The 230,686-nt window shown below is 72.3% G+C and carries 155 protein-coding genes and 2 pseudogenes (1 of these 157 cut by a window edge); 94 read left to right on the top strand and 63 right to left on the bottom strand.

Annotation, left to right across the window (positions count from 1 at the left end):
• The first annotated feature begins 231 nt into the window (after window positions 1-231).
• Entirely contained in the window at window positions 232-1,815 is a 1,584-nt protein-coding gene (locus WMF31_RS15880) for an aldehyde dehydrogenase family protein (RefSeq protein WP_436602752.1), read from the top strand.
• A 92-nt stretch (window positions 1,816-1,907) separates the two neighbouring features.
• On the opposite strand, the gene WMF31_RS15875 is transcribed toward WMF31_RS15880, so the two are convergent.
• The 7 genes from WMF31_RS15875 to WMF31_RS15845 all read right to left on the bottom strand — a co-directional run bounded on the left by WMF31_RS15875 (window position 1,908) and on the right by WMF31_RS15845 (window position 9,572).
• The gene (locus WMF31_RS15875; protein ID WP_436602751.1) at window positions 1,908-2,549 is read right to left on the bottom strand and encodes a PIG-L deacetylase family protein; all 642 of its coding nucleotides are present in this window, start codon (window positions 2,547-2,549) and stop codon (window positions 1,908-1,910) included.
• Window positions 2,546-3,202 carry a class I SAM-dependent methyltransferase gene (locus WMF31_RS15870; RefSeq protein ID WP_436602750.1) on the bottom strand — a complete coding sequence of 219 codons (657 nt, stop codon included), beginning with the start codon at window positions 3,200-3,202 and terminating at the stop codon, window positions 2,546-2,548. Before WMF31_RS15870 ends, WMF31_RS15875 begins: the two co-directional genes overlap by 4 nt.
• 4 nt (window positions 3,203-3,206) lie before the next feature.
• Window positions 3,207-3,995, bottom strand: coding sequence for a WbqC family protein (locus tag WMF31_RS15865; protein ID WP_129349071.1), 789 nt, complete (start codon window positions 3,993-3,995; stop codon window positions 3,207-3,209).
• Window positions 3,996-4,240: 245 nt separating this feature from the next.
• Window positions 4,241-5,365, bottom strand: a complete 1,125-nt coding sequence (locus WMF31_RS15860) for a hypothetical protein (protein ID WP_436602749.1) — start codon at window positions 5,363-5,365, stop codon at window positions 4,241-4,243.
• 742 nt (window positions 5,366-6,107) lie between these two features.
• Entirely contained in the window at window positions 6,108-6,884 is a 777-nt protein-coding gene (locus tag WMF31_RS15855; RefSeq protein WP_436602748.1) for a hypothetical protein, read from the bottom strand.
• A 92-nt stretch (window positions 6,885-6,976) separates the two neighbouring features.
• Window positions 6,977-8,131 carry a hypothetical protein gene (locus WMF31_RS15850; RefSeq protein ID WP_436602747.1) on the bottom strand — a complete coding sequence of 385 codons (1,155 nt, stop codon included), beginning with the start codon at window positions 8,129-8,131 and terminating at the stop codon, window positions 6,977-6,979.
• A 178-nt stretch (window positions 8,132-8,309) separates the two neighbouring features.
• Window positions 8,310-9,572: a glycosyltransferase family 2 protein gene (locus WMF31_RS15845; RefSeq protein WP_436602746.1), complete on the bottom strand. Its 1,263-nt coding sequence runs from the start codon at window positions 9,570-9,572 to the stop codon at window positions 8,310-8,312.
• A gap of 888 nt (window positions 9,573-10,460) precedes the next feature.
• On the opposite strand from WMF31_RS15845, the gene WMF31_RS15840 reads away from it, so the two are divergent.
• Complete coding sequence (locus tag WMF31_RS15840; protein ID WP_436602745.1) at window positions 10,461-11,846, top strand: polysaccharide deacetylase family protein; 1,386 nt, start codon at window positions 10,461-10,463, stop codon at window positions 11,844-11,846.
• Window positions 11,847-11,921: 75 nt separating this feature from the next.
• Here the strand turns inward: WMF31_RS15840 and lon are convergent, their stop codons facing one another.
• The 4 genes from lon to WMF31_RS15820 all read right to left on the bottom strand — a co-directional run bounded on the left by lon (window position 11,922) and on the right by WMF31_RS15820 (window position 17,924).
• The gene (gene lon / locus WMF31_RS15835) at window positions 11,922-14,321 is read right to left on the bottom strand and encodes an endopeptidase La (RefSeq protein ID WP_436602744.1); all 2,400 of its coding nucleotides are present in this window, start codon (window positions 14,319-14,321) and stop codon (window positions 11,922-11,924) included.
• Window positions 14,322-14,583: 262 nt separating this feature from the next.
• On the bottom strand, window positions 14,584-16,416 hold the full coding sequence (locus WMF31_RS15830) for an LA_2272 family surface repeat-containing protein (protein WP_436602743.1): 1,833 nt from the start codon (window positions 16,414-16,416) through the stop codon (window positions 14,584-14,586).
• 48 nt (window positions 16,417-16,464) lie between these two features.
• Window positions 16,465-17,325 (bottom strand): hypothetical protein, encoded by an 861-nt coding sequence (locus tag WMF31_RS15825; RefSeq protein ID WP_436602742.1) that lies wholly within the window; start codon window positions 17,323-17,325, stop codon window positions 16,465-16,467.
• Window positions 17,322-17,924, bottom strand: coding sequence for an RNA polymerase sigma factor (locus tag WMF31_RS15820; RefSeq protein ID WP_436602741.1), 603 nt, complete (start codon window positions 17,922-17,924; stop codon window positions 17,322-17,324). Before WMF31_RS15820 ends, WMF31_RS15825 begins: the two co-directional genes overlap by 4 nt.
• A gap of 487 nt (window positions 17,925-18,411) precedes the next feature.
• Between WMF31_RS15820 and WMF31_RS15815 the strand changes: the two genes are divergently transcribed.
• Window positions 18,412-18,903: an EB domain-containing protein gene (locus tag WMF31_RS15815; protein ID WP_436602740.1), complete on the top strand. Its 492-nt coding sequence runs from the start codon at window positions 18,412-18,414 to the stop codon at window positions 18,901-18,903.
• Window positions 18,904-18,936: 33 nt separating this feature from the next.
• On the opposite strand, the gene WMF31_RS15810 is transcribed toward WMF31_RS15815, so the two are convergent.
• The 3 genes from WMF31_RS15810 to WMF31_RS15800 all read right to left on the bottom strand — a co-directional run bounded on the left by WMF31_RS15810 (window position 18,937) and on the right by WMF31_RS15800 (window position 26,680).
• Window positions 18,937-20,238 (bottom strand): STAS domain-containing protein, encoded by a 1,302-nt coding sequence (locus WMF31_RS15810; RefSeq protein WP_436602739.1) that lies wholly within the window; start codon window positions 20,236-20,238, stop codon window positions 18,937-18,939.
• Window positions 20,239-20,355: 117 nt separating this feature from the next.
• Complete coding sequence (locus WMF31_RS15805) at window positions 20,356-25,695, bottom strand: AAA family ATPase (protein WP_436602738.1); 5,340 nt, start codon at window positions 25,693-25,695, stop codon at window positions 20,356-20,358.
• A gap of 379 nt (window positions 25,696-26,074) precedes the next feature.
• Window positions 26,075-26,680 (bottom strand): TetR/AcrR family transcriptional regulator, encoded by a 606-nt coding sequence (locus WMF31_RS15800; RefSeq protein WP_436602737.1) that lies wholly within the window; start codon window positions 26,678-26,680, stop codon window positions 26,075-26,077.
• 370 nt (window positions 26,681-27,050) lie between these two features.
• Between WMF31_RS15800 and WMF31_RS15795 the strand changes: the two genes are divergently transcribed.
• Together WMF31_RS15795 and WMF31_RS15790 are read left to right on the top strand one after the other, a co-directional pair.
• Window positions 27,051-28,622, top strand: a complete 1,572-nt coding sequence (locus WMF31_RS15795) for a serine/threonine-protein kinase (RefSeq protein WP_436602736.1) — start codon at window positions 27,051-27,053, stop codon at window positions 28,620-28,622.
• 8 nt (window positions 28,623-28,630) lie between these two features.
• Complete coding sequence (locus tag WMF31_RS15790; protein WP_436602735.1) at window positions 28,631-29,728, top strand: hypothetical protein; 1,098 nt, start codon at window positions 28,631-28,633, stop codon at window positions 29,726-29,728.
• A 68-nt stretch (window positions 29,729-29,796) separates the two neighbouring features.
• Here WMF31_RS15790 and WMF31_RS15785 read toward each other — a convergent pair whose 3' ends face one another.
• Window positions 29,797-31,260: a PQQ-dependent sugar dehydrogenase gene (locus WMF31_RS15785; RefSeq protein ID WP_436602734.1), complete on the bottom strand. Its 1,464-nt coding sequence runs from the start codon at window positions 31,258-31,260 to the stop codon at window positions 29,797-29,799.
• A 248-nt stretch (window positions 31,261-31,508) separates the two neighbouring features.
• Here WMF31_RS15785 and WMF31_RS15780 point away from each other — a divergent pair, with 248 nt between their 5' ends.
• The 12 genes from WMF31_RS15780 to WMF31_RS15725 all read left to right on the top strand — a co-directional run bounded on the left by WMF31_RS15780 (window position 31,509) and on the right by WMF31_RS15725 (window position 43,976).
• Entirely contained in the window at window positions 31,509-32,159 is a 651-nt protein-coding gene (locus WMF31_RS15780; RefSeq protein ID WP_436602733.1) for a cytochrome c3 family protein, read from the top strand.
• An 89-nt stretch (window positions 32,160-32,248) separates the two neighbouring features.
• Window positions 32,249-35,284, top strand: coding sequence for a TAT-variant-translocated molybdopterin oxidoreductase (locus WMF31_RS15775; RefSeq protein ID WP_436602732.1), 3,036 nt, complete (start codon window positions 32,249-32,251; stop codon window positions 35,282-35,284).
• Window positions 35,281-36,627, top strand: a complete 1,347-nt coding sequence (nrfD, locus tag WMF31_RS15770; protein ID WP_436602731.1) for an NrfD/PsrC family molybdoenzyme membrane anchor subunit — start codon at window positions 35,281-35,283, stop codon at window positions 36,625-36,627. Before WMF31_RS15775 ends, nrfD begins: the two co-directional genes overlap by 4 nt.
• A 1-nt stretch (window position 36,628) precedes the next feature.
• Window positions 36,629-37,162, top strand: coding sequence for a DUF3341 domain-containing protein (locus tag WMF31_RS15765; protein WP_436602730.1), 534 nt, complete (start codon window positions 36,629-36,631; stop codon window positions 37,160-37,162).
• The gene (locus tag WMF31_RS15760; protein ID WP_436602729.1) at window positions 37,159-37,821 is read left to right on the top strand and encodes a c-type cytochrome; all 663 of its coding nucleotides are present in this window, start codon (window positions 37,159-37,161) and stop codon (window positions 37,819-37,821) included. Before WMF31_RS15765 ends, WMF31_RS15760 begins: the two co-directional genes overlap by 4 nt.
• On the top strand, window positions 37,818-39,005 hold the full coding sequence (locus WMF31_RS15755) for a hypothetical protein (RefSeq protein WP_436602728.1): 1,188 nt from the start codon (window positions 37,818-37,820) through the stop codon (window positions 39,003-39,005). Before WMF31_RS15760 ends, WMF31_RS15755 begins: the two co-directional genes overlap by 4 nt.
• On the top strand, window positions 39,002-39,397 hold the full coding sequence (locus WMF31_RS15750; RefSeq protein ID WP_129349109.1) for a hypothetical protein: 396 nt from the start codon (window positions 39,002-39,004) through the stop codon (window positions 39,395-39,397). Before WMF31_RS15755 ends, WMF31_RS15750 begins: the two co-directional genes overlap by 4 nt.
• Complete coding sequence (locus WMF31_RS15745) at window positions 39,394-40,245, top strand: SCO family protein (protein ID WP_436602727.1); 852 nt, start codon at window positions 39,394-39,396, stop codon at window positions 40,243-40,245. The genes WMF31_RS15750 and WMF31_RS15745 overlap by 4 nt, the downstream gene beginning before the upstream one ends.
• On the top strand, window positions 40,242-41,330 hold the full coding sequence (coxB, locus tag WMF31_RS15740; protein WP_129349113.1) for a cytochrome c oxidase subunit II: 1,089 nt from the start codon (window positions 40,242-40,244) through the stop codon (window positions 41,328-41,330). The genes WMF31_RS15745 and coxB overlap by 4 nt, the downstream gene beginning before the upstream one ends.
• A complete protein-coding gene (locus WMF31_RS15735) occupies window positions 41,327-42,985 on the top strand; it encodes a cytochrome c oxidase subunit I (RefSeq protein WP_129349115.1) in 1,659 nt (552 codons plus the stop codon). The genes coxB and WMF31_RS15735 overlap by 4 nt, the downstream gene beginning before the upstream one ends.
• Window positions 42,960-43,625: a cytochrome c oxidase subunit 3 family protein gene (locus tag WMF31_RS15730; protein ID WP_129349117.1), complete on the top strand. Its 666-nt coding sequence runs from the start codon at window positions 42,960-42,962 to the stop codon at window positions 43,623-43,625. The genes WMF31_RS15735 and WMF31_RS15730 overlap by 26 nt, the downstream gene beginning before the upstream one ends.
• A gap of 15 nt (window positions 43,626-43,640) precedes the next feature.
• A complete protein-coding gene (locus tag WMF31_RS15725) occupies window positions 43,641-43,976 on the top strand; it encodes a cytochrome C oxidase subunit IV family protein (protein ID WP_436602726.1) in 336 nt (111 codons plus the stop codon).
• A 52-nt stretch (window positions 43,977-44,028) separates the two neighbouring features.
• On the opposite strand, the gene WMF31_RS15720 is transcribed toward WMF31_RS15725, so the two are convergent.
• Both WMF31_RS15720 and WMF31_RS15715 read right to left on the bottom strand, forming a co-directional pair.
• A complete protein-coding gene (locus WMF31_RS15720; RefSeq protein ID WP_436602725.1) occupies window positions 44,029-45,036 on the bottom strand; it encodes a Rieske 2Fe-2S domain-containing protein in 1,008 nt (335 codons plus the stop codon).
• 83 nt (window positions 45,037-45,119) lie between these two features.
• Window positions 45,120-45,728, bottom strand: coding sequence for a TetR family transcriptional regulator (locus WMF31_RS15715; RefSeq protein ID WP_436602724.1), 609 nt, complete (start codon window positions 45,726-45,728; stop codon window positions 45,120-45,122).
• 514 nt (window positions 45,729-46,242) lie between these two features.
• Between WMF31_RS15715 and WMF31_RS15710 the strand changes: the two genes are divergently transcribed.
• The gene (locus WMF31_RS15710; RefSeq protein ID WP_436602723.1) at window positions 46,243-46,836 is read left to right on the top strand and encodes a hypothetical protein; all 594 of its coding nucleotides are present in this window, start codon (window positions 46,243-46,245) and stop codon (window positions 46,834-46,836) included.
• A gap of 409 nt (window positions 46,837-47,245) precedes the next feature.
• Entirely contained in the window at window positions 47,246-48,406 is a 1,161-nt protein-coding gene (locus WMF31_RS15705; protein ID WP_436602722.1) for a hypothetical protein, read from the top strand.
• A gap of 54 nt (window positions 48,407-48,460) precedes the next feature.
• Here the strand turns inward: WMF31_RS15705 and WMF31_RS15700 are convergent, their stop codons facing one another.
• Complete coding sequence (locus WMF31_RS15700; RefSeq protein WP_436602721.1) at window positions 48,461-49,966, bottom strand: FAD-dependent oxidoreductase; 1,506 nt, start codon at window positions 49,964-49,966, stop codon at window positions 48,461-48,463.
• Window positions 49,967-50,172: 206 nt separating this feature from the next.
• Here WMF31_RS15700 and WMF31_RS15695 point away from each other — a divergent pair, with 206 nt between their 5' ends.
• Entirely contained in the window at window positions 50,173-51,879 is a 1,707-nt protein-coding gene (locus WMF31_RS15695) for a protein kinase domain-containing protein (RefSeq protein ID WP_436602720.1), read from the top strand.
• A gap of 109 nt (window positions 51,880-51,988) precedes the next feature.
• Window positions 51,989-57,007 (top strand): translocation/assembly module TamB domain-containing protein, encoded by a 5,019-nt coding sequence (locus WMF31_RS15690; RefSeq protein ID WP_436606564.1) that lies wholly within the window; start codon window positions 51,989-51,991, stop codon window positions 57,005-57,007.
• Window positions 57,008-57,019: 12 nt separating this feature from the next.
• Here the strand turns inward: WMF31_RS15690 and WMF31_RS15685 are convergent, their stop codons facing one another.
• Window positions 57,020-57,517 carry a hypothetical protein gene (locus tag WMF31_RS15685; protein ID WP_436602719.1) on the bottom strand — a complete coding sequence of 166 codons (498 nt, stop codon included), beginning with the start codon at window positions 57,515-57,517 and terminating at the stop codon, window positions 57,020-57,022.
• 77 nt (window positions 57,518-57,594) lie between these two features.
• On the opposite strand from WMF31_RS15685, the gene WMF31_RS15680 reads away from it, so the two are divergent.
• Window positions 57,595-58,353 carry a class I SAM-dependent methyltransferase gene (locus WMF31_RS15680; RefSeq protein WP_129349137.1) on the top strand — a complete coding sequence of 253 codons (759 nt, stop codon included), beginning with the start codon at window positions 57,595-57,597 and terminating at the stop codon, window positions 58,351-58,353.
• A gap of 11 nt (window positions 58,354-58,364) precedes the next feature.
• Here WMF31_RS15680 and WMF31_RS15675 read toward each other — a convergent pair whose 3' ends face one another.
• The 5 genes from WMF31_RS15675 to rpsO form a co-directional block, all read right to left on the bottom strand.
• On the bottom strand, window positions 58,365-59,429 hold the full coding sequence (locus tag WMF31_RS15675; protein ID WP_436602718.1) for a hypothetical protein: 1,065 nt from the start codon (window positions 59,427-59,429) through the stop codon (window positions 58,365-58,367).
• A gap of 85 nt (window positions 59,430-59,514) precedes the next feature.
• Window positions 59,515-61,476, bottom strand: a complete 1,962-nt coding sequence (locus WMF31_RS15670; RefSeq protein WP_436602717.1) for a protein kinase domain-containing protein — start codon at window positions 61,474-61,476, stop codon at window positions 59,515-59,517.
• The gene (gene pyk / locus WMF31_RS15665; RefSeq protein ID WP_436602716.1) at window positions 61,473-62,900 is read right to left on the bottom strand and encodes a pyruvate kinase; all 1,428 of its coding nucleotides are present in this window, start codon (window positions 62,898-62,900) and stop codon (window positions 61,473-61,475) included. Before pyk ends, WMF31_RS15670 begins: the two co-directional genes overlap by 4 nt.
• 222 nt (window positions 62,901-63,122) lie before the next feature.
• Window positions 63,123-65,384 (bottom strand): polyribonucleotide nucleotidyltransferase, encoded by a 2,262-nt coding sequence (pnp, locus tag WMF31_RS15660; RefSeq protein WP_436602715.1) that lies wholly within the window; start codon window positions 65,382-65,384, stop codon window positions 63,123-63,125.
• Between the two features lie 522 nt (window positions 65,385-65,906).
• Window positions 65,907-66,173: a 30S ribosomal protein S15 gene (rpsO, locus tag WMF31_RS15655; RefSeq protein ID WP_129349147.1), complete on the bottom strand. Its 267-nt coding sequence runs from the start codon at window positions 66,171-66,173 to the stop codon at window positions 65,907-65,909.
• 336 nt (window positions 66,174-66,509) lie between these two features.
• Between rpsO and WMF31_RS15650 the strand changes: the two genes are divergently transcribed.
• Window positions 66,510-68,075: a serine/threonine-protein kinase gene (locus tag WMF31_RS15650; protein ID WP_436602714.1), complete on the top strand. Its 1,566-nt coding sequence runs from the start codon at window positions 66,510-66,512 to the stop codon at window positions 68,073-68,075.
• A gap of 148 nt (window positions 68,076-68,223) precedes the next feature.
• Here WMF31_RS15650 and ruvX read toward each other — a convergent pair whose 3' ends face one another.
• Window positions 68,224-68,643: a Holliday junction resolvase RuvX gene (gene ruvX / locus WMF31_RS15645; RefSeq protein WP_436602713.1), complete on the bottom strand. Its 420-nt coding sequence runs from the start codon at window positions 68,641-68,643 to the stop codon at window positions 68,224-68,226.
• Window positions 68,644-68,756: 113 nt separating this feature from the next.
• On the opposite strand from ruvX, the gene hisS reads away from it, so the two are divergent.
• The 3 genes from hisS to WMF31_RS15630 all read left to right on the top strand — a co-directional run bounded on the left by hisS (window position 68,757) and on the right by WMF31_RS15630 (window position 72,595).
• A complete protein-coding gene (gene hisS, locus WMF31_RS15640; protein WP_436602712.1) occupies window positions 68,757-70,046 on the top strand; it encodes a histidine--tRNA ligase in 1,290 nt (429 codons plus the stop codon).
• Window positions 70,043-71,869: a hypothetical protein gene (locus WMF31_RS15635; RefSeq protein ID WP_436602711.1), complete on the top strand. Its 1,827-nt coding sequence runs from the start codon at window positions 70,043-70,045 to the stop codon at window positions 71,867-71,869. The genes hisS and WMF31_RS15635 overlap by 4 nt, the downstream gene beginning before the upstream one ends.
• Window positions 71,870-71,965: 96 nt before the next feature.
• Complete coding sequence (locus WMF31_RS15630; RefSeq protein ID WP_436602710.1) at window positions 71,966-72,595, top strand: COMM domain-containing protein; 630 nt, start codon at window positions 71,966-71,968, stop codon at window positions 72,593-72,595.
• A 25-nt stretch (window positions 72,596-72,620) separates the two neighbouring features.
• On the opposite strand, the gene WMF31_RS15625 is transcribed toward WMF31_RS15630, so the two are convergent.
• Both WMF31_RS15625 and WMF31_RS15620 read right to left on the bottom strand, forming a co-directional pair.
• Window positions 72,621-74,822 carry a hybrid sensor histidine kinase/response regulator gene (locus WMF31_RS15625; protein WP_436602709.1) on the bottom strand — a complete coding sequence of 734 codons (2,202 nt, stop codon included), beginning with the start codon at window positions 74,820-74,822 and terminating at the stop codon, window positions 72,621-72,623.
• A gap of 46 nt (window positions 74,823-74,868) precedes the next feature.
• On the bottom strand, window positions 74,869-77,271 hold the full coding sequence (locus tag WMF31_RS15620) for a hypothetical protein (RefSeq protein WP_436602708.1): 2,403 nt from the start codon (window positions 77,269-77,271) through the stop codon (window positions 74,869-74,871).
• Window positions 77,272-77,491: 220 nt separating this feature from the next.
• Between WMF31_RS15620 and WMF31_RS15615 the strand changes: the two genes are divergently transcribed.
• Both WMF31_RS15615 and WMF31_RS15610 read left to right on the top strand, forming a co-directional pair.
• Window positions 77,492-77,968, top strand: a complete 477-nt coding sequence (locus tag WMF31_RS15615; RefSeq protein WP_436602707.1) for a PaaI family thioesterase — start codon at window positions 77,492-77,494, stop codon at window positions 77,966-77,968.
• 236 nt (window positions 77,969-78,204) lie between these two features.
• Complete coding sequence (locus WMF31_RS15610) at window positions 78,205-79,749, top strand: serine/threonine-protein kinase (RefSeq protein ID WP_436602706.1); 1,545 nt, start codon at window positions 78,205-78,207, stop codon at window positions 79,747-79,749.
• Window positions 79,750-79,890: 141 nt separating this feature from the next.
• On the opposite strand, the gene WMF31_RS15605 is transcribed toward WMF31_RS15610, so the two are convergent.
• Complete coding sequence (locus WMF31_RS15605) at window positions 79,891-81,726, bottom strand: hypothetical protein (protein WP_436602705.1); 1,836 nt, start codon at window positions 81,724-81,726, stop codon at window positions 79,891-79,893.
• Window positions 81,727-81,992: 266 nt separating this feature from the next.
• Window positions 81,993-83,636 carry a sigma 54-interacting transcriptional regulator gene (locus tag WMF31_RS15600; protein ID WP_436602704.1) on the bottom strand — a complete coding sequence of 548 codons (1,644 nt, stop codon included), beginning with the start codon at window positions 83,634-83,636 and terminating at the stop codon, window positions 81,993-81,995.
• A gap of 290 nt (window positions 83,637-83,926) precedes the next feature.
• Here WMF31_RS15600 and WMF31_RS15595 point away from each other — a divergent pair, with 290 nt between their 5' ends.
• The 6 genes from WMF31_RS15595 (at window position 83,927) to WMF31_RS15570 (ending at window position 96,711) form a co-directional block, all read left to right on the top strand.
• Window positions 83,927-85,861, top strand: a complete 1,935-nt coding sequence (locus WMF31_RS15595) for a protein kinase domain-containing protein (RefSeq protein WP_436602703.1) — start codon at window positions 83,927-83,929, stop codon at window positions 85,859-85,861.
• A 251-nt stretch (window positions 85,862-86,112) separates the two neighbouring features.
• Window positions 86,113-87,000: an SAM-dependent methyltransferase gene (locus WMF31_RS15590; RefSeq protein WP_436602702.1), complete on the top strand. Its 888-nt coding sequence runs from the start codon at window positions 86,113-86,115 to the stop codon at window positions 86,998-87,000.
• Window positions 86,997-88,304 carry a hypothetical protein gene (locus WMF31_RS15585; protein WP_436602701.1) on the top strand — a complete coding sequence of 436 codons (1,308 nt, stop codon included), beginning with the start codon at window positions 86,997-86,999 and terminating at the stop codon, window positions 88,302-88,304. Before WMF31_RS15590 ends, WMF31_RS15585 begins: the two co-directional genes overlap by 4 nt.
• Window positions 88,305-88,390: 86 nt before the next feature.
• Entirely contained in the window at window positions 88,391-88,639 is a 249-nt protein-coding gene (locus WMF31_RS15580; RefSeq protein ID WP_436602700.1) for a hypothetical protein, read from the top strand.
• A gap of 86 nt (window positions 88,640-88,725) precedes the next feature.
• Window positions 88,726-94,059: an AAA family ATPase gene (locus WMF31_RS15575; RefSeq protein WP_436602699.1), complete on the top strand. Its 5,334-nt coding sequence runs from the start codon at window positions 88,726-88,728 to the stop codon at window positions 94,057-94,059.
• A 72-nt stretch (window positions 94,060-94,131) separates the two neighbouring features.
• The gene (locus WMF31_RS15570; RefSeq protein WP_436602698.1) at window positions 94,132-96,711 is read left to right on the top strand and encodes a B12-binding domain-containing radical SAM protein; all 2,580 of its coding nucleotides are present in this window, start codon (window positions 94,132-94,134) and stop codon (window positions 96,709-96,711) included.
• Between the two features lie 351 nt (window positions 96,712-97,062).
• On the opposite strand, the gene WMF31_RS15565 is transcribed toward WMF31_RS15570, so the two are convergent.
• The 3 genes from WMF31_RS15565 to WMF31_RS15555 all read right to left on the bottom strand — a co-directional run bounded on the left by WMF31_RS15565 (window position 97,063) and on the right by WMF31_RS15555 (window position 102,263).
• Window positions 97,063-98,181 (bottom strand): hypothetical protein, encoded by a 1,119-nt coding sequence (locus WMF31_RS15565; RefSeq protein ID WP_436602697.1) that lies wholly within the window; start codon window positions 98,179-98,181, stop codon window positions 97,063-97,065.
• 139 nt (window positions 98,182-98,320) lie between these two features.
• Window positions 98,321-99,400 carry a serine/threonine-protein kinase gene (locus WMF31_RS15560; RefSeq protein WP_436602696.1) on the bottom strand — a complete coding sequence of 360 codons (1,080 nt, stop codon included), beginning with the start codon at window positions 99,398-99,400 and terminating at the stop codon, window positions 98,321-98,323.
• A gap of 67 nt (window positions 99,401-99,467) precedes the next feature.
• On the bottom strand, window positions 99,468-102,263 hold the full coding sequence (locus tag WMF31_RS15555; protein WP_436602695.1) for a protein kinase domain-containing protein: 2,796 nt from the start codon (window positions 102,261-102,263) through the stop codon (window positions 99,468-99,470).
• A gap of 171 nt (window positions 102,264-102,434) precedes the next feature.
• Here WMF31_RS15555 and WMF31_RS15550 point away from each other — a divergent pair, with 171 nt between their 5' ends.
• The 9 genes from WMF31_RS15550 to WMF31_RS15510 all read left to right on the top strand — a co-directional run bounded on the left by WMF31_RS15550 (window position 102,435) and on the right by WMF31_RS15510 (window position 121,865).
• Window positions 102,435-104,201 carry a serine/threonine-protein kinase gene (locus WMF31_RS15550; protein ID WP_436602694.1) on the top strand — a complete coding sequence of 589 codons (1,767 nt, stop codon included), beginning with the start codon at window positions 102,435-102,437 and terminating at the stop codon, window positions 104,199-104,201.
• 444 nt (window positions 104,202-104,645) lie between these two features.
• Window positions 104,646-105,392 carry an alpha/beta fold hydrolase gene (locus WMF31_RS15545; protein ID WP_436602693.1) on the top strand — a complete coding sequence of 249 codons (747 nt, stop codon included), beginning with the start codon at window positions 104,646-104,648 and terminating at the stop codon, window positions 105,390-105,392.
• A gap of 447 nt (window positions 105,393-105,839) precedes the next feature.
• Window positions 105,840-106,244 (top strand): DUF6968 family protein, encoded by a 405-nt coding sequence (locus tag WMF31_RS15540; RefSeq protein ID WP_129349179.1) that lies wholly within the window; start codon window positions 105,840-105,842, stop codon window positions 106,242-106,244.
• Window positions 106,245-106,601: 357 nt separating this feature from the next.
• Window positions 106,602-106,745, top strand: coding sequence for a hypothetical protein (locus WMF31_RS15535; RefSeq protein ID WP_165373301.1), 144 nt, complete (start codon window positions 106,602-106,604; stop codon window positions 106,743-106,745).
• Between the two features lie 184 nt (window positions 106,746-106,929).
• Window positions 106,930-109,008: a restriction endonuclease subunit M gene (locus tag WMF31_RS15530; protein WP_436602692.1), complete on the top strand. Its 2,079-nt coding sequence runs from the start codon at window positions 106,930-106,932 to the stop codon at window positions 109,006-109,008.
• Window positions 109,005-110,393, top strand: coding sequence for a hypothetical protein (locus WMF31_RS15525; RefSeq protein WP_436602691.1), 1,389 nt, complete (start codon window positions 109,005-109,007; stop codon window positions 110,391-110,393). Before WMF31_RS15530 ends, WMF31_RS15525 begins: the two co-directional genes overlap by 4 nt.
• Window positions 110,381-114,691 carry a methylation-associated defense system protein kinase MAD6 gene (mads6, locus tag WMF31_RS15520; protein ID WP_436602690.1) on the top strand — a complete coding sequence of 1,437 codons (4,311 nt, stop codon included), beginning with the start codon at window positions 110,381-110,383 and terminating at the stop codon, window positions 114,689-114,691. Before WMF31_RS15525 ends, mads6 begins: the two co-directional genes overlap by 13 nt.
• The gene (gene mads7 / locus WMF31_RS15515) at window positions 114,688-116,313 is read left to right on the top strand and encodes a methylation-associated defense system protein MAD7 (protein ID WP_129349187.1); all 1,626 of its coding nucleotides are present in this window, start codon (window positions 114,688-114,690) and stop codon (window positions 116,311-116,313) included. Before mads6 ends, mads7 begins: the two co-directional genes overlap by 4 nt.
• Window positions 116,313-121,865, top strand: a complete 5,553-nt coding sequence (locus WMF31_RS15510) for a hypothetical protein (RefSeq protein ID WP_436602689.1) — start codon at window positions 116,313-116,315, stop codon at window positions 121,863-121,865. Before mads7 ends, WMF31_RS15510 begins: the two co-directional genes overlap by 1 nt.
• A 139-nt stretch (window positions 121,866-122,004) precedes the next feature.
• On the opposite strand, the gene WMF31_RS15505 is transcribed toward WMF31_RS15510, so the two are convergent.
• Window positions 122,005-122,511 carry an RCC1 domain-containing protein gene (locus WMF31_RS15505; RefSeq protein WP_436602688.1) on the bottom strand — a complete coding sequence of 169 codons (507 nt, stop codon included), beginning with the start codon at window positions 122,509-122,511 and terminating at the stop codon, window positions 122,005-122,007.
• 1,123 nt (window positions 122,512-123,634) lie between these two features.
• On the opposite strand from WMF31_RS15505, the gene WMF31_RS15500 reads away from it, so the two are divergent.
• Both WMF31_RS15500 and WMF31_RS15495 read left to right on the top strand, forming a co-directional pair.
• A complete protein-coding gene (locus WMF31_RS15500) occupies window positions 123,635-124,246 on the top strand; it encodes a TetR/AcrR family transcriptional regulator (protein WP_436602687.1) in 612 nt (203 codons plus the stop codon).
• The gene (locus tag WMF31_RS15495) at window positions 124,243-125,526 is read left to right on the top strand and encodes a cytochrome P450 family protein (protein ID WP_436602686.1); all 1,284 of its coding nucleotides are present in this window, start codon (window positions 124,243-124,245) and stop codon (window positions 125,524-125,526) included. The genes WMF31_RS15500 and WMF31_RS15495 overlap by 4 nt, the downstream gene beginning before the upstream one ends.
• Window positions 125,527-125,656: 130 nt before the next feature.
• Here WMF31_RS15495 and WMF31_RS15490 read toward each other — a convergent pair whose 3' ends face one another.
• Entirely contained in the window at window positions 125,657-126,337 is a 681-nt protein-coding gene (locus tag WMF31_RS15490; protein WP_436602685.1) for an NrsF family protein, read from the bottom strand.
• Window positions 126,327-127,097, bottom strand: coding sequence for an RNA polymerase sigma factor (locus tag WMF31_RS15485; protein WP_436602684.1), 771 nt, complete (start codon window positions 127,095-127,097; stop codon window positions 126,327-126,329). Before WMF31_RS15485 ends, WMF31_RS15490 begins: the two co-directional genes overlap by 11 nt.
• A gap of 309 nt (window positions 127,098-127,406) precedes the next feature.
• On the opposite strand from WMF31_RS15485, the gene WMF31_RS15480 reads away from it, so the two are divergent.
• A complete protein-coding gene (locus WMF31_RS15480) occupies window positions 127,407-128,819 on the top strand; it encodes a spondin domain-containing protein (protein ID WP_436602683.1) in 1,413 nt (470 codons plus the stop codon).
• A gap of 284 nt (window positions 128,820-129,103) precedes the next feature.
• On the top strand, window positions 129,104-129,604 hold the full coding sequence (locus WMF31_RS15475; protein ID WP_436602682.1) for a hypothetical protein: 501 nt from the start codon (window positions 129,104-129,106) through the stop codon (window positions 129,602-129,604).
• Window positions 129,605-129,632: 28 nt separating this feature from the next.
• Here the strand turns inward: WMF31_RS15475 and WMF31_RS15470 are convergent, their stop codons facing one another.
• On the bottom strand, window positions 129,633-130,790 hold the full coding sequence (locus WMF31_RS15470; protein ID WP_436602681.1) for a hypothetical protein: 1,158 nt from the start codon (window positions 130,788-130,790) through the stop codon (window positions 129,633-129,635).
• Between the two features lie 147 nt (window positions 130,791-130,937).
• Here WMF31_RS15470 and WMF31_RS15465 point away from each other — a divergent pair, with 147 nt between their 5' ends.
• Both WMF31_RS15465 and WMF31_RS15460 read left to right on the top strand, forming a co-directional pair.
• Window positions 130,938-131,420: a peroxiredoxin gene (locus WMF31_RS15465; RefSeq protein WP_436602680.1), complete on the top strand. Its 483-nt coding sequence runs from the start codon at window positions 130,938-130,940 to the stop codon at window positions 131,418-131,420.
• 115 nt (window positions 131,421-131,535) lie between these two features.
• Window positions 131,536-133,566, top strand: a complete 2,031-nt coding sequence (locus WMF31_RS15460; protein WP_436602679.1) for a DUF4139 domain-containing protein — start codon at window positions 131,536-131,538, stop codon at window positions 133,564-133,566.
• A gap of 21 nt (window positions 133,567-133,587) precedes the next feature.
• On the opposite strand, the gene WMF31_RS15455 is transcribed toward WMF31_RS15460, so the two are convergent.
• On the bottom strand, window positions 133,588-134,430 hold the full coding sequence (locus WMF31_RS15455) for an MXAN_6577-like cysteine-rich protein (RefSeq protein WP_436602678.1): 843 nt from the start codon (window positions 134,428-134,430) through the stop codon (window positions 133,588-133,590).
• A 517-nt stretch (window positions 134,431-134,947) separates the two neighbouring features.
• On the opposite strand from WMF31_RS15455, the gene WMF31_RS15450 reads away from it, so the two are divergent.
• Window positions 134,948-135,589: an HD domain-containing protein gene (locus WMF31_RS15450; RefSeq protein WP_436602677.1), complete on the top strand. Its 642-nt coding sequence runs from the start codon at window positions 134,948-134,950 to the stop codon at window positions 135,587-135,589.
• Between the two features lie 10 nt (window positions 135,590-135,599).
• Here the strand turns inward: WMF31_RS15450 and WMF31_RS15445 are convergent, their stop codons facing one another.
• Window positions 135,600-136,559: a diacylglycerol/polyprenol kinase family protein gene (locus tag WMF31_RS15445; RefSeq protein ID WP_436602676.1), complete on the bottom strand. Its 960-nt coding sequence runs from the start codon at window positions 136,557-136,559 to the stop codon at window positions 135,600-135,602.
• Between the two features lie 733 nt (window positions 136,560-137,292).
• Between WMF31_RS15445 and WMF31_RS15440 the strand changes: the two genes are divergently transcribed.
• The 3 genes from WMF31_RS15440 (at window position 137,293) to WMF31_RS15430 (ending at window position 142,891) form a co-directional block, all read left to right on the top strand.
• Window positions 137,293-141,237: a M36 family metallopeptidase gene (locus tag WMF31_RS15440; protein ID WP_436602675.1), complete on the top strand. Its 3,945-nt coding sequence runs from the start codon at window positions 137,293-137,295 to the stop codon at window positions 141,235-141,237.
• Window positions 141,238-141,322: 85 nt separating this feature from the next.
• A complete protein-coding gene (locus WMF31_RS15435) occupies window positions 141,323-142,084 on the top strand; it encodes a hypothetical protein (protein WP_129349235.1) in 762 nt (253 codons plus the stop codon).
• 381 nt (window positions 142,085-142,465) lie between these two features.
• Window positions 142,466-142,891 (top strand): DUF6184 family natural product biosynthesis lipoprotein, encoded by a 426-nt coding sequence (locus WMF31_RS15430; RefSeq protein ID WP_129349237.1) that lies wholly within the window; start codon window positions 142,466-142,468, stop codon window positions 142,889-142,891.
• Here WMF31_RS15430 and WMF31_RS15425 read toward each other — a convergent pair.
• The 3 genes from WMF31_RS15425 to WMF31_RS15415 are packed head-to-tail and all read right to left on the bottom strand — an operon-like array spanning window position 142,888 to window position 148,884.
• Window positions 142,888-144,000, bottom strand: coding sequence for an enolase C-terminal domain-like protein (locus WMF31_RS15425; protein ID WP_129349239.1), 1,113 nt, complete (start codon window positions 143,998-144,000; stop codon window positions 142,888-142,890). The genes WMF31_RS15430 and WMF31_RS15425 overlap by 4 nt on opposite strands.
• 18 nt (window positions 144,001-144,018) lie before the next feature.
• Entirely contained in the window at window positions 144,019-147,090 is a 3,072-nt protein-coding gene (locus WMF31_RS15420) for an FAD-binding and (Fe-S)-binding domain-containing protein (protein ID WP_436602674.1), read from the bottom strand.
• A 39-nt stretch (window positions 147,091-147,129) separates the two neighbouring features.
• Window positions 147,130-148,884, bottom strand: coding sequence for a thiamine pyrophosphate-dependent enzyme (locus WMF31_RS15415; protein WP_436602673.1), 1,755 nt, complete (start codon window positions 148,882-148,884; stop codon window positions 147,130-147,132).
• A gap of 187 nt (window positions 148,885-149,071) precedes the next feature.
• Here WMF31_RS15415 and WMF31_RS15410 point away from each other — a divergent pair, with 187 nt between their 5' ends.
• The 10 genes and pseudogenes from WMF31_RS15410 to WMF31_RS15365 all read left to right on the top strand — a co-directional run bounded on the left by WMF31_RS15410 (window position 149,072) and on the right by WMF31_RS15365 (window position 156,327).
• Window positions 149,072-149,605, top strand: coding sequence for a hypothetical protein (locus tag WMF31_RS15410; protein WP_129349245.1), 534 nt, complete (start codon window positions 149,072-149,074; stop codon window positions 149,603-149,605).
• The gene (locus WMF31_RS15405; protein WP_207213619.1) at window positions 149,569-150,219 is read left to right on the top strand and encodes a vitamin K epoxide reductase family protein; all 651 of its coding nucleotides are present in this window, start codon (window positions 149,569-149,571) and stop codon (window positions 150,217-150,219) included. The genes WMF31_RS15410 and WMF31_RS15405 overlap by 37 nt, the downstream gene beginning before the upstream one ends.
• Before the next feature lie 3 nt (window positions 150,220-150,222).
• Window positions 150,223-150,486: pseudogene (locus WMF31_RS15400) on the top strand (SPW repeat domain-containing protein); the annotation flags it as partial.
• Window positions 150,487-150,564: 78 nt separating this feature from the next.
• Window positions 150,565-151,587: an SDR family oxidoreductase gene (locus WMF31_RS15395; protein WP_436606563.1), complete on the top strand. Its 1,023-nt coding sequence runs from the start codon at window positions 150,565-150,567 to the stop codon at window positions 151,585-151,587.
• Window positions 151,588-151,899: 312 nt separating this feature from the next.
• Window positions 151,900-152,421, top strand: a complete 522-nt coding sequence (locus WMF31_RS15390) for a DUF1993 domain-containing protein (protein WP_436602672.1) — start codon at window positions 151,900-151,902, stop codon at window positions 152,419-152,421.
• Between the two features lie 96 nt (window positions 152,422-152,517).
• Entirely contained in the window at window positions 152,518-153,072 is a 555-nt protein-coding gene (locus WMF31_RS15385) for a GNAT family N-acetyltransferase (RefSeq protein WP_436602671.1), read from the top strand.
• 202 nt (window positions 153,073-153,274) lie between these two features.
• A complete protein-coding gene (locus WMF31_RS15380; RefSeq protein ID WP_436602670.1) occupies window positions 153,275-154,264 on the top strand; it encodes a hypothetical protein in 990 nt (329 codons plus the stop codon).
• A gap of 179 nt (window positions 154,265-154,443) precedes the next feature.
• Window positions 154,444-155,355, top strand: a pseudogene (locus WMF31_RS15375) (DUF885 domain-containing protein); the annotation flags it as partial.
• Between the two features lie 69 nt (window positions 155,356-155,424).
• Window positions 155,425-155,661 carry a hypothetical protein gene (locus WMF31_RS15370; protein ID WP_436602669.1) on the top strand — a complete coding sequence of 79 codons (237 nt, stop codon included), beginning with the start codon at window positions 155,425-155,427 and terminating at the stop codon, window positions 155,659-155,661.
• A 201-nt stretch (window positions 155,662-155,862) separates the two neighbouring features.
• Window positions 155,863-156,327, top strand: a complete 465-nt coding sequence (locus tag WMF31_RS15365) for a DUF3565 domain-containing protein (protein WP_436602668.1) — start codon at window positions 155,863-155,865, stop codon at window positions 156,325-156,327.
• A gap of 626 nt (window positions 156,328-156,953) precedes the next feature.
• Here WMF31_RS15365 and sppA read toward each other — a convergent pair.
• Window positions 156,954-158,768, bottom strand: a complete 1,815-nt coding sequence (gene sppA / locus WMF31_RS15360; RefSeq protein ID WP_436602667.1) for a signal peptide peptidase SppA — start codon at window positions 158,766-158,768, stop codon at window positions 156,954-156,956.
• A 579-nt stretch (window positions 158,769-159,347) separates the two neighbouring features.
• Between sppA and WMF31_RS15355 the strand changes: the two genes are divergently transcribed.
• The 7 genes from WMF31_RS15355 (at window position 159,348) to WMF31_RS15325 (ending at window position 168,943) form a co-directional block, all read left to right on the top strand.
• Window positions 159,348-160,973: a serine/threonine protein kinase gene (locus WMF31_RS15355; protein ID WP_436602666.1), complete on the top strand. Its 1,626-nt coding sequence runs from the start codon at window positions 159,348-159,350 to the stop codon at window positions 160,971-160,973.
• A 1,063-nt stretch (window positions 160,974-162,036) separates the two neighbouring features.
• Window positions 162,037-162,831, top strand: coding sequence for a LamG domain-containing protein (locus tag WMF31_RS15350; RefSeq protein WP_436602665.1), 795 nt, complete (start codon window positions 162,037-162,039; stop codon window positions 162,829-162,831).
• 119 nt (window positions 162,832-162,950) lie between these two features.
• Window positions 162,951-163,898, top strand: a complete 948-nt coding sequence (locus WMF31_RS15345; RefSeq protein ID WP_436602664.1) for a PEGA domain-containing protein — start codon at window positions 162,951-162,953, stop codon at window positions 163,896-163,898.
• A gap of 185 nt (window positions 163,899-164,083) precedes the next feature.
• Window positions 164,084-165,325 (top strand): LamG domain-containing protein, encoded by a 1,242-nt coding sequence (locus WMF31_RS15340; RefSeq protein WP_436602663.1) that lies wholly within the window; start codon window positions 164,084-164,086, stop codon window positions 165,323-165,325.
• 330 nt (window positions 165,326-165,655) lie between these two features.
• Window positions 165,656-166,432, top strand: a complete 777-nt coding sequence (locus tag WMF31_RS15335; protein WP_436602662.1) for a hypothetical protein — start codon at window positions 165,656-165,658, stop codon at window positions 166,430-166,432.
• A gap of 463 nt (window positions 166,433-166,895) precedes the next feature.
• Window positions 166,896-167,966 carry a hypothetical protein gene (locus WMF31_RS15330; protein WP_436602661.1) on the top strand — a complete coding sequence of 357 codons (1,071 nt, stop codon included), beginning with the start codon at window positions 166,896-166,898 and terminating at the stop codon, window positions 167,964-167,966.
• A 242-nt stretch (window positions 167,967-168,208) separates the two neighbouring features.
• Window positions 168,209-168,943, top strand: coding sequence for a class I SAM-dependent methyltransferase (locus tag WMF31_RS15325; protein WP_436602660.1), 735 nt, complete (start codon window positions 168,209-168,211; stop codon window positions 168,941-168,943).
• Between the two features lie 201 nt (window positions 168,944-169,144).
• On the opposite strand, the gene WMF31_RS15320 is transcribed toward WMF31_RS15325, so the two are convergent.
• The 4 genes from WMF31_RS15320 to WMF31_RS15305 all read right to left on the bottom strand — a co-directional run bounded on the left by WMF31_RS15320 (window position 169,145) and on the right by WMF31_RS15305 (window position 173,234).
• A complete protein-coding gene (locus tag WMF31_RS15320) occupies window positions 169,145-169,546 on the bottom strand; it encodes a PIN domain-containing protein (RefSeq protein ID WP_436602659.1) in 402 nt (133 codons plus the stop codon).
• Window positions 169,533-169,790 carry a hypothetical protein gene (locus WMF31_RS15315; RefSeq protein ID WP_129349279.1) on the bottom strand — a complete coding sequence of 86 codons (258 nt, stop codon included), beginning with the start codon at window positions 169,788-169,790 and terminating at the stop codon, window positions 169,533-169,535. The genes WMF31_RS15320 and WMF31_RS15315 overlap by 14 nt, the downstream gene beginning before the upstream one ends.
• A gap of 439 nt (window positions 169,791-170,229) precedes the next feature.
• The gene (lanKC, locus tag WMF31_RS15310) at window positions 170,230-172,857 is read right to left on the bottom strand and encodes a class III lanthionine synthetase LanKC (RefSeq protein ID WP_436602658.1); all 2,628 of its coding nucleotides are present in this window, start codon (window positions 172,855-172,857) and stop codon (window positions 170,230-170,232) included.
• Window positions 172,858-173,102: 245 nt separating this feature from the next.
• Entirely contained in the window at window positions 173,103-173,234 is a 132-nt protein-coding gene (locus WMF31_RS15305) for a SapB/AmfS family lanthipeptide (RefSeq protein WP_129349283.1), read from the bottom strand.
• A gap of 418 nt (window positions 173,235-173,652) precedes the next feature.
• Here WMF31_RS15305 and WMF31_RS15300 point away from each other — a divergent pair, with 418 nt between their 5' ends.
• Window positions 173,653-175,416: an ABC transporter ATP-binding protein gene (locus WMF31_RS15300; protein ID WP_436602657.1), complete on the top strand. Its 1,764-nt coding sequence runs from the start codon at window positions 173,653-173,655 to the stop codon at window positions 175,414-175,416.
• A gap of 52 nt (window positions 175,417-175,468) precedes the next feature.
• Here the strand turns inward: WMF31_RS15300 and WMF31_RS15295 are convergent, their stop codons facing one another.
• Window positions 175,469-176,806: a vWA domain-containing protein gene (locus WMF31_RS15295; protein WP_436602656.1), complete on the bottom strand. Its 1,338-nt coding sequence runs from the start codon at window positions 176,804-176,806 to the stop codon at window positions 175,469-175,471.
• A 235-nt stretch (window positions 176,807-177,041) separates the two neighbouring features.
• Here WMF31_RS15295 and WMF31_RS15290 point away from each other — a divergent pair, with 235 nt between their 5' ends.
• The 3 genes from WMF31_RS15290 to WMF31_RS15280 all read left to right on the top strand — a co-directional run bounded on the left by WMF31_RS15290 (window position 177,042) and on the right by WMF31_RS15280 (window position 179,726).
• Window positions 177,042-178,316 (top strand): hypothetical protein, encoded by a 1,275-nt coding sequence (locus tag WMF31_RS15290; protein WP_436602655.1) that lies wholly within the window; start codon window positions 177,042-177,044, stop codon window positions 178,314-178,316.
• A 13-nt stretch (window positions 178,317-178,329) separates the two neighbouring features.
• Window positions 178,330-178,812, top strand: a complete 483-nt coding sequence (gene ybaK, locus WMF31_RS15285) for a Cys-tRNA(Pro) deacylase (protein ID WP_129349291.1) — start codon at window positions 178,330-178,332, stop codon at window positions 178,810-178,812.
• 71 nt (window positions 178,813-178,883) lie between these two features.
• The gene (locus tag WMF31_RS15280; protein ID WP_436602654.1) at window positions 178,884-179,726 is read left to right on the top strand and encodes a hypothetical protein; all 843 of its coding nucleotides are present in this window, start codon (window positions 178,884-178,886) and stop codon (window positions 179,724-179,726) included.
• Window positions 179,727-179,777: 51 nt separating this feature from the next.
• Here the strand turns inward: WMF31_RS15280 and WMF31_RS15275 are convergent, their stop codons facing one another.
• The 4 genes from WMF31_RS15275 to WMF31_RS15260 form a co-directional block, all read right to left on the bottom strand.
• On the bottom strand, window positions 179,778-181,475 hold the full coding sequence (locus WMF31_RS15275; protein ID WP_436602653.1) for an amidohydrolase: 1,698 nt from the start codon (window positions 181,473-181,475) through the stop codon (window positions 179,778-179,780).
• A gap of 121 nt (window positions 181,476-181,596) precedes the next feature.
• Entirely contained in the window at window positions 181,597-182,592 is a 996-nt protein-coding gene (locus tag WMF31_RS15270) for a hypothetical protein (protein WP_436602652.1), read from the bottom strand.
• Window positions 182,593-182,830: 238 nt separating this feature from the next.
• Entirely contained in the window at window positions 182,831-184,474 is a 1,644-nt protein-coding gene (locus tag WMF31_RS15265) for a cell wall anchor protein (protein ID WP_436602651.1), read from the bottom strand.
• Between the two features lie 343 nt (window positions 184,475-184,817).
• A complete protein-coding gene (locus WMF31_RS15260) occupies window positions 184,818-185,405 on the bottom strand; it encodes a DUF2243 domain-containing protein (protein WP_436602650.1) in 588 nt (195 codons plus the stop codon).
• 114 nt (window positions 185,406-185,519) lie between these two features.
• On the opposite strand from WMF31_RS15260, the gene WMF31_RS15255 reads away from it, so the two are divergent.
• Complete coding sequence (locus WMF31_RS15255; RefSeq protein ID WP_436602649.1) at window positions 185,520-186,437, top strand: hypothetical protein; 918 nt, start codon at window positions 185,520-185,522, stop codon at window positions 186,435-186,437.
• Window positions 186,438-186,497: 60 nt separating this feature from the next.
• Here the strand turns inward: WMF31_RS15255 and WMF31_RS15250 are convergent, their stop codons facing one another.
• Complete coding sequence (locus WMF31_RS15250) at window positions 186,498-186,860, bottom strand: hypothetical protein (protein ID WP_436602648.1); 363 nt, start codon at window positions 186,858-186,860, stop codon at window positions 186,498-186,500.
• 177 nt (window positions 186,861-187,037) lie between these two features.
• On the opposite strand from WMF31_RS15250, the gene WMF31_RS15245 reads away from it, so the two are divergent.
• On the top strand, window positions 187,038-188,414 hold the full coding sequence (locus tag WMF31_RS15245; protein WP_436602647.1) for a sigma 54-interacting transcriptional regulator: 1,377 nt from the start codon (window positions 187,038-187,040) through the stop codon (window positions 188,412-188,414).
• Between the two features lie 20 nt (window positions 188,415-188,434).
• On the opposite strand, the gene WMF31_RS15240 is transcribed toward WMF31_RS15245, so the two are convergent.
• The 5 genes from WMF31_RS15240 to WMF31_RS15220 form a co-directional block, all read right to left on the bottom strand.
• Window positions 188,435-189,313: a sugar-binding protein gene (locus WMF31_RS15240; RefSeq protein ID WP_436602646.1), complete on the bottom strand. Its 879-nt coding sequence runs from the start codon at window positions 189,311-189,313 to the stop codon at window positions 188,435-188,437.
• Window position 189,314: 1 nt separating this feature from the next.
• Window positions 189,315-190,208: a hypothetical protein gene (locus WMF31_RS15235; RefSeq protein WP_436602645.1), complete on the bottom strand. Its 894-nt coding sequence runs from the start codon at window positions 190,206-190,208 to the stop codon at window positions 189,315-189,317.
• A 29-nt stretch (window positions 190,209-190,237) separates the two neighbouring features.
• Window positions 190,238-191,809, bottom strand: coding sequence for a serine/threonine-protein kinase (locus WMF31_RS15230; protein ID WP_436602644.1), 1,572 nt, complete (start codon window positions 191,807-191,809; stop codon window positions 190,238-190,240).
• A gap of 99 nt (window positions 191,810-191,908) precedes the next feature.
• Window positions 191,909-193,255: an MFS transporter gene (locus tag WMF31_RS15225; RefSeq protein ID WP_436602643.1), complete on the bottom strand. Its 1,347-nt coding sequence runs from the start codon at window positions 193,253-193,255 to the stop codon at window positions 191,909-191,911.
• Between the two features lie 277 nt (window positions 193,256-193,532).
• Complete coding sequence (locus WMF31_RS15220; RefSeq protein WP_436602642.1) at window positions 193,533-195,266, bottom strand: DUF6178 family protein; 1,734 nt, start codon at window positions 195,264-195,266, stop codon at window positions 193,533-193,535.
• Between the two features lie 367 nt (window positions 195,267-195,633).
• Between WMF31_RS15220 and WMF31_RS15215 the strand changes: the two genes are divergently transcribed.
• Window positions 195,634-196,575 carry a hypothetical protein gene (locus WMF31_RS15215; RefSeq protein ID WP_436602641.1) on the top strand — a complete coding sequence of 314 codons (942 nt, stop codon included), beginning with the start codon at window positions 195,634-195,636 and terminating at the stop codon, window positions 196,573-196,575.
• 159 nt (window positions 196,576-196,734) lie between these two features.
• Here the strand turns inward: WMF31_RS15215 and WMF31_RS15210 are convergent, their stop codons facing one another.
• Window positions 196,735-200,610 (bottom strand): serine/threonine-protein kinase, encoded by a 3,876-nt coding sequence (locus tag WMF31_RS15210; RefSeq protein ID WP_436602640.1) that lies wholly within the window; start codon window positions 200,608-200,610, stop codon window positions 196,735-196,737.
• Window positions 200,611-201,426: 816 nt separating this feature from the next.
• Here WMF31_RS15210 and WMF31_RS15205 point away from each other — a divergent pair.
• The 8 genes from WMF31_RS15205 to WMF31_RS15170 all read left to right on the top strand — a co-directional run bounded on the left by WMF31_RS15205 (window position 201,427) and on the right by WMF31_RS15170 (window position 212,174).
• On the top strand, window positions 201,427-202,209 hold the full coding sequence (locus WMF31_RS15205; protein WP_436602639.1) for a hypothetical protein: 783 nt from the start codon (window positions 201,427-201,429) through the stop codon (window positions 202,207-202,209).
• A 173-nt stretch (window positions 202,210-202,382) separates the two neighbouring features.
• Entirely contained in the window at window positions 202,383-203,207 is an 825-nt protein-coding gene (locus WMF31_RS15200; RefSeq protein WP_436602638.1) for an SDR family oxidoreductase, read from the top strand.
• A 222-nt stretch (window positions 203,208-203,429) separates the two neighbouring features.
• Window positions 203,430-204,428: a hypothetical protein gene (locus tag WMF31_RS15195; protein ID WP_436602637.1), complete on the top strand. Its 999-nt coding sequence runs from the start codon at window positions 203,430-203,432 to the stop codon at window positions 204,426-204,428.
• Window positions 204,429-204,622: 194 nt separating this feature from the next.
• On the top strand, window positions 204,623-205,693 hold the full coding sequence (locus WMF31_RS15190) for a hypothetical protein (RefSeq protein WP_436602636.1): 1,071 nt from the start codon (window positions 204,623-204,625) through the stop codon (window positions 205,691-205,693).
• A gap of 678 nt (window positions 205,694-206,371) precedes the next feature.
• On the top strand, window positions 206,372-206,629 hold the full coding sequence (locus WMF31_RS15185) for a hypothetical protein (protein WP_436602635.1): 258 nt from the start codon (window positions 206,372-206,374) through the stop codon (window positions 206,627-206,629).
• Between the two features lie 52 nt (window positions 206,630-206,681).
• On the top strand, window positions 206,682-208,466 hold the full coding sequence (locus WMF31_RS15180; RefSeq protein ID WP_436602634.1) for an RHS repeat-associated core domain-containing protein: 1,785 nt from the start codon (window positions 206,682-206,684) through the stop codon (window positions 208,464-208,466).
• Window positions 208,463-210,136 (top strand): hypothetical protein, encoded by a 1,674-nt coding sequence (locus WMF31_RS15175; protein WP_436602633.1) that lies wholly within the window; start codon window positions 208,463-208,465, stop codon window positions 210,134-210,136. Before WMF31_RS15180 ends, WMF31_RS15175 begins: the two co-directional genes overlap by 4 nt.
• Before the next feature lie 1,558 nt (window positions 210,137-211,694).
• Window positions 211,695-212,174, top strand: a complete 480-nt coding sequence (locus WMF31_RS15170) for a DUF6968 family protein (protein ID WP_436602632.1) — start codon at window positions 211,695-211,697, stop codon at window positions 212,172-212,174.
• 260 nt (window positions 212,175-212,434) lie between these two features.
• Here the strand turns inward: WMF31_RS15170 and WMF31_RS15165 are convergent, their stop codons facing one another.
• The 3 genes from WMF31_RS15165 to WMF31_RS15155 all read right to left on the bottom strand — a co-directional run bounded on the left by WMF31_RS15165 (window position 212,435) and on the right by WMF31_RS15155 (window position 213,440).
• Window positions 212,435-212,647, bottom strand: coding sequence for a hypothetical protein (locus tag WMF31_RS15165; RefSeq protein WP_129349325.1), 213 nt, complete (start codon window positions 212,645-212,647; stop codon window positions 212,435-212,437).
• Between the two features lie 3 nt (window positions 212,648-212,650).
• Window positions 212,651-213,187, bottom strand: a complete 537-nt coding sequence (locus WMF31_RS15160; protein ID WP_436602631.1) for a hypothetical protein — start codon at window positions 213,185-213,187, stop codon at window positions 212,651-212,653.
• An 88-nt stretch (window positions 213,188-213,275) separates the two neighbouring features.
• Window positions 213,276-213,440 carry a hypothetical protein gene (locus WMF31_RS15155; RefSeq protein WP_436602630.1) on the bottom strand — a complete coding sequence of 55 codons (165 nt, stop codon included), beginning with the start codon at window positions 213,438-213,440 and terminating at the stop codon, window positions 213,276-213,278.
• A 701-nt stretch (window positions 213,441-214,141) separates the two neighbouring features.
• On the opposite strand from WMF31_RS15155, the gene WMF31_RS15150 reads away from it, so the two are divergent.
• Together WMF31_RS15150 and WMF31_RS15145 are read left to right on the top strand one after the other, a co-directional pair.
• A complete protein-coding gene (locus WMF31_RS15150; protein ID WP_436602629.1) occupies window positions 214,142-216,922 on the top strand; it encodes a CehA/McbA family metallohydrolase in 2,781 nt (926 codons plus the stop codon).
• 70 nt (window positions 216,923-216,992) lie between these two features.
• Window positions 216,993-217,319 (top strand): hypothetical protein, encoded by a 327-nt coding sequence (locus WMF31_RS15145; protein WP_436602628.1) that lies wholly within the window; start codon window positions 216,993-216,995, stop codon window positions 217,317-217,319.
• A 142-nt stretch (window positions 217,320-217,461) separates the two neighbouring features.
• Here the strand turns inward: WMF31_RS15145 and WMF31_RS15140 are convergent, their stop codons facing one another.
• A complete protein-coding gene (locus WMF31_RS15140) occupies window positions 217,462-218,688 on the bottom strand; it encodes an alpha/beta hydrolase family esterase (protein WP_436602627.1) in 1,227 nt (408 codons plus the stop codon).
• An 873-nt stretch (window positions 218,689-219,561) separates the two neighbouring features.
• Between WMF31_RS15140 and WMF31_RS15135 the strand changes: the two genes are divergently transcribed.
• The 4 genes from WMF31_RS15135 to WMF31_RS15120 all read left to right on the top strand — a co-directional run bounded on the left by WMF31_RS15135 (window position 219,562) and on the right by WMF31_RS15120 (window position 226,485).
• Window positions 219,562-221,316, top strand: coding sequence for a glycoside hydrolase family 43 protein (locus WMF31_RS15135; protein WP_436602626.1), 1,755 nt, complete (start codon window positions 219,562-219,564; stop codon window positions 221,314-221,316).
• A gap of 81 nt (window positions 221,317-221,397) precedes the next feature.
• Window positions 221,398-222,645: a family 16 glycosylhydrolase gene (locus WMF31_RS15130; RefSeq protein WP_436602625.1), complete on the top strand. Its 1,248-nt coding sequence runs from the start codon at window positions 221,398-221,400 to the stop codon at window positions 222,643-222,645.
• Window positions 222,646-223,383: 738 nt separating this feature from the next.
• Window positions 223,384-225,093 carry a DUF1592 domain-containing protein gene (locus tag WMF31_RS15125; RefSeq protein ID WP_436602624.1) on the top strand — a complete coding sequence of 570 codons (1,710 nt, stop codon included), beginning with the start codon at window positions 223,384-223,386 and terminating at the stop codon, window positions 225,091-225,093.
• Window positions 225,094-225,108: 15 nt separating this feature from the next.
• Window positions 225,109-226,485, top strand: coding sequence for a DUF1552 domain-containing protein (locus WMF31_RS15120; RefSeq protein WP_436602623.1), 1,377 nt, complete (start codon window positions 225,109-225,111; stop codon window positions 226,483-226,485).
• Window positions 226,486-226,548: 63 nt separating this feature from the next.
• Here the strand turns inward: WMF31_RS15120 and WMF31_RS15115 are convergent, their stop codons facing one another.
• Complete coding sequence (locus WMF31_RS15115; RefSeq protein ID WP_436602622.1) at window positions 226,549-227,373, bottom strand: endo-1,4-beta-xylanase; 825 nt, start codon at window positions 227,371-227,373, stop codon at window positions 226,549-226,551.
• Here WMF31_RS15115 and WMF31_RS15110 point away from each other — a divergent pair.
• The 3 genes from WMF31_RS15110 to WMF31_RS15100 all read left to right on the top strand — a co-directional run.
• Window positions 227,318-227,818, top strand: coding sequence for a hypothetical protein (locus tag WMF31_RS15110; protein WP_436602621.1), 501 nt, complete (start codon window positions 227,318-227,320; stop codon window positions 227,816-227,818). The two genes, WMF31_RS15115 and WMF31_RS15110, sit on opposite strands and share 56 nt — an antisense overlap.
• Window positions 227,819-228,646: 828 nt before the next feature.
• Window positions 228,647-230,302 (top strand): DUF1592 domain-containing protein, encoded by a 1,656-nt coding sequence (locus WMF31_RS15105; protein ID WP_436602620.1) that lies wholly within the window; start codon window positions 228,647-228,649, stop codon window positions 230,300-230,302.
• A gap of 5 nt (window positions 230,303-230,307) precedes the next feature.
• Window positions 230,308-230,686 carry the 5' end (the start) of a DUF1552 domain-containing protein gene (locus WMF31_RS15100; protein ID WP_436602619.1) on the top strand. Its footprint extends 998 nt past the window's final position, so 379 of the gene's 1,377 nt are visible here — the first part of the coding sequence; its start codon is at window positions 230,308-230,310; its stop codon lies beyond the right edge, outside the window.

The following is a 230,686-nucleotide window of genomic DNA, read 5'->3' as shown; positions in this document are numbered from 1 at the left end:
GGTTGCGCCCGCGCCCGCGCCCCGACCCCTGGCGCTGCCGCGGTGTGCTCACCATTTGTCCGCAACGCAACAGCGGGCCCCCGGGGCCGGTTCCCGCGCGCATTCGCCGGGAAACGCGGCAAATGCTCATTTGCTGTAGCTTCGCCGGAGGGCTACGGTCCCCCGTGTCGAGCGGCGGACCGCGGAGGCCATCCGGCCCGACGGCGGGCTCGGCAAGCGGAGGGATCGAACATGGGTCAGGTGGTGAGCGAGCGCTCGGTGGGGAGCAACGGCGGCAGCGGTCCTGGCATGAACGGGCACGGGGACGCGACGATCCGCAGCTACGCGCCGGCGACCGGGGAGCTCCTCGGGGAGGTCCCGAACACGAGCGCCGACGAGGTGCGGGCGGCGGTCGCCCGGGCGCGGCGCGCGCAGGAGGCGTGGGGCGCGCTGCCCGTCGAGGAGCGCTGCCAGCGCGTGCTCCGCTTCCGCGACGCCATCGTCGACCGGTCGGACGAAATCGTCGACCTGCTGTCCCGCGAGTGCGGCAAGCCGCGCCACGAGGCGCTGCTGCACGAGGTCCTGGTCGCGGCGGACATGGCGACCTACTTCGCGAGCACCGCCCCGAGGGCGCTCGAGCCGCGCGAGATCAAGCTCCACCTCTTCAAGCACCGGCGCAGCTTCGTCCACTACGTCCCGCGCGGCGTGGTCGGCGTGATCTCGCCGTGGAACTTCCCGTTCCAGCTCGCGCTGCGCGACGTGCTCGCGGCGGTGGTCGCCGGCAACGCCGCCGTGCTCAAGCCGAGCGAGGTGACGCCGCTCATCGCCCTGAAGCAGAAGGAGATCTGGGACGGCGCGGGCATGCCGGAGGACCTGTTCCAGGTCGTGACCGGCCTGGGGCCGACGGGCGCGGCGCTCATCGACAGCGGCATCCAGCTGCTCGTGTTCACGGGCAGCGTCAGCACGGGCAGGCGGGTCGCCGCGGCGTGCGGCGAGCGGCTCATCCCGTGCGTGATGGAGCTCGGCGGCAAGGCCCCGCTCATCGCGTGCGCCGACGCGGACGTCGAGCGCACGGCGCAGGCGATCGTGTTCGGCGGCTTCGCGAACGCGGGGCAGGTCTGCCTCTCGGTGGAGCGGGTCTACGCGCATCGCGAGATCCACGACCGTCTGCTCGAGCGCACGGTCGAGATCACGAAGGGACTGCACGTCGGCGATCCGAGCAGGGCGTTCGTCGACGTGGGGGCGGTCGTGTTCCCGCCGCAGATCGACGTGGCCGAGCGGCACATCAAGGACGCGGTCGAGAAGGGGGCGAGCGTGAAGACCGGCGGCAAGCGCGCGCCGGGGCCGGGCCAGTTCTTCGAGCCGACGATCCTGGCCGGCTGCGATCACGGGATGACCGTGATGACGGAGGAGATCTTCGGGCCGATCGTGCCGTTCATGCAGGTCGCGACCGAGGAGGAGGCGATCCGCCTGGCGAACGAGTCGCACCTCGGGCTGAACGCCTACGTGTTCTCGGAGGACACCGACCACGCGCGCCGGATCGCCGAGCGCCTGCAGGCCGGCGGCGTGCTGGTGAACGACGTGCTCATGAACGGCGCCTGCCCCGACGCGCCGTTCGGCGGCGTCAAGCAGAGCGGGTTCGGCCGGGTGATGGGCGAGGACGGGCTGCGGCAGATGTGCGACGTCAAGCACATCAACGCGGACCGCGTGAACCTGGGGGCGAGGGATCCGCTGTGGTTCCCGTACACCGAGGCGTCGTACGGCTGGTTCAAGCGGGGGCTGCGCGCGCTCTACTCGAGCGGCGGCCTGCTGCGGCGCATCGGCGAGCTGTTCTAGCGCGCCGAGCGGGCTGGGGCTCGACGAGCGCACGGGCCGGCCGGACGATCCCGCGGGCCCCGAGGGATCGTCGCCGGCCCGCGGGCGCCCGCTCAGGCGTCGCGCGCGCAGTGCACGTCGAACCCTTCGGCGTAGGCCATCCCGACCGGGAGCCCCCGCAGCCGCATGTCCTCGCAGAAGTGGTCGATACAGATACCTCGCCGGCCAAACTGGCTGTGATGCGCCGCGATCGCCGACATCTTGCGATCGACCGTGGAGGAGACGTCGATCCACACCCGAGGTTGCCAGCTACGGATCGCCGGCCGGCACGCGCTCGGCGCGTAGAAATAGAGGTCGGACCGCAGGAGCCGCATCGCGCTGAGCACGCCCCGGTGCACGAGGACGTGGTCATAGTGGGTCTCGTCGCTCGAGTGGGTGAAGAGCGCCGCCGGAGCGTGCGCGCGCATCACGGCGTCGAGGCGCCTGACGAGCTCGTGCATCCGCAGATCCTCGACGCGGATGCACCGCTCCGGCTCGAGCGCGACGAGCTTCGCGCCGAGCAACGACGCGGCGGCGGCGCTCTCCGAGAGCCGCTCGTCGAGCCTGTCCGGCACGGCGACGATCACCATGATCACGTTGGCGCCGACCTCCGAGAGCCGAGCGACCGTCCCGCCCATCCCGATCTCCACGTCGTCGGGGTGCGCGCCGACCGCGACGACCGTCTTGCCTGCGTAGCTGGAAATGAAGCTGCTCATTGCCCCCCCTGATGCTCGCTGTCGAGGTCCGTCCACCGCGGCTCGCGGTACAGAAAAAGCGTGAAGTCGTTCGGAAGATAGTCGTGGCGAAGCGTGACCGTCGGCGTCAACGTCAGCGCGCGCGCGAGCGCCTCGAGCGGCTCGACGTACAGGCGCTGCGGCGCCTTGCGCGGGGCGCGCGCGCTCAGGAAATTCACCGCCACGGCTCGCCGGCAGAGCTCGTACAAGCGCGTCAGGGTGGGAACGATCCGCCCTGCCGCGCTGGGCGTCTCCAGCCCGAAGATGCCGCTCGCGATCACGTAGTCGTAAGGCCCCGAGAGATCGACCGTCAGGATGTCGCCCGCCAGAAACCGCGCGGGCCCCGGCCCCTGGTGCCGCCGGCGAGCCTCGGCCACGAGGTGCTCGCACAGCTCGAGGCCCGTGTAGTCGGGCACGACGCCCCGCGCCCAGAGATAGCGGACGAAGTCACCGAGCCCCGCACCGGCGTCGAGCACGCGGGCCCGGTGGAGATCGCCCACGCTCCTCAGCACGTCAAAGCGGTGGAGCTGCGACTCACGGTTGTTGAAGCCGAGCCCCCGGTGCGTGTAGCCGTGCTTCGCGACCTCCGCGTGGTAAAAGGCCCGAACGCCGTCGGCGTCGGCGGTGAGCTCCACCGCCTCACTCCGCTGCGCGCACATCGGCCCTCGGCTCCTCTCTGGCATGGACGGCGCGCGTCGCCTGCGGCCGGCTCGGCGAGGGCGCGCGCTCTCCCCGCAGCACCGACGCGCTCGCGCTCCCGCAGTTGAAGAGGAGATCGACCACCGCGAGCTGAGGCAAAAACGCCTCGGGGGGCCGGAGCTGGGGATAGACGGGGTGCTCGAACGTCTGCCATGCGACCCGCAGGCCCGCCGCCTCGAACATCTCCGCGTCGATGTAGCTGCGCGATCCGCCCCCGCCGGCGAGGTACGTGTCCGCGCCGAGGATCTGGCACAGGTTCACCATCATGTCGGCGCGCGCCCCCTGGAGCCCGCAGAGCGACGTGCTGTACACGATCGGCGTGCTGATCTCGAGCTGGTCGAGGAAGTAGCGGAGGAGGACATCGTTCAGCTCGACGAGCCGATGCCAGGGGCGCGTCAGCACGTCGGCCAAGAACGGCCGATACTGCCCGTAGTACGGCGCCCTGGAGTAGGCGTGATCGAGGGTCCGCACCATCCGCTCGCCCCAGGTGATGCTCCCGTCGGGCGCGTTCTCGATCTCCTTGTCGCAGATGAGCTCCGCGCGCGAGCGCTGGCGCACGGGGACGCTCAGCCAGGCGGCGCCGGCGCGGGTCTTGATCCTGTTGCGGTTCTGATAATTCTGCCGCTCGAACTGCACGTGATCGAGCACCACGAACACGTCCGAACGACGGATCTTGTCCAGATACCCCAACCAGGGCAGAAAATGCGATTGGTGTGCACTGATGATCATGTTCCCCCCCTCGGCCAAAGAGCGCGCACGGCAGGCGCCGCTCGGCGCCCTCGAGAGCGCGATCGCGACGACCGCTCCAAACAAGGTATCTTCAAGCCCAGCTACCGATCACCGCCGACCCGCGAGAAGCCGCGACCGCGCGGGCAGGCAGAAGACAAGAGCGCCGCGACCGCGCTCGCGCCCCGCCTCCCTGTGTCGCCGCTGAGCGTCGCGACGCCTCGATCTCGACGCCCCGCTACGACCTATCAGCCTTCGCCCAGCAGGCGCGCGAGCTCCTCCACGTGGACGCGGAGGTACTCGATCTCGGCCTTGACGTGGACGAGCTCGAACCAGGTGTTCTGCGCATAGATCTTCGCCCTCCGGTCGGTCAAAGGCTCCACGGAGCGCAGCCTCGCCTCGAGCTCCGCGAGCAGCGCGCGCGTCCGCTCCAGCCGGCGCTGCTCGGCCCGGTGGGCGGCGGTGAGCTCCAGGATGACCTGCTCGACGCGGTCCCTCGTGCCCCCCACCTCGGAGGCCGTGAGGCGCCTCCGCCCCGCCGCCGCGCGCTCGTCGTGGCCGCGCTGGAACATCATGCCGAGGTTCACCGACGCGCGCAGCGCGCCGAAGACCGGGATATCCTGCCGCGCGCCGAAGACGTGCAGGTATCCCCCCTGCACGCTGACATCCCAGGCGTAGGAGCGCCGGAGCGCGGCGTTGTACCGCTCCACCAGCGCGTCCGCCGCGTCGTGCTCGCGCTTGAGCTCCGCCACCGTCGCGGTCGGCGGCGCGCCGCGGCCGCGCGCCATCTGCAGATCCCGCGCTGTCTGGTCCACCTCGGCCAGCAGGTCGTGCACCCGGAGGGTCAAGCCGTCGAGCTCGTCGACGGTGGCCAGGGACTGCTCGAGCGCCGCCTTCGTAGAGCTCAGGATCTCCTGCGCGCGCGGCGTCGCGGCCGTGAGGACGGCGAGCTTCGCCGAGAGCGCGCCGCTCGTGAGCACGTCCTGGAAGGCCGCGATGTAGGCGTTCAGCTGGCTCAGGGCGCGGTGGCGCACGCACTCGGCCCTCGCGCGGTCCCGGAGCAGCCCCGCGCGGTAGAGCCCCGCCGCGCTGTAGCTCGCGCCGACGGAGAGCCGGGGCTGCGCGTGCAGGCTGCCGGCGTCGCCCGGGGCGTCGAGGCCGCTCGACACGTCGAGCTGGCCGAACAGGGTGGGTGACATGAGCAGCGCGCTCTCGGACCCGGCTGTCCCGGTCACGAGCTGACAGTACGCCTCGGCGTCCTCTTGCCAAGCCGTCCTGTCGCGCGCGGCGCCCGCTCGATCGGCGCTCGGCTCCGCGGCCGCGGTGGATGAAAGGACGAGCCCCGCAAAGACCAGAGTCGCTCGCGACAACATGTCACCTCCCTACGAACAGCCCGTCGACCCCCGACGCGATCGCTGACCGCAGCGCCCCTCAGCACCTCTCGGACCAACGCGCAGAGCCAAGTCATCGAGACGATAAGACCTCTTCACGAATCCGACCGAGAGGGGCTCCTTCTCTTTCGCCGCTACCCGTTCATCCATTCTTTCCGACCAGTTGTAACGGCATGACTTTCTGAAACGCTCCCCACCTCTGTGTAAATGGTCGTCATTAAACGACCTGAGCAGCGATGTCCCGGGCGACACGACGCCACCGCGGGTGCCAGCCGACATCCAACAGCGCAGATCTGCCGTGCAGCATTTGCACGCGCGACGAGAAATTACGACACACAGGGGAATGCTTGTTGGCGCTGAACACACCGCGGCCCGTTCGCGGACCTCTGCCGCGCGGGGCGAGCGCGCCCTGAGGCGCGCGCCTCGCTCGGAGATGGGGCCGTGCGCGCCAGCCGGAGCTCGGATGTGAGGTGATTGAATCGGATCCCGTGGGCGACGCCCGGCGCCCGGATCGCTGGTTCGCGGGTCGGAGGCCCGTCAGAGATCGCTGACGCGCGGCGCTGGTGCCGCGTCGCCCGAGCTCGTCCCTGGTTCGTCGCGGGAGGGCCGGGGCGCAGGCGGGTCACGTCAGGGGCCCGCCGGAGCGCAGGCCCCGTGAGCGACGAGCCAGAGACGAGCTCGGGGCACGACGTACCAGGCGCTCAGGGCACGACGTACCAGTCGCTCAGTCCCCCTCTGCGCTCGCGCACCTCGCGGGGAGCGACCCCGGGCTCGGCGGCGGCGCCGCGCCCGGCGTGGCGCTGGCGTAGAACTCGACCGTGAAGCGGCCGTTGTCCGTGCGCAGCCCTACCGGGCCGTCGAACGAGAGGACGCTCTGATCCAGGGAGCCTTCCCAGGCGAGGATCCCATCCGCGACGACCTCGAGCGCGGTCCCGCGCAGATCGGCGCGCAGGACGTGCCAGCCGCCGTCGGTGAGCGCCGGCACCGGCGCCGATCGGTGCGGCTTGATGTTCCTGTAGCCGTTCGCGCCGCACTCCGCGTAGGCCTGTTTTCCCGGGTTCTGCTTCACCGTCACCCAGAGGCGCGGCGACGGCTCGATCGTCCACATGACGTAAACGACGTTGCAGCCGTCCTGAGAGCGCAGCTTCAAGCCGATCTGCCGCCGCAGCTCTCCCGAGTCGAGCGGCGCCGAGTCCGCGGTCGGCCCATCGTAGCGGAAGCGCAGGGCCGCGGCGGGGGGCGTCATCGCCGTGAGCACGGCGCGCGTCATGGGGTGATCCACCGCGAACCCCCACCAATCGACCGGCCTGATGGCGCCGCTCGTGACGCAGAGCTCCGCCGGGCGCGCGGCGCGGAGCGCTGGCCAGCCGGTCCGGGCGACGGACGCCTGCCGATCCGCGGCGTCCGGGTCATGGCGGGCCGTCGTGTCGCTGGACCGAGCGCGGTGACGCCCCCCGTCACAGTCCAAGAGCGCCCCGCCCGCGACAACCGCAAAGACCACAACGGCTCGGCACCACATGGGGACTGACTCCTTGGTACAGCGGCGCGCCCCGTCGCACGGGGGACGGGGGCACCGCGCATCATGACCCGGAATCATAGCAAGAGCGGCACGGAGCCGACCAGGAGGACCTTCGCCTGCGCTGCCTGTTCGTCGTCGATCTGCAGCTGCACCATCTGCCCGCGGCTGACCCAGTTCCCCTTCATCGGATGGCTTGCGTGGACCTCTCCCTCGATCAGCTCGACCACCTTCCCCGCCCGCCTGCACCAGACGAAGAGCAGCTCGCAGTGGTAGACCGGGCTATCGTTCGAGATGTTCTCGATGTTCTCGTACGGCACGAAGGCGACCGTCAGGTCCCTGTCCACGGCCTTCAAGTACGGCGACCCCTGCATCGCTCGAATGGTCCGCTCGTGGCTCGCGATCATCCCGTCTATCACGGCGAGGTTCGCCTCGATGGCCTTCTGGCTCTCTTGCGCCCTCGCGACCTCGACGACCGAGTGCTCCAGCTCGCGCGTGAGCGAGAGGACATCGTAGGTGAGCGGGCGCGCGGGGGCCGCGCCGATCCCGGGCGCGCTCACCGCCACGTCGAGCGCGCCGACGCGGCGCGAGAGCGCCTCGATCTGGCTGTTCAGCGCCACCGCCTTCTCGTCGAGCGATAGCGTCGAGTGCGCGATCTGGGCGAGCTGGTAGCTGCCGCTCACGAGATCGTCCTGGTTGATGAGGTGGGCGTCGTAGAGGCCCTCCATGCGCTCCCGGGAGAGGCCGGCGTACGCCTCGCTCGATCGCTGGATCTCCGCCCTCGCGGACGCGTGCGCCGCGACGAGGCGCGAGAGCCGCTGGAGCTCGGCCTTCCGGTCGCCGAGCTCCTGCCGCATGGCCGCGGCGAAGCTCTCTTGAAACGCGCTCTCCATCGCGACGATCCGCTTCTCGTGGTCCAAGCGGCCCTGCGCGTCGCGCCGCTCGGCGATGAGCTTCTCCTTGAACGCCGTCTCCTGCGCGACGCGCGACTGGAGCGAGATGACCTTCTCGTCCGCCGGGGACAGGATGGTCGGCATCACCCACCTGCCGTTCACGGTGAAGAAGACATACGAGGCGATATAAGACACGATCCCGAGCAGGATCGCCGTCAAGATCGCGAAACCACACAGCTTGTATGCGGACACGATGAGCTGGTTGAGCCAGGCAACGCTCATCCGGCGCTTCACGGCGGCCGTGAGCTTGTCCGCGGCCCGCACGATCATCACGTTCATAACTACCCCCCCGGGATCTCAGGCCTCGCCGCGCCGCGCCATCCCCTCCGGCGGCGCGAAAGGCCTTTTGTTTGACGTTATCGAGCGACCCAGGCGCTAAGGAGGCCGCAGGGTCGAAGAGCCTCGCTCTCCGGGCCCGGCGTCCTCGGCGTCTCGACCGCGCACGAGCGCGTGCCGCTCAGGCGGCCGTCTTCTCGACGAGCGCCGGCTTCGGCGGCTCCGCTCCCTTCGCCGGCTCCGCCTCTTCAAGGGGCACGTCGGGCGCAGGCGCGTGCCCGCGCGTCTCCCAGCTGCTGGAGTCCAGCGTGAACAGGGCGAGCGGCGTGAAGAGCAGGTAGGTCACCGGCATGACGAAGGACATCGACAGGAACCAGCCCGGGTGCACCCGCATCGACTCAGGCAGCTCCCTCGTCCCCTGCCAGTAGATGGCCCCGAACACGGCGAGGACCGCGACGTGGAAGGCGGCGAGCTCCCAGAAACGCCACGCCGTGACCATCTCGACGATCGCCACCGGATACAGCACGAGCATCGCGAACTGCGACAGGTAGTGCAGCCCGATCACGGGGTGCAGCCTCCACGCGTGGCTCAGCCCGCAGCAGAAGTCGATGAGGTTCGAGCGCCGCCACCTCAGCTGCTGCGAGAAGTACTTGGTCAGGGTCGTCGGGACGACCGTCCAGCACACGGCGTCCAGCGTCAGCACCGTCTGGTACCCCGCCTTGACGATCTGACGCGTGAGGAAGCGATCCTCGCCGTATTTGATCGCTATGCCGAGGACGTTCCGCCGCTCGAGGATGGGCTCCAGCTCGAGGAGGACATGGCGGCGATACGCCGTCAGGCAGCCGGAGAGGCACATGACCGACGCGAACGCGCGCTCGAGGTTCTTCAGGTACTCGTACCCGAAGAAATACTTGATTGCCTGCATCCGGGTCAGCCAGTTGTCGTTCGCGTTCGACGCGATGACGCGGCCGCCGACGGCGGCGATCTCGTCCCTGACGAACCGGGCGACCAGCCTCCGCACCGCCTGGCTGTCCACGATGACATCCGAGTCGACCGAGACGATGATCTCCGAGCTCGCCTTCCGAACCGCGCGATTGATCCCCTTCCGTTTCCCCATGTTATGAGGGTTCCTGATCACGGCCACCCTGCTCGGACAGGTCGCCGCCGCCTTGCAGGCCCACTCGTAGCTCCCATCCTTCGAGCAGTCGTCGACGACCGTGACGTTCAGCTTCTCCGGAGGGTAGTCCTGCGCGAGCACGCTCAAGACCGTGTGGTAGACGCCCTCCCCCTCGTTGAACAGCGGGATCACGACCGTGACGGTCGGCTCGTAATCAGACCTCGTCGCGTCGAACTCGCTCCCCCTGATCCGCTTCCAGAACACGCCGCCGACGTACCGGTTCATGAACACTATTAATAATATCACGGCAAATGGGAAGAGAGTCATAACAGCCCACCCCAGTGGATTAGTTGGAATATCAATGCCACCGCATCGACGAAAAATCAATTCTGTCGATTGAAATATCCCCCGTCTGATTGAGCGCGCGTTGTTGACGGAACCAGCGAGGTCGAGAGCGAGGGCGAGTGTCTCAGGCGGCCGTCCGCGCGCCGTGGCGCCGCGCCGGCCGCCTCAGCCGAGCGTCGGTGAGGGGCGCGCACCGGCTCGCGCTGCTCCACCGGGGGCAGGTGCGCTTCCAGGGTGATGCGGGCGCCGGGCGGCGGATCGCTCGAGACGCCGGAGGACGCGCCCATCGCGCTCCCCGAGGGCGTCGCTCGGCTCGTCGTGCAGGCCCGCGCGCTGCGCGCCACGGCGGTCACGCCGACGAGGTCACCGTCGACCTCTGCGCGCCGGCGAGAACGCCCGCGCACGTCGCGGCGTGGATGGCCCACGAGCGCCATCACCCCCTCGGCCGGCGCCCGAGCCGCCATGGGCTCCAGCGGCTCGCGGAGCTCGCCGATGAGATAGAGCGGATCTGGAGCCGAGCCGGGACGCCGGAGGTGGCGACCGATCCCATGAGGCCCGAGCGCGCGGGCGCCTTCATCACGCGGACGCCCCGCGAGCGCAACCGTCGAATCCTGGTTGCCCTCATGGGAGACGCATGGCCGCCGCGCGCCGAGGCTGACTGGAATAGAACTGCCGCAGAAGCCGCAACGGACATGATGCCGCGTCATCCATGGAAGCCGCGTTGTTCGAGGGAGGCCTGGAAAGAGCATACGGGAGGCCTTCCGGGGCAGACGGCGATGGATCTGTCGAGGTCGACGGCACCTGCGCGCCGCGGAGGCGGGGGCGTGTCGAGCGTCGAGGGGCTCTGCGGACGGGAGCGGAGGAGGGCATATGGAGTGGAGCGTTCATGGATGGGTACGGTACGGGTGCGCGCTCGTGGGGCTCGCGGCCGTTCCCGGGTGCGCGGACGCGGAGGCGCCGGGCATACAGGAGACGCGCGGCGAGCTGACGGAGGCGCCGCTCACCGTCAGCCTCACGTTCGATGACACGCTCGCGAACCAGTTTCCGGCCGCGGCGATGCTCGAGGCGCACGAGATGCGCGGCACCTTCTTCGTCAACTCGCCGCGGCTCGGCGGGGCGGGATCGATGTCGCTGGCGCAGGTCAAGGAGATGCAGGACGGCGGCGCGACGTTGAACGGAGGACATGAGATCGGCGGCCACTCGCTTGGACATCAGCATCTCCCCGAGTTGAGCTACGACGGCAAGCGGATGGAGGTGTGCAACGATCGGGCGGACCTGCTGGCGAACGGCTTCGCCGCCCAGACCTTCGGCTATCCGTTCGGCGACGACGGCGGGACCGGCTCGGATGCCCGGACGGCGATCGACGACTGCAACTACAACCTGGCGCGGGACATCGGCGGGTTGAACAACGCCGCCGGGTACTGCGGGAGACCACCGAGCAACACGAGCGGCAGCCACGCCGAGTCCATCCCACCCCGGGACAGGCACGTCGTCCGCACCCCTGCCTCGATCGGCCCCGGGTGCGCGCTCGACGATCTCATGGCCTACGTCGACAACGCGCGGCTCAACACGAGCGGCCCCGGCTGGATCGTCTTCCCGTTCCACAACGTCTGCGACGGCTGCAGCAGCAACGCGATATCGCCCGCGCTGCTCGCGCAGTTCCTCGGCTGGCTGCGGGGTGAGGTCGAGTCGGGTCGGGTCGTGGTCAAGCCGATGCGCGACGTGATCCCCGGGCTCGTCGAGCCCGCCGTGATCTGGAACGGCGAGGGCGGGTTGCTCAAGAACGCGGCGCTCGAGCGCTCCGGGAGCGTCGATCCGAGCCTGGCCCACTGCTGGCAGCGGACAGGCGACGGCCTGAACAGGTATCGATGGGAGCGCATCACGGGTCGCCGGGGTTTCGGGCTGCGGCTGACGATCAGCGCCTATGAGACCGGCGGCCGCCACCTCACCTCGACGCAGGACAGCGGCGCGTGCGCCCCGGTGAACGCCGTCGAGGGCCAGCGGTTCACCGCGTCGGCGTACTACCGGTCGAACGCCTCACCGGTGCTCGCGGTCCACTACAAAGACGCGTCTGGCTGGCATGTCCTGGAGGAGTCCGCAGCAGGCCGGCTGCCGCCCTCGCCGGAGTCGTGGGCGAGCGCGAGGCTCACCACGAGCGCGCCTGTCCCCGAGGGGGCAACGCACGTCTCGGTCTCGCTCGGTCTCCGCGCGGCCGGCTGGGTCGAGATGGACGACTTCCGCTTGACGCCCCGCTGAGCACCGCATGTCCCGCCGGCGCGGCGCCCCCTCCCCTCCACGCGCCTGCCACCGGCTCGCCTGCCGCCGGCTCGGCTACGCGGCAGCCGCCGGCTCTCCCGCCGTCGCGTTCGCCGCCGCGCCGCCGCCTACGGCCTCGATCGGGGCCTCCTCCAGCGCCGCCGCGAGGACCTGGCTCATGTCGTCCACGAAGATGAGCTCGAGCGCCGCCCGGATCTCCGCCGGGATCTCCTCGGCGTCGCGCGCGTTCTTCTGCGGCAGGATGACCCGCGTGATCCCGGCCCGGTGCGCCGCGAGCACCTTGGACTTGATCCCGCCGACCGGCAGCACCCGGCCGCGCAGCGTGCACTCGCCCGTCATCGCCGTGTCCGAGCGCACCCGCCGCCCCGAGAGCAGCGACGTCAGCGCCGTGAACATCGTCACGCCCGCGGACGGGCCGTCCTTGGGCACGCCGCCCGCCGGGACGTGGATGTGCAGGTCCTCCGCCTCCAGCCTCGCCGCGTCCACGCCGAGCTCGCCGGCGTGGCTGCGCACGTAGGTCAGCGCCGCCTTCGCCGACTCCTTCATCACGTCGCCGAGCTGGCCGGTGATCTCGACCCTCCCCTTCCCCGGCATCCGCGAGGTCTCGATGAACAGGATGTCCCCGCCCACCGGCGTCCACGCGAGCCCGGTCGCGACCCCGGGCACGCTCGTGCGCTCCGCTACGTCGCTGAAGAAGCGGACCTTGCCGAGGTAGTTGTCCAGGTGGCGCGGCTCGATGACCACGCGCGGGATCTTGCCGTCGGCCGCGCGCGCGATCTCCAGCGCGATCGCCCGGCAGAGCTTCTTGAGCTCGCGGCCGAGCTGCCGCACGCCGGCCTCGCGCGTGTAGTCGCGCACGATCGCCGCGAGCGCCTCGTCGGTCACCGACAGCGCCTCTGCCTCGATCGCGTGCTCCTCGAGCTGCTTCGGGAGCAGGTGCGAGCGCGCGATCGCCACCTTCTCGTCCGGCGTGTAGCCGGACAGCTCGATGACCTCCAGCCGGTCCCGGAGCGGCGCGGAGAGCGCGCCGAGATCGTTCGCCGTGCAGAGGAACAGCACCTCCGACAGATCGAACGGGAGCTCCAGGTAGTGGTCGACGAACGTCCGGTTCTGCTCGGGGTCGAGCACCTCCAGGAGCGCGGCCTCGGGCGAGCCGCGCCACCCGGCGCCGAGCTTGTCGACCTCGTCGAGGAGCACGACCGGGTTCTTCACCCCGGCCTTCTTCAGCGCGTGCACGACGCGGCCGGGCAGCGCGCCGACGTACGTCCGCCGGTGGCCGCGCAGCTCCGCCTCGTCGTGCACCCCGCCGAGCGAGATGCGCACGAACGGGCGGCCGGTCGCGTCCGCGATCGACTGGCCGAGCGAGGTCTTGCCCACGCCGGGCGGGCCCGCGAAGCAGAGGAGGGTCGCGCGCGGCTCGCCGGTCAGCTTGAGCACCGCCATGTGCTCCAGGATGCGGCGCTTCACGTCGTCGAGGCCGCGGTGGTCCTCGTCGAGCTTGGCCTTCACCGCGTCGAGGTCGTCCTTCACGGCCGCCCGCGCGCTCCACGGCAGGTCGGCGATCCACTCGAGGTAGGTGCGGATCACGTTGTGCTCCGCGCCCTGCTGGCCGACGGACTCGAGGCGCCGGAGCTCACGATCGGCGACCGCGCGCGCCTCGTCGGGGAGCCCGGCCTCGTCGAGGCGCCGCCGGAGGAGCGACAGCTCGTCCTCGCCCTCGGCGCCGCCCGCGAGCTCCTTCTGGATGGCCCGGAGCTGCTCGCGGAGGATCACCTCGCGCTGCCCCTTGCCGAGCTCGCGCCGCACGTCGGCGTCGATCTTCTTCTTCATGTCCGCGAGCGCGGCCGCCTCGTTGAGCAGCTCGGCGACCCGCTGGAGCCGCGGCGCCACGCGCAGCTCGGCGAGCACCTCCATCTCCTTGTCGGTCGGGAGGCCGAGCGCGCCCGCGATCTGGTCGGCGAAGAGGCCCGGCTCGGCCCGGCTCGCGGAGGCGATCTCGGCGAGGTTCGAGCCGATCCTGGGGCCGAGCTCGCGGGCGCGCCCGCGCAGCGACGAGGCGAGCAGGCGCGCCTCCTCGGCGTCGCCGGGGAACTCGGGCGTGACCGCGCCCTCGGCGCGGAGGTACGGCGCGGCCTCCACCAGCGCCGTCAGCGCGAAGCGATCGAGCCCCTCGATCACCAGCCGGAAGCCGCTGGAGACGCGCGTGATGTCGACGACGCGCGCGAACGTGCCGAGGTCGTGGAGGTCCTCGCGCCGGGGGTCCTCGACCTTCGGATCGCGCTGCGCGATCACGCCGATCACGTCGCCCGCGTGAACCGCGTTGAGCAGCGCCACCGAGCGGGCGCGGCCCACCGGCAGCGTGAGCACGGTGCCCGGGAAGAGCACGCCCGTGCGGAGCGGGAGCAGGGGAAATGGAGACGGAGGCGCGACGGCGCCGCTGCGAAGCTGGCTCATGCAAACTCCTCGGGCAGCGGTCGGCTCGCGCCATCCCTGCCGGATTCGGTGGACGGGGGTTGATGGGGAGCGGCCCGCGAACGCGCCGCCGAGGGCGCGCGGCGCAGGGCCGGACGCTCACGTGGACCGCCGAACGCGACCGTTCGAGCGAGCTCCGTGAATCGATGAACGAAAAGTAAATTCGTTCATGCTCCCGTCAACCCGCTCCCATGAGCGGGGGGTGGACGGCTCGGGTCGCCCGCGCGTCGAGCGCGGCGCTCGCTCAGAGCACCTGGACGCCGAGCACGACACCGGGCCAGGCGCGCGTGGCCACCGTGTCGTCGAGCTGGAGGTCCAGGCTGCCGTAGGGGCTCAGCCGGGCGTCCTCGACGGTCTCCGCGTACGCGACGTTGTAGCTCGGCCCCCCGAAGAGCGCGAGGTCCGGGGAGAGGCGGAAGCCGAGGAGAGCGCGCGCCTGAGACATCATGGACGAAGGGTTGAGCCTCGAGATCTCGTGGAGCGAGTACCAGAGCACGTCCACGTCGGCATAGACGCGCTCGGCGATGGAGATGCGGCCGCCCAGGCCGAGCGTGAACGCCGTGAGGGGCCGGTCGCCCGCGAGGCGCATGCCGACCCCGTAGATGTTGTGGAAATGGTCGCTGCCGTGCTTGAGCCCGGCCATCACGATCCCGGACTCGAGCCCCCAGACATCGAGGTGGAGCCGGCCGTCGCGGATGAAGTTGAGCAGACCGAGCGAGAAAGGTGAGTCGTCGGCGTAATTGACGAGCCCGATCTGCGCGCTCTTCACCTTCCCCCGGGCCACGTTCACGAGACCGGCCTGCATGCCGGTCGACTCCCCCGTGGCGACGTTGGCCAGGCTGATCTGCGCGCCCGCCGACCTCCCCGCGGCGACGTTGGCCAGGCCGATCTGCGCTCCCGAGAGCTCGCCCGTGGCGACGTTGACCAGGCCGATCTGCGCGCCGTCGACCGGGCCCACGGCGAGGTTCGCGAGGCCGGTCTGCGCGCCCGCGACGGGGCCGGTGGCGACGTTCGCGAGGCCGGTCTGCGCGCCCGCGACGGGGCCCGCGGCGAGGTTCGCGAGGCCGGTCTGCGCGCCGTCGACCGGGCCCACGGCGAGGTTCACGAGGCCGGTCTGCGCGCCGTGGAGCGACGTGGAGAGGTTGACCCCGCCCGTCACCTGCGCGCCGCGCACCGGGCCGGCCACGAGGTTGCCGACCGAGGAGATCTGCGCGCCGCACAGGAACGAGGACTCGATGTTGACGCCGGCGCCGAGCTCGACGCCATCGACGCCCGCCGTGTACCCGCCGAGGAGGTTCAGCGAGTAGCGGCGGACGACGTCCGTGCCGACGACGCCCGAGGTGCCGACGAGCGGGACGATGTCGCCGCCCACGACGACCGAGCTGGCGCCGGCGAGCGCGCAGGCGGGCGCGGGCCGCGCGCGCGGGGGGCGCGGCGCCGGCGGCCTCCCGGGGCGGGGCGGCGCCGGGCGGCCCGCGGCCGGCGGCGCGGGAGGCGCGGCGGCGGGCGCGGCGGGCGCGCGCTTGCTCAGGGCCGCGGTGAGCTCCGCCGCCTCGTCCCGGACGAGGTTGCCCGCGAGCAGGGCGATCGCCTCCGCGGCGCGGCCTGGGTCCTGCGGGAGATCGATGGTGCGCCCGATGTGGCGGCCATCCTGGGCGTGGAACGTCAGCGTGACCTGCCCATCGGGCTCGCCGCGCAGGACGAGCGTGGGCCGCCCGGCGCTCGCGGCGGAGACCGCCGTCACGGGGCCGGCGAGCTCGCGCTCGACGGCCGCGCGCACGGCGTCCGCGTCGAGCGTCCACGGGGCGTCCTCGACGAGGAGATCGAGGCCTGCGGCGCTCGGCTCCGCGGCGAGCGCGCCCGCGGGGGCGGCGGCGGCCGCGGCGAGCGCGAACGTGGCCGCGAGCACGCGGATCGCCGCGGCGCCCGCGCGGAGGCCGCGGAGGCCCGCGCCGCGGAGAGCCTGGCCGTGGAGGCCCGGGCCGCGGAGGCCCGCGCCGCGACCGACCCGCCCGCGCGCGGAGCGCGACGATCCCCGCGGAGGAGCGCAGGGAGGAGCTGCGTTGCGTGTGTTCATCAACCGTGCTGTGCCCGCTCGCCGCGCGATCGTTCACGCGCCGCCGTGTCACCGGCCATCGCTGCTCAGCGCCTCGAGCAGCGAGCGCGACTCGGTCTGCCGGTAGCCGCCGAAGGCGCCGCGCGCGAACGGCTCGAGCGCCCTCCGCGCCTCGGCCGCGCGGCCCAGGCGAACCAGGCAGAGCGCGCGGTTGTACTGCGCCTCGACCGCGAAGCGGCCGCGCGGGGCGGCGGCGAGGTACGTGTCCCACGCGGCGAGCGCGGCGGCCGGGTCGCGGTCGACGAAGTGCGCGCGATGCGCCGCCTGATAGAGGGCGTGCGCGTCGGGCCCGACGGGCGCCGCCGGGGCGGCCTGGGGGTCGTCGGCCGGCGACGGGGCCGACGAGAGCTCCGCGTCATCCGGCGCCGCGCGGGCGGTGGGCGAAGGGGGCGGGACCGCCGCGCGCCTCGGCGCCCGCGCGCTCACGGGGGGCGCGCTGGGCGCGGGCGCCTCGCTCTGGGGCGGGGCCTCGGGTAGGGCGGGCGCCTCGCTCTGGGGCGGGGCCTCGGGTAGGGCGGGCGCCTCGCTCTGGGGCGGGGCTTCGGGTGGCGCGGGCGCCTCGCTCCGCGGCCCGCGCCGCGCGGAAGGCGGCGCGGGCGGGATGTCGGGCGGGTCTGCCGCGCTCAGGCCGAGCTGGGACGCGAGATCGTGCCAGGCGCCCGGGAACCAGCGCGCCGCCGACGCCCACGCCACGGAGCCGACGAGCACGGCGGCGAGCGGGACCACCACGCGGACGGTCGTGAGGCGGCGAGCGCGCTGCGCCCTCAGGCTCCGCATCACGCGGGCGCGCGTCTCACCAGGACGGGCCCGCGATGCGTCTGCCTCCTCGCGCAGGGCGCGCGTGGCCTCGCGGAGCACGTCGTCGTTCATGGCGTCCTCTCTTCCAGCAGCGTACGGAGCTTCTGCTTCGCATGGAACAGGCGGGTCCGCACCGTCGCCTCGGGCACGCCCAGGATCTCGGACACCTCGCGCGCGCTCCGCTCCTCGACCTCGCAGAGCACGAAGGTCGCGCGCTGCGGGGTCGGCAGCGCGTCGAGGGCGCGGTTCAAGGCCTGGGCGAGGGCGGCGCGGCCGACCTCCCGCTCGGGGCTCGGCGCCCTCGCCTCCTCCGGCTCCAGGGCGAGGCGCTCCATGGCCGCGCGGCGGCGCGCGGCCGCGCGGAGGTGGTGGCGGGCGTGGTTGACCGCGATCGCGATGAGAAACGTCTTCAGCGACGAGCCGCCCCGAAACCGCTGGATGGCCTGCGGCAGGCTGACGAAGACGTCGTGCGTGAGGTCCTCGGCGGACGCGTCGTCGCCGGTGAGGCGGCGGGCGAACCCGCGCACCGCCTCGTAGTGCTGGTCGTACACCTCGCCGATCGCCGCGGCGTCCCCTCGCCGCAGCCGCTCGACGAGGGTGTCCTCCGCGGACGGCGCGTCGTCGGCGCCGCGGGAGAACAGGAACGGCACGAGGAGGGCCATGGCCCTCATCGGGCTCCACCTCTCCGGCGCGTGCCGGGGCTCCGCGGCCCCCTCCGGCCGTCCCGGTGCCAAGCCCGTTGTCCGCTGCGTCCCGTCGCGATCCATCCGGTCGTCGTCATCGTTACATCCGAACGCGCCCCGCGGCGCCGCTCTTTTTCCACCAGCGAGCGTCGGGAGGTCGGGGGCGGCAGGAGGCACAGGGCTTCGTGCCCGGGAGGGAGGAGATCGTTCATGGCTGCGCGCCCGATTCGTGCCCGGAGGGGCCGGGATCGTTCAACCGCGGCGACAGAAAGTCGGAGGGGAGGTCCTCCGGGCGGGTTTGCGGACGTCCTGCGGGCGGGCGAGGGAGCGCGCGCGTCGTAAACGTGCGGAGACGAGCGCGCCGTTGAACGGAGCGCGCGGGGCCGGGCACCCAGGGTCGAGTGGGCAGCGGGCGCCGCGGCGACGGCCGGCGCCGCTGCCGTGGATCCTTCTCGCCCGTCAGGAGTGACGACCTATGAGCATGCGCAAGGCCTTCGAGTGGGGACTCGGTCTCTCGATGTCTTTCTTCGCCACGACGATGATCGGTTGCTACATCGAGGCCGACGAGATCTGCGACTGGGACGAGGACTGCCACTGGGATGAAGGGCCGGATGTCCCGCGCCCGGATCGCGACCACGATATCGAGATCCCGGGCGGCGACGACGATGACGACGAGGTCCCGGACGGCGACGACGTGATCGTGGTCGGCGGCGCTTCGGGCAGCGGGGGAGCCGGAGGGAGCTCGCCCGAGGATCCGGGCGCCTGCGAGGCGGACTGCGACTGCCCGAGCGGAGAGGAGTGCGTCGCCGGGGCGTGCAGGACGCCGTGCGCGGCCTCGTGCGACTGCGCCGAGGGGGAGTCGTGCGTGGACGGGTACTGCGAGGCCCCGCCCGAGCCGGCCATCTCCTGCGAGGCGGATTGCGACTGCCCCGGCGGCGCGGCGTGCGTGGAGGGGGTCTGCGCCTGACCTACGCCGCGCTCCGCCGCGGCGCGCGCCGCATCAGGTGGCCTCCCTGCCCCGCCGGAGCGCGAACGCCACGCCCTCCTGCAACGTGAGGAACGTCCGGAGGCGAGCCATCGAGATGCCGAGCTCGACGAGCTGCCGCGCCGCGTCCGGGCTCAGGCCGGTCAGCACCGGCTCGGCGCCGAGCAGCCGGACCGCGCCCGCCGTCCGCTCGAGCTCGACGGCCATCTGCGCATCCATCCTGGGCACGCCCGTGACGTCGATGATCGCGGTCCGGGTGCCCCGCGCGACGATGCCCCGGAGCAGCGCCTCCCGCATGCTCTCCCCGCGGCGCGCGTCGAACTCTCCGACGAGCGGGATCACGACCACGCGATGGGAGATCGGCACGATCGGCGTCGACAGCGCGCTGAGCGCCTCGACCTGCGCCTTGAGCGAGATCTCCCGCTCTCGCAGCAGGCGCTCTTCCTCCTGGCGCTGCCTGAGCTCGGTGATGTCGGTCAGGGAGATGATCGCCTCGGAGCGCCCGCCGCCCAGGGCCGTGACGCGCATGTCGAGGTGCCGGCGCGTCCCCGCGCCCTCCGCGGTGAACTCCATCCGCTGGATCGTGGCCTGATCGATCGCGCGCTGGACCAGCGCGACCGCGCGCGCCGCGTCGCCCTCGGGCACGAGATCCTCCAGGGATGACGGGGCGGCGCCGCCGCCGAAGGCGGCGCCCCCCGGCTGCGGCCGGACCTCGAGGCACCGCCCCTGCCGGTCGACCCGCAAGATCCCCTGCGGCAACGCGTCGAGGAGCGCCCGGAGGTGCGCCTCGCGCTCGATCAGCGCGGCGTGGGCCCTCGCGCGCTCCCGCTCGTGCCTCCACTTTGCGCCGAGCGCCGCCGCCATCTGCCGGACCTCCATCGGCTCGAACGGCTTCTTCAGGATCAGGTAGCGGTCCACCTGCGAGAGCCGGTTCGCGATCTCCTTCCAGGACAGGTCGGTGTACGCGGTGCAGAACACGGCCTGGATGTCCGGGTCCTCCTCGAAGATCCGGTGGAGCGTCTCGACCCCGTCGATCCCGGGAGGCATCCGGAAGTCGACGAACGCGACCGCGTAGGGCTCCCCGCGAGCGCGCGCCGCTCGCACGAGCTCGATCCCCTCCTCGCCCTGGTGCGCGAGCGTGAGCTCGAAATCGAGCTCGACCACCGGGAGGGATCGCGGCGCCTCGATGTCGCCGAAGAGCTCGGCCTCGTGCTCCTCGAGCGAGGCCCTGGAGGGGTTCGGCCTCAGGATCCTTAGGAAATCATTGTGGATTGACGCGTTGTCGTCGATGATCAGGATCCGTGTTCTCTTAAGCAAGCTCGCCTTGTTCATCTCCACCTCGGCCCGCGTCGACGCTTCGAGCTCGGGATGCCGGGCATGGCACGTCCAACGAAATGCACAGGAGATCGCGGCAGCGCCCCGGCCGCGCGGTCCTCAGTCGACGGCCTCGGCATGGATGCTCCCGCTCCGGGGCGCCATGGCCGGGAGCTCGAGCGTGAACCTGGCGCCCTGGCCAGGCCCCTCGCTCTCCGCGCGGAGCGTCGCGCCGAGCAGCCGCGCCTCCAGCACGCTCGCGTGCAGGCCGAGCCCCGTGCCCTCGGGCCACGTGGTGAACCCCTGCTGGAAGAGCCGCCCAAGGTGCTCCGGCGCGATGCCGACGCCGGTGTCCTCGACCTCCACCGAGCAGCCGCCCCCCTCGAGCGGCGCGCACCGGATGAGCACCCGGCGGGTCGAGCTCGCCGAATAGCACACCGCGCGCCGCGCGTTGGTGACGAGGTTGGTCACGATCTGCAGCAGCCGGTGGCGATCCGTCTCGATCCGGATCTCCTCCGCGAGCTCGCAGACGACCTCGATGCCGTGGTGCGCGCGCTCGGCGCGGTTCAACCCGACGCGCAGGGCGTCCTCGATGACGGAGGCGACCATGACCGACTCGACGATGATCTTCATCCCGGCGTTCCGGAGCTGATCGGACACGATGTCGCGGATGCGGCTCACGCACTCGCCGAGCTCCGCGAGCTCGGAGCACGCGGCCTCGTGCTCGGCCGCGAGGTGGCACGAGAGCTCCTCGACGTACTCGATGAGCCGCTGGCCGCGCGGATCGCTCGCGAGGAACCCGCCGAGATCGTGCCTGTTGGCCCGGAGGAGCTGCGCCACCTGGGCGAGCCGCGGGACGCGCGACTCCGCGAGCCGCTCCGAGAGCTGCATCCGCAGCACCATGACGCTGTTCAGCGCGTTGCCCACGTTGTGCATGGCGCTGCCCGCGATCTCGGCCATCCCCGCGCGGCGCGCGGCGTCGACGAGCTTCTGCTGCGTGCTGCGCAGCTCGCGCGTGCGCTCCTCCACCCTCCGCTCGAGGCCCTCGTAGACGAGCGCGTTGTTGAACGAGACGGCCGCCTGCGCGGCGAGCAGGTGGAGGATCTCGAGCCGCTCGGGCCCGAAGAGCCCCTCGAACAGGTTGTTCTCGAGGTAGATGGCGCCCAGCACCTGCCCCTTGAGCAAGAGCGGCGCGCAGAGCATCGAGCGGACCTTGTGCGCGCTCACGTACGGGTCGTCCCGCAAGGCCGGATCCCGGGACGCGTCGGCGGAGATCACGCTCGTCCGCGTGCGCACCGCGAGCCGCACCGCGGAGGCGCACACGTCCTGGCGCTCGTCCGCGAGCGGGATCGAGGGCAGCGCCTTCCACGCGGGCGGGTGCGCCACGCCCTGCGCGACGAGCACGAGGTGGTCGCCGCGGACGAGGAGCAACGTCCCGCGCTCGGCGCCGGCGTTCTCGACGAGCACCTGCACCATGCTGCCCAGCAGCCGCTCGACCACGAGCTCCTGGGAGAGCACGCGCGCCGCCTTGAGCAGCGTCTCCACGTCGAAGACGTCGGCCCGCGCGGCGCCGGAGGCGGCCCCGTGGCGCCCCGGCCGGATGAGCGGGAACTCCTCGGTGAGGAGCGCGATCTTGCGGTCCGCGCGGAAGCGGCCGTAGGCCGAGAGCGCGTCCGTGAGGAAATCGAGCGCGACGCGCGTCCTGCCGCGCGACATCCAGAAGCGGCCGGCGAGCTCGCAGGCGATGGCCTCGATGTTGACGAAGCCGTGCTCGCGGGCGAGCGCGATGGCCTGCTCGTAGCGCCCGGCCGCCTCGTCGGACCGCCCGTCGACGCGCGCCGCCTCCGCCTCGACGAGCAGGTGCTTGTGCGAGAAGTTCGCCGGGCAGCTCTCGGCCCAGCCGCGCAGCCGCTCGCGGCAAGCGTCGAGGTCGGCGCGCAGCCGCACCGCCTCCGCCTCGCCTGGCGGCGCCCCCGCCCTCGCCGCCGGGAGGAGCGCCGCGATCGCGAGCGCGCGGTAGAAGCGGAGCGCCGCGGTCTGGAACTTCCCGGCGAGGGAGCCGAGGTTCTCCTCCGCCTCGTCGGCGACCCGCAGCGCGTCCGCGGGCCGGCCGTGCAGGTACAGGCACATCGTCTTGAGGATCTGGTAGTGGCAGAGCGCGTAACGGGTCTGGTGCGCCTCGCAGTCCGCGAGGTACTGCGCCTCCGTCAGCGCCTCCTCGGGCACCGCCGCGTCGTCGCCGGTGAGGTCTCGGAGCGCGAGCAAGAGGCCGAGGAGGCTGTGGGTGGCCACCGTGTGCTTGGTCTGCTTCGCGAAGCGGAGGGAGCCAGGCAGCTCCTCGAGCAGCCCGCGCGCGTTCTCGCCGCGGAAGAGCGGGTTGAGGAGCAGGTAGATGAGGAAGTAGCCGGCGAACTGCAGGTCGCCCGCGTCGAGGCCCGCGCGGTAGCCCTCGCGGAACAGCTGGTCCGTCTCCGCGAGCGGCCGCACCCACGTCTGGATGTTGTTGCCGAGGATGTAGCAGGCCCGGCAGAAATCGCCCTGCATGCGGAACCTGAGCCCGATCTCGGCCGCCAGCCGGCCGAACTCGTAGCCCTTCCGGTAGTCGCCGTGGAAATGGCCGATCAGGCCGCCGTACATCGCGAAGCCGTAGGACGCCTCGGGCGCGAGGCCGTGCTCGAGCGAGATCCGCACGATGCTGCAGCACGCGAAGAAGTTCAGCCTCTCGCGCTTGAGCATGTAGAGCGGCGCCATGAGCTCGTTGAGCACGCTGACGGCCAGCCGCTGGCTCTCGTCGGTGATCGGCGGCGCCTCGATCAGCGAGGCGGGCGCCCGCCCGGCGAGCAGCTCCTCCACGCGCGCGGCCTCGGCCTCGACCAGCGCCTCGAGCTCCGCCTCGCCGGCGCGCGAGGGGAGCGCGACGCCGACCAGGGCGAGCGCCTCGCGCCCGGCCTCCACCGTGTCGATGAAGCGGCCGCGCATCGTGTACTGCACCATCCGGAGCTTCAGCAGATCGGCCTTCTCGACCGACGTCCTCGCGTGGCGGAGCGCCTCGGAGGCGAGCTCCTCGGCGACGTCCATGGCGCCGAGCAGGTACTCCACCTCGGCGAGGTGCCGGAGCAGGGTGAAGGCGAGCGCGTAGTGCGACGCGAACGCGCCGGCCGGGAGCAGGCTGCGGCCCGCCTCGAGGTAGCGCCGGGCCGCGGCGTACGCGGTCGCCTGCTTCGCCCGGATGGCCGCGTCCAGGTTGATCTGCGCGATCGCGAGGCGCTCCTCGGCGTCCTCCACGAGCGCGAGCCCCTGGTCGAGCTGCTCGACGATCGCGAAGACGCGCTCGGCGCGCTCCTCCGGCGGCGTCCCGGCGAGGAGCCGGCGGCCGATCCGGAGGTGAACGGCCTCGCGCTGCGGCCGATCGAGGAGCTCATAGACCGCTTGCTGCACGCGGTCGTGGAGGAACCGGAAGCGGGTCGAGGAGGCCGCCTCGCCGGACGCGCCCGGGGGCGCGCCCGTGATGCCGACGACGTACTCGCTCCGGATCGCGGGCGCGAGGCGGAGCGAGATCTCGGCCCGGTCGAGCCCGGCGATGACCGCGAGGGTCTCCAGATCGAAGGTGCTCCCGATGCACGCGGCCAGCGTGAGGATCTCGACCGTCGCGGGGTCGAGGCTGCGCACCCGCCGGCTCATCAGCTCGACGACGTTCTCGGTGAACCCTCGCCCCTCGATCTTCTCGAGATCCCAGCGGAAGCGGCGCTCCTCCGGGGAGAAGACCACGAGCCCGTCGGCGTCGAGGGCCTGCAGGAACTGCCTTGCGAAGAACGGATTCCCCTCCGTCTTGTGCATGATGAGCCGCGCGAGCGGCTCCACCGAGGGCGGCTCCTGCCTCAGGGTGTCGGCCACGAGCCGGGTCAGCGACGCGAACGACAGCGGGAAGAGCTCGATCGTGTTCACCGTCACGGCGCTCGCCTGCACCGACCGGAGCGTCATGAGCAGCGGATGGCTCTCGCTCACCTCGTTGTCCCGATAGGCGCCCACGAGGAGGAAGGGCCCGAGCGCCTCGCCGTCGAGGAGCCCCTCGATCAGCCAGAGCGAGCCGGCGTCGGCCCACTGCAGGTCGTCGAGGAAGAGGACGAGCGGCTGCCCGGCGCCGCAGAACGCCTTGATGACCCCCCGGAAGGCGAGCAGGAGGCGGTGCTTGGTCTCCGCCGGGCCGAGCTCGATCGGGGCGGGCGGGGCGCTCTCCGCGCCGAGGATGATGCCGATCTCGGGCAGCACGTCGACGAGCAGCGACGCGTTCCTCCCGAGGCACCGCTCGAGCGAACGTCGCGCCTCTTCCACGCGCTCCGCGCTCTCCGCGAGCACCTGCTGGAGCAGGCTCCGGAGCGCCTGGATCACGGCGGAGTACGGGATCCCTCGATGGAGCGTGTCGAACTTGCCCGAGATGAAATAGCCTTGCTCCCGCGTGAGCGGCTTGTAGATCTCGTGGACCAGCGACGTCTTGCCGATCCCGGAGTAGCCGGTGATCACGATGACCTCGCGGCTGCCGCGGAGCACGCGCTCGAAGACCGACACGTAGCGCTGCGCCTCCCCCTCGCGCCCGTACAGGAGCTCGGGGATGCGGAACTGGCCGGAGACGTCGTGCTGACCGGGAGGGAACGGCTCGATTCGCCCCGCCTCGCGTAGCGAACGCTGGCAAGAGAGGAGGTCTCGCGAGAGGCCCTCTGCGCTCTGATAACGCTCCTCGGCGTCCTTCGCGAGGAGCTTCATGACGATGGCCGACACCGCCTCTGGCACCGAGCCCTCCGGCAACGGCGCCGGCGGGCGGGCGAGGTGGGCGTGCATCCACTCGAGCGGCCCCACGGCGTCGAAGGGCAAGCGCCCCGCGAGCATCACGTAGAGCACGACCCCGAGCGAGTAGAGGTCCGTGCGCGCGTCGAGGGCCCGGTTCATGCGGCCCGTCTGCTCCGGGGACATGTAAGGCAGCCTCCTCTCCTCGACCGTGCTGTGCACGTGGGGGTGCTCCTTCCGGAGCCGCGTCGCGAACATGAAATGGGTCAGCCGGACCGCGCCGCTCGACGGGGCGACGAAGAAGCTCTGCGGCTGGATCTGCTTGTGGATCACGCCGCCGCGGTGCACCTCGGCGAGCGCGTCGGCCATGCTCGCGGCGTCGGCGAGGAACCGCTCGATCCCGAACGGCGAGCGCGCAAGGAGCCCGTCGAGGGGAACGAGATCCTCGTCCTCGAAGACGAGGAGCGGCGCCTCGCCGCAACGCTCCATGAGCATGGGGCGCAGCACCCGCGCCGGGTCGAGAGATCGGGTGATCTCGAGCTCATTGAGGAGCGCGCCCGCGGCCTGCGCAGTCGCATGACGAGGTGAGTCGATGTGAGCCTTGAGGAGCACCCGCCGCCCGTCGCTCTCGCGCACAGCCCGCACGAGGCGCCAGCGGTCGTTGGTTGTCTGCAACACCACTTCGTCTCGGTAGCCCACAGTTCCTTTCAAGGCTCCACTCCGTTTTGTCGACGCGCCGATGGACCACCGGCGAGATCAGCGGCTCGACATGGTGACACAAATAGCGGAGACTCCTGAAAAAAATCAGCACCCATGATCCTGTTCGCCATAGCACGACGGCGCGCCCGGACTGGGCCTTGTGATGACGATGTCAGGAATCCTCGAGTCCCGTCGGCATGAGCGCGATTGAGTCGCGTGATCGCTCAACGCGGCTCGGCAGGCGCCGCGCAGCAGGCCGCCCCTGCACGGCGCAAAGCGATTTCCGGCGCGGGAGCGCGCCGCCCGCTCCCTGGCGAGCGGGCTTCACAGGCCACGATGCGCTGGCCGCGGGCCAGCGCTACGGCTCACGGCGCACGAGGCCGTACAGCACGATCCGGTGCACCGCGGCGAGCGCGGACTCGACCTCCTCGCGGGGGCCCTCGAACAGCCACGGAGGGGCGAAGCTCGCGTAGGCCCGGAGGAGCGCGCGCGCGGCGACCTCGGGCTCCTCGACGTGGAGCTCGCCCGCGCGCGCGCCGCGGACGAGCAGGTCGCGGAGCAGCGCGCGCTCCTCGTCGCAGAAGCGGGCATGGGCCGCCTTCACCGCGCGGCTCTGGCAGTGCACGAGATCGCACGCGTGCGCGCCGCCGTCGGCGAGCGACAGGAACGAGCGCGCGCGCGCGTCGAACACGGCGCGCAGCCGGTCGCAGAACGGCCGATCGCCCTCGGCCGCGGCCCCGCGCATGGCCGCCATGACCGCGCGGTGCTGCTCCTGGGACAGCTCCTCGACGATGGCGTCCTTCGAGGCGAACTCCAGGTACACGGCGCCGACCGCGATCTCGGCCTCGCGCGCGATGTCGGCGACCGTGGTCTTGGCCGGCCCGTACCGGCGCAGGAGCCGCTCCGTCGCCGCGAGGATCCGCGCTCGCCGCTCGCTCGCGCCGCCGGGGTGACCGTGCTCCATGGCGTGAGCGATGTTCTCGCGAATTCACGCCCGGGGGAAGCGCCCCCGTCGCGCGCGGGTCAAGGAGCGCCAGACAGGCAGCCAGACAACATGAAGCGAGGCGGGCAGCCAGGCAGCAGGCAGCAGGCAGCCAGGCAGCACGGGCCGGGCAGCAGGCAGCCAGGCAGGCGAGCCGCCAGGCAAGGCAGGCAGGGAGAAGCGGGCGGCGGCAGGCGGGTGAGGCGGGGCGCCGCGCGCCGCGACGGAGCACAGCCCCGCGATTGATCGCCGTGGCTCAGGCGGGTATCGTGGCGTGGGTTTGTGCCGGATTCTCCGTGAAACTCGCGCGGATCGCGCGATCCGCGCTCCGGCCCGCCGGAGGAACTGATCCATGACGAGCACCTCGCCGACGCACGACGAAGCCCGTGGGCTGGTTCGAGAGGGGCAGGTGCTCGCGGGCAAATACCGCGTCGAGCGCGTGATCGGCGCCGGCGGCATGGGCGTCGTCCTCGCCGCGACCCACCTCCAGCTCGAGGAGCGGATCGCGATCAAGCTGCTCCTGCCGGAGGCGGCGAGGGCGAGCACGCTCGCCGAGCGCTTCATGCGCGAGGCGCGCGCCGCGGTGAAGATCAAGAGCGAGCACGTGGCGCGCGTGACCGACGTCGGGACGCTCGAGTCGGGCACGCCGTACATGGTGATGGAGTACCTCTCGGGCAGCGACCTCTCGGAGGTCGTCCGCGCGGGGGGGCCGGTGCCCCCGGAGACCGCGGTGGAGTACGTGCTCCAGGCGTGCGAGGCGATCGCCGAGGCGCACGCCGCGGGCATCGTCCACCGCGATCTCAAGCCGGCGAACCTGTTCCTCACGCGGCGCGCCGACGGCTCGCCGTGCGTGAAGGTGCTCGACTTCGGGATCTCGAAGGTCGCGACCGGCGGCGCGGATCCGCGGATCACCGACACGACGGCGGTGATGGGCTCGCCGCTCTACATGTCGCCGGAGCAGCTCCGGTCGGCCCGCGACGTCGACGCGCGCACCGACATCTGGTCGCTCGGCGTCATCCTGTTCGAGCTGCTCACTGGCGCGCCGCCGTTCGACGGCGCGACCATGCCGCAGCTCTGCGTGGCGATCATGCAGGGCGCGCCGCGCCCGCTCGCCGCGTTCCGGGCCGACGTGCCCCAGGCCCTCGAGGCGGTGATCCTGAGGTGCCTGGAGAAGGCGCCGGACCGGCGGTTCCGCAGCATCGCCGAGCTGGCCGAGGCGCTCGCCCCCTTCGCCACCGCGCGGGCGCGGATCTCCGTCGAGCGGATCGGCGGCATCTCGCGGGCCTCGGCGCCCCCGCAGCAGACGGTCGTGGCCGAGAACGCGGTGACGTCCCCGACCGTGATGAACACCGTGCCGTCGTGGAGCGGGACGCTCGCGCCGCGCAGGCGGCCGGGGCGGCGCGCCCTCGTGCTGGCCGGCGCCGGACTGTCGGTGCTCGCGCTCGGCGCGCTCGGCTTGCTCGCCGCCCGCCCGAGCGGCGGCGCCGGGGAGACCGCGGCGTCCGCCGCCGCCCCGGCCGAGGTCGCGTCGCCGACCGCCACGGCGGTGACGCCGCCGGCCGCCTCCGCGGCGCCCTCGCCGGCGATCACGCCAGGCGTCGCGGCGGATCTCGCCCCGGCGACCAGCTTCGCGGCGGCCCCGGCCGGGGTCGAGGCCGCGCCGACGGCGCAAGCCAGCGGCACGGCCCCCGCGCCGCGCCCCGCGGCCCCCGCGCCGCGCCCCGCGGCCCCCGCGCCGCGCCCCGCTACCCCCGCGCCGCGCCCCGCTGCCCCTGCGCCACGCCCCGCAATCCCCGCGCCGCGCCCTGCTACCCCCGCGCCGCGCCCCGCAACCCCGACGCCGCGCCCCGCGACGACGCCGGCACCCCGGCCGCCCGCCGCGCCGATGCCGTCCCCTGGCAACCTGTTCGACGATCGCAAGTGAGGATCCCCATGAAGAGCTTGCCCACGCAGCACCTCGGGCGCCTGCTGGCGCTCGCGATGTTCCTCGCCGCCCTCGTGGGCGGCGCCGGCGACGCCAGGGCCGATACGGCGGCGGCGCAGGCCCTGTTCGACGCGGCCAGGCAGCTCATGGCGCAGGGCAGGCACGCCGAGGCGTGCCCCAAGCTCGAGGAGAGCCAGCGGCTCGACCCGGGGATCGGCACGCAGTTCAACCTCGCGGCCTGCTACGAGCACGTCGGCCGGACCGCGAGCGCCTGGTCGATGTTCCTCGAGGTGGCCGGCGCGGCCAAGGCCGCCGGCCAGCCGGAGCGCGAGAAGGTCGCGCGCCAGCGCGCCGCGGCGCTGGAGGCGAAGCTCATCCGGCTGACGATCACCGCGCCGCCCGACGCCCCCGAGGACCTCCAGGTGAAGCGCGACGGCGCGCCCGTCGGGCGCGCGCAGTGGGGCATCCCGGTGCCGGTCGATCCCGGCAGGCACACCGTCGAGGCGGTCGCCCCGGGCCGGCGGCCGTTCGCCAGGACCGTCGCGCTCACCACCCCGGGCGCGTCCGAGACCGTGGCCATCCCGCCGCTGCCCGCGGGCAGGGTGGCGACGCCCGCCGCCCCGCCCCCGCCCCCGCCGGCGACAGGCCCCGGCCTGCCCCCGGTCGCGCCGCGCGCGCCCGCGGCCGCCGCGGCGCCGACGCCGGCGGCCCCGCCGCAGATGCGGCGCCGCAGCAAGGGGATGATGGTGACCGGCATCGTGCTGATCAGCGTCGGCGCCGTCGCCGTCGTCGGCGGGGGCCTGGCGATCGCCGCCGCGTGCCCGGGCGACACGTGCGACGACACCGAGGACACCTTCCTCGGCTACGACGAGTACGGCGAGCCAATTTACATGGGCGGCTTCGACAGCGGCGAGGACGACTCGGCCGCGGCCGCCGGGGTCGCGCTCGTGCTCGGCGGGATCGTCAGCGCCGGCGTCGGCATCCCGCTCGCCATCATCGGCGGCCGCAAGGTGCCTGTTCAGCCGGAGAAGAAGGCCGCCGCGGCCGCCGCCGCGCCCGAGCTCGTGCTCGGCCCGCGGTACGCGGGGCTCCGCTGGTCGATGTGATCGCCGGCGCGGCGCCCGCCGCGCGATCGCGCCGGCGCGGCGCCCGCCGCGCGATCGTGAGAGCGCGCTCACTCCGGATCGATGCGGTACACCGTGCCGTTGAACTCGGCGACATAGAGCTCGCCAGCGCCGTCCTGCCCGAAGCCGGCGATGTTGAAGCCGAACGACTCGAGATCTCCCGTGCGGTCGACGGGCGCCGACGCCACCCCGCCCTCGTACGTCAGCGTCCAGATCCTGCCGCTGCAGAAGTCGCCATAGAAATAAGACCCCCGGAGCCACGGGATCTTGCTGCCGCGGTAGACGTGGCCGCCGGTGACCGAGCAATCCTCGATCTCGCGCCCGGCGTGGGCGTACTCGGCGGCGGGCAGCGTGATGAGCCCCTCGGGATCGCAGTCCTCCGCCGGGACGAAGCAGTGCGCGCCCTCCATGCGGCGCCAGCCGTAGTTCCTCCCGCCCTGCCCCGCCGGCTCGATGTCGATCTCCTCCCACAGCATCTGCCCGACGTCGCCGATGTAGAGATCGCCCGTGCACGCGTCGAAGCTGAAGCGGTACGGGTTTCGCAATCCGTAGCTCCAGATCTCGGGCCGGACGCCCTCGCCGGTCATGTTCCCCGGCGGGATGCGGTACGGGTGCGTCGCGACGTCGAGGCGGAGCATCTTGCCGAGCAGCGTCGAGAGATCCTGGCCATTGCCGGTGGCCGAGTGGCCTTCCCCGTAATCGTTGCGGTTCCCGCCGTCGCCGAGCCCGACATAGAGAAAGCCGTCGCGCGGGCTGAACTCGATGGATCCGCCGTTGTGGTTCCGCTGCGGTTGCGCCTGCTCGAGGTACGTGGCCACCGGGGTCGGATCGGCCTCGTCCGGGCTCGCGCCCCGCCTGAACTCGACGATCCGCGTGTCGCCGCCCGTGGCCCTGTCCGAGTAGTGCACGAAGAAGCGGCCGTTCTGCGCGTAGTCCGGGTGGAAGGCGAGGCCGAGGAGCCCGCGCTCGTCACCGCTGCCCACGAACATGACGAGCTCCTGGATGTCGAGGAACGACGAGAGCTCGGTCGCGCCGTCCTGGAGGACGAAGATCTCACCGGCCTGCGACACGATGAAGAGGCGCGTCGGATCGCCCGGCGCCGATTTCACGAGCAGCGGGTACACGATGCCCGAGACGAGCGGGGTGAGCTTCAGCGCTCCCTCGTCCCCGCGCGGTGGTGAGCAGTCCACGCCCGCCGCGGGCTCTCCGCCGCCCCCGCCCGCACCGCCGCTCGCGCTCGCACCGCCGCTCGCGCTCGCACCGCCGCCCCCGCCCGCACCACCGCTCGCGCTCGCACCGCCGCCCCCGCCCGCACCACCGCTCGCGCTCGCACCGCCGCCCCCGCTGCCCGGGCTCGCACCGCCGCCGCCCGCCGCCGGGGCGCCGCCCGCCGCGCTGACCGAGAGCGGCGAGAGCGACTCCTCGCTCGAGCAGCCGACCAGGGCGAGCCCGGCCGCCGCGGGGACCGCGATGGAGAGGAGGGGAACCAGAAGCGTCGAGCCCGCTGGCCTCATGAGGTGAGGATATCGCAACGCCCCACGCCGAAGGTGAAGATCGGCTATCTCGCCCCCCCGCGCCGCGCCGTACGCGCTCGCGCGCGCGAGCGCGGCGTGCACGCCGGACGGCGCCGCTCCGGAGGCGCCGCAGCGAGGCGGGCGCGTCGCCCGAGACGCGGCGAGATCGCGAAACGAGCCCTCCCATCACCGCATCGATGGAGATGGCCGCACTGCCGCACCCTGAGCTGAGCCGGCCCCACGAGAGCATGGCATCCGTTTTTCCGCGCTGGAGCAACACCGCATTCCGGGTAGCGCTCGCGATCATCGTCCTCGGCGTGGTGACGGCCATCGCCGCGCCGATGATCTACGTGCGCACCGAGTGGAACACACGACAGAACCTGCCCATCGAGCAACCGGTGCAGTTCGATCACAGGCATCATGTGCAGGACGACGCCATCGCGTGCCGGTTCTGCCATTACACGGTCGAGCGGGCGGGCCCGGCGGGGATGCCGGACACGGAGCTGTGCATGGGGTGCCACAGCCAGATATGGAATCAGAGCCCCAAGCTGCAGCTCGTCCGGGCCAGCTATTTCTCGGACACGCCGATCGTCTGGAACCGCGTCTACAACGTGCCGGACTTCGTCTATTTCAGCCACGCGGCCCACGTGAACAAGGGCGTCGGCTGCGTGACGTGCCATGGGCGCGTGGACCGGATGCCCGATGTCCACCAGGTGACCCCGCTGACCATGGGCTGGTGCATCGATTGCCACAGGGCGCCGGAGCGGCACCTCCGCCCGCTCTCCGCGATCACGGACATGGAGTGGGACGCCGGGCCCGACGCGGAGCGGATCGGCCGGCAGGTCGCGGAGGAGCTCGGCGTGCGGCGCCTCCTCCACTGCTCGACCTGCCACAGGTGAGCGCGCGCGGGGGTCGAGGAGGGGCAGCGACGAGCGCGGAGCGCGACGGGGGCGACGGCGCCGATCCACCGATGACCTGAAGAGGGATGATGGCTGATCGAAGACAGACGACGTGGAGCGCCGCGCTCCAGGGCAAGACGGGCAAGGCGTACTGGCGCAGCCTCGCGGAGCTCCTCGACGAGCCGGAGCTCCGCGAGGCCGCCGCGCGGGAGCTCGCAGGGCGCGAGGCGCCCCCCGACGCGGTGAGCCGGCGGAGCTGGCTCAAGCTCCTCGGCGCGAGCATGGCGCTCGCCGGCGTCTCCGGCTGCAGCGCGAGGCCCGCGGACAAGATCGTCCCTTACGTTAGGACGCCGCCGGAGGTGACCCCCGGGATCCTCCGGTATTACGCGACCAGCCTGGAGCTCGACGGGTTCGCCACAGGCGTGCTCGTCGAGAACCACGAGGGGCGGCCGACGAAGATCGAGGGCAACCCGGAGCACCCGGCGAGCCTCGGATCGACCGGCGTCCACGAGCAGGCCGCGGTGCTCGGCCTCTATGACCAGCACCGGGCGCGCGCGGCGCGGCGCGGCGTCACGCCCGCCGCGTGGCAGGCGTTCGTCGCGCAGTTCGGGGCGGCGCGCGAGGACCGCGGCGCCGGGCTCCGCTTCGTCCTCCGGCCCACCGGCTCGCCGCTCATCGCGGACCTCATCGGCCGTATCCTGGCGCGCTATCCGCTGGCCCGGTTCACGTTCCACGCGCCCGCCCGGTCACCGCACCCGGCGCGCGGGGCCGAGCTCGCCTTCGGCGCGCCGCTCCAGGCCCAGCACGATTTCCGGGCCGCGGACGTCATCCTGTCGCTCGACGCGGACTTCCTCGCGTCGATGCCGTTCAGCGTCGCGTACGCGCGCCAGTTCTCGGAGCGCCGGCGCGTCGGCTCGCCGACGGGCGCCATGAACCGGCTCTACGTCGTCGAGCCGGCGCTCAGCCCGACCGGGACCATGGCCGATCACCGCCTGCGCGCGCGGCCGAGCGACGTGCCGGTCCTCGCCGCGGCGATCGCGGCGGAGCTCGTGCTCGCGCGGGGCGCGCGCCCCGGCGCCGTGCCGACCGAGGCGCTCGGCGCGCTCGAGCCGCTCCGGGCGCGGGTGCGCGCGGAGGACCGGCGCTTCGTCGAGGCGGTCGCGCGCGATCTCGCGCGGGGCGCCGCGGCCAGCGTCGTGGTCGTGGGCGAGCGGCAGCCCGCGCCCGTCCACGCGCTCGCGCACCTCATGAACGCCGCGCTCGGCAACGAGCGCGCGGCGTGGACCACCGCGAGGACGCTCATCACGGCGGGCGACGCGGAGCAGGACCTCCCCGCGCTCTGCGACGAGATCCGGCGCGGCGGCGTCGACACCGTCGTGCTCCTCGAGAACAACGTGGTCTACACGGCGCCCGCGGATCTCGAGCTCTCCACGCTGCTCCGCTCCGTGCCGAACCGCGCGTACCTCGGGCTCTACGAGGACGAGACGGCCGCGAGCTGCGACTGGTTCATCCCCGCCGCGCACGAGCTGGAGGCCTGGGGCGACGCGCGCGCCTACGACGGCACGATCTCGATGGTCCAGCCGCTCATCGAGCCGCTCTTCCAGGGCAGGACCGTCGCCGAGGTGCTCGCGGTGCTCGCGGGCGAGAGGACCCCGCGGGCGCGCGACCTGCTCCGCGAGGCGTGGCGGGCGCGCCGGGGCGGCGCCGATTTCGACGCGTTCTGGGAAGACGCGCTGAGGCGCGGGCTCGTGCAGGGCAGCGCGGCCCCGCCCGAGCGCCCGCCGCTCCGGGCCGACGGGGTCGCCACGGCGCTCGGGCTGCTCGCGGCCCTGGTCCCGGCGAGCGCGGAGGTCCTGGAGGTCGCCTTCACGGTCGACGCCAGCGTGTATGACGGCCGCTTCGCCAACAACCCGTGGCTGCTCGAGCTGCCCGATCCCGTCACCAAGCTCACCTGGGACAACGCGGCGCTGCTCAGCCCGTCGACGGCGAAGGCGCTCGGCGTCGAGAGCGAGGACGTGGTCGATCTCGAGCTCGAGGGGCGGACGCTCGCGATACCGGTCCTCGTCGCGCCGGGGCACGCCGACGGCGCCGTGTCGCTCGCGCTCGGCTACGGGCGGAGCGGGGCCGAGGCGGTCGCCGCCGGCGTGGGGGCGAACGCGTACCGGCTCCGCACCACGAAGGCGCCGTTCTTCGCGTCGGGCCTGTCGGTGCGCAAGCGGCCCGGCGCGAAGCACCCGCTCGCGCTGACGCAGGCGCACTTTGGCCTGCGCGGGCGCCCCGTCGCGCTGTCGGTGCCGCTCGCCGTCTACCGCGAGCACCCCGATTTCACCGAGGCGTTCAAGGGGCCCGTGCCGTCGCTCCTGCCCGCGAGCATCCCCCCGCCCGGCGACCCGGGGCCGCACGAGCAATGGGCCATGACGATCGATCTCTCGATCTGCACCGGCTGCAGCGCGTGCGTGGTCGCGTGCCAGGCCGAGAACAACGTCCTCGTGGTGGGGAAAGACGAGGTCCTGAACAGCCGCGAGATGCACTGGCTCAGGATCGACACCTATTACGCCGGCGACCCGCGCGAGCCGGAGGTCGTCCATCAACCCATGCTGTGCCAGCACTGCGAGAAGGCGCCGTGCGAGTACGTGTGTCCCGTGAACGCGACGACGCACAGCCCCGACGGGATCAACGAGATGACCTACAACCGCTGCGTGGGGACGCGGTTCTGCTCGAACAACTGCCCCTACAAGGTCCGCCGGTTCAACTGGTTCGATTATACCGAGCACCGCGCCTACAACGGCGGGCTCGCGAGGCTCCAGCGCAACCCCGACGTGACCGTGCGGGAGCGGGGCGTCATGGAGAAGTGCACGTACTGCATCCAGCGCATCCGCCGCGCGGAGATCGCGGCGACCATCGAGCGGCGCCCGATCCGCCCGGGGGAGGTCGTCACCGCGTGCCAGCAGGCGTGTCCGACGCGAGCCATCCAGTTCGGCGCGCTCGCGCACGAGGGGACGGAGATGGTCGCGTGGCGGGGTGAGCCGCGGAGCTACGTCGTCCTGCACGACCAGGGCACCCGGCCGAGGAACGTCTACCTCGCGCGCGTGGACAACGAGAACCCGGAGCTCGACGAGCCGTGACGCATCCGCTCATCCTGGGGAGGCCCACGGACGAGGCGCTCTCCGAGCAGCTCCTGTCCGTCGTGTGGAAGCCGCGCTCCCGGATGTGGTGGGCGGCGTTCGCGCTCGCGGGCGCCGGGACGGCGCTGCTCGTCTTCACCATCGCCTACACGGTCGTCTCGGGGATCGGGGTCTGGGGCAACAACATCCCCGTGGGCTGGGCGTTCGGGATCATCAACTTCGTGTTCTGGGTCGGCATCGGGCACGCGGGGACGTTCATCTCCGCGATCCTGCTCTTGCTCGAGCAGCGCTGGCGCACGAGCATCAACCGGTTCGCCGAGGCGATGACGCTCTTCGCGGTCATCCAGGCGGGCCTCTATCCTCTCCTGCACCTCGGGCGGCCGTGGTTCGCGTACTGGCTCATCCCGTATCCCTCGACGCTCCAGATGTGGCCTCAGTTCAAGAGCGCGCTCCCGTGGGACGCGGCGGCCATCTTCACGTACTTCACGGTCTCTCTCGTGTTCTGGTACGTCGGGCTGCTCCCCGACTTCGCGTCCCTCCGCGACCGGGCGCCCGGCCGCGCCCGCAAGGTCATCTACGGGATCCTGTCGCTCGGCTGGCGCGGCTCCGCGCACGCCTACCGCCATTACCGGATCCTGTACGGGCTCCTCGCCGGGCTCGCGACGCCGCTCGTCCTCTCCGTGCACTCGATCGTGAGCAGCGATTTCGCGATGGCGCTCGTCCCGGGCTGGCACGCGACCATCTTCCCGCCGTTCTTCGTCGCCGGGGCCATCTTCTCCGGCTTCGCGATGGTGCTGACGCTGCTCATCCCGGCGCGCCGGATCTTCCACCTGGAGAACGTCGTCACCCAGCGGCACATCGACAACCTGAGCAAGATGACGCTCGTCACGGCCTGGATCGTCATCTACGCCTACATCATCGAGTTCTTCGCCGCCTGGTACAGCGGCTCCGACTACGAGATCTATCAGTTCTTCGTCGCCCGCCCCTTCGGGCCGAACAACGGCGTCTTCTGGGCGCAGATGATCTGCAACGTCCTCGTCCCGCAGCTCCTCTGGTCCTCGAGGGTCCGGCAGAACGGCGTCCTGCTCTGGATCATCTCGATCCTCGTGAACGTCGGGATGTGGAGCGAGCGATTCGTGATCATCGTCATGTCGCTGCAGCGCGAGTTCCTCCCGTCGGGGTGGCACGCGTTCCGGCCGACGTGGGTCGATATCTCGATGTTCGCCGGGACGTTCTGCTTCTTCCTGCTCCTCTTCCTGATCTTCCTGCGCCTCTTCCCGTTCATCCCGGTCGCCGAGGTCAAGGAGCTGAACCACGAGCTCGGCAAGAAGGAGGAGCACTGACATGCAGAGGGGCCTGCTCGCGGAGTTCGAGACGCCCGAGGCGATGCTCCGCGCCATCAAGGAGCTCAGGAGCCGCGGCTACAGGAGGCTCGACGCGTTCACGCCGTACCCGGTGCACGGCCTCGACGAGGCGCTCGGCCTCCGCCGCTCGCCGCTCAACTGGATCCTCCTGCCCTTCGCGCTCGCGGGCGCGGCGGGCGGCTACCTCGTCCAGTGGTACACCAACGCGGTCGACTATCCGGTCATCGTCGGCGGCCGGCCCGCGCACGCGGCCCCGGCCTTCGTGCCGATCACCTTCGAGATGATGGTGCTCACGACCGCCCTCGTCGGGCTCGTCGCGATGGTCCTCCTCTCGAAGCTGCCAGAGCTCTGGAGTCCGGTGTTCGAGGTCCCGGGGTTCGAGCGCGCCACCCTCGATCGGTTCTGGATCGGCATCGACGCCCGCGACCCGACGCTCATCCGGCCCATCGCCGAGCGCGATCTCACGGCGCTCGGCGCGCGCACGGTGGCCTGGGCCGGAAAGGAGCGGCCGTGAGGCGCGGCGGGCTCCTCTCCCCCGGCCGGCTCGTCGCGCTCGGCGCGCTCGGCGCGGCGCTCGGCGTCGCGGGGTGCGAGCCGGCCGCCCCGGCGGGCCCTGCCACCGACGCGCCCGGCGAGGCCGACTCGCTGGATCTCGAGCGCATGCTCCGCCAGCACCGCTATGTCCCCTACCAGCCGTCGGAGCTCTTCCTCGACGGCGCGGTGATGCGCCGCCCGCCGGAGGGCACGGTGCCGCACGATGAGGTGACCGGCGATCCCGCGCTCACCCGCGGGGTAGTGGGCGGCGCGTACGCGACGCGCTTCCCGGTCCCGGTCACGATCGAGCTCGTCCGGTACGGGAAGGAACGATACGACATCTTCTGCTCCGCCTGCCACGGCGTCGCCGGAGATGGCGAGTCGGAGGTCGCGCGGAACATGACGCAGAGGCGCCCGCCGTCGCTCGTCGACGCGCGCGTGCAGGCGTTCCCGCCCGGCCGCATCTACCAGGCCATCGTCGAGGGATACGGCCTCATGCGCTCCTACGCGCCGCAGATCCCGCTCAGGGGGCGCTGGGCGATCGTCGCCTACGTGAAGGCGCTCGGCAGGAGCCGCGCCGCCGCTCTCGACGCGCTGCCGCCGCCGCTCCGCGAGCGCGCCCGGAAGGAGCTCCCATGAACCGACGTATCCCCACCTTCCACGGCGGACGCGCGATCCTCACGCGGTCGCTCGCCCTCGCGCTCCTCGGCGCGATCCTGCTCGTCGTCGGCGTGTTCGTCGACCCGACGCGGTTCTTCTACGCCTACCTCGCGGCGCACGCGTTCGGGGTGAGCACGGCCGTGGGCGCGCTCATCTTCCTCATGATCTGCCACGCGATGGGCGCGACCTGGCCCGTGGCCGTCCGCCGCCTGCTGGAGGGGATCATCGGGACGCTGCCGGTCCTGGCGCTCCTGTTCATCCCGCTCGTGTTCGGGCTGGATCGGCTCTACGGCGAGTGGCTCCACCCCGAGTCGATCGAGAGCGAGCACGTCCGGGAGCTCGTGCTCCACAAGACGCCGTACCTGAACCGCCCCTTCTTCCTGGTCAGGACGGCGCTCTACTTCGTCATCTGGATCGCCTTCGCCGCGCTGCTCCGCGGCGGGTCGATCCGGGGCGACGCGCGCCCGGAGCTCGCGGGCGGCGGGCGGCTCCGCGTGATCAGCATCGCGGGCCTGCCGCCCGTCGGGCTGACCCTCTCGTTCGCCGCCTTCGACTGGCTCATGTCCCTCCAGCCGACGTGGGTCTCGACGATGTTCCCCGTGTACGTCTTCGCCGGCGGCTTCGTCGCGGCGATAGCGGTCCTCACGGTGCTCGCGTTCGCCACGGAGCGCGCCGGGCTCCTGCCCGTGCTGAGCTCGTCGCATTACTACGCGCTCGGACGGCTCCTGCTCGCGTTCACGATCTTCTGGGCCTACGCCGCGTACTTCCAGTTCATGCTGATATGGCTCGCGGACAGGCCCGAGGAGGCGGAGTTCTACCTGCACCGCGCACACGGCCCGTGGGGCGTCGTGAGCGTCGTCATGGTGATCGCGCGCTTCGTGCTCCCCTTCTTCGTGCTGCTCAATTACCGGATCAAGCGCAGGCCGGCCTGGCTGTCGGCGGTGGCGGCCTGGATCCTCGTCGCGCATTACATCGATGTCCACTGGCTGGTCGTGCCCGACGCGCCGGGCGAGCGCGCGCCGTACCACTGGCTCGACATCGCGGCGCTGCTCGCCGTGGTCGGCCCGTGCGTCGCGTTCGCCGCGCTGAGGCTGCGCGGCAAGCCGCTCGTCCCCGTCAACGACCCGGCGCTGCCGGCCGCCCTCCGCTACGAGAGCGTATGACGACCAAGTACCGACGTCCCGACGTAACCCAGGAAGAGGATCGCGTCCCGTGGCGAGGATTCCTGGCGATCACCTTCGCCGTCGTCGTCATCTTCGTCATCCTGGCCGGCTGGTCGTGGATGATCCTGCGCGGGCGCGAGGCGGCGCTGCGCCCGGCGGGCAGGGCCCCGGAGTACGCCAGGGAGGGCTTCCAGCCGCGCGGCGTGGTGGCCGGGGTGGATCAGCGGATCTTCGCGTCCCAGGAGGGCCCCGGCGAGGGCGGTATCGGCCTGATGCTGAACCGCAGGAAGCGCGAGGAGCTCGGCCGCTTCGGCTGGGTCGATCGGGAGCGCGGCCTCGTGCAGATCCCGATCGAGGACGCGATGCACCTCGTCGTGGAGGAGCACCGATGAGGGCGTGGCACCTCCCGGCCGCGGCCGCGCTGGCCCTCGTGTTCCCGTGCGCGCCCCGCGAGGCCGCCGCGGACGGGCCCCCCGGGGTCGAGCCGCCCGCGCTCCCGCCCGCCGCGCGCGAGGTGGACATCGAGGAGCGCCCCGGGCGCGCCATCGACACGGCGCTCGTCTTCGAGGACATGACGGGGCGGCGCGCGCCGCTCGCCGAGCACTTCGACGGACAGCGCCCGGTCCTCGTCACGCTGGCCTACTACCGCTGCCCGATGCTCTGCGACCTCGTGCTGCGCGGCCTGGTCTCCGGCCTCAAGAGGCTCGACTACCACCTCGGCGAGCAGTACCGCGCGCTCACGGTGAGCTTCGATCCCCGGGACACGCCGGAGGCCGCGGCGCGGAAGCGCACAGCCACGCTGGCGGCGCTGGGCGCGGGGGGCGCGGCGGACGCGGGGGCCTGGCCGTTCCTCACGGGCGAGCAGCCCGAGATCCGCGCGCTCACGGACGATCTCGGCTTCCGCTACGCGTACGAGGCGGACACGGACCAGTACGCGCACCCGGCGGGCGTCTTCGTGCTCACGCCGGAGGGGCGCATCTCCCGGGTCCTCTACGGCGCCGAGTTCTCCGCCCGGGACCTCCGGCTCGCGCTCCTCGAGGCCAGCCGCGGGCAGGTCGGCACCGCCTTCGATCGCGTCATCATGACCTGTTATCGGTACGACCCCGCGAGCCGCCGCTACGGCCCGTACGTGATGGGCCTCTTGCGGCTCGGGGGCGCCGCGATCCTCTGCGGCGTCGTCACGGCGCTCGCCCTCTTCCGGTGGTCGGGGCGGAGAAGGAGACAGGAGGGCGCGCGATGAACGAGCTCTTGCGACAGCTGCTCTTCTTGCCGGAGCAGCGCTCCTCGCTGGCGCGCGAGATCGACGAGCTGCACTACATCGTCATCGGGATCACGATGGGCGGGGCCTTCCTGATCACGATCATCGGAGGCTATTTCCTCATCCGCTACCGCCGGCGGGGCGCCGACACCTCGCAGCCCCACCCCGGGACCCTCGTGCGACCGGCGATCTTCCTGGAGGTGGCGGCGCTGATCGCGCTCGGCTTCATCTTCCTCGGGTTCTGGAACATCGGGACGCGCCAGTTCGTCGACCTGCGCACGCCGCCCGCGGACACGCTCGACGTCTACATCACGGCCAAGCAGTGGATGTGGAAGTTCGCCTATCCGGAGGGGGAGAGCATGATCAACACGCTCTACGTCCCCGCGCGCAGGCCCGTCAAGCTCATCATGACGTCGCGCGACGTCATTCACAGCTTCTATGTCCCGGAGTTCCGCATCAAGCAGGACGTCCTGCCGGGGCGCTACACGACCGCGTGGTTCGAGGCGACCGAGCCCGGCGCGTACCCGATCCTGTGCACGGAGTACTGCGGCACGAGCCACTCGATGATGCGCGGGCAGGTGATCGTGCTCGACCCGGCCGACTACGAGCGCTGGCTCGTGGGCGGCGCGGCGGGCGCCCCGGCCTTCGCGCAGGAGTCCGCGGCCCGCTCGGAGGACGAGCGGACCCGGGCCGAGCCGACCCTCCCGAGCCGCGGTGAGCGCGCCGCCGCCCGGCACGGCTGCCTCCGCTGCCACACCCTCGACGGCACGCCGCACATCGGCCCGACGTGGGCCGGGCTCTACCGCTCCGTCGTCCCCCTGGAGGAGGGCGGCGAGCGGCTCGCCGACGAGGCCTACATCACCGAGTCGATCATGGATCCGCTCGCCGCTTTGCACCGCGGGTTCCCGGCGAACATGCCGTCTTACCTCGGGCTCATCACGCCGCCGGACATCTCCGCCATGATCGAGCTCATGAAATCGCTCCGCGACGTGCCGCGCGGGCCCGTCGTCCACACGATCCCCAGCGAGGACGCCGGCGGCCTCGCGCCGGAAGGGACAGCTCCATGAACGGAAATGCGCACGAGGAATCCGCGCCCCCGCACGGGGCGCACGAGCCCGACTACCTCCGCGCGGACGCCGGGGTGCGCTCGTGGCTGCTCACGATCGATCACAAGCGCATCGGCCTCATGTTCTACGTGCTCGTCGTGGTGTTCCTGCTGCTCGGCGGCGTCTTCGCGCTCGTCCTCCGGACAGAGCTCCTGACGCCCGGCCCCACCGTGATCGACGCATCGACCTACAACCGCATGTTCACGCTCCACGGCGTGGTCATGGTGTGGCTCTTCCTGATCCCGTCGATCCCGAACGTGTTCGGGAACTTCGTCCTCCCCCTCATGCTCGGGGCGAAGGACCTCGCGTTCCCGCGCCTCAACCTGGCGAGCCTCTACGTCTTCGCGATCGGCGCCGTGATCCTGCTGGTCACCTCCATCGCCGGGGGCCTCGACACCGGGTGGACGTTCTATCCCCCCTACAGCACGCGCACGCCGACGGCGGTCCTGCCGGCCGTGCTCGGCGTCTTCATCCTCGGGGTCTCGTCGATCATGACGGCGGTGAACTTCATCGCGTCGACGCACACGACGCGCGCCCGAGGGATCACATGGAGCCGCCTGCCGCTCTTCGTCTGGGCCCTCTACGGCACGAGCATCATCATCCTGTTCGCGACCCCGGTGCTCGGGCTCACGATCCTGCTCGTCGGGCTCGACCACGTCTACCATTTCGGCATCTTCGACCCGGTGCTCGGCGGCGATCTGCTGCTGTTCCAGCACCTGTTCTGGTTCTATTCCCACCCTGCGGTCTACATCATGGTGCTCCCGCCGCTCGGGACGATCACCGAGGTGGTCTGCACCTTCTCTCAGAGGCAGCCGGCGTCCTACTGGGCGATCGCCATTTCGTCGCTCGGCATCGCGCTCATCGGGTTCACGGTGTGGGGGCACCACATGTTCGTGGCCGGGATGAGCGAGTTCGACGCCGGGGTCTTCGGCGTGTTCTCGATGTTCGTGGCCATCTTCTCTGCCATCAAGGTCTTCACCTGGGTGGCGACGCTGCAGCGGGGGTCCATCCGCTTCAACACCCCGATGCTCTACTTCTTCTGGTTCCTGTTCCTCTTCGTCTTCGGGGGGATGACGGGCGTCGCCGTCGCGACGCAGTCGCTCGACGTCCACTGGCACGACACCTACTTCATCGTCGCCCATTTCCACTTCATCATGGTCGGCGGCTCGCTCACCGCGTTCCTCGCGGCGGCGCACTACTGGTTCCCGAAGATGTTCGGCCGCATGTACTCCGAGCGGATGGGGCTGCTCACGTCGTTCGGCGTGTTCTGCGGGTTCGTCCTGACGTTCTTGCCGCAGTTCCTGCTCGGCAACGCCGGGATGCCGCGCCGCTACTACAGCTACCCCGAGCAGTACCAGTGGCTGAACGTCCTCTCGACCGGCGGCGCCTTCCTGCTCGCGGGCGCGCTCGTGCTCGCGTTGCTCAACCTGCTCGTGGCCCTGCGCTGGGGGAGGCCGGCCCTCGGCAACCCGTGGCGGTCGCGGAGCTACGAGTGGACGACGCCGCCCATCCCCCCCAAGCACAACTTCCCGGCGACGCCGATCATCGAGCGCGGCCCGTACGATTACCACCTGACCGAGGAGGAGGCGAATGCCCGAGTCACACCCGCCCGCTGAGCCGCTCGCCCCGGCGCGGCTCGCGATGCAGTTCGAGGACCTCGACAAGCAGGCCCACGCCGCGCGCTTCGGCATGTGGGTCTTCCTCGCCAGCGAGCTCTTCCTGTTCGCCGGTCTCTTCGGGATCTATGCCGGCTACCGCGCGCTGTACGGCGCCGAGTTCACCGCCGCCATCGCCCACAACAGCGCGCCGATCGGCACGGCCAACACCGCGATCCTGCTGACGAGCAGCCTGCTCGTCGCGCTGAGCGTCCACGCCGTGCGCATCGACGAGCCGCGGAGGGCCGGTCGCCTCCTGCTCGGGGCCGCCGCGCTCGGCGTCGCCTTCCTCGTGCTGAAGGGCGTCGAGTATGCGGACCACTTCCACGAGGGGATCTTCCCCGGCGCCGCCTACCGGTTCGCGGAGCTCCCGACGGGCGGCGCCAAGATGTTCTTCACGACCTACTATCTGACGACCGGGCTCCACGCCATCCACGTCACGGCGGGGCTCGTGATCCTGCTCTGGCTCGCGTTCAGGTGTCTCCGGCGCCGTTATGGCGCGGGCAACGAGACCCACGTCGAGATCGGGGGGCTGTACTGGCACCTCGTCGACATCATCTGGATATTCCTCTGGCCGATGCTGTACCTGATGCACCGCTGAGGTCGCCCGACGCCCATGATCATCAAGCACCTCTCCACGCGGACCTACGTGATCGTCTGGCTCGTCCTCATGGCGCTCACGCTCGCCTCGTACCTCATCTCTCTGGCCCACCTCGGCGCGTTCGACACCGTCGCGGCGCTCCTCATCGCCACGGTGAAGACGGTGCTCGTGCTGCTCTTCTTCATGCACCTCATCGAGCAGCGGTTCGCGAACGCCCTCCCCATCGTCGTGTCGGTGCCGCTCCTCGTCCTGCTCCTCGTGCTGATCGTGACCGACGTGACGGCGCGCGCGACGCACTCGCGCGGGAACGTCCCGACGGCGCAGCCGCCCGAGGTGACGACAGGCCCCTGACGCGCCGCGCCCGCCGCGGCCTCCGCCGGGCGGGCCGCCGCGCGGGCCGCGGTCAGGCCCGGACCCGGATGAGCCGCCGCTCCGGCAGGCTCGCGCGCCTCGCCTCCCACTCGCCGCGCGCCGCCCAGCCGAGGATGCGGCGCAGGAGCAGCATGGGCGCGTCCGCCTCGACGTGCTGCTCGCGAAAGGCGCCCTCCCCCGCGTAGGCCGGCTCGGCGCTCTCCAGGAGGATCCGGTCCTGCCGGAGGATCGTCGGCTCCCTGGCGCGGAAGCGCACGCGCGGCCCGAACGGCAGCGCCCTCGAGACGAGCCACTCCATGCGGCACCGATCGGGCGCCGTCGGCACGAAGTGCAGGACGATCCGGCGCGGCATCCCTCCGAGCGACCGGACCTCGACGCGATCGGGGAGCGTGAACGAGAGCAGGACCTGGGACGATCGCGGCGCGGGCGCGCCCCCGGCGGCGCTGATCGGCCCGACCACGGTCATCCCGTCCGGCGTCGGCCGCACCTCGAGGAGCTGCTCGCGCAGGCCGCGGAGCAGCGCGAGGTAGAACTGCCCGTGCGTCCACGGGTGCGCGAACGCGGGATGGCACCAGTCGAGGTTGTTCTCCAGGCCCCGCGTGGACGCGCACTCGAGATCCACCGAGCCCTGGTCCCACCGGCGCGCCGAGAAGCCGTCGATCCCGGGCGGGGGCGGCGCCGCGGCGTCGCCCTCACCGCCGATCCACACCCAGACATACCCGTCCCGCTCCACGCAGGGGAACGCGGGGACAGCGCACCTCGCCGGGATGCGCCTGCCCTCGGCGAGCGACGGGATATGGACGCACGCGCCGCCGCCCCCGAATCGCCAGCCGTGATATCCGCACGCGAGCGCCCCGCCCGTCACGCGTCCGAGAGACAGCTTGACGCCCCGGTGGCAGCAGCGATCGAGCAGCGCGGCGGGGCGCCGGCCGTCGCCGCGAAACACGACGATGTCCTGATCGAGGACCCGGGCCGCGCGGGGCGCCGCCCCGAGCTGCGATGACGCGCAGGCGATATACCAGTACTTCCTGAGGAACATGATCACTCCCCTCCCCCCCAACAGACCTCCACGAACCAAACATTCGTGTATGTATGTAAACTGACAAAAAAAACTTCGCGGCCTCAGCGCCGCAGTCCACGGATGAAGGTCGCGACCATCCGCCGGACAGCGGCCCTGGGCTCCAGCAGCTTCGGGTCCATGAGGAACAGCGCGGTCGCGCCGTTCATGAGGCTGACGGCGGCGAGCGCCGCGGCCCTCGGGTCGACGCCCCGCTCGATCTCGCCGGCCGCGATCCCCTTGCGGACGAGGTCCGACACCACGGCCACGAGGCGGCGCACGCTCGACACCTTCTGCTCGAACCCCGCGGCGAGCTCGGGCGAGAGCTCGGTCTTGAACAGGCTGAGCGACAGGACGGCGCGGTACTCGGGGTCCTCTTCGAGGTACTCGAGCGACCGCGTGAGGAGCCGCTCGAGCGCCTCGAGCGGCGAGGGCGTGGAGGACAGCGCCTCGGAGAAGACCGCGTTCGCCCTGGCGAGGCGCTCGCCCAGGAGGGCCGTGTAGAGCTCGGCCTTGCCCTTGAAGTGCCAGTACACCGCCCCCCGCGTCAGCCCGGCCTCGGCGGCGACGTCCTGGAGCGTCGCGGCCGCGTACCCCTTGCGGCTGAACACGAGCAGCGCCGCGTCCAGGATCTGCTCGCGGGTCGCCGCCGCCTCCTCCTTCGTCCGTCGCACGCCCGGAAGATACATTCACGAACGTATGTTTGCAAGTCCGGGGCTCGGTGCCGGCGCGAGGGGGCGGCGCCGGACGCCAGCCCCTCGCGCCCACGGTGTCAAGCGCCGCGGAGCGCCGGGCTGTGACAGACCATGTCCTGCCGTATCGAACCATCGAGTTCGCCCTGCTCACGGCGATTCTCCACAGGAACTCCCCCGGGACAACAGTCGGTATCTGTCGATCCCCTCCGCGGCGCGCGCCGCCTCTCGTCACGGGCTCGCGGCGCTGGCCGATCCCGGCGCGCGCGGCGTCGCCCGCCACACTGTAAACCATCGAAATTATTCGATTTTTCAGCACCATCCCCGGCCATCTCCGCCGCGCCCGGGTTGGGACAATGTCCGTCCGATCGATCCCTTTCCGGACGGGTCGAAGGTGGCTATCCATGGTAGACACCAAGCACGCGGCGCGACGGCGTGTCCCTCGCACGACGCGCGCGGGACCCGCGCCGAACTGCTTCGTTCTGGAGGAGACTTCATGGAAAAGATCTCGCTCACGTACTTTGTCGACTTCGTGCTCAAGGCCGGGACGCCCAAGCTGACCGGCGTCCGGGAGTTCAAGGAGCGAAAGGACGAGCTCCTCACGGACTTTTACAGGCAGGTGCGAGAGGCGATCGTCGACATGCACAGGAGCGGAAAGCCCACGAGCGTGCTCGACGCGTTCCTCGCGGCCCAGCACGACGAGCGACGCCGTCGCATCTACCCGTCGGTCGTGAACGGATACCGCAAGTTCCTCGCCTCCGGGAAGATGACGTGGTTCGAGCCGCCCGTGGCGACGTACCGCCTCGGCGACCTCGAGATCAACGTCAATCCGGAGCTCGGCCTCGTCATCGACGGGACTCCCCACGTCATCAAGATGTATTTCCGCGGGGAGCCCCTGTCGTCCAAGCGCGTCTCGGTCGTGCTGAACCTCCTGATGAACGGCCTCGCCGAGAGCACGCCGGGCGGCGCCTTCGCGGTGCTCGACGTGCGCAACGCGAAGATCCACTCCTTCAAGGTCCCGAACCCGCGGCTCAACCTGCTGCTCCGCGGCGAGGCGGCCTCCTTCGCCACCATCTACACCGGGCTGTAAACTTCCCGTCACCGGGCGAGGCGGCCGCGCGCAGGGCGCATCGCACCACATGTCCCCACCCGGCATCCACCCAGCCCGTGGCGCCCACCGCGGCGCCGGTGACGCCGCGCCGCGTCCCCCCGCCGGCCGGCGGGGGGCGCGGCGCGGTCGCGCCGGTATCGCAACGCTGGAATCCGCGCGCCGCGCTGCCGCGTGGGCCCTCGGGCGGAGGCGGGCGAGCGGCGCACAAGCCATCGATCTGTAGGAGATCTGCGCCTCTGGCCTCATCGCAGGACGCATAACCGGACCGAAAATGACCCATTCAGAGAAAGAGAAGTACGATCTACCCGTCAGTTTCAGTTATCCTCGATCTGCCATGGATCGCCGCGCGCAGATCACTGCAACCCCGCTTCACGTACCGAGCATTCTTGTGGTCCTCGATCCCGCGTGGCCGGAGCTCTTCAGCCTGTGCCTCGCCGTGGCGCCGGGCTGCGGGGTGCTCCTGCACCGCTGCGACGCGTCCACCGCCGCGACGATCGCGGCCGAGCGGCGGCCGCTCGCGATCATCATGTCGAACGGCGTCCACGCGAAGGATCCGACCGAGTTCGACGCGCTCGCGCGCGACGTCCGCGCGAAGTTGCTTCGGCTCGACGAGGAGGTCAGCGAGCGAGAGCTGGAGGCCATGCTGAGCGGCGCGCTGCGCGACACGCGCGACGCGCGCGATCCGGGGCGGCGCGACGAGGGCAGCGGGCGCTACACGGTGATCGGCGCGCAGCGCAGCGAGGCCATCGGCGGAAGGGGGGCCACGGGCGCGGAGCCCCGGTCCGCGCAGAGGCCGGCGACCTCGAGCGCGGACCCCCGGCTCGCGCAGCAGCGCAGCGAGACGCTCCGGAGCACGCTGCCGCCGCCCTCGTCGCGCGCCGGATCCCCGGCCTCGCTCCGCACGCCCCCGACCCAGGGCGCGGCCACGGCGGCGCCTCCGCCCGGGGCGCCGTCCTCGTTCCGATCGCCGCCGTCGATGCGCGCCGTGCTGCCGTCGGCGCACGCGCAGGCGGCGCCCCACGCCGCGCCGGGCGGGCCCCGCTCGGTGCCGCCGCCCCCGTCGGTACGCGCGGCGTCGCTCCCGACGAGCGCCGGCGCGCTCTCGGGCCCGCCCCCCTCGACGCGCTCCCCTGCAGCGAGCGCGCCGCCGCCGTCGTCGCGCTCGCTGCAGGGCGCCCCGCCGTCATCGCGCCGGCTGACGCCGCCGCCGTCGTCGCGCTCGCTGCAGGGGGGCGCGCCGCTGCGCAAGGCGAGCATCCCGCCGCCGAGCGCGCGGAGCCTGCCGAGCCCGCCGTCCGTCCGCGCGCTCTCGAGCCCGCCCCCCTCGGTGCGCTCGGTGCCTCCGGGGCCGCTCTCGGGCGAGCCGCCGTCGATCCGGACGATGGCGCCGCTCTCGGCGCGCATGGCGCCGCCGTCGTCGGTGCGCCCCGAGCTGTCGCCGCGCTCGGGCGTGCGGGAGCGCGGCAGCGAGGAGCTCGACGCGGTGTTCGAGGACCAGAAGCTGCCGCTCGACGCGCTCGCGCGCGGCAACAGCACCACCTCGCGCTGATCCGGGCGAGCTCGACCGGCGGCCCGACCCGCGCAGCAGTCCGCCGGAGAGCGCCTAGCCGCGCGGGCGCGTGGCCCAGGACACCGTGGAGGACGCGACGCGCCCCAGCAGGGCGCCGGCGATGGTGACCAGCGCCGGGGGCGCCGGCGCGCCGAGGTCGCGGCCGAGATCGACGAGGATGCGGTCGACGCACTCCATCGCGCTCGCGGCGGCGAGCTCCATCCCGACGCCGCGGCCTCCGGCCGCGCGCCCGGCGAGGTAGAGCCCGCGCACGGGGGTGTGCACCGCCGGCCGCGCGCGGCCGACCTGGCCGGGCACCTGCGCCGTCCCCGCCGCGTCCTCGCCGCCCGGCCCGCCGCCGTCCCCGGTCGAGCTGTCGATGAAGACCGCCTCGGAGAGCAGGCCGGGGACCGCGCGGTCGAGCGACCGCAAGAGCTCGTCGGTCGAGGCGGAGGGCGCGCCGCGCGCGGAGGCCACCGCGCGCGCGCACAGGATCTCGTGCCCGGGCGGCGCGAGCGACGGATCGAAGCTCGTCGGCACGAGGCCGTAGAACGAGAGCGGCGGCGCGCGCTCGCTGCCGTCGAGGCCGGCGAGCGCGCTCGCCGCGACGAGCCGCCGGCGCAGCCCGATCCTCACCTGGACCGCCCGCGGCTGGGGCGCGAGCGCCCGGGCGCGCGCCACGTACGCCTCGGGGAAATGCCGCTCGCCGACGAGGCCCGAGACGGTGCGCTGGAGGCCGGCCGTGCTCACCACGAGGCGCGCCGGCACCGCGGTCCCGTCCTCGAGCTCCACGCCGCACACGCGCGCGTCGCGCACGAGCACGCGCCGCACGGCCGCGCCCCTCCACACGGCGGCCCCGCGCTCGCGGGCCAGGCGGGAGAGGACGTCGGGCACCCGGGCCGCGCCGCCCTCGGGGTAGCTCGGCCGGCCGCCGCGGGCGAGCCGGCGCAAGGCGAGGAGCGCCTCGCCCGCCGAGGCCTCGGCCCCGGGGAGCGAGAGCGGCAGGCCGAGCAGCCCGCCGAGCGCGGCGACGGCCGCGGGGCGCTGGAGGAAGCGGGCGACGTACTGCTCGACGGTGACGTCGTCGCAGGCGGCCAGGTCGACGTCGCGCATCGACATCGCGTGCGCGACGAGGCGCGCGGCGCGCACGGCCTCCAGCGCCGTGAGATCGAGGCCGCGCGCGGCGCCGCGCGCGAGCCCGGCCAGCCCGAGGCGCTCCGGCCGGAGGACGACGCGGCCCGCGCGACGCGCGGCGGCGCCGCGGGCGACGCCCGCGAAGCAGAGCGCGGCGGGCTCGTCGCTCTCCAGGAACGTGATCGCGTCGCGCTCGCCGACGCGACCGAGCACGTCGCCGATCGGGCCCGCCTCGCCGCGGCAGGGTATGTGCGCGACGGCGTCGACGCGGAAGCCGTCTCTCTCGTGGGCCGCGGAGGAGCCGCCCAGGCGTCGCTCCTTCTCCACGAGGATCGTCGCGATTCCGGCGTGCGCGAGGAGCAGCGCCGCGGCGGCGCCGCCGACGCCCGAGCCGATCACCACGGCGCGCAAGGGGACCTCATCCATGACGTCGCGAGAACATAACGCGACGAGCGCCGGACGAGGGCGCCGCGTGCGCATCCGGTGGCGCACCTCGCCGCCCGCGCCTCGACCGGCCGCTCGAGGCGCCGGGGGCGCAATCGGCGTCGCGCGCCGCGGCTCGGCGCGCGCGGCGAGCGTTGACCCTCCGAAGCGGCCCCCCGTAGAGTACCCTGGCAGTCGACGTGCCCTTTATGAAGACCTGCCCGCAGTGCCACCAACGCTACCCGGCCGAGAGCACCTTCTGCTTCATCGACGGCGCGTCGCTCGTCGCCGAGAAGGACCCGCGCATCGGGGCGTCGATCGCCGGCCGCTACGTCATCGAGCAGGCGCTCGGGATCGGCGGGATGGCCACCGTCTACAGGGCGTACAACCGGCTCATCGGCACCCCCTGCGCCATCAAGATCCTGAACCGCGATCTCGCGCAGGACACGACGACGCGGGAGCGCTTCCGGCGCGAGGCGCGGCACGCGCAGCGGCTCGCGCACCCGAACATCATCGAGATCTTCGATCACGGCGACACCGACGACGGGCTGCCCTTCCTCGTGATGGAGCTGCTCCAGGGGACGAGCCTCGCCGACGTGGTGGAGCGCAGCCGCGTGCCGCTCGCGCGGGCGCTGCCCATCTGGGTGCAGATGGCGCGCGCCCTCGGCCGGGCGCACGACTTCGACGTCGTCCACCGCGATCTCAAGCCCGAGAACGTGTTCCTGCTGAAGGGCGACTGGGTGAAGCTCCTCGACTTCGGCATCGCCCGGTGCACGCAGGACGCGCGGCTCACGCACCTCGGCGAGATCTTCGGAACGCCGGAGTACATGGCGCCCGAGCGCAGCACGACGATCGACGCGGGCCCCCCGGCCGACCTCTACTCGCTCGGGGTGATCATGTTCGAGATGATCACGCAGCGGCTGCCGTTCGACGCGCCCGATCCGGCGAGCTGGATCCTGAAGCACCTGAACGAGCAGCCGCCGCGCCTCCGGGAGCTCGCGCCCGAGATGCCCGAGGCGCTCGACCGGCTGGTGAACGCCCTGCTGGCGAAGGCGCCCGCGGACCGCCCCGTCGACGCGTACCGCGTGCTGGCGGAGCTCGAGGAGATCGCCGCCGCGAGCGGGATCGCGCTGCCCCCGCCGCCGGAGGCGATGCCGCGCGACTCCGCCGTGCGATCGAGGGGCGCGGGGCGCGATCCGTGGGTCAGCCGGCTCGAGCTGTTCGAGAAGATGACGGCCCGCGCGTTCGGCGGCGCCGCGCCGACGGATCTCCAGCGGCAGCTCGACGGGCTGCGCGGCCTCGTGCGGGAGCACGCCGAGCTCCGGTCGAGGGCGCTCGACGAGCAGCGGCGCCTCGAGGGGGTCGCCGAGGAGTGGCGCGACGGCCGGCAGCAGATCGGCCGGGCGATGGACGCGCTCACGGTCGACGCCTCGCTCACGCGCGAGGAGGCCCGCGCGTACCGCGCCAGGGTGGCGCCGCTCAGCGCGGCGACGCAGGCGTTCATCCCGGCGGTGCTGAGCGCCCACCGGGAGGCCGTGCGCTGGGAGGGCCGGAGCGGGTTCGCCGAGCCCTACCTCGAGCTCGCCGCGAGCTACCGGAGGCTGGCCGACCTCGTCGACGCCTGGTACGCGGCGCGGAGGGCGGACTACGAGGCCGCGAGCGAGGCGATCGCCCGCGAGCAGGAGGTCGCCGAGGTGGACGCGCAGATCAAGAAGCTGCGCGAGCGGCTCGAGGAGCTCGACAGGCAGCTCGAGGCGCGGCGCCGGGAGTCGCAGGAGCGCATCGCCGAGATCGGGCGCAGGGCCGATCAGATCGAGTCGGAGCTGCTCCACCTGGCCAGCCGCTTCTGCGCGCCGCTCCGGGCGAAGCCGGAGCTCGGCGCGCTGTTCGTGGAGCTCGAGCGGCTCGCCGGCTGAGCGCTCCGCCCGGCGCGGGCCCCCGCCCACCAGAGTCCGTCGTCGCCCGGTTTGCGCGGTGAGCGAGCGCGGTCGCCGCGGCCCCGCGCGTACTAAGCTAGCTCCCGTGATGTCCGACCCCGCAGGAGCGCCGCGGCGCGCCCCGTCGCCGCGCGCGCCGGGACGCGCGCGCCGCGCCGCGTCCGCCGCGGCGAGGACGCTCGGGCTCGCCCTGGTGTTCGCCGGCGCCACGGTCGCCGGCGTCGCGCTCCACCTCGACACCGCCGCCGCGCGCCGGGTCGCCCGCGACGCCACGAACCGGCTCCTCGGCTCCCTCTTTCACGGGAAGATCGTCGCCGACGAGATCGAGGCGCTCGGCCTGGACGGCGTGCGGATCCGGGCCGCGGTCGCGGTCGATCCGTGGGGCGGCCAGGTGATCCGCGCGAGCGGCATCGAGGCGCGCGCCGACGTGCTCCCGATGCTCGCCGGCGCGCTCTTCGGGGCGGGCGCGCTGCGCGTCGAGATCCCGTACATCCGGGTCGAGCAGGCCGAGGTGCTGGTCCAGAGCAACGGCGCCGGCGGGGTCACGCTCGGCGACACGTTCACCCCGCGCTCGCCGAGCCGCCCGCCGGAGGCCTCGCCGGGGGCGTCGTCGCGCGAGGTCGTCGTCGCCCTCCCGCGCATCGAGATCGGGCGCGGCTGGGTCCACGGGCAGCTCGCGCCGCCGCGCGCGCTGGACGCCGACGTCAGCCGGCTCGTCGGCGCGGTGCACGTCGGCCCGGAGGGCGTCGCCGTCGACGTCGAGCAGACCGGCCTCGTGGATCGCGCCTTCCTGCCCGCCACGACCGCGGGCACCGCGAACTACCACCTCCGCGCCGGCGAGACGGTGCGGATGTGGAGCAGCTTCGCCGGTCAGGTCGCCCGGGTCGGGATCACCGCGCGGGCCGTGCTCGACGAGGGGCACCTCGAAGCGCACGCGAGCATTCCGCGCGCCACGCCGGCGGAGCTCCGGAGCCTGGTCCCGGATCACCCGGTCACCGAGCCGCTCGCCGCGCACGTGACCGTCAAGGGTCCCCTCCCCCACCTCGACGTGGTGGCCGCGGCCACGGCCGCCCCGCTGGGTCCGGCAGGGGGCGAGGTCGCGCTCGCAGGGCGGCTCGACGTGACGGGCCCCGTCCGGCTCGACGCCGAGGTGCGGGCGCGCGACGTCGATCTGCGGCTCTTCGGCGTGGACCTCGCATCCGCCGCACAGGGCGATAGCGCCGCCGCGCCTGGCGCATCCCGCGCCGTCGCGCCTGGCGCACCCCGCGCCGCCGCGCGCCGCGCCCTCCACCTCGCCGTGCCCGGCCTCCCACGCGCCGTCGCGGTGAAGGCCGCGCCGGCGGGCAGCCGCGAGCCCGAGGCGGCGGCGGCCGCGATCACGGCGGACGGGCGGGTGCGGGCCGAGCTCGGCGACGCGCTCCGGCTCACGGTCGAGGCGCGGACCGAGCCCACGGCGCTGCTCGAGGAGCGGGTGCCGGCCGCGGACGTCCACCTCGTGCTCGATCGCGGCGAGCTCCACGCGCGCGCGCACCTCCACGAGCCCGGCGCGCCGATCGACGCCGCGATCTCGCTGCTGCCGCGCGGCCAGGGGATCCGCTTCGCGGCGACCGCCGACATCCCGGCGATCGCCGCGGCGCCGCGCCTCGCCGGCGCCATCGACGGCGCCGGCCGCGTGCGCGTCAAGGGCAGCCTGCGCGAGGGGGCGCTCGATGCGCGGATCGAGGGCGCGTTCGCCAGGCTGACGGCGGGCGCCGAGGTCGGGCTCACCCGCGCGCGCGTCGAAGGGCGGCTCACCGGGCCGCTCGACGCGCTGACGATCCACGCCTCGCTGTCCGGTGAGGAGGCGCTCGCCGGCGGCCACACGTTCGACGCGATCGAGGCGCAGGTGTCCGGCGCGCTCACCTCGCCGAAGCTCCGCGCCACGCTCACCGACGGCGACGACTCCCTGACCGCCTCGGCCAGGCTGAGCACCGCCGCGGGCGCCCTCCGCGACATCGAGCTCCGGCTGAAGCGCGAGGGCGCCGAGGTCGCCGGGAAGATCGCGGCGATCGAGCCCTCGGGCGGCGGGCTCGCGGTCGAGGGGCTCGAGCTCGCGTCCGCGGAGCTCGGCTCGCTGAGGGGAGAGCTCGCGGTGCGGGGCGGCGACGTGACCGGGCAGCTCCGGGGCGAGGCCATCGATCTCGGCCGCGTCGCCCGGATGCTCGGCGTCCCGCTCCGCGTGCAGGGGCTCGCGAACCTCGACGTCGCGCTCGAGCGGGATCCCGAGGCCGGGCGCTCGGGCCACGTGCGGCTCGAGCTCGCCGGCGGCGAGGTCGCGTTCCTGTCCGGCGTGTCGGCGCACCTCGCGGCCACCCTCGATCGCGACCGGATCACGGCCGACGCGCTCGTGCGCCTCGACGCGGAGCCGCCGCGGCCGCCGGGCGCGCCGGCGGGCGCCGCGTGGTGCGCCGGCCCCCTCGCGAGCGTGCGCGTGTCCGGCGCCGAGGGCACGCTGAGCGGCCCCCTGCTCCGGCCGGAGACGTGGGCCGCCCTGGTCGGCACGGCCGAGGTCGCCGCGGACGGCTGGGACCTCGGGTGCCTCTCGCGGCTCGCGCCGATCGCGCACCTCGTGAGCGAGGTGCGCGGCAAGCTCACGACCCGCTTCCGGGTGTCGCGCGCGCCCGGCGATCCGTTCCCGTCGCTGCACGACGTGCTCGTGCGGACGCAGGGCCTCGCGCTCGCCGGGCCGCACCCGCTGGGCGAAGAGCGCCCCGCGTGGGAGTCGCGCTCCATCGACGCGCAGCTCAGGGGCTCGCTCGACGGGACGACCGGCCGGGCCAGCGCCGCGCTGACCCTGTACGACGGCGGGCTGCTCGGCGACGTCTCGGGCTCGATCGATCTCGATCTCGACGCGCTCACCGGGCCGCCCGCGGGCCGGTGGGCGTCGCTCCTGCGCTCGCCCATCGCGGCGACGGCGTCGATCCCCCGGCGCCCGATGGGCTCGCTCACCACCCTGCCCTCGTTCGTGCGCGACCGCCTGCCGCCGCTCGGCGGCGAGCTGCGGATCGACGCCTACGCGAGCGGCACCCTCGCGCGCCCTTCCCTGACGGCGCGCGCCCTCTTCTGGGGCCTCGTGTACGCCCCGGAGGACGCCCCGGGCGCCGCGGATCTCGCGTTCCCCGCCGATCTCGACGCGTGGCTCACGTACGACGGCGAGAGGGCCACGCTGGACGCGCACGTCACGCGCGGGCGGGACGAGATCGCGACCGTGAACGCCGAGGCGCTCGCCCCGATCGACGGCCTGCGCGCGCCGGCGCCGGCGCGCGCGCCGGAGGGGACGCCCCCGCGCCCGGCGTGGACCGGCGGGCTCCGCGCGACGCTGCGGCGGGTGCCGCTCGGCGACGTCCCGCTGCTCGGCGACAGCGGCGTCAGCGGGCACGTGAGCGGCGAGATCGAGGTGCGCGACCTCAACGTGGCGCCCAGGCTCACCGCGCGCCTCACGCTGCCGGATCTCGCGCTCGGCAACGAGCTCGCCTTCGATCGCGGCGCGCTCGCGCTGCGGATCGATCCGTCCAGCGAGCCCGGCCGCGGGCACCTCCGCGTCTCCGAGCTCGCGCTCGGGGGCCACAAGGGCGGCGAGCTCCGCGCGAACGCGTACGCGAGCGTGCGCTACCTCGGCGGGCTCGTCCCGGTGCCCGACGGCGAGCGCGCGGCGCTGGCCCTCACCGCGGAGCGCTTCCGCCTCGCGGCGCTGCACCCGCTGGTCGGGCGGACGCTCAGCAGGCTCGACGGCTACCTGGACGGCGAGCTGCATGTCCAGCTCGACGGCGCGCCGGGAGCCGACGGCGGCCGCGTGCGCGCCCGGCTCGATGTCCGCGAGGGGACCGCGCACATCCCCGAGCTCGGGCAGGAGCTGCGCGACGTGGCCGCGCGCATCACGGCCGACGACGGCGTGGTCCGGATCGAGGGCCTCCGCGCCGCGGGCATGACCGGACAGGCGCAGGGCTGGGCGCTGCTGCGGCTCGACGGGCTCGCGCTGCGCGACGGGGCCGGGGCGCTGACCATCGCCGAGGACCAGGCGCTGCCGCTCACGTTCGAGGGGGTGCCGCTCGGGACCGCGTCGGGGGCGCTCTCGTTCGTCGTGGAGAAGAGGCCGGACGAGCTCGCGCTGCACGCGACCGTGCCGACGCTCCGCGTGAGCTTGCCGGCGACGAGCAGCCGCGACGTGCAGCCGCTCGACGACAACCCCGACATCCAGGTCTCCCACCCGCTCGGGCCGGAGAAGGAGGAGCGCGCGCCGGACGCGCTCCGCTACACGATGACGTTCGACGTGGGCGACGCGATGATCACCGGCGCCGGGCTCAGGCTGCACCTGACGAGCGACGACGGCGCGCTGCCGAAGGTGGTGCTCGGCGCCGACGCGCGGGTCTCCGGCGGCATCGTGATCACGCACGGCGAGCTCGAGATCTTCGGCAAGGCGTTCGAGATCGAGCGCGGGCGCGTGCGGCTGCGCGAGGAGGAGACGTCGAACCCGCACCTGAACGTCACCGCGCACTGGGACGCGCCGGACGGCACGCGCATCTACGCCGACTACATCGGCAACCTCCGGCCCATCACGGACAAGAAGCTGCGGCTCCGGTCGAGCCCGCCGAGCTCGCAGCAGGACATCCTCGCGCGGCTCCTGTTCGGCGCCGACTTCTCCGAGGGGGCGCAGGCGGCGGGCGCCGAGACGCCCGCGCGGCAGGCCGCGGGCGGCGTCGCCGCGTCGGTCGGCAGCGAGCTCGCGGCGTCGCAGCTCAACGCGCTGCTGAGCGGCATCGCGCCGCTCCAGGGGCTGTCGACGCGGTTCGGGACGACCTCGGAGGGCGCGCTGCGGACGAGCTTCGTCTACCGGCTGAACGACGAGCTGACGGCGCTGGCCACCTTCCAGGAAAGCGCGCTGGACAGCGCCGCGACGGACGCGGGCGGGCCGACCCCCGGGGGGACCGCGAACGAGCGCGGCACGCGGACCGAGGTCACCATCGACTGGCGGTTCGCCCGACACTGGACGCTCCGCGGCACGGTGGGCGTCGACGAGCGCGACGCGACCTCGGGGGCGATCGATCTGCTCTGGCAGTACCGGTACTGAGCGGCCGTGCGCCTAGCGCGCGCCCCGCGCCGGCAGCCGGATCTCTCGGCCGCCGACGCGGAGGACGGGCGGCTCCGCCTCGACGAGCAACGGGGCGAGCTGCGCCTGCGCGTGGCGCGAGAAGCGCGCCTCCAGCGCCCCGCCGCGGGCGCGCGCGTACACGACGCCGTCGTCGCCGAGGGAGAGCGTCGCCGGATCGAGCGGCTCCTCGGCGCCGTCGAACAGGAGCAGCGTGACCGCGCCGTCGTCGCCGATCCGGAGCCCGTCGACGCGGAGCGGGGCGTCGTCCACCTGGAAGTAGCACCAGTCGTAGCCGTTCGTGAGGATCGGGCGGCCGTCGTCCGGGTGCCGCGCGATCCACGATCGCAGCCCGCGCTCCAGCGCCGGGTGGTCGACGCGGGCGCCGTCGTGCCAGAAGCGGCCGTCGCGATCGAGCCGGATCGAGCTCTCGCGGGAGGTGCCGGGGGGCGGCGCGAATCGGAAGAAATCGGGGTGGTCGCCGGGCTTCATGGGTCTCCTCCCAGGAGGTGTGGTCCGGCCGCCGCGCGGCGCAAGCCGCGCGCGCCGGGCCGTACTATAGCGGGCCCATGGGAGCCCAGACGGCACAGGCCAGCGGCGACGATCACCTGCGCGCCACGCGCGCGTACTACGACGAGTTCTCCGCCCGCTACGAGGCGCGGCGCGGGGGGCGTGATCGGGGGGGGTATCACGACCTCGTCGACGCGCTCGAGGTCGACTTCGTGCGGCGCTTCGGCGAGGGCCGCGACGTGCTGGAGGTGGGGTGCGGGACAGGGCTCCTGCTCGCGCGGATCGGCGCGTTCGCGCGCTCGGCGCGCGGGGTCGATCTCTCGCCCGGGATGCTCGAGCGCGCCCGCGAGCGCGGCCTCGACGTCGTCGAGGGGAGCGCGACCGCGCTGCCGTTCGCCGACGAGAGCTTCGACGTCGCGTGCTCGTTCAAGGTGCTCGCGCACGTGCGGGACGTCCGCGCCGCCCTCGCGGAGATGGCGCGCGTGGTGCGGCCCGGCGGGCACGTGATCGCCGAGTTCTACAACCCCTACAGCCTGCGCGGGCTCGTGAAGAAGCTCGGCCCGGCGGGCGCCATCAGCGAGCGGACCCGGGAGAGCGCCGTCTTCACGCGCTTCGACGCGCCGCGCGCCGCCGCGGCCCTCCTGCCGGCGGGCGTGCGCGTCGTCGCCTCGCGCGGCGTGCGCATCGTGACGCCGTTCGCGGCCGCGATGCGCGTGCCTGGGCTCGGGCGGCTGCTCCACAGGGCGGAGTGGGCGCTGTGCGACTCGCCGCTCGCGCGGCTCGGCGGCTTCTGGATCGCCGCCGCGCGCAAGGCGTGAGCCGCGCGCGGTCAGAACCGGCCCAGGACCCCCGCGTAGAGGCCGCCGGGCAGCAGGGAGATCGCCGGCGCGGCCTTGAAGCTCGGCGGGGGCGGCGGCACGGGGCGCTTGCGGACGGAGACCCGCTCCGGGACGAACGTGATCTGCGCGTGCGCGATCCCGGCGGCGACGAGCGTCGCGAACGCGCCGAACGAGACGTGGTTGACCGCGGCCGCGGTGTCGATCCGGCTGTTCAGCCGCTCGACGTCGACGCGCTGCGCGGCCGGCATGCCGGCCTGCGACGGGGGGGCGGGCGTGACGTCGACGTTCTGGTAGCTGGCGAGCGCCAGCGCCGAGACGATCGACGTCCCGCCGGCGACGGCCTGGCTGACCAGGAAGAACCAGCCGAGCCCGTCGTCGCCGTTCTGGAACTGCCCCACGCCGAACGGCAGCATCGCGATCCAGCGGGAGCGCTGCACCACGACGCGCTCGGTCCCGGCGAGGCGCGCGAGCTCGGCGATCCAGCGGCGCTCGTCGTCGCGGCTCCGCTCGGCGCGCAGGCGCTCCGCGCGCTGCGCCTCGGCCCGCTGCCGCGTGACCTCCTCGATGCGCGCCCGGATGCGCGCGCGCACCGCGGTGAACCTGTCGATCACCTCCGGCTGGAACAGCGCCGGGTTCGGCGAGTACGCCGGGTTGTCGAGGAGGATCTGCTCGATGTACGCGTCGGCCTCGTCCCCGCGCCGCAGCGCCACGAGCGCCGCGGCGGCGAGGCCGCGCGCCCGCTCGACGATGTGGGGATCGGTGATCCTGCACGGCTTGCCCTCCGCGTCGGTCGCGCCGCGCTCGCAGGGCGGGTTCGCGGGGTCGAGCATCGCCGCGAAGCGGCGCACGGCCTCCTCGTAGCGCCCGGTGTCGAAGCGCGTCTTGGCGAGCTCGAGCTGCTGCAGGTCGTCGGCGCGCGCGACGCCGGCCAGGCTCAGCACGACGGCGCTCGCCGCCGCCGCCACGAGGCGCCGCGGTGCGCGCAGGGCGCGGCCGCCATCGACCGACGGGGAGCGAGCGCCGGGAGATTTCCCGCCTGGTGTTCGCGCGGCCATGCGGAGGGGGTGCGCCGTGATGTAGCGGAGTTTGGACGGCGCTGCTGAGATTTCGGGCGCCGACGCCGGAATGACGGGGTCGCCGTCAGCCGGACGGCCAGAAAACGGTGTTCGGCTCGCCGGCCACGAGCGTCACGTTCCCGACGCGCTGGGCGGCGCCCGGCGTCGGCGACGTGAAGAGGCAGCGCCCGCTCCAGGACACGTCGTTCAAGGTCACGGTTTGCGGGCTGCCCGCGTAGCCGATCAGGCCGATCTGCGGGCACGCGTACTGCGCGTCCTGCGGCGCGCCGCTCAGGACGACCGTGCTGGGGAGGATCTCCAGCTTGTGGACGATCCGCTGCGGCGCGGTGACGCCCGGCGCCGGCGCGACGACCGAGATGACGCCCGAGTACGGCTTGCAGCACCGGGAGCCCGGCACGCTGATGTGCACGGCGTGGGTGCCGATCGTGAGCGGCGTGATCTTGTTCGCGCCGAACCAGGCGGTCTCCACGCCGTCGAGCACCAGCCTGGCCCCGCTCGGGACGATGTGGAAGACGACCTCGCGGACCCTCGGGCCCTCCGCCCGCGCCACGGGCACGGCCCGCGGCCCGGCCGCGGGCCGCATCCCGGCCGCGGCCGGCCGCGCGGCCGCGACCGCGGCCGATGGCGGCGGGGGACGGACGCTGGGGCGGCGCGCGCTCGCGACGACGGGGGCGCTGGGCGCGACCGCGGGCAGGTTCGGCGACGGCATCAGGGGGTCGATGCGCACCGGCGACGCCGGCCCGGGCGCCACGGGCACGTCCTCGCCCAGCGCCGCCTGCGGCTCGCGAAACGCGCGGGTGATCCCGAACGCGGCGACGCCGAGCGCCGCCGAGCCGAGCCCCACGGCGAGCGCGCGCCGCGCGAGCTTCCGCCGGCTGCGGCTCGCGTTGAGCTTCGCGATCCGCTTGAGGATGGTGAGGTCGTCCGGCGCGAGGGCGAGCGCCCGGTTGTAGTCGGCGGCGGCGCCCGGCACGTCGCCGCGCTTGCGGCCGTCCTCCGCGCGCGCCACGAGGCGCGGGACGAGCCGCGCGACGTGGCGCGCGGTGTAGCCCGCCGGATCGGCGAAGTACGCGGCGAGCTCGACGCGCGGCTCAGCGAGGCCGAGCGCGGCGAGCTCGGCCCGGATCTGCTCGGCGAGCGCCCGGGGGCTCGGCGTGCGGGCCGCGACGTCGTGCGCGAGGGCGCCCGCAAGGATCCGGCTCCAGCGCGCGCCGACCGCGGGCCGCTCGCGCTCGGCCTCGGGGTACACCCCCTCGAGCACCTTGCGGAGCACCTGCGCCGGGTTCTTCCCCTCGAACGGCAGGTGCCCGACGGCGCACTCATAGAAGAGCACCCCGAGCGCGAAGACGTCGGTGCGCGCGTCGACCTCGCCCCCCTCGATCTGCTCCGGCGCCATGTGCGCCGGCGAGCCCAGCACCTGCCCTGTCGACGTGACGCCCTGGGCGTCGAGGATCTTGGCGATGCCGAAGTCCGTGAGCTTGATCACGACCCCCGCGCCGTCCCAGCTCGCGGGGGCGCGGTCGGACGGCAGCTCGACCAGCACGTTCTCCGGCTTCACATCGCGGTGGATGATGCCCGACGCGTGCGCGTGCTCGAGCGCGTCGCAGAGCTCGAGCACCACGGAGGCGCCGATCTCGGCCGGCATGTCGCGGTGGCTGCTCAGGATCTTGCGCAGCGTGGCGCCGCGGAGCAGCTCGACGACGAGGTAGCGCTCGCCGTCCTGCTCGCTGGACACGTCGTACACCTCGACGATGCCGGGGTGGCGCAGCTTCGCCGCGGCGCGCGCCTCGGCGACGAAGCGCGCGCCGACCTCGGCGTTCTCTCGGAGGTGCTTGTGGATGATCTTGACCGCGACCTCGCGGCGGAGCCGCGGGTCGCGGGCGCGGTAGACGGTGGCCATGCCGCCGTGCCCGAGCTCTTCAAGCAGCTCGTACTTGTCGAGCTTCGGGAGGGCGTCTGCGCCCCGGTATCTGGAGAGAGGGTCCTGCTCGCCCGTCGAGCCCCTATCGCGGGCGGGCAGGCTCATTCCACGACCTTCACCCGAATCGTGTTGGTCGACCCCGAGACGCCGACGGGGGCGCCGAAGATGGTGACGAGCTTGTCGCCCGGCGAGACGAGGCCGTTCGCGAGCAGGTAGCCGGTGGCGCGGTCGATCATCTCGTCCGAGTTCCGGAGCGCGTCGATGGGGAGCGGAATCACGCCCCAGAGCAGCGCGAGCCGCCGGCGCGTCACCTCGTTCGGCGAGAAGGCGACGATCGGCACGACCGGGCGCGCCTTCGACGCGTACCGCGCGGTGAGGCCGCTCTCGGTGAACGCGAGGATCAGCTTCGCGCCGATGTCCCGCGCGATGTCGCAGGCGTTGCGCGCGGTCGCCTCGGCGACGTTGGCGCGCTGGCCGGGCTGCTCGCTCGAGAGATAGCGGTAGAACGCGCTCTGCTCGGCCTCCGTGACGATGCGGGCCATCATCCGCACGACGAGCGGCGGGTGCGCGCCGGTCGCGGTCTCCTGCGAGAGCATGACCGCGTCGGTGCCGTCGAAGACCGCCGTCGCCACGTCGCTCGCCTCGGCGCGCGTCGGGCGCGTCGCGGTCACCATCGACTGGAGCATCTCGGTCGCGACGATGACCGGCTTCTGGTGCACGCGGGCGAGGCCGAGGATCTCGCGCTGGATGATCGGCACCCGCTCCGGGTTGAACTCCACGCCGAGATCGCCGCGCGCCACCATGACCCCGTCCGAGGCGAGGATGATCGCCTCGAGGTTGTCGATGGCGCCTGGCGTCTCGATCTTGGAGACGATCGGCGTCGGGCGCCCCCAGGCCTCGCAGATGTCGCGGACGTGCCGGACCTCGTCCGCGGTGCGCACGAACGAGAGCGCGACGTAGTCGACCCCCTGCGCCAGGCCGAAGCTCAGATCGGCCTTGTCCTTCTCGGTGAGCGCGGAGATGCGCACGCGGCGCGCGGGCAGGTGGACGCCGACGCGATCGCGCAGGCGACCGCCCTGCGTGACGCCGGCCTGGACGCGATCCCCTTCGACCTTGGTGACGGTGACGACGACCCGCCCGTCATCGAGCAGGACGACGTCGCCCGGCTGCAGATCGGAGGCGAGCCCCTCGTAGAGGATCGGGATCTCACCCGGCGAGGCGACGGGGCTGTCCCTGTTCGCCTCGATCAGCCAAACGGAAGCCCCATCCGCCACCTCGAAGGTGTTGTTGGGGAAGCGACCGGCTCGGATCTTCGGACCGCAGAGGTCCTGCAGGATCGCCACCGGCTTTCCGCAGGCCTCCGCAGCCGCGCGGACCGTGGCGATGTTCCTGCCATGATCCTCGTGCGAGCCGTGAGAGAAGTTGAGTCGAGCGACATCCATACCGGCGCGGATCAGCTGCTCCAGCGTCGTTTGAGAGTCACACGATGGGCCTATGGTACAGACGATTTTCGCTCTGCGTACGAGCACGGGCGGAGCATGCCACGAGCAGGGGCCGAGACACTACCCTGATTGTGAACAGGCCACGCTGGCTTCACCGGATTCCAGCAAAGCCGCCGGGGGGACAGGGGCGCGGGCAGGCGATCGCTGGGACAGGGATCACAAAACGGCGACGAGGGGAGCCCGACGCTGCGGCGCGTCGCTCGCTCCCCTCGCCCACGCTCTACCTCGCCCTCACCTCACGAGGAGCGACTAGGAGCGGCGCTCGCGGCGCTCCCGCGGCGGCGGCCCGCTGCGGTCGCGCTCCAGGCCGGGCCGCGAGCCGCGGTCGCGCCCTCCGGGCGGCCCGTCGCGCCGCGGCGGCGGGCCGGCGTCGCGGGCCTGCGCCATGCGCTCCCGCGCCCTCTCGCCCTCGGCGCCCTCGGGGAGCGGGAGCAGCTCGCGCCGGCTCAGCCGGATCTTCCCGTCGCGGTCGACGCTGAGCACCTTGACCTCGAGGGAGTCGCCCTCCTTGAGGACGTCCTCGACGCGCTCGACGCGCGTGTGGGCCATCTCCGAGATGTGCAGCAGGCCGTCGGTGTTCGGCAGGATCTCGATGAACGCGCCGAAGTCCGTGATGCGCTTGACCGTGCCCTTGTAGGTCGCCCCGACCTCGGGCTCGGCCGTCAGGCCCTTGATGATCTCCAGCGCCCGCTTCACCGCGTCCGAGTCCGAGGACGCGACGTTCACCGTGCCGTCGTCCTCGACGTCGATCGCGACGCCCGTCTGGTCGACGATGCCCTTGATGGTCTTGCCGCCGGGGCCGATGATGAGCCGGATCTGGTCGGGCTTGACGCGGACCGTGGTGATCCGCGGCGCGTACTGGCTGAGCTCGGGCCGCGTGGTCGGCAGCGTCTCCAGCATCTTGCCGAGGATGTGGAGCCGCCCCTCGCGCGCCTGATCCAGCGCCTGCATCAGGATCTGCCGGCTCAGGCCCGCGATCTTGATGTCCATCTGGATCGCGGTCACGCCGCGCGCCGTGCCGCAGACCTTGAAGTCCATGTCGCCGAGGTGATCCTCGTCGCCGAGGATGTCCGAGAGCACGGCGTAGCGCTGGCCCTCCATGATGAGCCCCATCGCGATGCCGGCGACGGGCGCCTTGATCGGCACGCCCGCGTCCATGAGCGAGAGGCAGCCGCCGCAGACCGCCGCCATCGACGACGAGCCGTTCGACTCCAGCGTCTCCGACACGATGCGGATCGTGTAGGGGAACTGGTCCGGCGGCGGGATCATCCGGGAGAGCGCGCGCTCGGCGAGCGCGCCGTGGCCGATCTCGCGGCGGCCGGGGCCGCGCAGCGGCTTCGTCTCGCCGGTCGAGAAGGGCGGGAAGTTGTAGTGGAGGTAGAAGCGCTTCCACGTCTCCCCCATCAGCCCGTCGATCTTCTGCTCGTCGGTCGACGTGCCGAGCGTCGTCGTGACGATCGCCTGCGTCTCCCCGCGCTGGAAGAGCGCGCTGCCGTGGACGCGCGGGAGCAGGCCCGCCTCGCACACGATCGGGCGGATGCTCCTGCCGTCGCGGCCGTCGATGCGCCGGCCCTCCTCGAGCACGTAGCTCCGGACGACGTGCGCCTTGCGCTCCTCGAACTCGGCCTTCACGAGCCGCTCGATCGGCAGGAGCTTCTCGGCGCCGAGCTCGCCGAGCAGCGTCTCGGTGAGCTTCTTCTTGAGCGCGCTGTACCCGTCGTACCGCGCCTTCTTGTCGGTCACCCGCGTCGCGGCCTTGAGATCCTCGTCGACGAGCGCGGCGACGCGCGCCTTGATCTCGGCCGGCAGCTCGGGCGCGACGAACTCGCGCTTCGGCTTGCCGACGGCGGCGCGCATCCGCTCGATGAGGTCGAGCACCGGCTGCGCCGTCTCGTGCGCGAACATCAGCGCGTCGATGATCTCCGCCTCGGTCGCCTCCGCGGCGCCGCCCTCGACCATCACGATCGCGTCGCGCGAGCAGGCGACCACGAGGTCGATGTCGCAGCGCTCGATGTCGGCGACCGTCGGGTACGCGACGAACTCGCCGTCGAGCCGGCCCACGCGCACGCCCACGACCGGCCCGCCCCACGGGATGTCCGAGATGTGCAGCGCGGCGCTCGCGCCCGTCAGGGCGAGGACGTCGGCCTTGTTCTGCTTGTCGCTGGAGAGGACGGTCGCGATGATCTGCGTGTCCCGCTTGAAGCCGTCCGGGAAGAGCGGGCGGAGCGGGCGGTCCATGAGGCGGCTCGACAGGATCTCCTCGTCGCGCTGGCGCGCCTCGCGCTTGAAGAAGCCGCCGGGGATCTTGCCGGCGGCGTAGGTCTTCTCGACGAACTCGCAGGTCAGGGGGAAGAAGTCGAGGCCGGGCCGCTCTTCCTGCGACACGGCGGTGACGAGCACCATGGTCTCGCCGTAGGTGACGAGCACGGCCCCGTGGGCCTGCTTGGCGAGGCGGCCGGTCTCGAGGGTCAGGGCACGGCCGCCCACCATGACGGATTCACGAACGAACATTGGGAATTTCAGCTCTCTCTCGCGCGATCGCGAGGGCCGCTGCGTGCGGCGCTACGCCGAGCGCGAGGGGCAGCTCTTCTTCCTCGGTTCCTGCGCAGGAGTGTCGACCTGCTGCGCACGAAGCGAAGACGAAGACGCGCGGGGCCCGCGCCCGGGGAAGACTGGGCAGGTCGCCCCGTCGTTCCATGGTCACTGGATGACCTCCTTAGAGCGTCCGCTCCGCTCTCGCCAGCGCAAAACGCCGACGTTCAGGGGTCCGCACCGCAATCCCCCCGAACGGAACGGAACGAGGCGACGGATCTCGGCGGGAACGTTGCGAGGACAGCGCGAGGACAGCGCGAGGACAGCGCGAGAATGGTGTGGGAACGGTGCGAGAACCGCGCAGGAACGGCGCGGCAAGGGGAACGGAAGGGCGGGCGCGGCGGCCGGCCGCAGCAGGGTCCGATGCCGGCCACCCTGCCCCTTCGGGCTCGGTGCGCCCGCGCCGACGCTGCGTCGCGGGCACAACCGGCCGGAGGAGCGCTACTTGCGGAGGTTGAGGCGCCCGATGAGGGTGCGGTATCGCTCGATGTCGATCCGCTTCAGGTAGTCGAGCTGCCGGCGGCGCTGGCTCACCAGCTTCAGCAGGCCGCGGCGGGAGTGGTGGTCCTTCTGGTGCGTGCGGAAATGCTCCTGCAGCTGGTTGATCCGCTCGCTGAGGAGCGCGATCTGGACCTCGGGCGACCCGGTGTCCCCCTCGTGGGTCGCGAATTTCTGAATGATATCCGACTTCTGGACAGAATGCAGCATGGCTGGCTCTCCATGGCCCCTCCGGTGCGCTGCCGAGCGCCCGGGCCGGCGCGGCGTTCGCGCGCGGCGACTGGCCAAGCGACGCCTGAATGCGCGCCCGCGCCCGGAGCGGCGGGAGCCCGCGATGTTCAGGCCAGTGAGCAGGAGCGCGCGAGTATACGCAGGCGCCCCGGTCCGTCAACGCGGTCGGCGCGGCGTCGCGATTTGTCACCCCCTGAACGGCCGATTGGCTACGCTCGGTCGGCGATGCCCGGCACCCTCCGGCCCCCCGAAGACGCTTCCCGACCCCAGTCGGACGCACGCGGATCGCAGTCGGACCAGCATATCGCGACCGCGATGACGAGCCTCTCCACCTCGGCGACCGCGCTCCCGAGCCCGGGCAGCGACCCGTCGATGCCCAAGGTGTGCCCCACCTGCGGCGTGCGGTACCCGGCCGAGTTCAGGGTCTGCCCGCGCGACGCCGCGACGCTCGACGAGTCCGAGGACGACGCGCTCCGCGACGATCTCGTCGGCAAGACGCTCAACGAGACGTACACGGTCGTGCGCGTCGTCGGCGAGGGCGGCATGGGGCGCGTCTACGAGGCGCGCCACACCCGCATCTCGAGCAAGCGGTTCGCGATCAAGATGCTGCACCCCGAGTTCGCGCGGCAGCCGCAGGTGATCTCGCGGTTCCAGCGCGAGGCGGAGGCGGCCGCCGCGGTGCAGAGCCCGTACGTCGTCACCGTCTTCGACGTCCACCGCACCGCGGAGGGGCGGCCGTTCCTCGTCAACGAGTTCCTCGAAGGCAAGGAGCTCGCCGACTACCTCGCCGAGGTCGGCAAGATGAAGATCGGGCCGGCGGTGCGCATCGTCCGGCAGATCTGCAAGGCGCTCGCGGCGGCGCACGCGAAGGGCGTGGTGCACCGCGACATGAAGCCGGAGAACGTCTTCCTCACCGGCGACCTCGCGCTGCCCACGGCCAAGGTGATCGACTTCGGCATCTCCAAGGTCGACGACGCGCCGGGCGCCGCGCTCACGCAGACCGGCATGATCATGGGCACGCCGTCGTACATGGCGCCGGAGCAGGCCCGCGGCGAGCGCGTCGATCACCGCGCGGACATCTACGCCGTCGGCGCGATCCTCTACTGCGCGCTCACCGGCAGCCGCCCGTTCGATCGCAACGACCCGACCGCGACCTTGACCGCGGTGCTCACCGAGGATCCGCCGCGCCCGCGCTCGCTCGAGCCGAGCATCCCCGAGCCGCTGGAGATGATCATCCAGCGGGCCATGGCGAAGGAGCCGCACCACCGCTACCAGACGATGGAGGAGCTCGACGCCGAGCTCGCGCCCTACGACATGAGCGAGCCCGAGCCGAGGGAGCCGAGCTCCCCCGTCGGCGTGCCCGGCCCGCGCAACACGATGCCGTCGGCGCCGCGCGCCGCGATGACGATGCAGCTCCGCCAGGCCCAGCAGGTGACCATGGCGAGGCCGCTCATCCTGCTGCTCTCGGGGCTCGGGCTGTTCTGGGTCGCCGGGAGCCTGCTCACGCTGGTCACCGCCATCATCCGGCTCTCGCGCGGCGGCTCGGTGGACGACAACCTGACGGGCCTGGAGGCGGTCCTCCTCGCGTCCGGGATCGGCTTCGCGCTGATCACCCCCGCGCTCATCGGCGCGCGCCACGTGCGCCGGCACGTGTGGAACAACAGCATGAGGGCGGTCGATCTGGCCGACAACCTGCGCCGGCCGATCGTGGTCGGGCTGTGCGCGTACGGCTTCGCGTCGCTGCTCGTGCGGGTCGTCGAGGCCGTGGCGCTCCGGCGCGCGGCCGGCGTCGCGTGGCCGGCGTGGGACGTCGTTCTCTTCGCGATCGGCGCCGTCGGCGCCGCCGGCGCCTACCTCCTGCTCCGCAGCGAGCAGCGCTAGCCCGGTCCCCCCCGCCCCGGGTACGAGCGGCGGTCTCCCGCACAGGAGACGGGCCCAGATCGGCGTTTTCGGCGCGGAAGCGCACTCCAGTGCGCTGAGCACCGAAAACGCCGAGATGGGTCCGTATCCGAAGCGGGTGACCGCCGCTCTAGCGGCGGGCGTCGAGCCACGACTGGAGCAGGACGGCGGCCGCGGCCCCGTCGATGCGCTCCTTGCCCTTGCGCGCGGAGACGCCCCCGTCGCGGAGCCGCCGCGCCGCCTCGACCGTGGTCAGCCGCTCGTCCAGGAGCTCCACCTCCACGCCGGTCGCGTCGGCCAGCGCCTGGGCGAAGGCCATCGCCCGCCGCGCGGCGGGCCCCTCGTCCCCGTTCATCTCGAGCGGCAGCCCTACCAAAAACCGCGTGATGCCTTCGTCCCGGGCAAGCTCGGCGAGCGCGGACAGGAGCGCCCTCCTGTTTCGCCCGTCGAGCAGCGGCCGCGGGTGCGCGTAGAGCCCGAGCTCGTCGGTCACCGCCACGCCGACGCGGGCCTTCCCAAGATCGATCGCCGCAGCGCGCGTCTTCTCCATGCCTCTTGGAGACAGCACATACCCCTCGGACGGTGAGCCGGCGAGACCCAACGTACCGGGAAGCATCCGACCGGCTTGACCCGCTCGCCAGCACCGACCATAAGCGCCGCGCGATGGAACTGCGCGCGGTCAGGGGGATGAACGACATCCTCCCCGAAGAGGTGGAGCGCTGGCACAAGCTCGAGGCGGCCTTCCGCCTCCACGCGGAGCTCCACGGCTACGCCGAGGTGCGCACGCCGCTGCTCGAGCCGACGGAGCTCTTCCGCCACCAGATGGGGGAGACGACGGACGTCGTCGAGAAGGAGATGTACTCCTTCGAGCGCCACGGCGATCACCTCACCGTCCGCCCCGAGGGCACCGCGGGCGCCGCGCGCGCGTACGTGGAGCACGCGGTGCACGCCAGGGAGCCCGTCACCCGCTGGTACTACCTCGGGGCGATGTTCCGCGGCGAGCGGCCGGCGAAGGGGCGCTACCGCCAGTTCTACCAGGCCGGCTGCGAGCTCTTCGGCGACCCGGGGCCGCTCTGCGACGCCGAGACGATCGATCTCGTCGCGGGCTTCTTGCAGCGGATCGGCATCGACGACTTCGTGGTCCACGTGAACTCGCTCGGCGGCGGGGGCACGCGCGAGCGCTACCGCGCGGCGCTGCTCGATCACTTCACGCCGCGCCGGGACCGGCTCAGCGAGGACTCGCAGCGCCGCCTCGAGCGCAACCCGCTGCGCATCCTCGACTCGAAGGACCCGCGCGACCAGGAGGCGGCGCGCGAGGCGCCGTCGATCCTCGACCTGCTCGACGACGCGGACCGGGCCCACTGGCAGGGCGTGCTCCGCTGCCTCGACGTGCTCGGCGTGAACTACGTCGTCGATCCGTCGCTCGTGCGCGGGCTCGACTACTACACGCGCACGCTCTTCGAGGTGAAGGCGACCTCGGGCGACCTCGGCGCCCAGAGCACGCTCGCGGGCGGCGGCCGCTACGACAACATGGTCGCGGGCCTCGGCGGCCCGAGCGTGCCGGCGATCGGCTTCGCGATGGGGATGGAGCGGCTGCTCACGATGGTGCCGGGCGACTCCTCGCGCCGGAGGCCCGGCTGCTTCCTCGCCCCGCTCGGCCAGGTGGCCGCGGAGCGGGCGCTCGTGCTCGCGAAGCAGCTGCGCGCGCTCGGCGTCGCCGTCGAGCTGGACGGGCGCGGCGGGCGCCTCAAGTCGATGCTCCGGCGCGCGGACTCCCTCGGCGCGCGGCTCTGCGTCATCCTGGGCGACGCGGAGATCGAGCGCGGCGTCCTCCAGATCAAGGACCTCGTGGCGCACGTGCAGGAGGAGATCCCGCTGGAGGGGGCGGCGCGCGTGCTCGCGGATCGGGCCCTCGAGTTTTCACCCGGCGGCGGCCAGCGGGGATCGCGTTGACCTACGAGAGGATGGGAGAGGCGGGCGCCGCGCCCGAGGCGCGGGGCGCGCCGGCGCACGGGGCGGGCGCGACGAGCGCGCACGAGGCCAGCGCGACGCCCGCGACGAGCGCGCGGAGGGGCCGCGCACCTCGCGCGGGCCGCGCGCTCTCGCTCGCCGCCGCGCTGGCCGCCCTGGCCGCGCCGTCCGTCGCGGCCGCGCAGGTCAGCTTCGGCCAGCCGGGCGCCGGGCCGCCGCCGGGCGCGTCGTCGCCGCCGCCCGGCACGCCGGAGACGCACGCGGCGCCGACCTCCGAGGAGAGCCCGATCCAGACCCAGGAGCCGACCCTGCCCGAGGACCCGCTCGAGGTGCCGCCGGCGGTCGAGAAGCAGATCGGGACCAACGACGTCGGCGAGTGGGAGCGAGGGCGCGCCGAGGAGATCCAGCGCGACTGGTACGGGCTCTACTACGGCGAGAAGAGCGGCAAGTACCAGTTCCGGACGCTGTTCCCCCTGTGGGCCGAGCGCAAGATGCCCGGCGACCGGGCCACGATGGTGACGCCGCTCTACTACAACCGGCGGAGCAAGGACGTCGACGCCGACGTGCTCTTCCCGTTCTTCTGGAAGCTCCGGAGCGAGAACACCCACACGACGATCGTCGGTCCGTTCATGCACCGCGAGTCCGAGGGGCGCCCCGCGAGCCCCGGCCGGAAGGCGGAGCCGGGGCGACACGACAACTGGCTCGCCCCGCTCTTCTTCGAGGGCAAGAGCGACGACGGGAGCGGCTACTTCCACATCCCTCCCCTCCTCACGTTCACGCACCACACCGCGCGGAGCGGCTTCAACATGGTCGGCCCCCTCTTCTGCAAGTGGAAGGGCGGCCCGGCGTGCGACGCGCGCACCGCGGACGAGATCGATCTCGGCCTGGCGCCGCTCTATTTCTACGGGCGCGACGAGAGCAGCGAGTACGAGGTCATCCCGCCGCTCCTGCACTACTACCACTACAGCGACGTCGGTGACCGCTCGACGAACCTGTGGGGCCCGCTGCTCTGGCAGCGCTCGCGCGAAGGCAACGTGTTCAACGTCATGCCGTTCTACTGGCACAGCTGGGGCAAGAACTACGACCGCACCACGCTGTTCCCGTTCTTTCATTACGGCTACGAGGGCAACTCGAACCTCCTCGTCACGCCGCTGTTCGTGAAGGCGCGCGGCGAGGAGGGGGAGAGCACGTTCGCGACCTGGGGCTACGCTCGCTACCGAGGGCGGACGGAGCTCGACATGATCACGCCGCTCTTCTGGCAGTACCGCGATCCGGACATCGGCCTCGAGCGGACGTTCCTGCTCCCGTTCTATTATCGGAACACGTCGCCGCGCAGCGATGATCTCGCCGTGTTCCCGTTCTACGGCCACTTCAAGCGGCACGGGCTGAGCGATACCAAGTGGATCACGCCGTTCTTCCGGCACACGCAGGACCTCACCGGCTGGCAGACGGACCTCTATCCGTTCTTCTATTCGGGGCGGGATCGGAGCTCCACGCACCTCGTCGTGGCGCCGTTCGTCTGGGACTTCGCATCACCGACGTCGCGCTCCACCGTGATCCTGCCGTTCTACTACCGGTTCGCGGACGAACGGTCGGTGTCGCAGCTCGCGCTCAACACCTTTTACCGGGAGCAGCGGGTCCGGAACGGCAAGGAGTGGGAGTTCCATTTCTTCCCCCTGTTCTCGTACGGCGAGACGCCGAACGGGCACTGGTGGAACCTCCTCTACGGGCTCGCCGGGTACACGCGCGAGGGCACGATGTCGAAGATGCGGGCCCTCTACGTCCCGATCCAGCTGAGCGAGTGAGCGCGCGCCGTGCGACGCGGTCGAGCCGATGGAGACCAGGCGCGCGCATGACGGGGGACGTGTCCGGGGGGCGCGGCGCGCCGTGACGAGGGAGCGATGAGCGCCCCCGCAGGCGACGCGCCCGCCGCCCCCGGGCTCCGCTGCCTCGGCGGCGGGCCCCCGCCTCCGGAGCTCGCCGCGGATCTGCGCCGGCTCCTGGAGCTCTCGCCGGGCGCGCGGCAGCGGCTGTGGGAGGCGCTCGGGCCCAGCCTGGGCGAGCCGGTGCCCGCCGCCGTGGAGCGGCTCCTCGACGCGTTCTGCCGGCGGCACGACGTAGGATCCGAGGCGCTCGCGCGGGTGCTCAAGGCGTGCCGCTTCCTGGTCCGCGAGGCGAGCAAGCGCGACCTCGACCGCGCGGCGCTCGCGGCCGACCTCGCGGCGCTCGCGCCGGGAGAGGGCGGCGACGTGATCCAGGCGATCCTGCTCGCCGGCTACGACCAGGCCAGGGCGCTCGTGCGGCGCGAGCTCGTGCGCTCCGCGCTGCTCGATCACGGCAGGCTGCTCACCGGCGTCGACTGGCGCGTCGACACGATCGCGGCCTCGAGCCGCGGGGCGAGCATCCAGGCGCCGGTCGTGCTGCTCACGCTGACGTACCAGGAAGGCGGGCAGAGCACCCGCCTCACGCTCCAGGCCACCCCCGACCTGCTGCGGGAGCTACAGCGGCTCTGCGCAGAGGTCCTCGGCTGAGCGAGCCAGCCCGCCACACGCGCGCCTAGCCGCCCTCCCGCGCCCCGGTCCGGTTCGCCGACACGACCTCGGCGATGGCGGAGAGCGCGTCCTCGGCGGGGAACGGCTTCTCGAGCAGCGGGCGGCCGGACGACGCGAGGAACCGCTCGATGTCCGCGCCGAAGCCCACGCCCGTCATGAAGATGAACCCCTGCGCGAGCGCCGGATCGCTCTCCCGCACCCGCGTGTAGAAGACGTCGCCCGACATGCCGGGCATCCGCAGATCGCAGAGGACCACGTCGAAGCGCTGGCCGCCCGCGAGCATCCCCATCGCGGCGTCCGCGGTCGGCGCCACCGTCACCTGGTGCACGCGGCCGATCTGCTCGGAGAGCGCGCGGGCGAGCGACGCCTCGTCCTCCACGATCAGCACCCGCGCCCGCTTCGAGACCAGCCGCGGCAGCGGCGAGGCGATCGGCGTCTCCTCCTCCGCGCGCCCCGCCGCCGGGAGCGAGATGACGAAGCGCGCGCCGCACGGCGGGTCGCTCCCGGGGACCGGGCTCTCGGCCGTGATCCGGCCGCCCGCGCGCTCGATGATCTCGCGGCTGATCGACAGGCCGAGCCCGGTGCCGAACTCCGGGCCCTTCGTCGTGAAGAACGGCGCCCAGATCCGCGCGAGGTTCTCCTCGGCGATGCCCGCGCCGGTGTCGGTCACCACGATCTCGACCGTGCGCCCGTCGCTCCGCGTCTCGACCGTCACGGTCTGCTCGCGGGCCTCGAGCTTCGAGCTCGGCTTCGGGATCGCCTGGGCCGCGTTGACGAGGAGGTTCACGATGACCTGACCGAGCCGGCCGTCCTCCATGAAGATCGGCGGCACCTCGGTCAGGTTCTTCACGATCTGCGCCCGCTCGATGATCTGCCCGCGCGTGAGGCTGAGCGCCGACTCGACCGTGCGGTTCGCGTCGGTCAGCGTCCGCCGCGAGCCCTCGGGCTGAGGCGGGCTCGCGAACAGCTTGAGGTCGCGCACGATGTCGACGATGCGCTTGATGGAGTCGCGCAGCTCCTTGAGCAGCTCCGACGAGCTCGTGGCGGCAGCGCCCTCCATGCGGACGTTCGGGCCGCGCAGGAGGCGGTCGAGCATGTCGAGGCCGAGCAGGATGAACGCGGCGGGGTTGTTGATCTCGTGGGCGACGCCGGCGGCCAGGGTGCCGAGCGTCGAGAGGCGATCGATCTGCACGAGCCGCGTGCGGGCCGCGTGCTCGGTGCTCACGTCGGCGAGGACGCCCTCGATCGCCACCACGCGTCCGCGCTCCGAGACGAGCGGGTACACCGTGCCGCGCGCCGTGATCGCCTCGCCCTCCCGCCGCCGCAGGCGCGCCTCGTACGGGGCCGAGGGCGCGCCGAGCCTGGCCTGCGCGACCGCGTCCTCGAAGCACATGACGCCCTCCGGATCGGCGTGCACCTCCCCGAGGAACCCCGGCGTCCGCAGCGCCTCGGCCACCGGCACGCCGAGGAGCCGCTCGGCGTGCCGGTTCAGGAACGAGAGATCGCCGGTCTCGGGATCGAGGCGGAAGATGATGAGCGGCGCGTTGTCGAGCAGGTTCCTGTGCAGCTCCTCGAGCTCACGGATGCGCAGGAGGCGCTCGGCGGCCTCGCGCTCGCCGGCCATCACGCGCAGCGAGCGATCGAGGCCGGCGCCGAGCGCCCCGGCGAGCTCCTCGAGCAGCGCGACCGGCGCCGCGGCCGCGGCGGAGGCCTCGCCGTAGCCGACGACGAGCGCCGCGATGACGGGGCTGCTCGCGCCGCCGCCGTCGGCCGGCCCGGTGCGCGCGGCGGGCTGGCCGGGCTCCGCGGGGGGCGGCGCGCTGCGCACCGGGAGGGCGAGGTACGAGAGGCACCCCGCCGCGGCGCCCATCCCGTCCAGCGCGTCGCCCGCGCGGGTGTCGTCGCAGGAGAACGCCTGGCCCTCGCCGAACACGCGCCGGACGAGCGGCGCGGGCGCGGGGAGCCGCGCGCCGAACGGCGCGGCCGAGAGCGTGTCGCTGCGGCAGACCGCGTAGGCGCGGAGCTCGCCCTCGGCCTCCGGGATCAGCACCGAGAAGAGCTGGAACGGGGCGAACCGGCCGACCGTGGCGGCGAGCTCCTCGAACGGCCTCGGCAGGAGGAGGTTCGAGTGGCGGGCGATGACCGTGAGTACAGCGTTCAGCGCGACGAGGCGACCGTACCTCTCGCTCGCGGGCGCAGCGTGCATCGCTCGACATCTCACCACGGCGGCGCGCGGGGACGAGGGGCATTCTTCATTTTTGTCCGGCCGGCGGGTCGGGGGCGGCCGCCGGGGACGTCGCGCCGGGCCCCGTCCCTGCGCAGCGCTCGAGCAGGCGCAGGGCCGCGTCCCGGCGCTCCTCGCTCACGGCGGGCCCGGCGCCGGCCGACCCGTCGTGGGCGGCGTACTCGGCGAACATGCGGCGGGCGGTCGCCGCGTCGCCGACGCCGCACGCGACCACGAGCCGCAGCCGCTTGGCCTCGATCCAGATCCGCTGGATGGGCAGGTGGGCCGCGAGCGCCCGCTCCAGGCGATCGGCCGCCTCGTCGAAGCGGCCGTCGTTCAGGTAGTGGCGGCCGAGGAGGTAGCTCGGCAACCCGTCGCCGGGCGCCTGCGCGGCCCAGGCGCCGAGCAGCTCGGCCGCCCGCACCCGGTCCGGCGCGCCATCCCGGGTCCCGATGAGCAGCTCGACGATCGCCGCGCGGGCGCGCTCGTCGTTCGCGGCGGCGGTCTTGACCTCCAGCGTCCGGAGCCGGTCCTCGTCGACGAGCCGCTCGGCCACCCCGCGGTACCAGCCGACCGCGCGCTCCCGGTCGCCCGCCGCGAGCGCGACGTCGCCGAGCCGCTCCGCCGCGCGGTCGCGGAGGTGGCGCGGGACGGACGCGTCGGCGGCGAGGGCCTCGAGCTCGCGCACGCCCTCGCGCCGCATTTCGGGCGCGTCGCTGGCGAGGCGCGTCTCCGCGATCGCCACCCGGGCGGCGGGGCCCTCGTCGAGCTCGAGGATGCGCCGGTACGCGGCGATGGCGCCCTCGTGGTCGCCGCGCGCGCGCAGGCGCTCGGCCTCCTGGGCGCACGCGTCGACGACGTGCGGGCAGCGCCGCGCGAACACGGCCGGCCGGTCGAAGCGGGCCTTGGCCTGCGCCCGGGCGGCGTCGGGGAGCGAGAGCGCGTCCAGCTCGGCGTGCCACGCGCGCTCCATCGCCTCCCACGACGCGCCGGTGATCTCCGGCAGCGCCTGCCCTCCGTACCAGGCGCGCACCGCGCCGGCGCCGTACGTCGCGCGCACGTGGCCCACGAACGCGCCGCTCACGGTGTAGGCGGTCGACGAGTTCTCGGCCAGGAAGCCGAGCGCGAACAGGCGCGAGAGCGGCGGCAGGATCCCGAGGTCCTTCATCGCCTTGGCCCAGGCGCGCGGGCTCAGGTCCTCGCCCTCCCGCGGCGAGCCGGCGACGGCGATGCCCTCGATCAGGCCCGGATCGGGGAGCCACCCGCCGAGCCGCCCCGCGACCTTGAACGGGCCGCGGGCGAAGGCGCCGGCGAGCACGTGCATCACCTCGTGCCCGAGCGTCGGGTGGGGGTAGCCGGCCGCCTGCACGTACACCTCGCGGCGCCACGGCTTCGCGACGTACGTGCGCGACGCCCCCATGAGCGCGCCCTTCTGCGCCGCGCTCTCGAACAGGTAGGCGCGGATCCGGAGCGGCGCGCCGTCGATCTCGGCCGGCGCGCCGAGCCAGCGCTCGCCGGCCTCGACGTGCGCGTCGCACTCGCGCACGAAGCGCCGGACGTCGCCGTCGCGCATGCCGCGCGGGTGGACCACCTCGCAGCGCCTGCCCCTCGCGAGCGCGCCGAGCTCGGCGGCGATGGTCTCGGCGGTCTGGAAGTGGCCGAGGCGCGGCCCCTCGGCGAGCGTCCCGAGGCTGATCGCGGCGCTCGCGGCGCCGAGCAGGAGCAGGCCGGGGCGGCCCGCCGGCTGGAACGAGAGCCGGCCGGCGCCGTCGTGCACGAGGTGCTGCGCGAGCACGGCCGCGGCGGAGAGCGTGGCCACGGTCCCGGCGCGGTAGGTGAGCAGCCCGGAGGCGTCGACGACGGTGTCGTAGAGGGTGCCGCTGAAGAAGCCGGCGAAGGGGTCGTAAGCGAAGACGATCGGGCTCGTGTAGAAGCGGACGACGCTCACGCCGATCGAGCCGAGCGGGGCGGCGAGCGCGGCGAGGACGGCGACGAGCCGGCGCTGCCAGGCCGGTCGCGCGGGCGCGCCGTCGTCGCGCCGCAGGCCGGCGGCGATCTCGCCCGCGACGGCGCCCCAGGCGCCGCCGAGCGCGGCGCCGAGCCCGGGGCCGAGGGCGAAGTGCGCCGAGCCGCCGAGCACGTCGCAGAAGCCGGCGCGGAGGCCGTGCGCGAGCGTGGTGGCGTACGCGACGAGCGCGAGCAGCGCGCCGCTCGCGAGGCCCCGCCGGAGCGCCTCGATCGGCGCGGGCCGGTGGGCCGCGACGTCGAGCGCGGTCGCGAGCGCGGCGGCGCTCGGGACGAGGAGGCCGGCGGCGAGCGCGCTCTCGTAGCCGGGGCCGTCGAAGAGGGGCAAGAAGCCGACGAGCGCCATCGCGATCGCGACGAGCGCCGCGCCGATCCTGGTGGCCTGGGAGTGCAGCAGCGTGGGCATGGGGGCGCTTGCTCCGAGGGCTGGCTTAGTCGCGCGGGCGCGCCGGCGCGAGCGTCGCGCGCTCCTCGTGGGCCGGCCGCGGCCCCGCGCCGCCGGGTGAGAGCGCGCCGCGCGCGCGTGAACGACAGCGCGGACGGCCCTCGACGACGATCGCCTTGCCTTCCTCGCGGGCCCCGCGCAGAAGACGCCGACCGGCGCCCCGTCCGGCCGGTCCGCACCCATGCCCGACCTCGATCCCGATCTTTTTGGCCCCGATCAGCCGTGCTTCGGCTGCAGCCCCCATCACCCCATCGGCTTTCATCTCCGCTTCGCCCGCGAGGGCGACGAGGTGGTGACGCGCTTCGTCCCCGGCGAGCAATACCAGGGCCCGCCGGGCATCATGCACGGCGGCCTCGTCGCCACGCTCGCGGACGAGATCGCCGCCTGGGCGGTCATCGGCCTGCTCGATCGGTTCGGCTTCACCGCCTCGATGCAGCTCAAGCTGCGCCGTCCGGTGCGCGTGGGCGTCGAGGTCGAGGGCCGCGGGCGCATCGTGCACGACACCCCGCGCACCGCGCAGGTGGGCGTGCGGCTCCTGCAGGGCGGCGCCGAGACGCTCACCGGCGAGCTGACCTTCGCCATCCTGAACCGCGCGGGCGCCGAGCGCCTGCTCGGCGGCCCCTTGCCCGAGGCGTGGCGCCGCTTCGCCCGCGCGTAGGGCGGGCGCCGAGGTGCGTGCCGCGAGGGATCTCCGGCGGTTCGCGATTGGAAGCTACCCGCGTTCGGAGTACGCTGCGGACATGCCCCGGCCCTCGCTCCCAGCGCGTTGCTCGACACGCACGTCAACGCGACGGGAACACAGGAGTGACACCGAGGAGTCCGTTCGCGTCGCAGCTGTCCGCGCTCGATCGATCGCCGGGATCCCGGGTACAGTCCAGCGCGCACGCAGCCGCCATGTTTGCTGAGCGGCCGGCGGGCTCCGGTCCTGCAGCGCCGCGCGGCGCCGCGGAGGACGCGACCCGGGCGGCGCCGCTGCAGGGGCGGGTCATCGCCGGGCGTTACCGGCTCGTGCGCCCGCTCGGGCAGGGCGCCATGGGCCAGGTGTGGTGCGCGCACGACCGCGTGAAGCGCCTCGAGGTCGCGGTCAAGTTCCTCGTGGCCCCGCGCATGGGCCCCGACATCGACGTGCTCGGGCGCTTCCGCTTCGAGGCCCAGGTCGCGGCGCAGCTCGGGCAGAAGACCGACCACATCGTCGCCGTGCACGACGCTGGCGAGGATCCCGAGGCAGGCCCGTACCTCGTCATGGAGTACGTGCGCGGCCGCTCCCTCCGGCAGCAGATCCAGGAGCGCGGCCCGGTGCCCGCGCAGGAGCTCGCGTCGCTGCTCTGCCAGGTCGCCGAGGCGCTGTCGGTCGCGCACGGCCTCGGGATCGTGCACCGCGACATCAAGCCGTCGAACATCCTGCTCGTCGAGGGGCGCCACGGCCGCCTGCGCGCCAAGGTCGCCGACTTCGGGATCGCCAAGTGGATCCGCAAGGAGCTGCCCGCCGACTTCCCTCGCCAGACCGCGGACGGCCTGGTGCTCGGCACGCCGGCTTACCTGAGCCCGGAGCACACGTGCGAGGGGCACGCGGATCCGCAGCTCGACATGTGGTCGCTCGCGGTCGTCGCGCACGAGGCGCTCACCGGGCGGCAGCCGTTCCCCGGCCGCAACCTGGCCGACGTGCTCGGCGGCATCCTCGCCGGCGACAGGCCCCCGCTCGCCACGCTGTGCCCGGAGGCGCCGGAGGCGCTGGAGCCCTGGTTCGCGCGCGCCTTCGCCCTGGATCCGGCGGAGCGATTCCCCTCCATCCCGCAGATGATCGCCGGCTTCCTGGACGCGGTCGGCGAGGCGGCGCCGCAGTCGGCGGGGCCGCAGTCGGCGGGGCCGCGGTCGGCGGGGCCGCAGTCGGCGGGGCCGCGGTCGACGGGGCCGAGATCGACCGGGACGCCGGCGCAGGCGGCCGCGACGCCGGCGCCGCGGCGCCGGCTGCGCCTCGCGGTCGCCGGCCTCGTCGCGGCGCTCGGGCTCTCGCTCCCGGCCGGCCTGCTCTGGACGCGGTCGAACGCCACCGCCGCGCAGACGGCGGAGAGCGGCGCGGCGCGTGCCGCGGCCCGCCTCGTCCAGGCGGCGCTGGCGCGCGCGACGTCCCGGGCGAGCGCGCGCGCGGCGCTGGCGCCGGCCGCGGAGCCGGCCGCGGCGGACGCGGCGTCGCAGCCGGGGGCGGAGCCCCCTCCCCCGCCCGCGCCGATCGTGGAGCCATCCCGGGCGGCGGAGCCCTCGCCCACGTCGACCTCGGTCGTCGCGGCGCCCCCGGCGACGGCGCCCTCTCCTGCGCCCACGTCGGCCCCGGCGGCGGCGCCTCCGGCCCGCGCGCCCAGGGCACCGCAGGGCGCGACCCGAGCGCCCACCCCGAAGCGCGCGCACGACGCGGGCTCGTGGAAGAGCACGATCTTCTGAGCAGCACGCTCTCTGCGTGATTGTGCTGGCGAGGCTCGGGCCGGGAACGGTGATGTACACCCGAGCAGAGCGCCGCGGCGAACGCTCCCCGGAGGCGCGGGGCTCGCGGTCTACCGCCGGAGGCAAACCATCGAGCTCCGGCTACGCTGCAGGGCTTGCGGGTGCCCGGTTCGAGTGCCCCGCCGGCCCTTCGCGTCGACGAAGCGAATCGAGCTCTCGAAGGGTAGCGACGGCGGTGAGCAGCGAGAAGACGTCCATCACCAGGTGGGTTGGGTTGGTCATGGCGGTGGCAAGCACCCTCGGCGCGCGGGCGAGCTTCAGCGCATCGCGTGTCGAGGCGCTGCCAGCGACCTGAGCAGCCACGGCGGCCAGCTCGTCGATCCGGCCGGGCTCGACCACCTCGGCCAGCGCGTGGCGCGCGACGTCGAGCTGCTCGCGTACCCAGGGGAGCGAATGCCTGAGCGCCGCCTTGCGCCACAGAAAATGCTCCTGACGGCTGATCGAGCGAACGGGCGCGGTCGCGACCGTCACGTCTCTGTGACCGCTGCGCTGGACCATCGCCGGAGCGTAGCGAGCGTTCGCGAACGGTTGCGCGGCCAGCCTGGGCGACAGGCGCGCCGTGAGCTCGAAGTGCACCCGCTCCTCCAGGCGGTCCGCGAGCGGGAGTGCGTAGTAGTCCTGCAGCAGGGGCAGCGCGAACACCGGGTTCACGTGCGCGCCCCACAGGCCGTCGTGGAGCTTGGCCTGCCCGACCCAGCGCGTGACCCGCTGCTGCAAGTAAAACAGGTCCTGCACGTGCTCGAGCGGAGCGCCTTGCAGCTCGAGCTCGGCGATCCAGCTGCGCACCGAGCGCACGTGGCTCCGGCGAAGGTCCTGGCGCACGACGCGGCTCGCGGACCGCCGCGCCAGCAAGCTCTCGGCGAGCTCGTCCGCGGACAGCGACGGGTCGCTCTGCTTGCGCCGGTACACCTCGCCGAGCAGCCCGTGCACGCCGATTTCTCCGCCCGGGAAGACGGCGTCCTTCATGTCCCACGCCGAGAGCATGCCCTCGGTGAACTTCACGTGGCTCTGCACGCTGCTTCGCAGATCGCTGCGCTCGTCAGGATCGAGTCGCTCGTACCGCAGGCCCAGCATCCTGGCGATCGACCTGCCGACCACGAAATCCGAGTGGTCCTCGGGCGCTCGGAGGTAGCCCGTGACACGCCCGGGAACCCCGAGCGCGTCCAGCATCGACATCACCAGCCGGCTGTCCTTGCCGCCGGTCACGGCCGCGCGGATCGGCGCGGGCGAGGTGCACACGTCGGCCATGCGCTGCCTGGCTGCCAGCGCGTGGGCCTGCCAATCCACCGCGCCGTGCGCGCGCCTCCGCTCCAGCGGCCTTCGCGTGGTGCGCTCCACGCGTCCGTCGCGGCTCAGCCGGATGGATTCGCACGGAGCGAGCAACTCGATGCCTCGGACGGCCGTGCCTCCGGTGCAGAACGGGTAGCCTAGATGAAGGAGCCGGGCAATCGAGCCCAGGTCCGCCTGCAGCTCGAGCCCCTGCATCGCCCGCAGCCGCCAGAGCGGCCGGCAACGGTTGGAGACCGCCGTGTACGCCGAGTTGCAGTCGACATACACGTGCTCTGTCCCCGCTGCCGAGCTGACCGCCAGCAGCGCGGTCTCGTCGCCCGCGATGGCCGACCACTCGCCGTCCACGGTCACGCACGCCTCCAGCAGGTCGCGCGAGGAGGGCGGCGCCGTCAGCGAGCCCGTTCGCGCCAGCATGTACCCGGAGACTGCGGAGATGGCTTGAGGGCTGCTCGTGACCGTCTCGTGCCAGGCCACCCGGTCGTACTCGTAGACGCGCGCAGCCAGGTTGCCCACCGACCAGGAGAACGCGCGCTGCGGCGCGCGCGGGAGGGCGTCGGCGGCGTCGGCCAGGAGGGCGTCCGGCGATAAGGCGCTGTGGGACGCGACGGCAATGTACGTCAAGCTCATGTCCGGGGACTCTAGTGCGGTCCGCCAAGCGGGTCCCACAAATTGCGCGTTGCAGGACGAGCGCGGGCGATATCGCACTGGCGATAAGGCCCGTCTCCCCCGGATCGACTCAGGGGGAGCCGAGGATCTCGACGTCCGTCATGCAGAGGCCGAACGACCTGGCCGCCCCCGGGCGGACGCTCAAGACCGTCCTTGGGATACCGGTCACGTTGTTGGGATGGATCCACGGAATATCACGCTCCCACCACACGAGACGGCAGTGGAGCCTATGCGAGACGCAGCTCGCGGATTCTCCGCAGCAGCGCGCGCTTCGACACCTCGAGGCGATCGGCCATCGCGTCGATGTGTCCCTCGCACTCCCTGTAGCAGCGGGCGATCTCGTCGAGCGGGAGATGGCTGGCCCGGCGGACGCGAGGGCAGCTCTCCACGAGCGCGTAGAGCGATGTCCGCGAGACGCCGAGCAGCTCAGCGGCCGCCTTGAGATCCCACCGGGCGCGGCGGAGCGCGTCGAGCAGCTCCTCTTCGCGCACGTCGGAGGGCTTGCGCCACCCCGCGCCCTTTCCCCTGCCGTGGCCCGGGGGCGCCGCGCCCTGGGTGGCCGATTCCGCCGCCGCCCGCGCCGAGGGCGACGGCACGGCCGGCGCCTCGCTGCTTCTGTCGGCGCGCGTCCGCGGCGCGGGGGTCGGCCGCTCGAGCAGGCGCTCGAGGACCGGCAGCTCCTCGAGGCTCACCGCCCCCCGGCTCCGCATGACCATCTGCCGGACCACGTTCCGGAGCTGGCGGACGTTCCCGGGCCAGTCGTGGCGCGCGAGCCGCGCCACGAGGGGCGCGGGCAGCCACGGCGGCTCGCCCGGCGCCGGGGAGCCGAGCCGGTGCAGCTCGCCCGAGGCCTCGAGCTCCTCGCGCAGGAAGTGGGCGACCAGCCGGCCGATGTCGTCCCGGCGACGGCGGAGCGGAGGGAGCGCGATCTCGTAGCCGGCCAGGCGGTGAAGCAGCGGGGCACGGAAGGTCCCATCGGCGACCCGGGCTTCGAGATCCGCGTCGGTGGCCGCGATGAGACGCGCGCGCGCCTTCCTCGGCTGATGGGCGCCCACCGCCTGGATCTCGCCCGTCTCGAGCGCGCGCAGGAGCATCGCCTGCGCGTCGGGCGGCGCCTCGCCGATCTCGTCGAGGAAGAGCGTCCCGTCCTGGGCCAGGCTGAAATACCCGGGTCGGCTCTGCACGGCGCCGGTGTACGCCCCCCGCTCGGCGCCAAACAGCTCTGCGGCCGCGAGCGCGAGGGGGATCGCCGCCATGTTGACCGCGACGAAGGGCCGACCGCGACGCTCGCCCGCCTCGTGGATGGCCCTCGCGACGAGCTCCTTCCCCGTGCCCGTCTCCCCGCGCAGGAGGACGGTCACATCGAGGTCGGCGACGCGGCGGATATCCCGGCGGACGCGCTCCACGGCGTCGTTGTCGCCGACGAGACCGAGGCGGTCCCCCGGCTTGGGCGGGCTCGGATCCGCCAGGTGGAGCAGCAGGACGACCCGCTCCGCGAGCTCGATGACGACGCCCTGCTCCACCTCGTCTTCCGACAGCTCGCAGGGCGGCTGGAGCGGAGCGCCCTGCACCGCGATGCGCATGCGGCTCCCAGCCGCCTCCAGCCGGATCCGCCGGCCGGGTAGCGCGAGCAGGCGCAGGGGCTTGCGGCTGAGGTGGATGTCCTCGAGCGGCGCGCCGCGGGCAGTCCCCGGCGGAACGAAGCACGGCGCCATCCGCGACAGCTCCACCGCATCCCGAACGGCGATGTCCCGCAGGACGGCACGCTCGCCGATGCGCTCCAGGCGAGGGTGGTAGAGGATGGTGAGGGCGGGTACGAGCCGCGCGCCGGTCCCCGGCGAGGCCACTGCGCTGGGATGCTGCGTCGTCATTGCCCCGAGCGTCGTCGCCCCTGGCCGCTCCACCACCATCGTGCGTGGAGGATACGCGGCCCTCGAAAATCGTGGCAAGACGGGTGGGCGCCTGTCAGCGCGTGACGCCATCACGCCCACCGCCCCCACGCAGCACACATCAGACCACCTCGGGTCGCTCCTCGGATCGCGGTGCGGCACCGGGGGCTCCCGTGCCTACGCGGGCGACTCCGTGGCCGCGCAAGCGCGGCCCTGCCGGCCCGGTGCCCGTTGACCGGCGGTTCCTGAGCGCGTAGGTGTTCCGGCTTATCATGCAGGCCCACATCATCGGAGGCAGGTACGCGCTTCGGCGCGAGATCGGCCACGGCGGCATGGGGGTCGTGTGGGAAGCCTTCGATCAGATGCTCCGCCGGACGGTGGCGATCAAGCGGATGGCTCCCCAGAACGTCGCCTCCGCCGAAGCGCGGCGCCGTTTCGCGCAGGAGGCGACGACGATCGCCCGGGTCCGGCACGAGCACATCGTCCAGGTGCATGACTACGGCATCGATCAGGGGTCGCCCTTCATCGTCATGGAGCTGCTCGAGGGCGAGGACCTCGAGTCGCGGCTCCGGCGGGTGCACCAGCTCCCGGCGGCGGCCGTGCTGTCCTTGCTCCGGCAGATCGGCGCGGGGCTCGACGCCGCAAGCGCGGCGGGCATCGTCCATCGCGATCTCAAGCCCGCCAACATCTTCCTTGCCCGGAACGCCTGCGGCGAGTCCGTGAAGATCCTCGATTTCGGGATCGGGTGGACGCGCCACGAGGGGAGCGACGATCCGTCGAGCGAGCCGTCCAGCGCCCAGTTCGGGACCCCGGCGTACATGAGCCCTGAGCAGGTCCGCGGCGCCATCCCCCACCCCCTGACCGATCTCTGGTCGCTCGGCGTCATCGCCTACCGAGCGCTCACTGGCCATCTCCCGTTTTCGCTGAGCGACGTCCGGGCGCTCATCGTCAGCATCTGCACCGATCCGTTCCCGATGCCGTCGTCCTTCGCCCTCGACCTCCCCCCGGGGCTTGATCGCTTCTTCGAGCGTGCCCTGGCGAAGGACCGTTCTCGCAGGTTCCAGTCGGCCCGCGAGCTCGTCTCGGCCTTCGCCGCGCTCTGCGATGCCGCGACCAGGCGCGCCAAGATCCTCTTCGTCGACGACGAGCCGGACATCCAGCTCCTGCTCGATCTGCATTTCCTCAAGAAGACCGACCGCGCCGCCTATGAGCTCGTCTTCGCCGCCAACGGCCAGCACGCCCTCGACGAGCTCCGGCGGCATCCGGATATCGATGTCGTCGTCACCGATCTCAACATGCCGGTGATGGGCGGGCTCGCCCTCCTCGAGCGCGTCCCGGAGGTGAACCCGCTGGCGAGGACGGTGATCGTGTCCGCGTACGGTGACATGACCAACATCCGCCTCGCCATGAACCGGGGCGCCTTCGATTTCCTGATCAAGCCGATCGATTTCCAGGATCTCGAGGCGACGCTCGTGAAGACCCTCCGCCATGTCGAGGAGCACCGGCGCAAGGCCCGCTCGAACGAGGAGAACGAGATGCTGCGGAGGTTCACGAGCGCGGCCGTGATCGAGCGGCTCCGGTCGCACGGGCCCGCGGGCGTCGCGGCGAGCGAGGCGCTCGAGGCGACGGTGGTGTTCGTCGACGTCCACCGGTTCACCCGCGTCGCGAGGGAGCGGCCGCCCGCCGAGGCCACGCGGGTGCTCAACGCCAACTTCGAGGTGATCGTCCCGGAGCTCCTGGCGCAGGGCGGGATCGTCGACAAGTTCGTTGGCGACGCCGTGATGGCCGTGTTCCATGGGCCGGATCACCTGGATCGAGCGCTCCAGGCGTGCCTCTCCGTGCGCGCGCAGATCGAGACGATCGCGCAGCGCGCAGGCGACGACTCGCCGTACGCGCACGGGGTGTGCGTGGGCCTCTCCACCGGCGACGTCCTCGCGGCGGGCGTCGGCTCGCACGCGTGCGGCCAGCTCGGCTACACGGTGCTGGGCGAGGCGGTGAACGCCGCGGCCCACCTCGCGCGGGCGGCGCTCCCCGGGGAGATCCTCGTCGAGGAGGCGGTCTGCGCGCGGGCCCGGCGCGAGGTGAAGTTCGAGGCCGGCGGCGTGCGGAGCGTCTGGCCGAGGTCGGAGCCGACGCCGGTCTACCGGGTCGTGCGGAGCGAGCCTTCGCCGCCCCCGCTCGCCGAGCAGCCGACCGTCGCGACGTAGCGCCGGCGCGCGGCGGCCTGGATCGTTCGCCGCCGACACGCCACCGACATGTCGGCCGACACGCCGCCGATGCGGCGCCGACATGTCGGCCGACACGGCGCCGACATGCCGGCCGACGCGGCGCCGCCATGCCGGCCGACGCGGCGCCGCCATGCCGGCCGACGCGGCGTCGAGCCCGCCGGTGGAACGTCCCGTGCAAACCATGTCGGCGACCGGACTCGCTCGGTCCACAACGCCGCGAGGTAACTCCCTTGGGACAGCTCGGTGACATCAAGCCCCCTATCGCCGACCGCCGCAGCAAAGGCTCGCTCGTCGTCGTCGGCACCGGCATCCAGTGGGCGGGGCAAACCACGCTCGCCGCCCGCCGCGCCATCGAGGCCGCGGATCGTGTGCTCTTCGCGGTGGCCGACGCGGGCACCGCGGGCTGGCTGCGCTCGCTGCGCCCGGACGCAGTGTCCCTGCGCTACGGATCGAGCGATGGCCCCCCGCGCCGCGAGATCTACCGCCGGATGGTCGACGACATCCTCGCGGAGGTGCGCCGAGACCTGCGCGTGTGCGCGGTCTTCTATGGCCACCCGGGCGTGTTCTCCACGCCGGCGCACGAGGTCATCCGGCTGGCGCGAGGCGAGGGGCACAGCGCGCGGATGCTGCCCGGCGTGTCGTTCCTCGACTGCCTCTTCGCCGATCTGGGCATCGATCCCGGCCACGAGGGCTGCGTGACGTACGAGGCGACCGACTTCTTGCTCCGGCGGCGCCCCTTCGACATCCACACGCCGCTCGTGCTGTCGCAGGTAGCGATGATCGGCAACCCGCACGTCTTCGATCCGGATGCGACCGACCGGATCCGGCAGGGGCTGAGCGTGCTCGCCGAGGTGCTGTGCGCCAGGTTCCCGGGCTCGCACGAGGCGATCCTCTACGACGCGTCGACGCACCCGATCGAGCCGCCGACCATCGTGAAGAAGCCGCTCGGCGCGCTCGCGAGCGCGCCGGTGACGGACGTATCGACGCTGTACGTGCCCCCCGTTGGGCCGGCGCCGGTCGATCGCGCGATGCGAGGGCGGATCGTGGCGGGCGGCACCGGCACCGCGGCGGCCTCGCGGCAGGTGATGTTCCAGCAACCGACAGGAGGCGAGAGATGAGCGGAAATGCAGCGGAACTGGCGACGCTCGCGGAGACCATGCGCCAGGAGGGCAACTACTCGGGAGCGATCGCGCACTTCGACGCGGCCACCACGAAGAACCCCGAATACTGGTGGGCGTACGCGCACCGGGGCGCAGCTCGCGCGGCGCTCGGCGATTTCGACGGAGCGCACGACGATCTCTTCAACAAAGACGTGATCGCGTTCTATCGGGAGCGCAACTGGCGGTGGCTCTGCGCGCAGCAGGGCGAGCTGTACCGCCTCTGGGCGATGGCGTCCACCTCGACGCTCGAGGAGAGCAACGCAAGGAGCTCCCACAACCTGCTGCGCTCCGGGCTCGCTGTAGCGCCGTGGCATCAGCTGACCAGCAAAGCAATCGCGCTGTTCACGAAGGCCCTCGAATGCACCAGCCCTGATTGCCCCGAGCCCAGGTGCTCCGCGTGTGAGTCGCACAAAACCAAGCGCATCAAGAACAACAACCCCTGGATGCTTGCACACCGCGGCGCCACCTATGCAATGCGCTGCTGGATCATGAACGATCTTCTTTCGACACTGGAAATACATGACACACATACCACGAAGACGTTCAAGAGCGACCACAGAAATGCCATCGATGACCTCTCAGCGGCGGCCCAATGCAACCCGACCTATGGTTGGGCGTACCTGTTCCTCGCCGTCATTCACTCCATCCCAGACGAGCTACCCGACCGCAGCAACAACACATTGAATCAGCACCATAACAGCATGCCACTCAGCCACGACAAATCCCTGCAATACATCGGGAAGGCGCAGCTGAGCGGGCTCAACCGGGACCTGACGATGGTTCGCCTCATGATGGAGCTCTCCATCTACACTGGTGGCCAGTCAGCTCGATTGTTACGCCAACGCACCGCTCACGCCGACCATGTGGCGAAGCACGAGGCCGTACAGACGCTTCGTGAGGGTGTGAGGTACGCGTGGCAGGCGCTGCAGATGGAAAACGACGACACGCTTGCGCGCTATTTCGTCGCGAACGGCCTGCATGAGCTAGCAGAGCTCGACAACATCAACCTCGAGATCTCCGAGAACCCCACGCTGAAGGCCGCGCTCAAGCGCGCACGCGTGGCGGTCGAAGGGATGAAGGCTCGTTGCCAAGCCATGAGCGGCGGCCTCGATTGCATGGAGAAGAACTGGGAGTCCGCGCGGAGAACTCTCAACGAAATTCGAGAGAGCAAGGACCTCCAAGCGATCACGATCGTGCGCCGTGACCCGGCCTGGGCGAGGCTGCCGCCCGAGGACAAGGAAAGGATCAAAGGCGAGACATGAACCGGTAGGCCTACCAGGACAGGCTCAGGCCCAGGTCCGGGTTGGCGAAGCCCATCGACGCTGAACATAACACACAGGAGGACGCCGTGAATTCCGTATTCCAATTGCTGACCGACCTCAGCATCGACCCGTTCCGCCTCGACGAGTTCCTGAGCGATCCCGCTCCGATGTTCGCATCGCGGGGGATTCGCCCGGAGGACATCTCATCGATCATGCGCCCCGCCGGGATCGCGCCCGGCGGAACCTGGCACCGCGGCGCCGCATTCGCCGATCCCGGCTATGACCCGCTGCCCGATCCGGATGTCCCCGATTCGCCCGAGCAGGAGATGGTGTAGGTCCACGGCAGGCCTGCCCAGGTCCTGGGAGCGCTCGCCAGAGATAGCGCGTGACCTCTCCACCCGCGCCGGCACCCGGAGCTTTCATGTTGACCAGTCTCTTTGGCTGCGACGTCCGCGAAATTCTTCATATGGGCAAACACACCGCCGTCTACCGCGCGCGTCGGCGCGCCGACGGGGCGCCGGTGGTCATGAAATTGCTCGAGGCCCCCCACCCGCCGCCGCGGCGGCTCGCGGCGCTTCGTCACGAGCACGCGCTGCTTTGCAGGTGCGGCGGCGAGAACGTGGTGCACGCCTACGGGCTGGAAGAGGAGCAGGGCCGCTTCGGGATCGTCATGGAGGATTTCGGCGGCGTCGCCCTCAAGGCCGCGATGCTGGCCGGGAGGCTGACGCTCGAGGAGTTCCTCGAGATCGCGATCGTGCTCGCGAGGACGATCGACCACATTCATCGACGCCGCGTGGTGCACAAGGACATCAATCCATCCAACCTCCTCATCCATCCCGAGACACGACAGATCAAGCTGATCGATTTCGGCATCGCGACCGTCCTGACGACCGAGCACCAGAACTTCGGCAGCCTGAGCGCGCTCGAGGGGACGCTCGCGTACATCTCGCCGGAGCAGACGGGGCGAATGAACCGCCCGATCGACGAGCGGACCGACCTCTACTCGCTCGGCGTGACGCTCTTCGAGCTGCTGACCGGCCGACGCCCCTTCGTGGCGGAGGATCCGCTGGAGCTCGTGCACTGCCATATTGCCCGGCGGCCCCCCTCGCCTGCGGAGCTCAACCCCGCGGTGCCCGAAGCGATCGCTACGGTGCTCTTGAAGCTCATGGCCAAGGACGCCGACGAGCGTTACCGCTCCGCGGCCGGCCTGGGGGCGGACCTGGCGCGCTGCCTCGATGGGATCAGGCGCGCTGGCGCCATCGAGCCGTTCCTTCTCGGCGCCGATGACCGTCCGGATCGGATCCACTTTCCCCAGCGACTTTATGGTCGCGACGTCGAGACGAGGCAGCTCCTCGGCGCGTTCGAGCGGGCCACGCGCGGCGCCGTGCTGATGCTCGTATCGGGCTACACCGGCATCGGCAAGACAGCGTTGATCCAGGAGGTGCATCGCCCGCTCACGGCCCGCCGCGGGTACTTCGCTGCCGGCAAGTACGACCCGATCCGGAGCGCGCCGTACAGCGCGTTCCTGCTTGGGTTCCAGGCGCTCGTCCAACAGATCCTGACCGAGAGCGAGGCGCAGCTCGACGCCTGGCGCGACCGGATTCTCGGCGCGCTGGGGTCCAACGCGGCGGTGCTCGCGGCGGGGTGCCCGTCCCTCTGCGCCGTCATCGGCGCGCAGCCGCCTCCGGCCCCGCTTCCGCCCGACGAGGCGCGCAACCGCTTCCACGAGGCGGTGCACCAGTTTCTCTCGCTGTTCGCACGGCCCGAGCATCCGCTCTGCTTCCTCATCGATGATCTCCAGTGGGCGGACGCCGACTCATTGAAGCTCCTTCACGAGCTGCTCCACATGGCCCGCGATCAGTCGCTTTTCCTGCTCGGCGCCTACCGTGACAGCGAGGTCGGAGAGTCTCACCCCCTCCGCGCCACCGTGGCGCAGATCGAGGCCCAGGGATCTCACGTCGAGCGGCTGGCGCTCTCGCCGCTCACCCGGGAGGACATCGGGCGCTTCCTGGGTGACGCGCTGTGCATGCCCCCCGGGGAGATCGCGGAGCTCGCCGATCTGGTCGTCGCGCGCACCGGCGGCAACCCGTTCTTCCTGCGCGCCTTCGTGATGTCGCTCCACGCCGACGGGCTGCTCCAGCCATCCCCCGCGGGGTGGCGCTTCGACACGAACGCCATCAGCCGGCGCGGCGTCACGGACAACGTGGTTCACCTCCTCGCATCGCGCCTCGAGCGGCTCCCTGCCCAGACCGGGGAGCTGCTCCGCATCGCCGCGTGCATCGGCAACCGCTTCGACCTCGGCACGCTGGCGAAGGTGGCGGTACGGCCGGTAGACGAGATCGGCCGCGCGCTCTGGGACGCTGTCGCAGAAGGACTCGCGATCCCGCTCGACCACGTGCATTCCTCGGTGGAAGCGGCGGCAGGGCCCGAGCTTCAGTTCCGCTTCGCGCACGACCGCGTCCAGGAGGCCGCGCTCGCCGCGCTCGACGAAGGCAGCCGCGGGCGGCTGCACCGCTACGTCGGGCGGAAGCTGCTCGAGCTGCTCGATGCGGGCGAGGAGATGCTCTTCGACGTTGTCGATCAGCTCAACCGAGGCGTCGGGGCGATCTCCGACCCTGTCGAGACAAACGAGCTGGCGCGCCTCAACCTGCGCGCCGCGCGGAAGGCGCTCGACGCGGCGGCGGCCGAACCTGCCTTGCGGTACGCGAGGGCAGGGATAGCGCTCCTGTCGGAGCAGGACTGGGAGCGAGACGACGTGGCGCGCGACCTGCACGACCGCGGCGTCGAGGCGGCGTTCTGCTGCGCCGACTTCGAGACGTCGCAGTCCCTTTCGGCCGCGCTCCTCCGCCACGCCCGCACGCCTGTCGAGGAGGCACGCGTACGCCGCATCGAGGCGCAGGTGCTGGTGGCCCAGGGCCGGATGGCCGAGGCGCTCGAGATACTCGCGGATCTGCTCGCACGCCTCAGCTTTCCGCTGCCGTCGCCGGCGACGCCCGAGACGGTGGCCGAGGAGATGCGACGCACGGAGGATGCGCTCGCCGGCCGCGCCATCGAGGAGCTCGCGCACCTCCCGCGCTGCACCGACGAGGCGGCGCGGACCGCCCTTGAGCTGCTGAATCGAATGATCCTTCCGGCCGTCATGACGTCGTATTCTCTGGTCGCGCCGATCGTATGCAAGGCGATTCAGATCTCGATGACGCACGGGAACACCGTCGACTCGGCCTTTGCATACACGTTCTACGGTGTGCTGCTCGCCAAGAACGAGGACATCGATCGGGCCACTCGCTTCGGCCGCGCGGCGGTCGTCCTCTCCGACGCGTTCGGCGACAACGGCATGCGTTCGTTCGTCTACATCTACGCCCATTGCCAGCTCATCCACTGGACCCTGCCGCTCCACGAGCTCGTGCAACATTTCCTCGACGCATACCGGTATGGAATGGAGGCTGGCAGCCCGTACAACGCGTCCTGCGCTGCCTCGAGCTGGTGCTTGATGCGGCTCCTCGCCGGCGATCCGCTCGGCGAGGTCGTGCCCGACCTCGAGCGCTACGCCGAGGTCGCGGTCCGCTTACGTCAGAACGTCGTCAAGAACTGGCATGACGTCATCCATCAGTTCGCGCGCAACCTGGTCGAGGAGACGGCGGATCCGACCCACCTTGTCGGGCGGGCCTACGACGAGGAGGCCCGGCTGTCGGAGATCACCGATGACGGCGGGATGGGAAACTACCACCTGTTCAAGGTGATGCTCTGCTACGTGTTCGGCGATTTCGAGCGCGCCGCCGCGCATGCCCGGGCGCGCGAGCCGTATGCCGCGACGACGATGAACTCCTTGTATGAGCCGATCCTGGCGCTCTGGGACTCGCTCGCGCGGCTCGCGGTCTTCCAGCGCTCCGACGAGGCCGAGAGGGCGCAAATCCTGGCGCGGGTCGCGGAGCACGAGCGAAAGCTCGAGATCGCCCTCCCGCACTGCCCGAAGACGATCGCGCACAAGGCCGCCCTCGTCCAGGCGGAGCGCGCGCGCGCCGAGGGGCGCGACAACGACGCGCGCACGCTCTTCGAGCGCGCCGTCACGCTGGCGCGCGCGAGCGGCTACGTCCATGAAGAGGCGCTCGCCTGCGAGCGCGCGGCGCGGTTCCTCCTGGAGAGGCGCGAGGTGCGCGCCGCGCGCAGCCGCTTCCGCGAGGCGCACGAGGCCTACCTCCGCTGGGGCGCGGTGACCAAGGCCAAGGCGCTCGAGCGCGAGCTGCCGCACCTGGTGCCGCGCGTGGCCAGCGTCACGTTCAGCCCCGTCACCCTGACCGGCACGCGAGGCGGCGAGTGGGACCTGAACGTGCTCGATCTGGTCAGCGTCATCAACGCGTCCCAGGCGCTCTCGAGGGAGGTCGACCGGGACCGGCTGCTGACGCGCCTCATGGCCCTCCTCATCGAGACCGGCGGAGCGGAGTCGGGCGCGCTCCTCCGCGAGCGCGATGGGCAGTGGATCGTCGAGGCAGAGAGGCGCGTCGACGACGAGCTGCCGGGCGGGGCGCCGCCGCCGGGGGGCGACGGCGCCAAGATCCCAGGGCGCCGCGGCGTGCCCGAGTCCGTGGTCAATTACGTGGCGCGGACGGGCGAGCCGCTGGTCATCGACGACGCCATGTCGAGCCCGCAGTTCCGGCGCGACCCGTACATCGCGAGGCACGAGGTCGTGTCCATCCTGTGCTTCCCGCTCCCGCGCCAGTCGGAGCGGAAGGGCATGGTGTACCTCGAGAACAACCTCATGAAGGGGGCGTTCACGCCCGGCCGCATCAAGATCCTGCTGCTCCTGTCGACGCAGGCGGTGATCTCGCTCGACAATGCGGTGCTGTACCGGACGCTCGAGCAGCGGGTCGAGGAGCGCACGCGCGAGCTCTCGGCGAAGAACGATGAGCTCGTGGCGGCGATGGCCCGGCTGCGCGAGGCGCAGGATCGCCTCATCGTGCAGGAGCGCCTGGCGTCGCTCGGCACGCTCACCGCCGGCGTCGCGCACGAGCTGCGCAACCCGCTCAACTTCGTGAACAATTTCGCGCAGCTGGCGGAGGGAATGCTCCAGGACGCGAAGGTCGCGCTCGGCGAGGTCGAGGGCGAGCTCGCGGCGGCCGGCGCGGGCGCGGCCTCGAGCGGCCGCCTGCGCGCGACGCTGGACGATGTCGCGCGCAGCATGTCCAGCATCCAGCGCAACGGCCGCCGGATGGACGGCATCATCAGCTCGATGCTGGAGCACTCCCGCGGCGGCCAGGGCGAGCGCCGGGAGACGGATCTGAACGCGCTGGTCGAGAAGTTCGCGTCGCTCGCCGCGCAGGGGCTGCGCTCCCGGACACCGCCCCTCGAGGTCTCGCTGGAGCTCGCGCTCGATCCATCGGTCGGCCAGCTTCAGCTCGTGCCCCAGGAGATCAGCCGCGTGCTGCTGAACCTGATCGATAACGCTGGATACGCGGTGAACGCGAAGAAGGCGACCGGCGACCCGCTGTACCAGCCGCACATCCGGGTCGCCACCCGCGGCGACGGCGATCTCGTCGAGATCCGCGTCTACGACAACGGCGTGGGCGTCCCGGCAGACATCCGCGACCGCCTGTATAACCCGTTCTTCACGACGAAACGACCGGGCGAGGGGACCGGGCTCGGGCTGTCGATCTGTTACGACATCGTCGTCAAGAGCAACCGCGGCAGCATCCGGTTCGACTCGATCGAGGGCGAGTTCACCGAGTTCATCATCCGCCTGCCGCGACAGCCCACGTGATCGCGCTCCGCGCGCGGGGCACGCCCGCGCGCGCCCCCGGAGAGGCAACCACTCTGATCATCGAGGGATCTCATGGAGCACCATCGGATCGCCGCGTCGTCCAACCTGATCATCGCGCTCCACCCGCCGCCCCACCCGCGGGAGCCGAGGAAGCTCGTGGGGTGGGTGCCGGGGGCGCGGAACCGCGTCCTCTTGACCCGCTCGAACGCGCTGGTGCTCGCCGAGCTCTCGTCGGGGCGAACGCGCTGGGATCCCGCGTGCACGGCGGCGCCCGACGCGGCCGCGTGGGACGCGGCCGTGAAGAGCCTCTTGCGGTCGGGGTTATGCGTCGAGGGCGCGGAGGAGCGCGCATGGCCGCCGCCGCCAGATCGGGAGATCGAGCGCCGCGACGCCGACGTCGGACCGATCTCCCGGCCCGTGCCGAGCCGCCTCCAGCTCCCGTGGAACTTCGCGATGCGACCGGGGCCGTGCGGCCTCCTCGCCTTCAGCGCGGCGAGCCGGCGATACCTGCTCTTGCCGCCCGAGGCCGTGGCCGTGCTCGTGTCGTTCGTGAACGCGGCCGACCCGGGCGAGGTGTTCGCAGGCGATGCGCCCGGCGCCCGGACCTGGCTGGAGCTGCTCGTGGCGCGCGGCCTCCTCGTCGCCGCGCAGGCCGACCACGGTGCGCGCGTGGTCCAGAGCCGGCTCGCCGACGTGAGGGCCGCCTGCGCCGAGCAGCAGGGCCGCTTCGCGCAGGAGCTCGAGCAGCTCTCGGCGACGGCCGTGACGGCCCCGTCGCGGCGCGCCCCCGAGCGCACGCCGGTCTACCTCGTCTCCGCCGCGGAGAGCCACGAGCCCCGGTCGTACCTCCCGCTCGCGCTCGGGATGATCCTGGCCCACCTCCGGAATTACGAGGGCGGCGCCCTGTCGCGCTCGTACGACATCATCCCCGAGCTGCTGCTCACCCCGGCGGCCGTGCGCGACGCCATCCTCCGGCGCGGGCCGGGCGTCGTCCTGTTCTCCGATTACGCGTGGACGATCGACGTCCACCTCCGCATCTCGAAGGCGCTCAAGGCGGCGAGCCGCGAGTTCGTCACGGTGCACGGCGGCCCGTCGGTGCCCGCCTACGAGGCGGAGGCGACCCGGTTCTTCGCCCAGCACGACCACGTCGACGTGGCGGTGCGCGGAGAGGGCGAGTCGAGCGCGGCGGAGATCCTGAAGGCGCTCGCGCGCTCTCCGGGCCGTCCCGCGGCCGGGCTGCACCACCTGCGTGAGGTCCCAGGCCTCACGATCCGCGATCCGGCGTCGGGGGCCGCGCTGCGGACCGCCGACCGCCAGCGCACGGCGGACGTGAACGTCTTCCCCTCGGCGTACCTCACGGGCTCCTTCGATGGCTGCCGCATGGACGAGTTCGTCGCCGCGTGCCTCGAGACCAACCGCGGCTGCCCTTACGGCTGCACCTTCTGCGACTGGGGCCAGGCGACCCTGCAGAAGATCAGGACGTTCGATCTGGACCGCATCCGGGGAGAGATCGAGTGGATCGCGACCCATCGAATCCCGATCCTCATGTGCGCCGACGCGAACTTCGGCGTCCTCGAGCGCGACGTCGAGATCGCCCGCATGGTGGCGGACGCGCGGCGGCGACACGGCTTTCCTCGCCAGCTCGCCGTCAATTATGCCAAGAACGCGACGGACAGGATCGCCGAGATCATCCGCATCCTCCGCGACGCCGACATCGCCGCCGAGGGCATCCTCGCCATGCAGACGACCGACCCGACGACGCTCGGCATCGTCCGGCGCTCGAATATCAAGACGCGACGGTTCGAGGAGCTGACCGACGTGTTCCGCGGGCTGAAGCTGCCGATCTCGACGGACCTCCTGATCGGCCTGCCGGGCTCCACGGTCGACTCGTTCGCGCGCGACCTCCAGTACTGCATCGATCGCGGCGTGCCGGCGCGGGCCTACGCGACACGTGTGCTCGTGAACAGCCCGATGGCCGACCCCGCGTACCGGGAGAAGTACCGCATCGAGACGGACGAAAAGGACGAGATCGTCGCGACCTTCAGCTTCACGCGAGAGGATCTTCGGACGATGAAGAGGCTGTACGATGCTTACCGCCTCTACGAGGGGTCCGGCGTGCTGTTTTACGTGCTCCGGTACCTCCAGTGGGATCACGGGATCCAGGCGACCGATTTCCTGCGTCGTCTCCTCGAAGCCCTGGCCGCGTCGCCGGGCGCATACCCCGCGCTGGCCTGGGTGGATCGCTACTCGCCCTGGAATCTCAACGTCGGCGGGTGGCGCCCCTTCTACGATGATGTTGCGCGCTACATCGAGGAACAGTACGGGATCGGCCGGTCGTCCGCGCTCGCGACCGCGCTCCGGGTGCAGGAGGCCGTCCTCCGGGAGCCGGGACGGGTGTTCCCGGAGACCGTCCAGCTCGCCCACGACTTCGTGGCCTGGTGGCGGGATCACGGCGCGGGGACCTCGCGGCCCGCGGCGGCCACGACGCTCGACGGCTATCCGCCCGCGGCGCTGGTCGTGGATGATCCGGACGGGCTCTGTCGCCTGGATTTGAGCCGGCAGCGTCAATACGATCACCACTTCGTCCGCTGGGAGCTGCGATCGCCCCTGCGCACCGCGGACGCGGTCGCCCTGTTCCTCGATACGGCCTGATTCGCCTGGCCGGACGGTCCCCGCTCCAGGAAGGGCGTCCGCCTGGTGTCCGGACCGGACGACACGATCGCCGCTCTCGTGGTGCGTCACCGAAGCGCGTCCCGGGGTCGTCGCGGAAGGGCCGGCGCAGGCGGGCCACAAAAGGGGCCCGCCGGAGCGCAGGCCCCGTGAGCGGCGACCCCGGGACGCGCTTCGGTGACAACCTTCCAGGGCGACCAACGGGTTGAAACCGCCTGAAAAGTGCAGAAATTCGAACCGCCGAGCCGCCAAGGACGCCAAGGAGAGAATCCATTCTTGGCGTCCTTGGCGGCTTGGCGGTTGAGCTCTCGCTTGTTCAACGTGATCGGTGCTCTAGCGATATGGCCCCTGGGAGCCGGGCGCCGCGAGCGCCGAGACGATCGCGATCGCGCGCTCGATCGGCTCTCGCCCCGTCTCGAGCTCGCTGAAGACCAGCGTGACCGCGGCCTCGTTGCCGATGATGGCCGACGGGCGGAGCGCGAGGATCTCCCGCGCGAGCTCGTCGGTGAAGCGCGGTGCCACCTTCTCCGGCGCGCTCGCCTGCACCTCGTAGGCCCGGAGCAAGGCGTCGCCGCCGGGCGGCTCGGACCTCCCCCGCGTCGATCCGCGCCGGGCCCGGCGCTTCAGCGCGAACCGCTCCGAGGGGGACGCGACGCGGGCCGCGCTCACCCGCGTGCCGAGCCGACCGTTCCTGGCGCTCCGGCCGAGCTCCACGCAGACCAGCCTGCCGCGGTGCTCGAGCTCGATCGTCACCTCCCCTCCGGACTCGGTGCTGGGCCCGGGCGACAGGCTCCCGCCGAGCTCCTGCGCCAGCGCCCGCCACGCCTTCGCGAGCTCCCGGCCGCGGCCGGCGACGAGGGCGGCGGCGTGGAGGGCGCGCACGAGCCGCTCGGCGTCGTCCTCCAGCCCGGCGCGGATCGAGGTCAGCCGGTGCGCCTCGAGCGTGAGCTGGTACTCGGACGCCGCGCGGAGCGCCGCGCGCAGCCGCGGCGTGAGCCACCAGCGCGCGAGCGTCGGGCTGCTCGCCCTCACGACGAAGGCGCCGTCCGCCTTCAGGTTGCCGACGTCCACCAGCCTCCCCCGGAACCCGCCGTCGCCCGTCCCGCGCAGCCGCTGCTCGTGCACCCGGAGCCGGAGGCCCGACGGGTTCCTCGCGGTGCTGGTGATGCGGGTCATGTACCGCACGCCCGACACCCCGCGGTGGTCGACGTCATGGTCGACGAGCAGCGCCACGCTCTCGAGTACCACGGTGATCTGCATCCGGGGCTCTCCCAGACGGCCCGGCCCCGAGCGGAACTGCCCGCCGACGAGGCTCGCCGCGCGCTGCCAGACGGGCCGGACGAGCCGCCAGCGGGCCTCGGCGGTCCGCCGGGCCGCGTCGCTCGCCTGCGCGAAGCACCTCGCGAGCCCTGCGATTCCCGTGAGGATCATCAGGAAGAAGAGGGGCTCCATCCTCCGCCATCGTAGCCCTCCCGCCGAGGGCGCGCCCCTGCCCCGGCAGCCCCGCGCCGAGCAGGGCCCAGTCTCGCGTCGCCCAGGCTCGTCCTGGTTCCGCGCCGATCGGGGTGACCGGGGCCCCGCCCGCGCGCCTTCACCCCCGCCGGCTCGCCGGCGCCACCATCCCGCTCGAGTCCCCCTCGCCCACCACCCCCGCCGCGTGTATCGCCCTCAGCTCGTCGAGGATCTCCGGCGTCGCGAGCGGCCCGCCCGGCCTGGAGATCGACGAGATCGACGCGAGCGGGCGCAGCGGCTCCGGCAGGCGCCCCTCCGCCCGCGCGCGCACCCGCTCGCGCGACCCCGCGTGCCCCTCGCGCCCGGCCGCGTCCCGCAGCGCCGCCGCGAAATCGGCGGCCGTCGGCCAGCGCGCGTCGCGATCGCGCTCGAGCGCCCGCGCCACGACGCCCGCGACGGCCGGCCCCACGCCCTCGCGCTCGCGCGACAGGGGCGGCACCTCCCGCTCCAGCACGGCGTGCAGGATCGAGAGCATGCTGCTGCCCGCGAACAGCCGCCGGCCCGCCACGACCTCCCACGCCACCGCCCCGAGAGAGAACACGTCCGAGCGCCGATCCAGCGGCCTCGCGTGCGCCTGCTCCGGGGAGAAGTAGCTCAGCTTCCCCTTCACCGTCCCGGTCTTCGTCCGCGTCGCGCGGCGCAGCGCCCACGCGAGCCCGAGATCGCAGAGCCGCGCCCGCCCGTCGACCCCGACCAGGATGTTGGAGGGCGAGATGTCCCGGTGAATCACCTGGAGCGGCTCCCCCGCGCCGTCCCGCGCCTCGTGCGCCGCGTGCAGCCCGTCGGCCGCCTGCGCCACGAGATCGATCGCGTCGCCGATCTCGAGCGGATCCGGCGGCCTCGCGAGGCGCTTGAGCGTCACCCCCACGATGAGCGGCATCACGAGGTACGGCGCGCCGCGCTCGTCCAGCCCGCGATCGAGCACCGGGACCACGTGCGGGCTCGCGATGCGCGACGCGAGGCCCGCCTCGTCGAAGAGCATCTCCGCATACATCGGGTCGTGCCGCAGGTCGGCGCGGATCCGCTTCACCGCCACGAGCGGCGCGCGCTCCCCCGCCTCCCCCGCGCGCCGGGCGATGAAGACCTCGGCCATGCCGCCCGTCGCGAGCTGCACCAGGAGCTCGTACGGGCCCGCCGCGCCCAAATCAGCCGACTCCATGCTCGATACTCCGGGCCGGCGGTTATCACGTCAATGGAAAATCATCAATCTCACACCAATTTACACCTCATCGCACGCTGTCGCCCCCGGGCTCCTCCGGGCCTCCGAGATCCGCGGGCTGCCCTGGAGCGGCCTGCGCCTGTCCCGGGTGCGCGCGGGCCAGGGCGGCGGCCTCCTGCTCCGCGTGCTCGGCCAGGATCCGCGCGTCGGTCTCGCCCACGGAGCGCAGCCACCGCGCCGCCGCCCGGTGCCCGGCGGCGCGATCGCCGTCGGTGAGCATGCCGTAGGCGGCGTCGCGCACCAGGGCGTGGCGGAACGTGAGCTCGTCGTGCCCCGGATAGCGCGATGGGGCGCGCCGGGCGACGAGCTCCTCGTCGAGCAGGCTCCGCAGCCAGCGATCGAGCGACTCGGCCGTGGCGCCCGCGCCGAGGAGATGCCGCACCCCCGCGGGCCAGAAGCTGGCGCCGAACAGGCTCGCCGCCCGCAGCGTGCGCCGCGCCTCGGCCGGGAGCGCCTCGATGCGCGCGTGCACCAGGGCCACCAGCGTGGGCGGCAGGTCGCTGCGGCCCTCGGCGCGCGCGCGCACGAGCTCCTCCAGGAAGAACGGGTGACCGTCGGCGTGCGCGACGAGCCGCGCCACCTCGGCCGGGTCGAGCTCGTCCCCGAGCGCGCTGCGGACGAGGCGCTCGGCCGCCCGCGCGCCGAGCGGCCCGAGCTTGATGTGCTGCACCCCGCGCTGCATCCACAGCCCGGGGAAGGCGTCCACCACGCCGTGGCGCGCGAAGCCGACCACGAGGAGCGGGCGATCCGCGAGCGCCTGGAGCGCCTCGTCCAGGACCGCGACCGAGCCGGGGTCGGCCCAGTGCATGTCCTCGAGCACCAGCACGACCGGCCCCTCGGCGCACCGGCCGGCGAGCCACTCGAGCGCGGCGCGGCGGACCTGCTCGCCCAGGAGGCCGGCGTCCCCGCGGGCGGCGCGGAGCTCCGGATCCGGGTCGTCGAGCGGCGCGCCCGCGATCTCGCCGAGGAAGCGGGCGACGCGCCACGCGTCCGCCGCGGGCACGACGCGCGCCACGTGCCCCCGGATCTTGCCGCGCCGCGCCTCGACCGCCTCGCCGGGCGCGCAGCCGGCCGCGGCGAGGGCGAGCTCGCCGACCAGGCCGAACGGGGCCGCCGCGCGGCGCGGCTCGCCGCGCGCCACGTCGACCGACGCGCGCGCGTCGAGGGCGCGCACCGCGCGGACGAGCTCGCGGCGCAGGCGGGACTTGCCGATGCCCGCCTCGCCGAGCACCAGGGCGGCGCGCGCGACGGGCTCCTCGGCGCACTGCTCGAACAGCCCGCGCAGGGCGCCGAGCTCGCGATCGCGCCCGACGAACGCGGGGATCCGCCCGAGGAGCGCGCGCTCCGGCGCCGAGGCGCCGCGCTCACCCGTGAGCGAGAACGAGGGCGCGCCGCCCTTCACCTCGAAGCGCGGGGCCGCGAGCCCCGCCGTGATCTCGTCGAGGCGCACGTCGTCGCGCGCCTCGCGCAGCCGGGCGACGGCGCGGTCGATCACGTCGCCCGCCGGGAGGCGCCCGCGCACCTGCGCCCGGCCCGTGGCGAGCGCGACGCGGCGCGCGGGCAGGCGCGCCTTCAGGGCGAGCGCGCACTGCGCGGCGCGCGCGGCGAGGTCGAAGGCCACCGTCGCGCCGGACCCGCCGCGCCCCGAGAGCGCCTCTTCGCCCTGCGAGGACAGGAGCACCATGCGCGCGCCGCCCGGGAGCCGCACGAGCGCGCCGCCGAACGCGCCCGCGATCTCGGCGACGACCTGCTCGGCCGCCTCGCCCGCGCCCTGCTCGGCCGCCACGCCCGCGCCCTGCTCGGCCGCCACGCCCGCGCCCTGCTCGGCCGCCTCGCCCGCGCCCTGCTCGGCCGCCTCGCCCGCGCCCTGCTCGGCCGCCGGCGCGTCCCCCCGTTCGCCGACGTCGGTGAGGACGACGCTGATCAGCCGCCGCTCGTCGCCGGTCACCGGGCCCGGCCCGCCGTCGGGGCCGCCGGGCGAGCGCGCGAGCAGGGCGCGCGCCCCGGCGAGCGCGGCCGCCGCCGCGCGGCCGTCGGCGGGCCGCGCGGCCGGGTCCTTCGCGAGCAGGCGCGCGGCGAGCGCGTCGAGGGCAGGCGGCACGTCCGGCCGCCGGTCGGCGAGGCGCGGCGCCTCCTCCAGGAGGATGCGGCACATCTCCGCGAGCGGGTCGTCGGCCGCGAACGGGCGCTGGCCCGCGACGCACTCGAAGAGCAGCACCCCCAGCGAGAAGACGTCGGCGCGCGCGTCGACCTCGCCGTCGCCGCGCGCCTGCTCGGGGGCGATGTAGCCCATCGACCCGACGAGCGCCGTCGCCTCCGTGACGAGCGTGGTCGACGCGACCGCCCGCGCGACGCCGAAGTCGAGCAGCGTCACGCCGTCGATCCGGCCGTCGCGGAGGAGCACGTTGCTCGGCTTGAGGTCGCGGTGCGCGATCCCGAGCGCGTGCACCGCGGCGAGCGCCTCCGCGACCTGGTGGGCGACGAGCAGCGCGTCCGCCACGGGGAGCGCCCCGCCCCGGAGGCGCGCGTCGAGCGTCACCCCCTCCAGCCACTCCATCGCGAGCCACAGGGCGCCGTCGTCGGCCGTGCCGTGCGCGATGTGCTGGACGATGAGCGGGTGCTGCACGGCCTCGAGCAGGCGCGCCTCGCGCCGGAAGCGGACGGCGAGCTCCGCGGGGGCGACCTTGAGCGCCACGGGGCGACCGGTGTGCCGGTCCGTCGCCCGGTAGACCGCGCCCATCCCACCGGCCCCGGCCAGGCGCTGCACCTCGAACCGGCCTGCGACCAGCGTGCCCTCGCGCATGGCGCGATCCTATCCGAGAGCACCTGGTACGTCCGCGCGCGGCGCGCCCGGAGAGGTGACGTACCGGGGGGTTTGTTGTACGCTGCGCGACCGGGACACGCCCGACGGATCGCGTTCGCCCGCAGAATACGCCCTTTCGGGTCAGCGGCTCGGCTGAGGAGACGGACCTCGATGATCGCCGGACAGCAGATGACGAGCACGCTCAGGCTCGCGCGCGAGCTCGGGAAGGGGGCGATGGGGAGCGTGTGGGTGGCGGATCACCTCGCGCTCGGCACGCAGGTGGCGGTGAAGTTCATGTCGCCGACGTACGCGGACCAGGGCGGGTTCGTGGAGCGCTTCCGGCGGGAGGCGATGGCGGCCGCGCAGATCAAGAGCCCGCACGTCGCGCAGGTGTTCGACCACGGCGTCACGGCGGAGGGCATGCCGTACATCGTGATGGAGCTGCTCGAGGGGGAGGACCTGAAGCGCCGGTTGCAGCGGCTGGGCGCGCTGCCGCCGGCGGAGGTCGCGCTGATCGTGTCGCAGACGGCCAAGGCGCTCGGGCGGGCGCACCAGCTCGGCATCGTCCACCGCGACATCAAGCCGGACAACATCTTCCTGGTGGACGTCGAGGGCGAGCCGTTCGTGAAGGTGCTCGACTTCGGGGTGGCGAAGCGGGTGCAGGGGGCGCCGACGGGCGATCTCGGGATGACGTCGACCGGGAGCATGCTGGGGACGCCGCTGTACATGAGCCCGGAGCAGCTGCTCAGCGCGAAGCACGTCGATTTCCGCGCGGATCTCTGGGGGCTCGCGGTCGTGGCCTACCACGCGCTCACGGGGCAGGTGCCGTTCTGGGGCGAGACGCTGGGCGCGCTGTCGGTGGCGCTGCACACCGGGGTGTTCGCGCTGCCGAGCACGGTGAGGCCGGGGCTCTCGCCCGCGATCGACGCCTGGATGAAGCGGGCGCTGGAGCTCGATCCCGCGGCGCGCTTCGGGTCGGCGCGGGAGATGGCGGAGGCGCTGGATCGCGCGGTGCTCGGGGGCTCGCGCCTGGGGTTCACGAGCGTGCTTCCGGCGGGGGACCGGGGCAGCCACCCGGCCCTGGCCGGCGTCACGCCGTATCCGGTGGGGTACGGGGCGGCGCCGGCGGCATACGGGGCGGCGGCGGCGACGCACGGCGCGGTGCCGCCGTCGACGCCCGGCGGGGCGCGGCCGTCGGCGCCGGGGGTGGCGCCGACGGGGTTCGGGGGCTCGCAGTCGGCGCCCGGGGTGGCGCCGACGGGGTTCGGGGCCTCGCAGTCGGCGCCCGGGGCTCCGGCCTCGGGGCCGGGAGCGCGGCTCTCGACGACCGGCGCGCCGGGGCGGACGCTCGCCGGCATGGCGACCTCGGGGCACGACGCGTCCCGGCGATGGGCGCCGGCGCTCATCGCGGCGACGCTCGCGCTGGGGGCGCTCCTGACCGGGGGGCTGCTGTTCCTGGCGTCGAAGCAGACGCCGGACATCGCCGCCACGGAGGACGCGCAGGCCGCCGGGCAGGCCAGCCCGGGCGCCGAGGAGCCGTCGCCGCCCGCCGTGGCGCCCTCCCAGGCCGCGGCGCCGGCCAGCGCCGCGGCGTCGGCCAGCGCCGCGGCATCGGCCAGCGCCGCGGCGCCGGAGCCGGTACACAGCGCGCCAGCGGCCGAGGGGAGCGCCGCGGCGGCCCAGGCGGGCAGCGCGGCGGCGAAGGCGGGCACCGCGGCGGCCCAGGCGGGCACCGCGGCGGCCCAGGCGGGCACCACGGCGGCTCAGGCGGGCTCCGCGGCGGCTCAGACGAGCGCTCGGGGGAGCAAGCCCAGCGCGGCCGCTCCGCCGCAAGGCGCCACGGGCAGCCGCGGCGGGGCCGCGCCGAAGGGCGCTGCGACGAGCCGCGCTACGGCGCCGAAGCCGCGCGCGCCGGTGGTCGATACGATCGGCTTCTGAGGCGGGCATTCGGCCGTCGTGGCGGCATCGGGGACCGCGTCGCTCAGGTTCGTCCCTGGTCGCGCGGGAAACCTTGCCGCTCGCCCGGCCAGCCGCCGGTCGGATGCCGATTCTCGTGAAAAAAATTCTCCGGAGAGGCTCCCGACAGCCTCCGGTTGAATTTCGATTCTCCCGGGAGGCTCCCGACAGCCTCCGGTTGAATTTCAATTCTCCCGGGAGGCTCTCGACAGCCTCCGGGTTGATTTTCAGCTCTCCCGGGAGGCTCTCGACAGCCTCCGGGTTGATTTTCAGCTCTCCCGGGAGGCTCTCGACAGCCTCCGGCCGGGCGTCGGAGCGTAATCGAGCCGCATCCCGGCAAGCCCCGAGGACGCTTGCCGGATGCGTGAGGCGCGCCAGATGCGTTGGATGGGTGGTGGCGCCAGGGGCGCATCGACAGGACCGGGCGTGGCGGCACCGGGGGCGCTCCGGCACCACGACGTCGAGGTCGAGGGTGCACGCGCGCACATGCTCGAGGCGGGCGCGGGCGCGCCGATCGTGCTCCTGGCGAGCCCTCTGGTCTGTACACGCACGTACCTCCCGCTCGTCCACCTGCTCGCGCGGCAGGCGCGCGTGATCGCCGTCGATCTCCCCGGCGCCGGCCGCTCGTCGCGCCTCGCCGCGCCGTGGACCTTCGAGCGGTACGGTCGCTGGACCCGGCGGTTCCTCGACCGGCTCACGCTCGATAGCATCACCCTCGTCGGGCACTCGAACAGCGGCGCGATCGCGCTGCTCGCCGCCGCGGGAGCGCCGGGGCCGATCGCGCGGCTCGTGCTCGCCGACACCGTGGGCGCGCGGCGCGCGCGCTCGGTGCCGCGCGTGCTCCTGGCGCGCGGTCTCGACGCGCTCCTCGAGCCGCTCCTGAGCCTGCGCGCCGCGCCGCACTTCCTCGGCAACCTGCTCCGCCACCCCGCGGCGATGCTCGCGCACATCCGCGCCGGCTCGCTCACCCAGGTGCTCGATCGCGCGCCCGAGGTGGAGGTGCCGACGCTGCTCGCGTGGGGGCGGCACGATCGGACGATGCCGCTCGACGGCGCCGAGCGCCTCCGCCGGGCGCTGCCGTCCGCCGCCGTGGTCGTCGGGCCCGGGCGGCACGACTGGATGCTCACGCATCGGGCGGCGTTCGCGCGCGCGCTGCTGGAGTTCATCGCCTAGCACTAGACCGGGCTGGCCCGCCCTGCCCGGAAGGGCGGGAGCTGGCCAGGCAGGCTCGTCCTTGACGGGGACAGGGTTCGAACTCGATATGCTCCTCAGGGGGAGCACATGAGGCGGCTACGGTGCGTGCTGGGTCTGCTGGGAATTGCGGGGATGGCGGCGACGATGGGATGTGGATCATCGCCGGAGGCGGACGAGCTCGGAGAGCCGGTCGAGGAAGCTGAGATGGCCGCATCCTACAGCGCGTGCGTTGCTGCCTGCAGGAACGGCCAGCTCGCGATGGAGCAGTTTTGCCGGGGGCTACCTGATCCACGCATGAGGGCGACATGCTGGGTAGCTGCAAAAGCGGGTGTGATCGCCTGCATTAACTGGTGCAATTGGCACTTCGGAGATTAGCGGAGGGCTGCCGCTTGACCACCCCCACGAGCCAGAGGCAAGCTGAGTCCCATGGTCCCCGTAGACAACCCCATCGCGGAACGTCGCCTCACCGTCGTTGACGACCCCGGCCGCTCGGTGGTGATAGCGATCGGTCAGCCTCTTGAGGTTCAGCCGGGAGAATGGGCCTGCCCGTTCACCATCCGCGGCATCCCCGAGCCTCGGTCGGATCGAGGTCTCGGGATTGATGGCGTCTCGGCGCTGCTCAACGCCCTCCATGCCATCCGGTTCGCCCTCGAAGCTTCGGGGGTTCGTGTCTCTTGGGAGGGCGGTGAGCCGGGGGATACAGGGTTCCCGAGGCTGATGCACTACGCCTTCGGGTTCGCGTTCTCCCAGAGGATGGAGCAGCTCATCGACGAGGAGATCCAGAAGCTCGTGGACAAGAAGACGCGCGCGGGGCAGGAAGCTCCCGGCTAAGGTCGTTCGTCCTTTGCCAGTGGATGTATGCGACCCATACGGATACGATGTTGGTGTCGCACGACGACCTGATCCAGCTCGCCGGCGCGGCGGATCCGCTGCCCGCGAGCGAGCTGCCACCGCTCGATCAAATCGTCAGGCACGCGGGCGATGCAGAGGACATCGCGCTCTATGCCCGCATCGCGGGTCCGTTGGCCGAGGAGCGGTTGCGGGCGTGGCTCCGCTCGCCGCTGGACGGCTCCGGAGAGGATCTCGAACGCGCTCTCCCGGAGTGGCAACCGTTCGACGAAGTCCTCGCGCGCGCACGCGCGCTGCCCGATCTCGTGGAGCTCGACGTGCGACGGTGGCAAGCCAGGCGTGACCGAGCCGATCGCGGTGAACGAGGAGCTGCTCCGCCGGGACACGACGCACGAGGCGCGCGAGCGCGACCTCGGAACGGCGCTGTCGCTCGTGCTGGAGAAGCGTACGTCGGCCGTCGCTGCGACGGTCGCCAGCGCTTGAGCACACACACCTGACGACCTGCCTGCCCCGATCCCCGGGACGCGACGCGGCGCGCCGCGCGCCCGCGGTCCTCCTGCCCGCGCGATGCGCGCCGGGCTCCCGGTTCTTGAACCCCTGCTCCCGGGTCCGGTACAACCCGAAGCCAACGCGTGCAGCGCAACGGCGGCACGCCGGAAGGCGACGGATGGCACGAGGCAAGAAGCGAAGCGAGCAGGAAGTCCAGCAACAAGAGCTCTTCAACGGCGGCGCCGAGCCGGCGGAGGGCGGCGGCGACGACGAGGAGGTGGTCCTCGAAGGCACGCTCGTCTGCGCGCTGACCGGGGAGCACCGGCTCTCGACGCCGCAGGAAGAGGTGCTCCAGTCGTTCATCGAGCAGCTCCACCGCGAGTACGGCATCGCGCTGGAGGACATGGAGCGCGACGTACGGATCGCGTGCGAGTCGTCGGAGGATGGGAAGGTCCGGACACGGAACCGCACGGTATCGCTGGTCGTCTTCGAGCCGCGCGCGCGGCACCGCGATGCCGAGGACGCCATCGATGTCAAGAACGTCACGCGGGTGGTGATCGTGGCCAAGCCCGGGACGAAGCCGGACGACAAGGCCATCGGCCTGCTGGAGGAGGTGCTCGGCAGCCTGAGCGAGGACCGGCCGGAGGTCTACGGCGTCTGGACCAACGGCGCCGACCTCGCGTTCCGGATGCGCACGTTCCACAAGCGCAGCGGGCAACCCGAGTACACCGAGCTGACCGACATCCCGGCGCCGGACGAGACGCTCGCCGACCTGGAGAGCGCCGAGCGCCGGCCGCTCCGCATCGCGGCCGGCGACTCGCTGCTGCGCACCTTCAAGCGCTGCCACGACTACCTGTACGGCAACCAGAACATGCGCGGCGACCGCGCGTTCTGGCAGCTGCTTTACCTGATCTTCGCCAAGATCCTCGACGAGCGCTCCACCTCGCGCGAGTTCTTCGTCGGCGCCACCGAGCGCAACGCCGAGGCGGGGCAGAAGAGGATCAGCCAGCGCATCAAGAAGCTCTTCGACCGGGTGAAGGACGAGTACGGCGACGTCTTCGAGGGCAACGAGAAGATCGAGCTGAACGACCGCGCCCTGGCCTTCATCGCCGGCGAGCTGTCGCGGTACAGCTTGCTCAGCACCGACACCGACGCCAAGGGCATGGCCTACGAGGCGATCACCTCGACGACCCTCAAGCGCGAGCGCGGGCAGTTCTTCACCCCGCGGAACGTGATCCGGATGATGGTCGACATGGTCGATCCGCAGCCGGGCAAGAGGGTGCTCGATCCGGCCTGCGGGAGCGGCGGGTTCCTCGTCGTGGCCCTTGCCCACGCGCGGCGCGCGTTCCTGGCGCAGAGCGGCTGTCCGTACCCTGATCAGCCGGTGCCCAAGGAGCTGAAGCGGGTGGATCCCAAGCTCCGCGACTATGCGAAGAAATGCCTCTACGGGATCGACGTCGACCCCGAGCTCCGCAAGGCCGCGCGCATGAACATGGTCATGAACAACGACGGCCACGGGAACATCTTCAGCTTCAACAGCCTGGAGTTCGGCATCCCGAAACTCATGAGCGAGGAGATGGAGAAGTTCGCCAAGGCCACGGGAGGGCACGGCGGCTTCGACTACGTGTTCACGAACCCGCCCTTCGGCGCCAAGATCCCGGTCGAGGACAGGGACATCTTGAGCGCCTTCGAGCTCGGGCACGTGTGGAGGCGCTCGGAGGGCAAGTGGATCAAGGGGGAGGTCCAGAAGAAGGTGTCGCCCGAGATCTTGTTCATCGAGTGCTGCTACAACTTCCTCAAGCAGGGCACCGGCGTGATGGCGATCGTGCTGCCCAACGGGATTCTTGGCAACCCGGGCGAGCAGATGGAGTTCGTGCGCTGGTGGATGCTCCAGCGGATGGAGCTGCTGGCGAGCGTGGACCTGCCCGCGGAGGCGTTCCTGCCGCAGGTGTCGGTCCAGGCGAGCTGCGTGCTGCTGAGGCGGCGGTACGCGAGCGAGCACCAGCAGGTGGGCAAGGAGGGGCTGAAGCAACGGCCGGTGTTCATGGCCATCGCGGAGAAGTGCGGGCATGGGCGGCGGGGGGAGACGACGTACGTCCGGAAGCCGGATGGGACCGAGCTCATCGAGGTTGAAGAGGTGCTCGAACGCTCGGAGCGAGAGGAGAGGAAGCGCCGGAAGCAGGTCAAGCGGCTTGCGGACGACCTGCCATGGATCGCGATGGAATATCGACGGCTCTCCGCGGGAGAAGCCACATGATCCGAAGCTCCTTCATGGTGCCGAGCGTTCGCTCGGCCGCGCTGCGGGCGCTCAACTATAGTCCACGGACCGAGCTCATCCGTGCCGCTGCAAAGAGACGCTCTGTGCGGCTCAGCTCGCTCGTCGAGGAGTTGGGACCCGCTTACGGCACGGTCTTCACACGCGTCGATTGCACCTCGGAGCACGGCATCGAGCTTCTCTCGCAGAGCGATATGTTCGCTGCGGAGCCGCAAGGACGCATCATTCGCCGAGATTCCATGGCGAAGCCCGAACGGCACGAGATCAAGCGCCTTCAGGTACTGATCGCGGGCGCTGGCACACTTGGCGAAAACGAGCTGTACGGTCGTGCGATCATCGCAGACGGACGTCTGGTCGGGAAATACGTGGGGCCCGATGCGATGACTCTTACATTCAAAGAGCCTGAGGCGCCGCTCAGTCTCTTTGCTTATGCATTCCTTGCTAGCCCTACAGGCGTCGCAGCGATCCGATCAACGAGCTACGGAACCAAAATTCTTCGATTTCGCGACGATCTATTCGGTTCGCTTCCGATCCCACTAGCAGATGAGGAAACAATCGAGCGCGTGGCCGTTCTCGCACGTCGCTGCGTCGAGCAGCGGGAGACCTACGCCCGCGAGCTCCAGGCGGCGCGGCGCGTACTGGAAGACCTTCCGGAGATGCGCGAGGCGCACGCGATGTGCGCGGAACGAAAGGCCAACGTCGCACACTGGGATGGCCCGCTCCCAACCTTGCGCGCCTGGACATATGCGTCCTCAGGCGGAGCCCTAGGACTATTGAAACGTCGATGGGCAACACAAGTCGCAGACATATTGAAACCCAACGGCCTTTTTCACGGCCTGCTGCGCCAACGCGTAGCCTGCGAATCGCCACACGGAATTTCGTTGCTTTCGCAGCGAGATATATTTCTGCTCAGGCGTGTGCCGAGACGTATCGTCCACCCAGGATGCGACGAGCGCGCACTATTTGTACCACGGAACGGCATTCTCGTTGGGAGCCGCGGCCAGCTGTCTGAAGGATCGCTATTTGGACGAGCCGAGCTTGGAAGCTGCTTCCATTCGCAGACTGCAATCACCCAAGATATTTTGAGAGTTCTTCCAATCGAAGAGCACCTGGAGACGGCATACGCCTTCATGTCGAGCCTGGTTGGCCTTCGACTTCTTCAATCAACCGCGGTAGGGACTAGCATACCGATAATGCGCTTGGACCTTGTGAGGGACCTGCCGTTTCCAGAGCTTACAAAGAAGGATCATGCCAGTGTGAGAGAGAGCGTGAAGCGTGCCCTCGGCGCTCGTCTTGAGGCCGATGCCACCGAATCCGAAGCCATCCGCATCATCGAAGAGGAGGTGCTCCCCGCATGGCTCGCCTGATCCCCACCCCCACGAGCGGCGGCCTCGTCGGCCCCTTCGAGCGCCTCGTCCTCGAGACCCTGCTCGCCCAGCTCCCCGACAGCTACGGCGTCGCCCCGAACTTCCAGCTCAAGCCCCGCAACCACGACGCGCTGGAGTTCGACTTCCTCGTCCTCGCGCCCCACGCGCTCTACGTCCTCGAAGCCAAGGAGTGGTACGGGCGCCTCACGGGCGACGACACCGAGTGGCTGCTCAACCAGAAGCCCAGGAAGCCCGCCATCTGGCTCACGAACACCAAGTGCAAGGTCCTCAAGACCGAGCTCGGCGCCCTCGGCAGCGAGGTGCGCATCCCGCCCCTCCTCGTCATTCCCGATGGCACGCAGAACCACCTCGGTGGCAACTGGGGCAGCTCCGTCCGCTCGCTCACCGGCACCATCGCCTACCTCCAGGACCCGAGCAAGGTTCCCAACGCCAAGGACATCCGCAAGTACCACGCCGCCATCGAGCAGCTCCTCCAGGGCAAATGGGGCGCCCGCCAGCGCCAGAAGCGCCGCCGGCTCGGCAGCTACGAGATCACCGAGACCCTCTTCGCCGACGAGCGCGCCGGCGAGTACCTCGCGCGCCACGCCCTGCTCGCCGACGACCCGACCACGTACCGCATCCGCACCTTCCGCCTCGACCAGAACCTTCCGAACGACGCCCTGGAGAAACAGCGCGCCGTCATCCTTCGGCCCACGGAGGCGGTCGCGAAGATCGGCCCCCATCCGAACCTCCTCCGCGTCCTCCAGTTCGAGTTCCTCGAGGAGGACAGCGAGTTCTTCGAGGTCACCGAGTGGAGCGACTTCGGCACGCTCCACGGCTACCTCAGGAACCAGGAGCGCGACCGGCTGACCCTGCGCGAGCGCCTCGGCATCGCGCAGGGCGTCGCCGCCGCCCTCGAGACGGTCCACGCCCACGGCATCGTCCATCGCAACGTCTGCCCGGAGACCATCCTCGTCGGATTCGACCGCCGCCCCCGGCTCACCGACTTCGATCGCGCCTACGTCGAGAGCAAGCACACGGTGCTCGCCCAGACCGAGGGACGCGCCCGCAACCCGGCCTACGTCCCGCCAGAGCTCGCCGACATCACCGATTACGACTTCGACCACACGTCGGACATGTACTCGTTCGGCGTGCTGCTCTACGAGCTGCTCCTCGACGAGGTCCCCTTCCCCGACGCCAAGGCGGCGAAGGCCGCGCGCGGCGTGCCGCCGGTCCTCCCGAGCGCGCGACGCCCGGAGCTCCAGCCCAGGCTCGACGCGCTCCTGACCAGCCTGCTCCGCGTCGACGACTTCCACGCCCGCCCCTCGGCCGCCGAGGCGCTCGCCGCGCTGCGGGAGACCCTCGGCACGACCACCGGCGCCCCCGCCAAGGACCCCGCCCCCGCGACCCCACCGCGCGCCTCGTTCGAGGTGGAGAGCCTGCTCGACGGGGTCTGGCGCATCGACGACGTGCTCGGCGTCGGCGGGTTCTCGAAGGTCTTCAAGGTCTACAACCTCGACCATCAGAAGACCTACGCGATGAAGATCCTCCTCAAGGCCGAGGACATCGATCTCCTCCGGAACGAGTTCAACCGCATCGCGCGTCTCCTGCCCACGCACCCCAACATCGCCAAGACCGAGTGGCTCGGGCGCCTCTCGGACAACACACCTTTCTTGATCAGCGAGCTCGTGGACGGCGAGACGCTCGCCGCCTACTGCGACGGTCGCAAGCGCCTGCCGTGGACCGATATCCAGGCCATCGGGCTAGAGCTCCTCGACGCCCTCGCGGCCATGCACCCCGATCCGGAGGAGCTCGAGCGCATCCGCGCCGTGATGCGCGAGCGCAGCCTGACCGAGGACGAGGTGGACACCTTCTATGCCGCGCAGGAGCGGGCCGAGACAGGCATCTTCCACCGCGACATCAAGCCGGCGAACATCATGCTGGAGATGCCGTCCCACCGCCCCAAGCTCATCGACTTCAACATCGCGGCGCAGGCGTCCGAGGCCACCGGGCAGGCCGGCACGCCGCGTTACTGGGCGCCGGATCGCGGGATCCCGAAGTGGAAGCCGGACGCCGACCTCTTCTCGCTCGGCGTGGTGCTCTACGAGCTCGTCACGCACCGCCACCCCTACGCGAAGGATCAGCCGGGCCACGGCGACCCTTACGATCCGCGCGACATAGCCACCGAAATCCGCCTCTCCGACGAGCTCGCGGCGTTCTTGCTCAAGGCCGTCCAGCCCTCCGGCGGCGACCGCTTCCAGACCGCGCGGGAGATGAAGGCGGCGCTCCAGGCCATCACCTCCCACGTTGCGCCCGCGCCGCCCGCCTCGGTGCCGTCGGGGCAGTTTCCGGGCCTGAGCGACGTGACGCCCGAGGAGGCCCAGCGGCCGAACTACAACCCGTACGTCGCGCGCCTGCTCACGCTCTACAGCCAGGCGCGGCGCAGCAACGCGGGGACCCGCGGGCTCGACGACATCGCGCGCTTCACCTACGTGAACACGCGCCTCGACGACAAGCTCGCGCCGGCCATCGTCGCCGGGCGGTTCCGGCTCCTGCTCGTGACCGGCAACGCGGGCGACGGCAAGACGGCGTTCCTCCAGCAGGTGGAGGCGCTCTTCGAGCGGAACGGCGCGAACATCGAGCGGCTCTCCACGCGGAACGGCAGCCGGTGGACGTACGAAGGGGTGGAGTACGAGACGAACTACGACGGCTCGCAGGACGAGGGGCATCACGACAACGACGCCGTCCTGGTGCGGTTCTTCGAGCCGTTCGCCGGCCACGCCATGGCGGGCCTCGACGGCGCGAAGGCGCGGCTCATCGCCATCAACGAGGGGCGCCTGCTCGACTTCCTGACGAATCGCGCCCACGAGGCCCGTTTCGGCGGCCTGCGCCGCTTCGTCATGCGGGCCCTGCACGGAGAGCTGGCCGAGGACCGCGCGCTCCTCGTGAACCTCAACCTGCGCGCCGTGACCGCCGGCGGCACGAGCTCGCTCGTCGAGCGGCAGCTCCTCGCGATGCTGCGGCCCGAGATCTGGGCCCCGTGCGACGGGTGCGCGCACCGCGATCGCTGCCCCATCCGGCACAACGCCGACACGCTGCGCGACGACGCCTCCGGCGCCGCGACGCGCGAGCGCGTGCGGCGGCTGTTCGAGGTCGTCCACCTGCGCCGCCAGGCCCACGTCACCATGCGCGATCTGCGCTCGGCCCTGTCCTACCTGCTGCTGCGCGATCAGAGCTGCGACGACATCGATCGCTTGTTGAAGCGGACGGACACGAGCACGCTCGACGACCTCACCCGCTTGTACTACCCGGACGCCTTCGCGGACCGCGACGCGGAGACAGGCCGCGGCGTCGTGGGCGCGGCCGGCCTCGCACCGCAGGCGGGCGCCGGTCACGCGCGCGGCGCCTCCGGGGAAGAGCGCGCGGTGGATCGCCTCGTGCGGCGGCTGCGAGAGGCCGACATCGGCCTGCCGAACATGCCGGCGCTGGACCGCCGCCTGGCCCACGACCCCAGGGCGGCCGTGCCGTGGATGACCTTCGAGCGGAGATCTGCCGAGGCCTGGAACGCCCTGATGACGCTCACGAGGAGCACGCCCGGCCCGGCCGACGACATCGCGCTCGGCGATCTGCTCGTCGCGCGGCGGCGGCTCATCGCGCGGTGGCGCCGCTGGGCGTACTTCGAGCGCCGCGACGACGGCTGGCGCGCGATGGTGCCGTATCGCGCCACCGGCCTCCTGGAGCGCATCACCGCGCCGGCGAGCGACGACGACTTCCAGGCGGCGTGCGGCGAGCTGCGCGACAAGGTGGTCCACGCCATCTCGCGCGCGGAAGGCGTCCAGAGCGAGGCGCTTTGCCAGCGGTACCTCGCGCTCAAGATCACCCACGTCAAGGACGCCCCGGTGCGCAGCTACCGGCTGTTCCCCAAGGAGTCGTTCCGGGTCGAGGTGACCCGCGCCCCGACGCTCGCCGAGTACCTCGAGTACGCGCCCGACGCGATCGAGCTCGTCTCGGAGGGCGGCAAAGGCGCGGCGCGGCTGCGCATCTCGCTCGACCTGCTCGAGATGCTGGAGCTCATCGGGAGCGGCTACCGGCCGACCGCGAACGATCTCGCCGGGCTCTTCGTGAACCTGCTCATCTTCCGCAACGAGCTGCTCACCACCACCTTCGATCGCGTGCTCGTCACGGCCGACGATCGCGACTTCTATGAAATCAGCGCCGAGGGCCGGAGCGACGGGATCCGCCTCCGCCTCGCGCGCCACGCGCGCCCGGACGAGGCGCAGGAAGGGAGGACCCCGTGAAGTTGCGAAAGGTCGATCAAGAGTTCCGCAACCCCAAGGTCTTCTACCCGGACCCGAAGAACGTCGATCTCGACCGCGTCCTCATCAACCTCTTTCTGCTGCTCAAGTGCGACGGCACGCGCCCCGTGACCCGGGGTCGGCCCAAGGCCGAGTTCGAGAGGGTCGAGACCCACCGCAAGATCCTCGCCGAGCTGCGGGGCGTGGAGGGGTTCGACGGGGAGGCGGCCTGGGTCGCGGACCAGTGGCTCAAGTCGGACATCTTCGATCTCGTCAACCGAGGGCGTCCGACCGAAGCCATCGCGTCCCTCCGGCCGCTCCACCTCGAAGCCGCCAAGATCCGCGTCGCCAAGCACTGCCGTGATTACAACCACGCCGACGCGCTCTATGCGATGCTCGAGCACGACGAATCGCAGGCGCTCGCCGATCTGAAGCACTACCTCGGCCGGGGACACAATGCCGCCGCCGGCTACGATGGAGTCACACCGCTCGATCTCGAGACGCTGGCGGTGCTGAAGCTGGTCGAGGACATCCCGCAGCTGCACCCCTCCCAGCAGGACAAGGTGGCGCCTCACCGGCCGACGTGCCGCGGTCAGGGTCGCGTGCTGTGCAACGACGTGCAGCGCCTCCTCGCGTACCAGGACGTCGTGCCGAGGCCGGTGATGATCGATTACCTGAAGACCCTCCTCGGCCTGCATCTCGGGCTCTACACCCTGCGCGTCGGCCGGCAGCTCTCGGGCTGGATCAACCAGCGCGAAGCCCACCCGGCGTGCCGCGCGTGTCCCGTTTGGGGCACCTCCGACGCGCCGTTCGCCGAGTGCCCCTACGGGATGAGCTTCACCGTCGACATGGGGAGCGATTTCCGCTCTCGCATGGCCCAGATCGCACAGAAGGACGCCGCCGCGGAGTATGGTCGCCTGATCGACCTCGTGAAGGCCATCTTCGCGATGAACCAGCTCTTGCATTACGCGAAGGACGAGAAGCTCCCGGACGACCCGTTCGAGGTGCCGTCGTTGCTCAAGGACCCGCCGAGAGGGTTCGAGTCGGACTTCAAGTCGACGCTCAAGGAGCTCTTGCGAAGCCAGCCTGACGACGAGGAGATTACGCCGGAGGTCAAGGACATCCTCGACGCGGGCATGCCCGCTTTCGACACGTTGGTAGAGCTGATCTCCCACGTCCGGCAAAAGCACCACCTGAGTTACCTCGTACAGATGATCGACAAGCTCTTCCAGAAAAACGGCCCCTTCGGGGCGATCGTTCAGGGGCGGTCGCGCAACAATCCGCGGCGCTGGCACCTCGGCGGGCGGCTGCTCGAGGTGTTCGTGCAGCTCGCCGTGCTGCGCCAGGACCAGGCCGGGGGCGAGAAGCGGTTCTACACGGAGCCCATGCTGGTCGAAGACTTCCTCCGCTGGGTGGAGCATCGCTACGGCTTCGTGATCGCCCCCGCGACGACCCCCGCGGGGCGACGGCCGGTGACGCTGGACGAGCACCGCGCCTTCCGGGACAACGTGCGTGCGCTCAAGGACAGGCTGCGGGAGATCGGGTTCTACGACGACCTCAGCGACGCCTACAACGCGCAGACCGTACGGCCGAGGTACACGCTCTCACGGCAGGGGGTGGCGTGATGAGCTCGCTCTCGACCCTCCAGCCGCTCGGGCAGGACGACCTGTACGCGTTCCTCGCGGAGCGCGTGCGCCCACGGCTCCTCGACGCGCTGGAAGCGGCAGGCCCAGGCCAGCGCCTGCGCGTCACCACGCTGCCCGAGCCGGTGATGGAGTCGGTCTGCGTGTCGCTGCAAGGAGATCCGCGCTGGGAGGCGCGCGTCCTGTGCGCGGGCGACGTGGACGCGGAGTGGAAGGCCTCGGCGACGAAGCTGATCGAGCTCCGCAACGTGCTCGATCGACCGCTCTTGGTCTTCCTGCCGCCGAGCAGGCGCACGGCGGCCGAGGACTCGCTCGACATCGCCACGTTCACTGAGCTCTCGCTCGCGACGATCGCGGAAGACCTCCTCGTGGCGCTCTTCGACGAGCTCCCGGAGCCGCTGCGCAAGGCCGTGCGCGACGAGCTCTTGTACTTGCGCGCCGAGCGGCTCATCGCCAATGCCGACGAAGAGGTCGAATACCTGCTCACCGTGCGCAAGAACGGCTGCACGCCGGCGGCGGCGGGCGGCGCGCTGCATATCTTCGGGCTGCTCCCGGACTTCCAGCTCTTCGAGCGGGGCAACCCCCGCTACTGGCTCACCCGCAACGTGAACGTTTGCGCGCGCCTCGGAGACGTCACCCAGCCGCTCCAGACCCGCCTCCGTCGGCTCCCCGTGAAGCCGAACACCGTTCAAAACCCCTTGTTCGCCTTCCTCCGGGCTCGCCACTCCGACGATATCCGGGCCTGGGCGCGGGAGATCGCCTGCGATCCCGCGCATCGGAGGCTCGCGCTCGACCAGTGGGAGTTCACGGACGACGGCGAGGCGGAGGATCTGCGCATCCTGCTGGACCCGCTGGGTCTACCCCGACAGACGGAGGACAACGTCCTCGGCGCGGCCCAAATGCCGGTGCTGAACGTCGGGGACAAGAGCAAGGATGTCCTGAAGGTCGCATTCCGGTCGATCCCGAGCCCGAGCCAGGTCCCTGCCTGGAAGACCTGGCGCGTGCAGATCCTCTCGGTCGCCGAGGGCCAGGTCTCCGTGGCCTGGGAGAGCAACAGCTACCCCAAGCCCGCGCAGGGGCGGCTCGCGACGATCCGCCGCAGCATCAAGGCCAAGGATCTCCAGGGGCTCGAGGAAGGCACGTATTACCTCAAGGTCGACGCGTACGACGCGGAGGGCGCGCAGCTCACCCGGCCACGGCGCGTCGACGAGAGTGACCCGAACAGCAGGGCAGAGAACGAGTCGGAGCAGTTCCTCGTGGTCCGCGACACGGTGGACATCGAGGAGCCGGACGTGCGCGCCGTCTTCGTGACCTCGCTGCTGGAGGCGTGGACCCTCGTGGCGGCGAAATCCCTTGGCGCCAAGCAGCGCGAGGCGGTGCCGGAGCGCGCGGCCATTCGCGGCGCGTGGGACGTCGCGGTCGGCGCGCCGCCGAGGGGGGATGTCCGGTTCCAGCTGAGCGGCAACGCGTTCACCGGCTATACGATCGTGGTCCCGGCCGTGCTACGCCGGCTCGAGCTCGCGCTGCTCGAACATCCGGACCACCTCGGCCGGCACGAGATCTCGTTCGTCGATCTCCGCAAGCTCGAAGACGTTGAAATCAAACGTCACGAGGTCGGCGGCCTGGGGACGAGCCCTGAGGTGATCGCCTTCCTCGAGGCGCGGCGTCAGGTGTTTCGGGCGATCCGTGAGCACCACTTCGACGCGACGGCGAAGCTCGAAGACAACCGCTCCGAGCGGAGCGGGCTGGTCGAGACGGTGGATCTCGCGCCGCACGGCGAGCTCATCGAGCGGTATGCCGAGCGTTACATCGCGCTGGTCGAGGCGGCCGCGCGGCCCGACCTCGATCCAGCGATCGCGGCGGCGATGCGCGCCGCCCTCGCCCTGCTCGACGTGGTCGACCTGCGCTGGCGTTCCAGCCCAGGTGACGCCGGGAGGGCGCAGGTCGTGGCGCCGGTCCACCCGCTGCGGCTGCTTTGGCACCTCGGCCACACGCGGATGTGCCACGAGGCGGTGGGCGCCTGGGAGGACGGCTCGCGGCATGCGCCTGCGTGGAGGGCGTTCCTCGATCAGCTCCGCCGCGATCTGTACCCGATGAACCTCCCGATGGTCCTCTTCAACAAGCGCGGTCGCGCGTTCGTCGAGCACGCGCCGCTCACTCCGTTCTGGCCGCTCTACCTGCCGGACCGCGTTGAGGAAGGCGTGCCCATCGACGCCATGGCGGCGCGCGATCGCGTGCTGCGCGCGATGGGGATCCGCGATCGTACCATCACCGTCACCACGGTCGACCCCTCCGAGATCGCAGGCCGTCTCTTCGACTACATCGAGCAGCATCCGTACGTCGAGCAACTCTGCCTCAACGTCTTCAACCCGGGCGACGGTCGGCTCATCGCCGACGTGCTGCGCGCCGTGGAGTCGATGCGCGTCAAGTCGCTGGGATCGGACGCGCCTTCGCTGCGGTACGCGATCCATCTCTTCGGGAGCTCCGCGCACGCCGACTCGGCGGCAGACGGCCTGGAGAGCCTGCTGGATCCAGAGCGCCAGGTGGGCGAGGACGACGAGTTCACGCTCGCCTCGAGCAATCACCTGCTGCCGAAGCTGGTGTTCGCCAGAAACTCCGTCGCCGAGTTCCTGAGCCGGTCCGAGCGGTACACGGCGCACGTTTCGCTGCTGCTCGAGCAGTTCGCGGTGCTCGGGCGCGTGGGTCGGATCGAGACGCTGCGCCGCGGCTCCTTCGTCGCGGGTCTCGTGCAGGAGCCGGAGACCCAGGCGGAGCCCATCGGTCCCCACTTCGGCTGGGTCAAGGGGCTCAGGCCGCTCACGCGCCGAGAGCCGACACGGGACGAGGAGCGGATGCGCGCGGCGGTCGGCGCGGCGCAGCGCGTGCAGGCGTCCTTCGCGTTGGGCAAGGCGGCGACCGAGGACGAGGCGCCGGTCGTGGCTCTCCAGCTCACCCCGATGGATCAGGCGCTCCTGAAGCAGGTGCACGAGATCAGCGACTGGGTGCTCACCGTCGATCGCAGCCTCGGGCTCGATTACTTCGACAGTCCGTCATCGGCGCGCGAGGCGGGATATCTGCTCGACTTCACCCCTGAGTACCTGCAGGAGGACCGACAGCGTCTCCTGCTCACGACGCGGAGCACGCTGGAGCTGGAGAGCCTGATTCAACCCGCCCTCGCGCAGTACGGCCTCGAGCTTTGCGAGGACGATGTCGTGGTCGTGCTGGAGGCGCTGCGGTCGCTCTCCGGGCATCTCGCGCTTCGGTTGGAAACCGGGCATGCCCACGCCGCGGAGGTCGTCGGGCTGCTCCTGGCCCGGTGGCTTCTCGAACGCACGAAGCTGCTCGAGGAGCGTCTCGTGGTGCCCCTCGACGCCCATCGCGGATGGTTCGCGGACGACGCCCGGAGCGACGACGGGAGCACATCGCGGCAGCGAGCCGATCTCCTGCTCGTCGGCTTCACGGAGCCGCGGACCATTCGGCTCGACGTCGTCGAGGTCAAGCTGCGTGAGGAGCTGTCCGGCTCGGCACGGAGCCAGCTCTATGCAGAGATGCGGCGGCAAACCCAGAACACCGCGGAGCGGCTCCGGGACAGGTTCGCACTCGACCTCTATCCGGAGCCGCGGGCCGACGCGCTCCTCCGGGCCAAGGAGCTATCCGGCGCGCTCTCCTTCTATGCTCGTCGCGCGCAGCGGTATGCATTGCTCTCCGAGAAGCAGGCGAATGCCGCGCTCGCGTTCCTCGAGCATCTGGACGACGGCTATGAGCTCGACTTGCGGACGATGGGCGTGATCTTCGAGCATCGTGGCCAGGGTGTGCACGATGATGAGGATGAACCGGGTTTCCGGGTGGCTCGGCTCGGCGGCGACAAGGCGAAGCAGCTCCTCGAGCACGCCGTGGAGCAGTTCGCGCGGAGATCGCAGCGGAGCAGCGAGCGACGCGGGCGCGCGCGGGCTAGCCAGCCGCCGCCGCCCGCCTCACCCGCGGAGTCGGAGCCGCCGATGGATGCAGAGCTCGAATCGTTCCGATCCGCGCTCAGCACGCGCCCCCTGCGCGCAGCCAGCGCGCCTCCCATCCCGTACGCCGGACGCGCCGCGGGCGACGGGCGGCCGGTTCACGCACGAGAGAACGTCGACCCCAACCTCGACAGGGCAGACCGTCCGCCGCAGCCCCACACCGCATCCCCCGCGGAGCACGCGCCAGGGCCGACGACGGCGACCTCAACGCCCGCGGCGCCGGAGGCCGCCGGAGCGACGGCCATCACGGCGATCTCGCCGGCGGATGCGGCGGCCGCGCGATCCGCGGCCCAGGAGGCTGAGCGTCTCCCTGGCGCCGACGTGCTCCTCGGCGCGACGGCGATGACGGCACAGTATGGAATCCTTGGCAAGTCCGGCTCGCAGCGAGTCGGGCTCGATCTGATGGGCTGCAATACCATCAGTCTCTTTGGGGTTCAGGGGTTCGGCAAGTCATACACGCTCGGCGCGATCGCCGAGATGGCATCTGCGAAGCTGCCGGGGATAAACAGCCTGCCGTCGCCGCTCGCGACGGTCATATTTCACTACCACAAGAGCGACGCGTACGAACCCGAGTTCACGACCGCCATATCTCCCAACCAGAAGCAGAGCGAAGTGGATCGCCTGTTGCGCGACTACGGCGCACGGCCGACCGGCCTCGACGATGTGCTCCTGCTCGCGCCGGAGGCGAAGGTCGAGCAGCGGCGGAAGGAGTACCCTGGGATCACCGTCGAGCCGATCAAGTTCAGCTCGTCGGAGCTGAAGAACGACGGCTGGAAGTTCCTCCTCGGCGCCTACGGCAACGACGCGTTGTACCTGCGGCAGCTCAACGCCATCCTGCGGCGCCATCGTGAGGTCCTGACCCTGGAGAAGCTGCGGGAGGAGCTGCGGGACGCCGATCTGTCGAAGGCAGCGCTGCGGCTGGCGGAAGACCGTCTCAAGCTCGCTGAGCCCTACATCGATGACGCGCGCTCGCTCGGCGACCTGCTTCGCCCGGGCCGAACGGTGATCGTCGATCTGCGCGATGAATGGATCGAGAAAGACGAGGCTCTGGAGCTCTTCGTGGTGATGATGCGCATCTTCGCCGCGCAGAAGCTCGACGGAAGAGACTTCAACAAGCTGCTCGTCTTCGATGAGGCCCATAAGTACATCAGCGAATCCGAGCTCGTCGCGCAGGTCGTCGAGACCATCCGTGAGATGCGTCATCATGCCACGAGCATCGTCATCGCAAGCCAGGATCCGCTGAGCGTGCCCCGTGTCGTCGTCGAGCTGTCGACGGTCCTGGTGCTGCATCGCATGACATCGCCGCAATGGCTGAAGCACCTCAAGACGGCGATCACTTCCCTTGAAGGGGTCAGCGAGAGCCACCTCTCCGCACTCGCCCCCGGAGAGGCGCTCGTTTGGGCGCAGCGGAGCACGGACAAGCGATTCTCGCAGCGGCCTCAGAAGATCACCATACGTCCGAGGGTCACTCAACACGGCGGCGGCACCAAGACGGCGGTAGCGGGGGCAACGGTACGGTAAGCAGGATCAATCTACTATCGCCTGTTGTCGAGCACGCTCTTTGATGGGCGTGCTCGGCAACTGCCGCCCTGACGGCGCGCTCGAGCGCGCCGCCCCCCTGCGGTCGGGTCGCTTCGACGCGTCGGCTGTGGCGCCGAGATTACAGCCCCAACCTGAGGACACCGATGTCGTCGGGCTCGGGCCCGGTCCAGCAGGCGATCTCGCCGCTCGCGAGGGCGGCGCAGGCGTCCTCGTGGCCGACAGAGACGTGAACGGCCTCCGGGATAGCGATCTCCCGCGGGGTTCGCTCTAGACCGCGCCCCCAGCAGGTGACCCTGCCGCCCTGCCGGAGCACGCAGGTCCGACCGAACCCGGCGCTCACCTGGGTCGCATCGTCGATCCCGGGCACCTCGACCGGCGCGCCGCGCGCCTCGAGGGCGCCGTCGCCCAGCTCGACATTGTTGCCGGAGCCCCAGCAGAGGACCTTGCCCGATGCGAGGCGGGCGCAGTCGTGCCTGGCGCCGGCGGCGATCTCGACGGCGCCCTCGACGCCCTCGACGCGCACGGGCGTCGCCGCCACCCCGCCGGTGGTGAGCGATCCCCAGCACACCACCTCTCCGGTGGCCCGCAGCGCGCAGGTGTGATCGAAGCTCGCCGCGACCTGCACCGCGTCGTCGAGGCCGGTGACCGTGACCGGGACGTCCCTCGGCCCGGCGCCCTCGACGCCGAGCCACCGCGAGAAGGGATCGCCCCAGCAGATGACGTTGCCCGAGCCGAGGACGCCGCAGGCGTGCTCGTAAGCCGAGGAGAGCTGACGACCCCCTCGATATCCGGAAGCACGACGGGCACCTCGCCGCGCTCCCCGCGGGGAATGGCCCCATCGAGCAGCCCTTTGATGTTCAAGCCCTGGCAGGAGACGCGCCCGTCCGCGTGGAGGAAGCACATGTGCATGACCAGGCCCGACGCAGCGACGACATCGCCGAGCTCCGGCCGCTCGACCGGGGCGGCCAGGCGCTCCTGCAGGGTGGCTCCGCCCCACCAGCAGAAGACCTTTCCGGAGTCGGTGACGGCGCAATTCGGCGAGCCCTCCGCGATGCGCACGGCGCACGCCGCGGCAGAGCAGGAGGAAGCCGGCTCGAGGCCGGTCGATGTGCTGGTCGAGCCGGTCGAGGCAGCCTCCTCGCCGCCGGCGCCGGAGCCGCCGCTCCCGGGGACGGCAGGACCGCCGCCGCTCCCGGGGACGGCAGGACCGCCGCCGCTCCCGGGGACGGCAGGACCGCCGCCGCTCCCGGGGACGGCAGGACCGCCGCCGCTCCCGGGGACGGCAGGACCGCCGCCGCTCCCGGGGACGGCAGGACCGCCGCCGCTCCCGGGGACGGCAGGACCGCCGCCGCTCCCGGGGACGGCAGGGCCGCCGCCGCTCCCGGGGACGGCAGGGCCGCCGCCGGTCCCGCCCGAGGTGTCGTACGGGGCGATCTCGACGGAGCCGCAGGCGGCGAGGGCGGCGGGGAGAGCAACGACAGGGAGCCAAGGAGCGACAATGGAGCGGGGCATGGAATCCTCCGTCCGGCGGGCATCTTCGCCGAACGGAGGAACTATGGGCATGGGCGGTGGGGGAGCTCCTTAAGCAGGCCTTCATCCGATTCCCGTCTGCCAGGAAAGCCGCCGGCTCCCCGCCCCGCGATGGTCCACACAGGATCGCTCGGCGCGCCCAGCATACCAGCAGCGCCAAGCGTCGCCGCCGGTCGGGATCGCCTTGCATACCGACCGACCGGTCGGTATGTTTGGGCATGGCACCTCGGGTCTACGCGAGCGCGCGGGATCGCATCCTCGACGCCGCGGAGCGGCTCCTGGTCTCGGAGGGGCTCGCCGGACTCAGCGTCGAGTCGGTGGCGGCCGCCGCGGGCGTCAGCAAGGGCGGCTTCTTTCACCACTTCAAGACCAAGGACGCGATGCTGCTGGCGATGCTCGACCGGCTGATCGAGAAGGTCGAGGGCCAGATCACGGCGCGCGCTGCCGACGATCCGGAGCCGCGCGGCGCTCGCCTGCGCGCGCACATCGCGCTGTCGATCGACGGCTCGCCGGAGCCGGTCGTCCCTCGCGGCCTGATGACGGCGCTGCTCCAGGCGGTGGCGTCGCAGCCCGCCATGCGCCGGCGGGCCCACGAGCTCAACGTCGCTGCCGTGGCCCGCGACGTCGGCGAGGACATCCCCGAGGGCCGGGCGATGGTCGTCCAGCTCGCGCTCGACGGCCTCGGCGTCGCGCAGGACATGGGCGTGAAGCTCACCGCCCGGCAGCGGCGCGCGCTGCGAGACACCTTGATGGCGCTCGCCCGGCCAGAGGCGAGCTCCAGGCGGCGCCGGCAGGCGGCGCCGGCTCCACCGAAAGGCAGGCGGACATGATCTCGACTCCCGATCTCGCGAGCCCTCGATTCAAGGCCAACCCGTTCCCGTTCTACGCGGGGCTGCGGGCCCTCTCGCCCGTCGCTCACGTCACCTATTGCGACGGCAAGCCGGCCTGGCTGCTCTCGCGCCACGCCGACGTCGCCGCCGCGCTCAAGGATCCGCGGCTCGGCAAGGACCCGTACCGCGTCCTGTCCCGTGAAGAGCGCGCGGCGCAGGTCCCCTGGATGCCATGGTTCCTGCGGCCGCTCACCCAGAACATGCTCGACCAGGATCCGCCGAGCCACACGCGGCTGCGCGGCCTGGTGCAACAGGCGTTCACGCCGCAGCGGATCGAGGACCTGCGGCCCCGCGTCGAGGCGCGCTGCGCCGAGCTGCTCGCCGCCGCCCGCCGGCGCGGCGCGATGGACGTGGTCGAGGATTTCGCGCTCCCGGTGCCGCTGTGGGTGATCTGCGAGCTGCTCGGCGTCCCGGAGGCCGACCGGCGCCGGTTCCGCGCCTGGACGAGCCGGCTCACGGCGATCGTCGGGACCCGTGACATGGTGCTGGCGCTCCCCCAGCTATGGGCCTTCATGCGTTATGTCCGCTCCCTGGCGAAGCAGCGCCGGGGCGCTCGCGGGGACGACCTCATCACGGCGCTGCTCGGCGCCGAGGAGGCCGGGGCCCGGCTGAGCGAGGACGAGCTCCTCGCCATGATCTTCCTCCTGCTCGTCGCCGGGCACGAGACGACGGTCAACCTGATCGCCAACGGCACGCTCGCGCTGCTCGACCACCCCGAGGCGCTCGAGCGGCTGCGCGCCGAGCCGGCGCTGATCAAGCCCGCTGTCGAGGAGCTGCTCCGCTTCACGAGCCCCGTCGACACCGCCACGGAGCGGTACACGACCGAGGAGTACGCGGTCTCCGGCCACGTCATCCCGCGCGGCCAGCGCGTGCTGGCGCTGCTCGCCTCCGCGAACCACGACGAGCGGGTGTTCGCCGAGCCGGAGCGGCTCAAGCTCGATCGCGAGCCGAACCGTCACCTCGCGCTGGGCGTCGGGATCCACTACTGCCTGGGCGCGCCGCTCGCGAGGCTCGAGGCGCAGGCCGCCTTCAGCGCGCTCGTGCGCGAGCTGCCGGATCTGCGGCTGTCGGTCCCGCGCGAGGCGCTGCGGTGGAAGCGGAGCACGATCCTGCGCAGCCTGGAGGCGCTGCCGGTGGAGATCCCGCGCGCCTCGTCCGGCGCATCGCGCGCCGCGCGCGGCGCCGGCTCCGCCGCGCAGCCCGCTCCCCCGGCGCTCTAGCGCGCTCGACGCAGCGACGACGATCCGGAGGCTGGTCGCTGGTTCCGCGCGGCTCCGATCGGATCCGTCGGCCTCGATGGCGCCGCCTGCGCGGTCAGGCCCGCCTGCGCGGTCAGGTCCGCCTGCGCGGTCAGGCCCGCCCGCGCAACGCCCCGGCGGCCGCGCCGAGGAGCGCGCCGGCCGCGATCGGCAGGCCGTGCGCGAAGGTGATGTGGAGGAGGTCGTCGTACGGGCAATGCGCCTGGACGCCGATCACCGCCCCGAGCCCGCACAGGGCGCCGATCGCGGCGCCGCGCCACGCCGGAGCCGAGAGGAACGAGCGGCGCAGGACGAGCGCCGCCAGCGCGAGCGGCAGCGCCGCCATGCCGAGGGCGATCGCGCTGCACTTGAGGTGCGACCTCGGGGACAGCGGTCCGTCCGCGAGGCCCGACATCGCGACGGCCGCGGCCAGAAACCCGACCGGCGCCGCGGCGACGAGCGCCTGGAGCGCCCTCACGCCGGCCGGCAGGCCCCGGGCGCGCGGCGTCAGCGCGAGCAGCAGGCCGAGGCCGGAGAGCAACGCCCAGAGGGCGAGCGGGATCGCGACCCGGGGCGCGCCGATGTCGGCGCGGAAGCCCGCGATCCAGGTCAGGAGCAGGACCCAGGTGAGCCCGGCCAGGGTCGCGCTCGCGACGCGGCGCGCGCGCGCGGGCCGCGTGAGCGACGGCTCGGCCGGCGCCGCCGTCGGGCGCGGCGGCGGGCGACCGGCCAGGTGGGCCGCGGGATCGGGGATGTCCTCGAGCCCTTCCAGCAAATCGCGCTCATCCGCCATCGGCACCTCCTCGGACGTCTCCCGCAGCCCTGCCGCGACGGCCGCTCCGCTCCGGCTCCGCGACGGCAGGCTCCTCCGCGCTCCTGCCGGCGCGCTCCTCTGCGCCCGCTCCCGTGCGCCTCCTCGCGCGCTGTTCCGCGCCGGTCCCCGCGCCCTTCCCGGCCCCGGGCCGCCGCCGGAGCTCTCCGAGCTCGGCCCGCAGCGCCTCGTAGGCGCGGAACGCGCGGAGCTTCACCGCGCTCGGGGTCGCTCCCAGGATGGCCGCGGCGTCCTGAACGCTCAGCCCCTCGTAGCGGAGCAGGATGAACGCCTCGCGCTGCGCCGCCGGGAGGCTCGAGAGCACCCGCTCGACCGCCCGCGCGGTCTGCGAGGCCATCGCGACGGCCTCGGCGTCGGCGCCGCGCGTGTCCGGCGGCTCGGCGCCCGGATCGCTCGGGAGGCGCTCGGCGCTGCGGTGCCGCTGGGCGCGCGCGTGATCGAGGTAGACGTTGCGCGCGATGGCGTAGGCCCACGGGAGGACGGCGCCGCCCGAGGCGAACGTCGAGCGGGCGCGGTGCATCCGCAGGAAGGTCTCCTGCGTCAGGTCGCCCGCGAGCGTCGCCGAGCTGCACATGCGGACGAGGTACGCGAGCAGGCGCGCGTGGAGGGCGCGGTGCAGCTCCGGGAAGGCGCCGGCGTCGCCGCACGCGTACCGATCCATCGCGGCGTTCAGGGCGAGCTCATCCATCCTGCACCAGCGGCACCCAATCAGACCCGCCATGGCGCCGCAACGGCTCATCGCGCCGCGCGGCGCGCCCCCGCTCGAGGCGACCGCCGCCCGCGCTGAAATTCCTCCCGAGCGCGATCGTGCAGGCGCGTGCGAGGGTCGCGAAACCGACGAGCATCCGCCGCGTAGCACCATCGAACGACGCGCCACGGGCCATCGCAGGCCCGAGGCGGGCGCCCTGCTGGCGCCCGTGGCCGCTCCGGTCCCCGGGGCGCGTCGGAGGAACGATCGCTGCCACGCGGCTCGCCGCGGCGGGGGCGATCCAGGTCGCGTCATCTCATTCATTGCTCCTGGAGGATCGTCATGAAGATTCGGAGTCGCGCGCTGTCTGCTTTGCCGCTCGTCCTCACCCTCGCCGCTGCCTGCAGCGATGGCGGCGGCGGCGGTACCACCGGCGCCGATGGCATGGGCGGGGCGGGCGCCGGCGGGGCCGCTGGCGGGGACGCGGCCACGCGCTTCGAGGTGACCCTCGAGAACGTGACGCCCGCGCGGGATTACCGGGTGGCCGGCGTGTTCGACACGCCCGTGGGCGAGCGCATGCCCGGACCGCTCTTCCCCGAGGAGAGCTTCGAATTCCGCGTCGGCGCCCTGCCGGGCGACAGGCTGTCGTTCACGACGATGTTCGGGCAATCGAATGATCTGTTCTATGCGCCCGACGGCGCCGGGATCCCGCTCTACGACGAGGCGGGCAACCCGGTGAGCGGGGACGTGACCGAGCAGGTCCTGCTGTGGGACGCGGGCAGCGAGGCCAACGAGGAGCCGGGCGCGGGGCCGAGCCAGGCGCCCCGACAGACCGGCCCGAACACCGGCGCTCCGGACCCGGACAACACGGTGCGGCCGGTCGAGGATGGCTATACCTACCCGGCGGTCGAGGAGGTCATCCAGGTGACGGTGACGCCGGAGCCGGGCAATGAGTTCACGATCCGGATCACCAACATGTCGGAGGTGGGGACGCTGATGCCCGAGGGCGGGGAGCCGGCCGCCGTGCCGCTGTCGCCGGGGCTCTTCGTGGTGCACACGATGGACAACCCGCTGTTCACGGTCGGGCAGCCGTACCCCGACAACGGCCTGGAGGCGCAGGCCGAGGACGGCAACCCGAGGACGCTGCACGAGGGGGCCATGGCCCGCGCGGGGCTGACCTCGCCGGCGGCGCCGGGCGTCGCGGTGGTGCACGGGGCCGCGGCGCCGCTGTTCCGGTCGGGCGAGGCGGACCGGGGCAAGGGCCTCGAGATGCTGGCCGAGGACGGGAGCCCGGCCACGCTCGCGGGGTCGCTGGAGGCCGAGGTCGGGGGCGAGGGCGGGATCTCGTCGGTGCTGGTCTACGACACGCCCGTGGGCGCCTCGATGCCGGGGCCGCTGCTGCCCGGCGCGACGTTCCGCTTCACGGTGACCGCGCGGCCCGGCGAGCGGCTGAGCTTCGCGTCGATGCTGGGGCAATCGAACGATCTGTTCTTCGCGCCGAGCGAGGAGGGGATCGCGCTGTTCGACGCGAGCGGCGAGCCGGTGAGCGGCGATGTCTCCGACCAGGTCTCGCTCTGGGACGCGGGCACCGAGGCCAACCAGTGGCCCGGCGTGGGCCCCGACCAGGCGCCGCGCCAGGCCGGGCCGCAGAGGGGCGCCGACGATCCCACGGACCAGGTGCGCTCCGTCGATGACGGTTACCTGTATCCTGCGTCCAGCCAGATGCTGAAGGTGACCATCACCCCGGCGCGGTAGCGCGAGCACGAGCGCCAGCGCTGGCCCCCCCTCGGGAGACTCCCTGCACCTCCGTACACCAGAAGCGGAATCCTGGCCGGATGCGCCTCGGTCGGCCTGCCGTGGCCGAGGCGCGCGGCGTGCCAGCGCAGTGCGACATCCCGCCTCGCCTCCCCCGCGGGAAGGCGCCATAAGATCGGCTCCTTCACGCCGGAATGTGGACATGGCGAGCTGGCACGGGTCGTGCGGCGGCGATCGCGGAGCCTGGAGCGACGACGCGCTCAGCGCGCAAGGAGGTCTTCTTCATGGAGAAGCTCGTGATTGGCCTGGTGCAGACCCGCGACGAGGCCGAGGCCGCCGCGGGGCGCATCATCGACTGCGGCTACACGCGGCAGGACATCAGCCTGCTGATGACCGACGCGACGCGGTGCAGGTGCTTCACGATCCCGGACGGGACCACGCCGGCGCACGCGTTCGGCGCCGCGATCGCGATGAGCGCCGTGCTCCCCGGCCTCGGGCTCGTGGTGGCCGGCCCGCTCTCGGCCGCGGTCGCCGACACGATCGCGGGCGGCGGGACCGGCGGCCTGCGCGAGATGCTCCTCGGCGCCGGCGTCCCGAAGCGCTGGGCGGAACGCTACGAGGCAGGCGTCCGGCAGGGCGGCATCCTCGTGAGCGTGCTCGCCCGCACCGACCGCGACGCCGAGCTGCTCAACCTGCTGCTCGACGATCTCCGCAGGAACCCCGAGAACCCCGCGCCGGACGGACGTCACGCCAACGATACGTACGTCCACTCGAAGAGCGCGTAGCGAAGCGCCCCGCAGGCCGGGCGGCGGCTCAGCCGGCGAGCGACCGGAGCCGCGCGCGCAGCATCAGCGCCCCGATGAGATCCTCCTCGGCGTCGGTCCGGCGGGACCAGCCGAGCGACAGGTAGCGCAGGAGCTCGCCGAAGGTCGGCCCCGCGGGCGCGGCGCTCGCGCCGTCGCGCACGATCCAGAGCCGCTCCCCGTCCGGTCCGAGCGCGATCGTGGCCCGCTGCGCCGCGCCGCCGCCGAGCGACGAGCCCAGGAGCCGGGCGATCGGGTAGAGCGCGCGGCCCGCCGCCGCCTCCCAGGCGGGATCGCGCTCGTGGCCGCGGCGCTCGCCCTCGCGGAGGAACCGCAGCGTGCCCTCGATCGCGCCGATCGCGAGCTCCCGGTAGAGGTCCTCCGGATCCGCCGGATCCGCCCAGTCGTACGCGCGCACGAACGCCTCGTACGTGGCGGGCGGGGCGACGCCGCGGACGGGCGCCGGCGGCGCGGGCGCGCCGCGGCCGTCCTCGCGCCGGAGCACCCGGTTGAGCCGCGCCACCTCCGCGGCGATCGACGCCGGCCCCGGCTCGACCAGGCGCACCTCGACGCGGCGCTCCGGCGCGAACAGCCCGGCCACGAGCGCGCCCAGCACCGGCGCGCCCAGCTCGTCCGCGAGGAACGTCGAGCCCCGGTGCGGCCGGATCGCCCGGTCGATCGCCTCCCGCTCCTCCTGCTCGGCCGCGGACTCCGGGAGATCCACCGCGATCTCGACGAGGTCGCTGCGGTCGGGCGTCTCCACGCCGGCCTCCAGGCCCTCCTCGCCCTCCCGCACGAAGTACCGGAGGAACCCGCTCGCCTCGAGGCGCCAGCCGTCGTCGTGGAGGATCTCCTCCGAGTACACGAGCGCGAAGACCGTCGCGCCCGGGCGGCCGAGCTCCGCGGCCGCGTCGAGCACGGCCACGGGCGGAGAGAGCTCGTCCTCGAAGAGCTCGATGAGGTGGTCGAGCTCCTCGCCCGCGCCGGCGCTGGGCTCGCCGCTCGAGTAGTACGCGGCCGAGTAGCCGGGGACGCCCGGCAGCGCCGCGACGAGCAGGCGCGGCGAGGCGACGTCCCAGCCGCCGAGCGCCACGGCGAAGCCCTGCGACAGGGCGCGATCCGGGATCTCGGCGGGTCGGAAGATCAACGCTGCGAACGAGGTGGCCATGGGGCGCCCAGGGTAGCCCATCGCCGGCCCCTGGCCTGGCCCTCGTGACGCTCCACGCGCCTCGCGCCCGCTCCTCCGGGCGCGAGGCGGCCGGGCAGGCCGGCCGCGGGCCTTGGACGCCGCGCGGCGCGTCGGGTAGAGAGCTCCATGTTCGGAAGATCCACGCTGTCCGTCGGCGAGGCCGCGCCCGACTTCAACCTGCTGTCGCAGCGGGGCGAGGTCGTTCGGCTCTCGGATTTTCGCGGCAAGAAGACCGTCGTCCTCTTTTTCTATCCGAAGGACGACACCCCGGGATGCACCGCCGAGTCGTGCTCGTTCCGCGACCGTCACGACGCGTTCGTGGAGGCCGGCGCCGAGGTCCTCGGCGTGAGCGCCGATCCGGCCGAGTCCCACCAGCGATTCGCCGAAAAGCACCGTCTGCCCATGACGCTGCTCAGCGACCCCGGCGGAGAGACCGCCGCGCGCTACGGCGTCAAGCCGCTCCTCGGCCTGCTCCCGGGCCGCGTGACGTTCGTCATCGATCGTGACGGGATCGTTCGACATGCCTTCTCTTCCCAGCTCCGCGCGACCCGGCATGTCGACGAGGCGCTCTCGGTCGTGAGGCAGCTCGAGGCGTCGCAGCGCGGCTGACGCGGGCGGCGGGGCGCGCGCGCCGCCTCGCCCGCCACCGTCGTTGACGCCCCCCGGAGCGGCATTATGAACCCCGGAGGCGAGGCCACCGCACGCCTCCGCCGGGGGGGCGACGATGAAACATGGACTGTGGACGACCGCCACACTGGCAGCCGCGCTGGGGCTGTCCCGGTCAGAGCCCGAGACGGACGCCGCGGCGGACGCGGTGGAGACGGACGCGCTGTCGCTCCGCCGGGTCGTGCTCTCCACGGGCGGCGTCGGATACTTCGAGTACGAGGCGCGCGTGCGCGGCGACGCCGAGCTCCCGCTCGTGGTGCGGCTCGATCAGGTCGACGACGTGCTGAAGAGCATCGTGGCCCATGACGATCGCGGCACGGTCGGGAGCATCACGCTGCCCGGGAGAGAGCCGCTGCGCGATCTGTTCCGCGAGCTCCCGTTCGACGAGGGCGCGCTCGAGTCCGAGGCCGCCCTGCTGAACGCCCTGCGCGGCGCCGAGGTCCGCGCCTCGGGGCCGCGAGGGGCCGTGGTCGGGCGGATCGTCGCGGTCACCCCGGTGCAGGCCGCGCTGCCGGGCGGAGGCTCGGAGAACCGGCACCGGCTCGCGCTGATGTCGGACGGGGCGCTGAAGCAGGTGGTGCTGGAGGAGCTCGCGGGCGTCGAGCTCGTCGAGGAGCGGCTGCGGCAGCAGGTCGGCGCGGCGCTCGTGGGGCTCGCGCGGCAGCGCGAGCGGGGCCGGCGCGAGCTCGTGGTGCACGCGCGCGGCGAGGGCGAGCGCGTCGTCCGGGTGGCCTACGTCGCCGAGGCGCCGCTCTGGAAGACGTCGTACCGGCTCACGATCGCGGCGGACCCGGGCGCGAGGACCGGCGCGCTCTCGGGGTGGGCCGTCGTCGAGAACCAGAGCGGCGCCGACTGGAAGGACGTGGACTTCACCCTGGTGTCGGGCGACCCGGTGACGTTCCGCCAGGCGCTCTACGAGCTCTATTATGTGGACCGGCCGGAGGTGCCCGTCGACCTGGCCGCGCGGGTGCTGCCGCGGCTCGACGAGGGCGCCGCGGCGATCACGGCGCGGGCCGCGCGGCTCGCGCGCTACCGCGCCGGCGCGCCGCGCGGCGAGGGCGGGACGGCGGGGCCGCCCGCGCCGGCGGGCCCGGCCGGCGCGCCGGAGCGCGAGGAGGCGGCCACGCAGGTGACGTTCCATTTCCCCGCGCCCGTGACGATCCCGAGCGGGCAAACCGCGCTCCTGCCGATCGTCGAGCGCGAGATCCCGGTCGAGCGGATCTGGCTCTACCAGCGGGAGGCGAGCGCGCGCAGCCCGCTCGCCTCGGCGCGGCTGCGGAACGACGGCGACACGAGCCTGCCCCCCGGGGCGGTGACGATCTACGAGCGCTCGGGCCGGGGGGCCGTCACCCACGTCGGCGACGCCCTGCTCGCGGCGCTCCCGCCGGGGGAGTCGCGGATCGTGAGCTTCGCCGTGGACCGGAAGGTGCGCATCGACCGGGAGGAGAAGAAAGAAGAGGCGCTCGCGCGCGCCAGGATCCAGGACGGCGTGCTGGAGCTCGTCCGGACCGCGCGGCGGGTGACGGTCTACACGATCGTGGGCGCCGCGCGCGAGCCGCGCGTCGTGGTCATCGAGCACCCGCGCGTCGCCGGCTGGGAGCTCGCCGAGCCGCGGGAGGGCGTCGAGGCGACCGGCGACCGCTACCGGATCCGCCGCGCGGTCGCGGCGGGCGAGACGGCGCGCCTCACGGTCGCGCTGGAGCAGCCGATCTCCACGACGATCGCGTTGACGGGCCTGACCAGCGAGCAGATCGAGGTCTACATGACCTCGCGCGAGCTCCCCGAGGCGCTGCGCGCGGTGTTCGCGCGGATCGCGGAGCTCCGGGCCGCCATCGCCGACCGGCAGCGCGCGCTCTCGGCGCTGGAGTCCGAGCTCGCCGCGCTGCGCGCGGAGCAGGAGCGCGTGCGCGAGAACCTGAAGGTCGTCCCCGCGGGGAGCTCGCTCCAGGCGCGCTACCTGAAGGTGCTGAGCGAGCAGGAGGACCGGATCGCGGCGGTCACGGGGAAGCTCCGGGGCGCGCGGGAGGCGGTGGCGAGCGCGGAGCGGGCGCTCGCCGAGTACGTGCGGGGGCTGTCGCTCTCGCCCTGACCCCGGCGCGCGCCGCGATCCCTACTGGCAAATTCCTCGGATGCACATCTGGCCGTCCGAGCAACCAGCGCCGCACGCCCCGCAGTGGTCCTCATCGCTGGTGAGGTTCACGCACTGGCCGTCGCAGTAGGCCAGACCGGCGTTGCAGGTGCACTCTCCGGCAGTGCAGAAGGCTCCTCCCGAGCAGGTATTGCCGCACTCCCCACAGTTGAACTGATCGAGGTTCGTGTTGACGCACGCCGGGTCGCAATAGGTTTGCCCCGCCAGCGGGCACGTGCATACGCCGGCCTGGCAGGTCGAGAGCCCCTCGCACGTGGTGCCACAGGCGCCACAGTTCGCGCTGTCCGTCTGGGTGTCCACGCACTCGGAATCGCAAACGGTCTCGGACGGGGCGCACGAGATCCCCCCGTCGCCGCCTGCGCCGCCCGCGCCGCCCGCGCCGCCAGCGCCGCCAGCGCCGCCGACGCCGCCCTCGCCGCCGACGCCGCCCTCGCCGCCGACGCCACCCTCGCCGCCGACGCCACCCTCGCCGCCGACGCCACCCTCGCCGCCGACGCCACCCTCGCCGCCCTCGCCGCCCTCGCCGCCCTCGCCGCCTGCGCCGCCCTCGCCGCCTGCGCCGCCCTCGCCGCCGACGCCCCCCTGACCCCCAGCGCCGCCGCCCTCACCCGCGCCGCCGGCCCCGCCCTGACCCGTGCCGCTACCTCCGCCGCTGCCGCCCGTGCCCGTGGTGGTGGACGCTGACGCGGTGCTCGTGTCCGCCGTCCCGCTATCGCTGCCACCGCACCCGATCACTCCTCCCGAACAGACGCCCACACCAGCCATCCACCCCAGGAACACCATCCAACCGTGTGTACGATGCATCTCGTCCTCCAGACGTGACCAGAGAAGGCCTCACAACATGTCCTGTTATAGGCAGCCTCGACGACTGCCAAGGATCACTGTCGCGGCACGCTCCGCGCGCGGCTCAGCTTTCTTTTGCGCCAGCTCGGAGCAAGGTGACATTCGTCTGGAGGACCACTCCATCGGTCGCGGCGAGGCTGCCAGAGCGCGTCTACAGCGATGAGGCCAGCATGGCAGACAGGCGAGCTCCTCGGCGGCCGCCGGCCCTCCAGGGCGCGACGCCGCGTGGCGACGATGTCTGTCGCGCCCTCTCCTCCTCGCTCACGCACACCCACACGACGAGAGCGCGCGGGGACCTGCCCGAACCGGGCCGGCTCATCCATGAGCTCGACCGAGGAGGCCGATCCTCGGCCGGATGGGGCCGTACCAGCGGGTCGCCAACGTCCAGGGGTCCCACGGTGATCCGCGTGTGCCTGCGCGAGACGCTGGAGTCCTCGCTCGCCGTCGTCCCCCGGGCGTGATGTATAAGGGGCGGAGGATGAGAGACTGGGAAGCGCTCTTCGTGAAGAAGCTCGAGGGGACCGATCTCGGCCCGGATCCGGCCCACGATCTGGCCCATTTCACGAGGGTGGTCGCCACGGCCAAGGCGCTCGCCGCGGACGAGGGGGCCAGGATGGAGGTCGTCGTGCCCGCGGCCTGGTTGCACGATCTCGTGAACGTCCCCAAGAACGATCCGAGGCGCGCGCAGGCGTCGCGGCTCTCCGCGGAGGAGGCGCTGCGCTTCCTCCGGAGCGTCGATTACCCCGAGGCCTCCCTCCCGGACATCGCCCACGCCATCGAGGCCCACAGCTACAGCGCCGGAGTCGAGCCCAGGACGCTCGAGGCCAGCGTCGTGCAGGACGCCGACCGCCTCGACGGCCTGGGCGCCATCGGGATCGCCCGCTGCTTCGCCGTGAGCGGGATGCTCGGCACGCGCTTCTACGACCCCCAGGATCCCTTCGCCGCCCGGAGGCCGTGGAACGATCGCGAGAACGGCATCGATCACTTCTACGTGAAGCTGTTCAAGACCGCCGACAGCCTGAGGACCGCGGCCGGCCGCCGCGAGGGCGCGCGGCGTGCCGAGTTCATGAGACAGTACCTCACCCGCCTCGCCCTCGAGATCGGCGACAGCGCACCGTGAAGCGCCGAGGTCAGCCGGCGCCCGCGAGCGTTACTGCAGTAGCGACGGCGACCGGGATGGTGAAGTTGTCGTCCAGCCGCGACGAGAACAGCTCCGTGGCGGCGCCGGCCAGGCCGGCGACCGCGGCCAGGAACAGCCGGGAGGAGAGCGACGCGGGGCCGAGCGCGCCGAGCACCGCGAAGGCGCTGAGCCCGCCCACCACGAAGAACGCGAGCGTCCCCTCCAGCGACCGGTTCTCGAGCAGCCGCGTGCGGCCGAACCGGCGACCGATGTAGGCCGCCGCCGGGTCGGCCACCGCGAGCACCACGATCGCGAGCGACTGGCTCAGCCGCGTCCCGAACAGCGCCAGCAGAAAGAGCGCCGTCATGTACCAGGTCGACGAGTTCACCCGGTAGCGCTCGTGCGGGTGCGCCACGAGCCGGAACAGCCGCATCAGCCGCTCGTTCACCCGCTCGCTCACCCGGCGCGCGATCTCCAGCGACCACGCCGCCGCCGCGAACGCCCCGCTCAGGGCCGCGAGCCAGCCGCGCTCCGGCAGGAGCTGGACCAGCCCGAGCACCGCGAGCCCGGAGCCCACGTGCCACAGGCTGCGCGCATGGTTGGTCGGCCGGACGCTCGGCGGCGCGGCGACGACGCCCCGCAGCGTCAGCGCCAGCGACTCGTACGCGGGCTGCACCTCCCGCTGGAACGCGATCCACGCCGCCTTGGGCGAGGGCGTCCGGGTCGGGGTCGCCCGCTCGACCGCGGCGAGCAGCGCGCCGAGCCGCTCGCGGAGCCGGTCGAGCCGGCCGCCCGCGTCCTCGCGCTCGGCGGCCACGACGAGCTCGCGGAGCCGCGACGCCACCCGGTCGACCCGGGCCCGGACCTCGGGCTCGTCCTGGAAAACGAAGACGGAGGGATCGACCTGTCGAAGAAGAGCGCAGAGCTCTTCGGAGATGAGCTTGGTCTCGACGTGCAGGGCGTGGGTCACGGTTCGCCTTGGGGAAGCTAATGCGCGGGAGGGGAGGTTCGTGTCAGCGGTTCGTCATACCCGCGGGTGAGCCAGGTCGCGAAAGCGGGGCCCGGGTCGTAGCGGAGATCGGGGAGAAGGGGAAGACGCCGGGCGGGAGCGAGCGGGCCGCACAGCGCAGGCGGCGGCCGGGCGCGACCCTGGGGGCGGGTCCCGAGGGCGCCCCGTTGCGCCGGGGACGCCGAACGGGTCGACGCTCGTCCAGCTTCGACCGCCGTGCCCCCCGGAGCCGTCGCGGCGCGGGCCGAGAGCGTGGGTTGCCCCCCACGCCGTTCCGTCTCGCCTGCTCCGCCCGATTCGCATGCTCGAAGCGCCAGGATGAGCGCATGTTGAAAGCAGCCTCACGCGCTCCGCCCGACTCCCATGCTCGAAGCGCCAGGATGAGCACATGTTGAAAGCAGCCTCACGCGCTCCGTCCGACTCCCATGCTCGAAGCGCCAGGATGAGCGCATGTTGAAAGCAACCTCACGCGCCTCGCCCGACTCCCATGCTCATCGTGACAGGGTGAGCGCGCGCTGAAAGGAGCCTCACGACCGTGTGCAAGAGCTGCGTCATCGAGCTTTCCTTGCACGCGCGCTGCGGCTAGGGTGCGCCCCAGTCGCGGACTCGACGGTGGGCGCGGGGGCGCCCGGGACGCGGCGCGGGACTCGCGTGCTCGTGTCCGCTCAGGTGTCGTTCCTTCGGAGGTCGATGCATGAAGGTTTCGGTTCGGTCTACCGCGCTCTTGTTCGTGCTGCTCGCCGGCCCCGCCGCCCACGCGCGGGAGCGACCGAACTACGATGCCTACCTCAAGGCGCCGCCGGCCTTGCCGCCCAGCGTGGCGCGCGTCACGCCGCAGGACGACGCGGGCGCCGTCGTCGCGTCGACCGATCCGCAGCGCGGGGTGCCGACGTTCGTGTGGGCCACCGCGCCGGAGCGCCGCCCGCCCGCCGCGACCCACGGCACGCCGGAGGCCGCCGCCCGCTGGCACCTCGAGCGCCACGCGCACCTCTATCGCCTGCCGAAGGCCGCCCTCGACACGGCCGTCGTGCGGCACATCCACGACATCGGCCGCGGCGGCATCCTCGTGACGCTGGGCCAGGAGGTCGACGGCGTCCCGGTCTTCCGCAGCGAGGTCAAGGTGCTGATGAAGCGCGATCTCGCGCTCGTCGCCCTCGGCGGCAACCTGCACGCGTCCGCCGTCCCCCTGCCGCCCGGCGCCGGCTCGCTCAGGCCCGGCTCGAAGCGCAGCCGCGCGTTCACCGGCTCGCCGGGCCAGGCGGTCGCCCGCGCCGTGCGCGACGCCCACCGCGTCGACATCAAGCCCTCCGACCTGCGCGAGCAGGCCGCGCCGAAGGACGGCTATCGCCTGTTCGATCTCGGAGACACCGCCCGCACGCGCGCCGTCGACCTGCGCTTCACCCGGCCGGCGCGCGTCAAGAAGGTGCTCTTTCCCCTGCCCGACCGGCTCGTGCCAGGCTACTTCGTCGAGCTCGTCTCGGGCCTCGCCCACAGCACGAGCTCCGAGGCGTACGCGTGGGTGTTCGCGGCCGGCGACGGGCGGCACCTCTACCGGGAGAACCTCTCCCACGCCGCCTCGTTCGATTACCGCGTCTGGGCCGAGGGCCACGGCAAGCACACGCCGCTCGACGGGCCGATCGAGGACCTCTCCCCCCACCCGACCGGGCAGCCGGACGGCGTGACGCCGCGGTTCATCGCGCCGAACCTCCTCTCCATCCACGGCCTCAACACGAACCCGGAGGGCGACGCCGATCCGTGGCTGCCGGCCGACGCGACCGAGACCCGCGGCAACAACGTCGACGCCTACGCCGACCACCACGCGCCGGACGGGTTCTCGAGCGGCGATACGCGCGCGACCCTCACGGGGCCGCGGGCCTTCGATCACGTCTACGACCCGGCCGCCGCGCCGCTCGACGGGCCCGAGCAGGTGATGGCGGCCGTCACCCAGATCTTCTACGTCACGAACTGGCTCCACGACTGGTACTACGACTCCGGCTTCAACGAGGCCGCCGGCAACGCCCAGCTCGACAACCTCGGCCGGGGCGGGCTCGACGGCGATCCGCTCCTCGCGGAGGCGCAGGACGACGCGCCGGGCGAGAGCCGCGACAACGCGAACATGGACGCGATGTACGACGGCGCGTCGCCCCGGATGCAGATGTACCTCTGGTCCGGGCCGGAGCAGAGGTCGCTGAGCGTCACGCCGCTCAACGCGAGCTACGCGTCGAACACCGCCTCGTTCGGGCCCGACCGCTACGAGGTCACCGGCGAGCTCGCGCTCGCCGAGGACGACGCCGAGCCGCGGGGCGACGCGTGCGGGCCGATCACGAGCGACGTGGTCGGCAAGATCGCCCTGGTCGACCGGGGCGGGTGCCCCTTCTCCGAGAAGGTGCAGAACGCGGAGGCCGCGGGCGCGATCGGCGTGATCATCGCCAACGACGAGGCGCGCGACGGCGCGCCGCGGCTCCACGGCGACGCGCCCGAGGTGCAGGCGCCGGCCCAGAGCGTCTCGCGAGAGGACGGCGACGCGCTCAAGGCGGCGCTCGCCCGCGCGAGCGCGCCGCTCACCGCCACCATGACCCGCGAGCTCGGCGTGGAGCGCGACGGGACCATCGACAACACGATCGTGGCGCACGAGTGGGGGCACTACATCCACCTGCGCCTCGTCGCGTGCGGCACGCAGATGTGCGGCGCGGAGAGCGAGGGGTGGGGGGACTTCATCGCGCTCCACATGGCGCTGCGCGACGGCGACGACCTGGACGGCGCGTACCCGCTCTCGGGCTACGGGAGCGCGGCGCGCGGCGACAGCTACTTCGGCATCCGCCGCGCGCCCTACTCCATCGACTTCACGCGCAACGGGCTGACGTTCAAGCACATCTCCGACGACGCGCGCCTCCCCGACCACCCGCGGAGCCCCACGGTCCCGGAGAACTCCGAGGTGCACAACGCCGGCGAGGTCTGGGCGAGCATGCTGTTCGAGGCCTATGTCGGGCTGATCCGGCACGGCAGGAGCCTCACCCCGCCGCGCGCGTTCGAGGAGAGCCGGCGGCGGATGTCCGATTACATCGTGGCCGGCATGAAGCTCGCGCCGGCCAACCCGACGTTCACCGAGCAGCGCGACGCCATCCTGGCGGCGGCGATCGCCAGCGACCGGGACGACTTCCTCGCGCTCGCGGAGGCGTTCGCCCGGCGGGGCGCCGGCACGTGCGCCGTGTCGCCGCCCACCGACTCGATCGATCTCGCCGGCGTGGTCGAGGGCTTCAAGGTGCAGCCCGACGTCGTGCTGGTCCGCGCGGAGCTCGACGACAGCGCGCGCTCCTGCGACCGCGACGGGCAGCTCGACGCGGAGGAGTCCGGCACGATGACGATCGAGGTCGCGAACCGCGGCGGCGCGCCGCTGACCGACGCGGTGGCCTCGCTCGAGGCGCCGGGCGGCGCGGTGACGTTCCCGGAGGGCGGGCGGGTGTCGTTCGGCGACATCGCGCCGTTCGCGACGGGCGCCGCGACCGTGGCGGTGAAGCTCGATCGCTCGGTCGAGGCGTCCGAGGATCTCGCGCTCCGCCTCACGCTGAAGAGCGCGGAGGCGTGCACGCCCGCGCGGGTGGAGGCCCTCTCGCGGCGCGTGAACTTCGACGAGATCCCGCGGTCGTCGGCCGTCGACAGCGTGGAGACCCCGAGCACGACCTGGACCGTGGAGGGGCAGTCGGCCGAGCTGGTCTGGTCGCGCGCCCAGGGGGAGGCGCCGAACCGGGTGTGGCGCGGCGTCGCCCTGGCGAGCGTCGCCGACGCGGCGCTGGTCTCGCCGCCGCTGGAGGTGAGCGCGGCCGGGCGCCTCGCGCTGTCGTTCACGCACCGGCACCAGTTCGAGGCGAGCGACGGCGTCCACTGGGACGGCGCGGTGATCGAGATCAGCGCCGACGGCGGGGAGACCTGGGAGGACATCGCGCGCCACGCGGACCCGGGCTACGGCGGGAGGATCGGCGACGAGTCGGGCAATCCGCTGGGCCGGCGGCGGGCCTTCGTCGGCCAGAACCCCTCGTGGCCCGGGGCGGACCGGGTGTCGGTCGACCTGGGGACCGCGTTCGCCGGCAAGACGGTGCGGGTGCGGTTCCGCGTGGGCACGGACGAGGCCGCGGGCGACATCGGCTGGGAGCTCGACGACATCGGGTTCGAGGGGCTCAAGAACAAGCCGTTCGCGGCGATGGCCGAGGACGCCGCGTCCTGCCAGGGCGGGCCGGTGGCCGACGCGGGGGCGGACCAGACCGTCGCGATCGGGGACGTGGTGGAGCTCGACGCGTCGGGGAGCTCGGATCCCGAGGAGGATCCGCTGACGTACTCCTGGAGGCAGACGGCGGGGCCGGACGTCGAGCTGGTCGGCGAGGGCGCGCACGTGACGTTCGTGGCGCCCGACGTGGCGGAGGAGACGGCCCTCGCGTTCGAGGTGACGGTCAGCGACGGGAGCCTGGAGGCGACCGATCAGGTGAGCGTCGTGGTGGATCCGGCGATGCGGGAGGCGTCGTCGGAGGGGTGCAGGTGCACGTTCCCGGGAGACGCGCGGTCGCGCGCGCCGCTCGGGGGGCTCGGGGCGGTCGCGGGGCTCGGGGCGGCGGCGGCGCTCGCGCTGCGGCGGAGGCGCGGGTAGGAGCGTCCGTTGACGGGGCCGAGCGCGCAAACCCATGTTCACCTCGCGGCGCCACGCTCGCCGGCGAAGGGGGGGACAGGACACCATGGCAGCGAGGACATCCATGACCGTCCGCGTGCAATCCGTGGACGGGAAATACCTCGGCGACGACATCGGCGGAGCGCTCGTGTCGATCCGGAATGCGCGGACTGGCAGGGTGCTCGCGGAGGGCGTGACACGCGGCGACAACGGGGAGCTGATCACGCGCTACAGAGAAGGGGCGTCGCTCGCGACCATCGTGGCGGACGGCCAGGAGCCGACCCTCCTCTGGCTGGCCCCTGGGCCGAAGACGGCGTCGTTCCACGCGAGCCTGGCGCTCGACGAGCCGACGGTGCTCGAGGTCTCGGCCCATGGGCCGCTCGGCGGGCTGCAATCGGCCGTCCGGGTCTCGACCGAGGTGGCCGTCGTGCCGGGGCAGGAGATTGACGGGCTCGTCCTGCTCGTGCCAGGGCTGCTCGTGCAGGTGATGAGCCCGGCCACGCACGCGGCGGTCTCCAGGCCATCCGCCACGATCACGCTCTCGGCGAACGTCACCCTGATGTGCGGTTGCCCGATCACCACGAGGCCGATCGCCCCCGCCGAGGTGCCGCTCTGGCCCCCCTCCGACTTCGAGGTCCATGCCTTGATTTGCAGGGTGGGCGACGCCTCTCCGGTCACGGTGCCGCTCTTGTACGTGGAAGGGAGCACGAGCCTGTTCCAGGCGGAGTATACGGTCGACGCGCCCGGCGACTACGCGGCCACCATCGTCGCTTACCAGCCGCGGACCAGGAACGCGGGAATGGGGAAGGTGACCTGGTTCATGCGCTGAGCAGGAGCGCTCACCCCACGGACGTTGCCGTTCGCGCGCGCGGTCCAGGAGGCAGTGGTGCGTCGACCGCGATGTCGGCCACGCCCCGCTGCCCCGTGGTCAGCGCGGCCGGCTCGGCGCCGCATGGGCTCGAGCGCCCATGGCCGCGTCCGGCGGCCGGCAACCGTGGACTCCACGCGCGAGCGGGCTCCCCCCGCGGCCGTGCACGCCTTGCCTGGCCGAGCCCCGCCTACCCGCCCGGTCAGGCGACCGGTGCGCATGACGGAGACAGCGCGCGGCCGCCCGATCCGGGACACGCGGCGATCCGCGAGGCCCCGCGGGCGGAGGCACGGGGATCGCAAGGAGGCGCGGTGCGCACGAGGAGTGGCGAGAGGGGGAATCATGCGAACGATCGTCGGAAGACCGGTGGTGGGCCCGATCCTGATGGCCGGAGTCAGCCTGCTCTCCGCGGCGTGCGGGGGCGGCGAGGGCGCGGGCGCGCGGGCGCCGGACAGCATCGAGGGCGAGGCGCCGGTGCCGGTCGGCAGCGCGGTGGACAGCATCGTGGCGGCGCGGTGCGACCGCGAGGCGCGGTGCAACAACATCGGCGCCGACCGGGAGTATGCGAACCGTGACGCCTGCGACTCCAGCGTTCGCTCCGAGTGGCGCGACGAGCTGACCTTCGGCGAGTGCCCGGGCGGCATCGACGCCAAGGAGCTGAACGAGTGCCTGGAGGCGATCCGCGACGAGGAGTGCGGCAGCCCGCTCGACACCCTCGGGCGGCTCGCCGCGTGCCGCGCCAGCGATCTCTGCCGCGAGGGGCGCTAGACCCCGGCCACCGCGAAGCGCGCGGCGTCCGCGCGCTTCAGCTCGAGCCCCAGCCCCGGACGGGACAGGTCGGGCGCGAGCGCCCCCGCGCGCGGGCGCGGCGCCCCGTCGAAGAGCAGGGCCTCGACCCTCACGTGATCGTGAAAGTACTCGAGGTGGCGCGCCGGCGTGAGCGCGCAGCACGCGTGGACGTGGATCGACGGCGCGGTGTGCGACGAGAGCGGGATCGCCCGCGCCCCGCAGAGCGCCGCGGCCCGGACGAACCCGGTGATCCCCCGGCAGCGGGTGGCGTCGGCCTGGAGCACGTCGACGGCGGAGGCGTCCAGCATCCGGCGGAAGTAGACGAGATCGTACCCGTACTCCCCCGCCGCGATATCCATCCCCGCCGGGCCGCGATCGCGGAGCAGCCGCAACCCCTCGAGATCGTCCGAGCTCACCGGCTCCTCGAACCAGCGCACGTCGAGCCGGGCGAACGCCTCGGCGAGCGCGAGCGCCTGCTTTCGCGCGTACGCCCCGTTGGCGTCGACGAACAGGCCCACCCCGGGCCCCACCGCCTCCCGCGCGGCCTCCACGCGGCGCGCGTCCTCGGCCGGCTCCCGGCCGACCTTCATCTTCACCATGCCGATGCCGTCGTCGCGCCACCCGGCGAGCTGCTCCTTCAGCTCCGCGATCGCGTACGAGGTGAACCCGCCGCTGCCGTAGACCGGGATCGCGTCCCGGACCGGACCGAGGAGGCGGACGAGCGGGAGATCGAGCAGGCGCGCCTTGAGATCCCAGAGCGCCGTGTCCACGGCCGCGATCGCGCAGGACGCGATGCCCGGCGCGCCGGCGTTGCGGACCGCGCGGACCATCCGGTCGTGCGCCGCGCTCACCGCGAAGGCGTCCACGCCCTCCACCGCGGGCGCGAGCGTGTCCCGGATGAGCCGGCCGACCGCCGCGGGCGCGTAGGTGTAACCGAGGCCCCGGCGCCCTCCCCCGGTCACCTCGGCCACGACGCAGATCGTGTGATCCCAGGTGAACGTCCCGTCCGACTCGGGCCGATCCGTGGGGATCCGGTACGCCGAGACGTCGACCCGCTCGACCGGCCCGCCTCCGCGGAGATCGTTCATCGCCTCGAGCCCTCCGCGTCAGCGCCGCAGCCACCCCCGCCGCCACGAGATCCCCAGGGCGAGCGCGGCCGAGAGCAGGACGGCGGCCGCCGGCAGGGCGCGGGGCCGCGGCGCCCTGGCCGGCGCCATTGCGCCATGGCCCGCGCGCCGGGACCGCCGGAGCGCGAGGTGCAGCACCTCCGCCACGTGGAGCGGCCGCCGCCCCGTGCCCTCCTCGATCTGACCGCGGCAGCTGAACCCGCTGGTGACGACGAGCGTGCCCGCGCCCGCGCGCCGCACCGCCGGCAGCAGCACGCGCTCGCCCACCGCCTGCGAGATCTCGTAATGCCGCGCCTCGTACCCGAACGACCCGGCCATCCCGCAGCAGCCCGCGTCGAGCACCTCGCACTCCACCCCTGCCCTCCGGAGCAGCTTCGCGTCCGCGTCGGACCGGAGGACCGCCTTCTGATGGCAGTGGCCGTGCAGGACCGCCCTCTCCCCGTCGAGCCGCGGCGGCGCATACCCGATCTCGTCGAGGAGCTCGCTCAGCAGGTATGTCTGCTCGCGCAGGCGGCGGGCGGTCTCGTCGTGCGGGAAGAGCTCCCCGAGCTCGTCCCGGAAGACCGCGACGCAGCTCGGCTCCAGGCCCACGACCGGGATCCCCGCGCGGGCCACGGGGCGCAGGGCGTCGAGGATCTCACGGAGGGCCGACTTGGCCCGATCGAGCATCCCGTGATCGTAGAGCGGCCGGCCGCAGCAGAGGGAGCGCCGCGGCACGATCACCCGGTAGCCCGCGTCCTCCAGGACCTCGACCGCCGCGACGGCCACCTCCGGATGAAAGTGGTCGTTGAACGTGTCCGGCCACAGGATCACCGGCGGCCGCTCCCGCGCGCCCGCGGGCGCCGGCCGCGCGAAGAACCACCGCTTGAAGGTCCGCCGCGCGAAGGTCGGCATGGAGCGCTGGGGCGCGATCCCGCCGAGGCGCTTCAGCGCCGCGCCGAGCCAGGGGACCCGGAAGACCGCGTTGACGAGCCCCGGGGCGAGCGAGGCGAGCCGCGCCCAGGTCCGGATGAGCCCCATCGAGTACGCCGCCATCGGCCGCCGGTGATGCTCGTAGTAATGCGCGAGGAACTCCGCCTTGTACGTCGCCATGTCGACGTGCACCGGGCACTCGCCCTTGCAGCCCTTGCACGCGAGGCAGAGATCGAGCGCGTCCCTGACGTCCGGGTTGTCCCAGCCGAGCGGCGTCTCCTCGCCCTGGAGCATCTCGAAGAGCAACCTCGCCCGGCCGCGCGTCGTGTGGATCTCCTCCCGGGTCACCATGTAGCTCGGGCACATGGTCCCGCCGTCGAGCTTCCGGCACTTGCCCACGCCGACGCAGCGGAGCGTGGCCTCGGCGAAGCTGCCGTGGTCGTTGGGATACCGGAAATGGGTCTCGAGCGAGGGCGGATCGTACCCGGTGCCGAGGCGGAGGTTCTCGTCGATGCCGTACGGGTCGACGACCTTCCCCGGGTTCATCTTCCAGCGCGGATCCCAGATGGCCTTGAACTCCCGGAACGCCGCGACCAGCTCCTCGCCGTACATCTTCGTGAGGAGCGCCGCGCGCGCCTGGCCGTCGCCGTGCTCGCCGGACAGCGAGCCGCCCAGCGAGAGCACGAGATCGGCCGCGTGGTTCACGAACTCCAGGTACCTGTCGATCCCCGGGCGCGTCTTCAGGTCGAAATCGATCCGGGTGTGAACGCACCCCTGGCCGAAGTGGCCGTAGAGGGAGCCCTTGTAGCCGAAGCGATCGAGCAGCCCGCGGAGCCTGGGCAGGTACTCGGCGAGCCGCTCCGGCGGGACCGCGGAGTCCTCCCAGCCCGGCCACGCCTCCCTCATCCCGGGGACGTGGGCCGTGGCCGCGAGGCCGGACTCGCGGACCGTCCAGAGCTGCTCCTGCTCGCCCTCCTCCTCGCAGAGCCGCATCGCCGGCGGGCGCCGGGCCCGCTCGAGCCGGCTCATCAGCGCGCGCGCCCTGTCCCGCGCCTCCGCCCTCGTCTCGCCGCGGAACTCGGCCATGAGCCAGCCCCGGCCCTCGGGCAGGAGCCCCGTGGCCTCGCGCTGCAGGCCCTTTCGCCCCAGGAAATCGACGAGCTGCTCGTCGATCCCCTCCAGCCCGGAAGGGCCGGCGCCCCGGACCTCGACGAGGTGCTCGCCCGCGCTGTAGACGTCCGGATACCCCAGCACCAGGAGGACGCGCTCGCGGGGGCTCGGGATGAGGCGCAGCAGCGCCTCGAGGACCACGACGCACGTCCCCTCGCTGCCCGCGAGCGCGCGGCCGACGTGAAACCCCTTCTCCGGCAGCAGGTCGTCGAGGTTGTACCCCGAGACCCGCCGCGGGAGGTCGGGGAACCGCGCGCGGATCAGCCGGGCGTACCGGTCCCGGAGCGCGCGGAGATCCGCGTAGAGCCGCCCCCGCGGCCCGCCCTCGCCGAGGATCCGGTCGAGCTCGTGATCCGGAGTCGGCCCGACCCGGAGCACGTGGCCCTCGTACGTGAGCACGGTCAGCTCCTCGACGTAATCCGCGGTCCGGCCCCCGCTGGATCCATTCATGATCGAGTGGACTCCGCAGGAGTTGTTGCCGATCATGCCGCCCAGCGTGCACCACCTGTGCGTCGAGGGGTCGGGGGCGAAGGTCAGCCCGTGCCGCTGGGCCTGGCCCCGGAGGTCGTCGAGGAGCGCCCCGGGCTGCACGCGGCAGAGCCGCCGCGCGGGATCGATGTCGAGGACGCGGCCCATGTACTTGGAGAAGTCGAGGACGACGGCCACATTGCAGGTCTGACCGGCCAGGCTGGTGCCCGCGCCGCGGGGGAGGACGGGCGCCCCGTGGCGCCGGCAGGCGGCGACGGCGGCGACCACGTCGCCCGCGCTCCTCGGGAGGACGACGCCGAGGGGGACCTGGCGGTAATTCGAGCCGTCGGTCGAGTAGACCGCGCGAGACTCGCTGTCGAAGCGGACCTCGCCAGAGATCGCCGCCCGGAGCTCGGCCTCCAGATCCGCGATATCGTGCGCTGCGACGGGGGCCTGCCGGCGGTCGTCGCGACCGCGGCGGAGCGGGACCAGCATCACCATGGAGCACCTCGCGATGAAACAGCGCCCGGAGAACGGCGCTCAGAAGAGATCACGGACCTTGCTGCGGAACAGGGTGAGGGCGATCCTCCCCCGGTTCGGCTGGCCGCGCGCCAGCGACTCGGCCATGTGCAAGGCCTGCTTTGGCTTGACCATGGAGGGCATCGGCGCCTCGAACGGGTCGACGACCGCCTCGACCAGCGCCGGGCCGTCCGCCTGGAAGGCCGCGCCGAGCGCCTTCTGGACCTCCTCGGGCCGCTCGCAGCGGAACCCCGAGGCCCCGCACGCCTCGGCGACCCTGACGAAATCGATGGGGTGGAGCTCGCAGCCGTACTCGGGGTTGCCGAGAAAGACCATCTGCTCCCACTTGATCTGGCCGAGCGTGTTGTTCTTGATCACGATGATGCGAATGGGGAGCCTGTACTTGGCCGCCGTGGCGAGCTCGCCCATCAGCATGGTGAGCCCCCCGTCGCCGATGAAGGCGACGACCTGGCGCCCCGGGTACGCCGCCTGCGCCGCGATCGCGTAGGGCAGGCCCGGCGCCATGGTGGCGAGGTTGCCGGAGCACGAGAACTGCTGGCCGCGGCGGAGCCGGATGCTCCGCGCCGCCCACGTGGTGATCGTCCCGCTGTCGGTCGTGATGATCGCGTCGTCGGTGAGGAACGAGTTCAGGGCGCCGGCCACGACCTGGGGCTTGAGCGGGGCGTCCGGCCGCGACTCGCGATCGCGCATCAGCTCCCACCACTCGCGCATCCGGAACTGGGCGAACTCGAGGAACGAGCGGTCCTCTCGCCGCCGGAGCAGCGGGAGCAGCGCCCGGAGCGTCTCCTTGGCGTCGCCCGCGAGGCCCACGTCGATGTCGTAGCGCAGCCCGATCCGCGCCGGGTCGCGGTCGATCTGCACCGCCCTGGCCTGGCCCGCCTGGGGGTAATACTCGAGGTACGGGAAGCTGGTGCCGACCATCAGGAGGGTGTCGCACTCCTCCATCGCCATCTCGGACGGGCGCGTCCCGAGCAGCCCGAGCCCTCCCGTGGTGTACGGCGACTCGTCGCTCACCACCGCCTTGCCGAGCAGCGCCTTGATGATGGGCGCCGCGAGCCGCTCGGCGAGCTCCTCGAGCAGATCGCCGGCGCCGAGCGCCCCCCGCCCGGCCAGGATCACCGTCCTCTTGCCGCGGTTGAGCAGCTCCGCCGCCTCGCCGAGCCGCTCCGCCGTGGGGACGCGGACGGGGCGTGTCCAGACCGAGGACGTGTGCCCCGGGACCTTCTTGTCCGAGGGCTCGTCCGCGGAGATCTTCTGGTCCTGGAGATCGACGGGCACCGTGATGTGCGCGACCCCCTCCCGGGCGAGCGCGGCCCGGCACGCGGCGTCCACCAGCATGCGCGCCTGCGCGGCGCCGACGAGCATCTGGTTGTAGACGGCGACGTCCTTGAAGAGCGCGAGGAGGTCGACCTCCTGCTGGTACTGGCTGCCCAGGAGATCGTGGTAGGTCTGGCCGGTGATGGCGAGCACGGGCGCGCCATCCATCTTCGCGTCGTAGAGCCCGTTGAGCAGGTGAATCGCGCCCGGCCCGGACGTCGCGAGGCAGACCCCGAGCCGCCCGGTGAACTTCGCGTAGCCGCACGCCATGAAGGCGGCCGCCTCCTCGTGCCGCACCTGGATGAACCGGATCTTCTCCTGCCGTGTCCGGAGCGCCTCCATGAGGCCGTTGATGCCGTCGCCCGGCAGGCCGAACACGGTGTCCACGCCCCACGCGATCAGCCGGTCGATCAGCACGTCCGCCGTGGTCTCCGCCATGAGATGACTCCCCTCGTCCGCTCGACACCCAAGGTCCGCGCCGGCCCGCCGCGCACGCCAGCCCGCGCGCGAGCGTCACCGGAGCGCTCGCATCACGCTCGCAGCAACGGATGTGCCCCGAGGTGGTGGGCGAGGGGCATGACCTCTGCACGGCTCGCGGCGCGGGGATCCCCTGCCGGGAGGCGAGATGAAACATGACGCGATCGTTCACGCCGCGGGAGGCGTGCTGGGCGGCACCGTGGGCACGGCGCTGATGCTGAAGGGCATGAAGGCGAGCCAGAAGCTGCCCGAGCGGCTGAAGCCTCCCCCGGTGCGCAGGGATCCGGGCGAGTTCATGGTGTCGCGCGTGGAGCAGCTCCGGGGCGCGCCGCTGCGGCGCGGGCTGCACGACGCGCTCGCGCGGGGGATGCACTGGGGTTACGGGGCGACGAGCGGCGCGCTCTTCGGCCTGGCGACGAGCCGGCTCCGCCTGCGGACCCTCCCCGCCGCCCTGCTCGCCGGCTCCGTGATGGGGACCGCGGTGTGGGCCGTCGGCTACATCGGCTGGCTCCCCGCCGCGAAGCTGACACCGCCGGTGTGGCGGCAAGGCGCGCGGCGCGTCGCGGTGTCGGTCCTCGGCCACATGGCGTTCGGGATCGTCAGCGCGATCCCCGTGCTGCTCCTGGATCGGAGGAGAGCGGAGCCGTGGTGGAGACGCGCCCTGAAGCGGATCGCCCGCTGACCGGCGGATCCGGCGAGCAGCTCCCCCGCGCCGGCGGAGGCAGGTCGGGGCGCGCCGCGGGGACGGGCGAGCTCCCGCCTGGATGGGACACGAACCCCTCGGCGTGGAGGGAGCGACTGCCCATCATCGGGCTCGCCCTGGCCGGCCTGGCGATCGCGGCGTACCTGGGTCTTTACCAGATCCGCGTCCTCGACGACGTGTGGGAGCCGTTCTTCGGGGACGGGAGCCGGGCGGTGCTCGACTCGAAGCTCTCGCGGGTCGTCCCGATCCCGGACGCGTGGCTGGGCGCCTTCGGCTACCTGCTCGACGCGGTGACAGGCCTCGTCGGGGGGCGGGCGCGCTACCGGACCATGCCCTGGATCGTGACGCTGTTCGGGATCGCGGTGGGGCCGCTCGGCCTCGTCAGCGTCGCGCTGGTGATGGCCCAGCCGCTCGTCGTGGGCCGCTGGTGCACGCTGTGCCTCGTGACGGCCGTGATCTCGGTCCTGATGATGGGGCCGGCGCTCGACGAGGTCCTGGCGAGCCTGCAACACCTGCGTCGGGTCCGCGAAGGCCGCCGCGCCTCGCTGTGGAGCGCCTTCTGGGGTCGCCGGGAGGCGCTGGGAGGAGCCTGAGTCATGTGGGGATCGATCCTCAGCGCCGCCGTCGGGATCTGGCTCATGATCGCGCCGGCGGCCCTCGATTACGGGGCGCCGGCGTCGACCAGCGATCGCATCGTCGGCCCGCTGCTCGCGACGGTGGGCCTAGTCGCCCTGTTCGAGGTCGCGCGCCCGCTGCTCTGGGTGAACCTCGCCCTCGGCCTGTGGCTGGTCGCCGCGCCGTGGGCGCTCGGGTTTCCGGCGGACGCGCGCTGGAACAGCCTGGCCTGCGGCGCGGCGGTCGCCCTGCTCTCGCAGGCGCGCGGTCGGTCTACGCGGCGGTACGGGGGCGGCTGGACGGCGCTCTTCCGGCCGGAGCGGATGGCCCGCGCGGCCGAGGACGCGGGCCATGGCGATCGCCGGCGGGTCGTGGTGATCACGGGCGCGTCGGCCGGGGTGGGCCGCGCCGCCGCGCGGGCGTTCGCCGCGCGGGGGGCGCGCGTCGGGCTGCTCGCCCGCGGGGTCGACGGCCTCGAGGGCGCGCGGCGCGAGGTCGAGGCGGCCGGGGGCGAGGCGCTGGTCCTGCCCGTCGACGTGGCCGACGCCGCAGCGGTCGAGCGCGCGGCCGCGGAGGTGGAGCGGGTGCTCGGCCCCATCGACGTGTGGGTCAACAACGCGATGGCCTCGGTGTTCTCGCCCGTGAGCGAGATGCGGCCCGAGGAGTACCGGCGGGTCACGGAGGTGACCTACCTCGGGTACGTCCACGGCACGCTCTCCGCGCTCCGGCGGATGCGGCCGCGCGACCGCGGCGTGATCGTCCAGGTGGGCTCGGCGCTCGCGCACCGCGCGATCCCGCTCCAGTCGGCCTACTGCGCCGCGAAGCACGCGATCAAGGGGTTCACCGAGTCGCTGCGCTGCGAGCTCTTCCACGACCGCAGCCACGTCCGGGTCACCCTGGTGGACATGCCGGCGCTCAACACGCCGCAGTTCGAGTGGGTGAAGACCCGGCTCCCTGGGCGGCCCCAGCCGGTGCCGCCGATCTTCCAGCCCGAGGTCGCGGCGGACGCGATCGTCTTCGCGGCCGATCACGGGGAGCGAAAGATGATGTGGGTCGGCCTCCCCACGGCCAAGGCGGTCCTCGGCAACCGGATCATCCCGGCGCTGCTCGATCGGTATCTGTCCAGGAAGGGATACGACAGCCAGCAGACCGACGAGCCGGTGCCCGAGGGCCGGAGGGACAACCTCTGGGCGCCGGTGCCCGGCGATCACGGGGCGCACGGCCGCTTCGACGCGCGGGCGCGGGCGCGGTGCGCGGGGCTCTGGGTCGCCAAGCACCGGGGCGCCGCGGCCGTGGCCGCGGCGGTGGTGGCCACGGCGCTCGTGGGCGCGCTGGCCGCGTCGTGAGGGCGTCCTCCGCGGCCGGGAGATGCGAGAGCATGGATGGGTGGGGCCATCCATCCTGCACGGAGGCTCCGAGAGATACTCCCATGTCGAGCGACAGGAACTCTACCTGACGCTCCACACCATCCCGATCCCTCGCCTTGCGGGCTCGCGGCTGGAGTACCCGCTCGTGACGGGAACGAAGCCGGAGGAGATTTTACCGGAGGCTTGACACATCGGGCTGGCCGTCGGCTACGCTACCGTCTCCGGGATGCTCAGGAGGGGCACGCGTCAGGTTATACCCGTCACCCCTCAGGCACCTTGACTGGAGGCTTCATGTCCGTCTCCTCGATCGCTTCGGCCGTGGAAATATTCGCAACGCGTCTGAGCACGCTAGAGCACCTCCTGAAGACCGGGGCTACCCACTTCCCCAATGATGGAGACGCCTACCTGACCAGGCGCCTGGCCGTCGACATGCACCCTCTAGGGACCCAGGTCGCGTTCACCTGCAATCAACCGCGCAACTTCTCGCTGTGGCTCAATGGCGCACCCACAATCGACCTGGATCCCCATGTCGAATCGCTGGCCACGGCCCTCCGATACATCGAAGAAACAAAGGACTTGCTCAGGGCAGTCACCGCGGACGACGCAGCGCTCTCGACCCAGAAGCGCCTTGAATTAGGCGCCGGGCTCTACGCGGATCTCACAGGGCATCAGTACCTGCACGACTTCCTCATGCCCAACTTCTACTTTCACCTGGTCACCGCCTACTCAATACTACGGATGTCGGGCGTCCAAATCGGAAAGCGTGACTACATGGTCCACCTGATCCCGCATGTGACACGGAGTGCGACCTGACCAGCCGAGGAGCGGACGCCTCCGCGCTGCGCGCTCCGGCGACGCTCATCGGCGCGCTGGGCAGGCCCGGCGTCGTCGCGGCATGTCGAGAGACAGATGAACATATCCATCATTGACGCATGGCGCACGCGGGAGGCGCGTGAGTTCTTCCGGAACGTTTGGCCAATGTATGTCCACGAGATCTCCCGCTTCGACACGAGCTTCTACGCGCTGGACGAGACCGGTCGATGGCAACCGGACATCGTCGACGATTGGGTCTCAAGCGTGACGCCGCCCGGCAACCTGCGAGCTCCGCAGTCGGACCAGGACCCAATGCAGCCGTTCCAGCGAACGCACGTCATCACGAGCGACACCCGACCGGTCGGGTTCGTGTGTATTGGGCTACGACCGTTCAGACACATGCCGGACGACGTCGATTTCACCATCGCGGAGCTCTTCTTGATCCACGCGAGCCGTGGGACCGGCGCGGGCCGCCATGCGCTCCAGTTACTGCTCCATCGGTATCCAGGGCGGTGGCACCTCCGTGCCATACATGACAACGCTCGGGCGATCCGATTCTGGACCAAGACGCTTCCGCTCCTCGGAGTGCGAGACCTTGGAACACGGCACGAGGGCGGCGACGTGACCTGGCGGTTCGTGGCAGAGAGTTGAAGTGCGCCAGGCTGGCGAACGCTCCAATGAACCCGACGGCGCTTCGCGTCGCGGGTGATTCGGTCGTCGGGCCGACGTACCGTGGCGTGGAACGCTGTGGCCACTCCCCTCCGCCATGGCGCCGCCGCCCCCTGGGCTGGAGCTCTCCTCGCGCTCTCCCGTCATTTCGCGTCGGCATGGGGCGTGCCCAACACCGGGCATCATGCCGACACTCGAGCATAACGCCCTCGTCGAGATGTTCCGTGGGCGCCCGGAGCTCGCGCCCCACGTGCTCGCGACGCTCTTCCACGTCGAGGTGCCGCCGCACGCCTCGGTCGCGGTGGTCGAGTCGTCGCTCGACCAGCTCATCCCGGCGGAGTTCCGCGCGGACCTGGTGCTCGAGCTGCGCGACGCGAACGGCGCGCTCGTGCTGGCGATCGTCCTCGAGGTCCAGCGCGACGTGGATCCGGACAAGAAGTTCTCGTGGCCGACGTACGTCACGGGCGTGCGCGCCAGGAGGCGCTGCGCCACGGTCGTCCTCGTGGTCGCGCCGGACGCCGGCGTGGCCGCCTGGGCGGCGGAGAGCATCGACGTCGGCCTGGGCCTCGGCACCGTCACGCCGCTGGTGCTGGGTCCGGCCGTCGTCCCCGAGATCACCAATCCGGCCGTTGCGGAGAAGGAGACGGAGCTCGCCGTGCTCTCGGCGGTGGCGCACGGCAACGGGCCGAACGGGCTCACCGTGGTCCAGGCGGCGCTCGCGGCCCTGGGCCGGCTCGACCAGGAACACGCGATGGTCTATTTTCAGCTCATCTGGGACGGGTTGCGCAAACCCATGCAGCAGGCTCTGGAGGCGTTGGTCATGGAGCGGCAGATCGAAGGCGAGGCGAAGCTTCCCCCGTTCGTGCAGAGGCTCATCGATCGCGGCAAGCTCGAGGGCATGCGTGAGGGAGAGCTCAAGGGCATGCGTGAGGGCAAGCGCGAAGGCATGCGTGAGGGAGAGCTCAAGGGCATGCGTGAGGGCAAGCGCGAAGGCATGCGTGAGGGAGAGCTCAAGGGCAAGAGGGAGACCCTGCTGCGGCTGCTTGCGCGCGCGGGGATCGTCCTCGCCGAGAACGAGAGCGCGCGCATCCAGACATGCTCGGACATCGCGACCCTCGACCGCTGGCTCGAGAACGTCCTCGGGGCGAAGACTGCCTCCGACGTGCTCGCCTGACGGGTGGCGGATGCGGCCCGACGAGCCGCCTCGGAGAGCTCCACGGCCAGCGCCGCCCGGATCGGGTGAGCCCATCCGCGGGGGCGGCTCCGGCAACGCTGGCGCTCGCCGGCGCCCGTGCAAGAGCACCGCCATGCCCCTGCGAGCGCTCCGCCTCCTCGCCCTCGTTCCCCTGGTCGCAGGAGCTCGCGGCCGCGGTCGCCCGGGCGCGGGGTCTTTCGAGCTCGGATTACCGCGACGTGATCCGCGCGCTCAAGGAGGAGCAGCTCGTGGGCGAGGCGATCTTGCCGCATTACAAGGAGCGGCTCGCCCAGATCGAGGCCATCCTCAGGAGAGAGCGCCTCGTGACGTTGCCGGAGCGGCCGGCGCGCATCCGGCTGGGCACGGCCGCGGAGAGCGCGGAGACGCCGGCGCCGCACATGCGGCCGCCGCGCCTGCTCGACAACCGGGGAGAAGAGGGGGAGTTCGTGCTGCCGCTGAGCCTGCCCGCGCCGCCGGGCGCCGCGCCGGACGCGCAGCAGAAGACGGACGACTTCACCCACGCCGCGGCGTCGTGGACGCTCACGGCGCACGAGGCGCGCCCGGGGCACGAGCTCCAGTTCGCGTCGCTGGTCGAGCGCGGCGTCTCGGTCGCCCGGGCGGTCTTCGCGATGAACAGCGCCAACGTGGAGGGCTGGGGGCTTTACGCCGAGGCGATCCTGCTGCCGTTCATGCCGCCCGAGGGCCAGCTCGTCTCCCTGCAATTCCGCCTGCTGCGGGCCGCCCGCGCCTTCCTCGACCCCGAGCTCCAGGCGGGCAAGATCACGCCCGCGGCCGCGCGCGCGCTCCTCACGCAGGACGTGGCCCTCTCGGCGCCCTTCGCGCAATCCGAGGTGGAGCGATACACGTTCCGCGCGCCGGGACAGGCGACGTCCTATTTTTACGGCTTCACCCGGCTGATGGAGCTGCGGAGAGAGGTCGAGTCGACGATGGGCGCTCGCTTCGACGCGCAGCGATTCCACGATTTCGTGCTCGCCCAGGGGATCTTGCCCCCGAAGCTGCTGCGCAAGGCGGTGCTCGAGCGGTTCGTGCGAGCGCAACCAGCGCCCTGAGGGCCCCTTGCGGCACGCCGGACCGGCTCCAGCTGTCTCCGGGGGGCACGGGGAGGCGGAGGGTTGCGCATGGGAGCGGCAGAGAAATGGGTGGCGAAGCAGTGGCGGCCAGGGCCGGAGCGCCCGGCGGTCGGGCCCAAGGAGCAAGGGAGACAGGCGTACGAGAAGGGCAACCCGGAGACGCCGGTCGATCGCGGCGGCGCGCCCTCGTACGGCGAGCCGACGGAGGAGGCGATGGACGTGGCGAGCGCCGAGTCGTTCCCCGCGAGCGACCCGCCGTTCTGGACCCCGAGCTGCGTCTGCTGACCGGCGGCGGGTGATACCGGCGGACCGGCGAGGGAGGCCGCGCGCGGGCACGCGCGGCGGGGCGCGCGGGGTCGCGCCCTATCCGGTATCAGGGCGGAAGCCGGCGTGACCGGGCGCCGGACAGGGGCGCCCGGCGCGGCGCCGCGGCGTGGGACGACGCCGTGGCGTGACGCGGAGCCCCGGGCGGAGTAAGCCGGCACGGTGCTGCGACCGATCACGGGCTACCATCAGGACGAGGCGAACGACTGGGTGGCGGAGCTCCGCTGCGGCCACGGCCAGCACGTCCGGCACAAACCGCCTCTGGTCACGCGCCCCTGGGTGCTCACGCCCGAGGGGCGCGCGTCGATGCTCGGAACCGAGCTCGACTGCGTGCGCTGCGATCGGCTCGAGGTGCCCGACGGGCTGGTCGCGTACAAGCGAACGCCGGAGTTCGACGAGGGCACGATCCCGGACGGCCTGCGCAAGAACCATGCGACCAGGGCCGGCGTGTGGGGGGTGATCCACGTCCTCTCCGGGCGGCTCCGCTACCGCATCGATGGGCTCGACGGCCGCGAGCTCCTGCTGGATCCGGAGACCCGCGGGATCGTGCTGCCCGAGGTGCTGCATCACGTCGATCCCGAGGGGCCTGTGCGGTTCTTCGTGGAGTTTCACCGCAAGGGGGGGTGATCCGCCGTTCAGCCTCGCTCACCCCGCGAGATGTCCGTCGGAGCTTCCGTGCACGCTCGATCATGACGTGGCGCGGAGCGAACGCCTGGTAATTCTCCTGCTTCGGAAACGCCCCGTTCTCCTGCGGCATCAAGAGTACGTACCCATCCGAGCCGTCCTCGATTCATCAGGCGCGCAGGGGGACGTCCAGCAACGCTGCGCCGTGGAGCGTCTGGCCGCACGGGTACCGAGGAGGGGCAGATGCTCACCGGCGTCCTATCGAGAAGGTCTACGCTCTGGGCGATGGCCGCATCGCTGACCGCAACCCCGGCATGTTCCACCAGGACGCGTCCATTCGACGCTGACGCCGGGAGCGCCCCTGGATCGACGGACGCCCCGACCGACACCTGCGTGCCCGGAACGCAAGAGCTCTGCTATGTCCGTACCTCCATCGATTCGGCAGCAAGGGACCTCGGCGCTGACGCCGACAGCCCGCTGGACGACGGCGGCTGGGGGCCGCATCTCCACTCGGCGACCGCGCAGGGGCTGGGGCTCGAAACCGACGGGAGCGCGTACACGCGCGTGAAGAGGATATCCCGGTGGGTCCGGTGGTAAGGCGAACGAGAGCCGCGGGCGCCGGGCTCGGCTCACGGTCCCACCCTCAGCGGGGGCATCGACAGCGCGCCGGAGGGGACCGGCAGGCCGGCTGCTTCCAGCACCTCCCCGAGCCGCAGGAGGAGCTCCTCCTCGAGGGTGGCCCGCGAGGGGTCGATCGCGGCGACCGGCGGGCTCTCGCTGCTCTCCGGTGGCTCGGCCAGGAGGCGCTCCAGCCAGTCGCGCCTCGGCGGATACTCCACGACCTCGACGGCCGCGCCCGGGGCGAGGCCAGCCGCCTCCCGGGCGAGCTCCAGCGCCCGCGCGTAGCCTCCGAGCTCGTCGACGAGGCCGAGCTCCCTGGCCCGGGCGCCGGACCAGATCCGGCCCTTGGCCGCGCGCTCGACCTCCTCGGCGGAGAGCGCGCGGCCTCGGGCCGCCTTGGCCGTGAAATCGGCGTAGGCGCGGTCGAGCCAGGCCTGTACGTGCTGCCACTCGTCCTCCTCGTAGTCGTGCAGGGGCGACCAGATGCCTGCGTTGTCGCTCGTCGCCACGCCGTCCCAGGTGACCCCCACCTTCCTCCAGAGATCGCGGAGCAGCAGCTTGATCCTCACCACCCCGATCGAGCCGGTGATGGTCCCGGGCTGGGCCACGATCTTCGTCGCGCTCATGGCGACGAAGTAACCGCCCGAGGCCGCCACGTTCCCCATGGTGACGATGACCGGCTTGCCCGCGTCGCGGGCCGCCGTCACCGCGCGCCAGATGGTGTCCGAGGCGACGTACGACCCGCCGGGGCTGTCGACACGGAAGAGGATCGCCTTGATATCGGGGTCGGCGGCGGCGGCGCGGAGCGCGGCGCGGACCTCCCGCGCGCTGATGCGGTCCTCCTGGCCGAGCAGGTCGAGGGGCGCCGGTGGGTCGCGGTGGACAGGCCCGATGCCGTGGATCAGCGCGAACCGGGCGCCGCGCTCGCGCGCCGGGGTGGCCCGGGGACCGGCCCGGGAGAGGTAGGCATCGACGAAGAGCAGGTCGGCGTCCTCGCCGGCGCGCGACCGGAGATAGGCAATCGCCTCGTCGCGGTACCCCAGCCGATCCACCAGCCCCTCGTCCAGGGCGGCCTGCGCCAGGAAGGGGCCCCGGTCGACGAGCTGGCGCACGTCGTCGGGGGCGATCTGCCGTCGCGCCGCGATGGCGTCGACCATCTGCTGGAACAGATCGCCGAGGAGCGCGGTCGTGGCTTCCCGGTGGGCCTCCGTGAGCTCCACCTCCGTGAAGGTGTCGTAGGCGGTCTTGTATTCCTCGCGGCGATCGCCGCGGATCTGGACGTCCAGGAGGTCGAGGGTCTCCTTGACGAACGGGACCTCCGCGATGAGGCCCGTGAGGCCGAGATCGCCGGACGGCTGGAGCCAGATCTCGTCGAAGGCGGTGGCGAGATAATACGCCTGGTTGCCCGGCCCCGCCTCGCCGAAGGTGTCGGCGAACGCGATGGCCGGCTTGCCGCTCTCCCGGAAGTGGATCACGGCGTCCCTGAGCTCCTGGGTGACGGCCATGCCGTGGTCGGCCCCTCCGAGGTAGGCGACGACCCCGGCCACGCGCTCGTCGTCGCGGGCCCGATCGAGCGCCTCGACCAGGCCTCGCACGGTCAGCGGCTCCCGGCCGAGCAAGCGCGGGAGGGGGCTCGGATCGCGGCGCTCCACCACCGGGCGATCGAGGGGCAGCTCCAGGAGGGTGACGTCGGGCACGCCCGGCGTGCGGCGCGCGCGCACGAGGATCGCGATCACCACCGCCACCAGCACCAGGGAGGTGGCGCCCCCGACGAGCACGAGGCATCCCCGGAGCGAGCGCGCCAGGATCTCGGATCTGGGCATGCGGCTCACCTAAGGGGGTTGACACGGAGCGTCCATGGCTTGACGGTATGGCGCGTGGCGCGAGGTGCGCGCCGCTTGGCCGCTCGCCTGGCGGCGCGACGGCCGGGCGCCTGGCGCGCCCGGCTCTCGACGAGGCCCGGTTCCGGGGATATCGATCATCGACGATCGAAGTCGTTGAGCAGCGTGTCCGGCCCCCAGGGCGACGACACACCCCCTGACGCGCGTGTGCTCACCTCACCGAGAAACACGCACGCTCGCCCACACGACCCCGCCCACACAGCCCCGCGCGCCTCCGCAGCTCTCTCCCTGTCCTCGAGGACGTGACGCGCGCCTCCGGGGGGCTCTTCTGCAGAGATCCATCGCGGGGCGCCCTCACCGCACCGCGCGCACGGCGCTCGCCGGCGCGCGCAGAGAACCTCTTGCGCGCTGCGCATCGACGACATCACACCTCGAGCCTGCGCGGCCGCAACGATGGCGGAAGAAGGCAATGGAACGGGAGCGGGTGGCCACGGTGGAGGGCGGGTGACTCCACGGAAATCCGCTGGTCAGCGCCGCGCGCTTTGTGGCATCCTCGTGTAGGTGAGCGATGAGACGATAGACGTCACCCCTTATGGTGGCCATCACCTCCTGCTCGAGCTCGGACGAGGAGGGACCGCGCAGGTCTTCGTCGCCGTGCAGAGCGGCGCGCAGGGCGTGGACAAGCTCGTCGTTCTGAAATTCCTCAGGCCCGCGCACGTCGACAACCCCGAGCTGCAGCAGATGTTCATCGACGAGGCGCGGTTCTCTGCGCGCTTGAACCACGCGAACATCGTCCAGACGAACGCCATCATCGAGACGACCCGGGGGCCTGCCATCGTCATGGAGTACCTCGATGGCCAGCCGCTCTCGGCGATCCGGTCGCGCGCGCTCGCCAGGCTCTCGCTGGAGATGCACATCCGGATCGTCATCGACGTGCTCCGGGGCCTCCACTACGCCCATGAGCTCACCGATCTCGACGGCGAGCCCCTCAACGTCGTACACCGCGACGTCTCGCCGCACAACGTCTTCGTGACCTACGATGGTCAGGTCAAGCTCATCGACTTTGGCATTGTCAAGCTCGTGGGCAGGAGCGTCGAGACGGCGACGGGGGTGATCAAGGGCAAGGTCGCCTACATGCCCCCCGAGCAGATCGAGGGGAGCGGCGTCGACCGGCGGGCGGACCTGTACGCGGTGGGCGTCATGCTCTGGGAGGCCGCGACGGGCACGCGGATGTGGAAGGGGGCGACCGACGTCGCCATCATGCATCGCGTCCTGCTCGGGGATGTTCCGCGGCCGAGCGCGGTCACCCCCGACATCCCCGAGGAGCTCGAGCGGATCATCCTCAAGGCGCTCGCCACGAACCGAGAGCACCGCCACGCCACCGCGCTGGAGCTCGAGTCGGATCTCGAGGCGTTCCTCGCCACGAGGCCCCCCGCGACGAACCGCGAAATCGGCAGGTTCCTCGCGCGCGAGTTCGAGGACATCCGCGCGGAGACGAAGCGCATCATCGACCAGGAAATGAAGCGCTGGGCCGCCGCGGCGCACTCGTCCGCGCCGCTCAGCGTCCGGACGCCGCCGCTCCTCGCGCCGTCGCTCGCGCCCGCCGGCTACACCGCGATGAGCGGCTCCTCGTCGGGCCCCTCCGACGCGCGCGAGACCGGCGCGAGCTCGCGGATGAGCAAGGCGCGCCGCCCGCTCTTCATCGGGGCGATCGTGCTCGTGGGCAGCATCGTCGCGTGGCGCGCCGCCACCGGCGCCCGGGGGATCACGCCCGCACCCTCGGCCGCTGCGCTCTCGCCGGCCGCGTCGGCGTCGCTGCCCGCGTCCGCCACGGCCCCTTCCCTCGAGGACGCCGCGCCGCCGCCCGCCCCCGAGGACGCCACGCAGCCGGCCGCCCCCGAGGGCTCCGCGCAGCCGCCCCGCGCCGCATCGAGCGCGAGCGCCGCCGAGCCGACCTCGAAGCAGCCCGAGCCGACCTCGAAGGCCCACGCCCCGCGCGCCGCAGGGGGGCGCTCGAAGCCCAGGCCGAAGCCGGTGTCGAAGCCCACGGCCACGGCCACGGCCACGGCCACGGCCGAGCCCGTGGCCACCGCGACGGGCTCGGCCAGGGCACCGAAGCCAAACTGCGATGTGCCTTACACCATCGACGCCGACGGCATCAAGCGTTTCAAGATCGAATGCATGTGAGCGCGCGATCCGCCACGCGCTGTCGCGCCGCGGCGACGCGCGGCGACACGCGTCGTCGGGCGTCATCCACTGCCACTTCCGCCTCCCCGGCGCCTGACTCGGCTCCACCCCGGGCCGGCGGATGAACCGCGCTCACGGCCGTTGCCTCACGGCCGGGCATCGCCGCCGGGGCTTCGTTCCTCATCGACCGGGCCGGCCACGCCCCTCGGCTCGCCTCACTTGACCGCTGCTGCGCGGGCGCTGGCAGCGCGTACAAGCTCGTGACCCGCGTCAGTCCTGGGCTCTCGCGGGTCCTCACGTGAACAGGCTCGGGGACAACCACCCCGAGGGGGGCGGCTCGCCCGTGCGGACCAGCGGCGCCACGTGACGTGGGTCGGAGTGCAGTACTTGCTTCAGTACAGACGATGCTGGTATACCCTCCATCATTCGCACGACGCTGGCGCGGAAGGCGCGTGGTTACTTCGCGTTGCCGAGATGACCTGAAACAGCGATGGCTGGCCGATGCCCCGTGGGCCGTGGGCCGGTATCCGGAGAAGACCTACATCGCCGGTGGTGCTCGGCGCCGAGGTCATCCCCCCTCCACTCCCATGATGGCCGAAGTCTTCGTGGCGGCGGCGAGCGCGTCATGCGCCTTGGAGACATCGAAATCTTCGCGAGAGGGGACACGGACATGTGGAGCAAGGTACTGTGCGCGCGTGAGCCGGGTGACGGACCGCACACCGCCCCGACCTCGGGCCTCCTGGCCCGCGACCGCAGCGGCCCGGGGAGGTCCGAAGGGAGCACAGGACGCACGATCTCCCGGCGCCGTGGGGCGACCGATCCTGGAAGGGCGCCGCTCGGCCCAGCAGCCCTTCGTCCCACACTCTGCGCGCTCCTCTGGCTGGCGCCGCTCGGACTCGGGGCATGCTCGCTCAAGGACCTGTCCCATCTTCAGGAAGGAGCAGGGGGCGCCGGAGGCGGCTCGGCCGCGGGCTCGACGACGCAGAGCTCCAGCGGGAGCGGCGGAGGATCAGGGAGCGCCGGGGGCGGTGGTCACCACGGCGGCGGAGGCGAGGACGCAGGCGTGGGGGGCGCCGCGGGCAGCAGCGGCGTAGGCGGCGCCGGCGGCCGCGACGGCACCGGCGGCAGCGGCGACGGCGGCAGCGGCGACGGCGGCAGCGGCGACGGCGGCAGCGGCGGCGATGGCGGCGATGGCGGCGGCGGCAGCGCCCCGATCGATCTCGAGCGGGGGCTCTTCCTGCATTACACGTTCGATGAGACCGAAGGGGACGTCGTGGCGGACGCCACCGGCAACGCCGAGCACGACGCGACGGTCCTGGGGGAGGCGACCTGGGTGCCGGGTCGCATCGGAAACGCGATCTCCCTCTCCGGAGAGCAGCAGTACGTGGAGCTTCCGGCTGGCATCGTGCGGACGCTCAACGAGATCACGGTCTCCTTCTGGATCTACCTCCGCCAGCAGCAGGTATGGCAGCGGGCGTTCGATTTCGGGAGCGGGACATCGACGTGGATCTACGTGTGTCCGTGGGCGTTCTCGACAGGCCTCCGTTTCTCGCTGAACTCCCCCGCGGGCGTCAACGAGTATTCCACGACCTCGACCTTGCCTGTCGGCGAGTGGAAGCACGTCGCCGTGACCCTGGGCTTCGATCCGCCGAACTCCTCGATTTACATCGATGGGGTCGAGAAGGCGACCAGCAACAGCATGACGACCCGACCTGCCGACCTGGGGAACACGACGCGGAACTTCATTGGCCGTTCTCAGTTCGACGAGGATCCCTACCTCGACGGGATGATGGACGACTTCAGGATTTACGATCGAGCGCTCTCGGCGGCCGAGGTGGCGGCCCTGGCGTCCCAGTGACCGGGGAGCAGACCGCCGCCCCCCGGTTCGCGGGCAGCGCGAGCGGTCGCTCGATCAGGCTCTCGGGCGCGGAGCCTGCGCGACACGAAGGAGGACGTCGTATGGTTCTGGAGATTGAGATGCGGCGAGACAGATGGCCTTTCCGGACGGGGCGCCGCGGGTGCGCGGCGATCGCGCTCATGACGAGCGCGCTCTGGTCGAGCGCGGCCCTCGCGGACGAGCCCGCGGCCCCGGCGCCCGCGGCCCCGGCGCCCTCGGCCCCGGCGCCCGCGACCTCCGCGGCCGCGAATGGCGAGTCGGATCCGGGCGTGTCACAGTGCATCGCGGCGCACGCCGAGGTGCAGAAGCTGAGGAAGGCTCATCGCCTCATCGCGGCGCGGCGCACGGTGACGGACTGCACGCGACCGCAGTGCCCGGTCCCGGTCCTCCGCGAGTGTGCTGCGTGGATTGACGAGCTCGAGAAGGTGACGCCCTCGGTCATCTTCAACGTGACGAGCGAGTCCGGGCAGATCACCGGATCGAAGATCGTCGTCGACGGCCAGGAGGTCGATCTGCCGTCGAGCGGCGTCCCGCTCAGCCTCGACCCGGGGAGGCACACCTACCGCGTGGAGCAGGAGGGTTACCGGCCGGTGACCAGGGAGTTCGTGGTCTTCGAGGGGCAGCGCTTCGTGCAGCTCGACATCGCGCTCGTGCCCCTCGTGGATCCCGTGGCCCCCCAGGCCGCGGCCCGAGCCACGGAGAGCTACCGTCCGGTGCCGGTGCTGACCTACGTGCTGGCGGGCGTGGGCGTCGCGGGCGCGGCGGGCTTCGCGGTGCTGGGGATGATGGGGAGCTCCGAGCTGGACAACCTCGAACGAACCTGCATGCCGCGCTGCAAGGACAGCGATGTCGCCCAGGTCGAGTGGCGGTACATGGCGGCCGACATCGCTCTCGGCGTCGGCGCAGCAGGGCTCGCGGGGGCCGCGCTCACCTATCTTCTACGCCCCACGGAGGAACGACCGGTGGTCGTGTCGGTGATGCCGAGCTCCGCCGGCGTCTTCGGCAGCGTGATGTTCCGCGGCATGTGAGGCGAAGGCGCCGAGCGGCCGCATGTCACTCAACCCGCAACTCGCCGAGATCATCGGCAGATCGAGCGGATCGGTGTTCTTGATATGGGGACGGGTCAAGCCATGTTCCCGCGGATCCGCGGCCAGGTCGAGCGCGGGAGCATCATGGCCCGCTCTCGACATGTCGTTGTCAACAGGAGGAACTCATGAGGAAGCCGTCAATCTTGCCGGGTGGTTTCGGGGCTGCGCTGCTCGCCCTCTTGGTGCTCGCGCCGATCTCGAGCGGATGTGGCTCGAGCGGCGATGACAGCTCGGGCGGCGGGGGCAGCGCGGCGACATCGAGCGGCGGCTCGCCCACGAGCGGCAGCGGCGCAGGCGGGGAAGGCGGCTCGGGCGCCGCGGGTGGATCGAGCGGCGATGGCGGCTCGAGCGGGGACGGCGGCTCGAGCGGCGAGGGTGGCTCGAGCGGCGAGGGTGGCTCGAGCGGCGAGGGTGGTTCGAACGGCGATGGCGGCTCGAGCGGGGACGGCGGCTCGAGCGGCGATGGCGGCTCGAGCGGGGACGGCGGCTCGAGCGGGGACGGCGGTTCGGGCGCCGCCGGTGGATCGAGCGGTGATGGCGGCTCGAGCGGGGACGGCGGGGCAGGCGGGGACAGCGGCTCGGGCGGGGACGGCGGCTCGGGCGGCGACAGCGGCTCGGGCGGCGCGGGCGGCGACAGCGGCTCGGGCGGGGACAGCGGCGCGGGCGGCTCGGGCGGCGACAGCGGCGCGGGCGGCTCGGGCGGCGCAGAACCCGCTCCGATGCTCGTCGCGCGCTATACCTTCGAGGAGGGCGCCGACACCGTGGCCCACGACGTGTCGGGGAATGGGCATGATGCCGCGCTCAAGGGGAGCGCCGGATGGACGACGATGGGGCGAGCCGGCGGCGCGCTCAGCCTGCAGGGCGCTGATCCCTACCTCGAGCTCCCCGGCGGGCTCGTCGACGGCCTCGACGACCTCACGATCGCCACCTGGGTCAACCTGAGTAGCCTCGACGAGTGGTCTCGCATCTTCGACTTCGGCTTTACCAACGGATTCATCTATCTCACCCCGGCCGAGGGCACCCTGGAGGAGGACACCACCGGGCCGCTGCGCTTCTCCGTGTACAATTTCGACATGAGCGAGACGACCGTGAGGACCGCGGAAGCGCTGCCCATCGATGTCTGGAAGCACGTGGCCGTCACGATCTCGAGCGGCACGTACACGGTGTGGATCGATGGCGCCGCCGTCGCTTCGACCACGCCCGAGCCGCCAAACGACGTGACACCGTCCAAGATCGGGTCCTCGGTGAACAACTACATCGGGAAATCGCAGTTCGCGGATCCGCCGCTCATCGGGTCCGTCGACGATTTCCGGATCTACAATTACGCCCTCCCGGCCGAGGAAATCGCGGCCCTCGCCGCGCCGTAAGCCTCCGCGCCGCGGCGGCCGTTCCCCGGCGCCGGGGACCCGCCGCGGCACGCGAACGCCGAGGGCGGCCGCCCGGGACTGGCCGCGCGCCGGGGCGCTTGCGACACTGCCGGCATGCTCGTCCCCCGGCGCTGCTTCCTGGCCGTCTGCGCTGCCGCGCTCGCGCCGCGCGGCTCCCTCGCGGCTCCCGCGGGCTCCGCCCCGGCGGCTCCCGCGGGCTCCGCCCCGGCGGCCCCCGCAAAGCCCTCCCCCGCGGCTCCCGCAAAGCCCTCCCCGTCGCCTTCGCCGCCCCCGGCGCCGCCGCCCGCCTTCGAGGTGCGCGATCTCCACGTGCCCGGCGATCGCGCGCTCGGCCGGCGGTTCACGCTGCTCGTCCCGAAGCACCTCGCCCCGGGCGAGCGCGTCCCGCTGCTCGTGCTGCTCCACGGCCTCGGCGAGACCGGCGATGAGCGCATGGGCGCCTTCGCCTGGATCGAGCGCTACGGCCTCGGCTCCGCTTACGAGCGGCTCCGCCGCCCGCCGCTCGCCCGCGCCTCGCGGCGCAAGGACTGGACCGACGCCCGGCTCACCGAGGTGAACGCCGCGCTCGCGGCGCGGCCGTTCCGCGGCCTCGCCGTCGCCTGCCCGTTCACGCCCAACGTGCACCGGGCCCCGAACCCCTCGGCCGCGCTCGACGGCTACGCGCGCTGGCTCGCCGAGGTGGTCCTGCCCCGCGCCCGCGCCGAGGCGCCCGTCTTCGACGACGCGGCCCGCACCTCGCTCGACGGCTGCTCGCTCGGCGGCTACATCGGCGCCGAGGTCTTCCTCCGCAGGCCCGAGCTCTTCGGCGCCTGGGGCGGCGTGCAGGCCGCCCTCGGCGCGCACCGCGCCCCGGCCTACGCCGAGCGGTTCGAGAAGGCCCTCGCCGCGGCCGGCCCGCGCGACCTGCACCTGCTCACCAGCCAGGGCGACCCGTTCCGCCGCGCGAACGCCGCCCTCGCCGCGCAGCTCGCGAAGCGCTCCATCGCCCACACGCTCCGCGTGCTGCCCGGGCCGCACGACCAGCCCTGGCTGCGCGAGGCCGGCACCATCGAGATGCTCCTCTTCCACGACCGAAGGCCCCGCTGACGGCGCGCCGCCCGAGGCGCGCGGCCCGGATGGGCGCGGCCGAGAGCCGCCCGGGGCGGGCGGCTCCGGCATCGTTCGGGCCCATCGGGCTCCACGCGTGCGGGTGCGCCGCGCGCGAAAAAGAATTGACCCAAAGCACCGCAAAGCCGACACCTGATCACCGAGGCGTCACACGGCGTTTGCGAGATTGTAAAATTCCCGCCTCGAAGCGGGTAGCGCGTCAGCATCGTTGGCAGGGACATGAACCTTCTGTCTCTCATCTGTTCGATCTCGACGGCTGACGGCGGCGGCACGCCGGGCGCCCCGACGGATCTGCGGAACGGGATGGATCGACCGGCGATCCCACGCGCCTCGACGGCGCCTTCCGGGTGCGTTCGCTGGCTGCCGTGCCCCGGCGGCGCCACGCCGGAGGCGCCCGGCAGCTCGGACCAACTGACTTGACAGGAACAAGGAAACGGAAACCATGACACGCCTTTCTTGCCCCTCGTTGCTCCCTCTCACCGCGGCGCTGCTCTTGCACGTGATCGGCTGCTCCGGAGCGGATGCCTCGTCGGATTCCCCGGATGACGGAGCGACCGACACGTCATCGAGCTCCGGCGGCGGCAGCACCGCCGCCGGCGGCGGCAGCACCGCGACCGGCGGCACCGCGACGACCGGCGGCGGCACCACCACCGCGACGACCGGCGGCGGCACCACCACCACGACGACCGGCGGCGGCACCACCACCGCGACGACCGGCGGCGGCACCACCACCACGACCACCGGCGGCGGCACCACCACCACGACGACTGGCGGCGGGACGACCGAGAGATTCAGCTTCTTCGTGACCAGCCTCGCCGCCATGCGGGAGCTGTCGGGCTCCCAGGACGGCTTCGGAGGCGATCTCCGCTTCGGAGAGACGGGCCCGGGCGCAGGGCTGCGCGGCGCGGACAAGATCTGCGCGACGATCGCCGAGAAGAGCATGCCGGGCGCAGGGAGCAAGACGTGGCGCGCCTTCCTGAGCGCCGTGGCAGGAGAGGACGGCAATCAGGTCGACGCGATCGACCGGATCGGCGAGGGGCCCTGGTATGATCGGCTCGGTCGGCTGGTCGCCAGCAGCAAGGAGGAGCTGCTCAACGAGCGTATCGCCGGGGCCGACGAGACGATCATCAACGACCTGCCGAACGAGGACGGCGTCCCCAACCACCAGCCCGACCCGAACCAACCCGAGGTGGACAACCACGACACCATGACGGGGAGCAACGACCAAGGGCGGCTCTATGGCCCGACGGCGACGTGCGACGACTGGACGAGCGCGGTGGGCAACACGGGATCGAAGCCGCGCGTCGGACACTCGTGGCCCAGGAGCCTCGGCGGGCCCGGCTTCCCGGGCGGCGGGGGCTTCAACATGAACCACTGGATATCGGCCCACGACGCGCCCGGGTGCGCGCCGGGCGTCCACCTCGCGGATACAGGCGGGCCGCAGCCCGGCGCGAACGCCGTCGGCTCCGGCGGCGGCTACGGCGGGATCTACTGCTTTGCGTTGACGCCCTGACGCTGGCAGATCGGCGCGCCGCTCCCCGGCCAGCGCAGGGGAGGACGCCTCTGCGGCGCGGACGGGGGCGCGCGTCGGCGAAGTCCCTGGCGATGAGATCCTGGAGCGGGCCATCGTGGTCGCGCAGCTCGACCCGGGTGCTGGCCTCCCCCACCCCGAGCGAAAACCTCGCCAGCTCGGGCGAAAACGGCGCCCTCCAGCGCAAACGCCTCCGGCGCTACAACGCGGGCATGGTGAACGAAATGACAGAGCGCCTGCTGGCCGACGCGGGCATCGGCGCCGGCATGCGCGTGCTCGACGTGGGCTGCGGTCCTGGTGCCGTCTCCTTCATGGTCGCCCGGCTCGTGGGACAGCAGGGGCAGGTGCTGGGCCTCGACCGCGATGCGCGTGCGCTCGAGTCCGCCCGCGCGCGAGCGCGCGAGCTCGGCCTCTCCAGCGTCACGTTCGCCGAGGGCGACCTGGGCGCGCTCGCCCCCGAGCACGGCCTCTTCGACGCGATCGTCGGGAGGCGCGTCCTGATGTACCAGGCCGACCCGGTGGGCGCCGTGCGAGGTCTCTCCCGCGCGCTGCGCCCGGGCGGGGTGATCGTCTTTCAGGAACACGACGCCACGATGGTGCCGGCGTCCATCACCCCCCTGCCGCTCCACGAGCGCGCGCATCACTGGATGTGGCGCACGGTGGAGCGAGAGGGCGCCGACCTCCACATGGGCTTCCACCTCGCGTCCGTGCTCTCGGCGGCAGGGCTCGCGCTGGAGCAGGTGCGCGCCGAGGCGGTCGTGCAGACGCCGGCGACGCGCTACCCCACCGCCGCCATCCTCCGCGCGATGATGCCGCGGATCGTGCAGCAGGGCGTCGCCACCGAGCCGGAGATCGACGTCGACACCCTCGAGGAGCGCCTCACGAAAGAGCGCGAGGAGGCGAACGCGACGTTCGTCAGCGACGTCGTGTTCGGCGCGTGGGCCCGGAGGCCCGCCTGAGCCAGGGCTCCGCAGGCGACCCTTCGCCGGCGGCGCGCGCCGCTGCGCGGGACCGCCCCGCGCCCGCCGAGGCCGTCGCGAGCCGCGCCGGGCGCGCCCCCGCAGACGCCGCGCCCGCGCGGACTCCGGACGGGCTCGACGGAAGCGCCTTCACGGCGCTGGCCCGGACGTCCCTTGCCGGGCGCCCGGAGGCACGCGTCCTCACGTCTCCGGCACGAGCTCCACGTCTGCGCCACGTGCGAAGCGCGCATCGAACGTCAACACCGGGAGGGCGCACGCTGCGCGGGACGACTCACGGATCACGTAGTCGGAGAAGTCGGCCGGTCCCGCCTCGAAGTCGGCAATCGCTCGACGGACGATCGCTTCCTGCTCGATCGTCACCCCTTCCGTCTCAACGAGCCTGCGAAGCGCTGCCGCGATGGTCGCGCGATCTTGCTTGCACGCGACGCGGAGGACCCAGGCGACCTCGATGAGGACGGTCGCCGAGAAGAACACACCCCCCTCCGCGACCGCCTGCTGAAATGCGCGCCCGGCCCGCTCACACTGCGCCGGATCGTCCTCGACGAGGAGGCGAACGGCGACGTTCGTATCAAAGGACTTCATGGCGGCCGAGCGCTCCTTCCGCGATGGCCCGCTCCATGTCCTCCTGGGAAAGGGGGCCCATCCCCGGCGGCAGCTTGATGCGCGAGGCCAGGAGCTCGCCGACGGTCAGCCCATGCTTCGGCGCCGGCGCGGGCGCCACATCGAGCGCGATGAGCTCCACGTGCTTCCCGAGCAGCGGGCGCAGGGCCGGGATCGCGCGGGCGACGGCTTCGTCAATCGTGGTTGCGACCTTGATGGCGTTCATGGCTGTCGCTCAATCATGCTCCTTTCCCCCGCGTTCGCCCAGCCTCCGCGTTCCCCCCACGACCCACGCGCGCCCGCTCGGTGGCGCACGGCGTGAGGACGCCGCAGACGTTCGTCGGGGGCTGCCGCATGCCGCCGAGGTGCGCGACCTGAAGTCTCCCACGACCGCCGGCCCCGCCAGCAGCGCGCGCCGTTGCGCGCGGCCGCCCGGCGTCCGCCGAGGCCCTCGCGCGCCGCGCCCGGCGCGCCCGCGCGGACTCCGGACGGGCTCGTCGGAAGGGTCGTCGCGGCGCACGCCCGACCCCTGCCCGGGCGCCGGAGCCACGCCTCCTCACGCCTCCGGCACCAGCGCCACGTCCGCCGGCGGCGCAGCGCTTCCTCCGCAAGCAGAACGGAAGTCGGCCGCCCGCCGCATCCCGCGTGTCCCGCCGATCATCGCGTCAGAAATCGAGATACGGGAGCCCGCCGCCCGCCACGAGCCGGTGGAGGAAGAGCCCCGTCCCGGCGGAGCCCGTCCCGTAATCGGTGGAGATGCGGCGCAGCTCCTCGCCGGGGAACGAGAGGCCGGCGGGCTTGCCCCGCGCGAACAGCATCACCCGGTCGACGAACCGGCGGGCCTCCTCGAGGTAACTCGCCTCCTCCGTGCGGCGGTACATGTCCACGAAGAAGTTCCCGAGCCCCGCCATGCCGGAGAAGTTCGTCGGGAAGACGGTGTAGTTGCCCTCGAGCTGCCGGGCGATCTTCCGGGCCGCCTCGAGGTAGCGCGCCTCCCCCAGCGCCGCGTGGAAGCGCAGCGCGACCGCGCCGACCCCCGCCCCGCCGATGCGCCAGTAGGGGTAGACGAGCCGGTCGCCGACGGAGCGCCTGATCTGCGCGTACCCCGGCCTCTCCTCCTCGAGGCTCGCGAGATCGAAATCGAGGAGCCCCTTCGCCACCTCGAGGTGCTCCTCCCGCCCCGTCACCCGGTGGAGCCGCAGCGCGAAGTAGCCGATGCCCGCGGCGCCGTGCGCGAGGCCGTGATAGACGGCATCCGTGTTCTTGTAAGAAGTTCCCCCCTTGCCCCTCTCCAGCAGCGGCTCGATGTGATCGAACGCGTCCACCGCGTTCCCGAGGTACCGCTCGTCCCCGAGCTGCGCGAAGAAGTAGAGGTTCGCGAGCCCCCAGCCGGCCGCCCCGTAGAACAGGTCGGCGTTCTCGAAGAGGATCGGCGACCGGGCCGCGGTCTCCATCAGCTCCTCGGCGGTCCTCCGCATCCCGAGCTCCAGGAGCGTCCACGCGATCCCGGCGCTGCCCACGTAGAGCCCGGGCGGATACCGATCGTTGCTGACGCTGGACGCCTCGCGCGCCAGCGCCTCGAGGAACACCTCGGGGACCTCTCCCCTCGTGCGCATCAAGAAGAGCGCGACGCCGGAGGCGCCATAGGCGACGCTCAGCGGGTTCGTCACGCAGCGCCGGTAGTCCGACGGCAGGTCCAGCGGGTCGTCGGCGCGCTGGATCTGGTCCACGATGTGGCTGCCGATGGCGCCGACGATCTTCCGGAGCTCGTCGTCCCCCCGGAGCGGCGGCACCGGCGCGGGCGCCGTGATGCTCCCGAGGCTGCGCTCCGCCTCCGCGAGCAGCGCGGGGATGCGCTCCGGCGCCTCGCCCACGCCGAGGGTGAGCCGCACGAACGCCTCGGGCACGCCCCTCTCCCGCGCGAAGTGCGCGAGCATCGGGGCCCGGCGCTCGGGCGCGATCGAGAAGAACGCCGTGACCGGGTACAGCAGCTCACCGAGCACCCGGCTGAGCGCCCTGTAATCGTCCGCGAAGGTCGGCGGCCGATCCATCCCCCTCGCCTCGCCGAAGCCGGGCGTGTAGATCGGGATGAACAGGCCCTCGGCGCCGCCCTCGGCGATGTACGCCGCCTCGAAATCGATGAGCTTGACCGTGCCCCGCTCCGGGTCGAACAGGATGTTCCGCGGCGAGACGTCCTGAATGACCACGCCGCGCTCGTGGATCGCCCGCACGCCCGCGATGATCTTCCTCGCCATCGAGAGGAGCTCCTCACAGTAAGCCCGCACCTGGTCGGCGGTCGGCGACGGCACGAGGACGATGTTGGCGCGCCAGCGGGCGAGATAGGACGAGAGGGGCACGCCCGGGACGAGCTCCATGGCGACGAAGCAGTGCTCCCACTCGTGGAAGAGCTCTATCGGCCTCGGGGCCACGCCCGTGCCCTCGAGGCGCCGGAGGACGCGGTATTCGTTCGTCAGACAATCGACGGCGTCGTGGGGGACCCTCCGCCCCCGGTTCACGAGCGGGCGGGCCTCCTTGACGACCACCTCCGTGTTCGTCTCGAGATCGAGGCACCGGTAGATGCCGCCCTTGCTGGAGGTGCCCAGCGCCTCGATCGCCTTGTACCTGCCCTTCAGGACGAGCTCGTCGTCCTCTTCCTCCGTGTCCGGGAACGGGTCGTCCACCCCCTCGGGCAAGGCGAAGTAGGGCAGCCGCTCGTCCGGGAGCAGCGCTCCGCCCTCGGTCCGCAGGAGGACGACCGGCTCACCGAACGAGCTCACCCGCTGCGCCTTCCTGAAGCCGCCGTAGCGGTAGAAGAGCACCTTACTGTCCTTGTACCGCTTGTCGGACAGGATGTAGGGGCCGCGGAAGCCCTTGGTCGCCTCGTGGAGGCGCGCCATGAGCCGCCTGAGCTGCTCGACGTCGGCGGGATAGACGGTGACGAACTTCCCGCACGCCCCGCGGCCCCAGAACGTCGAGTTGCCGAGGTCGAGGATCTGCTCGTCGACGAGGACCTTGAACGGCACGCCCTCCTCCACCACGATCGGTACGACCGCCGCCAGGAGGTCCCTCGCGCTGTCGTGCGCGGTCGACAGGTGGATCTTGAACCCGGCGTCCGGCACCCGGAGATCCGGCGGGTGGACCTCGCACCACGTCCCCTGGTCCCCGCCGACCGTCCAGCCCTCCGGCACGAGGCGCCTCACCTGCTCCCTGAACTCGCCCGTCTCGGACCGGTATCGCTCCAGGCTCTCGTAGCGCTCTGGATGAACGATGACGAAATCCACGATACGGTCCATTGCCCTTCTATCGATGCCTAGCATGCGCCCTCACTGGAACGGTTGCGGGGAGCCGATGTGACGCGCCCCAAAGTTTGCGCTGACCTCACCGCGAGAGGCGGCCACGGAGGCTCCCAGGAGCCGCGCCTCGCCCCGAGGAGCAGGATGCAGAAACGGCAAAGTCATCTCCCGGGCATGAAGCCCAGGAGATGACTTCGCATCGGATCGGCGGCCCGAGGGCGCCGATCCCTCCATCACGGCATCCCTCAGCAGACGAGGAGGCTGAGGATCGAGTTCGAGCACGTCGCGAGCAAGCTGAGGTTCGAGCCCTCGCCGCCGCCACCGCCGCCGTTCGTCGCGTTCATCGAGAGCTTCTGCAGAGACAGGATCTTCTTCATAAGTTGACCTCCTTTGGTCGGCGGAGAGCTCAGCAACCGTCGGACCACACACGCCGCGAACAGAGCAGTAACGCAGCCACACCGGATCGTTGCGTCGCGTCTGCAATTCACGTCGTGTCTGTCCATTCAGACGCAACACGACACTCGACTCGTCGCAACAGGCGACTCGGCGCGCTCACGAGGCGCCCGGCGAATGGGAAATAATGCCACAGCGTGCGGTGTGGCAGAAATGCCGTTCGTGGCAGGCTGACACAGGAGCACGTCAATGTGCTGGCCAGCACAGCGCGCATCCAGGGATCGATGGACATCCACGTCACGCTGTCGCGTCGTCGCGTCGGAGTCTCCGGGAGGGGGTCGAGTCGTGTCCGTGGGATGAGGCGCGCCGCGGTCGCGGAGTCTGCTAGGCTATCGCCGTTCAATGCAGAGCCTGGACAAGGGGCGACGCCCGGGCCCCGCGCACCTCCGCCGTCTCGTCCACCTCGCGCGCCCCGAGCTCGGGAGGCTCGCGCTGGGGACCCTGTTCCTGGGCGTCGGGAGCGCGGTGAGCCTGCTGTTCCCCCAGGCGATCCGGGTGTTCATCGACGGCGCGCTCGGGCCGGGCGGGCCCGCGGAGGTGGTCGACAGGACGGCCCTCTGGCTCGTCGGCCTCATCCTGGTTCAGGCCGTCGCCGTCGCGCTGCGGTATGTGCTCTTCGCCACCGCCGGCGAGCGCGTCGTGGCCCGGCTGCGGGCGGACCTCTTCGCGCACCTGCTCCAGCAGGAGACGGCGTTCTTCGACCGCCGCAGGACAGGCGAGTTGACGAGCCGCCTCGCGTCGGACACCACGGTGCTCCAGGGCGCCGTCAGCACCCATGTCTCGGCGGCGCTGCGGCTCGTCGCGTCGGTGGTCGGCGGGCTCGGGTTCCTCGTCTACACGTCGCCGCGGCTCACCCTGCTGATGCTGTCGGTGATCCCCCCGGTGCTCGCCTTCGCGACGATCCACGGCCGCAGGATCCGCAGGCTCTCCCGCGCGGTCCAGGACGCGCTCGCCCGCGCCAGCGAGGTCGCCGAGGAGGTGCTCTCGGGCATCCGCACGGTCCGGGCCTTCGCCGCCGAGGAGCAGGAGGGGGGGCGCTACGCGGGCCGGGTCGAGGCGTCGCTCGCGCTCGCCAGGGAGCGCATCCGCGCCACGGGCGGCTTCACGGCGGCGGTGACGCTCGCGGGCTACGGCGCCGCGGCGCTCGTGCTCTGGTACGGCGGCCGACTCGTGGTCGCCGGGAGCATCACCCTCGGCGCGCTCACCTCCTTCCTCGTCTACACGCTCCTCGTCGCGGTCTCGCTCGGCGGCCTGGGCGACCTCTGGGCCGAGCTCATGAAGGCCACGGGCGCCGCCGAGCGCGTCTTCGATCTGCTCGATCGCGCGCCCGCCATGCCGCTCTCGGGCGGCGTCGAGCCGCCCGCCGTGCAGGGGGCGCTCGAGCTCGAGCGGGTCACGTTCAGCTATCCGGCCCGCAGGGACGCGCAGGTCATCCGGGGCATCGATCTCTCCGTGCGGCCCGGGGAGGTCATCGCGCTGGTCGGGTCGTCCGGCGCCGGCAAATCGACGATCGCGTCGTTGCTGCTGAGGCTCTACGATCCCGACGAGGGGCGCATCCTCCTCGACGGCCGCGACCTCCGCGCGCTGTCGCCCACGTGGCTCCGGCGGCAGATCGGCATCGTCGCGCAGGAGCCGCTGCTGTTCGCGACGACCCTCGCGGACAACATCCGTTATGGCCGGGAGGGCGCCTCGGACGAGGAGGTCGAGGCCGCGGCGCGCGCGGCGAACGCGCACGACTTCATCCTGGGCTTCCCGGAGGGGTACCGGACGCTCGTCGGCGAGCGCGGGGTGCAGCTCTCCGGCGGGCAGAAGCAGCGCGTGGCCATCGCCCGCGCGGTGCTCAAGGACCCGCGCCTGCTCGTGCTCGACGAGGCGACGAGCGCGCTCGACGCCGAGAGCGAGCACCTCGTGAAGGGGGCGCTCGACCGGCTGATGAAGGGGCGCACGACGCTGATCATCGCGCATCGCCTCTCGACCGTGATGGGCGCCGACCGCGTCCTCGTGATGGACCACGGGAGGATCGTGCAGAGCGGCGCCCACGCGGCGCTCGCCGCAGAGGACGGGCTGTACCGGCGGCTCGTCGAGCGCCAGCTCGTCGGTGTCTGAGCCGAGGCCCCCCGCGGGTCCGGCGCGGCCGGCGGCGCGGAGGGGATCCGGCTCAGAACACGAGCACCTCGTCGCCCGACGAGAGCGTGCACGCGCCGTCCTGGGGGTCGCCGCCCGTGCGGAGGATCTCGGACGGCTCCGGCTCGCGGTAGGTGCCGGAGAGCTCGATGTCGACCATGCGCAGGATCGCGCTGTCGAGCCTGGTCACGAAGTAGCAGGGGATCGTCGGCTCCTTGTGCGAGCCGCCGACGCCGGAGTCGTCCGTCAAGAAGAGGTAGCGGCCGCCCGTCATCTGCGCGGCCGAGCGCATGGTGAGCTCGGTGAGCTCGTCCACGCCGCTCGACGCGACCGGATAGATGTGGACTCCGCGATCCTTGAGGGCCAGTATCCCGTCCGCCATGTCCGCCGCGTTGTTGTCGTGGTGGGGCGCGTCCGCGACCCAGAAGGCGAGGCGCGCGGTGTCGTCGTCCGTGCGCCAGGCGAGGTCCGCCGCCTTGAGGAGCGCCATGTCGGGCGCCTCCGGGAAGTCGCCGCCGCCGTTCGCCGTCTGCGCGGCGAGCTTCTGCTGGAACTCCTGCGGATCGTCGCGGAAGCCGAACCACCGCACGATGTAGTCGTCCTCGGTGTCCCGGTAAACGACGAGCGACCAGCGCTGCTCGGCGTTCGGGTACTTGGCGAAGATGGATTCGGAGAGCGCGATGAACTCCGTCTGGAGATACCTGATCTCGTCGCCCATGCTCCCGGTCGTGTCGATGATGAGCGAGACGTCGAGCGTCTTCCGCGGCCCGGGCGGCGCCGCGAAGAGGCTGTGCGCGGCCTGGTGATCTTGCGCGGTGAAGGGCAAGAGGCCCGGGAGCTGCTGCGCGTGCTGCGCGTCACGGTAGGAGAGGAAGAAGTCGAAGTTGCGGTTGTCGTCCCAGGCCCCCGCGGTGAGCGTGCCCGGCTCGACCGGCTCGACCGGCTCGATGATACCGCCGCCGCCGCCGCCTTCACCGACTCCGCCGCCGCCGACGCCTTCACCGCCGCCGCTGCCGCCCGTGCCCGCGGCGCCTCCGCTGCCGCCGATGCCCCCACCGCCGGCGCCCGTGCCGGTGCTGGCGCCCGTGCCGGTGCCGGTGCCGGCGCCCGCGCCGGTGCTGGAGCCGGCGGCAGCGCCGACGGAACCCGGCGGCTCGTCTCCGAAACTACCGTCGCTGGCGCCGACGCTCCCGCCGCCGTCCACGAAGCCGGCGCCGCTACCGGGGATCTCGCCGTCGCTGTTGTCATCCGGGGTCGAGCCGCCTGAGGTCGAGCCGCCTGAGGTCGAGTCGTCTGAAGTCGAGTCGATCGAGCACGCCCCCAGCGCGAGGAGGCTCCCCAGCGCGAGAGCAAAGTGGAAACGCATACCCATGGAGTTCTCCTGGCCGCGTGGGTTCTCACGTGCCTGGGTCGGACGCGGCCGTGCCGCCCCTGTGCATGGAACGTACCGGCCCCGGATCCCGTGGTTTTCGGTGCTCGCGAGGCAGCAGCCCGTGGAGCACGCTGTGCCATGATGAGCCAGATTGCGAACTCGGCCGCTCGCGACGCGTCGAATCCTCGGCGAAGCCGCTCGGCACGTGGTCCGGGTCGAGAGACAATGCGGCCGTATGCCGCCCCACGCCGGCCCCTCGTTCACGTTCACGAGCTTCCGCATCACGCATCGTTACCCGGGCCTGGGGCGTATCCTCGGGAGCCTCGCGCTGCTCTTGAGCGTGGGCTCCTTCGTCGTCGGCGTGCTCGCCGCCGTCCTCGCGCCCCCGTCCCTCCGCCCGACGGACTCCGACGTCCTGGCCTGGAGCGGATCCAGCTTCCTCGCCGGCATCCACCTCGCGCTGATGAGCGCTCTCGTCACCGCGGCTTACCGGAGCCAGCGCGGCGCGGTGCTCGTGGCCGCCGGCGCCGACGGCCTGAGCCTCACCCGCGGCGCCGCGACGCGCCGGATCCCGCGCGCCGCGATCCGCTCGGGCCTGGTCGTGCCCGAGCCGCGCTCCCGCGTCGCGCTGGAGCTCCGCGGCGGGCGGCAGCTCGAGGTGCAGGTCAAGAGCGAAGAGGAGGGCGCGCGGCTGCTTGCGGCCCTCGGGCTCGACCCGGAAGCGCGGCGCGTCGAGGTCTCGCTCGGCAGCGCCGGCCGCGAGCTCGCGGCCGGCTGCGTCGGCCTGCCGGTCGCCATGATCGTCTGGCTCCTGACGCTGTGGCTGTGCTCCGCGATCGGCCTCCTCCACGCGAACGGCGTCACGTGGCTGGTGAGCTGGCTGTCGCTCACCTTGCTGTCCGCCTGGCTCATTCGCCGCGCCGCTCGCCCCGTGCGGATCGTGGTGGGCAGCGACGGCGTGCTCGTCGAGCGCCCCTTCTCGCGCGACTGGCTCCCCTGCACCGACCTCACCGAAATCGAGGCGCGCGACGGCCACCTCCTCCTGCGCCGGGGTCACGGTCGTCCGGTCGAGCTCGCGGCGGGGCGCGACCTGGCCGATGCGCTCGCCCAGCGCATCCGCGAGGCGCGCGAGCGCGGCACGGGGGGCGCCGCCCCGCGCGGCGCCGAGGCGCTGGAGCGGCGCGGCCGCGACCTCGCGACCTGGCGCGAGGATCTCCGCAAGCTGCTCCTCGCCGGCGACTACCGCACGACGGGCCTGACCCTGGAGGACGTGCGCCACATCCTGGGCGACCCCAGCGCCCCGCCGGATCGCCGGCTCAGCGCCGCCCTGCTCTTGCGGATCGCCGATCACCCCGAGGCGCAGGGCCTCATCCGCATCGCCGCCGAGACCACGGCCGATGACGGGCTCCGCGCGGCGCTCGAGCGCGCCGCCGAGGACGAGATCGACGAGGCGGCGCTCACGCGGGCCGCGCGTTGGCCTTCTCGGTCGCCATCGGCGCGCACCTCGTAGCATGATCGGCCCGATGAAGACGAACGCGGCGCGCATCCTCGACGGCCTCGGCATCCGCTACGAGCTGCGCACCTACGAGGTGGATCCGGACGATCTGAGCGCGGCCACGGTGGCCAGGAAGATCGGCATGCCGCCGGAGCAGGTGTGGAAGACGCTGGTGGCGCGGGGCGACCGCCACGGCGTCTGCCTCGCGGTGGTGCCGGGCAACGCCCAGCTCGACCTGAAGGCGATGGCGCGGCTCACCGGCGATCGGAAGGTCGACACCGTGCCGCTCAAGGAGGTCCAGCCGCTGACGGGTTACGTCCGAGGCGGGGTCACCGCGCTCGGCGCGAAGAGGGCCTATCCCGTCTACGCCGACGAGACCGTCGCGCTCTTCGATGTCATCTCCATCTCGGCCGGCGTGCGGGGCACGCAGATCCTCGTGTCCCCGGACGACTACCTGCGCGCGACCCGGGCGAAGGTCGGGCCGATCGCCCTGCCGGGCGGGGCGGATTGACGGCGCGGCCCCCCCCGGGCTCGCGGTATACTGGTGAGCGCTCGGCCGCTCTCCGGCCGTGGCGCCGGGAGATGAGCCGAGCGACCTGCGATCCGAGGGAGCTGAGCACCGCCGAGCTGCACCGGCGCTGCCAGCGCTCTCGCCCGTGGGAGCTCGGGCTCGGGGCGATCCAGGTCGCCGCGTCGACCGCCGCGGGCGGCGCCGTGCTGGTCGCGGCCGGCGTCTGCATTCCGGGGCTGGTCCAGTGCATCAGCGTGGGCCCGGCGTTCGCGGCGGGGCTCGCCGTGTGGGGGGCGCTCGAGGCGGGCAGGGCGTGGCTGCCCGGCGCGGCGTACCGCGAGGAGCTCGCGTTCCGCGACTGGCGCGCGGGGCGCTCGCCGTGGGCAGGGCGGCGGACGCTGCGGCGCTGGGCCGAGCGCGCGCTCTCGCGCACGCCGGCGCCGGACTGGCTGCTGGTCCTCGATGGCGTCGCGCTGGCGCCGGAGCCGGCATGGCGAGACTGGCGCTGGGTGAAGGTCGAGCTGACGCTGCCGGTCTCCTCCGCCGATCCGTTCCGCGCGCGGGCGGAGGGGACCGCGCTCCTTCGCTCGAGCAGGGACCGCGGGCGGGAGGCGCGCGCCCGGGCGCTCACGGCGGAGGAGATCGAGGAGCTGCTCGGGGCGCTCGCCGAGCTCCCGGACGGGCTGTCGCCGGGGCCCCCTGCCCCGCCGCCGATGGGCGCGGAGGTGAGCGGCCGCTGCGAGCTGCTGATCGCGAGGCGGGCGCCGTTCGCGGCGGTCCAGCGGAGCCTGGTGATCCCGGCGCGCGAGGCGGGTCTGCCTGGCACGCCGGAGGCGGCCCTGCTCCGCGGCCTGGCCGAGATGGCGTGGCCCAGGGACGAGGCCGAGGACGACCGTGCCTGGCGCGCGGGGTGAGCGAGCGCGAGGGGCCCTGTCCTTGCGCCGGCAGGCCGCGGCGCGCGGGGTTCACCGCGGCCGCGGCGCGCGCGCCACGCGGCCGCCCACGACCACCATGTCGACCGGCGTGTCGACCAGCGAGCGATCGGGCGCGAGATCGCGGCCGAGGACCGTCAAATCGGCCACGTAGCCGGGCGCGATCCGGCCCCGCTGCCCCTCGGCCCAGGCCGCGTGCGCGGGCGCCGCGGTGAAGGCCAGGAGCGCCTCGTCGAGGTCGAGCCGCTCCGCGGACATCCACCCGCCCGGCGGCCGACCCGAGAGATCCTGCCGGGTCACGGCCGCGTACAGGCCGAGCAGCGGCGAGACCTCCTCCACGGGGAAATCCGAGCCGAACACGAGCCGCGCGCCCGACGCGCGCAGCGATCGCCACGCGTACGCGCCCTCCAGCCGATCGGCGCCGAGCCGCGCGGGCGCCCACGGCATGTCGCTCGTCGCGTGCGTCGGCTGCATCGAGGCGATCACGCCGAGCGCCGCGAAGCGCGGCAGATCCTCGGGCGCGACGATCTGCGCGTGCTCCACCCGGAACCGCAGCGCCGCCGCCCGCCCCGGGCCGAGCGCCTCGAACGCGTCGAGCACCGCGCGGTTCGCCCGATCGCCGATCGCGTGCACCGCGAGCTGGAACCCCGCGTCCGCGACGAGCCGCGCCGCGCGCGCGAGCGCCTCGCGATCCATCAGCATGAGCCCGCTCGTCGACGGCTCGTCCTCGTAGGGCGCGAGGAGCGCCGCGCCGCGCGAGCCGAGCGCGCCGTCGGCGAAGAGCTTGACCCCGCGCAGCACGAACATCGCCGTGCCCGTCGGGTCCACGTCGGGCGCGCGCCCCCTCAGCCCCTCGAGGCTCCCCTCGCCCGCGAGGTACGCGTGGACGCGGATCGGCAGCCGCCCGGAGGCGGCGAGCGCGCGGTAGACCTCCACGGTCGCGTCGTCGACGCCCATCTCGTGCACGGCCGTGAGCCCGGACGACAGCGCCCGCTCGGCCGCGCGCAGGATGCGCCGCTCGCGCACGGCGGGCGGGTCGGCCGGGATCTTCGCCTCGACGAGGCCCATCGCGCTGTCGATGAAGACGCCCGTCGGCTCGCCCGCCGCGTCGCGCAGGACGCGCCCGCCCGGCGGGTCCTGCGTGCCCTTGCCGACCCCGGCCGCGCGCATCGCCGCCGCGTTCGCCCAGAGCGCGTGCCCGTCGACGCGCCGCAACGCGACCGGGTGCTCGGGCGCCGCCGCGTCGAGCGGGGCGCGCGTGGGGAACGCGGCGCCCGGCCAGAGGTTCTGGTCCCAGCCGCGCCCGGTGATCCACTCGCCCTTCGGGCGAGCCTTCGCCGCCTCGGCCACGATCGCCGCCGCCTCCCCGGCGCTCCTCGCGCCGCGCACGCTCAGCGTCTCGAGCGCGACCCCGAGCCCGTAGAGATGGACATGCCCGTCGACGAGCCCGGGCACGACCGCGCGCCCCGGCAGATCCACGACGCGCGTCCCTGGCCCGATGAAGGCGTGCGCGTCGGCCGCGCTGCCCACGAAGGCGATCCGCTCGCCGCGCACGGCGACCGCCTCGGCGCGCGGATTGCCGGGATCCATCGTCCGGACGACGCCGGCCGTGATCACGAGATCCGCCGGCGCCCGGGGCGGCGTCGTCGCGGCGGGCGGGCCCGGGGAGGCACAGCCGGGGGCGAGGCTGCCGAAGAGGCTCAGGAGCGTCGCTCGGAGCACGTTCGACATGAGCGCCACCCTAGCACCCGCGCAGCGCGCGCCAGGTGCCTCGGCGGCGTATCAGGCGCGGCGGCGTATCGCGCAGACCCGGCGGGGTGCCCCGCGGCGCCCGCCGGTCCGCCTGTCGTCATCATCTCGGGGGCGGCACGAACTCTTCACACGCCGCCTCGATCGTCGAGAGGGCGTTCGTGAGGCCGTCCTCGAGGCGCCCGGCGCACAGATCCCAGAAGAAGCCGCGGCCGTCTTCAGCGAACGTGCTCACGAGCCGCTGCATGTTCTGGGCCTCGTCCGCGCTCCCATAGACCCCGTCGCACTCGGTCTGTCCGCCGATGCCGAGGAACACGACGTTCTTGGCTTCGCCCTTCGTGGCGACGAGCCGATCGTGAATCTCTTGCGGCGACTGGCGGGGGACGGGCTGCTCGTCCTCGTCGGTGATCGCCACCACCACGAGCAGCGCATCGTCGCGGAGGAACCCCGCGTTCGCCTCCTCCGAGAACGGTGCCTCCAGCGCGGCGGCGACGGCGGACGCGGGCTGCTCGTCGTCGCTGTTGCCGCTGCACTCCATGTCGTCCGAGTAGAGATCGGCGACGCACTGGAACTCGCTCGTGAGCGCGGTGCTCGAGCTATCCATCCACACCTCTCCGCTCTGGAACGTGCACTCGCCCGCGTTGCCGCGCGTGTGGAAGTTCGCGGGGCTGGGGCAGGCGTCCAGCACGGCCGCGCGGAAGTCCTTGATGCTCTTGATATTGAGCAGCGCCTGCGCGAAGGCCGGAAACACGACGTCGCGCATCGACTCCTTTTCCTCGTTCATGCTCGAGGAGTTGTCGAGCGCGAACACGACATCGACGTGCTCGCACCCCGCGCTGCCCGCGCCCTGGCCGCCTGTCCCACCGAGCGCCCCGCTGGACCCGGGGTCGAGGAGGCCACCTCCCTCCCCTGACCCTCCGCTGCTCGAGCCCGTCCCCGAGCTCGAGCCCGTCCCCGAGCTCGAACCCGTCCCCGAGCTCGAGCCCGTCCCCGAGGCGCCCGACGAGCCGCTGCCCTGGTTTTCGCCCGAGCTCCCGCCGCACCCCACGACACCCATCATCCCTGCGCAGAGCGCCGCGCACCATGCCCTGAGCTCCATGCCGCACTCCTTGTCTTTCGAAGCAAACTTATTCGAGGCAACGTGCCCCGGTCATCGTAGCACGGTTCCATGGGACGCGGATCGACGGAGTGCGGATGGAACCGTGCGCGGCGCGCTGGCTTCAGGGGATCGGCCAGGGGCAGCGCCTGCGATCGTCGCGTTCCCTACCTGGCATTGGCTCGAACGAAGAGGGGCCCTCTTCGGGCCCTCTTCACCCGCTGTGCCGCGCCGACGCGTCCTACTGGCGAGCGACGCGCTTGAGCGGGTACGGCGCAGCCTCCCTCTCGGTCATCGTGAAGTACCCGGAGCCGTCCGCCTCGTACTCGATGGACTCGCCCTGCCCCTCGACCGTGTCCGTGAGCGCGACGGGCGACGCCGCGAAGGCCGCCTCGAAGCCTGCTCCGACCGGCGCACGGTACTCGTAGACGGCCCGGTAGGTGCGCAGCAGGAACCGATCAGCGCACGGGTGAATCGTGCCGGCGGTGACAGAACGGAAGTTTCCGTCCGGACCCAGGGGCATCTGGAGGTCCGCCACGTGAATGAGCGTCGACATGGTGTCAGGCGCCGGGAGCGGGCTCGGGAACTTGTACACCTTGCTGAGCCCCGCGGTCCCGTCCTTCGTCACGACGTAAATATCCCCCGTCGTCGGATGCACCATGAGCGCCTCGGCGTTCTGCGGCGTGTCCGGATACTTGAACGGGAACCGCTCGCCAGCCACCGTGCCGCTCGTCTCCCCCGCGGCGAGATTCGGCTCCTTCATGCGGTAAACGGCGAAGGTCGTCGGGGCGGGCGGCGGGTGTCCGCTGACGCGGCCGATGTCTCCCATGAAGATGCAGCTCCCCGCGGGGCACGGACCGGTCGCGACGTCCTCCCAGTCCCAGGGGAACACGCCGGCAACGTAGCTTCCGACGACCGCCGCGCTGGTCCTGTCGATGGCGACGAAATTCGCGTTGTTCTCGCTGTGGGCATACAGGATGCCCGGGTTGACGCGGCTCGCGGCGAGCCCGGAGATCTCCACGATATCGGTCGAGGTCAGACTCCCTACCGTGGTGTAGGTGCTTGCGTACGTGTCGCCCACGGTGCAGCTCGGCGCGCCGGCGGGCCGCAGCGTGACGACCTGCGCGGTGTTCGTGTTGGGGAAGGGAGAGGAGCCGCTCCACGCCGGCTGCAACCCCGCGGCGCCGAGCTGCGCGTACGCGGCGTCGAACAGGAGGCCCTTCGACGACGAGACCAGGCACGTGTCGAAGGGCTCGGTGAAGCCCGAGGGCGGCGCGATCGGGCTCGCCGGGCAGGCCGAGCCGGTCCAGACCTGCGTGCCGAACCAGACCGCGACGCCGCCCGGCGCCGCGGTGGTGACCGCGGGCGCGGCCAGGGTCGCGGAGTTCCCGTTCTTCTGGCCGCTCACCGCGTCGATCGGGTTCGCGGGGTCGGCGCCGCTGAACGCCACGATGCTCCCCGCCAGGTAGGCCGGCACGTCGAAGCCGAAGGCGTAGCTCGCGGGCTCCGCGCTGGTCGCCACCTTCCAGAGGACCCACGACTTGACGGCGAACGCGCTCTGATCCGAGCGGAGCAGCGCCCACCCCGCCGGCGGGGTGATCACCGCGGCCACCTGGTCCCGATTGGCGATGCGCGCGAGCAGGACATCACCTTGCACGACGCCCGCCGGCCTCGCGACGGTCAACGAGGTCAGGTTCTTTCCGGTCGCCGTCGAGCTGGCGCGGAAGGCGATCGTCGACAGGGGTTGAGCGACCTCGCCGGCCTCGTCGGCGCCGTCGCTTTCGAGATCCGTGCCCTGGTGATCGAGGGAGACGCAGCCAGCCCATCCAAGCAGCGCGACCGAGCCCACGAGGCAGGCCCTGGCGCCGAAGATCGTCGAGTTCAACGATATTTTCCTTTCAGGTAAGCAACGTATTCAGGAGGGCAAACCAAACCACAAAATCCACATGCTGCAACCCCGGCGGCGACGATCGCAGATCCTCCGAGGGGAGCGAGCCCAGGAGAGCATCACCCAGTCTGGATTCGTGTGATCACACTGGCGCTCGCATCCGCGCGGCCCGGCGAGCCCGGAGCGGTGAGCCCCGGAAGGGCGCGTCTCTCGGGGCCACCCCGCGAAGCGCCCTGCCACGCATGACAGCGAGGCGTGGCTCACACCCTCACCCACGGAGGGCGCTGCGCGCCGGGTGCTCACCACACAGGAGCACCGGCGCTCTCGGGGATGGAGGCGGCTACGCCGCGGCGGCGCGGGGCGCTCCGCGCATCAGGCGCGAGCCGCCGAGCACGAGCAGCGCCCCGAACGCGAGGAACGCGAGGTCCCACGCAAGCTGACCCGGGCCCGGACGGACGTGGTGAAGCTGGAGGAGATGGTGGTCGATCACCCCCTCGACGAGGTTGAACACCCCCCAGCCCACGGCGGCGGCGCCCGGCAAGATGCGTCCGGGCAGGGGGTCCACGCCGGCGCGCAGCGCACGCCAGAGCTTGCCGACCCCTGCCACGGTGAGGCCGAACGCGACGACGTTGAACAGGCCGTCCGCGAAGATGTTCCTTCTCACGTCCTCGGCCGTCGCGCCCGGATGGCAGCTGAAGCAGATCATATGGTGCCACTGGAGTAGCTGATGAAAAAGGATGCCGTCGATCAGTCCGCCAACGCCCATGCCGAAGAGCACGCCCGCCGCCTTCACGGCGCGTGACCTCCTCGTGATGGTATCCATATCGAGCGAGCCGGCTGTACTCATGATTTCCTCCGGCGCGCAGCGATGCGAGAGCCAAACCACCGGCCTCAGGCGGAGAGGACGGAGCGCGGCGCCGGGCGCCACGGCGACTCCATCTCGGCTCCGCCGGCGGGCCAACCCCGAGCTGGCACGGAGTTGGCACATGCTTGCGCAGACACTGCCCAGACACGTTTCGCTGAAATCGTTGAAAGGTGCCAGATGGACAATCGAGTGAACCCGGAACGCACCGCAGCCACGCCGGAGCCGGAGCGCCAGGGTCCCAGGCCGGTCCCGTACAACTACCATGACGGCCGCGAGGATTACCTTCATGTCGGCCGCCAGGGGGAGACGGGAGCGGGAGCCGATCTGCCCGAGACGACGGCCTCGCCTTCGGAGGTGACGGCCTCACCTCCCGGGGCGAGGTCCTCTCCCGCCGAGACGGCGACCATGCCGCCCGAGGCGGCGGGCCTGCCGCGCGAGGCGATCCTGCCGCCCGACGCGGCCATGCCGCCCGAGGCGGTCTTGCCACCGGAGGCAGCGACGCGGTCTTCCGGGGTGACCCCCTCGGCCACGGAGGCCACGACCCCGCCGCCGGAAGCGACGGCCCTGCCGCCCGAGGCGACGGCCCTGCCGCCCGAGGCGACGCCCCTGCCGCCCGAGGCCACGGCCGGCGCAGCGGCGCGGCGTCCTCAGGAGGAGCCCGGGATGGGCGAGATCGTCACGCGCGGGCTGCGGACCGGTGCCGCGCTGACGGCAGCGACCCTGTGCACGATGATGGCAGCGTCGACCCTCGAGCGCGGGTCCCCCTGGGCGGCCATGAACGCCATGGCGACGGCGGTCGGCCTCGGGAGGCGCCGCGTGAGCGACCGCTTCGATCCGGTCGCCACGCCCGCCGGGATCGCGGCGCTCACCGGGGGCATGCTCCTGTGGGGCATCGGCTACGAGAAGGCGCTCCGCGCGACAGGGCGGCGCAGCGGCGCCCTCACCGGCTCCATGTCCGCGGTCGCTGGCTTCCTGGTCGACGATCTGATCTTGCCCGACCGGCTCATGAAGAGCTTCCGCCGCACGATGGGCGTGCTCGGCACGGTCGGCAAGTACGTCGCCCTGGGCGCCGCGAGCGCCGCGTCCCGGCGCTGAAGCGGAAGCCCGGGGCGGCCGCGCTCGGCCCGGTCATCCGGGCGGCCGCGCTCGGCTCGGTTACCCGGGCGGCCGCGCTCGGCTCGGCCCAGGCGCCCTCGGCTCCTCGTGCTGCGGCAGCGCGCCCACCGGCTTGGCCTCGTCCTGCGCGCTCTCGCCCTCGCCCGCCTTCGGCTCCTCCTCCGGCGACGTCGCCGCCCCGGCGGCCGCGACGCCCGGATCCCGCGGCTCCAGGGAGCCGGCAGGACCGCCGCGCCCGGACTCCTCGTAGGGCCCGCCGCCGAGCGTGCCCGGCGCCCGGAGCTCGGCGTCCTTGGGGTGCGGGCCGTCGAGCCGGAAGATCCCCTTCGATTGATCGACCTCGTCCACCCGCCCCTTCCCTTGCGTCACCGGATCCGGTCGCTTCTCGTCATCGCGCCCCATGGTCCCCTCCCTCGCCGTGGTGGTGCGCCGTGCGCTCCCCGCGCACAGGCGTCAGGCGTGCATCGAACGACCGCGTGGTGCATGCGAGGTGCCGGCGTCCGCCGGGCTCGATCGCCCCATCGACCGGCCCGGCGCGAGCGCTCGCGGCCAGGCCGCGCGCCGGGTAGAACTCGGTCCATGGCGGACGGGCCGCACGAGCTCACCACGAACCTCATGGCGCGCGCGCCCAGGGTCGTCCTCGACGCGCTGGATCTCCACGTCGTCTCCGGCCCGGATCGGGGCGCGCACCGCCGCATCGGCACGGGGAAGATCCGGATCGGGACGGCGCCCGGGTGCGACGTGAAGCTCAGCGACCCCACCGTTTCCCGGCTCCACTGCGAGCTCGAGGTGCACCGCGACGGCGTCCGCGTCACGGACCTCGAGAGCACCAACGGCACGCTGGTCGACGGCGTCCGGGTGCACGACGCCGAGCTCAACGCGGGCGGCACCGTGACCGTCGGCGAGACGGTGCTCCGGCTCGAGCTCGCCGGCGAGCCGGCGTACGTCGAGCTCTCGCGCGCCGACCGCTTCGGGCGCTTCCTCGGCGCGAGCGCGGAGATCCGGCGCATCTACGCGATCCTCGAGCGCGTGGCGCCGACCGACGCGACGGTCCTCATCCAGGGCGAGACCGGGACCGGCAAGGAGGCGCTGGCGCACGCCATCCACCAGGCGTCCGAGCGCGAGGGCGGCCCCTTCATCGCCGTCGACTGCGGCGCCATCGCCGAGAACCTGATCGAGAGCGAGCTCTTCGGCCACGTCCGCGGGGCGTTCAGCGGCGCGGTGCAGGACCGGATCGGCCTCTTCGAGCAAGCGAACGGCGGCACGCTGTTCCTCGACGAGATCGGGGAGCTGCCGCTCTCGCTCCAGCCCAAGCTCCTCCGCGCCCTGGAGATGCGCGAGGTCCGCCGCGTCGGCTCGAGCGTGAGCCGGCGCGTCGACGTGCGCGTGCTCGCCGCCACGAACCGCCACCTCGGCCGCGGGGTCAACGAGGGCACCTTCCGCGAGGACCTGTACTACCGGCTGGCGGTGCTCGAGATCATGATCCCGCCGCTCAGGGCGCGGCGCGACGACATCGCGCTGCTCGCGGAGCACTTCTACCGGAGCTTCTCCGGGCGGTCGGATCCGCTGCCCGAGGAGCTCTGCGCCACGCTGCGCGCGCGCGCCTGGCCCGGCAACGTGCGCGAGCTCCGCAACTTCATCGAGCGGAGCGTCGCGCTCGGCTGGTGCGTCCGGCGCGAGGCGCGGCCGGAGGCCGCCCCGCCGAGCACGCCGGCGGGGCTCGAGGCGCTCGTGCCGGCGGATCTGCCCCTCAAGGAGGCGCGCGAGCTCTGGACGAACCGGTTCGAGAGCCTCTACGTGAGCGCGCTGCTCCGGCGGACGCAGGGCAACGTGACGCGGGCCGCGGCGCTCGCGGGCGTGACCCGGCGCTCGCTCCAGCGGCTCATCGCCCAGCACGGGCTGCGCTCCGGCGAGGCCGGCGAGGCCGGCGAGGCCGACGACGAGCGCGACGCTTGAGCGGCGCCGCGGCGTCCGTTTCACGGGCTGAGCACGGGGGTGCACCAGCTCCGATCGTCCCGCGACGGCTTGCGCTCGTCATGGAGCGGATCGTCGTAGCGACAGAAGCGCTGCTTGCCGTCTCCCGCGTGGTCCTTGTAGTGCAGGAACGACTGGAAGCGCTCGCGCTCCCCCCCGGGCTCGATCTCGGCGGCCACGTCGAGCGCGACGTTCCAGAGGATGCGGCGGCCCGGGGACGGGGGCTCTCCGCCGAGCGAGGCCCAGGGGATCGCGATCTCGACCTCGTAGCCGGCGTGGTCGCGCCGGGCCCTCGACGACACGCCGGCGATCTTGCCCGAATGGGACCGCCCCTCGCCGCCAGGCACGAGCGGGGGCGCGAAGGTCAGGTACGTCGCGTGGTCCTCCTCGAGCACGCCCGTCGGCGCCTCCGCGTTGCCGACGAAGATCTCGACCGCGTCCCCGTCGTACAGCGCTTCGCCCTCGCCCAGCACGATCTCGGTGGCCTTGTCGACGCGCACGTGGACGTGGAGCGCCTCGTCGGACCAGGCAGCGCGGAGGACGACGTGCGGCGCCGCTTCGACGAGCCAGCTCGGCGGCGGGCAGCTCGGCTCCCCGTCCGGCTTGCTCCTGTACACGCCCTTGAGCGGGTCGAACGGGTCCGACTCGACCGCGCAGAGCTCGGCGCGATCGCCGTCGATCACGTGCCTGAAGCCGTCCGGGGCGCGCGGGATCACCTCGCACGTGTCGACGTAGGCCTCTCGATCGCACGACGCGCCGCCGGTGAGCCCGTCGAACGAGGAGACCAGGGAGCAGCCGACCGCGGAGGTCGCGGCGAGGCCGATGGCGAGGGCTGTCAGCGCGCGCCCCGCGCGTCCGCTCGGGCGCCCAGGCGTCGGCATCTCAGAACACCACCGTGAAGGGCGCGGGCAGCGCCGCCCGGGAGGCGCCCTTGGCCGGGGCCGCGCGCGGCTCGTCACGCGTGAGCCAGAGGAACGCCGCCGCGCCGAGCGACACGATCCCGACGCCGAGCAGCGCGTCGCCGGCGATCAGCGTCGCGCGCGTGGCGTCCACGTCGGCCTCGTCGCACAGGGGCGCGCACGTGGAGCGCAGCCCGCGGAGCTCCGCGCTGCCCACGAGGTCGAGCGCGATCCCGGCGCCCGCCGCCACCAGACCGACCGCCCCGAGCGCGATCGGCACGAGCGGCGGCCCGGGCGCGGCAGGCGCGTCCGGGCCGGGCGCAGCCGGGATAGGGGCCATTGGCCCAGGCCGCGGGCCCACCGGCCCAGGCCGCAGGCCGGGCGCGGCGAGCTCGCGCTCGCCGAGGATGACGCTCAGGAGACGGTTCTTCTCGCCCGTGTTGATCAGCACGGTCTGCTCCACCGGGGCCGCCCCGGGAGCCTCGAAGCGGAACCGCCGCTCTCCCGGGTTCACCTCGAGCGCCGCGCCGTTCAATCGCTCCTGCGCGAGCTCTCCGTCGACGGAGACGCTGACGTCGGTCCGATCCACGCCCGCGGGCGTCCGCACGCTCACGACGACCGACGGGATCTCGGGCTCCACCTCCCGGAGCCAGGTCTGGCAATCGACGTGGAGCAGCGCCGGGCACGCCGCGCGGCTGCACAGGCGGAGCTCGGCGCGCGAGGCGAGCGGGTCCCCGGCGAGGCGCAGCTTCTGGGCCTGCTCGTACGATCGGACGCACGCGGCCTTGGTGTCGTCCGCGCGCGCCTCACGGGTCGCGGTCGCGGCGACGGCGGCGAGCGTGATGCATCCGAGGAGCTCGAACGCGGCGCGTTTCACGCCCGCAGAATACAGCGTCGACCGCGCGATCAAAGGCACTCGGGCCGGACGTGCCAGATGCCCGCGTCGTCGAGCGTGCGGCACGTGTCGGGGCGCGCCGGCGCCCGCGGGGGCCGGCGGCGCCCGGCGCTCTCCGGGGCGCCGGCCGGGGGCAGGCGCCGCGGCGAAGCGCCTGCGGAAGGCGCGCCCTTCGGCGAGGCGCTCGTCGCCGGCGCGCCCGGCGTCCCCGGCGGCGCCCCCGCGTCGTGCGCGGCGCTCGCGGCGGCGGCGCGCGCGGCGGCGGACGCGGACATCGCCACATCGAGGCGCGCCGGAGGCGCGAGCGCCGGCAGCTCCCCGCCGCTCGCGGCCGCGGGCGCCGGCGCGCCTGCGGGCGCGAGCGCCGCCGGCGCGCGGAGCGCGAGCAGCGCGGCGACGCCGGCGGCGAGCGCGAGCCCAACGCCCATGGCGAGCGCGAAGGACCTCTGCCGGGCGACCACCGCGTGGCGCCGCGTGAGGGCGGCCGGCGTCGCGCTCGAAGGCGCAGCGTCCGCGGCCAGCGGCGCGCTGGAGGGCGCGGCGCCCGCGCTCGCGGGCGTCGCGAGCGCAGCGTCCACGGCGGCCGCGGCCGGCCCGGGCACCTGCGCGGCGGCGCGCCGCTCCACGTCCAGGAGCCTCGCCGCGCGCTCGGCCAGCGCGCCGCTCGCCAGCGACTCGACCCACGCGCCGACCTGCGCGGCCGTGGACGGCGCGACGCACTGCTCGAGCGCGAGCGCCATGTCGCGCGCCGTGGCGAAGCGGCGCTCGGGCGCCCGCTGGAGACCCCGGCCGACGATCGCGTCGAGCTCGGGCGGGATCGACGGGGCCGCCGTGCTCGGCGGCGGCGCCCGCTCGTGCAGGATGCGGCTGTAGATGTGCCCCTCGGAGTCGCCGTCGAAGAGGCGCTTGCCGGTGAGCATCTCCCAGAGCACGACGGACGCGGCCCAGATGTCGCTCTGCCGGCTCGCCGTGCCGGCGCGGAGCTGCTCGGGCGCCATGTACGGCATCTTCCCCTTGAGCTTGCCGTCGCGGGTCGTGTGCGATCGCCCGGTCGCCTTGGCGATCCCGAAGTCGACGACCCGCGCGACGCCGTCGGCGCCGACGAGCACGTTCTGGGGCGAGACGTCGCGGTGGACCAGGTCGAGGGGCTCGCCGCGATCGTCGCGCGCCTCGTGCGCCGCGTGCAGCCCGTGGAGGACGCCGGCGGCGACGGCGACCGCGACGGCGGGCGGCGGCGGCGCGCCGCGCTCGGCCGCGGCGGCGAGCAGCCGCGAGAGCGCCTCGCCGGCGACGTACTCCATGACGATCACGACCTCGCCGCCCTCGTGCACGACGTCGAGCATCGGGACGACGTTCGGGTGGCGCACGCGGCTGGCCATGCGCGCCTCGTCGAGGAACATCGCGACGAGCTCCGGGTCGTGCGCGAGCTGCGCGTGGAGCCTCTTGATCGCGACGACCCGCCGGAAGCCCGACGGCCCGCGGAGGAGGCCGAAGTGGACGCTGGCCATGCCGCCCGCCGCGATCCGGTCGTGGATCGCGTAGCGCCCCCCGTGGTGGACCGCGCCGGGATCGGCCGAGCTCATCCCTTCGATCTTACACGCAAGCCGGCGCGCACGGCCGCGCTCTCCCTCCGCCGGCGCGGGCGATCTCGTGCTCTCTCCGCCGGGCGGCGCCGCACCCGCTCACGCAGGCGGCGCCGCCCCCTGGCCCTCGGCCCGGCCATCGACCGCGACCGGCTGCGTGAGCTGCTCGGCCGGGGTCCCGGCGGCCATCTGCTGCGCGAGGATGAGCTCGCGCGCCTCGGTCCGCAGCCGCGGGAGCTTCGCCGCGAACACCGCGGCCGCGGCGATGCAGCACGCGCCGCCCGACGCGACGGTCGCGGGCGCGCCGATCCGGTCCGCCAGCCAGCCCGCGAGGAGCGCGCCGAGCGGGGCCATCCCCATGAACATCATCGCGTAGACCGCCATGACGCGCCCGCGGAGCGCGTCCGGCACCATCGCCTGCACGAGCGTGTTCGAGCCCGCCATCTGCACCATCATCGAGAAGCCCACGGGCACGAGCAGCAGCGCCGACAGCCAGAAGGTGCGCGACAGCGCGAACAGCGAGAGCGCGAGGCCGAACCCCGCGCACGCCGTGGCGACCCAGCGGCCGAGGCCCCGCAGCCGCCTGCGGACCGCGAGGGCCAGCGCGCCGAGCAGCGCGCCGACGCCCGACGCGCCCATCAAGAGGCCGAGGCTCCGCGGCCCGCCGCCGAGGATCTCCTCGGCGAAGACCGGCATCAGCACCGCGTACGGCATCGCGGTGACGCTCACGACCCCGAGCAGCAGGAGGATCGCGCGGATCGCCCGGGTGCGCGCCACGAACCGGAAGCCCTCGACGGCCTCGAGGATCGCGGACGCGCGCACCCCGACGGCCGGGCGCGGCGGGACGCGCATCGCGAGGAGGCTCGCGATGACGGCGACGAAGCTCACCCCGTTCGCGAGGAAGCACCACGCCTCGCCGATCTCGCCGACCAGGATGCCCGCCGCGGCGGGGCCGAGGATCCGCGCCCCGTTGAACATCGACGAGTTCAGGGCGATGGCGTTGGGGAGGTCCTCCCTGCCGACCATCTCGACCACGAACGCCTGCCGCGTCGGGATGTCGAAGGCGTTCACCACGCCGAGGAGCACGCTGAACCCGAGGATGTGCGCGACCTCGATCCTCCCCGTCATCGTGAGCGCGGCGAGCCCGAACGCGAGCGCCATGGCGACCGACTGCGTGCAGACGAGGATGCGGTGGCGGCTCCGCCGATCGGCCACCGCGCCCCCGATGGGCGCGAGCAGGAACACCGGGATCTGCGTGGCGAACCCGACGGCGCCGAGCAAGAGCGAGGAGCCCGTGAGCCGGTAGACGAGCCAGGACTGGGCGACCGTCTGCATCCAGGTGCCGACCAGCGAGACGAGCTGGCCCGCGAAGAAGAGCCGGTAGTTCCGGTGGCGCAGCGCCCGCAGGAGCGACGGGCCGGTCGAGGACGGCGGCGTGGGACCCATGCGGCGTTGACCTCCGGCGCTCCTCTTAGAGGCCGCGACCAGCGCCGGCCACCCCGGAGGCGCCCGCGACGGCGCGCGGTTCATCCTCGCGAAAGACAAGCAGCGCCTCGACACGAGCGGGTCCGGCGCCTGGAGCGCCAAGCCACGATGATCGCCCCGCACCGGAAACACGGTTGACCCGCTTGAAGGACTGCCAAGGTGCCCAGACGAAATGATGAAGATGCCTGGCGAGGGAGAACGTGGGAAGGAGTTTCCGGCGCGCCCGGGCCGGCGCGCGTCAGCGACTCCGGCGGCCCGGGCCGGGCTGAGGGCGTTTGCGTCGAGGCCTCCCGGGCGCGTCGGCCCGGGCCGCCCGCGCCGGGCCCTTGGCCCCGCTCGCCTCCGGCCGCTCGAGCGACGCGTGGAGGGCCCGGATCTGCGCGGCGGTCGAGAAGAAGCGCAGGGCCTGCCCCTCTCGGGTCGGAGCCCCTTCCCTCAGGCCGTGAGGCAGCGCCGGGCACTCGTCGAGGAGCGCGCGGAACATCGATGTCGCCTCGGCCCCGAGCTCGAGCTCGATCCGGGCGAGCCCGCCGCGCGAGCGCCACGGCTTGCCCGCGTCGCAATCCGCCTCCAGCCCGCGGGCCATGCGCTCGATCTCGCGGGCTGCCCGCGCGTCGACCTGGGCCTTTGCCAGGCTGGCCAGCGTCCTCCGGAGCGCGCCTCCGGCGACGAGCGACACCTCGTGATGCAGGAGGTGCCAGCCGGCCATGAACATCTTCACCGCGTCGTGCTCGGTCATCGTCGCCGCGAGCTCGTCCGGGCCTGGCCGCTTCCGCCCCGCGCGCCCTCCGGCGAGGCGCTCGAACCCGAGGTTGCATGTGCAGAGGGCGGCCTCGACGGCCTCGAAAGGCCGGAGCGCGCGGCCGTCATGGCTGCAGCCGGAGAGGAGGACGTTCACGAGGTAGCTCAGCTCCAGGAGCCGCTTCGCGTACAGGTCCGGATCGCGCGCCATCACCTCGCGGACCGCGGCCGTGAACAGGAGGTCTCCCCCGCGGCTCGGGCCGGCCGTGAGCAGCGGCGGCTCCGCCGCGGGCGGCAGGATCTCCGCCTCGCGCAGCACCTCGAGGAAGCGCCGGACGTCCTCCGCGGGCGCCGCGCTCTCCCCGTCGCCGGGCCGCCGGCCCGCGGCGGCGGCCGAGCGGGGCTTCACCGCCGCCGCCCGGAAATGCGCGCGCGTGACGGCATCGTACGTGCTGGCCTTCAGGATCTCCTCCAGCGGCGTGATCCGCGCCAGGTTGAGGAAGCTCACGGCCGCGGAGGGGGCGACGAACCCCTCTCGCTCGCGCCGGTCTTCCCGCTCCGCGGCCACGTCGGACTCCAGCATCTCCTCGGAGGTGAGGACGTCGTAGAGGCCGCCGGACTCCTCGATGTGCTCGGAGGAGATGGCGCAGCACCTCTCCAGCAGGGCGCGCAGGAGGGCGTGGTGCTGCCGGTCGAGCTCGACCAGGACCTGGAGGATGGCGTCCCAGCTCCGGTGGTTCGTGGCGATGACGCGGAACCCCTCGAACTCCTGGTAGAGGCAGCTCTCGAGCGCCTTGTCCACGAGGTCGTCGTCGTCCGAGCGCTCCGCGCTCGACATCTGCACGGCGAGCTCGTCGACGTCGATCACGAGGACGTGCTTGCACAGGGCCAGCGTGACGAGGTCCTCGTCGAGCTCGGCGAGCTTCTGCGCCGCGAACGCCTCGCCGGCCTCGAGCATGACCTCGAGCCAGAGGGCGAATCGATCGGCGTCGAACGTCTCGTCCTTGCCCGGGCGCTCGCTGCGCCAGAGGTCCTCGTCGAAGATGCCCTTGAGCTGCTCGGTCGTCGCGAGCGCGACGATCTCGCCCGCGTCCTCCAGGCCGATGTGGCGGATGAGCCGGGTGAGGACAGGGGCCTCGAGGCCCTGCACGAGGTGAACGAGGCCCGGCTGCTCGAGGAGCCGCGCCACGAGGTGGCGAGGACGGGTCGATCTGGCAAGCGGTGTTGTCATGACTCCCCTCTTCTTAGCGCCCTGAGCGCAGCTGCGTAAACAGCTCTGACGCCGTGGCGGCGGGAAATCAGCGGTATTTGTTGCGGCGAACAGGGCCCCGCGTGGCCCGGCGCGAACGCTCGCTCGCAAACGAGGGAGTTGCTCGCAAAACCACTTGCGAACGGACTGCCGATCATCCATAATATAGTGCGTGGCGACAGCCCATCAGGCCACCGCGCCTCGCTGCACCTCGCCGAGAGAGCGCCCCCGCCCGTAACATTCCTCACACCACCCCCACACCACGCACCGCGCCTTGGGCGGCCAGCCGGCTCGGGGGATCTGCGGAGCGCGCCCGGCCGGGGCAGAGTTGGGCTATAGGCTCTCGCCCATGAACCGATTCCGCTCCATCGCCGGCGCATTCTTCCTGGCCGGCCAAATCTTCGCGCTCGGGTGCAGCGCTCCCCGCCCGGAGCCCGAGATCGCCTCGTCGGCCACGCAGAGCGGCTACGCCGAGCGTTACCCTGCCGAGCTGCAGGCCGCGGCCGCGTCGTTCAGCGAGCGCGAGGACCTCGCGAAGCGCACGGCCGACCAGTTCGGCGCGTATCCGGACCAGCTCAAGAAGCCGGACTGGAAGGCGGTCCTCGATGTCATGGAGCAGGCGGACGCGGCTGGTCGTAGCCACGACTACGTGGAGCGCGTGCGCGCCGCGGACGGCGCCGTGGCGTTCTTCAACGACAACCAGGAGGAGCTCACGCGCAGGGTGAGCGGCGCCGCGCAGTACGTCGTCAAGCAGAAGGGCTGCGAGGCGGACGTCACGGGCGCCACCTCCCGTGCGCTCGAGGAGGGCGTCGAGCGTCAGCTCGGGAAGTACGTCCGCGCCCGCAACGAGGCGCACCGTCGCATCGAGCGTTACCGCGCCTCGCTCGGCAAGGAGAACGCCGAGGTGCTGGAGAAGCAGGCCGACGCGGTGAGCTTCACGAGCTACGTGGTCCACATCGATCTGGTCGAGCACAAGCTCCGCCTGCGGCGGATGCTCGAGGAGATCGAGACCATCAAGACCTCGATCGACGAGGCGATCGAGGCCGAGCGCGCGTTCCAGGCCTCGGGCAGGCGCACCGACGAGGAGAAGAAGGCATCGGAGGCGCGCATCGAGGAGCTCGGTCGCAGCAAGGCGATGCTCGACGCCTCCGCGACCCAGGCGAAGCAGATCGACGAGGCCATGGAGGAGCGCATCGAGGCGGCGCAGAAGGCCTACCGCGAGGCGTTCGCCCGGCTACGCAGCACGCTCCGCAAGAACGCCGGCCTCCCGGACGATCCCTCCGAGGGCTGACCCAGCTCCCCGTCCCCCGTCCCCCGTCCCCCGTCCCCCGTCCCCCGTCCCCCGTCTTTCGTGCTCGTCCGCGTGCGCGTGCGCGTGCGCGTGCGCGCTCCATCCCCTCTTCCGCTCCGCCTCTCTCTCCCTCTCTCTCCCTCTCCCCCCTCTCCTCCCCTACCCCCCCCACCTCTCCGCCATCACCAGCGTCTTCCGGTTATCCGGCAACGTCAAAAACCTCTCCCTCCACACCGGATCACTGATCTTCGCCGCCCTCTCCAGCAACCTCTCCTTCGCCGCCGCGATCGCCGCCGCGCAATCCGCCTCCATCCCGTTCGCCTCCAGCGCCTCCGCGTACACGAGCCTCACCGACGACTCCCCCTCCTCGATCGCCCCGAGCGCCCGCAGCATCGAGTACGCCTCCCCCGCCGCCGAGAGCCCCTCGTCGAACCTCCCCAGCCCGAGCAGCGCCCGCGCCCTCACCGCCACCGCCGCGGCCCGCAGCGGCGGCGCGCTCTGGAGGATCTCCGCCGCGGTGCACGCCTCCCGCTCCGCCCCCTCGAAGTCCCGCGCGAGCAGCGCGATCCGCGCGAGGTACGTCCTCGCGCTCCCCTCCGTCCGCGGATCCCCGAGCCGCTGCAGGAGCGCGATCGCCTCGCGCTCGGTCCGCTGCGCCTCCTCGAGCCTCCCCCGGTACCCGAGGACGTGCCCCAGGTTGCTGAGCGTCGCCGCCGCGAGCTCGTGGAGCCCCATCCACTCCGCGCCGGCCAGCGCGCTGCGCAGCATCGCCTCCGCGCCCTCGAAGTCGCCGAGCTCGGCGTGCATGTACCCCACGTTCATCCGCACCGCGCACGCGTTGCCGCGATCGCCGGCGCGCTCGAACGCCTCCAGCGCCGCCTCGAGCCCCACGAGGCACGCCCCGGGATCGCCGCTCACGAGCGCCCGGATCGAGCGCGCCTCGTGCAGCCGCGCCACCACCTCGACCTCCCGCGCCGCGAGATCGGTCCCGTCGCCCTCGATCGCCTCGATCAGCGCGTCGGCGATGGCGTAGCGCCCCCCGAACGCGAGCAGCAGCGCGCCCTCGCCGAGGCACATGTGCTTCGCCACGAGCGCCCCCTCCTGGGCCGCCTCCGCGGCCTGGGCCGCGCTCATCCAGCGCTCCACCCGCTCGAAGCCGCCCAGCTTGCCCGCGGCCACCGCGACCTGCTTGATCGCCGAGAACCACGCCGCCGTGCCGGGCGCGAGCCGCTCCACCGCCTCCGTCCCGCGCTGCTCCGCGAGCGCGAGCTCCCCGCGCCAGACGTGCGCCTCGGCCTCGACGAGGCGCAGCTCGCCGAGCGTCCGCGAGGCCGGACCGCACGCGATGCCGCGCTCGGCCCGCTCGATCGCGGCCGCGAGGTCCTGCGCCCGGAGCGCCTGCTCCGCCGCGCGGCAGTACGAGGACGCCGCCCGCGACAGCTCGCCCCCGCGCTCGAAGTGCTCGGCGAGCGCCATCGGATCCGCCGCGCCCGCGCGCTCCAGCCACTCGCCGGCGAGCCGGTGCCCGAGCCGCCGATCGCCCTCGGTCAGCATCTCGTAGGCCGCCTCGCGCACGATCGCGTGCTGGAAGCTGTACTCGACCTCGCCCGGGAGGCTCCCCTCGCCGCGGCGCGCGATGACCTCGCGCTGCTCCAGCTCGACGAGCTTGGCCGCGACCTGCGCCCCGCCCACGAGCGCCGCGACGCCGCCCTGCCAGAACGTCTGGCCGAAGACGCTCGCCGCGCGCAGCACGCGCCGCGCCTCGACGTCGAGCGCCTCGAGGCGCGCCTGCACCATCGCCAGCACCGTCTCCGGCAGGTCCGCGCCCTTGCCGTCGGCCACGGCGCGGAGCTGCTCCTCCAGGTAGAACGCGTTGCCGTCGGCGCGGTCGACGATCATCGCGAGCAGCTCGGGCGCGACGTCGTCGCCGAGCACCTGCCGCGCGAGCCGCTCGCTCGCCCGGCGCGGCAGGCCCGAGAGCTGCACCTCGTGCACGCCGCGCCCCGCCCAGAGCTTCGGGAAGAGCTCGCGCACGTCGGGCCGGCCGAGCGCGAGCACCATGAGCGGCTGATCGGCCAGGTTGCGGAGCGCCGCGTCCACGAGCGTGACGCTGGGCAGGTCGCCCCAGTGCAGGTCCTCGAGCACGAGGACCACCGGCCTGGCCGAGCACTCGGCCCGCAGGAACTCCTCCCACGCGAGGCGGATCTGGTCGCTCATCAGCACGGGGCTGCGCCGCGCCGCCATGAGCTGCACGCTGTCGCCGTCGGGGAACGGCACGCCCATGAGCTCGCCGAGGAACGCGGCGACGCGCGCCGGATCGGCGGCGCCGTACCGCTCGACCCGCGCGCGGATCTTGTGCTGCCGCGCCTCGAGCGGCTCGCCGTCGAACAGGCCGATCGCGCGCCGGAGCGCCGGGGCGAGCAGGGCGAAGGCCGAGCCCGCGCTCATGGGGTCGCCGCGCCCGATCCACACCTCCATGTCCTCGCCCCGGTCGCGGAGCCGCCGGATGAGCTCGGTGCGGAGGCGGGATTTGCCGGCGCCCGCGGGCGCGGTCACGAGCACCGCGCTCGGCGTCGACTCGTCGACGCAGTGCGAGAACGCCGCCTCGAGCAGCGCGAGCTCGCGGTCGCGGCCGACGCACGGCGTGGGCTTGCCGAGCAGGGGCGGCGTCGTGGCCAGCGCCTCGCGCTCGCCGTGGAGGCGGATGCCGTCGCGGTCGCGGGTGACGCTGAACCGGGAGCCGAGCAGCCCCGCGGTCACCTCGTCCAGGCGGACCGCGTCCGCGGCGGCGGGCGCGCGCGGGGACGGCAGGAGGTGGACGGCGCGATCGATGAGCTCGCCGACCGGCAGCCGCGACGACATCTCGGCGCGCCCGGTGACGAGCGCCACGGGCACGCAGCCGAGCAGCGCGTTCAGCGCGAGCGCGCAGCGCGCCGCCTGCGCGGCGAGGTCGGTCGGGGTGCCCGTGGCGGAGAGCACGATGAGCGGGGAGCGGGACTCCAGGATCTCGAGCTCGCCCTGGTAGCGCTCGGCCACGGCGAGGAGCGCCTTGCTGCGCTCGAGGTCCTCCTCCTGGGAGCGCGTCGCCTCCGCGTCGCCGGCGACGTCGCGCGCGAGCACGAGGCACATCATCTTGCGCTCGTTGGTGGTGATCTCGCCCCCGAGCAGGCTCGACGCCGGGCGGCTGCTCACGGCGCCCGCGGAGCGCTCCTCGAGCGCGAGGAGCTCCGCCGCGACCGCCTCGCCGTCGCGGGGCCGGGCCTGGGGCTGCTTGGCGAGCAGGCGCGCGACGAGATCGTCGAGCGCCTCGGGGATGTCCCCGCGCAGCTCCCTTAGCCGCGGCGGGTCCTCGAGGATGACCTTGATGAGCACCGAGAGCCCGTCGGCGCCCTGGAACGCCGAGCGGCCGGTGAGGCACTTGAAGAGCACGCAGCCGAGCGAGAAGACGTCGGCGCGGGCGTCGATGTGCGGCTCGCTGCGGGCCTGCTCCGGCGCCATGTAGCCCGGGGTGCCGAGCATCGTGCCGGGCATGGTGAGGTGCCGGTCGATGGCGCCGAGGCGCACGACGCCGAAGTCGATGAGGGTGACGCCCTCGACGGCGCCGCCGACGAGGAACAGGTTGCTCGGCTTGAGGTCGCGGTGGACGATGCCGGCGCGGTGGATGACGCCGAGCGTGGAGGCGACGCTCGTGGCGAGCGTGAGGCTCTCGTCGACGGTGAGCGGCTTCCTGGCGAGGCGCTCGGTCAGCGTCTCGCCCTCGAGCCACTCCATCGCGAGGTAGGGGTGGCCCGCGCCGGTCGCGCCGTGCGCGATGTAGCGCACGATGCCCGGGTGCCTGAGCGCGGTGAGCCCCTCGAGCGCCTCGGCCTCGCGCGCGAACCGGACGGCCTCCTGGAGCCCGCGGCGCTGCAGCACCTTGAGCGCCACCGCCTCCTGCGTGACCAGGTCGAAGGCGCGATAGACGTCGCCCATCCCGCCCGAGCTGGCGAGGCGCTCGATCCGGAAGCGACCGTCGATGACGTCTCCCACGCGCATCCCGGCGCCCCGTGTTACCTGAGATCCCGCATGAGCTTGCTTACAACGTGAGTAGACGAACTCGGCGCCGATCGCCAGCGGGTCTGCCCGGAACGTCACCGCGCCTGGCGCGCCGGCGGGCGCGACCGCGGCCGGGGGCGGCGGGCGCGACCGCAGCGAAGGGGGGCGGGCGGGTCCTTATCCCACGAGGTGCGGCGATGCAGGTCGAGCCAGGCGCGCGGGCGGCCGCCCCTGCCGGCTCGCTCGGGGCGGCGTGGCGGGGGGTGCCGCGCGCGCCCGTGGCCCTCCTCCCCGCGCGTCCCCGAGCGCGCACCGGGAGGCGCGCGTCGGGGCGATCGAAGGAGCCTGGGCCGAGCAGGAGAGTTTGCCTGGGCGGGTCGCTCTCGCGCGAGGGGTCTTGATGCATGTCGGCCTCTCGCGGCGACAGCGGTCCGCGGGGGAGAGGGTATATCGATAGCACAGGCGCCTCGGAGAGCGGCTGTTGGCGGACCGAGGACGAGCTTGCCGGGGCGAGCCGTCGCGCTCTGTCGTCGTGTGCTGGGTGTGCTGGTATCCCGCGGCGCCCGAGGTGCGAGGGCAGGAGGGAGCTCGTCGCCCTGGTCGCCGGGCCCGGGAGCGTCGCCCCCGCGGCGAGGACGGCACGGGCTCTCGGATCGGGTTCCTTCCGGCCATCTTCGCGGGTATGGTCGGGCCGGGTGTCCTGGCTGCCCTCGTCGCTGGCCGCCCGGCACGACGACCGCGCCCTCGGGGTCAGCCAGACCTCGGCAGAACAGACCACCGCCCGCACCGAGACCTCGATCCCCACGGGAGCTTCTGATGAGAGAGCACGCAGCACTCCGGACGACAGGGACTCTCGCGACGGTGACGGCCGCGGCGCTCGCCCTCGTGTGCGGGAGCGCGGCATGCAACGCGATCTCGGGGGTCGGCGCGCTCGACTTCTCGGGCACCGCCGGCACGACGGGCGGCGGCGCAGCCGGCAGCGGCGGCGGTACGGCCGGCGGTGACGCGGGCAGCGGCGGCGCTGGCGGCACGGGCGGCGCCGGCGGCGCCGGCGGCACGGATGGTGTCGGCGGCGCCGGCGGCATGGGCGGCGCCGGCGGCATGGGCGGCGCCGGCGGCACGGGCGGCGCCGGCGGCACGGGCGGCGCCGGCGGCACGGACGTCGACATCTCTTACGAGATCCCCTGTGGGAACGGCAACGTGGCGATCGGCATTCACGGCCGGAGCGGCGGCTCGGTCGACCGTATCGGCCTGATCTGCGCGCCGCTCGCCGGCGACGGCACCCTGGGCACCGCCTTTCAGACCGTGACCGCCGGCGGCGACGGCGGCTCGCCGGGCAGCGTGCTCTGCCCTGCGAGCCAGGTCCTCGTCGGGATCCGCGTCTGGGTCGACTCCCTGGTTCACCGGATCGATCTGCTGTGTCAGACGATCGAACAGTGGAAGATGAGCGAGAGCACCCCCAATGTCGTCCCTGGCATGGGCAACGTCCACAGCACAGGGTACGAGGTCAAGTGCCCGATGGGGAGCGCCATCATTCAGTTCCACGGCGACGCCGACGAGCTCGTGCGCTCCGTGAATCTGGCGTGTCGCAAGCTGTGACGGGCCGTCCTCACGTCCGCGCTGCGGCGCTCGCGAGAGCGCCTCACGAAGCCGGACCGAGTCAGCGACAGGAGACGCGCGCCGGAGAAGGCTGCGAGCGCGGGGGCTCGAGGGCGGCGACCCCGTACGAGCGCCTCGCGTCCGGCGAGGTCCTGGGGTAGGTTCCGCGGCCGATGGACACCCGAACTTACTTCCAGGGCAAGAGCCTTCTCGTCACCGGCGGATCGAGCGGCATCGGGCTCGCGTTCGCGCGGCTCGTCGCGGGGTACGGCGCCTCGGTGACGCTGGTCGCGCGCCGCCGCCCGCTCCTCGACGAGGCGGCGGTGGCCATCCGGCGCGAGCACCCGTCCGCGCGCGTCGACGTGCTGGAGCTCGACATCAGCCGCGCGGACGACGTCGCGCGGGCGATGGAGTCGTTCCTCGCCGACCGGCCGGTCGACCACCTCGTGAACAACGCGGGCGCGGTGATGCCGGGGCGCTTCCTCGAGCTCCCGATCGAGCAGTTCCGGGCGATGATGGACGTCAATTTCTTCGGCGCCGTCCACCTGAGCAAGGCGGTCTTGCCGGCGATGGCGGCGCGCCGGAGCGGTCATGTGCTCAACGTCTCGTCGCTGGCGGGGGTCATCGGCATTTACGGCTACACGCCGTACGCGGCGAGCAAGTTCGCGCTGATCGGGTTCTCGCAGGCGCTGCGCGCGGAGATGTGGCCGCACGGCGTCCGGGTGAGCGTGTGCATGCCGCCGGACACGGACACGCCGCAGCTCGCGTTCGAGAACCAGTACAAGCCGGCCGAGACGAAGGCCATCGCGGGCAACGTGAAGACGCTGGAGCCGGACGCGGTGGCGCGCAGCATGGCCGAGGGCATGGCGCGCGGGCGATTCGAGATCTACCCGGACGTGGGCTCGCGGGTGAGCGCGATCGCGCAGGGGGTGATCCCGGGCGTGGTCCGGTGGGTCTGCGACAGCGCGCAGCGGAAGGCCGGGACCGCGGCGCGCTGAGCGCGGCGGGGCCGCCATCGTCCGTCAAGCCACCTCCCGTCGTCCGTCAAGCCACCTCCCGCGTCCTCCTGTCGCGGCGCGCGGCAGATACCGGGGCTTCCGTCGGCAGCCGGCTTCTGGTACGGGAGCCCGGCTTCTGGAGATCGGCTCCGTGGCTCCGTCCGGTCCGGGGCCCGGGCGAGGAGAGACGCACCTGTGCGAAGGAACATCCGAGTCGGCGTCATGCTTGCGCTGGGCGCGGCCGTCCTGTCCGGCGCGGCGGAGAGCAGGGGTGAGGCGCGGGAGGAGGCGGTCGCCCGGCTCGTGGCGCAGGCGAACGCCGCCGCCCGCGAGGATCGGCTGGCCGACTCGCGAGACCTCTGGAGGGCGGTGTGGCAGCTCGACCGCTCCCAGGTCGCCGCGTGCAACATCGGGGCGCTGTCGCTCCGGCTCGGCGATGCGCCGGGCGCGGTGCGCTGGCTGTCGGTCTGCAAGGAGATCATGCGCGCGCCGAGGACGCCCGAGGAGCGCGCCCTGCACGCGTCGCGGCTCAGCGACCTGGCCCGCGCGCGGCAGCTCACCGGCGAGATCCACGTCATCGCGCCCGCGGGCGCGGCGATCGCGATCGACGGCGCGCCTGTCCAGGTCGAGGGCGAGAGGCCCATCCCGGTCGCCCCGGGGCGCCACCTGGTGCGCGCCGTGCTGGACGGGCAGATCGCGACCGCGGAGGTCGACGTTCCGCGCGGCGAGGCGCGGGAGGTGGTGCTCACCTTCCCTGCCCCGGGCGCGGGTGCGGGCCCGGAGGACGCCCCGGCGGGCGCGGGCCTGCGCGCCGGGCCCACGGCCGAGCGGCCCGCAGCGGCCGAGCGGGCGGCGGTCCCGACCCACGCGCAATCTCCCCCGAGGCCGCGGCCGGATCTCGTCGCCGGCGGCGTCGGGCTGTCCGCCGCCCTGGCGACGGTCGGCGGCGTGATGCTGCTCGGCGCGGAGAGAAAGGACGAGGCGGGCCGCTCCTACGCGGTCGCCGCGGGGGCGAACGGCTGCTTCCGGCTGAGCCGGCCGATGTGCCGGGAGTCCGCCTCGGCCTACGACGACGCGCGCCTGTTCCGGAGCGTGGGCATCGCCGGCCTCATCACGGGCGGCGCCGTGCTCGCGGCGACGCTCGGGTACACGTTCTACCCGCGCGGGTCGGCGGAGATCGCGGTGTCGGCCAGCGGCGTTACGGTGACGGGTCGCTTCTGATCTGGCGTTCGACAAGGCACCTGGCCAGCTCGAAGGCGCGCCCCGCGCGCGACCCGTGCTGGCGAAAACTTGCGTGACAGGCCCGGGTCGACCGCGGCATGCTGGGCGCCTCGAAGGACCAGGTAGACGACACCCCGGCGGATTGGGGCCGCCAGGGTGCCGGCGCCGCAGCCTCGTGCCGGAGGACTGGACGCATGGGTGGATCCGTCAAGCATTGTGCCGCAGGTTTCCTTACTCTTCTCAGCGCAGCGCTCTTCTTCGCCTGCGGCGATGGGCCCTATCAGGGGGGCAGGTGCGCGACCACGGACCACTGCCAGTCGGAGGACCAGAACGTCCCCGGCACGATCTGCGTCGATGAGCACTGCGTGTGCGGGGAGCCTGGCAAGGTGATCTGCTGCGCGCGCGGCGAGGAAGAGCCGAGCTGCTTTTTGGAGTGCCGCGAGTGCAGCGAGTGCGCGGAGGGCACGCTGGAGTGCTCGGGATACCCCGAGCCGTCCGGGGGCTGCGAGAGCGACGCGGAGTGCCCTGGCCCGCCGGATCCGCGGTGCGGCGCCGGGCGGTGCGTGGACGGCGCGTGCGAGGTGGAGATCACGCGAGGGCCGATCGCGTCGCAGCGCCGCGGCGACTGCAAGGTCGAGGAGTGCACGGCCGACGGGCGCGTGGTCAGCGTGGCGGCTTACGACGCCTACGATGATGGCAACCAGTGCACGCTGGATGTCTGCGAGATCGACAGGCCGCGAAATCTCATCATGAATGGCGTCACATGTCCCGACTCGAACGCCGGGCGATGTCATGAGGGCGAATGCGTGCAGTGTGTTGCCGCAGACCCATCGCTGTTGTGCCCCGGGGGACTGGCGTGTGATGGGGTCTGGTGCGTACCGGAGCACTGCGTGAACGGCACGCGAGACCCAGGGCTCGGGGAGACCGGCTTCAACTGTGGTGGCCGGTGCCGACCTTGCCAGCCGAGCGAGCGGTGTGCTGCGGCCACCGACTGCGTGAGCGGCGTGTGCACGAACGGAAGCTGCCAGATCCCGACGTGCAGCGACGGCGTGAAGAACGGCACCGAGACGGGCATCGACTGCGGCGCGCCGTCGTGCCCGCGCTGCGCGCCCGGCCGAGGCTGCAAGACCGGCGCGGACTGCACGAGCGGCGTGTGCTGGCGCGGCCTCTGCGAGGCGCCCACCTGCAGCGACGGCGTGAAGAACGGCGATGAGGCCGGCGTCGACTGCGGCGGCGAGGGCTGCGACGCGCCCTGTCCCGGCTGATGGCCGACGGACCCGCCGGGGTCCGTGCGCATGGATGCGCGCCAGGACCGCTCGACCAGCACGGCGACGTCCGGCGCGCCCTCCCGCCGCGGTACCGGCGGGGGTGGACGCCCGGAACGCGTGCCGCTCCCCAGGCCACGACCGCGCCCGCCCGAGTGACACTACGTGTGCCCGAATGTTTACAGGAGAGCATCCGAAGTGACACTACGTGTGCCCGAACGTTTACAGGAAAGCATCCGAAGTGACACTACGTGTGCCCGAACGTTTACAGGAGAGCATCCGAAGTGACACTACGTGTGCCCGAACGTTCACAGTACGGGGTACCCCTGAGCTCTCGCGGCTGCCCGGACAGGCTTCCCCCGGTCCACCCGAAAGGTACACGCGTCCATTTCGTGCTTCCGACGGCTGCGAGACGCCGCGAACGTGCACGGTCGAGCGTGCCCGCGGCTACATTCGCGGGGTCGCGGAGATCCGGGCCGGCACCGGCAAGTACGACATGGCCAGCGACGGGATGGCGCTGGCCCATCTGTACGAGGAGCACGCCAAGCGCTCCGTGGGAAGCACCCCTTCACCCGGGAGGAGTTCGCAGCGCTGCAGGAGGCGAGCGAGTGGCTGCTCGACAACCTCACTCCCGACGGCGCTCGCCGCCCGGTCGCCAGGCAGCGCGGCGAGGCCGAGATGATGCGGGATCGGCTCTGGACCCTCATGGTCCGGCGCCACGCGGACCTGCGCAAGATCGGCTACTACTTCCACGGCGACGCCTTCGAGGAGATGACCCCGAAGCTCCAGTCACGCGTCGCGAGGAGCACGGCGCAGGCCGAGGAAGAAGAGGCGGAGGCGGAGGAGATCGAGGAAGAGGACGAGGAGATCGAGGAGGAGGTGGTGGTGGAGGACGACGGCGAGGCCGAGCAGCCCACTGCACCTGCATCCTCCTGAGCCGCTCGCAGGAAAAAACCGCCCTTCCCACGAGTGGGTGGAGCGCGACCTCATGGGCAGCCCCACGCGCATCCGCTTCGGGGACGGCCGCGAGATCAAGCTCCAGTACGACCTGTGCAACCGCGAGGTGACGCGGGAGCTGCCGGAAGGCGGGGCGATTCACTCCTTCCGCGACGCGATCGGCCTGCTCACGCAGCGGTGCGTCACGACGGCGGGGGCCAGCGTACGGCCGGGAGAGCCGGGGTGGGTGGACCCGGTGCCCCGGGCCACGGTCTGGCAGAAGAGCTTCGCGTACTCGCCTGGCGGCGAGCTCATCGCAGAGCACGATCCGCGCGTGGGCACGACACGCTACGAGCACGGTCCGCTGGGTCAGCTCATCGCGGTGATCCCTCCGGGCATCCAGAAGCTGATGTACGGGTATGACGAGACGGGCAACCGCCTTGCATCGAGCGGGGAGCGGTACGCGGCCGGCGGCAAGATGCTGCAGCGGGGGAACGTCGAGTACAAATATGGCGCGGCAGGGGCGCTGGTCGAGCGGCGTGACACGAGCTCCTCGGCGCCCGCGTGGCGTTACCGGTGGGCCGACACCGGGCTGCTCCAGCAGGTCGTCAAGCCCGACGGAACCACGCTGAGCTTTCTCTACGACGCCTTCGCGCGCCGCGTGATGAAGAAGGTCGAGACCCCGGGCGGCGGCACGTCCGTGCACCGGTACGTCTGGACCGGCGACGTGGTGCTTCACGAGGTCCGCCGCCTCGTGCCACGTGCCGGAGATCCCGTGGTCGAGGTGCGCACGTACTGCCACGGGCCCAGGGATCCGGTGCCGATGGCGCAGCGCAAGGACAGGATCGTCGGCGGGCAGCGCGTGGACGGCGCCTGGGAGTTCCTCGTGACCGACGCCAACGACGCGCCGGACGCCATCCTGTCGGGCCAGGGCAAGGTGCTCGCCGAGGTCGAGATGGATCCCTGGGGCAACGTCAGCGACGCGACGCGCGGCACGACCTCGTTCCGGTTCCCGGGTCAGTACGAGGACGAGGAGACCGGGCTGTTCTATAACCGCTACAGGTACTACGACCCTGAGCTCGGCCGCTACATCAGCCCGGATCCGATCCGGCTCCAGGGCTCGCTGCATGCGTACGCGTATGCGGGCAACCGGCCCGACTCGGCGATCGATCCGGACGGGCTGCAGACCATCGTCACGATCACACGCCGGGACGGCTCCACCATCGAGCGCAGCCAAGGCGAGGAACAACCCTATCATATCGCGGTTCAGCGGGCCCTCTCGCCCTGCACGGCGCACACCGCTGGAGCTCCGGCCGTCCAGATGGAGACGGACGCCTCGGCCGAGCGCGGTGGTAGGCGGCCGTCGGCGTGCGCCGAGCCGGCTGCGCTGTCCGCGCACTTGCGGGACTGGGAACAGCGGAACTGTTCGCCGCGAGGCACGCGCGCGCCCATCCACCCCGACTCCGAGGATGGGCGGCGTTCGCTCGCCGATGCGCTCGGGGAAATTGAGGAGAAAAACGGGATCGCCGCTCGTGATCAGGCGAACAGACCGATGGCCCCCTGCGCGAACTGCAGCCAGACCATCCCGAACCTGTGGCGATTGACCGGACCCAACGCGACGCCGCCGCCCAACGTGATCGCACCCGGCTACACGCCGCAAGCGATCAGGTCGATGCAACAAGGAGGGAAGCACGGTCCGCCGCAGCGATTCACCGCGCCGCAGGAGTCAACCCCCTCGTACGAGCAGCGGCTGCGCGAGCACAACCAGCGCCATGGAGACAACCGCGTGGTACACGCCTGGGATCCTGAGACTGGGTGGGGGTCCAGCAGACCATGAACAGCAAGACACCGATCTCGGAGCGCGCGCTTCAGGTTCTCGTCGAGAACGGCTGCATGCCTCCGGGCTGGAACCGCGACGTGCTGCTCGACTGGCTGGTACAACACGGCGTGCCGCGCTTCGACGTCCTCATCGCATGGGAGGAGGCGCTACACGACATCCGTGACCGTCTTTACCTCCCTCGCAGCCCATGCGCAGCCAGCGAGAAGGGCTGCCGCGGGCGCCGATCGAACTATCTGATGTTCCTTCCTGACGGCCTGAGCTACTGGACCATGAGGTCCTATCCCGGCGGTCGTGTACCGAACGTGCGCGAGCACGAAGGCAAAAAACTCGTGCTCTTCGGGGAATCGTCCGCGCCGGTGCGCTATTTTTATATGGACGAGGCTGGCCGCGTCTTCGAAGTCACGCCGTGGCGCCCCTGTCACCTGGTCGCGCGATCTCCTTTCATCCACCTCGAGCGAGCGATCCTCGAATCGATGACCCTCAAAGCGGAGGCGCAGCTCCGTTGCCAAGGGAACGTGGCCGAGGAGCTCGCGGGCGCCCTCGACGTCCCACTGATCCAGGAGGCGAGCGACGAGGTGGAGCAATCCCGCGCGGACGGTCGCTTCATCCTTCAGCACCGCGATCCGCAGCACACCGATGTGTTTCTCCTGTCGCTGGATCACGCCCCGCTGCTCCTGCGCGCGCTGAAGCAGCTCGGTGTGCGCGCATTTCTCCAGGGCCCGAGTTTTTCAACCGTCACGTTCGAGCCGCCAGAGCCGGCACCTCCGCTCGCCGCTCCGGCGGGTAAGGAGGCGATCCAGCTCTGGTCGTTCGGGGGCATCCGTGGGTTCATCTCGATGGAAGGAGACGCGCTTGTGCAAACCGCCGGCCGACACACCGAGGTGCGCCGGCGCGAGGTTCGCCGCGGTCTCGGGAAACGGCGATCCACCGAGGTGCGGCGGTGCCTGCTCGGCGAGTCGGACCTCGGGATGTTCTCACCACGCGCGCGCGAGTACCTTCTGGCGGTGAACGTGCGACGCGATCCGGTCGAGATCCCGGAGGCGGACGAGCTGGAGCGGATGCTCCGGACCTGGGGGCTGCCCTCGTATCCCGCGCTCGTGGACTTTCATGCGAGCTGGGCCGGGTTCGCCTGGGGCAGCGCTGAGACCCCTAACCAGCTCGGGACGTTCGGCCTGCTGCTCGCCAATTTCCCCCCGCCCGAGCCGCCGATCGAGCGGCGAAGGCCGGGTAGCCCGCCCAGCATGAGCCTCGAGTGGGAGGGTCGCGAGCTCGTGATGATCGGGGCGACGCAGAGCACGACGATGTTCCTCGACCACGACGGATCCATCGTCGAGCACGAAGCCTATGAAAACCAGCTCTTTCCAAGCGCCTCCAGCATCGCCAAGCGCATCGAGTTCGAGGCGACACTCGAAACGGTGACCGGCACCCAGTACCTGGAGGGGGCGTGCGGCGGCTTCGTTGGCCGCGAGCTCGCCGACGCCCTTGGCCTCGCGCCTGTCCCGGAGGCGAGTGACACGGTCCGCGCGTGGTGGATTGGCGAGCACGTGTCGGTGTACGAGTGCTACTCGCCCGTCTCCGGCGAGCGCATGACGGCGATCTTCGCAGACAGTGAGGAGCTACATGAGCACGCCATGCAGCTCGGAAAGTCATCGAAGGGCGCACCGTAGCGCCGAGCGATACGGCTCGTGCCTGAGCTTCGCCGGGAAGGGGCTTCCAGGCGGGACGCATCCGCAACGCCGAAGACCTCGACGCTGGCTCCGCGGACCGCGGCTGGTGTTCGGGATGAGCTGCCTTCGGCATCGACAATCATAGCCGCCCACCACACATAGATCGTGGATGCGCAGGATCCGCCCGCCACGAACAAACCAGCCGGATCTCGCGTTAGGCCGCCATGAGTGCGAGCCATCTCAAGCTTTATCCTGGGTGGCATCTGCTACAATGCGGGATATGTCGCGCTTGGCCGCCACCATTCCTCATCTCGTCCGACGCATCAGCCATATGCAACCGGCGTGCATTCTGCTTGGAATGTTCGCCATGACTGCGAGTTGTTCGCCCGCGGATCGCGACTTCGTGCGCTCCGAGCCAGGCGGAACCGGCGGTACGGGTGCCGGCGATGGGCACGGCCCCGGCGTCGGAGGAACGAGCGGCGGGTCTGGCTGCGCTCTCGAAACACAGGCGACGGACTGCGACGACGATAATCCGTGCACGGCGGACGCATGCGCGGCTGGTGCCTGCGTTCACGTTCCGCTTGACGGTGTATCCGCGCCACCATCCGCGCAGGTCGCAGGCGACTGCCAGCTCCTCACCTGCGTCACGGGGCAGCCATCGCAAGCGATAGATGACAGCGACGTCCCCGACGATGACAATGAATGCGCTGTGGGGACATGCGAAGGAGGCGTCCCGACGAGCACGTCAGTGCCTGATGGCGCGCCGTGCGGGCAATCGACCGACTGCATCTCCTACCGATGCGAGGCAGGTGCTTGCATCGGAGATGAGGCGGCAGAAGGAACCCCAGTTACCACCCAGGCTCGCGGCGACTGCATGCTATCGATCTGCGATGGAGCGGGCGGAATCACCAGCACAATCGACACAACGGACTTGCCAGATGACGGGAACCCGTGCACGAGCGACGGGTGCTACGATGGCGTGCCGACCAATGTCGCGCCCGCCGGCGTGGTGTGTTGTTTCGAGGACGCGGACTGCCCGCGTTGCCACGTCTGCGGCGGCGGTGGGGCCTGCGAGCTGGCGGCTCCCGGCACCCGAGGGCTGGGCTGTGCGGAGGACCAGGTGTGCGACGCTGCCGGCGAGTGCAAAGGGCCGAACGGTCAGGAATGCGCGAGTGGAGCAGCCTGCGCGAGCGGGCACTGCGTCGACGGTGTCTGCTGCGATACTTCGTGCAGCGCGACCTGCACGGCCTGCAACGTGTTTCGATCGGTCGGCACCTGCTCGAACGTCCTGCAGGGCCGCGTGGATCCGAGCTGTTCGAGCAATGAGCTATGTGATGGCGAGGGGACCTGCAAGCTCGCGGGCGGCGAGCCATGCGTGCGGGACACGCAGTGCGCGAGCGGCCACTGCTTTCATGGGTCCTGCACTGGATTTCGTGAAGCGATTGAGTAAAGAGCTATTATCGCTTGACACCGTTATGCCGAAGACGCGGGCGCGGCTCTGGGCGCCATCGTTGCGTGATGGCACGGATACTGTAAGGCTCATGGGCTATACCAGGGCATGCCCAGAGAACGCATCGACGAGCGAGTCGGCGAGCCCATCGCTGTCCGCCGCTACGCGGTGGAGGATCAGCCCGACCGGGAGATCGTGCTCATCATCGGCAAGCCGCTCGCGCCCCGCAAGCCCCACGGCGACTGGCGCTGCGCCGTGCTCATCGTCGGCATCGGTGATGGAGTCTTCCATGTGCAGGAGGGCGTCGACGCGGTGCAAGCGCTCCAACTCGCCCAGGCGTTCGCCAAGCAAGCGCTGGAAGCCTCCGGCCTGCCCATCACATGGAATGGCGGGGAACCTGGCGCCCTTGGCCTGTACTGCCCGATCTCCTCGCCGCATGGGCTGTGGTTCCAGCGTCTCGCGGAGCAGGCGTTCAACCTCGCCGTGGAGGCCGTCGGGCACATCCTGGTGGAGGCCAAGCGACAGGGCTCGGAGGTGCGCGAGCGCACGGGTCGAGCACGGTCGCGAGCGCGATCGCGACACAAGTGAGAATCGCTCCCCCACCGCCTGCATGAGCCCGTACTTCGCCGCAAGCGTCCCGTGGCCGGGGGAATGCTCAACTTTGGCCCCGAGTGCTCAACTTTGCCTGATCGGTGCGCCGTCGGGGAGGACGCGCGCGTCGACGTGCGGGTGCCCGGTGCCCGATGGACGGGGTCGAGCTCCGCCTGGTCGAGGCGCAGCGCTGCCGGGTGCTCGCCTGGGGCTTTCTGGCCGAGGGGCGCGTCGCCCGGCGATCCGCGCGGGCGCGGCTACTCCGCGTCCCTGAGCCCGCGGGCGCGCCGCTCGCGGGCTCGCCCCTCGGCCAGCCAGCACCGTGCGAAGACGTAGAGGTAGACCGGTAGGCCGGCGCGGAGCCAGCCGACGAACGAGAGGGCCCCGGGAGTCGGCGCGTCGAACCACGCCGCGGCGACGATCGCCACGCCGGAGGCCAGGATGCCGATGGTCCTCAGGGCCCTGTCCATGGCTCAGATGAGGCTGCAGAGGACGCCCAGCGTACCGAGGGGGGCGCCCGAGTGGTTGGAGCAGCGCTGCGCATCCCGCGGATCTCTTGCCCTGGGGCAAATCGCGGAGGTCGCTACCATCGTGGCCCCGAACATGAAGATGCTGCACCCGAGCCCGATCGGGCTCAACGGCTGCTGGGCCGTATCGATCTGCTCGTCGCCCTGATCGTGGGCTGTCGTGGTGCTCGTATCGCCGTCGCGGAGCGTCGATGCGCAGGGGATGTCCACGTAGGCTCCCTGGTCGAGCGGATTGAAGATGCGGATCGCCGCCTCGGGACGGTCCGCGCACGCTGCCGCGAGCTCGGCGCGCCCGGCCTCGAGGATCTGTGGGATCACGCTCTCGGTCGTCGTCTCGCCGCCGAGGTGCACCTCGAAGCTGCGCGGTGCAGCGGCCTCGCCCTCCGCGCCGCCGTCGCTCGCTGCTTCACTGGGTTCGTCTGCCACGCCGCAGGCCGTCGCTCCCATGAGCGCGGCCAGGGTCAGGCCGATCCTGACGTGCATGTACAACCTCCACGCGCCGCATTCCGTCGCGCGCGGATCGTGGCTGCGAGCCGCATGCCAGGGCCGCAGAAACCAGCGCGCGCGAGGATCAGCGACCCGCGCCCTCGACGTCGCCGGCCGGCAAGCGGAGCGACCCGGGCACCTCATGCTCACACCGCACCTCGGCTGCCCGCTGCCCGCGGCCGACCGTGGCCAGGCGCAGCGCGGACGCCGCGCCGAGCTGGCGGGCCTCGACCCGGCGGAGGCGGCGCAAGGTCAGCAGTCGGAGAGCGACAACCAGGGCGAGCAGGCTGACGGCGAGAATTGCGCAAAATTGAGCATTGCCCGCCTGAGCTCCCGACAGCACGGCGACGCCCGGCGCCCCCTCCCGCCGCGAGGCACCGTCGGGGTCGAACGCCCGGAATGCGTGCCGCTCGCCGGGCCATGATCGCGCGCGCCCGAGTGACACGACGTGTGCCCGAACGTTTGCAGGAGCGCATCCGAAATGACACGACGTGTGCCCGAACGTTTACAGGAGCGCATCCGAAATGACACGACGTGTGCCCGAATATTTACAGTACTGGGCGCCCGTGAGCTGCCGCGGCTGCCCGGACAGGCTTCCCCCGGTCCAGCCGAAGGTACACGCGTCCATTTCGTGCCTCTGACGGCTGTTGGACGCCGCGGACGTTCACTATCCAGCTCGCCCGCGGGGACTTCCGCGGGATGAACAAATCCAGAACCAGCGAGAAAGAGACCGGGAACGCGCCTGCGTCGCCTCCCACCACCCAACGCTCCTACCGCGCTTGCCTCGAGCGCTTCGCCACGGAGGCCAAGGGGGCACCGTGGCGGCGAGCCGCGCGGCTCGTGCCGGAGCTTCGCCCGGACGGCGTTCTTGCCGGGTCCCTCCGGGACGTGGCACGGGGCGGCAGGAGCTTTTTGCGCCGCCCTTCGGTGGCCCCGCGGCGATAATGCGCCGTGCCTCGCCGCCTCCTCGCCCCGTCCGTGCTCGCCCTCCTCGTCGCGCCCGCGTGCGCAGGCGGCCGGGACATGGCGCCGCCCGCGCCGCCCCCCGAGCTGTTCGAGCTGCCGCCCGAGGCGGAGCTCCCCGAGGTGGAGCTGGCCCCGCCGGCCGGGGCCGAGGGGCGCGTCGCGGAGATCCGTGGGCGCGAGGAGGTGCCGCTCACTGGTCCGCGCGTGGACGCGGCGCCGGGCGACTGGATGCTCGCTCACGGGGACCGGGTGGCGGTGGTGTCGGCCAGGGGCGACGTGGTCGACTTCGGCGTCGTCGGCGGCCGCGATGAGCTCGGCGCCGTGCGGCCCCTGATGCACGTCGCGCTGAGCGCCCCCGCGGACGACGTGCTCCACATCGAGCCGGTCGGCGCAGGCGGGCGGGTGCTGCGGGTCGTCCGGGCCGCGCGCGGCTATCCGCTGCGGCTCGTGAGCTGGATCTACTTCGCGGGGACCACGCTGCGCATCGAGTCCGCCGCGGTCGGCGTGCCGCCGGCCGAGGCGCCCGACCCCAACCTGGGTGGGGAGGCGGTCAACCCCAACCTGGGTGGGGAGGCGGTCAACCCCAACCTGGCGGCCATCCCCAACCTGGGTGCGCCCGCCCCCAACCCGGGTGCGGCGCCTGCCAACCCCAACCCGGGTGCGCCCGCCCCCCCCGCCCCCAACCCGGGTGCGCCCGCCCCCGCCCCCAACCCGGGTGGGACGCCCGCCACCCCCAACCCGGGTGGGGCGCCCGCGCCCGCGGCGCGCCGGTGGCCGGCGGTCGCCGCGACGCTCGGCGAGCGCGCCGGCTGGGGCAATGTCCCCACCTGGGTCGAGGGCCACGGCTTCGCCACCACGCCGGGCCGCTTCACCACCGCCTTCCTCGCCCGCGAGAGCTCCGGCGTCGCCTACGCCCTCTGCTCCCTCGGCGGCCCCCTCCGCGCCACCTTCGGCCCCCAGGTCCTCAGCGGCTTCTTCGAGTCGGCCGTCACCGGCGAGGCCGTCGAGCTCGTCCCCTACGGCGGCGCCTCCTCGCGCCGCGCCATCGCCCTCGCCACCGCCGCCTCGGCCGGCGACGCGGCCGTCCAGCTCCCCTGCCTGCGCGCCGGCGGCGTCACCCGCCTCCCCCTCCCGCTCCTCGCCGCGCGCGGCGCCCACGCCGAGGCCGCCCGCTGCGACCCTGCCGGGCGCCCCGGGCGGATCTTCGCCCACTTTGCCGCCGCGCAGGCGCCCGGCCTGGGCGACCGCCGCGAGATCGAGCTCCCCCACGGCTGCTTCCACGTCCGCCTCGCCGCGCCCGGGTTCGCGCCCGGCCCCTGGACGCGCGCCGACCTGCTCGCCGCGCAGCCGCGCGCGGCGCTCCTGCCCGCGGCCGGGCGGCTGCGCTTCCGGGTGACCGAGGCCGGACGGCCCGTGCCCGCGCGCGTGCTCGTGCGCGGCCTCGGCGGCACCCCCGACCCGCACTGGGGCCACGACGCCGAGGGCGGCCTCGCGCTCAACGTGGCCCACGCCGATCGCGGCGAGGGCGACCTGCCCCTCCCGCCCGGGCGTTACCGCGTCTCCGTGGGCCGCGGCTTCGAGTACACCGTCCACGAGCAGGAGATCACGGTCGCCGCGGGACAGACGGCCGAGGTCCGCGCCGCCATCGCCCGCGTCGTCGACACCACAGGCTGGATCGCCGCGGACCTGCACCTGCACGCCGAGCCCTCGCCCGACGCCCCCACCCGGCTCGCCGAGCGGGTGCGCAGCCTGGTCGCCGCCGGCGTCGAGGTCGCGGTGGCCACCGACCACAACGCGGTCACCGACTACGGGCCGGCGATCCGCGAGCTCGGCCTCGACGCCGCCCTCTTCGGCATCGTCGGCGACGAGGTGACCACCCACGCCCCGCACTGGGGCCATTTCAACGCCTTCCCGCTCGATCCGGGCGACCCGCCGCTCGCCCATGCGGGCGTCCTGCCGGCCGAGATCTTCGCCGAGGCGCGCCGTCGCAAGCCGTACGGGGAGCGGACGCTGGTCCAGGTGAACCACCCGCGCATGGGCGACATCGGCTACTTCGAGGTGCTGCGCATGGATCCGGCCGACGTGAAGGGCTGGCTCGAGCGCGCGCCGCTCGCCGACATGGGCTTCGACGCGCTCGAGGTGTTCAACGGCGATCACTACGACCAGCTCCACCGGGTGGAGGCGGTGATGCGCGACTGGTTCGCGCTGCTCGACGCGGGCTTCCGGGTGGTGGCCACCGGCAACTCCGACTCGCACCGCGTCGCCTTCCAGGAGCCCGGCACGCCCCGCAACCTGGTGCAGGTGCCCGCGGACGCGCCCGGCCAGCTCGACGAGCGCGCCTTCGTCGAGGCGGTGCGCGCCGGCAAGGTGGTCGTCTCGAGCGGCCCCTTCGTGCGCCTCACCGTCGCCGGCAAGGGCATCGGCGAGTCGGTGCCGGAGGGCGACGCGGAGATCGAGATCCGCGTCGACGCGCCGCCCTGGGTCGACGTCGCCTGCGTCGAGCTGGTGCGCCGCGGCGAGGTGGTCTTTCGCGCCGCCGTCCGCCCGCCGGAGCCCGCGACCGCGGCCGCGGCCGGCGCGGGCGCCACACGGCCGCCGCGGTCGGCCAGCGCGCCGCGGGCGACGCGCGTCACCGAGCGGACGCGGCTCTCGCTGCGCAAGGGCGACTGGGTGATCGCGATCGCGCGCGGCGCCCGGCCGATGGACCACCTCCACCGGCCGGGCGCGCTGCCCTTCGCGTTCACCAACCCGGTGTTCGTGCGCTGAGCATCACGCCCGCTCGCCTTCCGGTGGCGCCCCCACCCCGGCTGGCATCGACGCTGCTTCCACCCCGGGGATGGCAAGCTCTACTCGGAAGGTGACGACCGATCACGACGAGATCCGCAGGTGGGCCGAGTCCCGCGGCGCGAAGCCCGCGCACGCCATCGGGACCGGCGGAGAGGGCGACGTGGGGGTGATCCGCCTCGATTTCCCCGGCTTCTCGGGCGAGGGCAAGCTCCAGGAGATCTCCTGGGACGACTTCTTCGCGAAGTTCGACGAGAGCGAGCTCGCGCTCGTCTACCAGGAGACCACGGCCGAAGGCGAGTCGAGCAATTTCAACAAGCTCGTGAGTCGCCATAACCCCAAGATCGAAGAGGAGCTGGGGAAGGGAAAGGCGGCCTGATCGCGGCGGTGCTCCCCCGGCGCACGCCCGCCCGAGCCCCGCAAGGCGTCTGCGGCGCGCGATGGCACCCCCGCGCGCAGCGCACGGGGGTGTGCCCGTCCTCGCTCGGCCGCGGCGCCGCCGAGCGGCGGGGCTCACGTGCTCACTTGAGCGACTGGAAGAAGCGCCAGGCTCGCCCGCCCGCGCCGGACGGCACGGAGTGCCCCCCGGGGTGCGTGCAGTACACGAGCGGCACGCCCTCGTCGCAGCCTTGATACTCGACGCACCCGTTGCCGAAGGCCGCCGACGGCGCCGTGGTCGCCTGGCAGCCGTTCCGGTCGCGCCAGAAGTCGCGGGTCGATTGTCCCAGCATGGGGGTCACGGTCCCGTCGGTGTCGCCCTGCGTTTGAATCACCGCGTGCGCGGCGCTGGCGTCGCCGCACCTGGGCTGGGAGCTATGGGGGCCCCATCCGGCGACCGGCGCGAGGCCGCGGAACACGGACGCGCGCTCGCAGCCGAGCGTGTTCGTCATGAAGCCACCCTGGCTGAACCCGACCGCGAAGACGCGCTCCGTGTCCACGCAGTAGCTCGCCTTGGCGTGCTCGATCATGGCGTCGAAGAACGCCAGGTCGGCCTCCAGGCGCGCCTGGTTGGCGTTCGGCGGCGGGCCGCCCCAGTTGGAGTCGGCGTCACCCCACTGCGACTGGGAGCTCGGAGGCCTGGATTGCCCGTTCGCCGGCAACCCCTGCGGGTAGATGAGCAGCGCCTGGTCGTCCGTCTCCTGGATGAGCTGGAACCCGCTGTTGTCGTGCGCGGCCCACACGTTGTTCATGTTCAGGCCGTGGATACCGAAGACGAGCGGCAGCGGCTTGCTCGGGTCGTAGCGCTCCGGCACGTAAATCAGGTAGTAGCGCGTCACGCCGCCGACCGTCAGCGTCTGCTGCATGCGAGGGTCGGGTCGCGTCACGGCCTTGCCGCAGCCCATCGAGCCGCTGCCAGTACCCGGCGAGCCGCCGCCGCCAGTACCCGTCGCGCCGTCGCCGCCAGCGCCCATCGAGCTGCCGCCGTCGCCCATGCCGCCGCTGCCCGCCGCGCCCGAGCTCTCGTCGCTGCCGCCCGTGCCCGTGCCCGTGCCCGCGCCCGCGCCCCCGCTCCCGTCGGCTCCTCCGCCCGACGTCGCTCCCGTGGCGGCGGCGCCGGCGCCCGCGGTACCGGCCCCCGTCGTCGTCGAGCCTGCGACCGGTGCATCCGACGAGCCGCCGCCCGTGGCGGCGCCAGAAGATCCCTCGGCGCCGGGGTCGACGGCATCCGGCTCCGAGGAGCACGCGACCGCGCACGTCGCCACGCCAGCAGTGAGAAGAACGCTCAGACCAAATGCAGATTTGCTCATCGGGAGACCACCTCGTCCAATGTTGCTCGCCGGGGGCTCGGACGATCACGGGTCGCCCGCCACGCTCCCCTGGCTGGTTGATGCCGACACCGTGCGCCGCCGGGCCGTTCGGGATCCTCACAAGTCAGGTGGGCGGCGCCTCCCCGCGCTGCCCAAGGGGGCTTGGCTCTCCTCCTCCGTCGCCCAGCTCCGTCTCGTTCAAGAATCCAGGCTCAGACACCATACTGTGAGCGTTCACATATCGGCGTCAAACAAAATTGACCGGTGCGTGCGGCCCTCGATCGCGACAGGCGCGCAGCGGCAGCCGGTCACGGCGCCCGCGCGGACCATCCCACGCGCTCGGCCCATGCGCGCTCGTTCGGTGCCGGTGGATATATGCGGTGTTCTTGCGCAGGACCGGCTCGGCCGCGATCACGACGCGCGATCAGGGTCGCTGCCTGCTCTCGATGTCCCGCGGCGCCTCGCGCCCGCTCCCCTCGACGCCGCGGTCCGGAGGAGTCCCGCCAGCCTCGCCTCCCTCGGGCCGGAAGATGCCCGCGGGCCGGCCGATTCGTGTTGACATCGAAGTTGTGAACGCCCACATTATTCCCGAACCGTATCCTTTTGCTTCGCTCCGGATGGGTCGCCCCTGCACCCTGGGTGGGTCGCCCTGCGCCCGAGCCCCTCATCGTCCGATCGATCTCGGCACCGATCCCGTTCGCGCGCTCGCCTCGGACGCGCGTGCTGATGAGTTCTTGGCTCGCGACGATCCTGCCCGCGAGGGGCGCCGCTCACGCGCGGTCGAGCAGAGGAGCGCCGGCGCGTCATGAACCGAGCGTTCCACGACACCGGCAACGCCTGACGAAGTCTCAGGCGAGCCGCAAGGATTCAAGAATGGCAACGAGCACGACCTCCATCCAGCGCAAGCTCCTCGGGGTGACCTTGTCGCTCTGTGGCGCGACCGCGCTCCCGTCCGTCGCCCTGGCGGACAACCCCATCGTGCAGACCATTTATACCCCCGATCCTGCCCCCATGGTCCACGGTGACCGGGTATACCTCTATACCGGGCACGACGAGGACAGCGCGACGGACTGGTTCGGGATGAACGAGTGGAGAGTGTATTCCTCCACGGACATGGTGAACTGGACGGATCACGGATCGCCGCTGAAATACAGCGATTTCGGCTGGGCAAAGGGGGACGCGTGGGCAGGCCAGGCCATCCACAGGGACGGGAAATTCTACTACTACGTCCCTGTGACGAGCCGCTCGCTGAACAGGATGACCATCGGCGTGGCGGTGTCGGACAGCCCTACCGGGCCGTTCAAGGACGCCCTGGGACGGCCGCTCATCACGGCCAACTGCGGCGACATCGATCCGACGGTGTTCATCGACGACGACGGCCAGGCCTATCTGTACTGGGGAAACCCCAGCGTGTGCTACGTGAAGCTGAACGAGGACATGATCTCCTACCAGGGAGACGTCGTGCGCGTGCCCATGACGGCGGCGAGCTTCGGACAGCGCACCGGGGAGGATGATGGTCGCCATACGACCAAGTACGAGGAAGGCCCGTGGCTCTACAAGCGCGATGGGCTGTACTACCTGGTATACGCGGCTGGCCCCATCCCCGAATACATCGCCTACTCCACGAGCAGCAGCCCCACCGGCCCGTGGACCTACCGGGGGGTCATCATGCCCACGGAGGGCAGCAGCTTCACCAACCACGCGGGCGTCATCGACTTCAAGGGGAACTCTTACTTCTTCTACCACAACGGCGCCTTGCCGGGCGGCGGAGGCTTTCACCGCTCGACGGCCGTCGAGCAGTTCACCTACAACGCCGATGGCACGTTCCCGACGATCGAGATGACCCAAGCGGGCGCGCCTGGCGTCGGCAACCTGAATCCGTATGTCATGACGGAGGCCGAGACCATCGCCTGGGAGTCCGGCGTCGAGACCGAGGCATGCAGCGAGGGAGGACTGAATGTCACGTCGATCGAGGACGGGGACTACATCAAGGTGAAGGGCGTCGACTTTGGCACCGGCGCGGTGTCCTTCGACGCGAGGGTGGCCTCGGCGACCGGCGGCGGCAGCATCGAGCTGCGCCTCGACAGCCCGACCGGCACGCTGGTGGGGACCTGCGCGGTTCAGGGGACCGGCGGCCCCCAGACCTGGGTCACCACGTCCTGCGCGGTCGACGGCGCGACAGGGATACACGATCTGCACCTGAAGTTCACCGGTGGAGACGGCCCCCTGTTCAATTTCAACTGGTGGAAATTCACCCCGCTCGACGCCCCGGATCCGGATCCGACCGGCGGCGGGGGCGCTCCGAACATGGGTGAAGGGGGAGCGACGGGCAGCGGCGGCTCGGGCGGGGATGGGAGCGTCAGCGGCGCCGCGACGACCGGCACCGGAGCCACGGCGGGCACCGGAGCGACGACCGGCGCCGGAGCCGCGGCGGGCAGCGGCGCGGGCGGCGCTGCCGCCGCCCCCGCTGACGACACCAGCGACGACGGGGGCGGGTGTGCCTGCCGGGTCCACTCGGGGCCCAGCTCCCCCGCAGGCGCGCTCGCCGCCCTGCTCACCCTCGGCGCGGCGGCCGCGCGGCGGCGTCGTGCCCGAGGCGCCGGGCGGAGCGGGGCCGCCGCGGACTGACGATCTGGTGCAAGGACCGCGGCGCCCGCGGAAACCTGCCCCCTCATGGCCTATATCAACGTTCTCACTGGAGGTTCCACCATGTTCACGAGATTTCGCACAGGTCCGATGCTCGCCGCGGCCTCGCTGGCGCTCGCGGTGAGCTCGACCGCCGTCGCGAAGCCTTACAAGGGAGCAGAGCTTTACACGCCCCAGGGCTATCTTCACGGTCGCATCGAGGTGCGGATGCGCATGGCGCGCGGGAGCGGCATCCTGTCGACCTTCTTCACCTACAAGGACGGCTCCGAGCAGTCCGGCGCGTTCTGGGAGGAGATCGACATCGAGGTCTTCGGCAAGGACAACGCCCGGACCTGGCAGTCCAACATCATCACCGGGATGGGCACGAGGGACACGTCGGAGCAGGATCACACGGTGGACGTCTCCCTCGCGGACGGCTACCACACCTACGCGCTGGAGTGGACGCCGGACTACGTCGCCTGGAGCTTCGACGGGAAAGAGGTCAGGAGGACGACGGGCGAGCAGGTGCGCGCCCTGACGAGTCCCCAGTCCCTTCGCTTCAACACGTGGGCCTCCGACGTCGTCGAATGGGTCGGACCGTTCGACGACTCCGTCCTCCCGCAGCACCAGTTCGTCAACTGGATCAAATACTATCGCTACAACAACGGAAGCTTCGAGCTCGCGTGGCAGGACGAGTTCGACTCCCTGGACGGCTCGCGATGGAGCAAAGCGGACTGGACGTTCGACGGGAACCGCGTGGACTTCGACCCGCAGAACGTGACGGTGAAAGATGGCACGCTGGTGCTGTCGCTGACGCGGGAGGGGCAGACCGGATTCACCGGAGCCGTGCCCCGCGATGAGGGCACCGAGCCAGGCACCGGCGCGGGTGCGGGTGCGGGCGGGGCGGACGCGGCGGCCACCTCCTCCGGGAGCGGCGCGGGCGGGGCGGACGCGGCGGCCACCTCCTCCGGGAGCGGCGCGGGCGGGGCGGACGCGGCGGCCACCTCCTCCGGGAGCGGCGCGGGCGGGGCGGACGCGGCGGCCACCTCCTCCGGGAGCGGCGCGGGCGGGGCGGACGCGGCGGCCACCTCCTCCGGGAGCGGCGTCGGCGGGACGGGCACGGCGGCCACCACCTCCTCCGGGGGCGACGGCGCACCGGGCGAGGGAGGTGGGCTCGGCGGAATCGTGCCGGACGACGGGTCTTCCGACGGAGGTTGCGGGTGCGTCGTCGCCGGGGCCAGCGCCACGGCGAGCTCGTGGGCCGCGACGCTCGCCGTCGGCCTCTCCGCCGCCCTGGCGATGCGACGGCGCCGGAGCCGGAGCCGTCGCTGACCTGGAGCGCCGATCACGTTCATCGGCCGTTGAAATGAACCGCCAGGCGCGCCGAGACGAGAACAAGATCTTGGCGCCGCGGCGCGTTGGCGGCTCGAGGATCTGCTCTTTCCATTTTCAGGCGGTTTCAACCCGCTTGTCGCCCTGGATCTTCTCAAGCGCGGCTCCGGAGGACCCCGCCCGCGTCGTCCTCCCTCGGGCTCAAGGGTCCCCGTGGGCCGGTCGATTGGCGTTGACACCGGCCATGTGATCGTTCACATTGCGTCCAGGGGTACGTTGTGCTTCGCCCTTGGTGGGTCGCCAGGCGCGCCGAGACGTTCGTCTTCTGACGGACCGGCCTCGGCACCGACTCCGTTCGCTCGGCCGTCGCGGAAGTGTTCGCCGATCGGTGGTGCTTGGCGTCTTGCCAGGGGTGATCCACCAGAGACCACGACAAGCCCTGCTGATTCGACGGCTGTCGTGAGCCCCTGGGCACTGTCCACTGGGATTTTCTTGGCAGTCCGGCGGGGCGGCCAGCCGGCAACTTCGGGGCGGCGTAACCTATGTTTGCGGTGGGCCATGCTCAGCCCCTCCTCGGACGCGGCGGTATCGTCACACCGGCCCGGTCCGGTATCCGGTGCACCTGGTCCTGTCACGCCGGGCGAGATGGGCTCCGCGGTGCGAGCAGCTGCGCTGAGGCATGGTCGCCAGATGCGGGTCCCCGCGCGTCATCACCCCCTTGCATTATCGGAGAGCAAGATGAAGAAGCCGTCCTGGCACGAGCTCCGTTCCTCAAGAGAAGTCGCCGCCGTCTGCGCGCTCGCGTTCGCGGCCGCGTGCACGGGCACGCTGGGTGACCCGACGGATCGCGCCGGGGCGTCCTCCGCCGGAGACGATGGACCGTCGACGGGCGACGATGGACCGTCGACGGGCTCGGGCCCTCCGCAATTCCAGCCCGCGGCCGGGATGCTGCGCCGCTTGACGAGGACGCAGTTCCGCAACGCCGTGCGCGACGTGTTCGGCGTGGAGGTCGACATCCATGAGCTCGACGCCGATAGCTGGAACGGGAGCTTTGCGGTCATCGGCGCCTCGACCGTCGTGACCTCGGAACGAGGCGTCGAGCAGTATCACACGGCCATCGAGGGCGCCGTCGACGCCGTGTTCGCGGATCCGGCGAGGCGGGACGAGCTCATCGGTTGCAGGCCCAGCGGCGCGGAGAACGACGCTTGCGTGCGCGGCTACATCGAGGCGCTGGGGCTCCGCGCGTGGCGCCGCCCGCTCGAGACCGCCGAGCTCGACCGGCTCGTGTCCCTCGCCACGACAACCGCGACCGAGCTCGGCAGCCCCGTCGAAGGCGCCCGCTGGGCGACGGTGGCGCTCTTCACGTCCCCGAACTTCCTGTACCGCGCGGAGCTCGGCGCTCCGAGCGCCGACGGTTCGCTTCGCTTGACGGGCTACGAGATGGCGTCCCGGCTCGCGTTCCTGGTGTGGAACAGCCTGCCGGACGAGGAGCTGCTCGACCAGGCCGCGAGCGGGATGCTCGGGACGGTGGAGGGGGTCCGCGCCGCAGCGACGCGGCTGCTCGACGCGCCCGCTGGGCGGGAGGCGGTCGGCGCCTTCGCCGAGGAGTACATGCGGCTCGATCGGATCGGCACGCAGGCAAAAGACGCAGCGCTGTTTCCGGAGTACGACCCCGCGCTGCAGGCGGCGATGGTCCGCGACATGCGAGGCACCTGGGAGGTCCTCGCGTTCGACGATCAGGCGAGCGCGCTCGACCTGTTCTCGACCACGAAGGCCGTCGTCAACGCGGAGCTCGCCCAGCTCTACGGCCTCGACACGACCGGCCTCGGCTCGAGCACCTTCGAGGTCCGCTCGTTGCCCGCGGACGGCCCGCGCGTCGGGATCCTCGGCAAGGCGGGCTTCCTCTCGCAGTTCGCGAACCAGAAGGAGGGCTCCCCCACCCTGCGCGGCAAGTTCATGCGTGAGGCCCTGATGTGCACGACCGTCCCGCCTCCGCCCGGCAACGTCGATCTCGTGCTCGAGGATCCGCCCGCGGACAAGCCGCTCACGAAGCGTCAGCGGCTCGAGCTCCACCGGACCGCGCCTGCCTGCGCGGGCTGCCACGGGTTGATGGACCCGCTCGGCCTGCCGTTCGAGAACTTCGACGCGATCGGCCGCTACCGCACGACCGACCACGGCCTGCCGATCGACCCGAGCGGCAACTTCGACGGGGAGGACGTGGCCGACGCGCGCGACCTCGGCATGACCATCAGCTCGAGCGACGCCGTCGCCCGATGCCTCGTCCGCAAGTACTACGCGTACGCAGCGGGCCACGAAGAGAGGGTCGTGGACCGCAGCGTGCTGGACACGCTGACCGCTTCGTTCGAGGCGTCGGGGTTCAAGCTGCGCGAGCTGATCCTCGACGTCGTGACGCACGAGGCCTTCTCGTCCGTCGCCCCGCAACCCTGATCGCAGGTGCCTGCCATGAAGAACAAAGCCTTGAACCGACGAACCGTTCTCCGGGGCATGCTGGCGACGGGCGCCGCCGTGACCATCCCGCTCCCGCTGCTGGAGATCATGCTGAACCAGAGCGGCACGGCGCTCGCCCAGACGAAGACCCCGGTCTCGCCGCTCTACGTGACGTGGTTCTTCGGGAACGGCACGCTGCCCGGCCGCTGGAAGCCGACGCGCACGGGCTCCGGTCCGGCCTGGGACCTCAGCCCCCAGCTCCAGCCGCTCGCGGAGCTCAAGCCGTACCTCACGGTGATCAGCGGCCTCGAGAACAAGCTCGTGGTATCGGGCTTCGAGCACCCCACGGGGTCGGCGGGGGCCACGACCGGCGCGCCGCTCAGCGGGAACGCCGTGCGAGCCGCATCCATCGATCAGGTCGTCGCGGACGCCATCTCGGAGGGGGCGCCGTACCGCTCGCTCGAGGTGGGATTGACGCCGGCGACGCCGGGCGGCCCTCAGGACTCGCTGCACACGGTCTCGCACCGGGGGCCGAACTCGCGCAACAACCCGGAGTTCGATCCGAGGGCCGTGTTCAACCGGTTGTTCATGGGCGGCGCGCCCGCGCCCCGCGACGACGAAGCGGACCAGGCCACGAAGCTCGCGAACGTCCGGAAGAGCGTGCTCGACTCCATCCTGCAAGACGGCGCGAGGCTGCAGCAGCGGCTCGGGGCGGCCGACAGGCAGCGCGTGGAGCAGCACCTCGAGTCGATCCGCGCCATCGAGCGGCGCCTCGAGACGATGGCCCCCGGCGGCGGCTCGCCGCCGGCGTGCAGCAGCCCGACGGCCCCCACCGTCGGCAAGGACGCGCAGAGCGAGGCCCCCCCGGCGGTGAACGCCGCCATGGTCGAGCTCTCGGCGCTCGCGCTCGCCTGCGAGAGGACCCGCGTGCTCTCGTTCATGTTCTCGCTGCCCGCCGCGCACGTCTACTACCGGCACCTCGCGCAGGACATGAACGACGACTTTCACGACACCATCTGCCACGGGGATCCCGGGGATCAATCGGGTCAGCCTCGCGTCGACAAGGGCGTGATTTACACGATGCGCTGCCTGAACGAGTTCCTGACGAAGCTCAAGGACACGCCGCACGGCAGCTCGAACCTGCTCGAGAGCTCGCTCGTGTACGTCACGTCCGACACCGCCTGGGGCAAGACGCACACGAGGACGGAGTGGCCGGTGCTCTTCGCGGGGAGAGCCGGAGGGCGGCTGCGCGGCGACGAGCATCACAACTTCCCCGGCGACAACCTGAGCAAGGCGCTCCTGACGATCGCCCAGATCATGGGCCTGAACGTGACGGAGATCGGCGTCGACGCGGGGCGGGTCACGTCACCGCTCGCGGGCGTCCAGGCCTGAGCGCGGGGGCGCGCGAGCTCCCTTCATCGAGGGTGCTCGCGCGCTCATCGCATCGCCGCGAGGTCAGTTGCGGTCCAGGAAATCCATGAGCCACTGCATGGCCGGCCGCATGGTGCCGTTCGAGTGCTGGATGCCGGTGTTGTCCCGCCACGTGGTGCCGACGATGTAACCCCAGAGGGTGATGCCGGGGACGGCGGGGTGATTCCAGAACATCGTGAACTGCTCCTCCATCACCTGCTTCTGCCGGTTGTCGTCCGCGATGCCGATGTCGTACTCGGTGATGTACACGGGCTTGCCCAGGGAGGCCATCTTGTCGAGGTACCCCTTCACGGTGCCGGTGTTGATCTTGTACGCGTCGTGGGCCTGCGCGCCGAGCGCGTCGACCGGCGCGCCCGCGTCGATGACCGCCCTCGCGATCCTCATGAAGTTGTTGTGGTCGTTCTCGTACTCGATGTTGTTGTAGTCGTTGAGGATCAGGACCGCGCCCGGGCAGAACTCGCGCGCCCACTTGAAGGAGTTGACGATCCAGTCCCAGCCGCTGGCGCCGTCGCCGCCGATGCCGTTCTTGTAGGAGGGCGTGGTGTGGGGCGGCGGCTCGTTGACGACGTCGATGTACTTCGTCTCGGGATAGCGCTCGCAGAACTGCTTCATCCAGTCCCGCACGGCGTTCCGCTGCTCGTCCGGGGAGAGGCGACCGACCCAGTCCGGCTGCTGGGAGCCCCACACGAAGACGTGGTGCTTGAAGATGATGTTGTTGTCCTGCGCGTACTTGTAGATCCTGTCGAGCGCGCTCCAGTCCTTGTTACCGCGGCTCCTCTCGACGGAGCCCCACTTGCCCTCGTTCTCCGGCGTGATCTGGTTCCAGTACCGCGCGAAGCCCTCGCGCACGGCGCCGCTCGTCGTGATGTTGCCGACGAACTTCTCGCCGCTCGACGAGCCGCCGGCGCCGTCGCCGCCGGTGCCGCCGTTCGAGCCGCCCGTCCCGCCGCCGCCCTCGCCCGAGCTGCTGGTCGAGGAGGTGCTCGTCGAGGCGCTGCTCGTCGAGGAGGTGCTCGTCGAGGCGCTGCTCGTCGAGGCGCTGCTCGTCGCAGCGCCGCCCGCGCCGCTGGTGACCGACGCGCTGCTGCTCGTCGTCGTGCCGACGCCGGAGGTGACGCCGGAGCTGACGGTGCTGCCCGCTCCCCCCGATCCATCCGAGCCGCCGTCACCTCCGTCGTCCCCACCAGCGCATCCAAAGAGGGTCGCGACTCCGAGCGCGATCCAGGTCGTGCCGCACAACCATCGAGAAGAACGGTTCTTGTTCATGTGCCACTTCCTCGCCAGGGCAAAGTAAAAGGAGGACCGAGAGCATTTTGTGAACGCTCACACACTGGATGTCAACCCGAAACGGCCCGGTAGGCGAGCTCACAGATACCGTTCCCCCGGCGCGCATCCACCTCGCCGCCGACCCGACGCGGCGCGCGCTGGGCTCTCGATCCTGCTCACCAACGCGGCCATCGCCGTCGACTCGGGCGGCCGCACCCGGCCTCGGATGAGCTGCAGGGGCTAGGGAGCAACACCCTCGATAACGTATTCCAGCTCATGCGGACGCCGCCGCGGCCGCGGCCGCGCACCCTCGGGATCGAGGGTGGCGCGCGCCGGTTTTTTGTTTGACGCCGCGGATGTGATCGATCACATTTGGCACCAGGGTTTCTTCTGCCCCGCCATGGGCAGCGCGTCATACGGACCGGGCCCCTCGTGCGCGTGGGACCTCGACGGTCGGGCGCCGAGGAGCGCGATGCACGGGCGATCGAGGGCGTGCCGCTCCGGGGGGCCTCGGGGCGCCGGCGGGTCCTCGTTGCCCGTGCATGGGGCTCCTCGTTCGGCGCCCTTCGCTCGAATGCATTCTTCGTGGTGCGTGCCCTGTCGGGGGGCGCGCAGCTCGTGCTGCTCATCGCAAACGTCTGGTACGCCGCGAATGGCGATTTACTGCAATGAAGCCACGTCGTGCTCTCTACCAAGGAAGGCCGGTTGTTCGATGATGGGACTTCTGCGTGCCCTCAGCGGGCGAAGAGCGACATCCATATCCAGGCACTCAAGCCATGGGCAGGCGCGTCCCCTACGAGGGCCTCGGTCAGCCGTCCCGATCGCGCTGCTCCTGGCCAGCGGCTGCATCGGGACCGTGGGCGATCCTGACGTCGAGGCGAGAGGATCCGGCGCAGGGGGCGATTCCAGCGCGGCCGGCCCCGGCGGCCCCGGCGATCCGAGCTCCGGCGGGCCCTCCCAGGCCGCCTGCGACGACGGCGAGGTGCACCCCGGACGCGCGCCCCTGCGGCGGCTGACGCGGTTCGAATACAACAACACCGTTCGCGACCTGCTGGGCGACACGACGCAGCCAGGCTTCTCGCTGCCGAGCGAGGACCTCGGGAACGGCTTCGGCAACGACGCGGACACGCTGTCGGTCTCCAGCCTGCTCGCCGAGCAGCTCGGCACCGTGGCCGAGGGCATCGCCCAGCGCGCGACCGCGACCCCGGAGGCGCTCGCGAAGCTCGCCCCCTGCGCGGGCGAGGTGGACGCGGCCAGCGAGCTGGCGTGCGCGCGCACGATCGTCGAGCGCCTCGCCCCGCGCGCGTACCGCCGCCCCCTCGCCGATGGCGAGGTGGACGAGCTCCTCGCCCTGTACACCGCCGGGCGAGAGGACGCGACGTTCGCCGCCGGCGTCGCGACGGTGATCGAGGCGCTGCTCCAGACGCCGGACTTTCTCTATCGCATCGAATGGGGCAGCCCCGACCCCGCGCGCCCCGAGCTCCTCCGGCCGACGGGCGACGAGATGGCGACACGGCTCTCTTATCTCTTCTGGGGCACGATGCCTGACGAGGAGCTGCGTGTGGCCGCGCAGGCGGGTGAGCTCTCGACGAAGGAAGGGGTGCGCGCGCACGCCGAGCGCATGCTCGACGATCCCAGGGCGCGGCCCGTGCTCCGGTTCTTCTTCGACAACCTGCTCCCCATCAGCAACCTCGCGGATCTCGAGCGTGACGCGGAGACCTTCCCGACCTTCTCTCGCTCGATCGGCGCGCTCCTGCGCGAGGAGACACAGCGGTTTCTCGAGCACGAGATCTTCGAGGCGGACGGCACCTGGCCGTCCATCTTGACGGCCCCGTACTCGCTCATGAACGGCCCGCTCGCCCAGTTCTACGGGATCCCCGGCGTGACGGGCGACGAGTTCCGGAGGGTGGAGCTCGATACGACCCAGCGCCTCGGGCTGCTCACCCAGGCGGGCGTGATGGCCGGAACGACGCACTCGAACATGACGAACCCGGTGGTCCGCGGCTCGTTCGTGGTCCAGAAGCTGATGTGCCGCACGATCCCGCTCCCCACCGGCGAGATCCTGGAGCAGGTGAAGCCGCCGGAGCCGTACACCGGCGACACGGCGCGGCAGCGGTACAGCCAGCACAGCAGAAATCCGGTCTGCGCGGGGTGCCACCAGTTCATGGATCCGATCGGGTTCGCGTTCGAGAACTACGACGCGGTCGGGCTGTTCCGCACCACCGAGAACGACGTCGAGATCGACGCGAGCGGCTCGGTCCCGGGCACGGAGGGCACGGTGAGCGGGCCGGTCGAGCTCGTGCAGAAGCTCGCCGAGGCCGAGGAGGCGCAGAGCTGCTTCGCGACGCGCTGGACCGAGTACGCCTACGGCCTCACGCTGCGCTCCGAGGACGCGTGCACCAGGGAGGCCGTCACGACCGCCTTCAAGGCGTCCGGGTACAACGTGAAACAGCTCCTGATCGAGCTCACGCAGACGGACGCTTTCCACTACATGGATCCCCGGCAGGAGTAATGGTCATGGCAACGCATCGATTGACCCGACGTGCCGTGCTGCGAGGCGCTGGCGCCATCGCCATCGCGCTCCCCTGGCTCGAGATCATGGGCGAAGCGCGCGAGGCGCGCGCGCAGGCCGCCCCCGCCAAGCGCTTCCTCGCCGTCTACACGCCCGGCGGGACCGTGCTGGACCGCTGGCGGCCGACAGGCGACGAGACGCGCTTCACCCTGAGCCCCATCCTGGAGCCGCTCGCGCCGGTGCAGAGCCGGCTGCTCGTCGTCGACGGCCTCGACATGAAGAGCGGGATCGGCGAGCAGCACCAGGCCGGGATCATCGCCTGGCTCACGGGCACGCCCCAGGCGGGCGCCGCGGGCCGCGCCTACGGGAGCGGGCCGTCCGTCG

The organism is Sorangium sp. So ce1036, assembly GCF_051369805.1.
GTDB classification, from domain to species: Bacteria; Myxococcota_A; Polyangia; order Polyangiales; family Polyangiaceae; genus Sorangium; species Sorangium cellulosum_F.
Note: the sequence above shows the minus strand (reverse complement) of the source record. Positions and strands in the feature narration are given on the sequence as shown.

Bases quoted from the DNA above. Each gene is read 5' to 3' on its own strand.
- WMF31_RS15880 (WP_436602752.1), top strand. From the start codon at position 232: ATGGGTCAGGTGGTGAGCGAGCGCTCGGTGGGGAGCAACGGCGGCAGC.
- WMF31_RS15875 (WP_436602751.1), bottom strand. From the start codon at position 2,549: ATGAGCAGCTTCATTTCCAGCTACGCAGGCAAGACGGTCGTCGCGGTC.
- WMF31_RS15865 (WP_129349071.1), bottom strand. From the start codon at position 3,995: ATGATCATCAGTGCACACCAATCGCATTTTCTGCCCTGGTTGGGGTAT.
- WMF31_RS15860 (WP_436602749.1), bottom strand. From the start codon at position 5,365: ATGTTGTCGCGAGCGACTCTGGTCTTTGCGGGGCTCGTCCTTTCATCC.
- WMF31_RS15850 (WP_436602747.1), bottom strand. From the start codon at position 8,131: ATGAACGTGATGATCGTGCGGGCCGCGGACAAGCTCACGGCCGCCGTG.
- WMF31_RS15845 (WP_436602746.1), bottom strand. From the start codon at position 9,572: ATGACTCTCTTCCCATTTGCCGTGATATTATTAATAGTGTTCATGAAC.
- WMF31_RS15840 (WP_436602745.1), top strand. From the start codon at position 10,461: ATGGAGTGGAGCGTTCATGGATGGGTACGGTACGGGTGCGCGCTCGTG.
- lon (WP_436602744.1), bottom strand. From the start codon at position 14,321: ATGAGCCAGCTTCGCAGCGGCGCCGTCGCGCCTCCGTCTCCATTTCCC.
- WMF31_RS15830 (WP_436602743.1), bottom strand. From the start codon at position 16,416: ATGAACACACGCAACGCAGCTCCTCCCTGCGCTCCTCCGCGGGGATCG.
- WMF31_RS15825 (WP_436602742.1), bottom strand. From the start codon at position 17,325: ATGAACGACGACGTGCTCCGCGAGGCCACGCGCGCCCTGCGCGAGGAG.
- WMF31_RS15820 (WP_436602741.1), bottom strand. From the start codon at position 17,924: ATGAGGGCCATGGCCCTCCTCGTGCCGTTCCTGTTCTCCCGCGGCGCC.
- WMF31_RS15815 (WP_436602740.1), top strand. From the start codon at position 18,412: ATGAGCATGCGCAAGGCCTTCGAGTGGGGACTCGGTCTCTCGATGTCT.
- WMF31_RS15800 (WP_436602737.1), bottom strand. From the start codon at position 26,680: ATGGAGCACGGTCACCCCGGCGGCGCGAGCGAGCGGCGAGCGCGGATC.
- WMF31_RS15795 (WP_436602736.1), top strand. From the start codon at position 27,051: ATGACGAGCACCTCGCCGACGCACGACGAAGCCCGTGGGCTGGTTCGA.
- WMF31_RS15790 (WP_436602735.1), top strand. From the start codon at position 28,631: ATGAAGAGCTTGCCCACGCAGCACCTCGGGCGCCTGCTGGCGCTCGCG.
- WMF31_RS15785 (WP_436602734.1), bottom strand. From the start codon at position 31,260: ATGAGGCCAGCGGGCTCGACGCTTCTGGTTCCCCTCCTCTCCATCGCG.
- WMF31_RS15780 (WP_436602733.1), top strand. From the start codon at position 31,509: ATGGCATCCGTTTTTCCGCGCTGGAGCAACACCGCATTCCGGGTAGCG.
- WMF31_RS15775 (WP_436602732.1), top strand. From the start codon at position 32,249: ATGGCTGATCGAAGACAGACGACGTGGAGCGCCGCGCTCCAGGGCAAG.
- WMF31_RS15765 (WP_436602730.1), top strand. From the start codon at position 36,629: ATGCAGAGGGGCCTGCTCGCGGAGTTCGAGACGCCCGAGGCGATGCTC.
- WMF31_RS15755 (WP_436602728.1), top strand. From the start codon at position 37,818: ATGAACCGACGTATCCCCACCTTCCACGGCGGACGCGCGATCCTCACG.
- WMF31_RS15750 (WP_129349109.1), top strand. From the start codon at position 39,002: ATGACGACCAAGTACCGACGTCCCGACGTAACCCAGGAAGAGGATCGC.
- WMF31_RS15745 (WP_436602727.1), top strand. From the start codon at position 39,394: ATGAGGGCGTGGCACCTCCCGGCCGCGGCCGCGCTGGCCCTCGTGTTC.
- coxB (WP_129349113.1), top strand. From the start codon at position 40,242: ATGAACGAGCTCTTGCGACAGCTGCTCTTCTTGCCGGAGCAGCGCTCC.
- WMF31_RS15735 (WP_129349115.1), top strand. From the start codon at position 41,327: ATGAACGGAAATGCGCACGAGGAATCCGCGCCCCCGCACGGGGCGCAC.
- WMF31_RS15730 (WP_129349117.1), top strand. From the start codon at position 42,960: ATGCCCGAGTCACACCCGCCCGCTGAGCCGCTCGCCCCGGCGCGGCTC.
- WMF31_RS15725 (WP_436602726.1), top strand. From the start codon at position 43,641: ATGATCATCAAGCACCTCTCCACGCGGACCTACGTGATCGTCTGGCTC.
- WMF31_RS15720 (WP_436602725.1), bottom strand. From the start codon at position 45,036: ATGTTCCTCAGGAAGTACTGGTATATCGCCTGCGCGTCATCGCAGCTC.
- WMF31_RS15710 (WP_436602723.1), top strand. From the start codon at position 46,243: ATGGAAAAGATCTCGCTCACGTACTTTGTCGACTTCGTGCTCAAGGCC.
- WMF31_RS15700 (WP_436602721.1), bottom strand. From the start codon at position 49,966: ATGGATGAGGTCCCCTTGCGCGCCGTGGTGATCGGCTCGGGCGTCGGC.
- WMF31_RS15695 (WP_436602720.1), top strand. From the start codon at position 50,173: ATGAAGACCTGCCCGCAGTGCCACCAACGCTACCCGGCCGAGAGCACC.
- WMF31_RS15690 (WP_436606564.1), top strand. From the start codon at position 51,989: ATGTCCGACCCCGCAGGAGCGCCGCGGCGCGCCCCGTCGCCGCGCGCG.
- WMF31_RS15685 (WP_436602719.1), bottom strand. From the start codon at position 57,517: ATGAAGCCCGGCGACCACCCCGATTTCTTCCGATTCGCGCCGCCCCCC.
- WMF31_RS15680 (WP_129349137.1), top strand. From the start codon at position 57,595: ATGGGAGCCCAGACGGCACAGGCCAGCGGCGACGATCACCTGCGCGCC.
- WMF31_RS15675 (WP_436602718.1), bottom strand. From the start codon at position 59,429: ATGGCCGCGCGAACACCAGGCGGGAAATCTCCCGGCGCTCGCTCCCCG.
- WMF31_RS15670 (WP_436602717.1), bottom strand. From the start codon at position 61,476: ATGAGCCTGCCCGCCCGCGATAGGGGCTCGACGGGCGAGCAGGACCCT.
- pnp (WP_436602715.1), bottom strand. From the start codon at position 65,384: ATGTTCGTTCGTGAATCCGTCATGGTGGGCGGCCGTGCCCTGACCCTC.
- rpsO (WP_129349147.1), bottom strand. From the start codon at position 66,173: ATGCTGCATTCTGTCCAGAAGTCGGATATCATTCAGAAATTCGCGACC.
- WMF31_RS15650 (WP_436602714.1), top strand. From the start codon at position 66,510: ATGACGAGCCTCTCCACCTCGGCGACCGCGCTCCCGAGCCCGGGCAGC.
- ruvX (WP_436602713.1), bottom strand. From the start codon at position 68,643: ATGGAGAAGACGCGCGCTGCGGCGATCGATCTTGGGAAGGCCCGCGTC.
- hisS (WP_436602712.1), top strand. From the start codon at position 68,757: ATGGAACTGCGCGCGGTCAGGGGGATGAACGACATCCTCCCCGAAGAG.
- WMF31_RS15630 (WP_436602710.1), top strand. From the start codon at position 71,966: ATGAGCGCCCCCGCAGGCGACGCGCCCGCCGCCCCCGGGCTCCGCTGC.
- WMF31_RS15625 (WP_436602709.1), bottom strand. From the start codon at position 74,822: ATGCACGCTGCGCCCGCGAGCGAGAGGTACGGTCGCCTCGTCGCGCTG.
- WMF31_RS15620 (WP_436602708.1), bottom strand. From the start codon at position 77,271: ATGCCCACGCTGCTGCACTCCCAGGCCACCAGGATCGGCGCGGCGCTC.
- WMF31_RS15615 (WP_436602707.1), top strand. From the start codon at position 77,492: ATGCCCGACCTCGATCCCGATCTTTTTGGCCCCGATCAGCCGTGCTTC.
- WMF31_RS15610 (WP_436602706.1), top strand. From the start codon at position 78,205: ATGTTTGCTGAGCGGCCGGCGGGCTCCGGTCCTGCAGCGCCGCGCGGC.
- WMF31_RS15605 (WP_436602705.1), bottom strand. From the start codon at position 81,726: ATGAGCTTGACGTACATTGCCGTCGCGTCCCACAGCGCCTTATCGCCG.
- WMF31_RS15600 (WP_436602704.1), bottom strand. From the start codon at position 83,636: ATGACGACGCAGCATCCCAGCGCAGTGGCCTCGCCGGGGACCGGCGCG.
- WMF31_RS15595 (WP_436602703.1), top strand. From the start codon at position 83,927: ATGCAGGCCCACATCATCGGAGGCAGGTACGCGCTTCGGCGCGAGATC.
- WMF31_RS15585 (WP_436602701.1), top strand. From the start codon at position 86,997: ATGAGCGGAAATGCAGCGGAACTGGCGACGCTCGCGGAGACCATGCGC.
- WMF31_RS15575 (WP_436602699.1), top strand. From the start codon at position 88,726: ATGTTGACCAGTCTCTTTGGCTGCGACGTCCGCGAAATTCTTCATATG.
- WMF31_RS15570 (WP_436602698.1), top strand. From the start codon at position 94,132: ATGGAGCACCATCGGATCGCCGCGTCGTCCAACCTGATCATCGCGCTC.
- WMF31_RS15565 (WP_436602697.1), bottom strand. From the start codon at position 98,181: ATGGAGCCCCTCTTCTTCCTGATGATCCTCACGGGAATCGCAGGGCTC.
- WMF31_RS15560 (WP_436602696.1), bottom strand. From the start codon at position 99,400: ATGGAGTCGGCTGATTTGGGCGCGGCGGGCCCGTACGAGCTCCTGGTG.
- WMF31_RS15555 (WP_436602695.1), bottom strand. From the start codon at position 102,263: ATGCGCGAGGGCACGCTGGTCGCAGGCCGGTTCGAGGTGCAGCGCCTG.
- WMF31_RS15550 (WP_436602694.1), top strand. From the start codon at position 102,435: ATGATCGCCGGACAGCAGATGACGAGCACGCTCAGGCTCGCGCGCGAG.
- WMF31_RS15540 (WP_129349179.1), top strand. From the start codon at position 105,840: ATGGTCCCCGTAGACAACCCCATCGCGGAACGTCGCCTCACCGTCGTT.
- WMF31_RS15530 (WP_436602692.1), top strand. From the start codon at position 106,930: ATGGCACGAGGCAAGAAGCGAAGCGAGCAGGAAGTCCAGCAACAAGAG.
- WMF31_RS15525 (WP_436602691.1), top strand. From the start codon at position 109,005: ATGATCCGAAGCTCCTTCATGGTGCCGAGCGTTCGCTCGGCCGCGCTG.
- mads6 (WP_436602690.1), top strand. From the start codon at position 110,381: ATGGCTCGCCTGATCCCCACCCCCACGAGCGGCGGCCTCGTCGGCCCC.
- WMF31_RS15510 (WP_436602689.1), top strand. From the start codon at position 116,313: ATGAGCTCGCTCTCGACCCTCCAGCCGCTCGGGCAGGACGACCTGTAC.
- WMF31_RS15500 (WP_436602687.1), top strand. From the start codon at position 123,635: ATGGCACCTCGGGTCTACGCGAGCGCGCGGGATCGCATCCTCGACGCC.
- WMF31_RS15495 (WP_436602686.1), top strand. From the start codon at position 124,243: ATGATCTCGACTCCCGATCTCGCGAGCCCTCGATTCAAGGCCAACCCG.
- WMF31_RS15490 (WP_436602685.1), bottom strand. From the start codon at position 126,337: ATGGCGGATGAGCGCGATTTGCTGGAAGGGCTCGAGGACATCCCCGAT.
- WMF31_RS15485 (WP_436602684.1), bottom strand. From the start codon at position 127,097: ATGGCGGGTCTGATTGGGTGCCGCTGGTGCAGGATGGATGAGCTCGCC.
- WMF31_RS15480 (WP_436602683.1), top strand. From the start codon at position 127,407: ATGAAGATTCGGAGTCGCGCGCTGTCTGCTTTGCCGCTCGTCCTCACC.
- WMF31_RS15475 (WP_436602682.1), top strand. From the start codon at position 129,104: ATGGAGAAGCTCGTGATTGGCCTGGTGCAGACCCGCGACGAGGCCGAG.
- WMF31_RS15470 (WP_436602681.1), bottom strand. From the start codon at position 130,790: ATGGCCACCTCGTTCGCAGCGTTGATCTTCCGACCCGCCGAGATCCCG.
- WMF31_RS15465 (WP_436602680.1), top strand. From the start codon at position 130,938: ATGTTCGGAAGATCCACGCTGTCCGTCGGCGAGGCCGCGCCCGACTTC.
- WMF31_RS15460 (WP_436602679.1), top strand. From the start codon at position 131,536: ATGAAACATGGACTGTGGACGACCGCCACACTGGCAGCCGCGCTGGGG.
- WMF31_RS15455 (WP_436602678.1), bottom strand. From the start codon at position 134,430: ATGCATCGTACACACGGTTGGATGGTGTTCCTGGGGTGGATGGCTGGT.
- WMF31_RS15450 (WP_436602677.1), top strand. From the start codon at position 134,948: ATGAGAGACTGGGAAGCGCTCTTCGTGAAGAAGCTCGAGGGGACCGAT.
- WMF31_RS15440 (WP_436602675.1), top strand. From the start codon at position 137,293: ATGAAGGTTTCGGTTCGGTCTACCGCGCTCTTGTTCGTGCTGCTCGCC.
- WMF31_RS15435 (WP_129349235.1), top strand. From the start codon at position 141,323: ATGGCAGCGAGGACATCCATGACCGTCCGCGTGCAATCCGTGGACGGG.
- WMF31_RS15430 (WP_129349237.1), top strand. From the start codon at position 142,466: ATGCGAACGATCGTCGGAAGACCGGTGGTGGGCCCGATCCTGATGGCC.
- WMF31_RS15425 (WP_129349239.1), bottom strand. From the start codon at position 144,000: ATGAACGATCTCCGCGGAGGCGGGCCGGTCGAGCGGGTCGACGTCTCG.
- WMF31_RS15420 (WP_436602674.1), bottom strand. From the start codon at position 147,090: ATGGTGATGCTGGTCCCGCTCCGCCGCGGTCGCGACGACCGCCGGCAG.
- WMF31_RS15415 (WP_436602673.1), bottom strand. From the start codon at position 148,884: ATGGCGGAGACCACGGCGGACGTGCTGATCGACCGGCTGATCGCGTGG.
- WMF31_RS15410 (WP_129349245.1), top strand. From the start codon at position 149,072: ATGAAACATGACGCGATCGTTCACGCCGCGGGAGGCGTGCTGGGCGGC.
- WMF31_RS15395 (WP_436606563.1), top strand. From the start codon at position 150,565: ATGGCCCGCGCGGCCGAGGACGCGGGCCATGGCGATCGCCGGCGGGTC.
- WMF31_RS15390 (WP_436602672.1), top strand. From the start codon at position 151,900: ATGTCCGTCTCCTCGATCGCTTCGGCCGTGGAAATATTCGCAACGCGT.
- WMF31_RS15385 (WP_436602671.1), top strand. From the start codon at position 152,518: ATGAACATATCCATCATTGACGCATGGCGCACGCGGGAGGCGCGTGAG.
- WMF31_RS15380 (WP_436602670.1), top strand. From the start codon at position 153,275: ATGCCGACACTCGAGCATAACGCCCTCGTCGAGATGTTCCGTGGGCGC.
- WMF31_RS15370 (WP_436602669.1), top strand. From the start codon at position 155,425: ATGGGAGCGGCAGAGAAATGGGTGGCGAAGCAGTGGCGGCCAGGGCCG.
- sppA (WP_436602667.1), bottom strand. From the start codon at position 158,768: ATGCCCAGATCCGAGATCCTGGCGCGCTCGCTCCGGGGATGCCTCGTG.
- WMF31_RS15345 (WP_436602664.1), top strand. From the start codon at position 162,951: ATGCGGCGAGACAGATGGCCTTTCCGGACGGGGCGCCGCGGGTGCGCG.
- WMF31_RS15340 (WP_436602663.1), top strand. From the start codon at position 164,084: ATGAGGAAGCCGTCAATCTTGCCGGGTGGTTTCGGGGCTGCGCTGCTC.
- WMF31_RS15330 (WP_436602661.1), top strand. From the start codon at position 166,896: ATGACACGCCTTTCTTGCCCCTCGTTGCTCCCTCTCACCGCGGCGCTG.
- WMF31_RS15325 (WP_436602660.1), top strand. From the start codon at position 168,209: ATGACAGAGCGCCTGCTGGCCGACGCGGGCATCGGCGCCGGCATGCGC.
- WMF31_RS15320 (WP_436602659.1), bottom strand. From the start codon at position 169,546: ATGAAGTCCTTTGATACGAACGTCGCCGTTCGCCTCCTCGTCGAGGAC.
- WMF31_RS15315 (WP_129349279.1), bottom strand. From the start codon at position 169,790: ATGAACGCCATCAAGGTCGCAACCACGATTGACGAAGCCGTCGCCCGC.
- lanKC (WP_436602658.1), bottom strand. From the start codon at position 172,857: ATGGACCGTATCGTGGATTTCGTCATCGTTCATCCAGAGCGCTACGAG.
- WMF31_RS15305 (WP_129349283.1), bottom strand. From the start codon at position 173,234: ATGAAGAAGATCCTGTCTCTGCAGAAGCTCTCGATGAACGCGACGAAC.
- WMF31_RS15300 (WP_436602657.1), top strand. From the start codon at position 173,653: ATGCAGAGCCTGGACAAGGGGCGACGCCCGGGCCCCGCGCACCTCCGC.
- WMF31_RS15295 (WP_436602656.1), bottom strand. From the start codon at position 176,806: ATGGGTATGCGTTTCCACTTTGCTCTCGCGCTGGGGAGCCTCCTCGCG.
- WMF31_RS15290 (WP_436602655.1), top strand. From the start codon at position 177,042: ATGCCGCCCCACGCCGGCCCCTCGTTCACGTTCACGAGCTTCCGCATC.
- ybaK (WP_129349291.1), top strand. From the start codon at position 178,330: ATGAAGACGAACGCGGCGCGCATCCTCGACGGCCTCGGCATCCGCTAC.
- WMF31_RS15280 (WP_436602654.1), top strand. From the start codon at position 178,884: ATGAGCCGAGCGACCTGCGATCCGAGGGAGCTGAGCACCGCCGAGCTG.
- WMF31_RS15275 (WP_436602653.1), bottom strand. From the start codon at position 181,475: ATGTCGAACGTGCTCCGAGCGACGCTCCTGAGCCTCTTCGGCAGCCTC.
- WMF31_RS15270 (WP_436602652.1), bottom strand. From the start codon at position 182,592: ATGGAGCTCAGGGCATGGTGCGCGGCGCTCTGCGCAGGGATGATGGGT.
- WMF31_RS15255 (WP_436602649.1), top strand. From the start codon at position 185,520: ATGGACAATCGAGTGAACCCGGAACGCACCGCAGCCACGCCGGAGCCG.
- WMF31_RS15250 (WP_436602648.1), bottom strand. From the start codon at position 186,860: ATGGGGCGCGATGACGAGAAGCGACCGGATCCGGTGACGCAAGGGAAG.
- WMF31_RS15245 (WP_436602647.1), top strand. From the start codon at position 187,038: ATGGCGGACGGGCCGCACGAGCTCACCACGAACCTCATGGCGCGCGCG.
- WMF31_RS15240 (WP_436602646.1), bottom strand. From the start codon at position 189,313: ATGCCGACGCCTGGGCGCCCGAGCGGACGCGCGGGGCGCGCGCTGACA.
- WMF31_RS15230 (WP_436602644.1), bottom strand. From the start codon at position 191,809: ATGAGCTCGGCCGATCCCGGCGCGGTCCACCACGGGGGGCGCTACGCG.
- WMF31_RS15225 (WP_436602643.1), bottom strand. From the start codon at position 193,255: ATGGGTCCCACGCCGCCGTCCTCGACCGGCCCGTCGCTCCTGCGGGCG.
- WMF31_RS15220 (WP_436602642.1), bottom strand. From the start codon at position 195,266: ATGACAACACCGCTTGCCAGATCGACCCGTCCTCGCCACCTCGTGGCG.
- WMF31_RS15215 (WP_436602641.1), top strand. From the start codon at position 195,634: ATGAACCGATTCCGCTCCATCGCCGGCGCATTCTTCCTGGCCGGCCAA.
- WMF31_RS15210 (WP_436602640.1), bottom strand. From the start codon at position 200,610: ATGCGCGTGGGAGACGTCATCGACGGTCGCTTCCGGATCGAGCGCCTC.
- WMF31_RS15205 (WP_436602639.1), top strand. From the start codon at position 201,427: ATGAGAGAGCACGCAGCACTCCGGACGACAGGGACTCTCGCGACGGTG.
- WMF31_RS15200 (WP_436602638.1), top strand. From the start codon at position 202,383: ATGGACACCCGAACTTACTTCCAGGGCAAGAGCCTTCTCGTCACCGGC.
- WMF31_RS15195 (WP_436602637.1), top strand. From the start codon at position 203,430: ATGCTTGCGCTGGGCGCGGCCGTCCTGTCCGGCGCGGCGGAGAGCAGG.
- WMF31_RS15190 (WP_436602636.1), top strand. From the start codon at position 204,623: ATGGGTGGATCCGTCAAGCATTGTGCCGCAGGTTTCCTTACTCTTCTC.
- WMF31_RS15185 (WP_436602635.1), top strand. From the start codon at position 206,372: ATGATGCGGGATCGGCTCTGGACCCTCATGGTCCGGCGCCACGCGGAC.
- WMF31_RS15180 (WP_436602634.1), top strand. From the start codon at position 206,682: ATGGGCAGCCCCACGCGCATCCGCTTCGGGGACGGCCGCGAGATCAAG.
- WMF31_RS15175 (WP_436602633.1), top strand. From the start codon at position 208,463: ATGAACAGCAAGACACCGATCTCGGAGCGCGCGCTTCAGGTTCTCGTC.
- WMF31_RS15170 (WP_436602632.1), top strand. From the start codon at position 211,695: ATGCCCAGAGAACGCATCGACGAGCGAGTCGGCGAGCCCATCGCTGTC.
- WMF31_RS15165 (WP_129349325.1), bottom strand. From the start codon at position 212,647: ATGGACAGGGCCCTGAGGACCATCGGCATCCTGGCCTCCGGCGTGGCG.
- WMF31_RS15160 (WP_436602631.1), bottom strand. From the start codon at position 213,187: ATGCACGTCAGGATCGGCCTGACCCTGGCCGCGCTCATGGGAGCGACG.
- WMF31_RS15145 (WP_436602628.1), top strand. From the start codon at position 216,993: ATGGCAAGCTCTACTCGGAAGGTGACGACCGATCACGACGAGATCCGC.
- WMF31_RS15140 (WP_436602627.1), bottom strand. From the start codon at position 218,688: ATGAGCAAATCTGCATTTGGTCTGAGCGTTCTTCTCACTGCTGGCGTG.
- WMF31_RS15135 (WP_436602626.1), top strand. From the start codon at position 219,562: ATGGCAACGAGCACGACCTCCATCCAGCGCAAGCTCCTCGGGGTGACC.
- WMF31_RS15130 (WP_436602625.1), top strand. From the start codon at position 221,398: ATGTTCACGAGATTTCGCACAGGTCCGATGCTCGCCGCGGCCTCGCTG.
- WMF31_RS15125 (WP_436602624.1), top strand. From the start codon at position 223,384: ATGAAGAAGCCGTCCTGGCACGAGCTCCGTTCCTCAAGAGAAGTCGCC.
- WMF31_RS15120 (WP_436602623.1), top strand. From the start codon at position 225,109: ATGAAGAACAAAGCCTTGAACCGACGAACCGTTCTCCGGGGCATGCTG.